The sequence below is a fragment of the Streptomyces olivochromogenes genome, assembly GCF_001514115.1.
GTDB lineage: Bacteria > Actinomycetota > Actinomycetes > Streptomycetales > Streptomycetaceae > Streptomyces > Streptomyces olivochromogenes.
In genome coordinates, this window is sequence record NZ_KQ948452.1 from 350,460 (window position 1) to 581,145 (window position 230,686).

Consider the following 230,686-nt stretch of genomic DNA (forward strand, 5'->3'; position numbering starts at 1 on the left):
CGCGACCGGTCACAAACACCCCGCACTCTCCCCACTCGCCGCGAGGCCCACTGAAATCCCGGCAAAAACCCTAGGCGGAAGCAAATAATCCGCCGATGCTGCGCTCATGACAGAAAAACTGACTCATCATCAGATGAGTAACCGTCAGCTGACAAACCGTCACCTGACGAGACGCCAGATCCTGGGCATGGTCGCCCTCCAGACGGCCGCCGCCGCCGGCCTCACCCGCGTAGGTCTCCAGTCCGCCCACGCGGCAGAGCCCGCCGCAGTCGACACCGCGCCCGCCATCGTCATCGGATCGGGCTACGGCGCCGCCGTGGCCGCCCTCCGCCTCGGCCAGGCCGGCATCCGCACCCTCGTCATAGAGATGGGCAAGCTCTGGAACACCGCCGGCTCCGACGGCAAGGTCTTCTGTTCCACCGCCGCCCCCGACGAGCGCTCGATGTGGTTCCGCACCCGCACCGAGGCCCCGCTCGCCACCTTCCTGTGGCTGGACGTCGTCAACAAGGACATCGGCCTCTACCCGGGAGTCCTGGACCGGGTCCACTACGACAACATGTCGGTCTACGTCGGCCGAGGCGTCGGCGGCGGCTCGCTGGTCAACGGCGGAATGGCCGTCACGCCCCTCCAGTCCTACTTCGCCGAGCAGTTCCCCACGGTCGACGCCACCGAGATGTACAACACCTACTTCCCGCGGGCCCGCACCATGCTCGGCGTCAACACGGTCGACCCCACCTGGTTCGAGTCCACGGAGTGGTACCGGTTCACCCGCACCTCCCGCAAGGCCGCCGCCAACGCCGGTCTGAAGACGACCTTCGTCCCGAACGTCTACGACTTCACCTACATGCAGCGCGAGGCGGCCGGCACCGCCACCAAGTCCGCACTCGCGGCCGAGGTCATCTACGGCAACAACTACGGCAAGAAGAGCCTCGACAAGACCTACCTCGCGGCAGCGCTCGGCACCGGCAACGTCACCATCCACACCCTGGAGAAGGTCCGGGCGATCAGCAGGGCCACGGACGGCACGTACACCCTGACCGCCGACCGGATCGACACCACCGGCGCGGTCGTGGAGACCAAGCAGTACAGCTGTACGTACCTCTTCCTGGGCGGCGGCAGCCTCGGCACCACCGAACTCCTCGTCCGGGCCCGGGAGACGGGCACACTGCCGGCCCTGGACGCGAGCGTCGGCACCGGCTGGGGCACGAACGGCAACGTGATGACGGGCCGCGCCAACCACATCTGGGACACGGTCGGGGCGAACCAGTCGACGATGCCGGTCATGGGCATCGACGACTGGGCCAACACCGCCAACCCCGTCTTCGCCGAAATCGCCCCGCTGCCCATGGGGTTGGAACACTGGATCAGCCTCTACCTGGCGATCACCAAGAACCCGGAGCGCGCGTCCTTCACCTACGACGCCACCACGGACTCCGCGAAGCTCGGCTGGACCGCCGCTCAGAGCGCGGTCTCGGTGAGCATGGCCAAGAAACTCTTCGACCGGATCAACTCGGCCAACGCCACGATCTACCGCTACGACCTCTTCGGCAACAACAAGACCTTCGCCGACGACTTCTGCTACCACCCGCTGGGCGGCTGTGTGCTGGGCAAGGCCACGGACAACTACGGCCGAGTCAAGGGGTACCCGCACCTCTACATCACCGACGGCTCGCTCGTGCCGGGCTCGATCGGTGTGAACCCGTTCGTCACGATCACCGCGCTCGCGGAACGCGGAATGGCGCGGATCCTCGCCGAGGACACCGCGCCATGAGAACCGCCCGGTCGGGCCGTCAGCCCCGGTAGATGGCCTCGATCTCGTCCGCGTAGTCCTTCGCCACCACGTTGCGCTTGAGCTTCAGGGACGGCGTGAGGTGGCCCGACTCCTCCGAGAACTGGGAGGACAGAATGCGGAACTTCCGCACCGATTCCGCCTTCGACACCGCGGCGTTGCCGTCGTCGACCGCGTCCTGGATCGCCGCGATCAGATCCGGGTCCTCGCGCAGCGACGCCGCGGTGGAACCCGCCGGCTTGCCGTGCTCCTCGGCCCAGCGGCCCAGGAACTCCTCGTCGACGGTGACCAGCGCGCCGATGAACGGACGCCCGTCGCCGACCACCATGCACTCCGCGACCAGCGCGTGCGCGCGGATGCGGTCCTCGATCACGGCCGGCGCGACGTTCTTGCCGCCCGCGGTGACGATGATCTCCTTCTTGCGGCCGGTGATACGGAGGTAGCCGTCCTCGTCGAGGGTGCCGATGTCACCCGTGTGGAACCAGCCGTCCGCGAGCGCCTCGGCGGTCGCGGCCTCGTTGTTCCAGTACTCCTTGAACAGGTGCTCGCCGTGCAGCAGCACCTCGCCGTCGTCGGCGATCCGGATCACGGAGCCGGGCAGCGGCTGGCCGACCGTACCGATCTTCGTACGGTCCCAGGGGTTGAAGGCGGTGGCCGCGCAGGACTCGGTGAGGCCGTAGCCCTCCAGGACCGTGAAGCCGATGCCGCGGAAGAAGTGGCCCAGACGCTCGCCGAGCGGGGCGCCGCCGGAGATCGCGTACTCACCGCGACCGCCCAGCACCGCGCGCAGCTTGCTGTAGACGAGCTTGTCGAACGTCTTGTACTTGATCTTCAGGCCGAGCGACGGGCCGGAAGGGGTGTCCAGGGCGCGGCTGTAGGCGATCGCCGTGTCCGCCGCCTTGTCGAAGATCTTGCCCTTGCCGTCCGCCTGCGCCTTGGCGCGCGCCGAGTTGTAGACCTTCTCGAAGACCCGCGGCACACCGAGGATCAGCGTCGGCCGGAACGCGGCCAGCTCGTCGGTGAGGTGCTTGATGTCGGGGACACAGCCCAGCTTGATCGGCGCCATCATCGGCGCGACCTGCACCAGCCGTCCGAAGACGTGCGCGAGCGGCAGGAAGAGGAGGACGGAACACTCGCCCGTACGGAACAGGGGGCGCAGCCGCTCCACGATGTTGCCGCACTCCGCGAAGAAGGCGCGGTGGGTGAGGACACAGCCCTTGGGACGGCCGGTCGTACCGCTCGTGTAGACGATGGTCGCCGGGTCGTCCGCCTTGGCGAGCGAGCTGCGCTCCTCGACGGTGGCGTCGCTGACGTCCTGGCCCGCGCGCCCCAGTTCCTCCACCCCGCCGGCCTCGATCTGCCAGACGTGCTTGAGGGCGGGCAGCCGGTCGCGCACCGACTCCACGGAGGCCGCGTGCGTGTCCAGCTCGACGATGCAGGCAGTCGCGCCCGAGTCGCCGAGTATCCACTGCACCTGCTCGGCCGAGCTGGTCTCGTACACCGGCACGGTGATCGCGCCCGCGCTCCAGATCGCGAAGTCGAGCAGTGTCCACTCGTAGCGGGTACGGGACATCAGGGCGACCCGGTCGCCGGGCTGTACGCCCGAGGCGATCAGACCCTTGGCCGCGGACCGCACCTCGGCAAGGAAGGTGGTGGCGGTGACGTCCGTCCACGTGCCGCCCACCTTGCGGGCGATGACAGCGACGTCGGGATGCTGCGCGGCGTTTCTGCGGACGATGTCGGTCAGGTTTCCGTCCGCAGGGACCTCGTACAAAGCCGGAAGGCTGAACTCGCGCAAGACTGCTGCTCCTCATAGGGCGCCGACGCCACGACGGTGTGTGATGCGACGGAGCGGTCCAAGGCTCGGGCAGGTACCCAGGAACATCATTGTTGAAATCCTGAGTACGACTGGACTGCCCGGACGTTACCCATCGGTACGGCTTTTTCGATAGGGGGTCCTGCCGAGATGTTCCCTGCGTCACACAGGTTGGCGCGTCGCACCCGATGGCGTTCCTTCACGCACAGTAGTCCACGCTCTTCTTGCCATGCCAGTAACCGCAGGTCCGACCGCCTCTATTCACGTTTGCCGCACACGCCTACGCTTGATCGTCATGGCACCCACACCAGGCGGTAACCGCAGAACGCGCATTCATGTGGTCAGTGACGTGCACGGCAACGCGCGCGACCTGGCCCGGGCCGGCGACGGCGCGGACGCCCTGCTGTGCCTCGGTGACCTGGTGCTCTTCCTCGACTACGCCGACCACGCGCGTGGCATCTTCCCCGACCTCTTCGGCGCCGAGAACGCCGACCGGCTCGTCGAGCTGCGCACCGCCCGCCGCTTCGCCGAGGCGCGGGAGTTCGGGCGGCGGCTGTGGGACGGCATCGGGATGGACCATTCCGTGGCCATCGAGAAGGCGGTGCGCAAGCAGTACGCCGAGCTGTTCGCCGCGTTCCCGACACCGACGTACGCGACCTACGGCAATGTCGACATGCCCCCGTTGTGGGCGGAGTACGCCGGACCCGGCACGACGGTCCTCGACGGTGAGCGGGTGGAGATCGGCGGCCGGGTCTTCGGCTTCGTCGGCGGGGGGCTGCGCAGCCCCATGCGGACGCCCTACGAGATCGACGACGAGGAGTACGCGGCGAAGATCGAGGCGGTCGGCGAGGTCGACGTGCTGTGCACGCACATCCCGCCGGACGTACCGGAGCTGGTCTACGACACGGTGGCGCGCCGCTTCGAGCGCGGCTCCCGTGCCCTCCTCGACGCGATCCGCCGCATCCGTCCCCGTTACTCCCTCTTCGGCCATGTCCACCAGCCGCTCGCGCGCCGGATGCGGATCGGGACGACCGAGTGCGTGAACGTCGGCCACTTCGCGGCGTCGGGCCGCCCGTGGGTCCTGGAGTGGTGAACGCCAGGTGGGGTGGCGATGGTTCGGCGGGCGCGCGGTAGCCTTCACGCTGCACACACGTGCGTACCACCCTCCCTCACCGGACCGCATCTGGAGGAGCCACCGCGATGGCGGAACACACCAGCTCGAGCATCACGATCGAGGCGGCACCGGCTGATGTCATGGCGGTCATCGCCGACTTCGCCCGCTACCCGGACTGGACGGGAGAGGTGAAGGAGGCGGAGGTACTCGCCACGGACGGGCAGGGCCGCGCCGAGCAGGTACGTCTCGTCATGGACGCCGGTGCGATCAAGGACGACCAGACCCTCGGGTACACCTGGACCGGCGACCACGAGGTCTCCTGGACCCTGGTCAAGTCCCAGATGCTCCGCTCCCTGGACGGCTCGTACATCCTCAAGCCCGCGGGCGCCGGCGCCACCGAGGTCACCTACCGGCTCACGGTCGACGTCAAGATCCCCATGCTGGGCATGATCAAGCGCAAGGCAGAGAAGGTCATCATCGACCGGGCGCTGGCAGGTCTGAAGAAGCGAGTGGAGTCGGGCGAGGCGGGCTGATCCCGCTCCGCCCCGCCCCTCGGGGGCGCGGGGCGGAGCCCCCGGGCCGAGGAGGGGACGGGGCAGGGACGGCGAGGGCGCTCGACGCAGGTAGCGTTCATGCAATGCGCACCATCCTGATCACAGGCCAGGGCGGCACGGGCCGTACGACGGTCGCGGCGGCCACCGCGCTGAAGGCCGCCCGCGAGGGCACCCGCACCCTCCTGCTCACCGCCGACCGCACCGACACCCTCGGCGCCGTCCTCGGCGTACCCACCGGCACGGAACCCACCGACACCGCGCCCCACCTCACGACCTGGCGCCCCGACGCGAACGCCCGCTTCCGTGCGGACCTCACCGCCTTCCAGGACCGCGCGACCACCGCCCTGGACCTGCTCGGCGCCGCCCGCCTGGACGCCGAGGAACTCACCCCCCTGCCCGGCGCCGAGGAACTCGCCCTGCTGCGCGCCCTGCGTGACGCGGCGACCTCGGAGACGTACGACCTGCTGGTCGTGGACCTCCCGCCGACCCCACAGGCACTCGCCCTCCTCGCCCTCCCGGAGGAGCTGCGCCGCTATCTGCGCCGACTGCTCCCGCCGGAGCGCCAGGCGGCCCGCGCCCTGCGCCCCGTCCTCGGCCGCCTCGCGGGCGTCCCGATGCCCGCCGAGTGGCTGTACGAGACGGCGGCACGCTGGGACATCGAACTGGCCGCCGTCGCGGCGGTCGTCGAGGACCGCGCCACGACCGTACGGCTGGTCGCCGAACCGGGCCCGGCCGGCACCGACGCCGTACACGCCGCCACCACCGCCCTCGCCCTGCACGGGCTGCGCGTCGACGCGCTGGTCGCGAACCGGGTACTGCCCGCCGCCAGTGCGGACGCCTGGCTGGGCGCCCTCGCCGCCCAGCAGCGCAAGGCGCTGGACGAGTGGCAGGAGACGTACACCGTCCACGAGGTCGCGCACCTCGGCCGCGACCCGCGCGGCACCGACGACCTCGGCGCGCTCCCCGTGCCCGGCGTCAACCGGGCGCCCGTCCCGGTCGAGTGGCCCGTTCTCGACCACCTCGCCGACGACGGCGTCCTCGTATGGCACATCCCGCTGCCCGGCGCGATACGCGAGGAACTGGACCTGATCCGCCGGGGCGACGAACTCGTCGTCACCGTGGGCCAGTTCCGCAGGATCGTGCCGCTGCCGTCCGCGCTGCGCCGCTGCACCGTGGCCGGCGCCGCCCTGCGCGAGGGGGAACTCAGGGTGCGTTTCGCGCCGGACCCGGATCTGTGGCCCCGGACACGGTGAACGGCGTACCCCCGTTCGGGTACCGTCGAAAGGAAGAACCATAGGCAGGAGTCCGCCATGAGCGAAGAGCGCCCCACGTCCGACGCCGCTCAGGAGGCGAACGACGAAGCGCGCGCGAGCGACGCCGACGCCTGGGCGAAGGCGTGCGCCGAGGACCTCGCGGCGGAGAAGGCCCGCCGCCGCGCCCAGTACGGTCCGCCGCCCGGCTCGGCCGCAGAGGAACTGCGCAAGCTGGTCGACGCGGTCGCCGACAAGCTGTCCGGACTGAACTCGCCGCTGTTCGGCGCGGTCGCCTCCGGCACCGCCCAGCAGATGGTCAACCAGGTCGTACAGCAGGCCAAGGCCGCCGTCGAACCGGTCATAGAGCGCAACCCCGATGTCTTCGATCACCTCGCGGCCGCGGGCAACGAGCTGCTCGCCGCCTACCGCTCGGCCGTCGAGGCCCAGGAGCGACGCTGGACCACCCGGGAGCGTGGCCCCCGCGACGAGGGGACCGGTCCGGGGGAGCGGATTGATTTGGACTAAAGGCTGCTCGGGTACGGTTGGCCGTAGCGGGGCTCGACCGAAACTGAGGGATTCATGGGACTCACCATCGGCGTCGATATCGGCGGCACGAAGATCGCGGCCGGTGTGGTCGACGAGGAAGGCAACATCCTCTCGACGCACAAGGTGCCGACCCCCACCACGCCGCAGGCCATTGTGGACGCCATCGCCGCCGCAGTGGAGGGCGCGCGCGCAGGTCACGACATCGTCGGCGTGGGCATCGGTGCCGCCGGATACGTGAACCGCCAGCGCTCGACCGTGTATTTCGCGCCCAACATCGACTGGCGGCAGGAGCCGCTCAAGGCCGAGGTCGAGGCGCGCGTGGGGCTGCCCGTCGTCGTCGAGAACGACGCGAACGCGGCGGCGTGGGGCGAGTACAAGTTCGGCGCGGGCAAGGGCCACCGGAACGTCATCTGCATCACCCTGGGCACGGGCCTGGGCGGCGGCATCATCATCGGCAACAAACTGCGCCGCGGGCACTTCGGCGTGGCCGCCGAGTTCGGCCACATCCGCATGGTGCCGGACGGTCTGCTGTGCGGCTGCGGCTCGCAGGGCTGCTGGGAGCAGTACGCCTCCGGGCGCGCCCTCGTCCGCTACGCCAAGCAGCGGGCCAACGCCACCCCCGAGAACGCGGAGATCCTGCTCGCGCTGGGCAACGGCACCCCCGACGGCATCGAGGGCAAGCACATCTCGGTGGCCGCTCGCCAGGGTGACCCGGTGGCGGTGGACTCCTACCGCGAGCTGGCCCGCTGGGCCGGCGCCGGCCTCGCCGACCTGGCCTCGCTCTTCGACCCCTCCGCCTTCATCGTCGGCGGCGGTCTCTCGGACGAGGGCGAGCTGGTCCTCGACCCCATCCGTAAGTCGTACAAGCGCTGGCTCGTCGGCGGCAACTGGCGCCCCGTGGCCGAGGTGATCGCCGCCCAGCTCGGCAACGAAGCGGGCCTGGTGGGCGCGGCGGACCTGGCCAGGGAGCCCGACCCGATCATGTAACGCCGCGTGTGCAGTCGTAGGACCCCGCCCGCCGCGCCCTTCAGGGGCACGGCGGGCGGGGTGCTTCAGGGGTGGTGGGAACTGCGCGCCCAGCCCCCACCACCCCGCAGTCGACAAACGACCGCAAGCGTTCCGGCTCCCCCCAGCGGCGCATCCACGTATGTTGATCCACATGGCGACGACGACCCCGCTGCCCCGCTCCCGCACCGAACCCGACGGTTCCGCCGTCATCCGCGTCCTGAGCTACAACATCCGCTCGATGCGCGACGACACCACCGCCCTCGCCCGCGTCATCCACGCCTGCGCCCCCGACCTGGTCCTCGTCCAGGAAGCCCCCCGCTTCTTCCGCTGGCGCAAGAAGCTGGCCCGGCTCGCGGCCGCGTCCGGTCAGACGATCCTGTCCGGCGGCGCGACCGCCGCGGGCCCCGCGCTCCTCTGCTCGATGCGGGCCACCGTCGAACGCACCGAGGACGTCCTGCTGCCCCTCACTCCCGGCCTGCACCGCCGCGGCCTCGCCACCGCCGTCGTCCGCTTCGGCGCCGCCCGGCTCGGCGTGGTGAGCTGCCACCTCTCGCTCCAGAAGGACGAGCGGTACACGCAGAGCGGCCTGCTCCTCGACCGCCTCGCCGCCCTCGGCACCCCGCACGCCCTCGTAGGCGGCGACCTGAACGAACGCCCCGACGGCCCCACCTTCACCCGCCTCGCCGCCGACCTCCAGGACTGCTGGGCCACCGCACCCTGGGGCACGGAGTACACCTCGACGCCCACCGACCCCCACCAGCGCATCGACGCGATCTTCGCCACCCGCGGCATCGAGGTCCTCGGCTGCGGGGTCCCGTACGGCCACCCCGGGGTCACGGAGAGGGACCTGAGGGCGGCCACGGACCATCTGCCCGTGCTGGCCGCCCTCAGAGTGCCCGCCGCGTAACCGGCCGCGTCAGACCACCGCGCCCCGCCCGGGATCGTCCTCGTCCTCGTCGTCGGGCTTCATGCGCGCCACGAGGGTGGCGAAGCCGCCCAGGAAACCGCCGATGCCGACCGTGGCGAGCCACCACGTCATGTCCCAGCCGAGCAGGATGGTCAGCAGGAGCACGATCGGGCCACCGACGACGGCGAGCCAGGCGAACTTGGCCGTGGTGTCCGCGGTGGGCAGCGGGGGCGGCTCAGGGGGGACGAAGTGGCCCTCGTCGTCCCCGTCGAAGTCGTCCTCGGAGGGCTCGGGCGCCTGGTAGTCGCGCGGACCGCCGACGCCGGGCGCGAAGGAGACGGAGCCGCCGAGGGGCTTCGCCGCGGCGGGCGACTCCCCGGCCTCGTCCCCGGCCCCGTCCTTCTCGCTCGTCCCGACGGTCCCGCCGGTCTCGTTCTTCTTGCCCTTCTCGGGCCGCTCGGATGCTTCCTTGCCGCCCGGGGCGTCGTTCGTCACCGGGTCGAGGAGCGCCAGGTCCTCGATCGACTTGAACGGCTTCGCGCCGGGCGGATCCGGCGGTTCCTCGCCGTACCCCGCGACGATCGCCTGCCACGCGGCGTCCTCGTCGAACGGCACACCCTGCTCGTCACCGAGAGGCTCGCCGACGGGTACGCCCTTCTCGTCGGGCTCGCCGCGCTCCGCGTCGTGCTCAGCCACCAGTGGCCGTCCCTTCCTGCTGACCCACCTGACCCGTGCCGGCCCGCTTGCCGACACTGGGCGCGAGCCGGGCGATGAACGCGTAGCTCTCCTCGAAGATCCGGTCCGCGTCATGGTCCAACGTCGCCACGTGGTAGCTCTGTTCCAGCAGGATCTCCGTCACGTCGGTGGACGACACCCGGCTCAGGATCCGGGCGGAGTCGACGGGCGGCACCACATGGTCCTGAGGGCTGTGCAGCAGCAGCATCGGCTGGGTGACCTGGGGCAGTTCACCGTCGACCATCCGGTAGAAGTTCCGCATGGAGTGGGCGGCGTGCAGGGGCACCCGGTCGTAGCCCACCTCCGCGACGCCCTCCTTGGCGATGTCGCTCGTGATGCCGCTCACCGTCCGCACGAGGTGGCGGAGCACCGGGAGGGCGTGGGCCGCCGCCCCGTGCACCTTGTTCGCCGGATTGACGACGACGATGCCGCTCACCTCGTCCCCATGCTTCGCGGCGAGCCGCAGGGTCAGCGCGGCGCCCATGGACAGACCGAAGACGAACACCTGGGCGCAGCGCTCCCGCAGGGCGCGCAGCTCGCGGTCCACCTCCGCGTACCAGTCCTGCCAGCCCGTGAGCTGCATGTCCTCCCAGCGCGTGCCGTGCCCGGGCAGCAGGGGCAGCGCGACGGTCAGACCGCGCTCGGCGAGATACTCCGCCCAGGGGCGCAGCGACTGCGGGGAACCGGTGAAGCCGTGACAGAGAAGGACACCGACCTCTCCGCCCTCGTGGCGGAACGGCTCGGCTCCAGGAAGGACCGGCACTTCGGTCTCCTGTTCATCAGACGGGCGGAATGCGAGGCGTACTTCACCGTACGCGACGGCACTGACACCGACCAGGGTCGTCGAGGCCTTTGACAGTGCTCCGGGATAAGGTCTGACCGACGACACAGGAGGCATTCGGTTGATCTACGGCGCCATGAAGTTTTCCATCGGAGGGCCGCTGAAGCTTGCCTTCAGGCCCTGGGTGGAAGGCCTCGAGAACATTCCCGCCGAGGGCCCCGCCATCCTGGCAAGCAATCACCTGTCGTTCTCGGACTCGTTCTTCCTGCCCGCGGTCCTCGACCGCAAGGTGACCTTCATCGCGAAGGCCGAGTACTTCACGACGCCCGGCGTCAAGGGCCGGATGACCGCCGCCTTCTTCAAGGGCGTCGGCCAGCTCCCGGTGGACCGCTCCGGCGCGCGCGGCGCGGGCGAGGCGGCCGTCAAGAGCGGCATCGACGTCATCGAGCGCGGTGAGCTGTTCGGCATCTACCCGGAGGGCACACGCTCGCCCGACGGGCGGCTGTACCGCGGCAAGCCGGGTGGCCTCGCGCGCGTGGCGCTCGCCACCGGCGCCCCGGTCATCCCGGTCGCCATGATCGACACCGAGAAGATCCAGCCGCCGGGCAAGGTGATGCCCAAGCTGATGCGCCCGGGCATCCGCATCGGCAAGCCGCTCGACTTCAGCCGCTACAACGGCATGGAGCACGACCGTTTCGTGCTGCGCGCGGTGACCGACGAGGTCATGTACGAGATCATGAAGCTCTCCGGCCAGGAGTACGTCGACATCTACGCGACGGCTGCCAAGCGGCAGATCGCGGACGCGGCGAAGGCCGAGAAGCAGGCGCTCAAGGAAGCCGAACAGGTGCAGAAGGAGGCCGCGAAGGCGGCCGAAGCCGAAACCGAAGAAGGACGGGCCGGCACCTAGACGCTTGCGTCGGGGGACGGTGGGGGTGGGGGACATGGCCAAGCGCGAGAGAGTCATGAGGATGTCGGTCGAGCAGCCGCTGTGGCGTGCGCTCACCGCCTACCGCGTGCTGACGATGCTGTACGCGATCGGGCTCTTCGCCACCGCGTTCCGCAAGTTCGCCCACCCCTGGGTGGCCATCGGGTACTACGCGGTCCTGTTCGTCTGGACGCTCGCCACCCTGCCCAGGGTGGCGAACGCGGCGAGCTGCACCAAGCGCTTCCTCGCCGTCGACCTGACCATCGCGCTCACCGGCATCATGCTCACGCCCGTCGCGGACACCCACCACCGCGTGGTGACCGGCGGCCCCACACTCCCGTCGATATGGACCGCGGGCTCCGTCCTGGCCTTCGCCATCAAGGGCGGCTGGCGCTGGGCGGCCTTCGCCTCGACGCTCGTCGCGGCCGTCAACCTCGTCGAGCGCGGTGCCCCCACCCGCGACACGGTCCACAACGTGATCCTCGTCTGGGTCGCCTCCATCGCCATCGGATACGTCGTCGAGGTCGCCCGCGCCTCCGAGCTCACCCTCGCCCGCGCACTGGAGATCGAGGCCGCGACCCGCGAGCGCGAGCGCCTCGCCCGTGACATCCACGACGGTGTCCTGCAGGTCCTCGCCATGGTGCAGCGGCGGGCCTCCGCGCTCGGCGGCGAGGCCGCGGAGCTGGGCCGGATGGCCGGCGAGCAGGAGGTCGCGCTGCGCACCCTGGTCTCGGGCGGCCTGGTGCCCGTCTCGCGGGTGTCCGAGGACGCCACGCTCGGCGCGGTCGTACGGGCCGTCGAGGAACCGGACGACGACCAGGACTCCCGGGGCCCTGTCGACCTGCGCGCCCTGCTGGCCCCGTACGCGAGCGCGCGCGTGACCTTCTCCGAGCCCGGCGCCCCGGTTCCTCTCCCTCCGGCCGCCGCCCGGGAGTTGGCCGCCGCCGTCGGTGCCGCCCTGGACAATGTCCGGGGGCACGTCGGAGAGGACGCCCGGGCCTGGATCCTCGTCGAGGACGAGCCGGACGAGGTGATCGTGACCGTACGCGACGAGGGCCCGGGCATCCCGGCGGGGCGGCTCGCCCAGGCCGAGGGGGAGGGGCGGCTCGGTGTGGCCCTGTCGATCCGGGGCCGGCTGCGCGACCTCGGCGGCGCGGCCGAACTGATCTCGGTGCCCGGCCAGGGCACGGAGGTCGAGCTGAGGGTACCGAAGGTTTCCAGGGTTTCACGGGGGAAGGCGGAGCAGCGATGACGGAGGTCACCGACGTGGTGGGACAGGGGCCGATCAAGGTCATGGTGGTGGACGACCATCCCATGTGGCGCGACGCGGTCGCCCGCGACCTGGACGCGTCCGGTTTCGCCGTGGTCGCCACCGCGGGCGACGGCGAGCAGGCGGTGCGCCGTGCGCGGGCCGCCGCGCCCGACGTCCTGGTGCTCGACCTGAACCTGCCCGCCAAGCCCGGAGTCCAGGTCTGCAAGGAACTGGTCGGCGGCAACCCGGCGTTGCGCGTCCTCGTCCTGTCGGCCAGCGGCGAGCACGCGGACGTCCTGGAGGCGGTGAAGTCCGGCGCCACCGGCTATCTGCTGAAGTCGGCGTCCACGGAGGAGCTGATCGACGCGGTGCGCCGTACGGCCGTCGGCGACCCGGTGTTCACGCCGGGCCTCGCGGGCCTGGTCCTCGGCGAGTACCGCCGGCTGGCCTCCGAGCCCGCCCCCGCCGCGGGCGCCGACGAGCCCAAGGCCCCGCAGCTCACCGACCGCGAGACCGAGGTGTTGCGCCTGGTCGCCAAGGGCCTGAGCTACAAGCAGATCGCCGAGCGCCTGGTCATCTCCCACCGCACGGTCCAGAACCATGTGCAGAACACCCTGGGCAAGCTCCAGCTCCACAACCGGGTCGAGCTGGTGCGCTACGCCATAGAGCGCGGTCTCGACGAGGCGTAGACCCCGACGAGTGGGCGGCGTAAACCCTGGTTGACCCACCATCGAGTGAAGGCGAGTGATCAACACCCGCACAATTCACCGGAATTGTCCTTCCGCCCCATGCCGAAGTGACCTGGATCACTATTAGCGTGAGTCCCCTCAGGCAATCGCGGCGAAGGGACTTTTCCATGCGGGTCGGAGTACTGACCGGAGGCGGCGACTGCCCCGGACTCAACGCCGTCATCCGGGGCATCGTCCGCAAGGGCGTACAGGAGTACGGATACGACTTCGTCGGCTTCCGGGACGGCTGGCGCGGACCTCTCGAGAACGACACCCTGCGGCTGGACATCCCCGCCGTGCGCGGCATCCTGCCGCGCGGTGGCACCATCCTCGGCTCCTCGCGGACGAACCCGCTCAAGCAGGAGAACGGCATCCGCCGCATCAAGGAGAACCTCGCCAAGCAGGAGGTCGAGGCGCTCATCGCGATCGGCGGCGAGGACACGCTCGGCGTCGCCGCGCGCCTCACCGACGAGTACGGCGTGCCCGTCGTCGGCGTGCCGAAGACCATCGACAACGACCTGTCCGCCACCGACTACACCTTCGGCTTCGACACCGCCGTCGGCATCGCCACCGAGGCGATCGACCGCCTGCACACCACCGCCGAGTCGCACATGCGCGTCCTCGTCTGCGAGGTGATGGGCCGTCATGCGGGCTGGATCGCCATCCACTCGGGCCTGGCCGGTGGCGCCAACGTCATCCTCATCCCCGAGCAGCGCTTCGACGTCGACCAGGTGTGCGCCTATGTGACCTCGCGGTTCAAGGCCTCGTACGCGCCGATCGTGGTCGTCGCCGAGGGTGCGATGCCCAAGGACGGCCAGATGGTCCTGAAGGACGAGTCCCTCGACTCCTTCGGCCATGTACGCCTCTCCGGGGTCGGCGAGTGGCTGGCCAAGGAGATCGAGAAGCGCACCGGCAAGGAGGCCCGCACCACGGTCCTCGGGCACATCCAGCGCGGCGGCACCCCCAGTGCCTTCGACCGCTGGCTCGCCACCCGCTTCGGGCTGCACGCCATCGAGGCCGTCCGTGACGGCGACTTCGGCAAGATGGTCGCCCTGCGCGGCACGGACATCGTCCGGGTCCCGATCGCGGAGGCCACGGCCAAGCTGAAGACGGTCGACCCGAAGCTGTACGAGGAGGTCGGGGTCTTCTTCGGCTGAGGCGCCCCTCCCCGCGATCCCGCCGGCCGTACGGGCCTCCCGACACCCGTGCGGCCGGCGTCCTCCACCACGGCTGCCACGACTACACGGAGGGCCGCCGCTCCGACAGCGCGCCGGCGCCCCGCAGCCGACCGACCAGCTCCCGCACGACGGCCGTCCCGTTCAGCGTCAGTACCGACTCCGGGTGGAACTGCACACCCGCGAACCCGGGCCCGCGCAGCGCGTGCACCTCACCGCCGTCGGTGCGGCTGACCTCGATGCCATGGGCCGACAGCTCGGCCGCCGTCTCCTCGTCGCAGTGCGCCACGAAGCTGTTGTAGAAACCGACGGTCTCGGCCCGCCCGAAGAGATCGATCTCCGTCTGCGCGCCCTGGTACGGGACCTCCTTGCGTACGATCTCCAGGCCCAGCTCCGCCGCGATCAGCTCGTGCCCGAGACAGACGCCGAGCACGCCGTGCGCGTGCCCCCCGATCACCTCGGCGGTGAGCTCCCGCAGGAACCGCATCTTGGGATCGTCCAGGTTCAAGGGGTCGCCCGGGCCGGGGCCCAGGACCAGCGGCCCCTCGTGCGCCCGCACCGCCTCCCGCAGCCCCGGTTCGTCGTAGCGCCGCACGGTCACCTCGAGTCCCGAGGACCGCAGCACATGCGCGAGCATCGCCGTGAAGGTGTCCTCGGCGTCCACGACCAGCGCATGGCCCTCCAGCTCACGCGCCTGCTCCTGCATCCGCAGCCAGAACGGCGCGAGCGAGGCCCGCCGCCCGTCCAGCGCCGCCCGCACCCGGGGATCGTCGGCGAGCCTGGGCCGTACGCCCTCCGCGCGGGCCCCGGCCTCCACGACCCCCAGCGCCGCCAGCACCCCCGCGGCCTTCGCGTGCGTCTCGGCGACCTCGCCCGCCGGATCCGATCCCCGGACGAGGGTGGCGCCGACCGGCACCCGCAGCCGCCCGTCCGCGTCGATGTCGGCGGTCCGGATGAGGATGGGCGAGTCGAGGGTCTGGGCGCCGCCTGCGTCGCGGCCGATGAGGGCCAGCGCACCCGCGTAGTAGCCCCGCCCGCCGACCTCGTGCCGCTCGATCACCCGGCACGCGTTCTGCACCGGCGACCCCGTGACGGTCGCCGCGAACATGGTCTCCTTCAGGACCTCGCGCACATCCATGGAGGACCGGCCCCGCAGCTCGTACTCGGTGTGCGCGAGGTGGGCCATCTCCTTGAGCCGCGGACCGATCACCACGCCGCCCATGTCACCGACCGTGCACATCATTTTGAGCTCCTCGTCGACGACCATCGAGAGCTCCTCGATCTCCTTGCCGTCGGCGAGGAAGCCGAGCAGGTCGTCCGCGCTGGGCCCCCCGGCCGGATAGCGGTACGTGCCGCTGATCGGGTTCATCACGACGGTCCCGCCCGACATCCGCACGTGCACCTCGGGGCTCGCGCCCACAAGCGTGCGCTCCCCGGTGTGCACGACGAACGTCCAGTACGCGCCCCGCTCACCGACCAGCAGCCGCCGGAACAGGGCCAGCGCGTCGGCCCGCCCGAACCCCGGGATCGCGCCCTCGTACGTACGCCGGATCACGAAGTTCGCGCCCTCGCCGCGTCCGATCTCCTCCTCCAGCACGCGCCCGACGATCCCCGCGTACTCCTCGTCGGCGACGTCGAAGCCCCCGCCCGTGACACGCACCTCGTGCGCCGGCAGCTCCGCCAGCGCCCGCTCCAGCGGCAGGACGTGCGTCTCCTCGGGGGTCAGCACCGCGAGCGGCGTGCCGTCGTCGCGGACGTCGAAGCCACGCTCCCTGATCTGGCGGAAGGGGACGAGCGCGAGTCCCTCGCCGGGGAGGTCGGCGAGGCGGTCGCAGGTGCTGACCGGTCCGAGCAGCAGCTCGACGGTGTCGTGATCGTGACCGGGGGTGCGGCGCCGCAGCAGGGCGAACGGGCGGGGATCGTCCAGCAGGTCGAGCAGGTTCATCGGTCCTGTTCCTTCTCTCGGATTGAAGAAATCTCGGAGAGGAACGGCCCGTGTCCGCAAACACCGAAGGCCGCCCCTCGGGCGGCCTTCGCGAAGTCTTGCGTACGCGCAGTCAGTGGGCCGCCGGATGAGCGGTCCACCACCAGTTCTGGGTCGAGTGCGCGAACATGCGCCGCACCTTACCCGACGTCAGGGGCGGGCAACAGCGTGAACCGTCCACGCCCTGCGTTCCTGTCGCTCGGTCACCGGCCATGGATGGCATGGCTCAGGAAGCCCGACCGAGGAGAGAACCATGTACGCAGCCCGTTCCCCCCGGCACCGCCGAGGCGGCGTCCGAACGCTCACCGTGTGCGCCGCCGCCGCGGCCCTCGCCGCCGGCCCGCTCGGCACCGCACGCGCGGCCGGGACCGACGACACCGTCAAGGTCACCTACCGCGGCCACGAGTTCACCGTCCCCGCCTCCTGGCCGATCGTGGACCTGGAGAAACACCCGGACGTCTGTGTCCGCTTCGACCGGCACGCCGTGTACCTCGGCACGCCCGGCGACCAGCAGCAGTGTCCGGCGGGGGCGAGGGGACGTACCGAGGCGCTCCTGATCCAGCCGTCCGTCATCAAGGGCCGCACCGCCAGCGAGAACCGCACGGCCCGAACGTTCCGGGTCACCGCCGACCGGATCGCCGTGACCGCCGCGTACGCGCAGGACCGTACGAGGATCCAGGACATCCTGCGCGACGCCGGTCTGCCGGACGCCGCCGCGGGGACCGACGAGGGCGCGGGCGTGCCCGCCGCGGCGCCGCTGCCCGCCGACGCGACCTCCTTCCGCGGCGAGGGCTTCGACGCCTGCACCGCGCCGGGCCAGACGGCGATGGACGCCTGGCGGGACGACTCCGACTACGGGGCCGTCGGCGTCTACATCGGGGGGATCAACCGCGCCTGCGTCCAGAGCAGACTTACCGCCGCCTGGCTGCGGACGCAGTACGCCAACGGCTGGCGGTTCATCCCGCTGTACGTCGGCCGCCAGCCCTCCTCCGGCGGGAGCAGCTGCGGTGGCGGCTGCGAGGCGATCACCGACCCCGTGCCGCAGGGCACCGAGGCCGCCGACGACGTGGTCAAGCAGGCGACCACGCTGGGCTTCCCCAAAGGCACGGTGCTCTACAGCGACCTGGAGCACTACACCCGCGGCTCCACCGTCACCAGCCGGGTGCTGTCGTACCTCGACGCCTACACCGAGCGCCTGCACGCACTGGGCTACCGCTCCGGTGTCTACGGCAACACCTCGTCCCTGGTCACCGACCTCGTGGCCAACAAGAGCCGCGTCACCCTGCCCGACGTGCTCCACTTCGCCCACTGGAACGGCGAGTCGACGACCACGGACTCGACGATCCCCGCGGACCTGTGGGCCGACCACCAGCGCGTCCACCAGTACAAGGGCGACACGACCGAGACGCACGGCGGCGTGAAGATCTCCATCGACCGCGACCGGCTCGACGTGGACTAGGGCCTGCCCGCCCGCTCCGGACGGCCGCGGGGACCTGCCGTACGGCCGCCCGGAGCGCGTCCCGATCGAGCGCGGTCCGTCTCAATTGATGGGCATTGGGATGGACGCCCGACACGACCCCGTAATGTTGTCAGGGTGACCGTGAACGCTAAGCCCAGCGCAAGCGCTGGCAACACCTGGCGAGACCTGCCCGCGGCGCAGCAGCCCGAGTACCCCGATGCCGAGGCTCTGCGCGATGTGATCGCGGACCTCGAGTCGTATCCGCCGCTCGTCTTCGCGGGCGAGTGCGACCAGCTGCGCGCCCGGATGGCGTCCGTCGCCAAGGGAGAGGCGTTCCTTCTCCAGGGCGGCGACTGCGCCGAGGCCTTCGACGCGGTGTCGGCCGACCACATCCGCAACAAGCTCAAGACCCTGCTCCAGATGGGCGCCGTACTCACGTACGCCGCCTCGGTGCCGGTCGTGAAGGTCGGCCGCATCGCCGGCCAGTACTCCAAGCCGCGCTCCAAGGGGACCGAGACCCGCGACGGCGTGACCCTGCCGACGTACCGCGGCGACTCGGTCAACGGCTTCGACTTCGACGAGAAGGCCCGCATCCCGGACCCCGAGCGCCTGAAGCGGATGTACAACGCCTCCGCCTCCACGCTCAACCTGGTGCGCGCCTTCACCACCGGCGGCTACGCCGACCTGCGCCAGGTGCACGCCTGGAACCAGGACTTCGTGAAGTCCTCCCCGTCCGGGCAGCGCTACGAGCAGCTGGCGCGGGAGATCGACAACGCGATGAACTTCATGCGGGCCTGCGGGACCGACCCGGAGGAGTTCAAGACCGTCGAGTTCTACGCCTCCCACGAGGCCCTGCTCCTCGACTACGAGGCGGCGCTGACCAGGGTCGACTCGCGTACGGGACAGCTGTACGACGTCTCGGGCCACATGGTGTGGATCGGTGAGCGCACCCGGCAGCTGGACGGCGCGCACATCGAGTTCGCCTCGCGGATCCGCAACCCGATCGGCATCAAGCTCGGCCCGACGACGACGGCCGAGGAGGCGCTCCAGTACATCGACCGCCTCGACCCGGACCGCGAGCCCGGCCGGCTGACCTTCATCGTGCGGATGGGCGCCGACAAGGTCCGCGACAAGCTCCCCGAGCTGGTCGAGAAGGTCACGGCCTCGGGCGCGGTGGTGGCCTGGGTGACCGACCCGATGCACGGCAACACCTTCGAGGCGGCCTCCGGTCACAAGACCCGCCGCTTCGACGACGTGCTCGACGAGGTCAAGGGCTTCTTCGAGGTCCACAAGGGTCTGGGCACGCACCCGGGCGGCATCCACGTCGAGCTCACCGGTGACGACGTCACCGAGTGCGTGGGCGGCGGCGACGAGATCTTCGTCGACGACCTCCACCAGCGCTACGAGACGGCCTGCGACCCGCGTCTGAACCGCAGCCAGTCCCTCGACCTGGCCTTCCTGGTCGCGGAGATGTACAGGGACCAGTGACGGGTTCGCCTGTTACACCTGAGTGAAGTGGGGCGCGGATCACATACGATCCGCGCCCCCTCCCACTTTTGCGGTTCCTGAGTGATGGGTAAGGTTAGGTTTGCCTCACCGGTCAACGGGACGGCATCAGACATCAATCCCGCCGGGAGGTGAACCGCGTGTACGTATGCAGTTGCTTCGGAGTCACCGAACAGCAGGTCAGGCAGCACGCGGAGAACGGCGCCTGCACGCCCCGCCAGATAGCCTCCGCCTCCAAGGCGGGCACGGACTGCGGCTCCTGCGTCCGCAGCATCCAGGCGATCCTCGGCCGTGGCGCCTGCCCCCGCCGTGAGCTGGCCGAACAGGGCAAGCCGGTACTGACCGAGCTGTCCCCGGCGCAGAGCCTGGAAGAAGCCGCCTAGCTCTCCGGCTGCTCGATCACCTGGGCGATGTAGAGCGCCTCGCCGAGCTTCTCCACCAGCTCCAGCTGGGTGTCCAGGTAGTCGATGTGGTGCTCCTCGTCCTCGAGGATCGACTCGAAGATGTTCGCGGACGTGATGTCGCCCTTGTTGCGCATCACCTCGATCCCGCGCTTGAGGCGGTCGATCGCCTCGACCTCCACCTGCCGGTCGGCCTGGAACATCTCGGTGACGGTCTGCCCCACCCGGACGTGGAAGAGCCGCTGGTAGTTCGGCAGGCCCTCCAGGAAGAGGATCCGGTCGGTGAGCACCTCCGCGTGCTTCATCTCGTCGAATGACTCGTGGCGCGTGTACTTCGCGAGCTTCGTCCAGCCGAAGTTCTCCTGCATCTTCGCGTGCAGGAAGTACTGGTTGATCGCGGTCAGCTCACCGGTCAGCTGCTCGTTGAGGAATTCGATGACCTCGGGGTCGCCCTGCATCGCAGAGGCTCCTTCCAAGCGAGGGACTGGGCAGATTTCGCCGCATCCTTGCATCGGCATCCCAGGTCGTCCAGTAAGTGCACACTTAGTACGAGTTGCACGATTCCGTACTGGGCTGGTCATGTGCACTGTCCTGGGTCTGTCAGGATGGAGTCATGGGTCAGCCGGTGGGACGTGGAACGGGAGAAGCGGCACAGTCGGAGCTTCCGCCGGGGCAGCGACTGCAGCGCGGCTGGCCGGTCACGCACTACGGTCCCGTACCCAAGTTCCGTCCCGAACGCTGGGAGTTCAGGGTCTTCGGCGCCACCGCCGACGGTGAGAAGCACTGCTGGGCCCACGAGGAGTTCACGGCCCTGCCGTACACCTCGGTCGTGGCCGATCTGCACTGCGTCACGAAGTTCAGCATGATCGGGGCCGAATGGGGCGGTATCCCGGCGCGCACGATCCTGGAGATCGCCCCGCCCGCGCCCACCGTCACCCATGTCATGGTCTGGGCGGAGTACGGCTTCAGCTCGAATCTGCGCCTCGACGACTTCGTCTCCGACCGCACGATCTTCGCCACCCACAAGGACGGCGAACTCCTCACCGCCGAGCACGGCTTCCCGCTCCGCCTCGTCGTCCCCCACCTCTACGCCTGGAAGGGCCCCAAGTGGGTGCGCGGCGTCGAGTACATGACGGCCGACCGCCGCGGCTTCTGGGAGGAGCGCGGCTACCACAACGTCGGCGACCCCTGGCGCGAACAGCGCTACTCCTACCAGGAGGAGCCCGGGGACGGCCCCGAGCTCTGACCCGGCCCGCCTTTCGGGGCGGCGTCAGCCGTCCCTGAGTTTCTTCAGGCGCTCCACGTCCGCCGCGTGCCCCTCCTTCCCGCCCGGCGTCTCGATGACCAGGGGTACGCCCTCGGTGGCGGGGTGGGTCATCAGCGCGCGGAACGGGTCCTCGCCGATGTGGCCGGAGCCGATGTTCTCGTGACGGTCCTTGTGGGCGCCGACCACGTCCTTGGAGTCGTTGGCGTGGATCAGCTTGAGCCGGCCCGTGCCGACCGTGTCCACCAGCAGGTCGAGCGTCTGGTGCATGCCGCTCGGCCCGGTCAGGTCGTGCCCCGCCGCGTAGATGTGGCAGGTGTCGAGGCACACGCCCAGCTTCGGATGGGCGTCCAGCGCCTCGAAGTACGGCCCGAAGTCCCAGGTGCGCGAGCAGAGCGAGGCGCCCTGGCCCGCGGTCGACTCCAGGAGCAGATACGGGTCGTCGTCGTGCGTCAGCTCGTCCAGCAGGGGCAGCAGATGCTCACGTACCTGCTGCAGCGCGACGGACCGTTCCCGCCCCCCGGTGGCGCTCCCGGTGTGCACGACCACGCCGAGCGCCCCGATCTCCCGGCCGCGCCGCAGGGAGTGCCGCAGCGATTCCACGGACTTCTCGACCGTCGCCTCGGTGTGCGAGCCGAAGTTGATCAGATAGGGGGCGTGGACGTACGCGGGTATCGACTCGGCGGCGCAGGCCGCCCGGAACTCCTCGTCCTGGCGGGGACTGCCGACGGGCGTCGCCCAGCCGCGCGGGTTGGCGACGAAGACCTGGACGGTCTCGGCGCCCATCTCGCGTGCGTAGGTCAGGCCGACGGAGCTGAGGCCGCCGGCCACGGGGACATGGCCGCCGACGGGGTTGCGGAGCTGCTTGCTGGTCACGCCCTTCAGGGTGTCACGCGCACCCGGACGGCCCGTCGGCGGACCTCGCTGCCGTGGCCCCGGCATGGCCGAGGCCTCAGCGCTGCCGTGGTCTCAGCGCTGTGGTGGACCCAGCGCTGTGGTGGTCTCAGCGCTGCCGTGGTCTCAGCGGATCTCGATGGAGATCGTCGACCCCTTGGGCGCGGTCTTGCCGCCCTCCACCGACTGGCTCTTGACGTGGTCCCCGAAGAGCCCGAGCAGCCCGCGGTCCTCGTTGACCTGGAACCCGGCGTCCTCCAGCGTCTTCGTCGCGTCGTCCACGCTGTCGCCCACCACGTCCGGCACCGAGACCAGCTCGGGGCCCTTGGAGACGGTCAGCGTGACGGTGTCGCCGTCGGCGACCTGGCTGCCCGCCTTCGGCGACTGCTGGGCGATCTGGCCCTGGTCGAACTCCGAGTTGACCTGCTGGGTGGCGATCTTCACCTTCAGGCCCGCCTGCTCCAGCTCCGAGGTGGCGTCCGCGACGGACGCGCCCGTGACGTCCGCGACCTCCACCGGGCTGCCCTTGCTGACGGTGAGGGCGATGGCCGAACCGGCGTGCCGCTCCGTGCCCGCGCCCGGATCCGAACTGATCACGAAGCCCTTGAGAACGTCCTGGTTGAACTCCCGGGTGACCATGCCCGCGGCGAGCCCGTCCCCCTTCAGGACCTCCCGCGCCTTGAACAGCGCGAGTCCCGTCAGGTCGGGCACCTTCACCGTCTCCGGGCCGTTGGAGATGGTCAGCGTCACGGAGTCGTTGTCCCGGATGCGGGCGCCTGGCGCCGGGTCGCTGCTGATGACGGCGCCGCGCTTCACGGTGTCGCTGTAGGCGTGCTTGACCTGCCCGACGTCGAGACCGGCCTGCTCGATCCGCGTCTTGGCCTGCGCCTCGGTCTTCGCCAGCAGTAGCGGGACCTTGGTGAACTGGCCGGAATTGATGTACCAGACGCCCGCGCCGAGCCCGAGCACCAGTACGACCGCGGCGATGATCGCGAGCATCCCGCGCCGGGGCCGTGAGCCGCGCCGCGGGGGAGCGGGCGGTCCGGACTCGAACCGGCTGGTCTGCTCGAACCGACTGGTCCGGTTCACCGGGTCGCCGCCGCCGTCGCCGGCGCCGCCATCCTCGTAACCCTCGTTCACCGGCAGCAGGCGGGGCACGGAGAGCGAGCGCGGGATCACGCTCGTACGGTCGCCCGCGTTGTCGTGCCCCACGGCGAGCGCCTGCGGGGGTATGGCGTCGAGCTGCTCGGCGGTGAGACCGGCCCGCGCCTGGAGGACCTGGCCGAGCAGCGCCACCGCGTCGTGCGGGCGCACCTCGGGGTTGCGGGCGGTCGCCGCGGCGACCAGCTCGTCGAGGGCGTAGGGCATCGAGGGCACGGCGGCCGAGGGCGGCGGCACATCCGCGTGCAGGTGCTGGTAGAGCACCTGGGCGGGGGAGTCCCCGGAATACGGCTTGCCGCCGGTCAGCATCTCGTAGAGGACGACCCCGCAGGCGTAGACGTCGACGCGGGTGTCCGCGGTGCCGTGCTCGATCTGTTCGGGGGCGAGGTACGACACGGTGCCAAGGACGGCCCCTGTCGTGTTCGTGACGGTGTCCACGGCCCGGACGAGGCCGAAGTCGGCCACCTTGACCCGGCCGTCGTCCCCTATCAGGACGTTCTCCGGCTTCATGTCGCGGTGCACGAACCCGGCGCGGTGCGCGGCGCCGAGCGCGGCGAGGACCGGCTCCAGGACGTCCAGGGCGGCCCGCGGTTGCAGCGCCCCGCGCTCGCGCAGCACGTCGCGCAGGGTGCAGCCGGCGACGTACTCCATGGCCAGATAGACGTACGACCCGTCCGCGCCCTGGTCGAAGACCTGCACCACGTTGGGGTGCGCGAGCCGGGCCACCGACTTGGCCTCCCGGATGAACCGCTCGACGAACGAGCCGTCGGCGGCCAGCGTCGGGTGCATCACCTTGAGCGCGAGCACGCGGTCGAGGCGGGTGTCCAGGGCCCGGTAGACCGTGGCCATCCCGCCGACCGCGATCCGTGCGTCGACGCGGTAGCGGCTGTCGAGCACTTGCCCGACAAGCGGGTCCTGAAGGGTCGTATCCACGCAGGCGAGTCTACGAGCCGCCACTGTCACCCCCACCCTTCCGGCCAATTCCGGAGCGGGACTGCAGCCGACCTGTGACGGATCTCGCACGCTTGATCGATCCGGTCCGCATGCCGTGCACAGCGCATGTAAGGCACCCTGCACCGCCACCCCCCAGCCGCCAACAGCGCCCCGCCCCCACAGGCGCCGCACACTTTCCAGCCGACTGGAAACGGGCGGTGCGCGGGCGGGAGAATAAACACACCAGCGCCGGGTGCCTAGAAAGCAGGACGCTCAGGATCCAACCGCGCCAGCCCCTCCGCAGGAGACGACGCGGAGGCGAAGTGCCGCCGAGGAATCCGGCCCGCACGCCAGGCGAGCCGCCCGGCTTCCACCGCGTGCTTCATGCCCTCGGCCATCAGCACCGGCTCCTGCGCCCGGGTCACGGCCGACGCCAGCATGACGCCCGCACACCCCAGCTCCATCGCGAACGCCGCATCCGACGCCGTACCGGCCCCCGCGTCCAAAATCACGGGCACACGCGCGTGCTCCACGATCAGCTGGAAGTTGTGCGGGTTGCGGATGCCGAGACCGGACCCGATGGGCGACCCGAGCGGCATGACCGCCGCGCACCCCACGTCCTCCAGCTTCCGCGCGAGCACAGGGTCGTCGTTGGTGTACGGCAGCACGGTGAACCCGTCGTCGACCAGCGTCTCGGCGGCGTCCAGCAGCTCGATCGGATCCGGCAGCAGGGTCCGCTCGTCGGCGATGACCTCCAGCTTGATCAGCTCCGTACCGAGCGCCTCCCGCGCGAGCCGCGCGGTCAGCACGGCCTCGCCCGCGGTGAAACACCCCGCCGTGTTCGGCAGTACCCGGATGCCCAGCTTGTCGAGCACGGACAGCACCGAGCCGTGCGCCGCGGGATTCACCCGCCGCATCGCCACCGTCGTCAGCTCCGTGCCAGACGCCACGAGCGACCGCTCCAGGACGTCGAGGCTGGGCGCACCCCCCGTACCCATGATCAGCCGGGACGAGAAGGACGTACCTGCGAGGACAAACGGATCGTCGGCCATGGTTCAGCCTCCTTGGACTGCGGTGAGGACTTCGACGCGGTCTCCCTCGGAGAGGGCCGTGGACGACCACTGCGTGCGCGGGACAACGGTTTCGTTGAGCGCGGCGGCGACGCCGGAGGGCGCGACGGTGAGGGTGGCGACGAGCGAGTCGAGGGCCGTGTCGGCGGCGACGAGCCGTCGCTCTCCGTTGACGAAGATGTTCATACGGTCTGCTCCGTGAGTGCGGTGCTGAAGCGCCCGGGGGTGAAGGGGCGGGCCTCTTCCGGGAGCTCGCCGGTGGTCAGGACGTGCGCCATGACGTCCCCGGTGACGGGCGTGAGCAGGACGCCGTTGCGGTAGTGCCCGGTGGCCAGCAGCAGCCCGTCGAGCGCGGTAGGGCCGAGCAGCGGCGCGTTGTCGGGCGACCCCGGCCGCAGGCCCGCGCGCGTCTCGGTGAGCGGCAGCTCGGTGATCCCGGGCACCAGCTCGTGGGCGTCGCGCAGCAGTTCGTAGACCCCGCCCGCGGTCACCGTCGTGTCCCAGCCCAGCTCCTCGCTGGTGGCGCCCACGACGAGCTCACCGTTCTCCCGCGGCACCAGATAGACCTGGCTGCCGCGCACCACGGCCCGCACGGTCCGGTTCAGGAACGGCGCGTACCGCTTCGGCACGGTCAGCCGCAGCACCTGGCCCTTCACGGGCCGCACGGGCGGCAGTACCTCGGCGGGCACGCCCGGGAGCTTCCCGCTGAGGCTCCCGGCGGCGAGCACCACCTGCCCCGCCGCCAGCTGCTCACCGCCCGTCGTGACGACCCCGGCGGCCCGGTCCCGTACGACGGTCAAGCGCTCCGCCCACGTCCGGTGGAACTCCACTCCGGCCCGCTCGCACGCCGTGACCAGGGCCTTCGCGAGTCGGCGCGGGTCGATCTGGTGGTCGCCGTCGACCCGCAGCCCGCCGCGCACGCCGGGCGCGAGCATGGGCTCCAGACGGCGGCACTCCCGGCCGCTGAGCCACTCCGATTCGAGCCCCGAGCGGTGTTGCAAGGCGTGCAGTTCGCGCAGGTGAGCCCGGTCGTCGGCGTCCAGCGCGACGGCCAGCGTGCCGCACCGGCGGTAGCCGAGGTCCTGGCCGCTCGCCTCGGTGAGTTCGGCGGCGAAGTCGGGATAGCGGCGCGCGGAGGCGAGGTTCAGGCCCAGCAGGGTCTGCTCGCCGTAGTGCAGCTCGGTGACGGCGGCGAGCATTCCGGCGGCCACCCGTGCCGCCCCGCCGCCCGGCTCGGGGTCCACGACCGTGACGGTGAACCCGCGCTGCGCGGCCCGCCAGGCGGTCACGAGACCGATGATCCCGCCCCCGATGACGAGGACGTCTGACGCACGTGCGTCCGATGACGGCGCATCCGAGGAACGTGCAGGTGTACGCGTAGGCGACATGGGCGTCCAGCCCCTCCCTTCGCCGGCATGACCCGGATCAGGTTCGTACGGTCGGAGGCCGCCAGCCTCCCTCTCAGCCCGGTGCGTCCAGGCTCCCGCGAGTAATCTTTTGTGCCGGGGTCCGGGGGTCGCCCCCGGAGATGCAGCACATTGGCCACCCTAGCCCGCTGCCGTATGTCTCAGTAAGGGAGCCTCCGTCCATGGCCCGTACGCTCGACGGCCTGGTCCTCGCCCCGGTCGCCGACCAGGCCCCCGGGCAGGTCGGCACGCGCACCCGGTTCACGTACCACGAGAAGGACGGCGAGATCTGGGCCGAGTACACGGGCGGGGACGTCGCACGCGGTCACCTCGTGGGGACGCGGGAGGGCGACCGCCTCGACTTCCGGTACGTGCAGCTGAAGCACGACGGCAGCACCTCGTCGGGCCACTGCGTGTCCGTGGTCGTGGAGCTGCCCGACGGACGGCTGCGCCTGGAGGAGACCTGGGAGTGGGAGTCCCAGGACGGGAGCGGTACGAGCGTTGTGGAACAGGTCACTGCGCACGTCCCCTGACTGACAGATTGTCAGTTGTCTATGGTGATCAGGTGAGCGAGCAGACGCGGGCACAGGTGCGGGCGCAGGGGCGTACGGCACGGCGGGTCGTCATCGTGGGCGCGGGCATGGCCGGCGTACAGACGGCGGTCGCCCTGCGGGAGCAGGGTTTCACCGGGGATGTGACGCTGATCGGCGCCGAGCCGCACCAGCCGTACGACCGGCCACCCCTGTCCAAGGCGGTGCTGCTCGGCAAGGCCGAGGGCTCCGCCTTCGACATCGACTTCGAGGCGCTGGACATCGAACTGCGGCTCGGCTGCGAGGCGCTGGGCCTGCGCCCCGCGGACCACGAGCTGGACACCGAGGCAGGACCGGTGCCCTACGACGTCCTGGTCCTCGCGACCGGCGCGGAACCGATCCAGCTGCCGGGCGCGGAGGGCGTCCCCGGCGTCCATCTGCTGCGGACCCTGGACGACGCCGAGCGGCTGCGCCCCGTGCTCGCCCAGCAGCACGACATCGTGGTCGTCGGGGCGGGCTGGATCGGCGCGGAGTTCGCGACGGCGGCACGTGAGGCCGGGTGCGCGGTCACGGTCGTCGAGGCCGCCGACCGGCCGCTGGCGGGCGCGCTGCCCGCGGAGGTGGCCGCGCCGATGACCGCCTGGTACGCGGACTGCGGCGCGTCGCTGCGCACCCACGCGCGCGTGGAGCGCGTCGAGCCCGGCGCGGTGGTCCTCGACGACGGCTCGCGGGTGCCGGCGGGCGCCGTGGTCGTCGGCATCGGCGCGCGCCCCGCCACCGCCTGGCTGGCGGGCTCCGGCATCGAGCTCGGCGCCCACCGGGAAGTGGTCGCCGACAACCACCTGCGCACCTCCGTGCCGGACGTCTACGCGGTCGGCGACTGCGCCTCCTTCCCGTCGGGCCGCTACGAGGAGCGCCTCCTCGTCCACCACTGGGACAACGCCCTCCAGGCGCCGCGCACGGTCGCGGCGAACATCATCGGCGAGGCCCCGGCGGCGTACGACCCGGTCCCGTACTTCTGGTCCGAGCAGTTCGGCCGCTTCGTCCAGTACGTCGGCCATCACGCCCCCGCCGATACGACCATCTGGCGGGGCGACCCGTCGGGCGCGGCCTGGACGGTGTGCTGGCTCCGCGAGAGCCGCCTCGTCGCCCTGCTGGCCGTGGGGCGTCCCCGTGACCTGGCCCAGGGCCGCCGCCTGATCGAGGCGGGCATGCCCATGAACCCGGACATCCTGGCCGACCCGTCCCGCCCTCTGAAGGACGCCGCGGCCTGACCGCCCGGTTTGCGTCGCCCGGACGGCGGTCCGGGGGGCGCCCGGGTACCGAGTGTCAGTCCGGGATGGCAGGCTTGTCCCGTGACCGAGATTGACGCAAAGATCGATGCTCTCGTCCCCGCCTGGCTCACCCTCCCCGACATCGCCGAACAGCTCGGCGTCGAGGTGACCCGCGTCCGGCAGTTGGTCAAGGAGGGCCAGCTGATCGCCGTACGCCGTGGTGAGAACCGCGCGCTGCACGTCCCCGCCGCCTTCATCGACGGGGACGAGCAGAAGGTCGTCAAGGGCCTGACCGGCACCTTGACGCTCCTGCGGGACGACGGCTTCTCCGACGAAGAGATGCTCGAGTGGCTCTTCACCCCCGACCCGAGCCTGCCCGGCACCCCCGCGCAGGCTCTGAGCGAGAATCGCGGCACGGAGGTGAAGCGCCGCGCCCAGGCGCTCGCCGTCTGATTCGAACGACCGTCCGGCGTACGGACCACGGCCGGCCCCGGACCACCCCGGCCGCCGCGGTCCGTACGCACCGCACCACGTCCGTAGGGTGCGTACGACATCCGTACGCACCCGCACCACGGGGGACACACGCATGCCCGAGAACGCCGCCCGGACCCGCCTCGCCGACGCCCGCGTCTACCTCTGCACGGACGCCCGCAAGCGCCAGGGCGACCTCGCCGACTTCCTGGACGCGGTCCTGACCGGCGGCGTCGACATCGTGCAGCTGCGCGACAAGGGCATGGAGGCCGCCGAGGAACTGGAGCACCTCCAGGTCTTCGCGGACGCCTGCGCCCGCCACGGCAAGCTCCTCGCGGTCAACGACCGGGCGGACGTCGCCCACGCCATCGGCGCCGACGTACTCCACCTGGGCCAGGGCGACCTCCCGGTCCCCGCCGCCCGCGCGATCCTCGGCGACGAGGTCCTGATCGGCCGCTCCACGCACGCCGAGTCCGAGGCCGCGGCAGCCGCCGTCCAGGACGGTGTGGACTACTTCTGCACCGGCCCCTGCTGGCCCACCCCCACCAAGCCAGGCCGCCACGCCCCGGGCCTCGGCCTGGTCCGTTACACGGCCTCCCTCGCCACCGACCGCCCCTGGTTCGCCATCGGCGGCATCGATCTCGGCAACCTCGACGAGGTCCTGGAGGCGGGCGCCCGCCGTGTCGTCGTCGTACGGGCGATCACCGAGGCGGCGGATCCCGGCGCGGCGGCGGCGGAATTCGCGAAGCGGCTGCGTCAGGCGTAAGCGGCGGCGGTGTCAGGCACGGGCCGTGCCCCGGGGCGCGTCGATGGTCCGAGCGACCATCGGACCGGTTGTCCCCACAGGTGTCCGAGGGGTGGACAAGAAGTCGACAAATCGGACAATTGGCGTCGGTTCGGTTGGGAGACCGCCGCCCCCTGACTAACCTGCGGGTATGGCCCTTGGATCTGCTTCCACCAGGACTGATCGCGCACGCACCGTGCGCGACATGCTCGCCACCGGCAAGGCGACGTACTCGTTCGAGTTCTCCGCGCCGAAAACCCCCAAGGGCGAGCGGAACCTGTGGAACGCGCTGCGCCGCGTCGAGGCCGTCGCCCCTGACTTCGTCTCCGTCACCTACGGTGCCGGTGGCTCCACCCGCGCGGGCACGGTCAAGGAGACCGAGCAGATCGTCGCCGACACGACGCTCACCCCGGTCGCCCACCTCACCGCGGTCAACCACTCCATCGCCGAACTGCGCAACATCATCGGCCAGTACGCCGACGCCGGCATCCGGAACATGCTCGCGGTCCGCGGCGACCCGCCCGGCGACCCGATGGGCGAGTGGGTCCCGCACCTCAAGGGCCTGACCTACGCCGCCGAACTCGTCCGTCTCATCAAGGAGTCCGGCGACTTCTGTGTCGGCGTCGCCGCCTTCCCCGAGATGCACCCGCGCTCCGCGGACTGGGACGTGGACGTCGCGCACTTCGTCGACAAGTGCCGGGCCGGCGCCGACTACGCGATCACCCAGATGTTCTTCCAGCCCGAGTCGTATCTGCGCCTGCGTGACCGGGTGGTGGCGGCCGGCTGTACGACACCGGTCATCCCGGAGGTCATGCCGGTGACGAGTGTGAAGATGCTGGAACGACTTCCAAAGCTCAGCAACGCTTCATTCCCGGACGTCCTGAAAGAGCGGATCCTCACAGCCAAAGACGATCCGGCGGCTGTACGCTCCATTGGGATCGAGTTCGCGACGGAGTTCTGCGCGAGGCTGCTGGACGAGGGAGTCCCCGGACTTCACTTCATCACGCTCAACAACTCCACGGCGACGCTGGAAATCTACGAGAATCTGGGCCTGCACCATCCGCAGCAGGCCTAGACCGGTCGCACCCACGTACGACACACTGCGTAGCGGCCACTGGGAGAGGGGCGTACATGGGCTGGACGGTCCTCTATATCGCGTTCGGCATCGTCGCGTTGTGGCTGCTCGGCGAGGTCCTGCTGCAGTACAAGGCGCGGCTGCGCTGGCGCCTGCTCGCGTTCGTGGGCTTCCTCGGTGTCGTCTTCGGCGTGCTGATTCCCTCCGTGATCGTCATCGGGCTCGGCGCGGCGGCCTTCGCGGTCGGCCAGACGTACGTCACCCTGTCGTTCCGCCGCGGGTTCGCGGAGGGCTGGGCCGTGGGCAACCGGCAGGCCGCCGACAGTGGCGACGGCAAGGGCTTCGGCAAGAGCAAGCGACGCCGCGGTGAGGACCACCAGGACCCGGCGCTGGAGGTCTCCGACCTCGAAACGGCCGAGGGCGCCGAGGCCAGGGCCGAAGGAGTGGCCCGAGGCGCGGCGTATGCCCAGGGCGACGACTTCACCCGCGAGGACGACGTGTTCTCGCCCGCGCACTCCGACCGGTTCATGCCGCCCGGCTCCGGCGACCTGACAGCCGCCGAGGCCACCGCCGTGTACGAGCCCCAGCCCCTGCCCGACGACACCGGCTCCTACGGCGTCTACAGCGACACCGCCTACGCGGCCGCCACCGAGCAGTCCTACGCCGCCGCGGCCCAGTCCCAGGACCAGCAGGCCTACGCGTACGACGGCTATTCGACCGGGTACGACCAGCAGCAGTACGGCTACGACAACGGCCAGCAGCAGTACGCGGCCTACTCCGACCCGTACATCGGCACGCAGACCTACGGCGGCGCCTCGTACGACACGACCTACGGCGGCGGCGACCAGCAGTACACGCAACAGCAGCAGGGCTACGGCCAGGACCAGTACGCCACCGGCGGCTACGGCGGCGAGACCCCGGCCGGCGGTGTCTGGGTTCCGCAGCAGCGCAACACCGACGACCCCTACGGCGGCGAACTCCCGCCGGAGCAGCCCTACCCGTACCAGGGCAACGGCAACGCCAACGGCGCCGGGTACGACGAGCAGTACCGGTACTGAAGGCCGCCCTCCCCGGGCGGCCTTCGGCGGGCCGGTGCGCTCACTGAGAGCCCCGGAACTGCGGTCCCTCCACGATCAGTCCGGACACCAGGGCGCCCGACATGCCCGCGTGCGGGAGGCCACCGCCCGGGTGGGCCCAGCCGCCGACCACGAACAGCCCCGGCATACGGGTGGTGTTCGACGCGTGCAGCAGCCCTCCGTCCGCCGCGGCGAGCGCCGGTGCGGGGACGGCGCCACCGTCCGCGGCCGTCTCCTCCGCGAAGTCGGCCGGAGTGCGGACCTCGTGCCACAGCAGACGGTCGCGCAGGCCCGGTATCGCGCGCTCGGCGACACCGAGCACCCCCTCCACGTCTGCCTCGGACACCGACAGGCCCGACGGGACGGTGACGCTCAGCGTGACCGCCTCGTGCTCCGCGCCCGGCGCGAGGGCGGGGTCGTCCGGGCGCGACACCGTCACGGTGGGCGAGGAGGAGAACCCCGGACGCTCACCGAAGAGGCGGTCCAGCTCCTCCGTACGGTCCGCCGCGTGCACCACCGTCCGGTGTGCCACCCCCTCGGGACGCCCTCCGCGCAGCGCCAGCAGCACGGTCAGCCTGCTCGGCGCCCCGCGCTGCGGCGCGATCTCGTCACCGCCCCGTAGCGCCGTCCCGGGGACCAGGGTGTCGAGCGCTCCGGGCGCGACACCGGCGACCACGAAGTCGGCGTCCGCGACCTCGCCGTCGGCCAGCTCCACACCCGTCGCCCGGCCGTCCTTCTCGACGATCCCGGTGACCTCGGCACCGAAGACGAACTCGACCCTGCGGGCCACGCACCGCTCGTACACCGCGCGCGCCAACTCCCGTATGCCGCCGCGCACATACCAGGTGCCGAAGGCGTGCTCCATGTACGGCAGTACGGCCGCGCTCGCCGGGGCGACGCGCGGATCGAGCCCGTGGGCGAGGGCGTGACTCTCCAGCAGCGCCGTGAGGCGCGGGTCGCGCAACTCCCAGGCGCCGACCTCGGCGAGGGTCGTGGCACGGCGGGTGCGCAGCAGCTTCTTGTGCGGCACCGAGGGGTAGGGCTCGCGCTCGGCGAGCACCGACCAGTTCGGCCACAGAGGCTCCTCCAGGAGCGGCCTGCGGGTGCGGTCCCAGGCCTCGCGTGCCCGCACCAGGAAGTCGCCCCACCGTGCGCCCGCGCCCGCCCCGAGGGCCTCGTCGAGGGCGGTGACGACGCCCGCGCGCGAGGCGTTCGGCAGATCGACCTCCGTGCCCTCGGCGAAGACATGGCGCGAGGACGGGTCCACCTGGACCAGCTCGACGCACGCCTCCAGGGGCTCCTTGCCCGTCTTGACGAACAGATCGCGGTAGACCGCGGGCAGGGGGAGCAGCCCCGGGCCCGTGTCGAACGTGAAGCCGTCGCGCTCGAAGCGGCGCACCGCCCCGCCGTACGTCGCCGCGCGCTCGTACACCACCACCCGGTGGCCCGCGACGGCCAGCCTGGCGGCGGCCGCCATCGCGCCCATCCCGGCGCCGATCACCGCAATCCGTCCCATGCCAGCGACTTTATCGGCCGCCACTGACAGCCCGGCCCGCGGTGCTCAGTCGGGTGGCTGTCCCACCCGCTCGGCCAGGCGTTTCTCCTCCCGGCGCTGGGCCCTGCGGCGCAGGAACCGGCGGATCCGTGAGATCAGGAAGAAGAGCGCCAGCAGTCCCGCGAGCAGCAGCACGCCCGCGATGATCGCCGCGGCCTCGGGGTGGAACATCGCGAAGGTCAGGATCCCGGCGACCCCGAGATCCTCGGCGGTGCTCATGACGAAGTTGCTGAACGGCTCCGGCGAGGTGTTGATCGCCATCCGCGTCCCGGCCTTGACCGTGTGGCTCGCCAATGCCGTCGAACCGCCGATCGCGCCCGCCGCCAGATCGGAGAGCGAACCGCTCTGCCCGGCGAGCAGCGCGCCGACCCACGCCCCCGCCGCGGGGCGGATCACGGTGTGCACCGAGTCCCACACCGAGTCCACGTACGGGATCTTGTCGGCGACCGCCTCGCACAGGAAGAGAACGCCCGCTGTGATCAGGATCTCAGGGCGTTGAAGGGACTCCGGGACGTCGTCGCTCAGACCGGTCGCTCCGAAGATGCCGAGGAGCAGCACCACCGCGTACGCGTTGATGCCACTGGCCCAGCCGCTGGTGAAGACCAGGGGGAGTACGGACACGGACGCGATCGTAACCAGTTGACGACGGCACGGCCTGGGCATGAGTGCGTACGACTGAGTATCCGTACCTAGTGAGTGAGATGAGTACGCGCGCGGATGGGGCCCGACCTGCGCGAAAGAGAGAGTGGAGGCACGGAAAGGGGCGCGGCTCCGGCACCGCCGACACGGGGCGGCGGAACGGTCCTCGCGCCCTTGGCCGCTCCTTCCGCCGACTCCGTCGGCGGGAGCGAGGCACGGGGGAACCCGGGGGACGACCGAACGGGGGCCCAACGGGGAGTACGGGGGAGTACGGGGGAGTACGGCCAAGCGCCGGTTCGAGGTGGCCCGCGGGGGACGCGGCCACCTCGGACCGGCGCTTGGCCGTACTCCCGTTTCCGTACCGAGCTCCGTCAGCTCACCGGTTGCCGCTCACGCGGCCCTGGAGCAGCCGCGACAGCGCCGCGTGGACGTCGTCGAGGGAACGCTCCGGCTGGAAGGCCTGCCAGTCCAGGGCGGCCACCAGGACCATCCCGACCAGCGCGGCGGCCGTCAGCGGAACGTCGATCTCGTCGCTGAGCTCGCCGTTCGCCACCCCTTCGCGCAGCACGCCCTCGACGACCGCGACCGCCTCCTGCCGGACCACCATGAGCGTGGACTGCCAGGCCCGGTTGGTGCGCCACAGCTCGGCCACGTAGAGCTGGGTGAAGGCCGGGTAGCGGTTGATGAAGGCGAGACCGGCCCTGATCATCGCGTCCAGTGCGTCGACCTTGGTGCCGCCGTCCCGCTCGGTGCGCTCGGCGGCCTCCCGCAGGGAGGCGGTGAGGAGCCCCACGCCGTGCCGCAGCAACTCCTCGAAGAGGACGGACTTGCTCGCGAAGTTGTAGTAGACCGTGCCTTTCGCGACTCCGGCCCGCTCGGCGATCTCGTCCACGGTGGTGGCGGAGAACCCCTGTTCCGCGATGAGGGTGACCGCCGCCTCGTAGAGCTTCTGCCGGGTCGCCTCGCGACGGCCGCCGCCTGCCGTGGTGCTGCTGCTTTCCATGGCCCTGATTGTCACAGGCTCAGCTCGGGGTGCAGACGGTCGAGGGTCCACACCTGCTTGCGGTGTGCCGACAGGGCGGTGAGCGCGAGCGCGCCCGCGGTGAACGCCGTGAGGACGGCGCACGCCTGCCAGACCGGTCCGAGACCGCCGCCCGTGATGAGCCTGCGGAGGGCCTCGACGACGTAACTCATCGGCAAGAAGGGGTGGATCGCGTTGAAGAAGCCCGGACTGGTCTGGACGGGGTACGTGCCGCCGGCCGAGGTCAGCTGGAGCATCAGGAGGGCGAGTACGAGAATCCGGCCCGCCGCTCCGAAGCGTGCGTTCAGCCACTGCACGAGCGCCGCGAAGCACGCCGTCACCAGGCACAGGAAGCCGACCGTCCCGGCCGCCCGCACCATCTCCAGGCCGATCGCCCAGTGCAGCACGGACATCAGGGCCACCGTCTGGAGCACGCCCAGAGCGGCCACCGGCAGCCAGCCGGCCAGCGCGATGCGCCAGGCCGAGGCACCCACCGCGAGCGCGCGCCGGTTCAGCGGCTGGATCAGCATGTAGGCCACCATCGCGCCCACCCACAGGGACAGCGGGATGAAGTACGGGGCGAAGCCGGTGCCGTAGTTGGGCGCCTTGTGCAGGTCCTTGGAGGCGAGCTTCACCGGGTCGGCCATGACCTGGGTGCGCAGGTCGCGGTCCTGCCGGTCGTAGTCGGGGATCTGCCCGGCGCCGTCGTGCAGCCCGCCGGCGAGCTGCCCCGAGCCGCCGACGAGCTTGTACATGCCCTCGTCGAGGGTGCCCGCGCCCGTCTTCAGCTTGCCGACCCCTGTGTCGAGGTCCGCCGCGCCGGTCTTGGCCGTGCCGAGCCCCGTGCGCAGCTTCTTGGCCCCCGCGGCGACCTTCTCGGCGCCCTCGTTCAGCTTGTCGACCTTGGAGGCGGCGTCGGTGAGGTCTTCGGAGAGGTGCGGCGAGCGGTCGGCGAGGGCCTGGGCCTGCTTCTGCAGGGTGCCCAGGTTCTTGTCGAGCCGGTCGAGATCGCCGTTCTGGTCGCCGATGAGCGTGTTCACGTCGTCGGCGACCTCGGCCACGTCCGCGGCCGCCTGCCGGGCCTTCTTCAGGTCGGGGCACGCGGCGTCGGGCAACGGCAGGGTCTCGCAGCGTGCCCTGTAGACGGCGCTCAGCGCGTCGGACGCCGTATGGGCGCCCTTGGCGGCGGCCGGGGCCGTCTTCACCAGCGTGTCGAGGTTGTGGCGGATCCCCGCGGCGGAGTCGGCGACGAGCCGGGCCGTGTCGCCGATCGACTTCTCGTTGTCCTTCAAGAAGGGCCCCACCTTGTCCGCGACCCCGTTGACCTTCTCGGCCAGCGCCCCCGTGCCGTCGGCGACCTGCCGCGAGCCGTCCGCCAGGTCGCCAGCGCCCTTGTCGAGCTTCCGCAGGCCCCCGGAGAGCTTGCCACTGCCCTCCTTGGCGTCCTTCAGGCCGTCGGCGAGGTCCTCGGAGCCCTTCCGGGCCCTGCTGATCCCACCGCTGAGTTTGTCGGCCCCCTTGGCGGCCTTCTCGGTCGCCCCGTGGATGTCCGAGAACGAGATGAAGATCTTGTCCAGGAACGACCGGGAGGCTTTCGTGGACGCCGCCGTGCGCACCTCGCCGAACACCGTCCGCGAGATCTGCCCGACGATGTAGTTGTTCGCGTCGTTCGTACGCACCTGGAGGGCGCCCGTCTCCGGAGCCTCCCCGGAGCTGGAGGCGATCCTCCGGCTGAAGTCGGACGGCATGGTCAGCGACAGGTAGTACGTGCCGTCCTCGACACCTCGGCGGGCCTCGGCCGCGCTCACCTCGTGCCACTCGAAGGTGTCGCTGTCGCGCAGCCCCTTGGTGATGTCCTCGCCGGCCGAGAGCTTCTTGCCCGCGACGCTCGCCCCCTTGTCGTCGTTCACGAGCGCCACGGGGATGCGGTCCAGCCGGCCGTACGGATCCCAGAACGACCACAGGTAGAGGGCGCCGTACAGCAGCGGCAGCAACAGGAGCGCGACCAGCGCGGCGCGCGGGAGTCTGCCCCGGCCGAAGCGCCTGAGCTCAAGAACGGCCAGTCTCGGCGAGCGCATCGGCCGTCTCCTTGTCGTCGGTCTCGCTGGTGTGGTCGGTCGGGCGGGTGGACACGCGGACGGCTCCGTCGGGAGCCTCGCCGCACACCGCCACGACCGTGGTGCCCGACTGGGCGATCGACTTCAACAGGGCCCAGACCTCGGCCCGTTCGGCATCCGACAACTTGAGGTCGGTGTCGTCGACGCCGAGCAGCCCCGGGCGGCCGACGAGGGCCAGCGCGACGGACAGCCGCAGGGCTTCGAGCCGCTCCAGGTCGCGTACGGCGGTCCGGGAGCCCTTGGGCAGGGCCTCCCGGTCCAGGCCGGCGGCGGCCAGCGCGGAGTCGATCCGCAGCTTCCCCTCGGCCGCCCGCTCGGCTCGCGGACGCAGCGGCCCGCGCAGGGAGTCCTTCAGAGACCCCCCGAACCGCCGCTGCAGCAGCGCCCGTTCCAGCAGGTGCTCCCCGACGGTCAGGGCGGGGTCCAGGTCGGTGACGCCCGGGACATGGGCCAGCGCGCTCGCGCGACGCACCGCGGCCATCTGCCGCGGCAGCGTGGCCCCGCCCACGGTGGCCGTCCCCTCGGTGGACCGCATCCGGCCCGTGAGCGCGAGCAGCAGGCACGTACGGCCCGAGCCGGACGGCCCCTCGACCGCGATCAGCGAGCCGGGCCCCGCATCGACACCGACCCCGCGGAACGCCCGGCCGCGAGGGCCCTCGAGTCCGAAGTCCCTGGCCGTGACACCGAGTCCGTGCGGACCGTCCACAGCGTCCCCATCCCCTGAACATTTTTGAACTGACTGGTCAGTGCAAAAACTAACCCGAACCTTCGATCGAAGCAAAGGCCCAGGTCAGAACGGATTGTCAGTGGCATACCTCACGATGGGCACATACGGCCACAGTGCCGTCACACAGACGACAGGAGGTTCGTCATGGCCACCTCTTCCGCAGCAGCCGCCCACCGGCGCCGCGCCACCGGCCCTGCCCCCTCACTGACCGGCCCGGCGAGCGACGTGCACCCCGTGCTCCGCCGGACCACGGCCCCGCCCGCCGCCCTCGACCTGCTCGCCCAGGCCCGCGCCGGCCTCGACGAGGCGACCGCCCTGGAAACACCCAACGAGCGCTACGCGACGGCGCACTTGGCGGCCCTGCGCACCGCCGCCGCCGTCCTCGCCGCCCGGGGCCGCCCGGAGCCCACATCCCGACGCCGCGCCCGCATCCGGAGCGCCTGGGAAGTGCTCCCCGAGATCGCGCCCGAACTCACCGAGTGGAGCGCCCTGTTCGCCTCCGGAGCCGAGCGGCGCGCCCGTGCCGAGGCGGGTATCCGGGGCGCGGCCGGCACCCGCGACGCCGACGACCTGATACGCGACGTGGCGATGTTCCTGCGCCTCGTCGAGCGGATGCTGGTGCTGCAACCCGTGCTGCCCCAGCCCCGTCGCAACGGAGAGGAGGAGGGGGACGGAGACGGGGAGGGCAGGGAGCACAGGGGGGACAGGGAGGTCCCGGACGCGAGCTGACTCCGTGATCCGCCGCGCGATCCGAAGCCTGATCCGATGCCTGATCCGACGCGTGATCCACCGGGTGAGACGCAGGGTCGGGTACGACGGCGGAGGCAATAGGGTGGAGGCGCCTGAAGCCTCCTGCCGGGAGGCCCCCCGATCGCTCCGCCGCGCAAGAGGCGGTGCCGCTCCGAGGAGTCAACTGCCGTGCCGGACCCGACGCGCCCCCGCGCTTCTCTCCGTACCGCCGTGGTCTGGGAGGTCCTCAAGGACGCTCTCGACCGTCGGGTCAAGGCCACGGGGCGGGAGTCCCTGGACGTCCTCGACACCGGAGGCGGCAGCGGCAACTTCGCGGTGCCCGTGGCCCGCCTCGGCCACCGTGTGACCGTCGTCGACCCCAGCCCGAACGCGCTGTTCGCGCTGGAGCGCAGGGCCGCCGAGGCCGGGGTCGCCGACCGTGTCAAGGGTGTCCAGGGTGACGCCCACGGCCTCTTCGACGTCGTCGAGCGCGGTGGCTACGACGTCGTGCTGTGCCACGGGGTCCTGGAGTACGTGGACGACCCCGCCGACGGCGTGCGCAACGTGGTGGACGCGCTGCGCCCCGAGGGCGTTCTCAGCCTCCTCGCGGCGGGCCTGGGCGGCGCCGTGCTCGCCCGTGCCCTCGCCGGCCACTTCAAGGAGGCCAGGCAGGCGCTCGACGACCCGGACGGACGCTGGGGCGAGGGGGATCCCGTACCCCACCGTTTCACCGCCGACCAGCTCACCGCGCTCGTCGAGGGCGCGGGTCTGCGCGTCGGCGCCGTGCACGGCGTACGGGTCTTCGCGGACCTGGTCCCCGGCGTCCTCGTGGACACCGAGCCAGGTGCCGTGGAAGCCCTCCTGAAGCTCGAGGCGGCGGCCGCCGAACTCCCCGCGTTCCACTCCGTGGCCACGCAGCTTCATGTGCTCGGTGAGGCGCAGGGGGCCGACGAGGGGTGAGCCGCCTCTCATGTTGCGCCCCTGATCAGGGGCGGGGCGGCAGATGGAGTACGCCACACGCCACCCGATCGGGCGCTCGGCGCCGTATGATCGAGGGAGACCGTCCGGCATGACGGGCCGGTTGCTGGGGAATGCACGCCTCAGTGAATCGGGGTGCCATGGCGGGTTCCGGTTGGCGAATTGGCGCAGAGGGGCGGGTTTCACGGGGGCGATTCCCTGCCTATCCTGAAGGGGACCCCCGGTCGCCCCGGCGACTGCACGATGAGGAGGACGCCGTGCCGCTCTCGGAGCACGAGCAGCGAATGCTCGAGCAGATGGAGCGAGCGCTGTACGCCGAAGATCCCAAGTTCGCGACAGCGCTTGAGGGAAGCGGGCTGCGTACGTACACCCGGCGACGGGTCTACCAGGCGGTCGCTGGCTTCCTGGTGGGTATCGCGCTCCTCGTGGCCGGAGTGGCCTCCAAGCAGATCTGGGTAAGCGTGGTGGGCTTCCTTGTCATGCTGGGCTGCGCGGTGCTTGCCGTGACCGGTTGGCGCAAGGCTCCCAAGCCGGGTGAACAGCCGGCCGCGCCCGGCGCACCCGCCGCACGCCACCAGGGCCGACAGCGCCGCTCCATGATGGACCGCATCGAACAACGCTGGCAGCGACGCCGAGACGAGCAGGGGCAGTAGCCCCGCGGGGTCAGTAGCCCTGCGGGCGCCCGCAGTCGAAGACAACGCGTGAGGGGGTGTCCCACCCGGGCCGGGTGGGACACCCCCTCAGCCGTACCCCGAGAGGGCGTCTTGCCCGCGCCGGCATGCAGCGCCGACGTGAAGCGCCTGCGTGACCCCGACGTGAAGCGCCCCTGCGCGACGCCGACGAGAACCGAACCCGCGTGACGCCGACGAGAACCGAACCTGCGCCTGTGGACGCCGGCCGCTGCAGGCGGGTCGCCACCGGCGGCTTCCGTCCCGGTCGCGCACCAACCACATGTGGCCCGTGTCCCCGGCCGGGGACACGGGCCACACATGGTTCAACGCGACGTCAGCTGTTCTGCCCCGAAGGACGTCGCAGCAGGGACTCTCTGCGCGCCGCCAGCCGGGCCGACAGAGCCGTCCAGTAGGCCGACGCCGCCCAGGCCACCCGGACGGCTGAGCGGGGCGCGAGCAGGGCGCGCAGGCGGGCGGTGCGGCTCGCCCGGGCGCCGAGGGCGTCCGTGACACGGCGGGCGTCCTCCGCGAGCCCCGCCGTCAGCCGGGGGTGCGGGGCGTACAGCACCTGCTCGACCGCCGCGGCCAGCCGGTGCACCGCATCCGACGCCTCGGCTTCGAGGAGCCCGAGTCGCACGATCCGCGCCGCGGCCTTGCGTGGTGTCTGGGACTCGTCCGGCACGATTCCGTAGTCCCACGCCGTATCGGTCACCTCCAGCCACGTCGCCAGCGTGTACGCGGGCGCGTCCGCCTCACTGCGGCCGTGCGCACCCAGCCGCACGTCCCGGAGCCGCATCCGCCACAGCATCGGCAGCAGCGGTATGGCCAGCAGCAGAAGCCCGGCCAGTGTGTACAGCAGGATCTGGAGCCGCGGAGTGCCGTCGTCCTTCGAGCCCACCGTGGCCGGCGCGGACTGGCTCGGGCACGCCTCCAGCTTCTTCTGCTCGGCCAGGCAGTTGCCGCTGGCCGAGGGAGCGGTGGACGGCGCCGCGGACGTCGACGTGGACGGCTTCGGCACCGCCGACGAGTCCGACCCGGGCGTGTCCGTCTGGGTGTACTCCGGCACCGAGCCCCGGTTCGGGGTCGGCTCGAAGCGGGTCCAGCCCACCCCTTCGAAGTACAGCTCGGGCCAGGCGTGCGCGTCCCGCAGCCCCACCGACATCGAACCGTCGGACTGCGGGGAGCCGGGCGTGAAGCCCACCGCGACCCGGGCCGGAATCCCCAGCGTGCGGGCCATCGACGCCATCGCGAAGGAGAAGTGGACGCAGAAGCCCTGCTTGTCCTTCAGGAAGCGCGCGATCGCGGCCGAGCCGGTGCCCACCTGCACCTGGGTGTTGTAGGTGAACCCGCCGTTCACCGCGAAGTAGTCCTGGAGTTTGACCGCCTGCTCGTAGTGGTTCGTCGAGCCCGCGGTGACCTTGCGCGCCGTGTCGGCCACCACCGCGGGCAGCGACGACGGCACCTTGGTGAACTCGCGCTTCAGGACCTTCGACGGCTCCGGCGCGTTCGCCAGCTGCTCCGCGGTCGGCTGCACGATCAGGCTCGTCACCTGGTACTGCACGCCGCGTGTGTTCTGACCGTGGTCACCGACGAGCGTGCGCCCGACCGGTTCGTACCGCCAACTGCCGCTGATGTTCACCTTGCTGACCGGGTACGGCATGGGCAGCCAGTCCTGCGCGTACCAGTCGGCCGCCGAGATGCGGGTCTGGATCTCGCTGCGCTGGACATCGGCCCCGAGGCCGATCGGCGTCGGGAACGTGTCCGGCACGTCCTGGATGTGTCGCTGGGCCGGCTTCCACGCCGTGCCGTCGAAGTCGTCCAGGGACACGATCCGCAGATACATGTCCTGGGTGTCTTCGGTGTTGGTGCGATAGGACATGACCTGGCGGTCCTCGTCCACGTTCAGGCTGTCGCGGAGCGAGACCAGCGGGTTCACCGCGGAGATCGTGCCGCCCCCGGAACCCGAGCCGACGCCCGCCCCCGCGCCGCCCAGCAGACCGCCGTCGAGGGCGGGCAGGGCGAGCGGCACCGCCAGGGCGACGCCCAGCGCGACCACGCCGATGCGCCGCCCCGTGCGGACCGGCGCGACCGTGCCCGAGGAGGCGTCCAGCCCCTGTGAGCGGGGCGCGCCGCCGAAGACCCGGCCCCACTGGGAGAGCCGGTCGCGGCCCTCCGCCAGGAGCAGCATCAGATAGCCCGTGGCCGCGAGCAGGAACCACAGCCAGGCCCAGCCGCCGCCCGACAGTCCCGCGGCGACCGAGTACAGCGCGAGCAGGGGGAGTCCGGCGGGGGCAGCGCTGCGGAACGTCACCGCGAGCGTGTCCACCGCGAGCCCGATCACCAGGACACCGCCGATCAGCATCAGGCGGATGCCGTCGGACAGCGGCGCCGGAATCGCGTACCGCCCGACGTCGTCCGTGCCCGCCTGGAGCAGATCGCCGAGATGCCGGAACGCCTCCGGTCCCGGGACGAAGCCGAGGAGCGCCTGCTGCTGGGCGAAGACCAGCGTCAGCAGCATCAGCGTCACCAGCGCCTGCGCCGCCACCGTCAGCGGCCTGGCCAGCGGAACCCGCCGGGTCAGCGCGCCCACACCGGACTGCAGGGCCAGCAGGAGCACCGCCTGGAGGAACCACGTCGCCGGCTTGACCAGCGGCAGCAGCGCGCACGCCGCCATCAGTGTGGCCGCCGCCGAATACAGCGTCAGCCGAGCCCGCCCGCTCATGATCGTCCACCCCCTGCCGTACTCCCCGTCGAGGCGGCGCCCGCGCGCTGCTGGTCCGCCTGCCGCCACAGATCGGCGAGTTCCGCCCCCCGTGGCACCGTCACGGCGGTCCAGCCCGCCTCGCGCAGCATGCGCAGTCGATCCTCGCTCCTGTCCAACGGGCCGGGGACGTCGGTCGGTTCCCGCACCCAGGTCTCGCTGTCCAACAGGAAGGCGACGGCCCCGCCGCTGCGCTGGCGCATCTTGGCGAGCACCGTCGCCTGCTCCTCGTCGAGGTCGCCGAGAAAGGCGATCAGCAGCCCTTCGTTACCCCCACGCAGGACGTCGTAGGCCCGGGAGAGCCCGGCGCCGTCCGAGTGGTCGATGACCGCGAGCGTGTCCATCATCAGTCCGGCCGCGTCCGCCGACTCCTGGCTCGCGCCAGCGAAGCCGTCGGCGCCCTCGCCGGGCACCGAGTTGCCGTCGTCCGTCAGCAGCCGCACCGAGAAGCCCCGCTCGAGCATGTGGACCAGCGTCGACGCCGTGCCCGACACCGCCCACTCGAAGGCGGAGTCCGGGCCGGCGCCCTCGTAGGAGATGCCCCGGGTGTCGAGCAGCACCGTGCAGCGGGAGCGCTGCGGCTGTTCCTCGCGACGGACCATCAGTTCGCCGTAGCGCGCGGTCAGGCGCCAGTGCACCCGGCGCAGGTCGTCGCCGTAGCGGTAGCCGCGCGGGATGATGTCGTCCTCGCCTGCCAGCGCCAGCGAGCGCTGCCGCCCGTCGCCGTACCCCTTCGCCTCACCGGTCAGCCGCACCGGCGGCAGCGGTTCCACGCGCGGGATGACCGTCAGGGTGTCGTACGTCGAGAAGGAACGGGTCAGTTCGCACATCCCGAATGGGTCCGTCAGACGCAGTTGCAGCGGACCCAGCGGATAGCGGCCGCGCAGGTCGGAGCGGACCCGGTAGGACACCTCGCGCCGGCCGCCCGCCTCCACCCGGTCCAGGACGAACCGGGGCCGCGGGCCGAGCACGTACGGCACCCGGTCCTGGAGCATCAGCAGGCCGGTGGGCAGCCGCGAGACGTTGTCCATCCGCAGATGGACGCGGGCCTCGGAACCGGCCGGTACCCGCCCGGGGGAGAGCCTGCGGCTGCCCGCGACCCGGTAACGCGTGCGGTACAGCACGGTCGCGCAGACCAGCGGCAGGACCGCGAGAAGCAGGCCGACCCGGAGCAGATCGCTCTGCCCCAGGACGTACGCGCAGATCGCGGCCGCGATGCCGGCGGCCAGGAAGGAGCGTCCACGGGTGGTGAGACCGGTGAGCGCGGTGCGCAGCCCGCCCTTGTCCTCCTCGGCGTCGCCCGTCCCCCCGGGCGTCATCACAGCCTCCGGGGCGGCTGCTGGCCGTACGCGGGCGCGCCGCGGCCCATCGTGAAGCCCGGCTGCTGCTGGGGTGCCGCGGGAACGGCGGTGTGCTGAAGGATCTCCTGGACGACCTGCTCGGCCGTACGGCGGTTCAACTGCGCCTGGGCCGTGGGGAGCAGACGGTGGGCCAGGACCGCCACGGCGAGTGCCTGGATGTCGTCCGGCAGCGCGTACTCCCGGCCGCTGAGCGCCGCGGAGGCCTTCGCCGCGCGCAGCAGATGCAGCGTGGCACGCGGCGAGGCGCCGAGTCTGAGGTCGGGGTGGGTGCGCGTGGCGGCGACCAGATCCACCGCGTACCGCCGGACCGTCTCCGCGACGTGGACCGTGCGGACCGCGTCGATCAGCTTCACGATCTCGTGCGCGTGCGCCACCGGCTGGAGGTCGTCCAGCGGGGAGACCCCGCCGTGGATGTCCAGCATCTGGAGCTCGGCGTCCGCGCTGGGGTAGCCGATGGAGACGCGGGCCATGAAGCGGTCGCGCTGGGCCTCCGGCAGCGGGTAGGTGCCCTCCATCTCGACCGGGTTCTGCGTGGCCACCACCATGAAGGGGCTGGGCAGCTCGTAGGTCTGCCCGTCGATGGTGACCTGGCGCTCCTCCATCGACTCCAGGAGCGCGGACTGCGTCTTGGGAGAGGCGCGGTTGATCTCGTCGCCGATCACGATCTGCGCGAAGATCGCACCCGGTTTGAACTCGAAGTCCCTGCGCTGCTGGTCCCAGATGGACACACCCGTGATGTCCGAGGGCAGCAGGTCGGGCGTGAACTGGATACGCCGCACCGAGCAGTCGATGGACCGTGCCAATGCCTTGGCCAGCATGGTCTTGCCGACGCCGGGGACATCCTCGATCAGAAGATGTCCCTCGGCGAGCAGCACGGTCAGCGAAAGCCGTACGACCTCAGGCTTGCCTTCGATCACTCCTTCCACCGAACTGCGGACACGCTCCACAGTGGCGGTCAGATCTGTAAGGCTCGCTCGATCGTCATAGGTCGTCACCCGGCCCTCCTCGGCCCGTTCTCGGGCCGACGCCCTGTGCGGACCGGCCCACCCCGAAACACGGACACCACGCGCGAGAAGTTCCGCGTGACGCCACAACCGCATTCTTGTTGCCGTTACCGGTTCGTGTCACTCGCCTGTGGATAACTGGCTGCGATATGTCAGGTCTTGCGACTCTTTGGGTGCCGGTGGGTCGGGGCTTTTTCGTGAAGTGAGGGTCCCACGAGGGCCCCAGGAAGTTTTACGAGGGGCCCGGTGGGAGTGTTCAGGCGGGGTCGATCTCGCGCAGCAGGCCCGTCGTCACGTCGAAGACGAAGCCGCGCACGTCGTTCGTGTGCAGGAGGAACGGTGAGGTGCGCACGCGCTGCATCGACTGCCGTACGTCCTGTTCGACGTCCCGGAAGGCTTCGACCGCCCAGGCGGGGCGCTGGCCGACCTCCATCTCCAGGTCGTGCCGGAAGTCCTCGGTGAGGGACTCCAGGCCGCAGCCGGTGTGGTGGATGAGAACGACGCTGCGGGTGCCGAGCGCCCGCTGGCTGATGGTGAGGGAGCGGATCACGTCGTCGGTCACGACGCCGCCCGCGTTGCGGATGGTGTGGCAGTCGCCCAGCTCCAGGCCGAGCGCGGCGTGCAGGTCGAGCCGGGCGTCCATGCACGCGACCACCGCGACGTGCAGCACGGGGCGCGCGTCCATCCCGGGATCGGTGAACGCTCCGGCGTACTTCTGGTTCGCCTCGACGAGACGGTCGGTCACGCCACCGCTCGTGGTTATGGCGTCTTCGGGCTCTGTGGGTACGGATGCAGAAGTCGTCATAGCTATGACGTTACTGGTCAGGTACGAAGTAGTCCTGCTGTGAGAAGGGACAAAGAACGTCATCGTGTCTTGTTGTGAGGTAACCCACATGGGTGTTTAGAGATCGCCCGGATAGGTGATTTTTGCCGATTCGTAGCTTCGATCGAGGGTTCATGGAGGAGTGGTCCGCGACGCGCATGCCGGTTGATTGACCGCGAGACACCGTGGACTAAAGTGACGCGAAGCGGGAGGCGAGGCTCTCCCTGCTGGACTGCTTTCCCCTGGAGACCCGGCGATTTTCCGGCGTCTCCCCCCGCGTGCGCGGCGCGTACGTACGGCTCGGCCTCCTCCCGCTCCCGGTCGGCTGACGCCACTCACCCGGCGCCAGCAGGCCTCCCCTTCTCGAGCGGGTGGGGACCCGGCGGTGCGTACGGCCGCGCCGGACCTGAGAGGGCCCCTTGAGCCAGAGTCGACACGTCCCGGTGATGCTCCAGCGGTGCCTGGACATGTTGGCCCCGGCCCTCACCGAGCCGGGCGCCGTGGTCGTCGACTGCACCCTGGGACTCGGCGGCCACAGCGAGGCGCTGCTGACCCGGTTCCCCGAGGCCCGTCTCGTCGCCCTCGACCGCGACAAGGAGGCACTGCGCCTCTCAGGAGAGCGGCTCGCCCCCTTCGGTGACCGTGCCACCCTCGTGCACGCGGTCTACGACGAACTGCCCGAGGTGCTCGACCGCCTCGGCATCCCCCGTGTCCAGGGCGTCCTGTTCGACCTGGGCGTCTCCTCCATGCAACTCGACGAGGCCGACCGCGGCTTCGCCTACGCCCAGGACGCCCCGCTCGACATGCGGATGGACCAGACGACCGGCATCAGCGCGGCCGAGGTGCTCAACACCTACCCGCCGGGCGAACTGGTGCGCATCCTGCGCGCGTACGGCGAGGAGAAGCAGGCCAAGCGGATCGTCTCCGCCGTCGTGCGCGAACGCGAGAAGGAACCCTTCAGCAACAGCGCGCGGCTCGTCGAGCTGATCCGCGACTCCCTGCCGCAGGCAGCCAAGCGCACCGGCGGCAACCCCGCCAAGCGCACCTTCCAGGCGCTGCGCATCGAGGTCAACGGGGAGCTCAGCGTCCTGGAGCGGGCGATTCCCGCGGCCGTGAAGGCGCTCGCCGTCGGCGGCCGGATCGCCGTCCTGTCGTACCACTCGCTGGAGGACCGGCTGGTCAAGCAGGTGTTCGCGGCCGGCGCCGCCACCACCGCGCCGCCCGGTCTGCCGGTGGTGCCCGAGCGCTACCAGCCCCGGCTCAAGCTGCTCACCCGCGGTGCCGAACTTCCCACCGAGGAAGAGGTCGCCGAGAACCGGCGAGCGGCTCCCGCACGACTGCGCGGGGCCCAGCGCATCCGCGAGGACGCCGAGTGAGGCACCAGGAGGGGGAGATCGAGTGAGTAGGAAACCCGAACTCAGGGGGCGGGCCGCCCGGCTCGCCCGGCTCCTCCCCGCCGGCGGGGGCCATGCCGCCCGCACCCCCTTCGTCCTGCTCGTCGTGCTCCTGCTCGGCGGCGGCCTGATCGGCCTCCTCGTGCTGAACTCCGCCCTGAGCGAGGGCTCGTTCCACCTGGACGACCTGCAGAGGGACACCAAGAGCCTCACCGACGAGGAGCAGGCGCTGCAGCGGGACGTGGACACCTACTCCGCGCCCGACGCCCTCCAGCGCCGCGCCCGCGAGCTGGGCATGGTGCCCGGCGGCGACCCGGCCTTCCTCAACCCGGACGGCAGCGTCAAGGGCGTCCCCGGAACGGCCGCCCACCAGTCCTCCGCACGCAACCCGGTGGTCCGCCCGCCCGAGGTCCTCGCCCTCACACAGCCCACGGCCCCGGCCACCGGCGCCCCGGCGGCCGCCGTCCCCTCCGCAGGCGTCGCCACCCCGCGGATCCCGACCCCGCAGACCCCCGCCCCCACCCCGTCCGCGCAGCCCTCCTCGACCCCCGGCAGGTGACGGAAGTGTCCGACAGGGAACCGCCGCGCCGTCGCGTGCCCGGCCCCGCCAGGCCCGTACGCCCCGGCGGCCAGCGGCGTCCGGGCCCCGGCGCCCGCCCCGCACGCCGCCCGGGCGCGCCCCGGCCCGGCGGCCCACAGGCCCTGCGGCTGGGCAGCCCCCGTCCCCGGCTGCGCATGGTCAGCCTCACCCTGACACTGGTGATGATCGCCTTCGTCGTACGCCTGCTCCAGGTGCAGGCCGTGGACGCCAACGCCTACGTCGCGAAGGCCGAGCAGAACAGGTACGTCGGCCGCACCCTGGCCGCCACCCGTGGCGGGATCACGGACCGCAACGGCGTGGAGCTCGCGACGAGCGTGGACGCGTACGACATCACGGCCGACCCCACGATGTTCACGCAGGACACGACGAAGGTGACGGACGCGCCCGAGCAGGCCGCGGCACTGCTCGGGCCGATCCTCGGCCAGGACGTGGACACCGTCGCCAAGAAGCTCCGTACGAAGAACACCCGCTACACACTGCTCGCGCACCGCCAGACCCCCCAGGTCTGGAAGCAGATCAAGGACCTGAGGAACACGCTCGCGGTCAAGGCGGAGACCGACAAGAGCACCGTCAACTTCCTCGCGGGCGTCGTCGCGGTCCCGGCCAGCAAGCGCGTGTATCCGAACGGCGCTCTCGCCGCCGGGATACTGGGCTGGGTCAACGCCGACGGCAAGGGCGGCGGCGGAGTCGAGCAGAAGCTGAACAAGGAACTCGCCGGCAAGGACGGCAAGATCCGCTACGCCCAGTCCGGCGGCCGTCAGGTGCCGACCGCGGGGTCGACGGAGACACCCGCCGTGGCGGGCTCCGACGTCGAACTGACCATCAACCGCGACATCCAGTGGGCCGCGCAGAACGCCATCAGCGAGCAGGTGAAGGCGTCCAGGGCGGACCGCGGGTACGTGATCGTGCAGGACGCCCGCAACGGCGAGATCCTCGCCATGGCGAACTCGCCCGGCTTCGACCCCAACGACCTCACCCAGGCCGACGCGGCGGCCCTGGGCAACGCGGCCCTCCAGGACGCGTACGAACCCGGCTCCACCGCCAAGGTCATGTCGATGGCAGCCGTTCTGGAGGAGAACGCCGCAACACCCGAGACGCACGTGGTCGTGCCCAACCGGCTGCACCGCGGCGACCGCCTCTTCCAGGACGACGTCGACCACAAGACCTGGAACCTGACGCTCAACGGCGTGCTCGCCAAGTCCAGCAACATTGGCACCATCCTGGCGACCGGCCAGCTCGGCAAGACGCAGAAGGCGGCGAACCAGGTCCTCTACTCGTATCTGCGCAAGTTCGGCATCGGCAGCTATACCGGGCTCGGCTTCCCCGGCGAGACGAAGGGCATCCTGGCGCCCGCCGACAAGTGGTCGACCTCCCAGCAGTACACGATTCCTTTCGGCCAGGGCATGTCGATCAACGCGATGCAGGCGGCCTCCGTCTACTCGACGATCGCCAACGGCGGCGTACGCGTCGAGCCGACACTGGTGCGCGGCACGAAGGGGCCCGACGGCCTGTTCACCCCGGCCTCCCAGCCCAAGAAGACGAGGGTCGTGAGCGAGAAGACGGCGAAGACCCTCGCCCAGATGCTGGAGTCCGTCGTGGACGACGAGCAGGGCACCGGCGCCAAGGCGCGCATCCCCGGCTACCGGGTCGCGGGCAAGACGGGTACGGCCAACCGCGTGGATCCGGCCACCGGCAAGTACCACGGCTACACCTCGTCGTTCGCCGGCTTCGCCCCCGCCGACAAGCCCCGGATCACCGTCTACTGCGCGATCCAGAACGCCACCAAGGGCAGCTACTTCGGCGGCCAGATCTGCGGACCCATCTACAAGCAGGTCATGGAGTTCGCGCTCAAGACCCTCCAGGTCCCGCCCACCGGAGCGGGGGCCGCCAATCTGCCCGTGACCTTCACGCCGTGATCGATTCCGGCCATATCCCCTGATCAGGACTTGATCAGGGTCCGGCCAGGACCCGGACAAGACCGCACGCACAACGGACCAGGAACCAGCTCGTGACAACGATCACCCCGGATTCCGGGAACCACGGCTCGCCACGCCCCTCGCTTCGCTCGGGCGGGGGTGCGCCCGGTACGCTCACCGCCGTGCCACACGCTGATCAGTCCCAAACCACCCAGAAGGGCGTTCCTGTGACATATCCGGGGCCGCCGCGACCGGTCCAGAACTCCGCCACACCCCTCGCGGAGCTCGCCGATCAGCTGGGTGTCACCGCCCCGGCGCCGAGTGCGGAGGTCACGGGCATCACCCATGACTCCCGCGCGGTGCGCCCCGGAGACCTCTACGCCGCGCTGCCGGGTGCCCGCCTGCACGGCGCCGACTTCGTGACGCAGGCGGCCGGTCTCGGCGCGGTCGCCGTGCTGACCGACCCGACCGGCGCCGAGCGCGCCGCCGCCACCGGGCTGCCGGTCCTCGTCGTCGACGACCCGCGCGGCCTGATGGGAGAGCTCGCGGCCACCATCTACGGCCACCCGGGGCGCGATCTGCTCCAGATCGGTATCACCGGCACCTCCGGCAAGACCACCACGGCCTATCTCGTCGAGGGCGGCCTGAAGACGCTCCGCTCCACAGGCCTGATCGGCACGGTGGAGATGCGCATCGGCGAGGAGCGCATCAAGTCGGAGCGCACCACCCCCGAAGCAACCGACCTCCAGGCGCTGTTCGCGGTGATGCGCGAGCGCGGCGTCGACGCGGTCGCGATGGAGGTCTCCAGCCACGCGCTGGTCCTCGGGCGGGTCGACGGCTGCGTCTTCGACATCGCCGTCTTCAACAACCTCAGCCCGGAACACATGGAGTTCCACTCCGACATGGAGGACTACTTCCGGGCCAAGGCGCAGCTGTTCACGCCGCAACGCAGCAAACTCGGCGTCGTCAACCTCGACGACGAGTACGGGCGCAGGTTGGCCGAGGAGGCCACCGTCCCCGTCGTCACCTTCTCCGCCGAAGGACACCCGGACGCCGACTGGCGCGCCGAGGAGGTCGAGGTCGGCCCGATGGACTCGGCGTTCGTCGCGGTCGGCCCCAAGGGCGAGCGGATCACCGCCAAGTCGCCGCTCGCGGGCCCCTTCAACGTGGCGAACACCCTCGCCGCAATCGTCGCCCTCGCCGTCGCCGGGATCGACCCGCAGACCGCCGCCGACGGCATCGCCGCCGTCCCGGGCGTGCCGGGCCGCCTGGAGCGCGTGGACGCGGGACAGCCCTACCTCGCGGTCGTCGACTACGCCCACAAGACGGACGCCGTCGAATCGGTCCTGCGCGCGCTGCGCAAGGTCACCGAGGGCAGGCTGCACGTCGTGCTCGGCTGCGGCGGCGACCGAGACAAGACCAAGCGGATGCCGATGGGCGCCGCCGCGGCGCGGCTCGCCGACACCGCCGTACTGACATCGGACAATCCCCGCTCGGAGGACCCCCTCGCGATCCTCGCGACGATGCTCGCGGGCGCCGCCGAGGTGCCGGCGCACGAGCGTGGCGAGGTCCAGGTCTTCGAGGACCGGGCCGCCGCCATCGCCGCCGTCGTCGCCCGGGCGCGGCCCGGCGACACCGTGCTGGTCGCGGGCAAGGGCCACGAGCAGGGCCAGGACATCGCCGGGGTGGTGCGTCCCTTCGACGACCGCCAGGTGCTTCGCGAAGCTATCCAGAAGACCCAGGGATGAACTTGTGATCGCCCTCTCTCTCGCCGAGATCGCAGCAGTCGTCGGCGGGCAGACGTACGACATACCGGATCCGGCGGTACAGGTCACCGGACCGGTCGTCAGAGACTCCCGTGAAGTGGAGCCAGGCAGCCTCTTCGTCGCCTTCGTCGGCGAGCGCGTGGACGGCCACGACTTCGCCGAGGCCGTCGTCGCGGCGGGCGCGGTCGCCGTACTGGCCTCCCGGCCCGTCGGCGTGCCCGCGATCGTCGTCGAGGACGTGCAGGCGGCCCTGGGCGCCCTCGCGCGTCACGTCGTCGAACGCCTCGGCGCGACCCTCGTGGCCCTCACCGGCTCCGCGGGCAAGACCAGCACCAAGGACCTGATCGCCCAGGTCCTGCGGAGCAAGGCGCCGACCGTCTTCACGCCCGGCTCGCTCAACAACGAGATCGGGCTGCCGCTGACCGCGCTGAGCGCCACCGAGGAGACCAGGTTCCTCGTCCTGGAGATGGGCGCCCGCGGCATCGGCCACATCAGCTACCTCACGCACCTGACGCCACCGAGGATCGGCCTCGTCCTGAACGTCGGGACCGCCCACATCGGTGAGTTCGGCGGCCGCGAACAGATTGCACAGGCGAAGGGCGAGCTCGTCGAGAGCCTTCCGCCGTCGGAAGCGGGCGGTGTCGCCGTCCTCAACGCCGACGACCCCCTCGTACGCGCCATGGCGTCCCGCACGAAAGCGCGCGTGATTTTCTTCGGAGAGTCCGGCGAAGCGGACGTACGTGCCGAGAACGTCCGTCTCACGGACGCTGGACAGCCCGCATTCAGGCTTCACACACCCTCCGGGTGCAGCGATGTGACCATGCGCCTGTACGGTGAGCATCACGTGTCGAACGCGCTCGCCGCGGCCGCCGTCGCCCATGAGCTGGGCATGTCCGCAGACGAGATCGCCCTCGCGCTCTCCGAGGCGGGCTCCCTCTCCCGCTGGCGGATGGAGGTCACCGAGCGCCCGGACGGCGTGACGGTCGTCAACGACGCCTACAACGCGAACCCCGAGTCCATGCGAGCCGCCCTGCGCGCGCTCGCGGCAATGGGCAAAGCCGCACAGGCACAAGGGGGTCGGACGTGGGCGGTGCTCGGTCAGATGGCCGAGCTCGGGGACGAGGCGCTCGCCGAGCACGACGCGGTCGGGCGGCTCGCCGTCCGACTCAACGTCAGCAAGCTCGTCGCGGTCGGGGGCAGGGAAGCTTCCTGGCTCCAACTGGGCGCATATAACGAGGGTTCGTGGGGTGAGGAGTCGGTGCACGTGTCCGACGCACAGGCGGCTGTCGACCTGTTGCGCAGCGAGTTGCGCCCGGGGGACGTCGTGCTCGTGAAGGCGTCCCGGTCGGTCGGGCTCGAACGGGTGGCGCAGGCGCTGCTCGACGGCGGTGCCGAGGGTGAGGTCGCGGCCCGATGATGAACCAGATCCTGTTCGCAGGAGTCATTGGTCTGTTCCTGACCCTGATCGGGACCCCGCTGCTGATCAAGCTGCTGGCCCGCAAGGGCTATGGGCAGTACATCCGCGACGACGGTCCGAAGGAGCACCACAGCAAGCGTGGTACTCCGACGATGGGTGGTATCGCCTTCATCCTGGCGACGATCATCGCGTACTTCCTGTCCAAGGTGATCACGGGCAAACCGCCGACCTTCTCGGGTCTGCTGGTGCTCGGCCTGATGGCCGGCATGGGCCTGGTCGGCTTCCTGGACGACTACATCAAGATCGTCAAGCGGCGTTCGCTCGGTCTGCGGGCCAAGGCGAAGATGGCCGGTCAGCTGATCGTCGGCATCTCCTTCGCGGTCCTCGCGCTGCAGTTCGCGGACAACCACGGCAACACCCCGGCCTCCACCAGGCTCTCCTTCGTGGAGGACTTCGGCTGGACCATCGGCCCGGTGCTCTTCGTGGTCTGGGCCCTGTTCATGATTCTCGCCATGTCCAACGGCGTGAACCTGACCGACGGTCTTGACGGTCTCGCCACCGGCGCCGCGACCATGGTCTTCGGCGCGTACACCTTCATCGGCGTCTGGCAGTTCCAGGAGTCCTGCGCCAACGCGCAGACCCTGACCAACCCGGCCGCCTGCTACGAGGTACGAGATCCACTCGACCTCGCGGTCGTCGCCTCCGCCCTGATGGGAGCCTGCTTCGGCTTCCTGTGGTGGAACACCTCGCCCGCCAAGATCTTCATGGGTGACACCGGCTCGCTGGCCCTCGGCGGCGCGCTCGCCGGTCTCGCGATCTGCTCGCGCACGGAGCTGCTGGTCGCGCTCCTCGGCGGCCTCTTCGTCCTGATCACCATGTCGGTCGTCATCCAGGTCGGCTCCTTCCGGCTCACCGGCAGGCGCGTCTTCCGCATGGCACCACTCCAGCACCACTTCGAACTAAAGGGGTGGTCCGAAGTCCTTGTCGTGGTCCGCTTCTGGATCATCCAGGGCATGTGCGTCATCGTGGGTCTGGGCCTCTTCTACGCAGGATGGGCAGCCAAGAAGTGACCGACTGGCAGGGTAAGCACGTCACCGTCGCCGGGCTCGGCGTCTCCGGTATCCCGGCGGCCAAGGTGCTGCACGGTCTCGGCGCCGTCGTCACGGTCGTCAACGACGGCGACGACGAGCGCTCCCGGGCGCAGGCCGCGGAGCTGGCGGCGCTCGGCATCACCGTGCGCCTCGGTGACGGCGCCACCCTGCCCGAGGGCACCGAGCTCATCGTCACCGCGCCCGGCTGGAAGCCGGACAAGCCGCTGTTCGCCGCGGCCGCCGCGGCGGACGTCCCGGTCTGGGGCGACGTCGAACTGGCCTGGCGGCTGAGAGGTCCCGACGCGGCCCCCTGGCTGGCCGTCACCGGCACCAACGGCAAGACCACGACCGTGCAGATGCTCGCCTCGATCCTGAAGGCGGCCGGGCTGCGCACGGCCGCGGTCGGCAACATCGGGGTCTCCCTCCTCGACGCGGTCCTCGGCGAGGAGCGGTACGACGTCCTGGCGGTGGAGCTGTCGAGCTATCAGCTGCACTGGGCGCCGTCACTGCGCGCGCACTCGGCCGCCGTGCTGAACCTGGCACCGGATCACCTCGACTGGCACGGCTCCATGGAGGCGTACGCCGCCGACAAGGGCCGTATCTACGAAGGCAATCGGGTCGCCTGCGTCTACAACCTCGCCGACAAGGCCACCGAGGACCTGGTGCGCGAGGCGGACGTCGAGGAGGGCTGCCGGGCGGTCGGCTTCACCCTCGGCACCCCCGGACCCTCCCAACTGGGCGTCGTGGAAGGCATCCTGGTCGACCGGGCCTTCGTCGAGAACCGGCAGAAGAACGCCCAGGAACTCGCCGAGGTCTCCGACGTCAACCCGCCCGCCCCGCACAACGTCGCCAACGCCCTTGCGGCGGCGGCCCTGGCGCGCGCCTTCGGGGTGCCCGCCGCGGCCGTACGGGACGGGCTGCGGGCCTTCACGCCGGACGCCCACCGCATCGCGCACGTCGCCGACGTGGACGGCGTCGCGTACGTCGACGACTCCAAGGCGACCAACACGCATGCCGCGGAAGCCTCTTTGGCGGCCTACGAGTCGATCGTGTGGATCGCGGGCGGACTCGCCAAGGGCGCGACCTTCGACGAGCTGGTCGCCAAGTCGGCCAAGCGACTTCGGGGCGTCGTGCTCATCGGCGCGGATCGGGCTCTGATCCGTGAAGCCCTTGTGCGACACGCGCCGGAAGTACCCGTCGTCGACCTCGACCGGACCGACACTGGGGCGATGCTCGCGGCGGTTCGGGAGGCGCGGGGGCTCGCCCGCGAGGGCGACACGGTGTTGCTGGCGCCGGCCTGTGCCTCCATGGACATGTTCGCCAACTACAACAAGCGCGGGGACGCGTTCGCGGAGGCGGTCCGCGAACTCGGCGCGAGCGCCTGACGGCGGGTCTCGGACGGTCCGGGCGCGCCCGGGATCCTTGGGAGGGACGCGTGACGCCATGGTGGGGACCTCCATCGCCCTGTGGGACGCCCTCCCGGGGCATGGCGGACGGAGCCGGTGATGGCCAGTAGCCGTACTGGCCGTCCCCCCGTCCAGCGTGCCCCACGGCGCCCCGCCGGACGCCCCCGTTCCCCGCGCGACAACCCGCTGCGCCTGCTCGTCCTGCGCGCCCGCAAGGCCTGGGACCGTCCGCTCACCGCGTACTATCTGATCTTCGGCAGCAGCCTGTTGATCACCGTGCTGGGCCTCGTGATGGTCTACTCGGCCTCGATGATCACGGCACTGCAGCTGTCGCTGCCGGGGTCGTTCTTCTTCCGCAAACAGTTCCTCGCGGCCTCCATCGGCACCGTGCTGCTCCTGATCGCCATGCGGGTACCGGTGAAGCTGCACCGGGCGCTGGCGTATCCGATCCTGGCCGGCTCGGTCTTCCTGATGATCCTCGTGCAGGTCCCGGGGATAGGGATGTCGGTCAACGGCAACCAGAACTGGATCTCCCTCGGCGGCTCGTTCCAGATCCAGCCCAGCGAGTTCGGCAAGCTCGCGCTCGTGCTGTGGGGCGCCGACCTGCTCGCCCGCAAGCAGGACAAGGGCATGCTCGCGCAGTGGAAGCACATGCTGGTGCCGCTCGTCCCGGGCACCTTCCTGCTGCTCGGGCTGATCATGCTCGGCGGCGACATGGGCACGGCGATCATCCTCACCGCCATCCTCTTCGGACTGCTGTGGCTGGCCGGGGCGCCCACGCGGCTGTTCGGCGGCGTGCTGGCGGTCGCCGTGACCATCGGTTTCATCCTGATCAAGACGAGTCCCAACCGGATGTCCCGGCTCGCCTGCATCGGCGCCACCGAACCCGGCCCGAACGACACCTGCTGGCAGGCCGTGCACGGCATCTACGCGCTGGCCTCCGGCGGACTGTTCGGTTCCGGCCTCGGTGCCAGTGTGGAAAAATGGGGACAACTCCCGGAAGCGCACACCGACTTCATCTTCGCCATCACCGGGGAGGAACTGGGCCTCGCGGGGACGCTGTCGGTGCTCGCCCTCTTCGCGGCTCTAGGCTATGCGGGTATCCGCGTGGCCGGACGCACGGAGGACCCCTTCGTGAGGTATGCCGCGGGAGGCGTGACCACCTGGATCACGGCCCAGGCCGTGATCAACATCGGTGCGGTGCTCGGTCTGCTGCCGATCGCCGGAGTCCCGCTCCCGCTGTTCTCCTACGGAGGGTCCGCCCTGCTGCCGACCATGTTCGCCATCGGGCTGCTGATCGCCTTCGCACGCGACGAGCCCGCTGCGCGGGCGGCGCTTGCGATGCGGCAACCCCGCTTTGGTAGAAAGCGTGCTGCGGTGAGAGGCTCCGCGGGGGCCGCGGGGCCTCGGAGATGGAACACGATGCGACGGCGTGCCTCGGCGGCGCGTTCGTCCGGAGAGCGGTGAATTTCGGTGCATGTCGTACTCGCCGGCGGGGGGACCGCCGGCCACATCGAGCCCGCGCTCGCCCTCGCGGACGCCCTGCGCAGGCAGGACCCGACCGTGGGGATCACGGCCCTGGGCACGGAACGCGGACTTGAGACCCGGCTCGTACCGGAGCGGGGCTACGAACTCGCGCTGATCCCCGCCGTTCCGCTGCCCCGCAAGCCCACACCCGAGCTGATCACCGTCCCGGGGCGGCTGCGCGGCACGATCAAGGCGGCCGAGCAGGTCCTGGAGCGCACCAAGGCGGACGCGGTCGTCGGCTTCGGTGGCTATGTGGCGCTGCCCGCCTACCTCGCGGCCAAGCGCCTCGGCGTGCCGATCGTGATCCACGAGGCCAATGCCCGGCCGGGCCTCGCCAACAAGATCGGTTCCCGGTACGCGGCGCAGGTCGCCGTCTCGACCCCGGACAACAAGCTGCGCGGCGCCCGCTACATCGGCATCCCGCTGCGCCGCTCGATCGCCACCCTCGACCGGGCCGCCGTACGCCCCGAGGCGCGCGCCGCGTTCGGTCTCGACCCCTCGCTGCCGACCTTGCTGGTTTCCGGCGGCTCGCAGGGCGCACGGCGCCTCAACGAGGTCGTCCAGCAGGCGGCTCCCTACCTCCAGCAGGCCGGTATCCAGATCCTGCACGCGGTCGGCCCGAAGAACGAACTGCCGCAGGTCCACCAGATGCCGGGAATGCCCCCGTACATCCCGGTACCGTACGTGGACCGGATGGACCTCGCGTACGCCGCGGCCGACATGATGCTCTGCCGCGCGGGCGCGATGACCGTCGCCGAGCTCTCCGCCGTCGGGCTGCCCGCCGCCTACGTCCCGCTGCCCATCGGCAACGGCGAACAGCGACTGAACGCCCAGCCGGTGGTCAAGGCCGGTGGCGGCCTCCTTGTCGACGACGCGGAGCTGACACCTGCGTGGGTTCAGCAGAACGTGCTGCCCGTGCTGGCCGACCCGCACCGGCTGTACGAGATGTCCCGCGCCGCCAGCGAGTTCGGCCGCCGGGACGCCGACGACCTGCTCGTCGGCATGGTGTACGAGGCGATCGCCTCTCGCCACCGCTAGGACCGTATGAGGGAAGGCAGGGAGCGTGGCCGGACCGACGACCGCCGAGCGCGGTGAACGGCAGAAGCTGGAGTCCGGCTCGCCCCGCCTCAGGCGGTTGCGTCGCCTTCGTATGCTCATCATCCTTTTGATCACGGTGGTGTTGGTGACGGCAGCCGCACTCTGGCTGCTCTACGGCTCGTCGTGGCTGCGGACCGAGAAGGTGTCGGTCTCCGGGGTGCGGGTCCTGACGGACCGGCAAGTGCGCGACGCGGCCGACGTGGCGGTCGGATCGCCGCTGATTTCCATCGATACCGACGCCATTGAGGCGCGATTGCGCCGGAAATTGCCCCGAATTGACTCGGTTGATGTCGTCCGTTCCTGGCCGCACGGAATCGGGCTGAAAGTGACCGAACGCACCCCGGTGCTCATTCTCAAAAACACCGGAAACGGCGGCAAGTACATCGAAGTGGACGCCAAGGGTGTGCGTTTCGCGACGGTTTCGGCTGCGCCGAGGGGTGTGCCCGCACTGGAATTGGCGGTGTCCGGAAAGTCCAAGGCGGCCGTTCTGCGTCGCTTCCCGGTCGACCGGCTGGTGCGCGAGGCGGTGGGGGTGGCGGGGGACATTCCGGCCGCCGTCCGTCGCGACACCCGGATCGTCAAGGTCCGTTCGTACGACTCGATCTCGCTGGAGTTGGGCGGCGGGCGCAGCGTGGAGTGGGGGAGCGGCGAGAAGGGCCGCGCGAAGGCCAGGACGCTCACCGCTCTCATGAAAGCAGCTCCAGGGGCCCGGCACTTCGATGTGAGTGCCCCCATCGCCCCTGCGTCATCGGGCAGTTGACGCACATCAGCGCAGGCCAGCACCCTGGTTGGGCAGCGCTACGCCTGATCACATAGGGTGAAAAGAAAAACGGGAGGTTCGGCGTGTTCGTTGAACGTGCGCCACTTGTCGACTTAGTGTCCTGTTCGGAAGAGTCCAAGGAACAGACACACTGGTAACCCTAAACTTCAGCGTTAGGGTTCGGGTCGGCGTTCGGACCGTCCCATTCGGCATCAGTCGTCGGATCGCGAGCGTGCGAGGCGACGACACGTAACTCGAGGCGAGAGGCCTTCGACGTGGCAGCACCGCAGAACTACCTCGCAGTCATCAAAGTCATCGGTGTCGGCGGCGGTGGTGTCAATGCCATCAACCGGATGATCGAGGTCGGTCTCAAGGGCGTCGAGTTCATCGCCATCAACACGGACGCGCAAGCTCTGTTGATGAGCGACGCCGACGTCAAGCTCGACGTCGGCCGCGAACTCACGCGCGGACTCGGCGCCGGAGCCAACCCGGCCGTCGGCCGCAAGGCGGCCGAGGACCACCGCGAGGAGATCGAGGAGGTCCTCAAGGGGGCCGACATGGTCTTCGTGACGGCCGGCGAAGGCGGCGGCACCGGCACCGGCGGCGCGCCCGTCGTGGCCAACATCGCCCGCTCGCTCGGCGCCCTCACCATCGGCGTGGTCACCCGCCCCTTCACCTTCGAGGGGCGGCGCCGGGCCAACCAGGCCGAGGACGGCATCGCGGAACTCCGCGAAGAGGTCGACACCCTCATCGTCATCCCGAACGACCGGCTGCTGTCCATCTCGGACCGCCAGGTCTCCGTCCTCGACGCCTTCAAGTCGGCGGACCAGGTCCTGCTCTCCGGTGTTCAGGGCATCACCGACCTCATCACCACGCCCGGTCTGATCAACCTCGACTTCGCCGACGTCAAGTCCGTGATGTCCGAAGCGGGTTCCGCGCTCATGGGTATCGGCTCGGCCCGCGGCGACGACCGCGCCGTGGCGGCGGCCGAGATGGCGATCTCCTCGCCGCTCCTGGAAGCCTCCATCGACGGCGCACGCGGCGTCCTGCTCTCCATCTCCGGCGGCTCCGACCTCGGCCTGTTCGAGATCAACGAGGCCGCCCAGCTGGTCAGCGAGGCCGCACACCCCGAGGCCAACATCATCTTCGGCGCGGTCATCGACGACGCGCTCGGCGACGAGGTGCGGGTCACCGTGATCGCCGCCGGCTTCGACGGCGGCCAGCCGCCGGCCAAGCGGGACAACATCCTCGGCTCCACCTCCGCCAAGCAGCGCGAGGAGCCCGCGCCGGTACGGGCCGCCGAGAGCCGTCCGTCCTTCGGCTCGCTCGGCAGCGTCACGCCGAAGGAGGCCCCGGAGCCCACCCCGGAGCCGGTCAACGAGGTCCAGGTCGCTCCGCCGGTCCCGCCGTCCCGCGCCTACTCGGACAGCGCGGCCGAGGAGCTGGACGTGCCGGACTTCCTGAAGTGATAGGACATCGCTCCGAAACGAGCACCGTGAGCGGCGCGCACTTCGCCTTCACCGACCGGTGGGGCGGGGTGAGCGCCGTTCCGTACGAGGAGCTCAACCTCGGCGGAGCGGTCGGCGACGACCCCGACGCCGTACGGACCAATCGTGAACTGGCCGCCAAGTCGCTCGGACTGGACCCGGCCCTGGTCGTCTGGATGAATCAGGTGCACGGGCCGGACGTGGCGGTGGTCGAGGGACCGTGGCTCTCCGCGGAGATCTCGTCCGTCGACGCGATCGTGACCGCGCGGCGCGGGCTCGCCCTCGCCGTCCTCACCGCCGACTGCACGCCGGTTCTGCTGGCCGACCCGGTCGCCGGGATCGCGGCCGCCGCCCACGCGGGACGGCCCGGCATGGTCGCCGGGGTCGTCCCCGCCGCCGTACGGGCCATGGTGGAACTCGGCGCCGAGCCCGAGCGGATCGTCGCCCGCACCGGACCCGCGGTCTGCGGCCGGTGCTACGAAGTACCGGACGAGATGCGCGCCGAAGTCGCCGCCATCGAGCCGGCGGCGTACGCCGAGACCAGCTGGGGCACTCCCGCGGTCGACGTGACCGCCGGAGTGCACGCGCAACTGGAACGACTCGGGGTGTGCGACCGGGCGCAGTCGCCGGTGTGCACGCTGGAGTCGGACGACCACTTCTCGTACCGACGGGACCGCACGACCGGGCGGCTCGCGGGCTATGTCTGGCTGGACTGATGGGGCATGACGGACCGTAAGGCTCAACTCGCCGCAAATCTGGCGAAAGTGGAAGAGCGCATCACGGCGGCCTGTGTGGCCGCCGGGCGCAAGCGTGAAGAGGTGACCCTGATCGTGGTCACCAAGACCTATCCCGCGGGCGATGTGCGGATGCTGTCGGAACTCGGAGTGCGCAACGTCGCCGAGAACCGGGACCAGGACGCGGCGCCCAAGGCCGCGGCTTGCTCGGATCTGCCCCTCTCGTGGCATTTTGTCGGTCAGTTGCAGACCAACAAGGTGCGTTCTGTGGTCGGTTACGCGGATGTGGTGCAGTCCGTGGACCGTGCCCGACTTGTCACAGCCCTGTCGAAGGAAGCAGTGCGGGTGGAGCGCGAGGTGGGCTGCCTCATCCAGGTCGCACTGGACGCGCAGGAGAGCGGCCGGGGTGAGCGGGGAGGCGTCGGAGTCGGCGGAATCGAAGAGTTGGCCGACCTCGTCGCCGGGGCGCCCGGGCTCCGGCTCGACGGACTGATGACCGTCGCACCGCTCACCGGGGCGTACGCCGGTCGCCAACAAGCGGCGTTCGAGCGGCTGATGGATTTGTCGACTGCTATGCGCCGCACGCATCCGGCTGCGAACATGGTGTCTGCAGGGATGAGTGCGGACCTCGAGCAGGCCGTGGCGGCCGGAGCGACACATGTACGCGTCGGTACGGCGGTACTCGGAGTCCGACCCGGGCTCGGGTAACGTCGCCAAGAAGTCGGACCACAGCAGAAAATATGGTCATTACCGCCACTGGCGGGCATAACGACCTCGTGGATCGCGGGCACTTGGCAATTCGTCAGCCGATCCACCACAGAGCGGAGGACTCAGAGCATGGCCGGCGCGATGCGCAAGATGGCGGTCTACCTCGGCCTCGTGGAGGACGATGGGTACGACGGCAGGGGTTTCGACCCCGATGACGAGTTCGAGCCCGAGCTCGACCCGGAGCCCGAGCGTGACCGGCGGCGGCACGAGCCGCCCCACCAGTCGCATCAGGCACACCAGGCACATCAGTCCCAACGGGATGAATCGGTACGAATGGTGCAGCCTCCGGCACCTCGCGATCCGGTGCCGCATTCCGCTTCGCTCACTGCGGAATCCAGCCGTCCGGCGCGGATCGCGCCCGTGGCATCCATCACACAAGAACGCGCAAGCCTGGAGAAGAACGCACCGGTGATCATGCCCAAGGTCGTGTCGGAACGAGAGCCGTACCGGATCACCACACTTCACCCGCGGACCTACAACGAGGCCCGTACCATCGGGGAACACTTCCGTGAGGGCACCCCGGTGATCATGAATCTGACTGAGATGGATGACACAGATGCGAAGCGACTTGTCGACTTTGCGGCCGGTTTGGTGTTTGGTCTCCACGGCAGCATCGAGCGGGTGACGCAGAAGGTGTTCCTGTTGTCGCCTGCTAACGTCGATGTCACGGCGGAGGACAAGGCCCGCATCGCAGAGGGCGGGTTCTTCAACCAGAGCTGAGACGCAGGACCGGATCAAGGTACGGAAACAGGGGAGAGGTAAGCACGGATCATGAGCGTGGTCGGGCAGGTTCTCTACATCGCGCTGACGTGTTTCCTCGTCGTGTTGATTTTCCGGTTGGTCATGGACTACGTCTTCCAGTTCGCCCGCTCATGGCAACCCGGCAAGGCGATGGTGGTCGTTCTCGAGGCCACCTACACTGTCACCGATCCACCGCTCAAGCTTCTGCGGCGGTTCATTCCGCCGCTGCGTCTCGGGGGCGTGGCGCTCGACCTGTCCTTCTTCGTACTGATGATCATCGTCTACATCCTGATCTCCGTCGTGAGCCGGCTGTGAACGATACGGTCTTGCCGAATGCCGACGACTACGTTGAGGTGAAGAGATGCCGTTGACCCCCGAGGACGTGCGGAACAAGCAGTTCACGACCGTCCGCCTCCGAGAAGGCTATGACGAGGACGAGGTCGATGCCTTCCTCGACGAGGTCGAAGCCGAACTGACGCGACTGCTCCGCGAGAACGAGGACCTGCGCGCCAAACTGGCGGCGGCCACGCGCGCGGCTGCGCAGAACCAGCAGCAGGGCATGCGCAAGCCGCCTGAGCAGCAGGACCAGCAGGGCCCGCCGCAGGGCATGCGAGGTCCCGGCGCCCCCGTGCCCGCCGGCATATCGGGCCCGCCGCAGCAGCAGATGGGTGGCCCCATGGGTGGGCCGCCCCAGCTGCCGAGCGGTGCGCCGCAGCTGCCCGCGGGCCCCAGCGCCCAGGGTGGCCAGCAGGGCCAGGGCCCCATGGGTCAGGGTCCGATGGGCCAGGGCCCCATGGGTCAGGGTCCGATGGGCCAGGGCCAGATGGGCCAGGGCCAGATGGGCCAGGGTCCCGGTCAGCAGATGCAGCAGCAGATGCCGGGCCAGATGCAGCCCCAGATGCAGCAGCAGATGGGTGGCCCGATGGGCGGACCCATGGGTGGCCCCATGGGCGGTCACGGCCCGCAGATGCCGCAGCAGGGCCCCGGTGGCGACAGCGCCGCGCGTGTCCTCTCGCTGGCTCAGCAGACCGCCGACCAGGCGATCGCCGAGGCCCGCTCCGAGGCCAACAAGATCGTCGGCGAGGCTCGCAGCCGCGCCGAGGGTCTCGAGCGTGACGCCCGTGCCAAGGCCGACGCGCTGGAGCGGGACGCGCAGGAGAAGCACCGCGTCGCGATGGGCTCCCTGGAGTCCGCCCGCGCCACGCTGGAGCGCAAGGTCGAGGACCTGCGTGGCTTCGAGCGCGAGTACCGTACGCGTCTGAAGTCCTACCTGGAGTCGCAGCTGCGCCAGCTGGAGACGCAGGCGGACGACTCGCTCGCCCCGCCGCGCACTCCGGCCACGGCGTCCCTGCCGTCGCCCTCCGCGCCCTCGATGGCTCCGGCCGGCGCGAGTGCGCCGTCGTACGGCGGTCAGGGCATGGGCGGTGCCCCGGCACCGGCGGCGCCCTCCTACGGCGGGCAGCAGCAGATGTCGCCGGCCATGACCCAGCCGATGGCTCCGGTACGGCCCCAGGGGCCGTCGCCGATGCAGCAGGCTCCCTCGCCGATGCGTGGGTTCCTCATCGACGAGGACGACAACTGACGGCCTGGAGTACGCCTTAGGCGTCGGCAGCGTTCAGGGCGGAGCCCCGGATTATTCCGGGGCTCCGCCCTTTTGCCGTGCTGTTTCGGGCGGGGGAGATTCGGTCGGGCGTGCGGTTCCTTGGGGCATCTGTACGGGGTACGCAACGCCGAAGGCCGGGGCCCACCAAGATCTTTGGTGGGCCCCGGCCTTCGTTCTTCGGCTGCGGGTGGGTGGGGGTTGCTCGCGCCGTTCCCCGCGCCCCTGAGGCCGGGGCTTCGCCCCGGATCCCCCGCCCGCCCGGATGTGCTCGGCTGCGGGCCGGTGGGGGTTGCTCGCGCCGTTCCCCGCGCCCCTTGAGGGCGCTGGCGCGCGTCTTTCGGCCTGTCCGGCGTTTGAGGACGAGGCCGTCAGGCCGATGGGGGGCCGGGGCGCAGCCCCGGCCCCCCATCGGCGCGGGGAACTGCGCGATCGGCCCCCACCGGGCCGCAGCCGACGAACCCGCCCGGGGCTACGCCTTGCGGAGGCGGAAGGTGAGGGACAGGCCCTCGTCGGTGAACGGGTCGCCGTAGGTGTCGTCGGCCTCGTCCTGGGCGAAGTCGGTGGCGAGGACCTCGTCGGCGATCAGCGCGGCGTGCTCGTTCAGGGCGGCGATGACGGCCGGGTCGGTGGACGTCCAGCGCAGAGCGATCCGGTCGGCCACGTCGAGGCCGCTGTTCTTGCGGGCCTCCTGGATCAGCCGGATCGCGTCACGGGCGAGGCCCGCCTGCCGCAGCTCCTCGGTGATCTCCAGGTCGAGGGCGACCGTGGCACCCGAGTCGGACGCCACCGACCACCCCTCGCGCGGGGTCTCCGTGATGATGACCTCGTCCGCGGCCAGCGTCACCGTCTCCCCGTCGACCTCCACCGAGGCGGTGCCCTCGCGCAGGGCGAGGGAGAGGGCCGCCGCGTCCGTCTCGGCGATCACCTTGGCGACCGCCTGGACGCCCTTGCCGAAGCGCTTGCCCAGCGCGCGGAAGTTCGCCTTGGCCGTGGTGTCGACCAGCGAGCCGCCCACCTCGGAGAGGGAGGCGAGGGAAGTGACATTCAGCTCTTCGGTGATCTGCGCGTGCAGCTCCCCGTCGAGGGACTCGAAGCCGATCGCCCCGACCAGCGCGCGGGACAGCGGCTGGCGCGTCTTGACGCCCGACTCCGCGCGCGTGGCGCGGCCCAGCTCCACGAGACGCCTCACGAGGACCATCTGTCGCGACAGCTCGGGGTCGATGGCGGACAGGTCCGCCTCCGGCCACGAGGACAGGTGTACGGACTCGGGGGCGCCCGGCGTCACGGGGACGATCAGGTCCTGCCAGACCCGCTCGGTGATGAACGGGGTCAGCGGGGCCATCAGCCGCGTGATGGTCTCCACGACCTCGTGCAGGGTGCGCAGCGCGGCCTTGTCGCCCTGCCAGAAGCGGCGGCGGGAGCGGCGCACGTACCAGTTCGAGAGGTCGTCGACGAACGCGGAGAGGAGCTTTCCGGCACGCTGGGTGTCATACGCCTCCAGTGCCTGGGTGACCTGGTCGGTGAGCGCGTGCAGCTCGGAGAGCAGCCAGCGGTCGAGGACCGGACGGTCGGCCGGAGCCGGATCGGCCTCGGAGGGGGCCCAGTCGGAGGTGCGGGCGTACAGGGCCTGGAAGGCGACGGTGTTCCAGTAGGTGAGGAGCGTCTTGCGCACCACCTCCTGGATGGTGCCGTGCCCGACGCGGCGGGCCGCCCAGGGGGAGCCGCCGGCAGCCATGAACCAGCGCACCGCGTCCGCGCCGTGCTGATCCATCAGCGGGATCGGCTGCAGGATGTTGCCCAGGTGCTTGGACATCTTGCGGCCGTCCTCGGCGAGGATGTGGCCCAGGCACACGACGTTCTCGTACGACGACTTGTCGAAGACGAGGGTGCCGACCGCCATGAGGGTGTAGAACCAGCCGCGGGTCTGGTCGATGGCCTCCGAGATGAACTGCGCCGGGTAGCGGCTCTCGAAGAGCTCCTTGTTCTTGTACGGGTAGCCCCACTGCGCGAACGGCATCGAACCCGAGTCGTACCAGGCGTCGATGACCTCCGGCACGCGGGTCGCCGTCCGTCCGCAGCCGTCCTGCGGGCACGCGAAGGTGACCTCGTCGATGAACGGGCGGTGCGGGTCCAGGTTCGACTGGTCGGTGCCCGTCAGCTCGGAGAGCTCGGCGCGGGAGCCGACACAGGTGAGATGGCCCTCCTCGCAGCGCCACAGCGGGAGCGGGGTGCCCCAGTAGCGGCTGCGGGACAGCGCCCAGTCGACGTTGTTGTTCAGCCAGTCGCCGAAGCGGCCGTGCTTGACGGAGTCCGGGAACCAGTTGGTCTTCTCGTTCTCCTGGAGGAGACGGTCCTTGATGGCGGTGGTGCGGATGTACCAGGACGGCTGCGCGTAGTAGAGGAGCGCGGTGTGGCAGCGCCAGCAGTGCGGGTAGCTGTGCTCGTACGGGATGTGCTTGAAGAGCAGACCGCGCTGCTGGAGGTCCTCGGTGAGCTTTTCGTCCGCCTTCTTGAAGAAGACACCGCCGACGAGCGGGACGCTCTCCTCGAAAGTGCCGTTCGGGCGGACGGGGTTCACCACCGGCAGTCCGTACGCCCGGCACACCTTGAGGTCGTCCTCGCCGAAGGCGGGGGACTGGTGGACCAGACCCGTACCGTCCTCGGTCGTCACGTACTCGGCGTTGACCACGTAGTGGGTTTCCACGTCCGTGGGGAACTCGACGAGCTCGAACGGACGTTGATACGTCCAGCGCTCCATCTCGGCGCCGGTGAAGGTCTCACCGGTGGTCTCCCAGCCCTCGCCGAGCGCCTTCTCGACGAGCGGCGCGGCGACGACGAACTTCTCCTCGCCGTTCGTCGCCACAACGTAGGTGACCTCGGGGTGCGCGGCGACCGCGGTGTTGGAGACCAGCGTCCACGGGGTCGTCGTCCACACCAGGAGCGAGGCCTGGCCGGCCAGCGGACCGGAGGTGAGCGGGAAACGGACGTACACGGACGGGTCGACGACCGTCTCGTAGCCCTGCGCCAGCTCGTGGTCCGACAGACCCGTCTCGTCGCGCGGGCACCACGGGGCCACGCGGTAGTCCTGGACCAGCAGACCCTTGTTGAAGATCTCCTTGAGCGACCACCACACGGACTCCACGTACTCGGGGTCCATCGTGCGGTACGCGTCGTCCAGGTCGACCCAGTAGCCCATGCGGTTCGTGAGTTCGGTGAACGCGTCGGTGTGACGGGTCACGGACTCGCGGCACTTGGCGTTGAACTCGGCGATGCCGTACGCCTCGATGTCCTGCTTGCCCGTGAAGCCGAGCTCCTTCTCCACCGCGAGCTCGACCGGGAGGCCGTGGCAGTCCCAGCCGGCCTTGCGGGCCACGTGATAGCCGCGCATGGTGCGAAAGCGCGGGAAGACGTCCTTGAAGACGCGCGCCTCGATGTGGTGGGCGCCCGGCATGCCGTTCGCGGTGGGCGGGCCCTCGTAGAACACCCACTCAGGGTGCCCCTCGGACTGCTCAAGGCTCTTGGCGAAGATCTTCTGCTCGCGCCAGAAGTCGAGCACGGCGTGCTCGAGGGCGGGCAGGTCGACCTGGGCGGGCACCTGGCGGTACGTCGGCGTTGTCATCAGCGAGCTTCCTCCGGCGGACTTTCTGCCTTCCGTCCGGAGGGACGAGAGCCTGAGCAGCCATCTCCTGGATGCTGCGGACGCCGTGCGCGGCGCGCTCCCGCGGTACCACCCTCCTTGGCTCCCCGGTGCGTGCTGTGCACCAGTGAGCCCCCTCATTGGGGTCGCGATGCCGGTTCTACCGGCCGCTGCTCGCTCGCTGCGGCTTTCTTCCGGCGGCTCCGGGGTGATCTTCGCGTCGCGCTCGCCCCCGGGCTTCCACCGTCCCCGGGTCGCTCCTGGCTGCGTACGCCGCTACTCGTCCCCATCCATGCTTCTCGCTGCGCCCAGTGTACGGCGCCGCGCGGACAGCGGCCGACCGGTTTTCAGGGGTACGCCGCCGGGGCCGCCCGGGGTGGTGCCGCGGCCGGCGCGGCGACTCGAACGGCGAGGCACGGGCGTCCGGATTCTGGGACGCCGGACCTGGCGGATTACCCGGCGGGGAGCTGGGCACAACGCATGCAGGTTCCTCGCGAGGGACCCGCGGGGCGGACGAAACGTTGGTGCGCCCGGTTGCCGCGGACCAGAAGTCGATTTATCGTCCCAGCACGATTTGCGCGCAAAATCACAATATGTGAAGGGGCCGCGGCCATGGTGGCGAAGAAGACCGCCGTACAGCAGTCGGCGTCCGACAGATCCACGGGTCCGGCGGCCAAGGATGTGGGCGGGAAGAAGAGCGCGTCGGTGGCGCACGCGGCCAACCCGGTGAACACCGCCACGAAGACCGCCGCGAAGCCGCCTACCAAGACGGCCACGAAAGCCGCTGTCGGCAAGAAGGCGGCCACCGGGAAAGCGGTCGCTACGAAGGGAGCCACCAAGAAAGCAGTCACCAAGAAAGCGGTCGCCAAGAAGACGGTCGCCAAGGAAGCGGTCGCCCGGAAGGCGGTGGCCAAGAAGGCCGACGGGAAGAGCGTGGCCAGGAAGAGCAGCGGTACGGCAAGGAAAAGCACCAGCACGGCGAAGAAGTCGGTCGCTTCCGCGGCCGAAGGTGCGGCCAAGGCCGCGAAGACGACGGGAGCCACGACGGTGGTTGCGAAGAAGACTCCTGGCACGGCCACGGCGGCGCAGAACCCCTCTGCGGTCCCCAAGGCGCGGATCGCCGCGGTGGAGCCCGGCGAGCTCGCGGTACGCCCCGGTGAGGACCCCTGGACCCCGGAGGAGGTCAAGGAGGCGCGCGCCGAACTCCAGTCCGAGGCGCTGCGGCTGAGCACCGAGATCTCGTCGTCCGAAGAGTCGATCGCGGGCCTGATGCGCGACTCCGGCGACGGCGCGGGCGACGATCAGGCGGACACCGGCACGAAGAACATCACACGCGAGCACGAGATGGCCCTGGCGGCCAACGCGCGCGAGATGCTGGAGCAGACCGAGCGAGCGCTGGAGCGGCTCGACGCGGGTACCTACGGGCTCTGCGAGAACTGCGGCGATCCCATCGGCAAGGCGCGGATGCAGGCCTTCCCGCGAGCCACCCTGTGCGTCGAGTGCAAGCAGAAACAGGAACGCCGCTACTGATTCGCGCGGGAGGCCTCCTGAGCACGTGGGCGCCGGGGGGTGTGCCGTACCCTCGTCCTCAGTCAGGCACCTAGGTCGAGGGACTCACTCACGTGGCAGAGGCGGAGCGCATCATCGGTACGCCGGATACCCCAGGAGCGGGGGGCGCCGAGCCGGAGCAGTCCGGCGTGGAAGGGACCGGGGCCCCGGCCGAGGAGCCCAGGGGCAGGCGCAGGATCGCCGTCCTGTTCACGGTGGCCGCCCTGGCGTACGTCCTCGACCTGGTCAGCAAGCTGATCGTGGTCGCGAAGCTGGAGCACCACGCGCCGATCGAGATCATCGGGGACTGGCTGAAGCTGGAGGCGATCCGCAACGCGGGAGCGGCCTTCGGCGTCGGCGAGGCGTTCACGATCATCTTCACGGTGATCGCCGCGGCCGTGATCGTGGTGATCGCACGGCTCGCGCGCAAGCTCTACAGCCTGCCCTGGGCGATCGCGCTCGGTCTGCTGCTGGGCGGTGCGCTCGGCAACCTGACCGACCGGATCTTCCGCTCGCCCGGGATCTTCGAGGGCGCGGTCGTGGACTTCATCGCGCCCAAGCACTTCGCGGTCTTCAACCTGGCCGACTCGGCGATCGTCTGCGGCGGCATCCTGATCGTGCTGCTGTCCTTCCGCGGGCTCGACCCGGACGGCACGGTCCACAAGGACTGATCGGTCCGTGCGGGCCGATCGGCCCGCACGGAGTGGCGTACGGGACGTCTGGACGGACCTTTGGAAGGACGTCCGGAAGGACGTCCGGAGGCAGGTCCACGGGCACTGCTGTTCGGGTGATGGTCCGGCGGTGTCCGACCCGTCCGGCATACTCGACGGGTGAGCACCATTCCCGAGATCCGCAACCTGCCCGTGCCCGACGGCCTGGAGGGCGAGCGCGTCGACGCCGCCATCTCCCGCATGTTCGGCTTCTCCCGCACGAAGGCCGCCGAGCTCGCCGCGGCGGGGAAGGTCACGGTCGACGGCTCGGTGGTCGGAAAGTCCGAGCGGGTGCACGGCGGCGCCTGGCTCGAGGTGGAGATGCCGCAGGCTCCCGCCCCCGTGCAGATCGTCGCCGAGCCCGTCGAGGGCATGGAGATCGTGCACGACGACGACGACATCGTCGTGATCATCAAGCCGGTCGGTGTGGCCGCGCACCCGAGCCCCGGCTGGAGCGGTACGACGGTGATCGGCGGCCTCGCGGCGGCCGGGTACCGGATCTCGACCTCGGGTGCCGCCGAGCGGCAGGGCATCGTGCACCGGCTGGACGTCGGCACCTCCGGGCTGATGGTCGTGGCCAAGTCGGAGCGCGCGTACACCTCACTGAAGCGGCAGTTCAAGGAACGCACGGTCGACAAGCGGTACAACGCGCTGGTCCAGGGGCACCCCGACCCGATGAGCGGCACCATCGACGCGCCCATCGGCCGGCACCCGAACCACGACTACAAGTGGGCGGTGACGGCCGAGGGCAAGCCGTCCGTCACGCACTACGACCTGATCGAGGCCTTCCGGGCGGCCAGCCTGCTCGACATCAAGCTGGAGACCGGCCGCACCCATCAGATCCGTGTCCACATGGCGGCCCACCGCCACCCCTGCGTGGGGGACCTGACCTACGGCGCGGACCCGACGATCGCCAAGCGGCTCGGTCTGACCCGGCAGTGGCTGCACGCGGTGCGGCTCGGCTTCGAGCACCCCGGGGACGGGCAGTGGGCGGAGTTCGAGAGCGACTACCCCGAAGACCTGCAGAAGGCGCTCGACAAGGTGCGTGAGGAGAGCTACGCGTGAGCGGCTCGGACGGGGCGCGCAGCGGGTCCGACGTGGCGCGGGGCGGCTCCTACGCGGTGCGGGTGGCCGAGGACGCCGCGGACCGTGAGGCGTGCTTCGCGGTGCGCAAGGAGGTCTTCGTCGGCGAACAGGGCGTCCCCGAGGACATCGAGTACGACGCGTACGACGCCGGTGCCCTCCATGTGCTCGCGATCCGCGAGGACGGGGTGCCGCTGGGCACCGGGCGGCTCCTGTACGGCCCGGAGGCCGCCGCGAAGACCGACGGCGACCTGACGGTCGGCTCGCTCGGCCGGCTCGCCGTGACGAAGGCGGCGCGTGGGCTCGGCGTCGGCGTGGCCCTCGTACGGGCCATCGAGGACGCGGCACGCGCGCGTGGGCTCGCCGCGGTGGACCTGCACGCACAGACACAGGCGATGGGGTTCTACGAGCGGCTCGGGTACGTGGCGTACGGCGAGGAGTTCCTCGACGCCGGGATCGACCACCGGGCGATGCGCAAGGCTCTGTGAGACGGGGTTCGTCGCACACGGGTTGCCGGGAGGGCATTGTCCTAGGCGCGTGGCACGCTTGGGGTCTGGCTCTTCCTTGATCGCCTAGACCTTGCCGGAGCGCTGACCGTGGATCAGTTGGCCCTGTTGTTCGTGCTGCTACTCGGGGCCGTGGTGAGCGTCCCGGTGGGGAACCGGTTCGGGCTGCCGGCGCCCGTCCTGATGACGCTCCTCGGGATCGTGCTGGCCGTGCTGGACTTCGTGCCCAACGTGGACGTGCCGCCGGATCTGATCCTGCCCCTGCTGCTGCCTCCGCTGCTGTACGCCTCGGTGCGACGCACCTCGTGGAGACAGTTCACCGCCAACAAACGGCCGATCTTCCTGCTCGCCGTGGCGCTGGTGTTCGTCACCACGGCGGCCGTGGCCTTCGTCGCCAGTGCCATCGTGCCGGGGCTGCCGATCGCCGCCGCCGTCGCCCTGGGTGCGCTGGTGGCGCCGCCCGACCCGGTCGCCGCGACGGCCGTCGCGGGGCAACTCGGGCTGCCCCGCCGACTGGTGTCGATCCTGGAGGGCGAGGGGCTCTTCAACGACGTGACGGCCATCGTGCTCTACCACGTCGCGATCGCCGCCGCCGTGAGCGGCACCTTCTCGCCGTGGCGGGCCGGGCTCGATCTCGTGCTGTCCGCCGTGGGCGCGGTCGTCATCGGGCTGGCGCTGGGGTGGGCGGCGAACAAGCTGATGTCGCTGCTCGGTGACGCCACGCTGCAGATCGGGATGACGCTGCTGGTGCCCTTCGCGTCGTACGTCCTGGCGGAGGAGCTGCACGGGTCGGGGGTGCTCGCCGTGCTCACCACCGCGCTGTTCCTCGCGGAGTACGCCACCGATGCCGACGACGTCATGACGCGGCTCGCCGGGTACACGTTCTGGGACGTGGTGGACACGCTGGTCACCGGGGTCGCGTTCGGGCTGATCGGGCTCGAGCTGCACAACGCGATCAGGACGGCGTCGGGGCGGTGGGGCGAGATGCTGGGCTGGGCCGCCGCGGTCGTCGCCGTGGTGGTGTTCGTACGGCTGGCGTATCTGATGCCGGCGACGTGGCTGACGAAACGGCTGCATGCGAAACGGGACTACGACGAGGAGATTCCGACCTCGTGGCGGGAGACCGTGATCATGTGGTGGTCGGGGATGCGGGGGGTCGCGTCCGTGGCGCTTGCGCTGGCCATTCCGCTGAAGATGGACGACGGGTCGCCGTTTCCCGACCGGGACGAGATCATCTTCATCGCGTTCGGGGTGATCATGGCCACGTTGGTGCTCCAGGGGCTCACGCTGCCGTGGCTGGTGCGCAGGCTCGGGGTGCGGGCCGACGAGGATGTCGAGAAGGCGTTCGAGAAGGAGCTGGCGGTTCGGGCGGCGAAGGCGGCGAAGCGGAGGCTCAAGGAGATCGAGGAGGTGGAGGAGCTGCCGGAGGAGTTGTCCGAGCAGCTGATTCGGCGGGCCTTCGACATCGGGACGCGGATCAGTCCGGATCTGGGGGACGAGGAGCGGCGGGAGGCGTATGAGCAGCGGGCTCGACGGGTGAAGCGGTTGCGGCGGATTCAGGGGGAGATGTTGAGTGCTGCGCGGCATGAGGTGTTGTCGGCGCGGAGTGAGCCGGGGGCGGATCCGGAGATCGTGGACCGGGTGCTGCGGCACCTGGACGTGCGCAGCTTGCGTTGAGGGTGTTCTCCCGCCCGCGCACCGCCCGTTTCCAGCCCGCTGACAAGTGACGGTCGCCTGTGGGGGTGATTCGCCGTCGGCGGCTGCGGGGGAGAGACACCACGGATACTCTGCGCGGCCTGCGGCCTGCGGCCTGCGGCCTGCGGCCTGCGGCCTGCGGCCTGCGGCCTGCGGGCGGTGCGGGCGGTGCGGGCGGTGCGGGGGGGCGAAGGGTGCGGGGGTGGGGTCCTGGGTGGTCAGCCTCGGCCTGGGCCCGTTCGTGGGGGGTCGGGGGTGAGGGGGGTCGTGGGGGCGGTTATCGCGCCGTCGGTGTCGTCGTGGTCCGGGCGGTGGGGGCGGCCGTTGGGCCAGTGCAGGGGCAGGATCGCCTCGGCCGTGTTGACGCGGGGGAGGGCGTAGGGGTGTACGTCGGTGAGCCAGCGGATCATGCGCTCGCGCACCGTGACACGTACCGTCCAGATGTCGTCCGCGTCCTTCGCGGTCACCAGGGCGCGCACCTGCATGGTGTTGGGGGTGGAGTCGGTGACGGCGAGGCCGTAGTCGCGGCCGTCCCAGGCCGGGCACTCGCGCAGGATGTCGCGGAGCTGCTCGCGCATCGCCTCGACGGGTGCCGAGTGATCGACGTGGAAGAAGACGATGCCGGTCATCTGGGGCGTGCCGCGGGACCAGTTCTCGAAGGGCTTGGAAGTGAAGTACGAGACCGGCATCGTGATCCGGCGCTCGTCCCACGTGCGTACCGTCAGGAACGTCAGTGTGATCTCCTCGACGCTGCCCCACTCGCCGTCCACGACGACCGTGTCACCGAGGCGCACCATGTCGCCGAAGGCGATCTGCAGCCCGGCGAAGAGATTCGCCAACGTGGACTGGGCGGCGACACCGGCGACGATGCCGAGGATGCCGGCCGAGGCCAGCAGCGAGGCACCGGCCGCGCGCATCGCGGGGAAGGTCAGCAGCATCGAGGCGACGGCCACCACGGCGACGATCGCGGACACCACCCGTTGGATCAGCGTCACTTGCGTGCGCACCCGGCGGACCCGCGCCGGGTCGCGGTGGGCGTTCGCGTAGCGGGTGTAGGAGGTCTCGACGATCGCCGTCGCGATGCGGATCACGAGCCACGCGGCGGACCCGATGAGGATCAGGGTCAGGGTGCGGCCGACGCCGACCCGGTGTTCCACGAGCAGCTTCGCCTGGTCGTACGAGCCGCGTAGCAGGGCGGCGAACAGCACGAGCTGGAAGGGGACCCGTGCGCGGCGCAGCAGGCCCCACAGGGAGGTCTCTTCGTGTCGGGCGTCGGCCTTGCGCAGTACGCGGTCCACGGCCCATCCGATGAGCAGCGTGAGCACGACCGAGCCACCGACGACGATCAGGGGACGCAGTACGTTCTCCATGCCTGAGACCGTAACCGGCTTGGGGCCGCCCTGAACATGTCGCCCCGGTCCCCGGGCCTCGATCCGGCGCTGTCAGTCCTGGCTGGCACCATGGGGCGCATGAACATCATGCTCTTTCACTCGACCTACGGGCCCCGGCCCGCGGTGCGCGCGGCGGCCGACCGGCTGCGTGCCGCGGGGCACGAGGTGTGGACGCCGGACCTCTTCGAGGGCCGCACCTTCGAGACCGTGGAGGAGGGCATGGCCTTCAACGACGGGATCGGCAAGGAGGAGCTGCTCAGACGCGCCGTCCTGGCCGCCGCTCCCTACTCCGACCGCGGCCTGGTGTACGCGGGGTTCTCGCTCGGCGCCTCCATCGCGCAGACCCTGGCGCTCGGCGACGAGAAGGCCCGTGGGCTGCTGCTCCTGCACGGCACGTCGGACATCGCCGAGAGCGCGTCGGTGGACGAGCTGCCGGTCCAGTTGCACGTCGCGGAGCCGGACCCGTTCGAGACGGACGACTGGCTGAGCGCCTGGTACCTGCAGATGGGCAAAGCGGGCGCCGACGTGGAGATCTACCGGTACGCGGGTGCCGGGCACCTTTACACCGACCCCGACCTGCCCGACTACGACGAGGAGGCCGCCGAGGCCACCTGGCGGGTGGCGCTCGGCTTCCTCGACTCGCTGTAGCGCTCCGGCGCACCGGGGCGACAGGCTGTCCAACAGACGGGCCCGGGTCATCTGTTGGACGACCCGGGCCTGCCTGTTCAACCTCGGTCAACCGCGCCTACCGGCGTGGTGGAGCGTCGGAGACCCTAGCCCGGGAAGCACTCCTTGGGCGGGTGCACCTGCGAGGGGAAGTGACCGGACCACACCCAGGACGTCGGCTTGGAGTCGTAGATCCTGAACCACCGTTCCCCCGAGGGGGTCTTGGTGGTCGAGCACTGGATCCGCAGGGTCGTGCCCCGCGGCTCCGTGCGGTACCTCGTCGACGAGGAAGTGGGCTGGGCGTATATGGGAGAGCTTTCCGCCGTGGTCAGGTTGACGAACGCCGGTGCCGCTGCCGCCGTGGCTTCCTGCGCCTCGGCGGATGTGGCGGTGAGTCCGGCGAGGGCCAGGGCGGCGCCGAGCACTGCGGTCTTCGTCAGGACACTTTGGGGGGTGGCCATGTGACTCCAATCGTGAGGGAACTGACGGACCGTCGGTATGACGATCAGATAACGCGCCTGACGCTATCAAGATCTTCCGCACGCCCCGAATCGTTTTCTACACCGGGTCGTAGGTGCGCTCGACCTTCTGGGTGCCGGTGCGCGTGCGGTATGAACGAGCCCAGGACGAGGTCGCGTTGGCGTTCGTGCGGTCGGACAGGACGTAGTAGTCCATCTGCGCGCGGTCGGCGGTGATGTCCAGGACGCCGTATCCGTGGCGGTCGGTGTCGACCCAGTGGACGTGCCGGTTGGCGATCTGGATGAGCGGGGCGGCGATCGCGGAGACCGTGCCCTCGGGGACCTTCACGATGTCGTCGAGGTTGTCGGAGGTCACCGAGGTGATCACGAACTCGGTGGCGGCCGACGCGGACAGCGGGTACGTCCCGGCGTCCACCGGCACGTCGTTGGCCCAGGACATGTGGATGTCGCCGGTGAGGAACACCGTGTTGCCGATCGCGTTCGAGCGCAGATGGGCGAGGAGTTCACGGCGGTCGTCGGTGTAGCCGTCCCACTGGTCGGTGTTGACGCCGATGCCGTCCTGCGGCAGGTCCAGCAGCTTGGCGAGCGGCTTGAGCAGGTCGGCGGTGAGCGAGCCGATGACGAACGGCGCGATCATCACGGAGTTGCCGACCAGTCGCCAGGTGGTGTCGGACGCCTTCAGTCCGGCCTTCAGCCAGTCGAGTTGGGCCCGTCCCGTGATCGTACGGTCGGGGTCGTCGACCGTGCCGCTGGCCGTGGACGCCTGCTGGGAACGGAAGGACCGCAGGTCGAGCAGGGAGAGGTCGGCGAGCTTGCCGAAGCGCAGCCGGCGGTAGGTGGTGCCCTCGATCGCCGGGCGTACCGGCATCCACTCGAAGTAGGCCTGCTTCGCGGCGGCCTGACGGGCCGTCCAGGTGCCCTCGGCGCCCTCGGTGTGGTTGACCGCGCCACCGGACCAGGCGTTGTCGGCGAACTCGTGGTCGTCCCAGATCGCCACGACCGGCGCCTTGTGGTGCAGGGCCTGGAGGTCCGGGTCGGTCTTGTACTTGCCGTGCCGGGTGCGGTAGTCGGCGAGGGTGATGATCTCGTTCGCGGGGGAGTGCGGCCGGACGACCGTGCCGCGCGCCGCGTACTCGCCGGACTTGTACTCGTAGATGTAGTCACCGAGATGCAGCCAGGCGTCCAGGTCGTTCCGGGCCGCGAGATGGCGGTACGACGAGAAGTAGCCCGCCTCCCAGTTGGCACAGGTGACGACGCCGAAGCGCAGGCCCGCCACGGCGGCGTTGGCGGCCGGGGCGGTGCGGGTACGGGCGACGGGCGAGTCGGTGCCGCCCGCGGAGAAGCGGAACCAGTAGTCCGTGGCCGGTTCCAGGCCGCGGATGTCCGCCTTCACGGTGTGGTCGGAGGCGGCCGTCGCGGTGAGAGAGCCCTTGGAGACGATCGTGGTGAACGCCTTGTCCTTGGCGACGGTCCAGCTGACTTCGGTGTCGGGGCCGACGCCGGAGCCGGGTATCGCCGCGGAGGTGGGCGTCACCCGGGTCCACAGCAGGACGCCGTCCGGGAGCGGGTCGCCGGAGGCGACGCCGTGCAGGAAGGCGGGGGCGTCCGTGGCGGCGCGGGCCGGCAGGGCGGCGGCGAGCGGGCCGGCCAGGACAGCGGTCGCCGCCGCGGCCTTGACGACCGTACGGCGGCGCGGCGAGGGAGAGTTGAGGCCCTGGAACGCCTCGGATGATCTGTATCGACTGGTCACGACCGAACAGGTTACTGATCGGTACGCGCGAGAGCGGGCGAACCTCGAAAGTTCGCCCGCTCTTCACGCGGAGGCCGAATTCTCCGTCGGCGTCAGCCCTTGAGAGCCGCGTCCACCACCTTGTCGAAGTCGGCCACCGTCAGGAGCGGGGTGCCGTTGTTGAGCTGCTTGCCGTCCATGACGAAGCCCGGGGTGCCGGTCACGCCCTCCTTGTTGTCGTCGAAGGTCTTCGACATGGCCATCGCCCAGGCGTCGTAGGTGCCCTTCTTCACCGCGTTCTGGAACGCGGTGTTGCCCTTCAGCGCGGGAACGGTGTCGGCGACCTTGAGGAGGTAGGCGTCGTCCTTGAACTTGTCGGTCGTCTCGTCCGGGTGCCACTTCGTCGAGTACAGCGCGGTCTTGTACTCGAGGAACGCCTCGGAGCTGACGTTCAGCGCGGCGCCCAGGGCGCTCAGCGCGTTCTTGGAGCCCTGGCCGTTGTCCTTGTCGTCGATGAACGTGGCGCCGACGTACTGGAACTTGAACTTGCCGTCGTCGGTGTCCTTCTTCACGGTCGAGCCGACGGTCTGCTCGAACTGGGCGCAGACCGGGCAGCGCGGGTCCTCGTAGACCTTGAGGGTCTTCTTGGCGGTGCTCTTGCCGATGACGACAGTGGTGCCCTTGGTGCCGGTGGTGTTGGCCGGGGCGACGACCTTGGCGTCCTTCAGGCCCGCCCAGTAGCTCGGCTTGTTGTTCTGCACGACCGCGTAGCCGACGCCGCCGGCTATCGCGAGGACGGCGACGATGGAGCCGGCCACGATGGCCTGGCGCTTGACCTTGTCGCGCTTGGCCTGGCGCTCGCGCTCGAGGCGCAGCTTCTCCCGGGCCGCCGTCTTCGCCGCCTGGCTGTTTCGCTTGCTCATGTTGGTGATCTCCATGGGGGACGCGCACACGTCGTACGCGGAATACGTATGGGGGACTGCTGGTGCTCAAGGGCTGTCGCGCAGAAGCGAGGGCTCAGGCGAAAGCGGCCGAGAGCGGCGGTCCACGCCGTCCCAGGGAGTGCACGAACAGGCGGGTGCGGGCGCCCGCGCTCCGGCGCGCGGGGCGCGGCAGCCGGCGTACCGGGGCGAGCCGTACGGTCACCGCGGCGACCGCGATCAACAGGGGCCGGAAGGTGGCCGCGGCCACCGCGCGCAGCAGCTGGTCCAGGGCGCGGTCGCCGCGGCGCAGCCAGGCGGCCGCGAGCAGCCCGACGCTGACATGGGCGGCGAGCAGCAGCCAGGCGGCGGCCGGGTCGGTCTGTGCGAGCAGGGTGGCGGCATGGTCGCCGCTGCCGCCGGTCACGTGGGCCAGCGGGCTGCCCACACTGCCGCCGCCGCACAGCACGTCGAAGCCGACCGAGCGCAGCGGGCCCGCGACGGGGCCGCCCGCCCTGCCGTAACAGACGTGCTGGCCCGTGGTGAACACAGTGTCGGCGGTCAGCTCCAGCGGGATGAGCAGGGCGGCGATCCGGCCGAAGCCGCGCTCGCGGCCCGCCAGCGCGTACGCGATGACGAAGACGGCCGCGGCGATCGCCGCCATGGTGCCCAGCGGCAGCGGGACCCGGGACAGCAGTACGTGCGACGCGGTGGAGAGCGTCACGACGACAGCCGTGAACAGTGCCGCGCGCACGGCTCTGAGCTGGGTCCCGGATATGTCCATAGCGGAGCCGAGTGTCCCACGTGCTCCCGTAAGGGCCCCCTAAAGGGTTCCTATGTGTTACGGGAGCGTTGTGGGTCCGTCGTCCGGGGTGCCTACAGGCCCGGGATCCGGCCGTTGCGGAACAGGTCGACGAAGATCTGGTGGTCGGCACGCGCGCGTGCGCCGTAGCTGTGCGCGAAGTCCACCAGGAGGCCCGCGAAGCCCTCCTCGTCGGCGGCGATCGCCGCGTCGATGGCCCGCTCGGTGGAGAACGGGACCAGCTCCGAGTGGCCGCTCTCGTCGTCGGCCGCGGCGTGCATGGTGGCCGTGGCCCGGCCGAGGTCGGCGACGACCGAGGCGATCTCCTCCGGGTCGTCGATGTCGCCCCAGTCCAGGTCCACCGCGTACGGCGAGACCTCGGCGACGAGCTGGCCGGCGCCGTCCAGCTCGGTCCAGCCCAGCCACGGGTCGGCGTGCGCCTGCAGGGCGCGCTGGGAGATCACCGTGCGGTGGCCCTCGTGCTGGAAGTACTCGCGGATCGAGGAGTCCGTGATGTGCCGGGAGACGGCCGGGGTCTGGGCCTGCTTGATGTAGATCACGACATCGTTCTCCAGGGCGTCGCTGTTGCCCTCCAGAAGGATGTTGTACGAAGGCAGTCCGGCGGAGCCGATGCCGATGCCGCGGCGGCCGACGACGTCCTTCACCCGGTAGGAGTCCGGGCGGGCCAGGGAGGACTCGGGGAGCGTCTCCAGGTACCCGTCGAAGGCCGCGAGCACCTTGTAGCGGGTGGCAGCGTCGAGCTCGATGGAGCCGCCGCCGGGCGCGAAGCGGCGCTCGAAGTCGCGGATCTCGGTCATCGAGTCGAGCAGCCCGAAGCGGGTCAGCGAGCGGGCGTCACGCAGCGCGTCCAGGAGCGGGCCCTCGGCCGTGTCCAGGGTGAAGGGCGGCACCTCGTCGCTCTTGGCGCCGGTGGCCAGGGCGTGGATGCGCTCGCGGTAGGCGGCCGCGTACACCTTGACCAGCTCGGTGATCTGGTCGTCACTGAGCGCCTTCGCGTACCCGATGAGGGCCACGGAGGCGGCGAATCGCTTGAGGTCCCAGGTGAAGGGGCCGACGTACGCCTCGTCGAAGTCGTTCACGTTGAAGATCAGGCGGCCGTTGGCGTCCATGTAGGTGCCGAAATTCTCGGCGTGCAGGTCGCCGTGGATCCACACGCGGGAGGTGCGCTCGTCCAGGTACGGTCCGCCGCGCCTCGGCCCGAAACCGATCTCCGCGGTGAGGTCGTGGTAGAAGAGGCCCGCCGTGCCCCGGTAGAACGCGAAGGCGGAGGCCGCCATCTTGCGGAACTTGACGCGGAACGCGGCCGGGTCGGCGGCCAGGAGCTCGCCGAAGGCGGTGTCGAAGACGGCGAGGATCTGCTCGCCGCGTTGCTCGGCGCTGAGCTGCGGGACCGACATCGCTGGGTGCCTCCTGGTGCAGGTGGTGCTTGACATGGGGAAGGACGTGTCCGTCCGCCGGGACGGATGCTTCCGTCCTCTCCCAACGGACGAAGGTACGCGGGAGTGCCCGCGCACCGGGGACGAACGGTACGCGCGCGTGCCCCGCGCCCCGGATGAAGGTACGGGTGATCGGCCCGCCCGTCACCCGACCACCGCCCCTCATTGAGGCGCTTCGCGCCCAGTGTTCGTCTCCAGTGTCAGTGGCGCGTCATAGACTTCGACGCTGTCCCCCCAGACTGTCCGCAGCCTGTCGACGATTGTTCTTCTTGGAGGCCGAAGCCGTGTCAAAGCCGCCGTTCACGCACCTGCACGTCCACACCCAGTACTCGCTGCTGGACGGTGCCGCGCGGCTCAAGGACATGTTCAACGCCTGCAATGAGATGGGCATGACGCACATCGCCATGAGTGACCATGGCAACCTTCACGGGGCCTACGACTTCTTCCACACGGCGAAGAAGGCGGGCGTCACACCGATCATCGGCATCGAGGCGTACGTCGCCCCGGAGTCCCGGCGCAACAAGCGCAAGATCCAGTGGGGCCAGCCGCACCAGAAGCGCGACGACGTGTCCGGTTCGGGTGGTTACACGCACAAGACGATCTGGGCGGCGAACCGGACCGGCCTGCACAACCTCTTCAAGCTCTCCTCGGACGCGTACGCCGAGGGCTGGCTCCAGAAGTGGCCCCGGATGGACAAGGAGACCATCTCCCAGTGGTCCGAGGGGCTCATCGCCTCCACCGGCTGCCCCTCGGGCGAGCTGCAGACCCGGCTGCGCCTCGGCCAGGAGGAAGAGGCCTTGAAGGCGGCCGCCGAGTACCAGGACATCTTCGGCAAGGACCGCTACTTCCTGGAGCTGATGGATCACGGCATCGAGATCGAGCGCCGGGTCCGTGACGGACTCCTGGAGATCGGCAAGAAGCTCGGCATCCCGCCCCTGGTGACGAACGACTCGCACTACACGTACGCGCACGAGGCGACCGCCCACGACGCCCTGCTGTGCATCCAGACCGGCAAGAACCTTTCCGACCCGGACCGCTTCCGGTTCGACGGCACCGGCTACTACCTGAAGTCGACGGACGAGATGTACGCCGTGGACTCCTCGGACGCCTGGCAGGAGGGCTGCCGCAACACCCTCCTGGTCGCCGAGCAGATCGACACGACCGGCATGTTCGAGGCGAAGAACCTCATGCCGAAATTCGACATCCCCGAGGGGTTCACCGAGGTCACCTGGTTCAAGGAGGAGGTGCGCCTCGGCATGGAGCGCCGCTTCCCGGGCGGCGTCCCCGAGGACCGCCAGAAGCAGGTCGAGTACGAGATGGACGTCATCATCCAGATGGGGTTCCCGGGGTACTTCCTCGTCGTCGCGGACTTCATCATGTGGGCCAAGAAGCAGGGCATCGCCGTGGGCCCGGGCCGTGGCTCGGCGGCCGGTTCGATCGTCGCGTACGCCATGGGCATCACCGACCTCGACCCGATCCCGCACGGTCTGATCTTCGAGCGGTTCCTGAACCCCGAGCGCGTCTCCATGCCCGACGTCGACATCGACTTCGACGAGCGCAGGCGCGTCGAAGTGATCAGGTACGTGACCGAGAAGTACGGCGCCGACAAGGTCGCCATGATCGGCACCTACGGAAAGATCAAGGCGAAGAACGCCATCAAGGACTCCGCGCGTGTCCTGGGCTACCCGTACGCCATGGGCGACCGTCTCACCAAGGCGATGCCCGCCGACGTCCTCGGCAAGGGCATCGACCTCAGCGGCATCACCGACTCCTCGCACCCGCGCTACAGCGAGGCCGGCGAGATCCGCGCGATGTACGAGAACGAGCCGGATGTGAAGAAGGTCATCGACACCGCCAAGGGCGTCGAGGGCCTGGTCCGGCAGATGGGCGTGCACGCCGCCGGCGTCATCATGTCCAGCGAGCCCATCGTCGACCACGCCCCGGTCTGGGTACGGCACACCGACGGCGTGACCATCACGCAGTGGGACTACCCGCAGTGCGAGTCGCTCGGCCTGCTGAAGATGGACTTCCTCGGCCTGCGCAACCTGACGATCATGGACGACGCCGTCAAGATGGTGAAGTCCAACAAGGGCGTCGACCTCGACCTGCTGGCCCTCCCGCTCGACGACCCGACGACCTTCGAACTGCTCCAGCGCGGCGAGACTCTCGGTGTCTTCCAGTTCGACGGCGGCCCCATGCGCTCGCTGCTGCGCCTGATGAAGCCCGACAACTTCGAAGACATCTCCGCCGTCTCGGCGCTCTACCGTCCCGGCCCGATGGGCATGGACTCGCACACGAACTACGCGCTCCGCAAGAACAAGCTCCAGGAGATCACGCCGATCCACAAGGAGCTGGAGGAGCCCCTCCAGGAGGTCCTGGCGGTCACCTACGGCCTGATCGTGTACCAGGAGCAGGTGCAGAAGGCCGCCCAGATCATCGCCGGGTACTCGCTCGGCGAGGCCGACATCCTGCGCCGCGTGATGGGCAAGAAGAAGCCCGACGAGCTGGCGAAGAACTTCGTCCTCTTCCAGAAGGGCGCCCGGGACAAGGGCTACAGCGACGAGGCGATCCAGGCCTTGTGGGACGTGCTGGTGCCCTTCGCCGGCTACGCCTTCAATAAGGCGCACTCGGCCGCGTACGGCCTGGTCTCCTACTGGACCGCCTACCTGAAGGCGAACTACCCCGCCGAGTACATGGCGGGTCTGCTCACCTCGGTCAAGGACGACAAGGACAAGTCCGCGATCTATCTGAACGAGTGCCGGCGCATGGGCATCAAGGTGCTGCCGCCCAACGTCAACGAGTCCGAGCAGAACTTCGCCGCCCAGGGCGACGACGTGATCCTCTTCGGCCTCTCCGCCGTCCGCAACGTCGGCACGAACGTCGTCGAGTCGATCATCAAGAGCCGCAAGGCCAAGGGGAAGTACGCCTCCTTCCCGGACTACCTCGACAAGGTCGAGGCCGTCGCCTGCAACAAGCGCACCACGGAATCGCTGATCAAGGCGGGCGCGTTCGACACCATGGGGCACACCCGCAAGGGCCTCACCGCGCAGTTCGAGCCGATGATCGACAACGTGGTGCAGGTCAAGCGCAAGGAGGCCGAGGGCCAGTTCGACCTCTTCGGCGGCATGGGCGACGAGGACACCAGCGAGCCCGGCTTCGGACTCGACGTGGAGTTCACCACCGACGAGTGGGACAAGGCCTATCTGCTCGCCCAGGAGCGGGAGATGCTCGGTCTGTACGTCTCCGACCACCCGCTCTTCGGCCTGGAGCACGTGCTGTCCGACAAGGCCGACGCGGGCATCTCCCAGCTCACCGGAGGTGAGCACGCGGACGGCGCGGTCGTCACCATCGGCGGCATCATCTCGGGCCTCCAGCGCAAGATGACCAAGCAGGGCAACGCCTGGGCGATCGCCACGGTGGAGGACCTGGCCGGTTCCATCGAGTGCATGTTCTTCCCGGCGACCTACCAGCTGGTGTCGACCCAACTCGTCGAGGACGCGGTCGTCTTCGTCAAGGGCCGCCTCGACAAGCGCGAGGACGTGCCGCGGCTGGTCGCGATGGAGCTTCAGGTCCCCGACCTGTCGAACGCGGGCACCAACGCACCCGTGATCCTCACGATCCCGGCACTGAAGGTCACCCCGCCGATGGTGAGCCGCCTCGGCGAGATCCTCAGCCACCACAAGGGCGAGAGCGAGGTGCGCATCAGGCTCCAGGGCCCGCGCAAGACCACCGTGCTGCGGCTCGACCGGCACCGGGTGAAGCCGGACCCGGCGCTGTTCGGTGACTTGAAGGTGCTGCTGGGCCCGTCCTGCCTCGCGGGCTGACGGGACCAGCCGACAGGATCAGATGATGTACGCGAGGGGCGCATCCGTTTCAGGATGCGCCCCTCGGTGTGTGCCTGGGCTTCAACAGCCCCTACGCGTGGCCTCAGTTGTGGCCGAAGCGCTTCTGGTGCTTGCGGGCGACGTCCGCGGGGCTGCCCTGGGCCTGCGACATCGGCGTGTGAGCCTCCGTCGAGGACCGCTGCGCCTGCTCCTGCGCACGCTCGGCCTGCGAGGAGCGGTCCTGCTGGCCGCCCTGCTTGCGGTTCTTGTTCTTGGCCATGGTGATTGCCTCCTGTGGGGCCCTAGGGGTCAGGGCCGGATCCAGATTCACATTCACATAGCCTGACAAGCAGTGCATTTCGGAGAATTACCGTGCGTAATAAGCCCTGTCGGAGCGTTATCCCCCGATTCGCCACGCCGAAGATCGAGTTCGGGCCGTTAACCTCCGCGCCGTCGGGCAGACTCGAAGGAAGCCCGAAGCAAACCTCCCGGAACCGGAAAGAGGGTGGACCGCGTGGACCGCTGCATCGTCCTGGTGGACGCCGGGTATCTGCTCGGGGCTGCTGCCAGTCTCCTCGCCGGGGAGCCTTCGCGATCCCGGATCACCGTCGACCACGCCGCCCTCATCCAGGGCCTGCGCGAGCGCGCCGAGTCCGACACGGAGCGGCCCCTGCTGCGCATCTACTGGTTCGACGGCGCACCCGACCGCGTTCCGCAACCGGAGCACCGCCGGCTGCGCGTGATGCCACGGGTCACGGTGCGCCTCGGCGCGCTGACCCGCAGCGACGGGCGGTGGGCGCAGAAGGGCGTCGACGCCGCCATGCACGCCGAGCTGACCGAGCTGGCCCGCAACCGTGCCTGCTCCGACGTGGTCCTCGTGACCGGCGACGGGGACCTGCTGCCGGGCATGATGGCCGCCAAGGAGCACGGCGTCGCCGTACACCTGTGGGCCGTGCAGGCCGCGGACGGCGACTACAACCAGTCCGAGGACCTGGTCGCCGAGGCCGACGAGCGCCGGGTGCTGGACCGGGCGTGGATCACCAAGGCCGTACGGGCCAAGGACCTCGGCGGGATCTGTGCGCCGCAGCCCGTGCCGCGCCCCGAGATCGCCGCGATCCTCTCCGCGCCGCTGCCCGACTCCTCGCTCGCCGGTGCGGCCGAGCGGCCCTCCGAGACCGCGGAGCACAGCCCCGCCGCCGAGTCGCAGAACGGGGCCGAGGAGCGGGTTCCCGCACCCAAGGGCGTGCCCACGCCGAAGGACCTCGCCGCACTGCGCGCACCGGGCGTCCAGGCCCCCCAGCACCCCGCGAGCGCGACGCTGCGGTGGTCGTCCGACAAGGGGTGGATCGAACGCCCCGGGGGCGCCACGGAGTCCACGGAGGCCGCCGCGCTGCCCACGCTCGCCCAGCTCACCTCCGCCGAGCAGCGCTGGGCCGACCGCGAGGAGGACATCACCACGGTCGGCGGCGACCCGTACGAGGTGGGGCAGGTCTTCGCACGCCGCTGGATGGAGCGGCTCACCGACCCGAGCCATCTGCAGAAGCTGTCCACGATGTACCCGCGGGTACCGCACCGCGTGGACGGCGAGCTGCTGCGTTACGCGGCGCGCTTCGGGCTGCTCGCCCACAAGGACGACCAGATCGACGAGCACGACCGGTATGCGATCAGGGCGGGGTTCTGGCGGGAGATCGATGTGCGTACGGCGGCGGAGCACGCCCCTGCCGGGGAGTGAACCGGGGGAGCCCTCGAACCCCGGGTGTGTCTCCTGGGAGCGGGTGGGTGGGGGCGCTTCTCCGGCGCGCCAGACCCTTGAGACCCGGTCCAGGATGACTCGTGGACCGGCCGAGGCGAGGGCCCCGGGCGCATAACGGGGCATCGGACCCCGTAGGCTCGTCCTTCGTGAGTACGCGCACGGCACAGGCAGTCCGGAACGGGCACAGGGGCGATGTCGTGTGCTCGGTGCGCGCGCTGACCAAGACCTACCCGGCCGTCCGCGGACGCCGGGGCACTCCCGGTACGCCCGAGGTGCGGGCCACCGACGGGGTACGGCTGGACATCCGGCGCGGCGAGATCTTCGGCCTGCTCGGGCCGAACGGCGCCGGGAAGTCGACCCTCGTACGCCAGCTGACCGGGCTCATGCGCCCCGACAGCGGCAGTGTCGAGATCCTCGGGCACGACATCGTGCGTCACCCCGAGCGGGCGGCGCGCATCCTCGCCTACCTCGGACAGGAGTCCACCGCCCTCGACGAGCTGACCGTGTCGCTGGCCGCGGAGACGACCGGGCGGCTGCGCGGGCTCGAACTGCGCGAGGCGCGGGCCGAGCGGGACGCCGTGCTCGACGAGCTGGGCCTCACCCCGATCGCCTCCCGCCCCCTGAAGAAGCTGTCCGGCGGACAGCGGCGGCTGGCCTGCTTCGCCGCCGCGCTGGTCGGGCGGCGGCCGCTGCTCGTCCTCGACGAGCCGACCACCGGCATGGACCCCGTGGCCCGGCGGGCCGTGTGGTCCGCCGTCGACCGGCGCAGGGCCGAGCACGGCGCCACCGTGCTGCTGGTCACCCACAACGTCATCGAGGCCGAGACCGTGCTCGACCGGGTCGCCGTTCTCGACCGGGGCCGCGTCATCGCCTGCGACACGCCGGCCGGGCTGAAGGAGCGGGTCGCGGGCGAGGTGCGGGTCGAACTCGTCTGGCGCGAGAGCGCCCCGCTGGACGTGCCCGAGGTCGCCGCGCTGCGCGCCCGGGCCGTCGAGTCGGGCCGCCGCTGGACCCTGCGGCTCGCCCCGGAGGAGGCCCGCGCGGCCGTCGCCACGGTCACCGGAGGCGCCGCGTTCGCGGCGCTCGACGACTTCACGCTGGCCACGCCGAGCCTGGAGGACGTGTACCTCGCGCTCGGCGGCAACGCGCAGGGGTTGGTGAAGGCGTGAGCGCGCGGGGTCCGGAATCCGTAGGGGAGTCTGTACGGACGCGGAGGGGCGTCGTGGGTGTGGGAAGCGGCGTGGGAAGCGGCGTGGCAATGTGCGTCGGAAACAGGGACAGGACGGCTGCCGGAGTGAAGAGGAGCAGCTCGACGTGAGTGTCGTACCCGCTGAGGTGCTGCCGGGCAGTGCGCTGTCCGTGGCCGAGGACGCCGTTGACGCCGCCGAACTCGGGCCGCGGGCGCGGCTGTGGCCCTCCCTCGCCGCCATGTACCGGGCCCAGCTCTCCCGCGCTCGCGTGGCGCGGATTCCGCTGCTGTTCGTGGCCACGGTCCAGTCCGTCGGCATCATGGTCATGATGCGTGGCGTGGTGGACGGCGGGGGCGAGGCCCGGTCCATCGTGGCCGGGGCGTCGGTCCTGGTCGTCGCCTTCGTCGGGCTCAACCTGCTGGCGCAGTACTTCGGCCAGCTGCGGGCCGGCGGCGGGCTCGACCACTACGCGACCCTGCCGGTGCCGCCGGCGGCCGTGGTGCTCGGTGCCGCGGGCGCGTACGCGTCCTTCACCGTGCCCGGGACCGTGGTCACCGCCGTCGTCGGCTGTGTGCTCTTCGGGCTGCCGATGGCGCATCTGTGGGTGCTCGTCGCGGTGATCCCGCTCGCGGGCGCCGCGCTCGCCGGGCTCGGGGCGGCGCTCGGACTGCTTGCGCCTCGGCCCGAACTCGCCACGCTGCTCGGGCAGTTGGGGATGTCGGCGGCGCTGTTGCTCGGGGTGCTGCCGGCGGACCGGCTGCCTACGGTGGTGCAGTACGGCCGTGATCTGCTGCCCTCCACCTACGGCGTCGAGGCCTTCGCGCGGAGCTTCGGGGCGCACCCCGACTGGGCCTTCGTCGTCGGTGACCTCGCCGTCTGCGCGGGCGTGGGGGTGGCCTCGCTGGCGGTGGCGACCTGGGCGTACCGCCGGGCGGCCGTCCGGTGACGCGGCCGACAGCCGGGCCTGGCACGATGTCAGTGTGACCGCACCGCTGACTCCGCCTCCGCCGCCGCATCAACCGCCCTCCGACGACGCCCATCCCTGGCAGGCTCCGCCCGCCGGCGGCGTCGCGGGGACCGTCGGGTACGAGCAGGACGGGCCCGGGATGAAGACCGAAGTGCTGGAGGCCGTCGTCGTCACGGTGGCGGTGGCGCTCGCGGGTGTGCTGCTCGGTGTGCTGTGGTGGTGGCTGGCGCCGCATGTGCCGCTGATCGCGGACGACAGCGCGGTGTATCTGAAGGACACCGAGGGTGAGCAGGCCATCGGGGTCGACGGGACGTTCACGCTGCTCGCGTTGGCGTTCGGTGCGGTCAGTGCGGTGGTGGTGTTTCTGGTGCGGCGGCGTGGGGGTGTGCCGCTCGTTGTCGCGCTGGCGGTGGGGGGTGTGCTCGGGTCGCTGCTCGCCTGGCGGATCGGGATCTGGCTCGGGCCGACGCAGAACGTGGTCGCCCATGCCAAGGCTGTGGGCAAGGGGGTGACGTTCTCCGCGCCGTTGAAGCTCGGGGCGAAGGGGGCGTTGCTGGCGTGGTCCCTGGCGGGGCTGGTGGTTCATCTCGGCCTGACCGCGTTGTTCGGTCCCCGGGACCCGGATCCCTACGCGAGCCCGTACGGGGCTCCGACCTCACCGCAGCCTCCGACGGTCTGAACCGGGGGCACGAGCCCTGAACCGGGGGCGCGAGCCGCTTTTCCTCGCCCCCGCCGCCCCTACCCGTCCCACCCCCAAGGGCTCCGCCCCTTCAACCCCGCCAGGGGCGCTGCGCCCCCTGGACCCCCGCACGGCCTGAACGGCCTCGTCCTCAGACGCCGGACGGGCTGAAGACGCCGGGCGGGCCGGAGATGCGGGGCGAAGCCCCGCCCTGGGGGCGCGGGGAACTGCGTGCTCAGCCACCGTCGGCCGTCAGCCGAGCGGCTTCAGGGGGACGGGCGCGTGGGTCATGGAGGGCGGTGGCCGTGGTTCGAGCGGCCCTTCTTCGTGCGCCACTTGCGTTTGCGGGTTCGTTTCGACATGCCTCTTGTGCTTAACGCACGACGACGCATCCGTCGAGGGGTCACGCACGGGCGACCGGCGCGGACACCGCTTCCGTGAGGTGCGCCAGGTCGTCGGGTGCGAGCTCCACCTCAAGGCCCCGGCGGCCGGCCGAGACGCAGATCGTGGCGTGGTGGTGGGCCGAGGCGTCCAGGACCGTACGGAGTCTCTTGCGCTGGCCCAGGGGGGAGATGCCGCCACGGACATAGCCCGTGGTGCGCTCGGCGGCCGCCGGGTCGGCCATGGCGGCGCGCTTGCCGCCCACCGCCGTGGCCAGGGCCTTCAGGTCCAGGGAGCCCGCGACGGGGACCACGGCGACCACGAGGGAGCCGTCCACGTCCGCGACCAGGGTCTTGAAGACACGGTCGGGAGAGACGCCCATCGCCTCGGCGGCCTCCTCACCGTACGAGGGGTGCGCGGGGTCGTGCTCGTAGGCGTGGACCGTGTACGCGACGCCCGCCGCCGTCAGGGCCACCGTCGCCGGCGTGCCCCCGGACTGCTGCTGCTTCTTCGACTTCTTCGCCAAGGTGCCGAGGCCTTCAGTTGAGACTTGTCGGGTTGCGCGTCAGTTCCGCCGCGGGCAACGACGGCAGATTACGGATGATGGCGGTCTCGGCGCGCAGGAGTTTCAGCTCTTCGTGCAGGCGGGTGGCCGTGTCGGGGGCCTGGAGCAGCTTCTGCTTGGCCGGGATGTCGAGCATCACGGCGGCCGCCACCAGGTAGGAGACCACCGCCGGGTCGTCCGGCAGGTCCGCGCCGGTGGACAGTGAGCGTTCGCGGGCGCCCGCCAGCCGCTTCTGGTACTGGCGGAAGGCCCGCAGGACGCCCTCGGCGAGCGCGCCCGCCTCCTCGCCGGGTTCCTCCGGAAGTTCCTCCAGTTCGGCCGTCAGGAACGGGCCGGAGGCGTCCACCGACAGGAGCCGTACCCGTGTGGTGCCGGTGGCCAGTACCTCGAAACTGCCGTCGGCGCGCTCCCGGATGGTGGCCGCGTCCGCGACGCAGCCCACCTCGTGGAAGGCCTTGAGCGGGTCGTCGCCGAACCCGGCCGTGGGACCGCGCTGCGGCAGCGCCGTCTGGTCCGGCATGCCGGGTGCGGTGTGCGCGACCTCGTGGCCGTCGCGGATGGCGACGACGGCGAACCGGCGCGGTTCGTCCTCGGGGGTCTTCAGCAGTTCGCGCATCATGGCGCGATAGCGCTCCTCGAAAATGTTGAGGGGAAGCACGAGACCCGGGAACAGTACCGAGTTCAGGGGGAAGAGCGGGAGCCGGACGGTGGTCACGACGCGAAAGCCTAATGGTCGCCGGAGCGAGCGCGTCCGCCGTGCTCACTCCGTGGATGGAGGGGGATGTCCGAGGCGACCTCCAGGCGGACTCCGTCGCGCAGTTCCAGGAACTGGCCCAGCGGGTCGTCGGAGACCCGGTCCCAGGGGAACGAGGTCGCGTACGGGCCGATCAGACGGAGCTGGTCCAGGGCGTCCTGCCAGCGCTCCAGCCTGATCAGGACGTAGGTGAGGAGGTTGCGCACCTCGGCGGGCCACGGGTCGGCGGGCGCGTATGCCGCCGAGACCGCGATCGCGAGGTCGGCCGCCTCGTCGAGCCGCTCACGCGGGATGACGGCCCGGCCGCCCTCGGTCAGATAGGCGAAGGCCGCGCGCACCGGAAGCGCCTGTACGAGTGAGCCGGGCAGCGCGTCCTGCGCGGCCCGCTCGGCGAAGTCGAAGCACTCGCGGTGCGAGCCGTACCAGGCGGCCGACAGGTACTTCAGGGCGGCCACGTGGCAGCCGTAGTGGTGCGGGGAGCGGCGTACGGCCTCGGCCCACAGCTTCTCGAACTCGGTGTGCCCGGCGTTGGTGCCACGGGCGTGGTCGAGCGCGATCCGCCAGGGCACCGGGTCGCGCGGGTCGCCTTCGGCGGCGGCGGCGATCAGCGGGCCGACCTCGCGCAGCAGCTCGGCGCGGGCGGGCGACTCCCACCAGCGGCGCACCGCGAGCTCGGCCTTGACCAGGAGCGCGTCCGGGTCGTGCGGGGACTCGCTCTGCCAGGTCTGGAGCCACTCGTCGCGGGTGCGCGCGAAAGCGGCGAGACGCCTGGCGTACCGGTCGCGGTTCTCCCACTCGGCGGCCTCGCGGGTGGCGGCGAGCAGTTTGGCCGCGATGTCGTACTCGCCGCGGGCCGCCGCGACGAGGGCCGGGGCGAGCCGTTCGTCCGGGGCGTCCAGCAGTACCTCGTCGTCGGCGGGCAGTCCGGCGGCGAGGCGCGAAGTGTTCTTGACCATCCGGGCCGTACGGATGAACGCGCGCAGCAGTGCCATGGTGTCGACCATTGAAAGCCGCAGGTCGGAGCTGTACCAGAGGGTGCGCGGTGACACTTTCGTAACCCTCGTTTGGTTGTATGTCAGATGGTCAAGGGTGAGTAAAAAGTGACTGTTGTTCTACTATTGAACACCTGTCAACAGTATGGCCGGATGCCGCCCCACCAGGCCCCGCCAGGCCCCATCAGGCCTCTCAGCTGCGGCGCAGCAGCCGGGTCGCCCCCGCCGCCACCGTCGTCGCCAGGATCCAGCCCAGGAGGATCACCACCGCGGCCAGCCACTGCCAGGCGCCGCGCAGCTGCCAGACGTCCACCTGGCCGAGGTCGATCACCGGCAGCAGCAGGTCGAGGGCGAACAGCGCGGCGTTCCACGGCGGATGCCCGCCGTTCACCGGGGTGTGGGTCGCGTGCGAGAAGGCGATCGAGGACATCGCCCACAGCACCGCCATCCACAGGGCCGCCCGGCCGGGCCGGTACCCGTAGGCGACCGTCCAGTCCTGCGCGTATCCCCACAGCTTGGCCGCGAGCGGCAGGGTCTCGCGGCGGCGGCGCTGCTTGGCGAGCAGCACCTCGCGCGCGTCCTCGTCCTCGCCGGAGTCGCGCAGCACGGTGGCCAGCCGCTCGTACGGCTCCGGGCTGTACTCCGCGGTCGCCGCCGCCACCCACTCCAGGCGCCGGGTCAGCGGGAAGCCCCCCTGCGGTACGAGGTTCTCGTAGCTGAAGCCGCCCATGTGGAGGTTGCCCGGGCCCGGCCAGCTGTCGGCCCGGTCGACGAGATTGACGATCCGCGCACCCGACAGGACCACCTTGCCCCGCTCGGGACGCTCCCCGAGGAAGCGCAGCTCGGGCGTCTGCACCCGCAGCAGGGACAGCCCCTGGTCGTCGTCGAAGGTGAAACGGGCCCGCTCGAAGTCGAGGGCGTCCCCGAACCGTCCGTCGTCGAGGCGGATCCCGCCCTGGCACTCGAAGGGCTGCACCAGCGTTCCGCGCGCCGGGGTGGTGCCGCTGGTCAGCAGGGGATTGCCGAGGCCCGCGGGGGTCATGTAGAGCGTGCGGTTGACGGTCAGCTGGGGAGCGTTCAGGGCGAGCCGCGAGTACGGGTTGGTCAGCTTGCTGCCGCGCAGGCTGAGCGAGACACCGACGGTGGCGCCACGCAGGCTCAGCTCACCGTGCGACTCCAGCATCTCGGCCTGCAGGTCCTGCCCCACGGTCATGCCGTCGCCGGTGAGTGAGCGGCCGCGCCGGTCCCGGTAGACCACGGCCTGGTTGAGCAGCAGATCCGTACCGATCTGCGCGTCGGTCAGCCGCACCCCGTTGTGGAAACGGCAGCGGGGCAGATGCAGATCGCCCTCGGTGTGCACCCGGGCCGCCTCCAGGCGCGGCACCGAGCAGTTGACCAGACGTACGGTCGTGAAGTGCGCCTCCGGCAGCAGGACCTCCTTCTCGAACCGGCAGCCCTTCAGCTCGACGTACGGCACCACCGTGCCGCCCGCGAGGTCGAGGACGTCCGTGATCCGCACACCGGTCAGCTTCAGGGAGGCGACCCGGCCCTGGAGGGCGGGCGGCCCGTCGAGCAGCAGCCATGCCACGATCCGGGCCCGGACACTGCGCTCGGGCCCCCAGGGATGGCCGCCGTGCGGATCGTCCACGGTCATGTCCCCGCTGCGCAGGTCGTACACGCTGCCGTTGCGGAAGGCCTGCCACATCCCGGCCTCGGCGGCGGTCAACTCGTCCGGCAGGTCCCCACCGCGGACGCCGGCACCCTCGGTCACGTCACGTCCCTCCCTCCCCAGCTACTGGCGGGTTTCGTACAGCCGTTCATGCCCGCTGTGTGACGGGCCGAACGCTATTGGTGACGGAGATCTCCAGGGGGAGCCTGGGACGGCTTGTATCAGCCATTGATACAGGCGTCCGGCGCCTTATCGCCGTCTGAGAGAATTGGGACCGTGCTGCAATCTCTTCGTATGGCCCGAATCGATCTGCGCGGCGACGCCCTCCCCGAGGGCTCCGCCCTGCGCGACCTGCTGCCCCGAGCCGACTTCGACGTATTGGCCGCCCTGGAGAAGGTGCGTCCGATCTGCGAGGCCGTGCATCATCGTGGCGACGCGGCGCTGATCGACTACGCGGAGAAATTCGACGGGGTGCGGCTGGCCTCCGTACGGGTCCCGGCCCAGGCCCTCGCCGAGGCCCTGGAGCAGCTCGACCCGGCCGTGCGCGCGGCCCTGGAGGAGTCCATCCGCCGCGCCCGCCTCGTCCACCGCGAGCAGCGCCGCGCCGCGCACACCACCCAGGTCGTGCCGGGCGGCTCGGTCACCGAGAAGTGGGTGCCGGTCGAGCGCGTCGGTCTGTACGCGCCCGGTGGGCGTTCGGTCTACCCCTCGTCCGTGATCATGAACGCGGTTCCGGCGCAGGAGGCCGGAGTCGCCTCCATGGCGCTCGCCTCCCCGCCGCAAAAAGAGTTCGGGGGGCTCCCGCACCCCACGATCCTCGCCGCCTGCGCCCTCCTCGGCATCGACGAGGTGTACGCGGTCGGCGGCGCCCAGGCCGTCGCGATGTTCGCGCACGGCACCGAGTCCTGCCCGCCCGCCAACATGGTCACCGGTCCCGGAAACATCTGGGTCGCCGCCGCCAAGCGCTACTTCACGGGCAAGATCGGCATCGACACCGAGGCCGGTCCCACCGAGATCGCGATCCTCGCGGACGAGACCGCCGACCCGGTGCACGTGGCCTCCGACCTGATCAGCCAGGCCGAGCACGACCCGCTCGCCGCCGCCGTCCTCGTCACGGACTCCGTCGAGCTGGCGGAGGCGGTCGAGAAGGAGCTGGAGCCGCAGGTCGCGGCCACCAAGCACATCGAGGACCGGATCGTCCCCGCGCTCAGCGGCAGGCAGTCCGCGATCGTCCTCGTCGACGGCGTGGACGAGGGCCTGCGGGTCGTCGACGCGTACGGCGCCGAGCACCTGGAGATCCAGACGGCGGACGCGGCCGCCGTCGCCGGCCGGGTGAAGAACGCGGGCGCGATCTTCGTCGGCGCCTGGGCGCCGGTGTCGCTGGGCGACTACTGCGCGGGCTCCAACCACGTGCTGCCCACCGGCGGCTGCGCCTGCCACTCCTCGGGGCTGAGCGTCCAGTCCTTCCTGCGCGGGATCCACATCGTGGACTACACGCGCGACGCCCTCGCCGAGGTGGCGCACCACGTGGTGACGCTCGCGGAGGCGGAGGACCTGCCGGCCCACGGGGCGGCGATCAAGGCTCGTTTCGGGTGGAAGGTTCCAGAGAGCAAGTGACCGGTATCGACGATCTTCCCGTACGGGACGAGCTGCGCGGCAAGTCCCCCTACGGCGCGCCCCAACTCGACGTGCCCGTAAGGCTGAACACCAACGAGAACCCGTACCCGCTGCCCGAACCGCTCGTCGAGCGGATCGCCGAGCGGGTCCGCGAGGCCGCCCGCAACCTCAACCGCTACCCCGACCGCGACGCGGTGGAGCTCCGCACCGAGCTGGCCAAGTACCTGACGAGGACCGGCGGGCACCGGGTCGACGTCGAGAACGTCTGGGCGGCCAACGGCTCGAACGAGGTCATCCAGCAGCTGCTGCAGACCTTCGGCGGCCCCGGCCGTACGGCGATCGGCTTCGAGCCCTCGTACTCGATGCACGCGCTCATCGCGCGCGGCACCGGCACGGCCTGGATCTCGGGTCCCCGCAGCGAGGACTTCACGATCGACCGGGCCGCCGCCGAGCGGGCCATCGCCGAGAGCCGCCCGGACGTCGTCTTCATCACCACCCCCAACAACCCCACGGGCAACGCGGTGCCGCGCGAGACGGTCCTCGCGCTGTACGAGGCGGCGCAGGCCGCCCGGCCCTCCATGGTCGTGGTCGACGAGGCGTACATCGAGTTCAGCCACGGCGACTCGCTGCTGCCGCTGATCGAGGGCCGGCCGAATCTCGTCGTGTCGCGGACGATGTCGAAGGCGTTCGGCGCGGCCGGACTGCGCCTCGGCTATCTCGCCGCGCACCCCGCGGTCGTCGACGCGGTCCAGCTCGTACGGCTGCCCTACCACCTGTCGGCCGTCGCGCAGGCCACCGCCCTGGCCGCCCTGGAGCACACCGACACGCTGCTCGGGTACGTCGAGCAGCTGAAGGCCGAGCGTGACCGCCTGGTCGCCGAACTGCGTGCGATCGGGTACGAGGTGACCGAGTCCGACGCGAACTTCGTCCAGTTCGGGCGATTCGACGGCGAGGGTGGCTCCCACGAGGCCTGGCAGAAGATCCTCGACCGGGGCGTCCTGGTCCGGGACAACGGCGTACCGGGATGGCTGCGGGTCTCCGCCGGCACCCCGGCCGAAAACGACGCGTTCCTGGACGCGGTCCGTGAGTTGAAGAAGGAGCAGAGCGCATGAGCCGCGTCGGAAGAGTGGAGCGGACGACCAAGGAGACGTCGGTCCTCGTCGAGATCGATCTCGACGGGTCCGGCAAGGTCGAGGTGTCGACGGGCGTCGGTTTCTACGACCACATGCTCGACCAGCTCGGCCGGCACGGTCTGTTCGACCTGACCGTGAAGACCGAGGGCGACCTGCACATCGACTCGCACCACACCATCGAGGACACCGCCCTCGCGCTCGGCGCCGCCTTCAAGCAGGCACTCGGCGACAAGGTGGGCATCTACCGCTTCGGCAACTGCACGGTCCCGCTGGACGAGTCCCTCGCCCAGGTGACCGTCGACCTGTCGGGCCGCCCGTACCTCGTGCACACCGAGCCCGAGAACATGGCGCCGATGATCGGCGAGTACGACACGACGATGACCCGGCACATCCTGGAGTCCTTCGTCGCCCAGGCCCAGATCGCACTGCACGTGCACGTGCCCTACGGACGCAACGCGCACCACATCGTGGAGTGCCAGTTCAAGGCGCTCGCCCGGGCGCTGCGGTACGCCTCCGAGCGCGACCCGCGCGCCGCCGGCATCCTCCCCTCCACGAAGGGCGCGCTGTAAAGCCATGACAGGTCTCAACACCATCCTCATCGTCGTCGGGCTCTTCCTCCTGGGCGGTGTCTACTCCTTCGTCAAGCAGAAGATGCCCGCGAGTCTCATCGTGCTGCTCTCCTTCGGCGCCGCGATGTGTCTGATCGCGGGCGTCATGAGGCTGGAGGTGTGGAATTGACCGCTCCTAAGAAGGTCGTCGTCTTCGATTACGGCTTCGGGAACGTGCGTTCCGCCGAGCGTGCCCTCGCGCGCGCGGGCGCCGAGGTCGAGATAACGCGTGACTTCGACAAGGCCATGAACGCGGACGGACTGCTGGTGCCCGGCGTCGGCGCCTTCGCCGCCTGCATGAAGGGCCTCAAGGACGCCCGCGGCGACTGGATCATCGGCCGCAGGCTGTCCGGTGGCCGCCCGGTGATGGGCATCTGCGTCGGTATGCAGATCCTCTTCGCGCGCGGCATCGAGCACGGCGTGGAGGCCGAGGGCCTCGACGAGTGGCCCGGCACGGTCGAGCCGCTCCAGGCCGACATCGTGCCCCACATGGGCTGGAACACGGTCGAGGCCCCGGCCGACTCCCGGCTCTTCTCGGGGCTCGACGCCGAGGCGCGCTTCTACTTCGTGCACTCCTACGCCGTCCACGACTGGTCCCTGGAAGTCGGCAACCCGGCGCTGCGCGCCCCCCTGGTGACCTGGTCGACGCATGGCAAGCCCTTCGTGGCGGCCGTCGAGAACGGCCCCCTGTGGGCCACGCAGTTCCACCCCGAGAAGTCCGGCGACGCCGGAGCCCAGCTCCTCACCAACTGGATCGGAACACTGTGAGCAAGCTCGAACTCCTCCCCGCCGTCGACGTCCGCGACGGCCAGGCCGTCCGGCTCGTGCACGGCGAGTCCGGGACGGAAACTTCTTACGGCTCCCCCCTCGAGGCCGCCCTCGCCTGGCAGAGCTCGGGCGCCGAGTGGCTGCACCTCGTCGACCTGGACGCCGCGTTCGGCACCGGCGACAACCGCAAGCTCATCGCCGAGGTCGCCGGCGCCATGGACATCAAGGTCGAGCTGTCCGGCGGCATCCGCGACGACGACACGCTCGCCGCGGCCCTCGCCACCGGCTGCACCCGGGTCAACCTCGGCACCGCCGCCCTGGAGACCCCGGAGTGGGTCGCCAAGGTCATCGCCGAGCACGGTGACAAGATCGCGGTCGGTCTCGACGTACGCGGCACGACGCTGCGCGGCCGCGGCTGGACCCGCGACGGCGGCGACCTCTACGAGACGCTGGAGCGCCTCAACGCCGAGGGCTGCGCGCGCTATGTCGTCACGGACATCGCCAAGGACGGCACGCTGCAGGGCCCGAACCTGGAACTGCTGCGCAATGTGTGCGCCGCGACGGACCGCCCGGTGGTCGCGTCGGGCGGGGTCTCCTCCCTGGACGACCTGCGCGCCATCGCCGAGCTCGTGCCGCTGGGCGTCGAGGGCTCCATCGTCGGCAAGGCCCTCTACGCGAAGGCGTTCACCCTGGAAGAGGCGTTGGAGGCGGTAGCCAAGTGAGCGACGTACGACGTGTCACGACCGGCGCGCCCTGGGAGGACGCCTTCGGCTACTCCCGCGCGGTGGAGCTGCCGAACGGCCTGGTGCTGGTCGCCGGCTGCACCTCCGTGATCGACGGAGCGATCGTCGACGGCGACCCGTACGAACAGGCGGTCAACTCCTTCAACGCCGCGTTCGCCGCGTTGCAGCAGCTCGGCCTCGGCCGTGACGACGTCGTCCGTACGCGCATGTACATCACCCACGCCCGGGACGTGGAGGAGGTCGGACGCGCCCACAAGGAGCTGTTCGACACCGTCCGTCCCGCCGCGTCCATGATCATCGTCTCCGGCTTCGTGGACTCGCGACTGGTCGTCGAGGTCGAGGTGGAGGCGTTCCGCTCCGGCGGGGAAGACGGAGTGTCCGCAGCATGACCCTTGCCGTACGAGTCATCCCATGCCTGGACGTGGACAACGGCCGGGTCGTCAAGGGCGTCAACTTCCAGAACCTGCGTGACGCGGGCGACCCCGTCGAGATGGCCAAGGTGTACGACGCCGAGGGCGCCGACGAGCTGACGTTCCTGGACATCACCGCGTCCTCGGGCAACCGCGAGACCACCTACGACGTGGTGCGCCGCACGGCCGAGCAGGTCTTCATCCCGCTCACCGTGGGCGGCGGCGTACGCACCGCCGAGGACGTCGACAAGCTGCTGCGGGCGGGCGCCGACAAGGTCGGGGTCAACACGGCCGCGATCGCCCGGCCCGAGCTCATCCGGGAGATCGCGGAGCGGTTCGGACGGCAGGTGCTGGTGCTGTCGGTGGACGCCAGGCGCACTCCCGCGGGGACCTTCGAGGTCACCACCCACGGCGGGCGCAAGGGCACCGGCATCGACGCGGTCGAGTGGGCCCACCAGGCCGCCGAGCTGGGCGCGGGCGAGATCCTGCTCAACTCGATGGACGCGGACGGCACGAAGGACGGCTACGACATCGAGATGATCGAGGCCGTCCGTAAGCACGTCACCGTGCCTCTCATCGCCAGCGGGGGCGCGGGCCGGCTCGCCGACTTCCCGCCCGCCATCGCCGCGGGCGCCGACGCGGTGCTCGCCGCGTCCGTCTTCCACTTCGGGGATCTGCGGATCGGCCAGGTGAAGGAGGCGCTGCGGGGGGCGGGGCGACCCGTTCGCTGACGTCGGCGGTGCACCCAGTGCGCTGAGCCCCGGTCACCGGGTGGCCGGGGCTCGCTTGTGGGCAGATGCGAAAGATAAGTTGCGCAAAATCTGTTGTGCAATTTTTCTTTCGTATCTACGGTTGGGGACATGGCAAGCAAGGAGAACCGCCGGATCACGGACATGGGCACGCTCAAGGCGCTGGCCCATCCGTTGCGGATGAAGCTCTACCGGGGGCTCATCGTGGCCAGGGTCGCCACCGCCTCCCAGCTGGCGGAGCAGGTGGACGAGGCCGTCTCACTGGTCAGCTACCACCTGCGCAAGCTGGCCGAGCACGGCGTGATCGAGGAGGCGCCGGCACAGAGCGCCGACGGTCGGGAGCGCTGGTGGCAGCCCGCCTCCGACGGGGTCAGCATCCGCGACGAGGACTTCCGCGGCGCGCCGGAGAAGGCCGCTGTGTACACCGCGGCCAGTCGGCTCTTCTCCGAGCAGCGCGCCGACCTGTACCGCCGTTACCTCGACGAACGCGCTCACTGGACGCCCGAGTGGAACCGCGCCGCCGAGTCCTCCGAGTCCGCGATGCGGCTGACGGCCGGTGAGCTGTCCGAGCTGGTCGCGGACATGCAGGCCCTGTTCAAGGCCTACACGGAGCGGGGCCGGGCCGCCGAGGAGGCCGGTGACACCGAAGGCCGCGAGAACGTCGCGGTGCACACGTACGCCTTCCCGTTCCGCGTCTGAGCCGCGTCCGAGCCGGGTCCGGTCCAGGTCCCGGTCCGGGTCCGAGCCGGGTCTGAGAGGACACACCCCATGAGCGTCACCGCAGTGCGGTCGGGCGCGGCCGACGAACGGCCCGCCCACCGTGACCCCAACGTGCTGCGCTGGCTCGGCGCGTACACCTCGTCGGCGATCGGCGACAACGTCTACTACATCGCCCTGTCCTGGGCCGCCGTCCAGGCCGGGACACCCGCGCAGGCCGGGCTAGTGACGGCCGCCAGTGCCGTGCCCCGCGCCCTGCTGATGCTCGGCGGGGGAGTGGTCGCCGACCGGTTCGGGCCGCGTCGCGTGGTCGTCGGCAGCGGCGCGGTGCGCTGTGCCCTCGTCCTGACCGCCGCCGGGCTGCTCCTCGCGACCAGCCCCGGACTCTGGGCGCTGGGCGCGGTGGCCGTGCTCTTCGGGGTCGTGGACGCCGTCTTCCTGCCCGCCGCGGGCGCTCTCCCCGCCCTGCTGGCCCCCCGGAGCCAGCTCGCCCGGGTCCAGGGCATGCGGGGCCTCGCGACCCGGCTCGCCACCGTCCTCGGCGGCCCGCTCGGCGGCCTGGGCGTGGCCCTCGGCGGTACCGCCGGAGCGTTCGGACTGGCCGCGCTGCTGATCGGGGTGTCCCTGCCGATGCTGCTGACCATACGGGTCGGGCGGTTGCCCGCGGACGACGACAAGGCGCGCGGAGCGGTCATGGCCGAACTCCGGGACGGGCTCCGGCGCATCCGCCGACACCCGGTGCTCCGCCCGTTGGTGCTCGCCATCGCCGTCTCCGACCTGGGGTTCGTCGGACCGATGAACCTCGGCCTGACCCTGCTCTCGCAGCAGCGCGGCTGGGGGTCCTCCGGGATGGGCTGGGTGCTCGCCGGGTTCGGGACCGGCGCGGGTGCGGCGTCCCTGCTGCTCGCCCTGCGGGGGTGGGTGCCGCGCGCCGGACTCGTGATGGCGGTGACGGCCGTCGCGAGCTCGGTGGCCATCGGGGGGCTCGCGCAGGTGGAGTCCGTCGCCGCCGGGGCCTGCGTGGCCCTGTGCGTCGGACTGCTGGCCGGGCTGGGCGGGGCCCTGAGCGGCGCGCTGGTGCAGGCGCAGACCGAACCCGCCTACGCCGGTCGTGTCATCTCGGTCTCGACCCTGGTCGGCTTCGGCGTCGCGCCGCTCACCTTCCCGGTGGTCGGCTGGGCCGTCGACCGGTGGGGCACCGGCCCGGTCTTCACGGCCTGCGCCGCGATCTGCGCCCTGAGCGGGATCATCGCCCTCTGCTCCCGGCCTCTGCGCCGCGCCGAGCTGCCACGCTGAGCAGGCCGCTCGGGGCCCTGGCAGGTGCGGCGGTCCGGAGCCGCACCCGGTTCGGTGAGCTCGCTCAGAGACCCAGCTGCTTCGTCTCGCTCAGTTTCGCGATCGCGTCCTTGTCGCCCTCCAGCTCCACGTCGGCCGTCTTCTGCCGGCCGAGGGCGAACATCAGCAGCTCCGAGGGCTCGCCGGTCACCGTCACCACCGGTGTGCCCCGGTGGGCGACCGCCGTCTGGCCGTCCGGGCGGCGCAGCACCAGGCCGGTCGGGGCGCCACGGCCGGCGAGGCGGGCGGTGCGCTCCAGACGGGACCACAGGGCGTCCTGGAAGACCGGGTCCAGCGGGCGCGGCGTCCAGTCCGGCTGGGCCCGCCGCACGTCCTCGGTGTGGACGTAGAACTCGACCGTGTTCGACGCCTCGTCGATCTGCTTCAGCGCGAAGGGCGAGAAGCGGGGCGGGCCCGTACGGATCAGCTGGATCAGCTCCTCGTACGGCTTCTCGGCGAACTCCGCCTGCACCCGCTCCAGACGCGGCGCGAGCTGTTTGAGCAGCAGCCCGCCCGCGGCGTCCGCGCGGCGCTCGCGCACCACCACGTGCGCGGCGAGATCACGGGTGTTCCAGCCCTCGCACAGGGTCGGGGCGTCCGGGCCCTCGGCCTCCAACAGGTCGGCGAGGAGAAGTCGTTCACGCTTGGCATGGGTCGACATGCCAGCAAGCCTACGACCGCCCCAGGAGCCCGCCCAGTGGACATCGGCGTTCAGGGGCGCACGGTCCGGCCTGTGGACAACCGGCGGGTGCGTCCCACGGGCGCGGCACAATGGTCGGCATGACCAGCACGCCCCAGCCCAGCAGCCCCAACGGCCTGGATCCCGAGATCGCCGCGCGCCTCAAGCGCAGCGCCGACGGACTCGTCCCCGCCATCGCCCAGCAGTACGACACCGGTGAGGTGCTGATGCTCGGCTGGATGGACGACGAGGCACTGCACCGCACGCTCACCACGGGCCGCTGCACGTACTGGTCGCGCAGCCGCCAGGAGTACTGGGTGAAGGGCGACACCTCCGGCCACTTCCAGTGGGTGAAGTCCGTGGCCCTGGACTGCGACGCCGACACGATCCTGGTCCAGGTCGACCAGGTGGGCGCCGCCTGCCACACGGGCGCCCGTACCTGCTTCGACGAGGACGTGCTCCTCAAGGAGGCGGCCTCCGTGGACACCCAGGACGCCGATTCCGGCGTACCGTCACTGGATCAGTAAGGTCAGCCGCCATGGACCTCGAGACGTTCCGCAAGCTGGCCACCGACCGCCGTGTCATCCCCGTCAGCCGCAAGCTCCTCGCCGACGGCGACACGCCGGTCGCGCTGTACCGCAAGCTGGCCGCCGAGCGCCCCGGCACCTTCCTCCTGGAATCCGCCGAGAACGGCCGCTCCTGGTCCAGGTACTCCTTCATCGGCGTCCGCAGCCAAGCCACCCTGACCGCGCGCGACGGGCAGGCCCACTGGCTCGGCACCCCGCCCGTCGGCGTCCCCGTCGACGGGGACCCGCTGGCCGCCCTGCGCGCCACCATCGAGGCCCTGCACACCCCGCACGGAGAGGGCCTGCCCCCGTTCACCGGCGGCATGGTCGGCTACCTCGGCTACGACATCGTGCGCCGCCTGGAGAAGATCGGCCCCGGCGAGCGGGACGACCTGCAGCTCCCCGAGCTGACCATGCTGCTCACCAGTGACCTCGCCGTCATGGACCACTGGGACGGCTCGGTCCAGCTGATCGCCAACGCGATCAACCACAACGACCTCGACACGGGCGTCGACGAGGCCTACGCGGACGCGGTCGCCCGCCTCGACGCCATGGAGGCCGACCTCTCCCGCGCGGTCTCCCAGCCGCCCGCCGCGCTCCCGCCCTCCGAGCTGCCCGAGTACACCGCCCTGTGGGGCGGCCCGGACTTCCAGGACGCCGTCGAGGACATCAAGGAGCGCATCCGGGCGGGCGAGGCCTTCCAGGTCGTCCCCTCCCAGCGCTTCGAAACGCCGTGCACGGCAAGCGCGTTGGACGTCTATCGCGTACTGAGGGCGACCAATCCCTCCCCGTACATGTACCTCTTCCGCTTCGACGGCTTCGATGTCGTCGGCTCGTCTCCCGAGGCCCTGGTCAAGGTCGAGGACGGGCAGGCGATGGTGCACCCCATCGCGGGCACCCGGCCGCGCGGCGCCACCGTCCAGGAGGACCAGGCCCTCGCCGACGAGCTGATCGCCGACCCCAAGGAGCGCGCCGAGCACCTGATGCTCGTCGACCTGGGGCGCAACGACCTGGGGCGGGTCTGCGAGCCCGGCTCCGTCGAGGTCGTCGACTTCATGTCCATCGAGCGCTACTCGCACGTGATGCACATCGTGTCCACCGTGACCGGACGCGTCGCGGCGGGCCGTACGGCCTTCGACGTGCTCACCGCCTGCTTCCCGGCCGGCACCCTCTCCGGCGCCCCCAAGCCGCGCGCGATGCAGATCATCGACGAACTCGAACCGTCCCGGCGGGGACTGTACGGCGGCTGCGTCGGCTACCTCGACTTCGCCGGCGACTCCGACACCGCCATCGCCATCCGCACGGCCCTGCTGCGCGGCGGCACCGCGTACGTCCAGGCGGGCGCCGGAATCGTCGCCGACTCGGACCCCGTCGCCGAGGACGACGAGTGCCGCAACAAGGCCGCCGCGGTCCTGCGCGCGGTGCACACCGCCAACCGGCTCGGCCGGTAGCGGGCGGCGGAATCCGGGTTCTGCCGTACGAGTTCGGGCGATAGGACGAGGGTCACGTGAACCCCGGGTGACGGTTCGCCCGGGGTTCAGGCGATAGTGGACTACGTGACAGCTGTACCTTCCCCCCGATCCGAAGCCGCGGGACCCGCCCGGTCCGGCCGCCGCAGCCTTGCCGTCGCCCTGCTCAGCGGCGCCCTCGGCGCGGCCGTGGCGCTGCTCTCCACCCGGCAGAGCTGGTCGGAGGGCACCGCGACGGTGGCCGGCGGCGCCTTCCCGCTGACCGCCAAGGGCAGCGACGTCACGGGCGTACCCGCGGCGCTCGCCATAGTGGGCCTCGCCGCACTCGTCGCCGTCTTCGCCGTCCGCAGCTCCGGGCGCTACCTCGTCTCCGCCCTGCTCGCGCTCTCCGGCGCGGGCACGGTCGTGGCGGCGGTGCTCGGCGCGAGCGACAGGTCCGCCCTCGACGAGAAGGCCGCGGCCGCCTCCGGCGACACCGCCGCCACCGCGAACGCCCTCAGCCACACCGCCTGGCCCTACGCGGCCGCGGCGGGCGGCGCGCTCATCCTCCTCGCGGGGCTGCTCGCGCTGCGCTACGGACGGCTGTGGCCCGCGATGTCCGGCCGCTACGAGCGCGACGGCACGCCCCGGCCGCGCAAGGCCAAGCCGGTCGACCCCGACCGGCCCGAGGACATCTGGAAGGCGCTCGACCGGGGCGAGGACCCGACGGGACCGGATCCCGCCGGGACCTAGGACCGGAATCGGCAGACCGGGCCGGGCCCTTCGGCCCGGGACATTGGTCGTGACGTGCAGAATGTGACGTGGCAGTCGCCACCCCGCGCTCCCGCCGCAGGCGTGTGTACGGGAGAATGGACGATGAGCGTCCGACTCACACACGTAATCAGCAACGAGGAGCAAGTCATGGCGGGCAGCAGCCACGGTCACACCCCGGCCGCCTGGACCGGTGTCATCATCGCCTTCATCGGTTTCTGCGTCGCGGGTGCCTTCATGGTGATGGCCAACCCGCTGGGCTTCTGGGCCGGCATGATCATCGTCGTTCTCGGCGGTGTCGTCGGTATGGCCATGCGCGCGGCGGGCCTCGGCCAGCCGAAGAGGACCGCGGCCCCGGCCGTCGCGCACCCGGTCCGCGAGGCCGTCGGCGCCGAGAGCTGACCCCCAGGGCTTCTCGAGAGGCGGTCCCGGCACTCCCGCCGGGACCGCCTCTCGCGCGTCCGCCCCGGGCGCGCCGCGCCCGCGACGAGCGCGGCACGCCCGGGACGGGCAGAATGCGACGGGTGAACGCCGAAACCCGGAGGGTGACGCGGCCCCGACCTGCCCAGTGGGTCGTGCCGCGGCGGCTCGTCGTCCCCCTGGGGACGCTCGCGGCCGTCGCAGGCGCCTTCGCGTTCGTCGGGGCCGTGGACCCCAACCAGCCCGGGCACTACCCCGTCTGCCCGCTGCTGCGCTACACGGGCCTGTACTGCCCCGGCTGCGGCGGTCTGCGCGGCGCGCACGCCTTCGTGCACGGGGACTTCGCGGCGGCGCTCACGGACAACGCGCTCGCCTTCGCGGGCTACTTCGTCTTCGCGGTGGTGTGGACCCTCTGGGCGGTCCGCTCGGCGCGCGGACGGCCGCTGCGCATCGACCTGGGGCCCGTGCACCTGTGGAGCGCGGGCGTGTTGCTCCTGGTCTTCACCGTTGTCCGGAACCTGCCCTTCGGCGGCTGGCTGCACCCTTGATCAAATGGCAAACGTCCAGGTAGTGGGACCGGCGTCAACCGGATGTGAAGCCTAGCCCTTCCTCCGGATACCATCGGGAGTGACCCATCACGGCCGTCGGGACGACGACCTGGGGTCGACAGGCTCAACCGTTCACCGTCAGGGAAGGGGGCCGCTCGCGTGAGTGTGCTCGACGAGATCATCGACGGAGTCCGTGCCGACCTCGCGGAGCGGCAGGCGCGCGTCAGCCTCGACGAGCTCAAGGAGCGCGCGGCGAAGGCTCCCGCGGCCAAGGACGGCCTGGCCGCCCTGCGTGGCGACGGCGTCAAGGTCATCTGTGAGGTCAAGCGCTCCAGCCCGTCCAAGGGCGCGCTCGCCGCGATCGCCGACCCCGCGGCCCTGGCCGCGGACTACGAGGCGGGCGGCGCGGCCGTCATCTCGGTCCTGACCGAGCAGCGCCGCTTCGGCGGCTCGCTGGCCGACCTGGAGGCCGTCCGCGCCCGGGTCGACATCCCCGTGCTCCGCAAGGACTTCATCGTCACGTCGTACCAGCTGTGGGAGGCCCGCGCGTACGGCGCCGACCTCGCGCTGCTGATCGTGGCCGCCCTCGACCAGGCCGCCCTGGAGTCCCTCATCGAGCGCGCCGAGTCCATCGGGCTCACGCCGCTCGTCGAGGTGCACGACGAGGACGAGGTCGAGCGGGCGGTGGACGCCGGGGCGAAGGTCATCGGCGTCAACGCGCGCAACCTCAAGACCCTCAAGGTGGACCGCACCACCTTCGAGCGGGTCGCTCCCGAGATCCCGTCCGGCCTCGTGAAGGTCGCCGAGTCCGGCGTCCGCGGGCCGCACGACCTCATCGCCTACGCCAACGCCGGCGCCGACGCGGTCCTGGTGGGCGAGTCCCTCGTCACCGGCCGCGACCCGAAGACGGCGGTCGCCGACCTCGTCGCAGCCGGGGCCCACCCCGCGCTGCGCCATGGACGGAGCTGACACCCCGGTGCACAGCGCGCCCCACGCCACCGCCGTCCCCCGTCCGGGCCCACGCCCCGACGGGGGAGTGGCGTGCGTGCGGGCGGCTGCCGCAGGGGCGCGCGATCCCTACGCCCGCCTCGCCCGCGGCTGTCGGCCGCGCGGCTGCCGGGCACCGGCCCGCCGCGTCCACGGGCGCCGCGTGCGGTATGTCATCGGTGACGAACCGGGCCAGGTCAACGGCATGCGATGGCCCGCCGGCGCGCGCGTATCAGGCGCCGTTCCGGGCCCGCCGCACCCCGCGGTGAGCTGACGGCCCCGACTCCCTCGTGCCACGTCGTGGCGGCTGCTCGCCGTCGCGGCTCGGCCGCGGGCTTCCCGGCCGCCGCTTTCCGTATGCCCCGGCTCGTTTCCCGAGGATTTCGTCTCCGGGAAACGGCGGACGGGTGGGAAGCGAACGGTGTAGTCCGGGCGACCTGTGCGTGCGCGACCGACGTGACCCCTGTCGACCTGCAACCGGGGCTTTCGCCCCTGCGAGGTATCCGCATGCCCAGCGAGTTCTTCATTCCCGACCCCGAGGGTCAAGTTCCCACCGCCGAGGGGTACTTCGGCGCGTTCGGCGGCAAGTTCATCCCGGAGGCGCTGGTCGCCGCCGTGGACGAGGTCGCCGTCGAGTACGACAAGGCGAAGGCGGACCCCGAGTTCGCCCGCGAGCTCGACGACCTGCTCGTCCACTACACCGGGCGCCCGAGCTCACTCACCGAGGTGTCCCGCTTCGCCGAACACGCCGGTGGCGCGCGTGTCTTCCTCAAGCGCGAGGACCTCAACCACACCGGGTCCCACAAGATCAACAACGTGCTCGGTCAGGCCCTCCTCACCAAGCGGATGGGCAAGACCCGCGTCATCGCCGAGACCGGCGCCGGTCAGCACGGCGTGGCCACCGCCACCGCCTGCGCGCTCTTCGGCCTCGAGTGCACGATCTACATGGGTGAGATCGACACCCAGCGGCAGGCGCTCAACGTGGCCCGCATGCGCATGCTCGGCGCCGAGGTCATCGCCGTGAAGTCCGGCTCCCGCACCCTCAAGGACGCCATCAACGAGGCCTTCCGGGACTGGGTCGCCAACGTCGACCGCACGCACTACCTCTTCGGGACCGTCGCGGGGCCGCACCCCTTCCCCGCCATGGTCCGCGACTTCCACCGTGTCATCGGCGTCGAGGCCCGGCGGCAGATCCTGGAGCGTGCCGGACGGCTCCCCGACGCCGCCATCGCCTGTGTCGGCGGCGGCTCCAACGCCATCGGCCTCTTCCACGCCTTCATCCCGGACGCGGACGTACGCCTCATCGGCTGCGAGCCCGCCGGGCACGGCGTGGAGACCGGGGAACACGCCGCGACCCTGACCGCCGGCGAACCCGGCATCCTGCACGGCTCGCGGTCGTACGTCCTCCAGGACGAGGAAGGGCAGATCACCGAGCCCTACTCCATCTCGGCGGGCCTCGACTACCCGGGCATCGGACCCGAGCACTCCTACCTCAAGGACAGCGGCCGCGGCGAGTACCGCGCGGTCACCGACGACGCGGCCATGCAGGCCCTGCGCCTGCTCTCCCGCACCGAGGGCATCATCCCGGCGATCGAGAGTGCCCACGCGCTCGCCGGGGCCCTGGAGGTCGGCAGGGAGCTGGGCAAGGACGGGCTGATCATCGTCAACCTGTCCGGGCGCGGCGACAAGGACATGGACACGGCCGCCCGCTACTTCGGCCTGTACGACACCGCCGCCGACGCCGTCGTCGAACCGGACGCCGACAGTGACACCGCCGAGATCGAGGGGGACGCCAAGTGAGCGGCAACATCCAGCTGTTGAGCGACACCCTCGCCGCCGCGAAGGCGGAGGGGCGCTCCGCTCTCATCGCGTACCTGCCGGCCGGGTTCCCGACGGTCGACGGCGGGATCGCGGCCGTCAAGGCCGTCTTCGAGGGCGGCGCGGACGTCGTCGAGATCGGTCTGCCGCACAGCGACCCCGTTCTCGACGGGCCCGTCATCCAGACCGCCGACGACATCGCCCTCAAGGGCGGCGTCAAGATCGCCGACGTCATGCGCACGGTCCGCGAGGCGCACGGGGCCACCGGGAAGCCGGTGCTCGTCATGACGTACTGGAACCCCATCGACCGCTACGGTGTCGAGCGCTTCACCGCCGAACTGGCGGAGGCGGGCGGCGCGGGCTGCATCCTGCCGGATCTGCCCGTCCAGGAGTCGGCGCTGTGGCGTGAGCACGCGGAGAAGCACGGCCTCGCGACCGTCTTCGTCGTCGCGCCCAGCAGCAAGGACGCCAGGCTCGCCGAGATCACCGCGGCGGGCAGCGGCTTCGTGTACGCGGCCTCGCTGATGGGCGTCACGGGCACGCGGGAGTCCGTGGGGGCCCAGGCCCAGGACCTGGTGCGGCGCACCAAGGCCACCACCGAGCTGCCGGTCTGCGTCGGTCTCGGTGTCTCCAACGCCACCCAGGCGGCCGAGGTGGCCGGCTTCGCCGACGGTGTGATCGTCGGCTCGGCCTTCGTCAAGCGGATGCTCGACGCGCCGGACGAGGCCGCGGGCCTCGACGCGGTCCGCGCCCTCGCGGGCGATCTGGCGAAGGGCGTGCGCGGCACGGCCTGAGACACCTTCCGCCGCGTACGCGTCCTGTTGCGTACGTAACGGACAATCCGCTCACTCGAACGGGTGGACCTGGGACCGGGGAGGCGCGCTGCGCCTCCCCGGTTCGTTCTGCCGGTTGTGAGCGAGAAGAACCGTGACGGAAAGCGCACCGCCCGCGAGCGGATGGCGGTCGAGCGAGAGAAGCAGAGGTCCGCGGACAAGCGCCGCCGGGCGCTGATCGTGGGCGCGTCGGTGGTGTGCGTCCTGGCCCTTGCCGGGGTGGTGGGCGTCCTGGCCGCGAACTCGGGCAAGGACAAGAAGAGCGCCGCGTCGGGTCCGGCCGTGTCGCCCTCGGGTGCGACCGGCAAGGACGGCCTCGCGATCCCCGTCGGCAAGGACGGCGCCAAGTCGACCCTCACGGTCTGGGAGGACTTCCGCTGCCCGGCCTGCCAGGCCTTCGAGACGGTGTACCGCCCGACGATCCACGAGCTGGTGGACGCAGGGAAGCTCAGGGTCGAGTACCACCTGGTCACGCTCATCGACGACGGCAGGGGAGGCAGCGGCTCCCGGCACGCGGCCAATGCCGCGGCCTGCGCCCAGGACGCCGGAAAGTTCACGGCGTACCACGACGTGCTGTACGAGAACCAGCCCAGCGAGACCACCGACGACTTCTCCAGCGACAGCAAGCTCATCGAGCTGGCGGGCAAGGTCGACGGCCTGGACACCCCCGCTTTCCAGAAGTGCGTCAAGGACGGCACGCACAACAGCTGGGTCGTGAAGTCGAACGCGGCCTTCCAGAGCAGCGGATTCCGGGGCACGCCGACCGTTCTGCTGGGCGGCAAGAACATCTACGAGGACCAGACGATGACCCCCGCGAAGCTCAAGCAGCTGGTGGAGGCGGAGAACAAGGCCTGAGTCCCGCGTCGGCCCTGCTCCCCCGGCCCGGACACGGGCCGGGGGGCGGCTCATGTCGTTGCTCACGTCCTGACCCGAGTTGTGGCCTCTGTCACGATCCTTGTCACGGCCCGTGTCAGGGCCTCTGTCGGGGTCCCTGTTATGGACCCGTAGCCGGGCTGCTTGCCGTGGGTCCGGTCCGGCAGGGTAGCGTCGACCCTGCCATGGATATCGCCTACATTCCCAGCCCGTCGCACGGTGTGGTGCACCTCGGCCCCATCCCGCTGCGCGGCTACGCGTTCTGCATCATCATCGGCGTCTTCGTAGCCGTCTGGCTCGGCAACAAACGCTGGATCGCCCGGGGTGGGCGGCCCGGCACGGTGGCCGACATCGCGGTGTGGGCCGTCCCGTTCGGCCTGGTCGGCGGCCGGCTCTACCACGTGATCACGGACTACGAGCTGTACTTCAGCGACGGCCGTGACTGGGTGGACGCCTTCAAGGTGTGGCAGGGCGGCCTCGGCATCTGGGGCGCGATCGCGCTCGGTGCGGTGGGCGCGTGGATCGGCTGCCGCCGACGCGGCATCCCGCTCCCCGCCTGGGCCGACGCCCTCGCACCCGGCATCGTCTTCGCCCAGGCCATCGGGCGCTGGGGCAACTGGTTCAACCAGGAGCTGTACGGCAAGGCGACGGACGTGCCGTGGGCGCTGCACATCACGTCCTCCACGGACGGACGCGTGCCGGGGTACTACCACCCGACGTTCCTGTACGAGTCCCTGTGGTGCATCGGCGTCGGCTTCCTCGTCATCTGGGCGGACCGCCGCTTCACGCTGGGCCACGGGCGGGCGTTCGCGCTGTACGTCGCCGCGTACTGCGTCGGCCGCGGCTGGATCGAGTACATGCGCGTCGACGACGCCCACCACATCCTGGGCCTGCGTCTCAACGACTGGACCGCGATGGTGGTCTTCCTCCTCGCGGTGACCTACATCGTGGTGTCGGCGCGGCTGCGGCCGGGACGCGAGGAGGTCGTCGAGCCGGACGGGGACACCCCCGACGGGGATGCCGTCGCCCTCGACAAGACGGCCGACAACAAGGCCGAGGACAAGGCCGACAGCAAGGCTGACGACGAGTCCGACGAGACGACCGACAAGAAGTCCGACGACAAGAAGTCCGACGACAAGAAGTCCGACGGCAAGAAGCTCGACGGCAAGAAGCCCGACGCGAAGACGGACACCGAGTCCGACGAACCCGCGCAGTCCAAGGAGCCCGCGGAATCCGAGGAGCCCGAGGAGTCCGTGGAGGCGGCGCGGGGCGAGGCCGAGTCGGCCAAGAAGGTCTGACTTCCTCCAGTACGTCGAAGGGGGGTGCCGCGTCCTGGGACGCGGCGCCCCCCTTCGCTCATTTCCGGCGGGAGAGCGCCAGCGTGCGGCGGGCGCCCGCCACGACCGCCGCGTCCACGAAGCGGCCGTCGGGCAGGGCCTGGGCGCCCGGCTCGGTGGCGGCGGCTTTCACGATGAGCTCGGCGGTCTCGACCTCGGCCGGGGTCGGGAGATAGGCGTGTTCGATCACCGGGAGCTGGCGGGGGTGGATGGCCGCACGCCCGAGGAAGCCCAGGGTGCGCCCGTGGGCGCAGGAGGCGGCCAGGCCTTCCAGGTCCCGGATGTCCGGGTAGATCGACTGTGTGGGCGGCGCGAGGCCGGCGGCCCGGGCGGCGACCACGATCCGGGCGCGGGCCCAGTCCAGACCCGCGTCCTCCCGAACGCCCAGGTCGGCCCGTAGGTCCGCCTCCCCCAGCCCGATGCCGCGCACCGCCGGATGGGCCGCGGCGATGGTGAAGGCGTGTTCGACACCGAGGGCGGTTTCCAGGAGGGCGTACAGGGGGATCGCGCCTCCCTCGGAGGGGGCCGAGTGCTCCGCGACCCGGACGACATCGGCCGGGGAGGTCACCTTGGGCAGCCGGAGGCCGGAGAGGCCGGGGAGCGGGGCGAGCGTCCTCAGGTCGGCCTCGGCGAGGGGACCGCTCAGCGCGTTCACGCGGACGTGGACCGGGACCGGGGGAGGGTCCGAGAGCAACTCGGCGGTGGCGGCGCGGGCGTACTTCTTGCGGTGCGGGGCGACCGCGTCCTCCAGGTCGATCAGGACGACGTCCGCGCCGGAGACGAGGGCCTTGGCCACCACTTCCGGGTGGTCTCCGGGGGCGTAGAGCCAGGTGAGCGGGAGGGCCGGGATCCTCATAGGGCGCCTTCCGATCTGAGGGTGGTGATCTCGTCCTCGGACAGGCCGAGTTCGGTGAGGACGGCGTCCGTGTCGGCGCCGTGGGGGCGGCCCGTCCAGCGGATCGCGCCTGGGGTGGTGGAGAGCCGGAAGAGCACGTTCTGCATGCGCAGGGGGCCGAGTTCGGGGTCGGTGACGGTGGTGATCGTGTCCAGGGCCGCGTACTGCGGGTCCTCCATCACATCCCGTACGTCCTGGACCGGGGCCACCGCCGCCTCCGCCTTCTCGAAGGCGTCCAGGACCTCGGCGCGGCGGTGGCGGGCGATCCAGGAGCCCACCGCCTCGTCCAGGACGTCCGCGTGGCGAGCCCGGTCGGCGCCCGTCGCGAACCACGGTTCCTCGATCAGCTCCGGGCGTCCGACCAGCCGCATCAGCCGCTCGGCGATCGACTGGGCGGAGGTCGAGACGGCGACCCAGGAGCCGTCCGCCGTGCGATAGGTGTTGCGGGGCGCGTTGTTCGCGGAGCGGTTGCCGGTGCGGGGCTGGACGTAACCCAACTGGTCGTACCAGACCGGCTGTGGGCCGAGCACGGTGAGGATCGGCTCGATGATCGCCATGTCGACCACCTGGCCGCGGTCCGAGGCGTCGCGGGCGCGGAGCGCGGCCATGACGGCGTACGCCGTCGCCAGGCCCGCGATCGAGTCGGCCAGGCCGAAGGGCGGGAGGGTCGGCGGGGAGTCCGGTTCGCCGGTGATCGCCGCGAAGCCGCTCATCGCCTCGGCGAGGGTGCCGAAGCCGGGGCGGTGCGCGTACGGGCCGAACTGGCCGAAGGCGGTCACGCGGGCGAGGACGAGGCGGGGGTTGGCGGCCGACAGCTCCGCCCAGCCCAGGTCCCACTTCTCCAGGGTGCCGGGCCGGAAGTTCTCGATGATCACGTCGGCGGTGGCGGCGAGGCGCAGGAGGGTGGCGCGGCCGCCGGGCCTGGACAGGTCGAGGGTGATGGTGCGTTTGTTGCGGCCGAGGAGTTTCCACCACAGGCCGATGCCGTCCTTCGACGGGCCGTGGCCCCGGGACGGGTCGGGCTTGGCCGGGTGCTCGACCTTGACGACCTCCGCGCCGAAGTCGCCGAGCATGGTGGCGGCGAGCGGTCCGGCGAACAGGGTGGCGAGGTCGAGGACGCGCAGTCCGGTGAGCGGACCGCGACGCGTCCCCGCCTCCGAGTCCGTATGCCCGCTCATGAGGTGTGCCGGGTGTTCGAGGCGGCCTGGGCGTCGATCTCGGAGCGGTACGGCATCGAGGACGAGGCGCCGACGCGCTGCACCGACAGGGACGCGGCCGTCGACGCCCATGCGAGGGCGGCGCGCATCGGCCGGCCCTCGGCGAGCGCGACCGCCAGGGTGCCGACGAAGGTGTCGCCCGCGCCGGTCGAGTCCACGGCGGTGACCCGGGGCGCGGGCACGGTGAGGGGTTCGGCGCCACGGGCCGCGTACAGACTGCCCGCCGCGCCGAGGGTGACCACGACTTCCGGTACCTGGTCGAGCAGGGCGGTGGCCGCTTCGCGGGGGTCGGTGACTCCGGTCAGCGCGGCGGCCTCGTGTTCGTTGGGCACCAACAGGTCGATGGAGGCGAGGAGTTCGGGCGGCAGGGACTGTACGGGGGAGGGGGTCAGGATGGTCCGGACGCTGTGACGGCGCGCGGCCTCGGCGCCCGCGAGGACGGCGGCCAGCGGGATCTCCAGCTGGAGCAGCAGCGCGTCGGCGCCGGCGATGAGGACCTCGTCGCCCGGGGCGAGGTGGTCGACGGTGGCGTTGGCGCCGGGGACGACGACGATCGCGTTGCCGCCCTCGTCGTCCACGACGATGTGCGCGGTGCCGGACGGGCCCTCGGTGGTGCGCAGGTGGTCGGTGTCCACGCCCGAGTGCTCCAGGGTCGTACGGAGCTGGGAGCCGAAGGCGTCGGCGCCCACCGCGCCGATCATCGAGACGTCGGAGCCCGCGTGGGCGGCGGCCACCGCCTGGTTGGCGCCCTTGCCGCCGGGGATCGTGCGGAACTCCCGTCCCGTCACGGTCTCTCCGCGCTGCGGGGCCTTCGCGACGTAGGCGACGAGGTCCATGTTCGTGCTGCCGAGCACGGCGATATGGGTCATGGGTGACGGGTCTCCCGGTGCGTGAGCTGGTGGGTCAGCTGGGCGAGGGTGTCGAAGCCGATGCCGTCGAAGCCGGCGACGGAGGTGGCGAGGCGGTTCTTGAGAGGGGTGGTCCAGCGGTCGGGGAGGGCTGCGGGGGCGCCGGTGAGCAGGCCCGCGACGCTGCCCGCCGTGGCGCCGTTGGAGTCGGTGTCCCAGCCACCGGACACCGCGCGGCAGATGGAGCCGGAGAAGTCGCCGTCCGCGTGGGTGAGGGCGGCGGCGATCAGGGCGGTGTTGGGGAGGGCGTGGACCCAGTGGTAGGCGCGGTGGGTGGTGTGCAGTGCGTCGACGACCGTGTCGAAGTCCTCGGTGGTGCGGGCGAGGTGGACGGCGTGGCGGATCGCCTCGGCCAGCCGGGAGGCGGGGGGCACGACGGTGAGGCCGGTGCGCAGGCAGGCGTGGATGTCGCCGTGGCCGGTGGCCGCCTCGGCGATGGTGGCCGCCGTGAACATCGCGGCGTACACGCCGTTCGCGGTGTGGGTGAGGGTGGCGTCCCGGTGGGCCGCTTCCGCGGCGGCGGCCGGATCGCCCGGGTTGGTCCAGCCGTGGACGTCGGCGCGGATCAGGGCCCCGATCCATTCGCGGAAGGGGTTGCGGTGGTGGGCCGTGTGCGGGGGTTCGATGCCGGTGAGGAGGTTGCGGTAGGCGACGCGCTCGGCGGTGAACGTGCGGCCGGCGGGGAGTTCGTCCAGCCAGAGGCGGGCCACGTCGGCGGTCGTGAAGTCCCTGCCGTACCGCTGGAGCAACAGGAGGTTCAGGAGGGGGTAGTTGAGGTCGTCGTCCTCGGGCATGCCGTCGATGTTCTCGGCGAGGGAGGTGGCGGCGGAGCGTCTGTTCCAGGGGTGGGTCCGGAGGAGGTCGTCGGGTACGCCCCGGGCGGTGAACCAGGTGCGCAGGGGCCAGTTTCCGGCGGCCCGGGCCAGGTCGCGGATCCCTTCGAGGGGGAGCTTCTCCACCGGTTTGCCGAGCAGGCAACCGGCCGCTCTGCCGAGCCAGGCGGCTTCCAGGTGGGCCTGGGTGGGGGCCGGCGCGGGCACGGGCCGGGCGGGCCAGTCCGGGCAGTGGGCCCTGATCTGCCCCAGGTCTGTCGGCTCTGTGTCCGCCAACCCGCTGGGCAGTTCCGCCAGTTCGTCCAGGAGGTCGCCCGCCAGTGCGCGCAGGTACCGTGAGGCCGGAGTCGGGGACGTGCCCGCGCGCGGTGGGGCCTTTAGGCCGCCCGCCGCGTGCCAGCGGGCGGCGATCGCCTCCGGTGCGCGGCCGTCCTGGTAGGCCTGGGTGAGTTCGTGGCCGAGAAGGTCCTCGGGTTGGACCCAGGTCAGTCGGAGCGTCATGGGGTCCCCGTCAGCTCGGCGTACGCGGACTCGTGGGCGCGGCGACGGCCCACGTCACGGGCGAAGATCTCGCGGGTCACCCCGGTGAGGGTGGTCGCCGGGGCGTGCAGGTCCAGGCGGCTGGACTCGGCGACCGTCTTGGCCCAGTCGTGGGGGATCTCGGAGCCGAGGGCACCGGCGAGGGCGCCGGACATGGTGGCGATGGAGTCGCAGTCGCGGCCGTAGTTCACCGAGCCGAGGACCGCGTGCCGGTAGTCGCCCCCGGACACCACCAACATGCCCAGGGCGACGGGGAGTTCCTCGATCGTGTGGAGGCGGGAGGGGCGGCGGGCGGCGAGGGAGGGGGAGCGGTAGTCGGGGCCGACCGTGTCGTAGGGGGCCACCGCCTCGCGGAGCGGGATCAGCGCCGACTCGAAGTCCGTGTGGCGGGCGGCGACTTCGCAGACCGCCTCGATCGCCGACCGGGTGCCGTCCTTCGCCAGGGACAGGCAGGCCGCGACGACCGAGTCCGGGCGCGCCCCGGGCGCGCAGGCCGCCGCGACCCCCGCCGCGAAGACGGCCGCCGCCTCCCGCCCGTACGACGACTGGTGGGCGCCCGCGACGTCGAGCGCCTCGGCGTACGCGCCCGCCGGGTTGGCCGCGTTGACCAGGCCGACCGGCGCCATGTACATCGCGGCGCCGCAGTTGACGATGTTGCCGGTGCCGGCCTCCCGGGGGTCAGCGTGGCCGTAGTGGAGGCGGGCCACCAGCCACTTCTCCGCGAGGAAGATCCGCTGGAGGGGGATGGCCTCGGCCTCCAGTTCCGGGATCCAGCGCGGGCCCGTCATGAGGTCGGGGACCAGGTGCTCGGCGACGGCGTACGCGTCGAGGTGGTCGCGGACGGTGGCGTACACGCGTACCAGCGCGTGGGTCATCAGGGTGTCGTCGGTGACGTGTCCGTCGCCCTTGTGGTACGGGGCGATGGGGCGGGCGGTGCGCCAGGCGTCGCCGTTCCAGGGGCCGACGATGCCGTGGATCCGGCCGCCGTGCCGTTCGACGATCTGCTCGGGGGTGTAGCCCTCGACGGGGCCGCCGAGCGCGTCGCCGACGGCGGCTCCGACGAGGGCTCCGGTGATGCGTTCGTCGAGGGTTCCGGTTCCTTCTCCTTTGGGCGTCATGCCCGAATCATCCCTCTGGGGTGGCCAGTTCCGTCGCTTCCAGGAGGTCGGCGAGTCCGATCAGGTCCGTGCCCGTGAGCCGGGGCAGCGCGCAGCCGGACAGGATGCGGCAGGCGTCGCGCCAGGAGGCCGGGATCGCGGCGCCGCCGCCCAGCGCGCCGGTGAGCGCGCCCGCGAGGGCCGGGGCCGAGTCCGCGACCCGGGACAGACAGGCGGCGGCGGGCACCGCCTCCGCGATCCGGCCGCGTGCGGCGGTGGCCAGGGCGAGGGCGACCGGCACGGTCTCCGCCGCCGCGATGCCGTAGCTGTAGACGTGGTCGACGATCTGGTGTTCCAGGAGGGGGACCAGGGCGAAGGTGTCCTCGCTGGCGCGGGCGAGCCGCAGTGCGTGCCGCGCGTTGCGGCCGATCTCCGTCGACTCGGGGAGCTCGGCGAGGGCGGCGTCCGCGCAGGCGTCGACGTCGGCCCCGGCGAGGGCGAGCGCGAGGGCCGCGGCCATCGCGCGGGCGCCGTGCACCCCGTCGCCGTCCTGGGTGTAGCGGGCGTCGAACTCGGCGAGTTCCGCGGCGAGTCGGGGGTCGCCCGGGTGCGCCACGGCGAGCACACAGGCCCGTACGCAGGCCGCGTCGTCGAAGTAGTGCGGGTTGTCGTGGCCGGTGGCGGGCGGGCGCAGCCCGGTGGCGAGGTTGCCGAGGCCCGCCCGTACGGAGATCCGGGCGCGGAGGGGGAGCAGCGCGGACTCGACCTCGGGGGCGCGCTCGGCGGCCGCGGCGACCTCGCTGGCGACGGCGTTCCAGGACAGGTCGATGGACGCCCGCATCCGGCGTTCCCGGCTCAGGTCGCCGAGCGCGCTGCGGTCTCCGGCGCGCAGCACGGCCTCCGCCGCGAACGCCGCCCATTCCGCGTCGTCCGACGGGCCGAGCCGCAGGGGTTCCGGCGGCTGGTTCAGCGCGATGGGCACGGGCAGAGTCGTCGTCGCGTTCTGTTCCGCGAAGGTGTCCAGCTCGCGGGTCAGCCGCCGGGTCCACTCGGGCATCCGGGCCGCGCGGTGCCGGCCGGCGGGCCAGCCGGCGGCGTCGCCCGCGGCCAGTCCGAGCAGGAGGCCCTCGATCCGGCGGGGGCGCGGGGCGGGTGCGGGGGCGGCGCCCGGCTCCGTACGAGGGGTCGCGCCCGACGCGGGGGAGTCCCCGGTGTCGGACGTCGAGGGTGAGTCCCCGGTGTCGGACGTCGAGGGTGAGTCCCCGGTGTCCGACGTCGAGGGTGAGTCCTCGATGTCGCAGATCGAGACCGATCCCCCGGCTTCCGGTGCCGAGACCGATCCGGTACCGGGTTCGTCGCCCACCAGGCCGGGTCTCATGGCTGCACCTCGTCATCGTCGTCGGCAAGGATGTAATCGCTGGTGAGGGCGTACGGGTCGGGGGGTGGTGGAGGTGCCGTGCTCCCGGTTCCCCACTTCCCGTCGTCCCCCGGTGTGAGCAGTTCCGCCACGTCCAGTACGTGGTGGCCCGCCATGGAGGGCAGGCAGCTGCCGCGTGCCGGGCCGATGGCCGCCGCCCAGTCCGCCGGGATCGCGGCGGCGCCCCGGGTCGCCCCGGCCAGCGCACCCGCCACCGCGGCCGTGGTGTCGGCGTCGCGGCCCATGTTGACGGCGGTGAGGACGGACTCGGTGAAGTCGCCGTCGGCGGCGGCGTACGCGCCGAAGGCGAGGGCGACGGCCTCCGGGGCCAGGTCCGTCCAGGGGTAGCCGCCGATGACGACCGCCGAGCGGACCGCCCGTTCCCCGCGATGGGCGACGGCCACCGCCCGGCGCAGGGAGCGGGCCGTCCAGGAGTCGTCCGGGATCACGGCGAGCGCGGAGGCGACCACCGCGATCGTGGCCGCGCCCGCCATCGCCGCCGCGACCCCCGCCGCGACCGCCTGGCCGCCGTAGATGCCCTCGCCTTCGTGGCTCACCGAGCCGTCGATCGCCACCAGCCGGGCCGCCTCCGCCGGGCGGCCCGCCGCGAAGACGCCGAAGGGGGCGGCGCGCATCGCCAGACCGTCGCTCCAGGCGTGCCGGTGCTGGGCGGAGATGGGGGCCGCGAGTCCCCGGCGCAGGTTCTCCAGGGTGCCGCGCTCGCTGAAGCCGGCGCCCCGGAACGGCCCCTCGTCGCGGTCGGCGATCCACTGGTGCCAGGCCGCCTCGACATGCGTCACGGTGAGTGCCGAACCGTGCCGGGCCAGCAGCAGCCCCGAGAAGATCGCGTACTCCGTGTCGTCCGTCCCGGCCGGGTGCTCGGCGACGTACCCCGTGATCCGTCCCCACTTCGCGCGGATCTGCGACGGCCTCATGTTCTCGGCGGGCGCGCCCAGCGCGTCCCCGACGGCGAGGCCGAGCAGCGCGCCGCGGGCCCGCTCGCGCAGAGCGGCCGAGTCCCCGGATGCCGGGACGGAGGGAATGCAGGCGATGGAAGCCATACGGTGCCTCTCCTCTCAGGGCGCAGAGCCCTTTGGGGATGTGTCCCACGGGAGGGGGCGGGGAGAGCCGTCCGCGGCTCCTCATTCACCCGGTCGACATCTGTGCATGATCCTTCACGGATGAGCACCCGAGGGTAAAACCGCAGGTTAGCCCAGCCTTTCCTTGCTGGCGGAGAAGAAATTCCAGGCGTACTTTCGTGGTTGTCGAAAAGTAGAAACAGTCCAATCGACGGATCCTGGGGGACCGGTATGTCCATCATCGAGACCGAAGCGGCACTGCACGTGGCGCACCGCGACAACCACACCCACCGGGACGTGAACGGCGGATGGCTGCGCCCGGCCGTGTTCGGCGCGATGGACGGGCTCGTGTCCAACCTCGCCCTGATGACCGGCGTCGCCGGCGGGTCCGTCTCCCATCAGACGATCGTCATCACCGGGCTCGCGGGCCTGGCCGCCGGCGCCTTCTCCATGGCCGCGGGCGAGTACACCTCCGTCGCCTCGCAGCGCGAACTCGTCCAGGCCGAACTCGACGTCGAGCGCCGTGAGTTGAGAAAGCATCCGCAGGACGAGGAGCGCGAGCTCGCCGCGCTGTACGAGTCGCGCGGCGTCGATTCCGCGCTCGCCCGCGAAGTGGCCAAGCAGCTCTCGCGTGACCCCGAACAGGCCCTGGAGATACACGCCCGCGAAGAGCTCGGCATCGACCCCGGCGACCTGCCCTCCCCGGCCGTCGCCGCCGTGTCGAGCTTCGGCTCCTTCGCCCTGGGCGCCCTGCTCCCCGTACTGCCGTATCTGCTCGGCGCGACCGTCCTGTGGCCCGCGCTGCTGCTCGCGCTGATCGGGCTCTTCGCGTGCGGCGCGATCGTGGCCCGGGTGACGGCTCGAACCTGGTGGTACAGCGGAATCCGGCAGCTCGCGCTCGGGGGTGCCGCGGCGGGTGTGACATACGTCCTGGGCAGCCTGTTCGGTACCGCCGTAGGATGATGTATCGCGCACTTATGCAAGGGACTGCATAAGTAGCCGTTACTCGCTGGTTTCGATTGCTTAACCACTGGGAATGAGCCGTAAGCGCTGCGGGCAATGAGGCCTGCGCCGCGCCAGTGCGGTGGGTGACGTTGCCCGCCGTGCTCCGGGCCCACGGACATGGATCTGTCCGCTTAGGTCCCCTTAACTTCACTGTCGTGCGAGGTGCCCCCACGCCACCCCTGGGTGTCCGCATGTTGGAACGCAGTATCCGGTTCCCGAGAACCGCTCCATCATGTAACCTGCACGAAATTTTGCACCCCTAAGCAGAGGGCCAACGTCGTCCCTCGGCACATGCATATGCCACGACGACGACGGGAGAGCCGATGCGTACGCCGCGCCAGCCGTCCCAGCACTCCGCGAATGGCCAGAACTGGTCCTTCATGGATGCTCGCCCTGCTGCGCAGGGTATGTACGACCCCCGCAACGAGCACGACGCCTGCGGCGTCGGCTTCGTGGCCACCCTCACCGGTGAGGCGAGCTACGCGCTGGTCGAGCAGGCGCTCACCGTGCTGCGCAACCTGGAGCACCGGGGTGCCACCGGCGCCGAGCCCGACTCGGGCGACGGTGCGGGCATCCTGTCCCAGGTTCCCGACGCGTTCCTCCGTGAGGTGGCCGGATTCGAGCTGCCCGCGGCCGGCGCGTACGCGGTCGGCATCGCCTTCCTGCCCGAGGACGGCATCGAGGAGGTCGTCTCACAGATCGAGACGATCGCCGCCGACGAGGACCTGACCGTCCTCGGCTGGCGCGAGGTCCCGGTCGCCCCCGAACTGCTCGGCGCCACCGCCCGCTCCACGATGCCCGCCTTCCGCCAGATCTTCGTCACGGACGGCGTCTCGACCGGCATCGAGCTGGACCGCAAGGCGTTCGTGCTGCGCAAGCGCGCCGAGCGCGAGGCCGGCGTCTACTTCCCGTCGCTCTCCGCGCGCACCATCGTCTACAAGGGCATGCTGACCACCGGCCAGCTGGAGCCCTTCTTCCCGGACCTGTCCGACCGCCGCTTCGCCTCCGCGATCGCGCTCGTGCACTCCCGGTTCTCCACCAACACCTTCCCGAGCTGGCCGCTCGCCCACCCGTACCGCTTCGTCGCGCACAACGGCGAGATCAACACGGTCAAGGGCAACCGCAACTGGATGCAGGCCCGCGAGTCCCAGCTGGTCTCCGACCTCTTCGGGGACAAGGGCCTGGAGCGGGTCTTCCCGATCTGTACGCCCGACGCGTCCGACTCCGCCTCCTTCGACGAGGTGCTCGAGCTCCTCCACCTCGGCGGCCGCTCGCTCCCGCACTCCGTGCTGATGATGATCCCGGAGGCGTGGGAGAACCACGACTCCATGGACCCGGCCCGCCGCGCCTTCTACCAGTTCCACTCCACGATGATGGAGCCCTGGGACGGCCCGGCCTGTGTCACCTTCACCGACGGCACCCAGGTCGGCGCGGTCCTCGACCGCAACGGTCTGCGCCCCGGCCGCTACTGGGTCACCGACGAGGGTCTCGTCGTCCTCGGCTCCGAGGTCGGCGTCCTCGACATCGACCCCGCGAAGGTCGTCCGCAAGGGCCGCCTCCAGCCCGGCAAGATGTTCCTCGTCGACACCGCCGAGCACCGCATCATCGAGGACGACGAGATCAAGGCCGGCCTCGTCGCCGACAAGCCGTACGCGGAGTGGCTGGAAGCCGGCGAGATCGAGCTCTCCGACCTCCCCGAGCGCGAGCACATCGTGCACACCCACGCCTCGGTCACCCGCCGCCAGCAGACCTTCGGCTACACCGAGGAAGAGCTGCGCATCATCCTCGCGCCGATGGCCAACACCGGCGGCGAGCCGCTGGGCTCCATGGGCACGGACTCGCCGATCGCGGCCCTGTCCGCGCGCCCGCGTCTGCTCTTCGACTACTTCACCCAGCTGTTCGCGCAGGTCACCAACCCGCCGCTGGACGCGATCCGCGAGGAGCTCGTCACCTCGCTGCGCTCCTCGCTGGGCCCGCAGGGCAACCTGCTGGAGCCCACGGCCGCGTCCTGTCGCAGCGTCACCCTGCCCTTCCCGGTGATCGACAACGACGAGCTGGCCAAGCTCATCCACATCAACGCCGACGGCGACATGCCGGGCATGAAGGCCGCGACCCTGTCCGGTCTCTACCGGGTCAGCGGTGGCGGCGACTCCCTCGCCGCGCGGATCGAGGAGATCTGCACGGAGGCCGACGCCGCCATCGAGAACGGCGCCCGTCTGATCGTCCTGTCGGACCGCCACTCCGACGCCGAGCACGCGCCGATCCCCTCGCTGCTGCTCACCGCGGCCGTCCACCACCACCTCATCCGCACCAAGCAGCGCACCCAGGTGGGCCTGCTGGTCGAGGCGGGAGACGTCCGCGAGGTCCACCACGTGGCCCTCCTCATCGGCTTCGGCGCCGCCGCGGTCAACCCCTACCTGGCGATGGAGTCGGTCGAGGACCTGGTCCGCGCCGACACCTTCCTGACCGGCATCGAGGCCGAGCAGGCCATCCGCAACCTGATCTACGCGCTCGGCAAGGGCGTCCTCAAGGTCATGTCCAAGATGGGCATCTCGACCGTCGCCTCCTACCGCGGCGCCCAGGTCTTCGAGGCCGTCGGCCTCGACCGGGCCTTCGTCGAGAAGTACTTCAACGGCACCGCCACCAAGATCGGCGGCGCCGGTCTCGACGTCATCGCCAAGGAGGTCGCGGCGCGGCACGCCAAGGCCTACCCGGCCTCCGGCATCGCCCCGGCGCACCGGGCCCTCGACATAGGCGGCGAGTACCAGTGGCGCCGCGAGGGCGAGCCGCACCTGTTCGACCCGGAGACGGTCTTCCGCCTCCAGCACTCGACGCGCTCCGGCAGCTACGACATCTTCAAGAAGTACACCGGCCGGGTGAACGAGCAGTCCGAGCGCCTGATGACGCTCCGTGGCCTGTTCGGCTTCAAGTCCGACCGGCAGCCGATCTCGATCGACGAGGTCGAGCCGGTGAGCGAGATCGTCAAGCGCTTCTCCACCGGCGCCATGTCGTACGGCTCCATCTCCAAGGAGGCGCACGAGACCCTCGCCATCGCCATGAACCAGCTGGGCGGCAAGTCCAACACCGGCGAGGGCGGCGAGGACGCGGACCGGCTCTACGACCCGGCGCGCCGCTCGTCGATCAAGCAGGTCGCCTCCGGCCGCTTCGGCGTCACGTCGGAGTACCTGGTCAACGCCGACGACATCCAGATCAAGATGGCGCAGGGTGCCAAGCCCGGCGAGGGCGGCCAGCTGCCCGGCCACAAGGTCTACCCCTGGGTCGCCAAGACGCGGCACAGCACCCCGGGCGTGGGCCTGATCTCCCCGCCCCCGCACCACGACATCTACTCCATCGAGGACCTGGCCCAGCTGATCCACGACCTGAAGAACGCGAACCCGCAGGCGCGGATTCACGTGAAGCTGGTCTCCGAGGTCGGTGTCGGCACGGTCGCCGCGGGTGTCTCCAAGGCGCACGCGGACGTGGTGCTCATCTCCGGCCACGACGGCGGTACGGGCGCCTCCCCGCTCACCTCCCTGAAGCACGCGGGCGGCCCCTGGGAGCTCGGCCTCGCCGAGACCCAGCAGACGCTGCTGCTCAACGGCCTGCGCGACCGTATCGTCGTGCAGACCGACGGCCAGCTGAAGACCGGCCGTGACGTCGTCATCGCCGCGCTGCTCGGCGCCGAGGAGTTCGGTTTCGCGACCGCGCCGCTCGTCGTCTCCGGCTGCGTCATGATGCGCGTCTGCCACCTGGACACCTGCCCGGTCGGCATCGCCACCCAGAACCCGGTGCTGCGCGACCGCTTCGCCGGCAAGGCCGAGTACGTCGTGAACTTCTTCAAGTTCATCGCCGAAGAGGTCCGCGAGATCCTCGCCGAGCTGGGCTTCCGCACCATCGAGGAGGCCGTCGGCCACGCCGAGAACCTCGACGTGGAGCGGGCGATCACCCACTGGAAGGCGCAGGGCCTGGACCTGTCCCCGCTCTTCCACGTGCCCGACCTGCCCGAGGGCGCGGTGCGCCACCAGGTCATCGCCCAGGACCACGGTCTGGAGAAGGCGCTCGACAACGAGCTGATCAAGCTCGCCGCCGACGCGCTGGCCGCGAACACCCTGGCCGACGCCCAGCCCGTGCGCGCCCAGGTCGCGATCCGCAACATCAACCGCACGGTCGGCACCATGCTCGGCCACGAGGTGACGAAGAAGTTCGGTGGCGGGGGCCTGCCCGACGACACCATCGACATCACCTTCACCGGCTCCGCGGGCCAGTCCTTCGGCGCCTTCCTGCCGCGCGGTGTCACGCTGCGCCTGGAGGGCGACGCCAACGACTACGTCGGCAAGGGTCTGTCCGGCGGCCGGGTGATCGTCCGTCCCGACCGGGGCGCCGACCACCTCGCCGAGTACTCGACCATCGCGGGCAACACCATCGCGTACGGCGCGACGGGCGGCGAGCTCTTCCTGCGCGGCCGCACCGGCGAGCGCTTCTGCGTCCGCAACTCCGGCGCGACGGTGGTCTCCGAAGGCGTGGGCGACCACGGCTGCGAGTACATGACCGGCGGCCACGCCGTCGTCCTCGGCGAGACGGGACGCAACTTCGCGGCCGGTATGTCCGGCGGCATCGCGTACGTCGTCGACCTGAACCGCGACAACGTCAACGCCGGCAACGTGGGCGCCGTCGAAGCCCTCGACGAGACCGACAAGCAGTGGCTGCACGACGTGGTGCGCCGCCACCAGGAGGAGACCGGCTCGACCGTCGCCGAGAAGCTCCTGGCGGAGTGGGACAGCATCGACGGGGGTGCGTCCCGCTTCAGCAAGATCATCCCCAGCACGTACAAGGCAGTGCTCGCCGCCAAGGACGCCGCCGAGCGAGCCGGACTCCCCGAGTCCGAGATCACCGAGAAGATGATGGAGGCGGCGACCAATGGCTGATCCCAAGGGCTTTCTGAACCACGGCCGCGAGGTCGCCAGGACCCGCCCCGTCGAGGAGCGCGTCAAGGACTGGAACGAGGTCTACGTTCCGGGCTCGCTGCTCCCGATCATCTCCAAGCAGGCCAGCCGTTGCATGGACTGCGGGATCCCGTTCTGCCACAACGGCTGTCCGCTGGGGAACCTGATCCCCGAGTGGAACGACTACGCCTACCGCGAGGACTGGTCCGCCGCGTCCGAGCGTCTGCACGCCACGAACAACTTCCCGGAGTTCACGGGCCGCCTGTGCCCCGCTCCCTGCGAGTCGGCGTGTGTGCTCGGCATCAACCAGCCCGCCGTGACCATCAAGAACGTCGAGGTCTCGATCATCGACAAGGCGTGGGACACGGGCGACGTCGCCCCGCGGATCCCCGAGCGCCTGTCGGGCAAGACCGTCGCGGTCATCGGTTCGGGCCCGGCGGGTCTGGCCGCCGCCCAGCAGCTCACCCGGGCGGGCCACACGGTCGCCGTGTACGAGCGTGCCGACCGCGTCGGCGGCCTGCTGCGCTACGGCATCCCCGAGTTCAAGATGGAGAAGCGGCACATCAACCGCCGCATCGAGCAGATGCGCGCGGAGGGCACCCGCTTCCGCACCGGCATCGAGATCGGCCGCGACCTCAAGGCGACGGACCTGCGCAAGCGGTACGACGCCGTGGTCATCGCCGCCGGTGCGACGACCGCGCGCGACCTCCCGGTCCCCGGCCGCGAGCTCAAGGGCATCCACCAGGCCATGGAGTACCTGCCGCTGGCCAACAAGGTGCAGGAGGGCGACTACGTGACGCCCCCGATCACGGCCGAGGGCAAGCACGTCGTGGTCATCGGCGGCGGCGACACGGGCGCGGACTGCGTGGGCACCGCCCACCGCCAGGGCGCGGCCTCGGTCACGCAGCTGGAGATCATGCCGCGACCGGGCGAGGAGCGGAACCCGGGCCAGCCCTGGCCGACGTTCCCGATGCTCTACAAGGTCACCTCCGCGCACGAGGAGGGCGGCGACCGCGTCTACTCGGTCTCCACCACCCACTTCGAGGGCGACGAGGACGGCAACGTCCAGTGGCTGCACCTCACCGAGGTCGAGTTCGTCGACGGCAAGCTGAACCAGAAGCCGGGCACGGAGCGCAAGATCCCCGCCCAGCTGGTCACGCTGGCCATGGGCTTCACCGGCACCGACGTCGAGAACGGCGTGGTCTCGCAGTTCGGCCTGGAGCTCGACGCGCGCGGCAACATCGCCCGCGACGCCGAGTTCGCGACCAACGTGCCCGGCGTGTACGTCGCCGGTGACGCCGGCCGCGGCCAGTCGCTGATCGTCTGGGCCATCGCGGAGGGCCGCTCGGCCGCCCGCGGGGTCGACCGCTTCCTGACCGGGGCCAGCGACCTGCCCGCCCCGATCCGCCCGACGGACCGCTCGCTGATGGTCTGACGCTCCACCCCAACAAACGTCCCGTACAACGGCGTACGGAACTGAACGCGGCGCCTGCCTTGTCCCCGACCGGACTGTGGTGGGCGCCGTGGTGCGTTCTCAGTCGGCCGGGCGCCCGGTGTCGTCCGGCCAGACCCCGATGTGGTCCTGCTCCAGTTCCAGCATCACCCGGTCCTCCATCCCGAGGGCCGCGGTGTACTCGGCGGGCAGCTGGAGCCGGCCCGCCCGGTCCAGCGTCGCGAACTCCCGTGCCACCAGGGACTCCTGGCCCTGCGCGTCGACCTCCGTGCGGCGCAGCACCTCCGTCGAGGTACGGCCGTCACGGATCGCGACCGCGCGGCGGACCTCCCCGGCGACCGCCTGGTCGTGCGTGACGATCACGATCGTCGTGCCCAGCTCCTCGTTGGCCCGGCGGAACGCCGCGAAGACCTCCGCGCCGGTCGCCGAGTCGAGTTCGCCGGTCGGTTCGTCGGCGAGCAGCACGGACGGCGAGTTGGCGAGGGCCACGGCGATCGCGACCCGCTGCTGCTGTCCGCCGGACATCTGCGGCGGACGGCGGTCGTGGCAGTCGGCGACGCCGAGCATCGCGAGCAGTTCCTCCGCCCGCCCGGCCCGCCGCTTCCCGCGGCCCCGGCCGCCCTTCAACTGCATCGGCAGCGCCACGTTCTGGGACGCCGTCAGATAGGGGAGGAGATTGCGGGCCGTCTGCTGCCAGACGAAGCCGACCACCTCACGGCGGTAGCGCAGCCGGTCCTTCGCGTTCATCGTGAGCAGGTCGCGGCCCGCGACCCGCGCGGCGCCCGCGGTGGGCACGTCGAGGCCGGCGAGGATGTTCATCAGAGTCGACTTGCCGCTGCCGGAGGCGCCGACCAGGGCCATCAACTCGCCCTCCTGGACCAGCAGATCGAGCCCCTGGAGCGCCTGGACCTCCACCCCGGCGGAGCCGCCGCGCCCAGGGGAGTCGCCGCCGGCCGACCGGCCGGAGAAGATGCGGACCAGCCGGTCGCAGGCGATCAGGGAGTCCCGCCCGTACGCGGGCCGGTCGCGGCGCGCCGCCGCCCGATGCTCCAGCTCCGCCAGGCTCGTCCGCGAGGTCGTGGTACCGGTCATCGCATGCCTCCTGTCCTGAGTTCGGTGATCGACGTACGGCGCCCCGCCCACCAGGCCTGCGCCACGGCCACCGCCCACGCCAGCAGCACCGTGCCCGCCGCGGGCAGGAGCAGCGACCACACGTCGGTACGCAGCGACGCGCCGACCACCGGCACTCGGCCCGCCGCGGTGGCCAGCGCGAGACGTTCCAGGTCGATGCCGGGAGCGAGCAGCCGGATCGTGGCCCAGCCGGCGAGCATCCCGCCCGAGGCCGCGAGCAGCGCCTGGGGCAGCGCGTCCAGGCTGAGCAGCCGACGGCTCTGGCGGGGCGTGAGGCCCATGGTGCGCAGCCGGGCCAGCAGCGCGGCCCGTTCCGGCGCGGACTGGAGGAGGGAGAGCAGCAGGGCGAGCACGGCGTACCCCGCACCGGCCAGGGCGGCCGTGGTGTAGATCCGCTCGGCGCCCGCCTGCAACGGCGCATCGGAGAGCGCCGCCCGTTCCTCACCGCGCAACGTCACGGTGAGGCCCTTCCCGGCGCCGCGCACGGCCGTCCGCAGGGCCGGTGCGTCGACCGCGGCACCGGTCGCCAGCAGCGTCGTCGGGTCGGAGTGCGTGAGGCCCGCGGCGTCGACCAGCAGGAAGTCGGCGCCGGGGGCGGCGGGGGTACGGGAGCGTACGGCGGCGATCCGGACGGTGATGTCACCGGCGAGGGAGGTGATCCGACGCGGTGCGCGGCCCAGGCGCTCCGCGAGACCGGGGGAGGCGACGGCGTTCAGCACATCCCCCGTTCCCGCACCCTTGGTCCCCTTCGGCTTCAGCACATCCGCGGGGAACGCCCCGAGGCCCGTCTGCCGGGCCAGCCGGGCGTACAACGCCGGCTCGACCCCGATCAGTGTCAGACCCTCCTTCGCCCCTGCCCCGCCGGAGCTGAGCTCCGCCGTGCGCTCGATCCGCACGGCCGTCACCGCACGTACGCCCGCGACCTTCCCCACCGCCCCTGCCACGCCCGCCGGGAGCGGCGTCACCTCGCCCGGCCCCGCGATCCGCGCGTCCGCGCCGGTCGCCAGCAGCGCGGCCCGGTCCCGGGCGTCGGACACCCCGGCGAGCACGGAACCCCCGAACGCCGCCGTCGTCAGGGCCAGCAGCAGCGCCAGCAGCGGCAGCGCGACGCCCACCGTCGAGGAGCGGCCCGCGCGGGCCAGCGACAGGAAACCGACCACCCCGCGCCCTCGCGCGGCCGGGCGGGCGGCCCACCGCAGCGGCAGCGGATACAGCCGTACGAGCACCAGCGCCGCGATCAGCCCGACCAGGACCGGAGCGGCGCTCACCAGAAGGTCGCCCGCGCTGGACGCGCCGCGCCGCCGCAGCGCCACGACCGAGCCGACGGCCAGCACCAGCACGGTGAGTTCGGCGACCGTGCGGCGCCTGCCCGGCCTGGCGTGAGCGAGATCGTCGCGCTCCGCGTGCGCCCGCGGCCTGCGGTGCGCCACGGCCGCCCGCACCGGCAGTACGGCACAGGCGAGGAGCGCGACGGCGGACGCGCCGAGCACGGCGGGCAGGAGCCGGGCCTCGTCGACGGTGAGCACGGCGAGCAGCAGACCGGCGGCGGCCGCGGGCACCGCCACGACCGCGGTCTCGGCGAGGAGCCGTCCGGCGATCCCGCGCAGCGAGCCGCCCCGCGCACGCAGCAGCGCGAGTTCGGCGGCCCGGCGGACGGCGACCAGCCCGCCGGCCATCACCAGGACGACGACGGCGACCGCGCCGATCCCGAACGCCCCGACCGCCACGACGGGCGTGATCGCCGCGCGGGTCGTCGTGTAGGAGCCGACGACCGTCTCCAGATCGGTGGCGACGACCGCGGTGCCCCCGGCCACCTCGCGCATCCGCAGCAGCTCGGGCCCGCCTTCGAGGGAGGCGATCCGGGAGACGAGTCCCGGGACGTCCTGTGCGGTGAGCCGTTCGGTGGCGGGGGCGAACCGCCAGTACAGCTCCGGCTGTCCCTGGCTGCCGAGGAGCACTGGGGCGGCGCCGGGTGCCAGCAGGAGGCCCGCCTGCCAGTAGAACTGCGGCGGGAGGGACGGGTCCGCGGCCACGCCCGGGGTGCGCAGGACAGGATCCGCCGACCAGTAACCGCCCTGCGGATGCCGGGGCTCCACGATTCCGGTGATCCGCACGACCAGCGGCGCGCCCCCGAAGCCGTCCACGTCGATGACGGAACCGACCCGCAGCCGCAGCGTCCGGGCGGTCGCCTCGGTCACGGCGGCCTCGACCTTCCGGGTGTCCGCCGTCACCTCCCCGGCGGCGGTGGGGAGCCGTCCGCCGCGCACGGTGGAGTGGGCGGCGAGTTCCGACTGCGCGGCCAGCGTGAAACGGGGCGGCGCGTCGATCACCGGCAGCCAGCGGTTCAGCCCGACGAGGCTCTTGGAGGTCCGCACCCCGTAGGCCGACTCCGTGGTGTCCGCCCGCAGCGGGGCGGGCAGCCTGGCCAGCGCCGCGCGCCGGACGGCCGCGAGTGCCGGGGGCCGTACCGCCTTCTCCCGGGTGGACTGCGCGATCTCCAACCCCGGCTGCGGTGCGCTCAGTTCCACCGAGGTGGCGGCCGGGGGCGCCCCGGCGATCTCCTGCCGCAGCCCCTTCGTCTCGTAGGCGTCAAGGGCCCGCGGCAGCGCCGCCGCGAGGAACGCCGTGACCAGCACGAGCACTGCGAACGCGGCGGCCGCCCCGGGGGCGGTCCGCAGCCGCGTACGCACCCAGGGCGCCACTCCGCGCTCCGTGCGCTGCCTCCACCAGGCCATCTCAGCTGTCCCCCTGGTGGCGGAGCGCGACCGCCGGGTCGGCGCGGCGCACGGCCGTCGCGGCGCTGATCAGCAGGGGCAGGGCCGCGACGCCCACCAGGAGCAGCGCCACCTGGGACACCGGGAGTTCGACGAGGACGCGGGGGACCGGTCGCGCGGCCCCCGGGGTCAGCACGATCAGCGGGACGACGGCCCGGGTCAGGACGGTGCCGAGACCGAGACCGGCGAGCAGACCGGCCCCGATCAGCAGGCCCTGCTCCACGGCGACCAGCCGGGCGAGTTCCCGGCGGCCCGCGCCCAGGGCCCGGAGCACGGCGAACTCCGCGGACCGCTCGCGCCGGGAGCCCGCGGTGGACACCGCGAAGCCGCCCGCGGCGAGGGCCGCGGCGGCCACCGCCACCGCCAGCAACGCCGCGCGGGGCCCGGCGCCGAGCGGGTCGCCCAGCAGCCGGTCCGCGGCCTCGTCCCGTACGAGCACCTGGTCCGCCTCGATGTCGGGGCGCGCCCGCAGCGCGGCCGCGACCTGCGCGGCCCTGCCGGGGGCGGTGCTCAGCCACCATTCGGCGGGTGCGAGCGGAGCGCGTGCGCGCTGCGCGAACACGGCGTTCACGGCGCGCAGATCCAGCAACAGCGCGCCCCCGTCCGCCCCTTCCGCCCCGCCCTCGTCCGCCGCTCCCGCCGCGTCCGCGGTGCTCCCGGCCCAGGCCGCGCCCGCTCCGGTCGTCGGCAGCTCGCTCACCGACCGCACGATCGTCACCCGCAGCCGCTCCCCGTCCAGCGTCACGTCGACACTCTCGCCCGGCTCGGTCCCGGCCGCCCGCAGAAAGGCCCGGGTGGCGACGGCCGCGATCCGTGCCGGGGGCGTGGCCCGCGCGGTGTCGAGGCGGACGGTGAACTCCGGCGGACCGGAGGCCCATTCGTCACTCCCGGGCGCGTTGCCCGTCCCGTACGAGACCGTCAGCGGCGCCGCCCTCGACGCGGCCGGACGCAGGGCCGTCGACGGGAGCGCCGCTCCGTCCGCCGTCTCGGTCCTGCTGCCCCGCCAGCGCACCCCGGCGGGCACCGTGACCGCGCGGGCGGTTCCGTCGGGGCCCGTGGACAGCATCCGCACGACGGTGAGCCGGTGCTGTTCGGGCTCGCCCGCGGGAACCGCGCCATCGAGCTGCAGCCCGGTCAGCCGCAGCGGCCCGGCCGGCGTGGCGCGGGCGCCCGAAGCCGACACGTCCAGGTCGAGGGTGACCCGGTGGACCCGGCCGTCGACGGGCAGCTTCCCGGCGCTCAGCCGGTACGCGATGCCGTAGCCGTCCTCGACGACAACGGTGACCAGGGGCGCGAGTCCGGAAGGAGAACGCCCCGCCTTCGCCCCTGCACCCGCGGCCTTCGCCCCTGCACCCGCGGCCGCGGTCCCGCCCGCTGCCGCCGTCTCGTCGGTGATCCGCAGGTCGAGCGCGAGCCGCCGGGTGCCGTCGGGCAGCGACACCGAGGGGCCGGCCGCCTTCTCCCGAGGTGCGAGACCCCGCAGCAGCCGCTCCACGGGCTCGTCGGCGAGGTCGCCGCGCATCAGCAACCCCTCCCCGGCGTGCGCCGTGTCCAGAGCGAGCACCGTCGCCCTGCGGCCGCCCGAGAGGTCCGTGGTGGCGCGGTAGGCGGGAGCGGCGTCCCGTACCCCGGGCAGAGCGGCGTACAGACCGGTCTGGCCGGGGCTGCCCGGCCTGCCGTCCAGCACCCGTACGGAAGCACCCGTCCCGAAGTCCGCCTGGTCGCCCTGCGACCGCTGCCACGACGCACTCTGCCCGATCGCCAGCATCCCGGTCGTCACGGCCAGGACCAGCAGCAGCACCGGCCCCGCCCCACGCAGCGGACGCCGGCTGAACTGCCAGCCCGCCAGCGCCGCCGGCAGGCCCCGCCCGCTCGCGGCCCGCCGCTCCGCGAGCCGCGCCCCCAGCGGCAGCAGCCGCAGTGTCAGCACCGTGCCCGCCAGCAGGGCCAGTGCGGGCGCCGCGACCAGCAGCGGATCGATGCCCAGATCGCCCGCCCGGTCACGGCTGAGCGCGCCGCCACCGGACGAGCCGGTCTGCCGGTCGAGTTGCCAGTACGCCACCGCCGCGATCAACAGCAGCCCCACGTCGGCCCCGGCCCGCACCGGCGCCGCGCCCGCCGCGGCCCGCACGCGTCGCAGCCGGGGCGGCGCACCCGCCGTGGCGGCCAGCGCGGGCGCCACGACCGCCGCCGCACAGCACACCGCGACCCCCGCCGCGACCAGCCACACCTGGAGCACCGGAGCGTCCCCGAGCCGCACCCCGGACCGGTCGAGGGACGACCACCGGGCGAGCAGCCGCACCAGCGGGCCGGACACCAGCGCGGCACCCACCGCCGCCGGTACGGCAAGCAGCAGCGCCTCCAGTGCGGCGAGGCCCGTGATCCGGCGGCGCGAGGCACCCCGTGCCTTCAGCAGATCGGTCTCGCCCGCCCGCTCGGTGTCGAGCAGCCGGGCCACCAGCAGCAGCGCGTACCCGGCGAGCAGCACCAGCTGGACGGAGACGATCATCAGCGTGGACCGGGAGACGAGCAGCGCGCGCCCGGTCCTGTCGAGCACGGCGGGCAGCGCCGTCCGCGCGGTCGCCCCGGCTCCGAACGCCGGGTTCCTGCCCAGTGCTTCGGGCTCGCGCGCCGCGGCCTCGCCCAGCGCGTCGATGCCGTCGGTGGTCAGGCTCCGGTAGTCGGCCGTCGCCACCCACCCGGTGGTGCCCGCGGAGGTGCGCGAGGCGAGGACGGACGGGTCGGCGAGCAGCGGGCCGTAGGTGGTGAAGTCGACGGTGCGCACCCCGTGACCGCCGAGGGTGTCCAGCTGCCAGTACGGATCCGCGCTGTCGGCGGCCCGGTACACGCCGGTGACCCGGACCGTCAGGGGCGCGCCGCCCAGCCGGTCGGTCAGGGCGATCCGCGCACCGGGCCGCACCTTCAGCCGGTCGGCGGCGACTTCGGGCAGTGCGACGGGCACGGGAGCGGTGCGCGCCGCCGGAGCCGGGCCGGGCAGTGTGCCCGCGACCAGCCTGATCCGCGACCGGTCGAGGGCGGCGAAGTGGGTGAGGTCCGGTTGCCCCGCGCGGGCATCGGTGCCCTGGAGGGAGCGGGGCAGCGCGTACGGCCCCGAGCCGCGCAACGTCCGTACGGTCACCGGAAGCCCGGCGAAGGTCCGGCGCGCGCCGCGGACCGCGGCGTCCTGGGCCTCCTCCTCCCGGCCGCGGGGCACGTCGGCGCTGATGACGAGCGAGGCGGAGGTCGCGGCCGGGCCGCTCAGGTTCTGCCGGAGCGCAGCGTTCCCGACCGAGGCGGAGAACGCGGCGAGGGCGGCGAGCACCGAGGTGGTCAGCAGCACCGTGAGCAGGGCGGCGCCGAGCAGCAGCCGATGCGCCCGAACGCGCAGCAACAAGAAGCCCGTCACTCGTCCCCCACCCGATTGCCGAGCCACCCCCTCGCCGACCCGACATGAATATCATGGGGTTCCCGTTCTGGGTACATGAGTTCCATTCCATAGGGGGTGCGTCGATGACGGAGAACACCGGCACGCGGTCCGGTGCCGCCCTCGTGGGCGAATCCGCCGACGAACCGATGGTGCGGGTGGAGAACCTGCACCACTCGTACGGCACGGGCGCCGTGGCCGTGCACGCGCTGCGCGGGGCCTCCTTCGAGCTGCGGCGCGGTGAACTCGTCGCCCTCAAGGGCCGGTCGGGCTCCGGCAAGACGACCCTGCTCCATCTGATCGGCGGCCTCGACCGCGCGGACCGCGGCCGCGTCGTCATCGACGGCACCGACCTGTCCGCACTCGGTGAGAACGAGCTGCTGGAACTGCGCCGCGACCGGATCGGCTACATCTTCCAGTCCTTCGGACTCATCCCCATCCTCACCGCGGCCGAGAACGTGGGAGTGCCGCTGCGGCTGCGCAGAGCCGACCCCCGCGAACGTGACGAGCGGGTGGCCCTGCTGCTCGCCCTCGTGGGGCTCGCCGACCACGGGGCCCAGCGCCCGGCGGAGCTCTCCGGGGGGCAGCAGCAGCGGGTGTCCATCGCCCGCGCCCTCGCCAACCACCCGGCCCTGCTGCTCGCCGACGAGCCGACCGGACAGCTGGACGCGCAGACCGGCCTGGCGGTGATGGAGCTGCTGCGGGCGGTGGTCGCCAGTGAGGGCGTCACGGCCCTGGTCGCCACGCACGACCCCCAACTCCTGGGCCTGGCCGACCGCGTACTGGAACTGAGCGACGGCGAGGTCGTCGAGCACTGACGGCGCCCGACCGAACCGGGCGGAGGGGCCCCGGCACTCCGGGGAAGGGCCCCGGCTCCGTGGGGAGGGGCTACGGCACCTTGTACGTCTCCCCGTAGACCTTCCACTCCAGCGGCGTGCGCAGGTCCAGGTTCCCGTCGTACAGGAACATCCGCTGGGCCGTGTCGATGCGGGTCGTGTCGCGGTGGGCGCTCTCGGCCTTCATCGCCGCGCGACGGACGTCGAGGAAGATGTCCAGGTAGGCCTTCTCGGAGCCCCCCTCGGCCGGGGTGTCGGCCTGGGCCATGGCACGGGTGCGCAGGTCGTAGAAGCCGCCCGTGCCGGTGCCGGGCCCGTGCATGACCATGGCGTCGTAGTAGATGAACTGGCCCAGCGTGCCGAGGCCGTCGAGCTTGGCGCGGCGCACCGCGGGGTCGAAGTAGACGCGGTCCCGCTCGGCATCCTGCGCCCTGCGGAAGGCGGCCACCGACGCCTCCTTGCGCCAGGCCGTCACGAAGCCCGGGTCGAGACCCTCGTGCGAGTCCGTCCCGTCGACCTTGCGCAGGGCGGGGAGGTAGCGGGCGAGGCCGTTGCCCGGGTGGTCCTTCGTGTAGCCCTCGACCAGGACGAGCAGATCGTGGGTGCCGGTGCAGAAGCCGATGAGGCCCGCCGTGTACCCCTGGCCGTCGCCGATGTCCTCGATGTATGCATACGCGCCGCGCCAGTCGAGCGTGGAGTTCTCCGCGCTCGCCACGAGCTTCTGCGCCAGCTCCTTCTTGTCCGGGGCGGCCAGGCCCGCGCCCGCCGGTCGCTCGGCGTCCTGGCGGGCCCGCGCGCGCCCGGCGGCCCCGCTCGCGTCCGTGAGTCCCGGGGCGAGGAAGCAGACCGCCACCGCGACCAGGGGGAGGACTGCGAGCAGGAGGAGCCGGGCGCGTTTCATGGGCTCAGCCTAGGCAGCGCTCAGGCCGCTCCGCTCGTCAGCTCGGACACCCTTCCGACGGCCGTGATCACCAGCAGCGCCAACAGCGCGGCGCACGCGGCCGCTTGGACGAGCGCCCGGCGGTCCCGGGGCGCGTACGCGTAGGCGAGAGTGACCACCCCGCCCGCCAGCAGACCGCCGAGGTGGCCCTGCCAGGAGGTGAGTCCCGCCGAGACGAGCAGCCACAGCAGCAGGCCCGCCATGAAACGGTTGACGGCGCTCATGTCGGCGCCCAGCCGGCGGGCCATGACGTAGTACGCGGCCCCCAGCCCGAAGATGGCACCCGAGGCACCGAGCGTGGGCGTGTACGGCGCGATCACCAGCACGAGGACCGAGCCGCCGAGGGCCGAGAGCAGATAGAGCGTGACGAAGCGGATCCGGCCGAGCTGGGCCTCCACCACCCGGCCCAGGTTCCACAGCGAGACCATGTTCATCACGATGTGCAGAATCCCGAACGTGCCCTCGGTGGGCGGCAGATGGAGGAACGCACCGGTCAGCATCCGGTACCACTCCCCGTCGACCACGCCCTCCGGGTGGAAGTCGTAGGAGTACTGGGCCTGCCAGACGTAGTGCCCGCCGTCGGGCCCCGTCAGCGCGGCGCCGAGCATCTCGAACCGGTCCACGATCGCCGGGCGCACCACCTCGCCCACATAGGCCAGCACGTTGAGCGCGATCAGGAGGTACGTCACCACGGGCACGGTCGAGATACGGCCGCCGAACGCCGTGCGGGCCTGCCGGATCGAACGGGCGCCCTCCTTCACGCACTCCACGCACTGGTGACCGACGGCCGCCTCGCGCATGCAGTCCGGGCAGATGTAGCGGTCGCACCGTGTGCAGCGCACATGGGACTCCACCTTGGGATGGCGATAGCAGGTGGTGACGGCGGGTTCTGTGGGGCGGGCGGGTTCTGTGGGTCGGGCGGATTCGGTGGACTCGGATTCCACGACCGGCTCCTCGCGGGTACGGAGATCAGGGGGACGATGAGCCGGTGGGGTCGGCGGCGAACAAAATAGCGAACGCCCATGTGGGAGGGGGACGGCAGGGGCTGTCGGTGCCGTAATCTCGGCGTTTCCGCAACCCTCGCGCGATGGGAGCCCCGCATGGCCGGAATCAGCCTCACCAAGGTGGAGGAGACCGCGCCCGCGCTGGTCAGTCTGTACAAGAGCGCCGGTGTCTCCCTCACCAAGCACGGGCTGAGCGGACAGCGGGCCGCGGTGTACCTGGTCGTCGACTACTCCGGGTCGATGAAGCCGTACTACAAGGACGGCAGTGTGCAGGCGCTGGCGGACCGGGTGCTCGGCCTGTCGGCGCACCTCGACGACGACGGAACCGTCCCTGTCGTCTTCTTCTCCACGGACATCGACGCGGTCACGGACATCGCGCTCGACAACCACCAGGGCCGGGTGGAGAAGATCGTGGCCGGGCTCGGTCACATGGGGAAGACCAGTTACCACCTGGCCATGGACGCGGTCATCGACCACTACCTCGACAGCGGCTCCGAGGCCCCCGCCCTGGTCGTCTTCCAGACCGACGGCGGCCCCATCAACAAGCTCGCCGCCGAAAGGTACTTGTGCAAGGCGGCGAAGCTTCCGCTGTTCTGGCAGTTCATAGGGTTCGGTGACCCGGACAGCAAGCAGTTCGAGTTCCTGCGCAAACTCGACGAGCTGCCGGTGCCGCAGCAGCGGGTCGTCGACAACGCCGGTTTCTTCCACGCCGGTTCGCAACCTCGGAGGGTCTCCGACGCCGAGTTGTACGACCGGATCGTGGGCGACTTCCCCCAGTGGCTGACGGCCGCGCGCGAGCGGGGGATCGTCCGGTGACCGTGCGTGTCCTGCCGGCCGCCGGGCGGGTCGCCGTGCCCTGGAAGAACGGTGGCGGGGTGACGCGCGAGATCGTCGCCCGGCCCGAGGGGGCGGACATGGGGGACTTCGAGTGGCGGGTGAGCCTCGCCGACGTCGGCTGCGACGGGCCGTTCTCGGCGTTCGCCGACGTGGACCGGATCCTCACCATGGTCGAGGGGGAGGGGATGGATCTGACCGTCGGCGGTGAACACCGCCGGGTGGACACGCGGTTCGTCCCGCAGCGCTTCCCCGGTGATCTGCCGACCGGCTGCCGTCTCCTCGGGGGACCGGTCGTGAACCTCAACGTCATGTGGCACCGGGGCGCCGCCCTGGCCCCCACCGTCGCGGTCACCGCCCCCCGGCGGTCCCTCGCCCTCCCGGCGGGCCCGGCCGTCCTGATCGTCGCCCTCGACGGCGCTGCCGAGGCGGCCGGGGTGGCTCTCGGGCGCCACGACGCCGTGCTCCTGGCGGACGAGGAAGCGACTCTCCACGCGACGGGCCACACCGCCGTGATCACCCTCACGCCGAAAGCCTGAGCCTCCGCCCGGGTTCTCGCCCCCGCCGCCCCTACCCGTCCCATCCCAGGGGGCTCCGCCCCCAGACCCCCGGGTGGGCTCTCAACCTGCGGGTGGGTGGGGGCTGGGCGCGCAGTTCCCCGCGCCCCTGACGGGGCGCTCTTGTCGGCGCCGGTTCACCTCTTCAGCCCGTCCGGCGTTTGAGGACGAGGCCGTTCAGGCCGATCGGGGGTCTGGGGGCGGAGCCCCCCAGGTTGAGGATGGGACGGGTAGGGGCGGCGGGGCGAGAGACAGGTGGGAGGTGACGCGCCGTTGGCTTCGGGGAGGGGGCATGCCACCCTGGTGGGCCGAGGGGGTGTCTTATGGGCGCGGAAGAGATCAACTCCGGTCAGATACACGGGACTTCACGTGCGGCGCGGCGAGGCGAGACGCCGGGCGGCGAGCGGCTGGCGGACTGGGCCGACGGACGGCTCGGCCTCTACGCGCTGGCCAAGGCCAACATGCGCAAGGTCTTCCCGGACCACTGGTCCTTCATGCTCGGCGAGATCTGCCTCTACAGCTTCCTGATCCTGATCCTGACCGGCGTCTACCTCACGCTCTTCTTCGAGCCGAGCGCCTCCGAGGTCGTCTACCACGGCCCGTACGAACCGCTCAACGGCATCCTCATGACCCGCGCCTACGAGTCCACCCTCCACATCAGCTTCGAGGTGCGCGGCGGACTCCTGGTCCGGCAGATCCACCACTGGGCGGCGATCGTCTTCCTCGCCGGCATGCTCGTGCACATGATGCGCGTCTTCTTCACCGGCGCGTTCCGCAAGCCCCGCGAGGTCAACTGGCTGTTCGGCTGGACCCTGCTGATGCTCGGCCTGATCACCGGCCTGACCGGCTACTCGCTCCCCGACGACCTGCTCTCCGGCACCGGCGTCCGCTTCGCCCAGGGCGCGATCCTGTCGGTCCCGATCGTGGGAACGTACCTCTCCTTCTTCCTCTTCGGAGGCGAGTTCCCGGGCCACGACATCATTCCGCGCTTCTTCCCGATCCACGTCCTCCTGCTGCCGGGCATCATGCTGGGCCTGGTGGTCGCCCATCTGATCCTGGTCTTCTACCACAAGCACACGCAGTACCCGGGGCCCGGACGCGACCAGAAGTCCGTCGTCGGGATGCCGTTCATGCCGGTCTACATGGCCAAGGCGGGCGGGTTCTTCTTCCTCGTCTTCGGGGTGCTGTCGCTCATGGGGGCGATCGCGACCATCAACCCCGTGTGGGCCTTCGGTCCCTACCGGCCGGACCTGGTGACGACCGGCGCACAGCCCGACTGGTACCTCGGCTTCTCCGAGGGGCTCATCCGGGTGATGCCGGGATGGGAGATCAACGCCTGGGGCCACACCCTCCAACTGGGTGTGTTCATCCCCTTCTCCCTGTTCCCGCTGATCATGACCGCCATCGCCGTCTACCCGTTCATCGAGTCGTGGATCACCGGGGACAGACGGGAACACCACATCCTGGACCGGCCGCGCAACGTCCCCACCCGCACCGGGCTCGGCGTCGCCTGGCTGACGCTGTACGGAGTGCTCCTGGTCGGCGGTGGCAACGACCTGTGGGCCACCCACTTCCACCTCTCCATCAACGCCATCACCTGGTTCGTACGGGTCTCCTTCTTCGTCGCCCCGGCCCTCGCCTTCGTCGTCACGCGCCGGATCTGCATGGGACTTCAGCGACGGGACCGCGACAAGGTGCTGCACGGAAGGGAGTCCGGGGTCATCCGGATGCTCCCGCACGGCGAGTACGTCGAGGTGCACGAACCGCTCACACCGGCGCAGCGGTTCACGCTCACCCAGCACGAGCAGCCCCCGCCGTACGAGGTGGGACCGCTCGTGGACGCCAACGGCGTCGCCCGCCGGGTCGGCCCCGGCCGCAGGCTGCGCGCCCGGCTCGCCCGCGCCATGTACGGGCCCGACACCCAGATCCCGAAGCCGACGCCGGAGGAGTACCGGGAGCTCACCAGCGGCGAGCACCACCACTGAGCACCTCGGCCCGGCACTGGGCCGGGGTGCCCCACGCGGTACGCAGGGCACGGGCCTTGGCCAGCCACAGGGACAGGTCGTACTCCGCGGTGTAGCCGATCGCGCCGTGCAGCTGGAGCGCCGTGCGCGCGGTGGCGTACGCGGCCTCGCAGGCCGTGACCTTGGCCGCGGCCACGTCGGCGGGCGCCATCGTCAGGGCCGCGCCGAACAGCAGCGGCCGCGCGAACTCCAGGGCGATCTTCGCGTCGGCGAGGCGATGCTTCACCGCCTGGAACGAGCCGACGGGGACGCCGAACTGGGTGCGCTGCCCGACGTACGCGACGGTCCGGTCGAGGAGCGCCAGACCGACGCCGAGGGCCTGGGCGGCGGTGGCGAGGCGGGCCCAGACGAGGGCATGGGCGACGGGCGGGGCGGTGGCGAGCAGTTCACCGCCCGGTGTGAGGGGTGTGAGGCGGCGGGCGGGGTCCAGGGAGGCGCGTACCGGGCCGTGGCCGGGGGCCAGACGCAGTCCGTCGGCGGCCAGGGCGAGGCGGGTGGTCGCCGCGTCGCCGTCCAGCGCGTACGCCCCGTCGAGGGCCAGCGTCGCCGACGCCTCGCCCGAGGCCAGCGACGGGAGCAGCCGCCCGGCGGGCAGGGGGTCCGCCAGTTCGGCCAGCAGGGCGGCCGCCGCGACCGTCTCCACCAGCGGGCCGGGCACCGCGTGCCGTCCCAGCTCGACGAAACCCACGGCCAGTTCCACCGGATGCGGGCCCATCCCCTCGTACGCCTCCGGCACCGCGAGCGCGAACACGCCCGCCTTCGCGATACGGGACCACAGCGCGCGGCCGCCGTCGTGGTCGCCGCGGCTCCAGTCCCGTACGACCGACGGGGTGTCCGCGGCCGTCAGCATCGCGTCCAGCGAGTCGGCGAACGCCCGCTGCTCGGCGTCGAGGAGGAAGCGCATCAGCGGCGGCCCTTCGGGAGGCCGAGCAGGCGCTCGGCGATGATGTCGCGCTGGATCTCGTTGGTGCCGGCGTAGATCGGACCGGCGAGCGAGAAGACGTATCCCTCGGACCAGTCCGTGTCCGCCGACTCGCCGTCCGGGCCGAGGAGGTCGAGGGCCGTCTCGTGCAGCGCGATGTCGTACTCGGACCAGAAGACCTTGTTCAGGCTGGCCTCCGGGCCCGTGGTCCCGCCGTCCAGGAAGCGGGAGGCGCCCGCGTAGGTGAAGAGCTGGTAGGCGCGGGCGCCGATCACCGCGTCGGCCACCCGGTCGCGCAGCGCCGTGTCCGAGGGGTCGGCGCGACCGCGCCACAGGTCCACCAGGCGGTCCGCGGCGGCGAGGAAGCGGCCCGGTGAACGCAGCGTCAGTCCTCGCTCGTTGCCCGCCGTCGACATGGCGACCCGCCAGCCCCCGCCCGGCTCGCCGATCACGTCCTCGTCCGGGACGAAGACCTCGTCGAGGAAGACCTCGGCGAAGGCCGGTCTGCCGTCCAGGCGGCCGACGGGGCGCACGGTGACCCCGGGCGCGCGCAGGTCGAACATCAGATAGGTCAGGCCCTGATGAGGCCTCGGTGTGCCAGGCTCACTGCGGAAGAGACCGAACGCGCGGTCGGCGAAGGCGGCCCGCGACGACCAGGCCTTCTGCCCGCTCAGCAGCCAGCCCCCGTCCGTACGCACCGCCCGCGAGGTGAGCGAGGCCAGGTCGGACCCCGCCTCCGGCTCGGACCACGCCTGCGCCCAGACGACCTCCCCGGTGGCCATGGAGGGCAGGATCCGGGCGCGCTGTCGCTCCGTGCCGTGGTCGAAGAGGGTGGGCGCCAGGAGGTTGATGCCGTTCTGGCCGACCCGGCCCGGCGCGCCCGCCGCGTAGTACTCCTCCTCGAACACCAGCCAGCGCACGATGTCCGCGCCCCGGCCGCCGTACACCTCCGGCCAGGACACCACCGACCAGCGGTCCGCGGCGAGTTCGGCCTCCCACGCGCGGTGCGCCGCGAAGCCCTCCCCGGTCTCCAGGGACGGGAGGGGCGTGCGTGGCACATGGGCGGCGAGCCAGGTCCGGGCCTCGGCGCGGAAGGCCTCGTCGGCGGGGGAGAGGGTCAGATCCATCGGCAGCACCTTCCCTAACAAGTGTTTGGTAGGTTAGCGTGGAGGTATGAGCGACGTCGAGAGTCCGGCGTACGTCAGCGGGCACGGGCTGCTGACCGGGCGCACCGCCGTCATCACCGCCGCCGCGGGCGCGGGCATCGGCGGGGCGACGGCGCGCAGGTTCCTGGAGGAGGGGGCGCGGGTGGTCATCAGTGACGCCCATGCCCGCCGCCTCAAGGAGAGCGAAGAGGCCCTCGCCGCGGAGTTCGGCGCGGCGAACGTCGCCTCGCTGCCGTGCGACGTGACGGACGAGCGGCAGGTGGAGGCCCTCTTCGCACTGGCGGGAGAGCTCCACGACGGCCTGGACATCGTCGTCAACAACGCCGGCCTCGGCGGCACTTGTGCCCTCGCCGACATGACCGACGAACAGTGGTCGAGGGTGTTGGACGTGACACTGAACGGCACGTTCCGGTGCACCCGGGCCGCCCTGCGCCGTTTCAGGGACCAGGGCGGCGGCGGTGTCGTCGTCAACAACGCCTCCGTCGTCGGCTGGCGCGCCCAGGCCGGTCAGGCGCACTACGCCGCCGCCAAGGCGGGCGTCATGGCGCTCACCCGGTGCGCGGCCGTCGAGGCCGCCGAGTACGGGGTGCGCGTCAACGCGGTGTCACCGAGTCTCGCCATGCACCCGCACCTGGTGAAGGTGACCACGCCCGAGCTGCTGGAGGAACTGACGGGCCGCGAGGCCTTCGGCCGCTACGCGCAGCCCTGGGAGGTGGCCAACGTGATGGTGTTCCTCGCGTCCGGCTACTCCTCGTACATGACCGGCGAAGTCGTCTCCGTCAGCAGCCAACATGCGTAGGGCGCCGTCGGCCGGCACCCCCGGGATCACAATGGAACCGTGCCTACCAAGAAGAAGCCCCAGGTGACCGCCACCCCCGAGCGCCGCCGCGAACTCCTCGACACCGCCGCGGAGGTCTTCGCCGAGCAGGGCTACAACGCCACCACCGTACGCAAGATCGCGGACGAGGCCGGGATGCTCGCGGGCAGCCTCTACTACCACTTCGACTCCAAGGAATCGATGCTGGAGGAGATCCTGCGGACCTTCCTCGACGAGCTCTGGGAGGGCTACGACGCCGTCCTGGACGCCGAACTAGGCCCGCGCCAGACCCTGGAGGCCCTGGTCACCGAGTCGTTCCGGGAGATCGACCGGCACCGCGCCGCCGTCGCCATCTACCAGAAGGAGTCCCGGCACCTCGCCGCCCAGCAGCGCTTCGCCTTCCTCGCCGACTCGCAGCGCAACTTCGAGAAGGCGTGGCTGAGCACGCTGGAGCGCGGAGTGGCCGCCGAGGCCTTCCGGGCCGACCTCGACATCCGGCTCACCTACCGCTTCGTGCGCGACACCGTGTGGGTCGCCGCGTCCTGGTACCGGCCCGGCGGACAGCACAGCCCCGAGGAGATCGCCCGGCAGTACCTGTCGATGGTGCTGGACGGCATCTCCGTACGCGCATAGCCCATGTCTGCGATACCCCATGTCTGCGAGGGAGTTGTCATGGCCGAGGCCTACATCGTCGAAGCGGTCCGTACGCCCGTCGGGCGGCGCGGGGGAGGCCTGAGCGGTGTCCACCCGGCCGACCTCGGCGCGCATGTCCTCAAGGCGCTGGTCGAGCGCTCCGGAGTGGACCCGGCCGCCGTCGAGGACGTCGTCTTCGGCTGCCTGGACACCGTGGGGCCGCAGGCCGGGGACATCGCCCGCACCTGCTGGCTGGCCGCCGGACTCCCCGAGGAGGTGCCGGGCGTCACCGTCGACCGGCAGTGCGGCTCCTCCCAGCAGGCCGTGCACTTCGCCGCCCAGGGCGTCCTGTCCGGCACCCAGGACCTGGTGGTCGCGGGCGGAGTGCAGAACATGAGCCAGATCCCCATCGCCTTCGCCTCCCGCCAGGCCGCCGAACCCCTCGGCCTCACCGAAGGCCCCTTCGCGGGCAGCGAGGGCTGGCGGGCGCGCTACGGCGACCGGCCCGTCAACCAGTTCGCCGGCGCCGAGATGATCGCCGCCAAGTGGGGCATCAGCCGCCGGGACCAGGAGGAGTTCGCCCTCCGCTCGCACCGGCGGGCGATCCGCGCCATCGACGAGGGCCGCTTCGCCCGCGAGACCGTGGCCTACGGCGAGGTCACCGCCGACGAGGGCCCGCGCCGGGACACCTCACTGGAGAAGATGGCGGGCCTGAAGCCGGTCGTCGAGGGCGGCACCATCACCGCCGCCTGTTCCTCCCAGGTCTCCGACGGCGCCGCCGCGATGCTGCTCGCCTCCGAGCGGGCGGTACGGGAGCACGGGCTGACCCCGCGCGCCCGCGTCCACCACCTCTCCGTGCGCGGCGAGGACCCCATCCGCATGCTGTCCGCGCCCATCCCGGCCACCGCGTACGCCCTGAAGAAGACCGGCATGTCCCTCGACGCCATCGACCTCGTCGAGATCAACGAAGCCTTCGCCCCGGTCGTCCTCGCCTGGCTCAAGGAGACCGGCGCCGACCCGGAGAAGGTCAACGTCAACGGCGGCGCCATCGCCCTGGGGCATCCGCTGGGGGCGACGGGCGTGAAGCTGATGACGACACTCCTGCACGAACTGGAGCGCACCGGCGGCCGGTTCGGCCTCCAGACGATGTGCGAGGGTGGCGGCCAGGCGAACGTGACGATCATCGAAAGGCTCTGACACACAGGAGACCGCCCGGCTCGGCGGACGGAGTCCGGCGCAGGCTGTCGAAGCCTGTGAGGCCCCTTGGGGCCGAGCGGTGCGAGGGGGCCGTCGGGGATGGTGTCGATGTGCGAGGGTGGCGGCCAGGCGAATGTGACGATCATCGAAAGGCTCTGACACACAGGGGACCGCCCGGCTCGGCGGACGGAGTCCGGCGCAGGCTGTCGAAGCCTGTGAGGCCCCTTGGGGCCGAGCGGTGCGAGGGGGCCGTCGGGGATGGTGTCGATGTGCGAGGGTGGCGGCCAGGCGAATGTGACGATCATCGAAAGGCTCTGAGGCCCGGGGATCGAACGGCTGTGAACCTCGGGGGCGGACGCCGGCCCCCGAGGCTGTTCGGCCGACTCGGTCACCCGGGCGTCGAAGCGCCCACGACCGCCAGGGCGTCGAGGGTTTCCCGGGCTTCCGCCATCACCCGCTCGACCAGCTCCTTGCACGACGGCAGATCCTCGATCACCCCCGCGACCTGTCCCGACGCCATCACCCCCAGGTCCGTGCGCCCGTCCACCATCGACGACTTCAGGAGCATCGGCGTGTTCGCGGCGAGCAGCACCTGGCTCCAGGTCAGCTCCTTGCCGTGCTTCATGGCGAGACCGTCGCGGACCATCCGCGACCAGGAGAGCCCGGACATCCTCCGGAACCCGGCGGCCCGGCGGACGGCCTGCGCGAGGGCCCTCGCCCGGCCGGATCTCTCCAAGGAGTCGACGAAGTCCGTACGCAGCATGCGATGGGGGAGGCCGTCCACGGCCGTCGTGACCGTGACGTCCCTGACCGTCGCCGCCAGGTACTTCGCCTTCACCGCGGCCGGGACCGTCGAGTCCGAGGTGAGCAGGAAACGGGTGCCCATGGCGATGCCCGCCGCCCCGTACGCCAGCGCCGCGACCAGCCCCCGCCCGTCGTGGAAACCGCCCGCCGCGACCACCGGGATGTCCACCGCGTCCACCACCTGCGGCAGCAGCACCGTCGTCGCGACCTCGCCGGTGTGACCGCCGCCCTCGCCACCCTGCACGATCACCGCGTCCGCGCCCCAGGCGGCCACCTTCTCGGCGTGCCGGCGCGCCCCGACGGAGGGGACGACGACCACGCCCGCCTCCTTCAGCTCGGCGATCAGCTCGAGGGACGTCGCGAGGGCGAAGGACGCGACCCTCACCCCCTCGTCGACGATGATCCGTACCCGCTCGCCCGCGTCCCCGGCGTCGGCGCGCAGGTTCACCCCGAACGGCGCGTCCGTACGGGACCTGACCTCGCGTATGGCCTCTCTCAGTTGGTCGAGGGTCATCGTCGCGGAGGCCAGGATGCCGAGCGCCCCCGCGTTCGCCGCCGCCGACACCAGGCGGGGGCCCGCGACCCAGCCCATACCGGTCTGCACGACGGGGTGACGGACACCGACGAGGCGGGTGAGCGCGGTCTCCATCAGCTCCTGACCTCTCGATCCCGGGCGCCGCCCGGATCGATGACCTCGCGGATCAGTCTCAGCTCCTCGGGAGTCGGTTCACGGGTGCGGGGCACCTCGTCGGGGACCGACAGCCCAAAGCCCGTCGCCTCCCGCACCTGCTCCACGGTGACGCCCGGGTGCAGCGAGGCGAGCCGCATCGAATGGTCGGGCGTGGCGAAGTCGAAGACACCGAGGTCGCTCACCACGCGCGGGATGCGATGAAAACGGGTGGCGCTCGGGCCCGCGGCGGCGGCACGGTCGTACCCCACCCCGCACACCATGTCGACCCGCTCGACGAAGACGCGCGGCGAGTGCCTGGGGACCCAGTAACTGGTCGGGTTGTTCAGGGTGTTGACCGGCGCGCCGCGCACGCCGAGCAGCTGGCGCGTGGGCCTGGACCAGTCACCGACGCAGGAGATGTTCTGGTTGCCGAAGCGGTCGAGCTGACTCGCGCCCATCATCACGTGCCGACGTCCGCCGGTGACCATGGTCAGGTGCTGCCGGTACGGCAGCCAGCCCTCCGGGGTGCCGTCGAGGCCGACGAGCATCGCCTCGCCGTCGGTCAGCAGCAGATCGGGGGAGAAGGTGCGCTTGGCGAGACGGGCGCCGATGGAGGGGACGGGGCCCATGGGGCTGGCGAGCACCTCGCCGTTGTCCCGCCAGGCCTCGGCGCAGGCGATCACGCAGTACTCGGCGCGGGTGACCACGGCTGCGGGGGCACCGGGGGCGGGGGTGGACGCGGGGCTCATCGCTGCTCCTTGTGCCAGGCCCGTACGGCGGACTGGTAGGCCTGTTCGTCGCCGGCGAGGAAGCGCGCGGCGAACTCGGCGTACGGCGTGGTGGCGTACAGCTTCTGGAAGGGCTCGTCGCGTCCGTGGTCGGGGGCGCAGGACGTGAAGTGCGCGCCGTTCGGAGTCTCGACGACGCCCGTCACGCTCGACCGCTTCAGCAGCAGGGTCTGCGGGGCGGCCTCCTTGGTGAGCTCCGCCGTGTCGACGACGCGCTCGCACGAGACGTACGCGGCGTCGGCCGCCTCGCAGAACAGGTCGTCGAAGTACGGGTCCGGGCCCAGATACTGACCGTTGCCCAGGCGGTCGGCGCGGTTCATGTGGACCAGGGCCGCGTCCAGGCGCAGGGCGGGCATGGCGACGAGCTCCTCCCGTACCCCCGAGGAGGCATCGGCGTACGGCGAAGTGACCGTGCGCAGAGTGGGGTTGACCCGCATCACGTCCGAGCCGAGCCCGGCCCGGACGGGGAGGAACGGCAGGCGGTTCGCGGCGGCGTGCAGGCCCCACATGAACATCGCCTCGTCGACCTCCATCAGCTCGAAGGCCCCGCGCTCGCGCGCCGCCCGGTAGTGCGGTTCGAGCGGGATCGAGTCGAGCGTGGTGAAGGCGGTGACGAGCCTGCGGATCCGGCCCGCGGCGGCGAGCAGGCCGACGTCCGGGCCGCCGTACGACACCACGGTGAGATCGGTGATCCTGCTGCGGAGCAGTGCTCTCACCAGGGCCATCGGCTTGCGGCGCGAGCCCCAGCCGCCGATGCCGAGAGTCATCCCGCTGTGGAGCCGGGAGACCACCTCATCGGTGGTCATCGTCTTGTCGCTCACCTGTCGACCCCCTCCTTTCCGAAGGTGTCGCGGACACGGTCGGCGACCCCGCCGAGGTTCGCCTCGAAGGTGAAGCCCTGCTCGAATCGGTAGCTGCGGCGCACGTCCACGGGGTCGATGCCGTTGAGCGCGGCCTTCGCGAGCCGGATCAGCTCGCCGTCCTTGGCGGCGATCTCACGCGCCAGCTCCAGCGCGGCGCCCAGGAGTTCCCCGCGCGGCACGACCCGCCACACCGAGCCGTGCGCGTGCAGCTCGGCGGCGGTCGCCGTGCGCGAGGTGTAGTACAGCGCGCGCACCAGGTGGCCCGGGACCAGGCGGGCCAGGTGCGTGGCCGCGCCGAGGGCGCCGCGGTCCAGCTCGGGCAGGCCGAACGTGGCGTCCTCGCTCGCCACGATCGCGTCCGCGTTCCCCACCAGCCCGATCCCGCCGCCCAGACAGAAGCCGTGCACCGCCGCGACGACGGGGACCTCGCACTCGTAGACCGCCGCGAAGGCCTCGAAACAGCCGCGGTTCGCCCCTATGAGCGCGCGATGGCCCCCGCTGTCCCTGGTCTCGCGCTGCATCTCCTTGATGTCCACGCCCGCGTTGAAACCGCGCCCCTCGGCCGCCAGCACGACGCACCGGACTCCGGGGTCGCGGCCCGCCGCGCGCAGGGCGTCGGCCAGGTCGAACCAGCCGCGCACCGGCAGCGCGTTCACCGGCGGGAAGTCGACCGTGACGACGGAAATCCCCTTTTCCGGGGACGAGGTGGAGACACCCATGGACGCATCAGCTACCTTTCCACCTCAGGACCATTCCACCAAACGTTTGTTAGGCACACCCTCGAAGCTAGCAGTGAATGCATCCGGGCGGGAGGCCCTGTGGACAACCTGGATCTCGGGGGCAGGACCGTCGTCGTCACGGGCGGCACCCGTGGGGTGGGGGCCGGGATCGCCCGGGCGTTCGTCGACGCGGGCGCGGACGTGCTGGTCTGCGCCCGCAGACCCCCCGACATACCGCTGGAGGGCACGGAGTTCGTGTCCGTGGACCTCCGCGACCCGGCTGCCGTGCACGCCTTCTTCGCCGCGCTGCCCCGGCTCGACGTGCTGGTGAACAACGCGGGCGGCGCGCCCTACCGGCCACTGACGCAGGCGGACGCCGGGCGCCACGCGCGCGTGATCGAGCTGAACCTCATCGTGCCGCTGACCGCCTCGCTCGCCGCCCACGAGCACCTCAGACGGGCCCGGGGATCGATCGTGATGATCGGCAGCGTGAGCGGGGCACGGCCGTCGCCCGGGTCGGCGGCGTACGGGGCGGCCAAGGCGGGCCTCGAGAACCTGGCCCGTTCGATGGCCGTCGAGTGGGCTCCCGACGTCCGGGTCAACACTCTCGTCGTCGGCATGGTCCGCACCGAACTCTCCCATCTGCACTACGGCGGCGAGGACGGCATCGCGGCCGTCTCCCGCACCGTCCCGCTGGGCCGCCTCGCCGACCCGTCCGACATCGGAGGGGCCGCGGTCTTCCTCGCCTCGGACGCGGCGAGGTACATCAGCGGAGCCTCGCTGCTCGTCCACGGCGGCGGCGAGCGGCCCGCCTTCCTGGACGCGGCGACCGCCAACAAGGCCGGCACGTCCGACGCATCCGGCACGTCCGACGCATCCGGCACGTCCGACGCATCCAACACATCCGACGCATCCGACACGTCGGGCAAGGAGGACTGAGATGAGTGGACCGCTGCTGTGCGAGGGGCGGGTCGTGATCGTCACGGGCGCCGGGCGCGGACTCGGCCGCGCGCACGCGCTCGCGTACGCCGCCGAGGGGGCGCGGGTCGTCGTGAACGACCTCGGGGTGGGCCTCGACGGCACGCCCGGCCCGGACAGCCCGGCCGCGCGGGTCGTGGCGGAGATCCGGGCGGCGGGCGGACAGGCGGTGGCCCACGGCGGAGACATCGCCACCACCGACGGCGCCGCCTCCCTCGTACGCACCGCGCTGGAGACGTACGGACGCCTGGACACCCTCGTCAACAACGCGGGGTTCCTGCGCGACCGGATGCTCGTCAACCTCGACGAGGACGACTGGGACGCCGTGCTGCGCGTCCACCTCAAGGGCCACTTCCTGCCGCTGAAGCATGCGGCGGCGCACTGGCGGGCGGAGGCGAAGGAAGGCCGCACGCCCCGGGCCCGGGTCGTCAACACCAGCAGCGGAGCGGGTCTGTTGGGTTCGGTCGGACAGGGCAACTACAGCGCCGCCAAGGCCGGGATCATCGGGCTGACCCTGGTCGCCGCGGCCGAACTGGGCCGCTACGGCGTCCAGGTCAACGCGATCGCCCCCGCGGCCCGCACCCGGATGACCGAACGCACCTTCGCGGACACCATGGCGGCCCCCGGCGCCGACTCCTTCGACGCGATGGCCCCCGAGAACGTCTCCCCCCTCGTCGTCTGGCTCGGCGCGAGCGCGAGCACCGGAGTCACCGGCCGCGTCTTCGAGACCGAGGGCGGCCGCATCACCGTCATGGAGGGCTGGCGGCCGGGCCCCACCGCGGACAAGGGTGCCCGCTGGACCCCGTCCGAGGCCGGCGACACGGCCCTGAAACTGCTGGCGGAGGCGGAGGTTCCGGGGGCGGTGTACGGGGCGGGGTAGGGGAGGCCTCCATCCGTGAGGACGATCCCTGAGGATCTGTCCCTGAGGGTGCGTGGTTCAAGGACCGGACGGGCCGGGGGAGTCCAGCCGTGCCAGCGCGCCCGCCGCCCGGTCGCGGATCACGGGGTCGGTCGCGCCGGTGAGGACGCGCAGGACCGGCAGGCCGTGGGGGTTGCCCAGGCGGCCCAGTACGTCCGCGCCGAAGGCCTGGCGGAGGGGGTCGGGAGCGGCGCACCACTCGACCGCCGCCCGGAACGTCTCCTCGTCGCCACGGAGGCCCAGCGCCGTCGCCGCCTCGGTCCAGTCGTCGTTGTCGGGGTCGGCGGGACGCAGGGCGCGGGCAGCCAGTTCGGCGGCGGGCGCGGTGATGCCGAGGGCGGATTCGAGGAGGGTCGCTATCGCGGCGTGGCCCGTCTGCTGGTCGTCGCTCGCGACCGGATTCCCGGCCGGGTCGAGGAGTTGGACCTCCACGGTGACGCCGCCGTCATCCGGGTAGCGGTGGGTGACGGAGGGGTGGCCCGGGCCCCACGTCTCTTCCAGGCCCGCGCGCACCTCGGTCTCCACATCGGCGGTGAGCCGGCGGTGGGCCTCGGCGAGCGCCGCCGACCGCGCCCGCGCTCCGTGCCGCAGGAGGACGCGTACACAGCCGGGCGAGCCACGGCGGGCGGCCGCGACGAGCGGGGGCTCACCGGTCGGGCCCGGGCGGTCGGGGTCCGCGCCCGCAGCGAGGAGTTCCCTCACCACCGCGACCCGCCCCAGCCGCACCGCCCACGTCAGCGCCGTGAACCCGAACTCCTCCACCGTGTCCGGCGCGGCCCCGGCCGCCAGCAGGGCGCGTACGACCTCCGTGTGCCCACCGCACGCCGCCCCGCACAGCGGCGCGTCCGTGCCCTGGCTGAGCCGGTCGGGCGCGGCGCCGGCCACCAGCAGCAGTCGTACGACGCCGGGCCGGTCGCTCACCGCCGCGAGATACAGCGCCGTCTGGCCGTCCTCGTCCACCGCGTCCGGGCTCACACCGGAGCGCAGCAGCCGTACCACCGCGTCCTCGTCACCCTCGTGCACAGCCGTGAAGAGGTGTGCCGCGGGGTCGTTCGTGCTCATCCTTCGACCCTCGCTCGCCAAGGACGCGAGAGGCAAAGTCTTTGGGGGTGTTGTGTCTCACCTCCCCCCACGCACACCCGCGTGCGTCGCATGTCCTACGTGTCGCACTCCAGCACCGTCCTGCACAGCGTGCAGCGCGCCCGTACCCGGCCCCGGACCGGCACGCGGATCCGCTGGTGACAGGTCGGGCAGGGGAAGGAGACGCGCAGGGGCCCGCGGCTGTCGGGGCTGAACGCGTAGGGGACACCCGCGTGCGGGCCCGGTGCGTGCTGGTCCTGGGCGTGCCGTCGGTCCTTCGCGTAGCGGCGGCGGCCCGCCCAGCCGGCCGCGGTCAGCGGGGGCTGCTGCTCGTCACGGCGGGCCTGCGCCATGCCCTGCGTGTACGCCGTGTACGCCTGCGGGCTGGTGAACCAGATCGAGGGGTCCTCGTCGAACACCAGGGCGCGTTTGGCGAGGACGTAGCCGAACTCCTCCGGGGTGAGGTAGCCGAGTTTCTGTGAGGAGTCGGCGTCCTCCCGGTAGGCGTCGAGAAGCAGCCAGCCCGCGCCGAGATAGGCCGCCGCGGTGTCCGTGAGGATCTCGTTGTCGCGCGTGCCGGGGAAGTAGAGGTCGAGGCGGTGCAGATAGACGTGCATCACCTCGTGGGCGAGGGCCGCGCCGATGTCCCGGCGGTGGGAACGGAAGCGGTCGTTCAGTTCGACGAAGTACTCGGGGCCCGCCGTGAGTTCGACGTTGGCCGCCTGGGTCATCTCGCGGAAGCCGATGATCAGCCGGGCGTCCGGGAGGTGGTAGTGGTGCACCATCTCGCGGGCCACGCGCTGCGCGCCCAGATGCAGGTCGTCGATGTCACCGAAGGCCACGTCGGCGGGGGCCACGCTGCTCGCGAAGGTGTGGATGGTGTCGTACGAGAGCCGCTTGTAGAGCGCGGTGATCGATGCCCGCACCGTGTCCAGATGCGGGAAGCCGTGCTCGACGGGTCCGCCGTTCGCCACGTCCGTACCCCCTGAAGACGCCGGGCCTCCTGCATTCCACTCTAAGCGCCGCTGCGGTGGGCGGCGGGGTGCGGCTGGCCGAAATGGGGTCCTTGTCGGAGCGCTCCCGTGTCTAAATAATTCGCAAAGGCTTGGCGGGTGCATGTCACTCGGTATGTGCGACGGCTGTCGTGTCGTGCGGCCTCGGTGTGACCCCGTCGGGCTTCCAACCCCCCACGAGAGGAAGCACGTTGAAGTCTTCGAAGAAGTTCACGGGCATCAAGAGAGTCCTCGCCCTCGGCGCCGTCACCCTCGCCGCCGTCTCGCTCCAGCCCGTCTCCGCGCAGGCCGCGCCCACGCCCGTCGTCGGCGGCACCCGCGCGGCGCAGGGAGAGTTCCCGTTCATGGTCCGGCTCTCCATGGGCTGCGGCGGTGCGCTCTACACCCAGCAGATCGTCCTCACCGCCGCGCACTGTGTGAGCGGCTCCGGCAACAACACCTCCATCACCGCCACCGCCGGCGTCGTCGACCTGCAGAGCAGCAGCGCGACCAAGGTCAAGTCGACGAAGGTGCTTCAGGCGCCCGGCTACAACGGCAAGGGCAAGGACTGGGCGCTGATCAAGCTCGCCTCGCCCGTCAACCAGCCCACGCTGAAGATCGCCACCACCACCGCGTACAACAACGGCAACTTCACCATCGCCGGGTGGGGCGCCGCGCGTGAGGGCGGCGCCCAGCAGCGCTACCTCCTCAAGGCCACCGTCCCCTTCGTCAGCGACGCCACCTGTCAGCAGGCGTACGGCAGCGATCTCGTGCCCGGCGACGAGATCTGTGCCGGGTTCGTGCAGCAGGGTGGGGTCGACACGTGCCAGGGTGACTCCGGTGGACCGATGTTCCGCAAGGACGACTCGGGGGCGTTCGTCCAGGTCGGGATCGTCAGTTGGGGGCAGGGCTGCGCGGAGCCGGGGTATCCCGGGGTGTACTCCGAGGTCTCGACCTTCGCCGCCGACATAGCCAGAGCGGCGTCCACCCTGTAGGGGCTGCGCCCCTCCGGTTCCGGGTGCCTTGGGTGCGGGTGGGCGGTGACTGGTCGCGCCGTTCCCCGCGCCCCTTGGGTGGGGCTTCGCCCCACATCCCCCGGCCGGCCGAAGTTCTTCGGCTGTCGGCGGGTGGGGGCTGGTCGCGCCGTTCCCCGCGCCCCTGGGGCCGGGGCTGCGCCCCGGATCCTCCGGCCGGCCGAAGTTCTTCGGCTGTCGGCCGGTGGGGGCTGGGCGCGCAGTTCCCCGCGCCCCTAAAGGCCTCGGTCGTCCGGGGTTCGAGGGGCGCGGGCCCTGCACCCACCCACCCGGCCCGCGCCACCCAGCCCGTCCGGCGTTCGAGGCCATGGGCGATGGCCGTATCCCGCCCACCCCGGCCCGCATCGTTCAGCCCGTCCGGCGTTTGAGGACGAGGCCGTTCAGGCCGATGCGGGGGGCTGGGGGCGGAGCCCCCAGGGATGGGACGGGTAGGGGCGGCGGGGGCGAGGGAAGGCGGTTGCCGGGGCGCTCGGCCGAGGCTCATCGGCCCGGCGTCGACGCAGCCGCGTCAGGGGGCCTCAGGACCGGCGCGGTCGGCGACGGCTCCTGGAGCTCCAGGACCCACACCTCGTTGGCACCCTCACGCAGCACCGGCCCGGGCACGTACAACGACCGCTGCGGCCCCACCGACCAGTACCGCCCGAGACAGAACCCGTTGACCCACACGAACCCCCGTGTCCAGCCCGGAAGTTCGAGGAAGGCGTCCCCGGCGCCACGCACCTCCACGGTGCCCCGGTACAGCCCGCGCCCGCCCTCCGCAGGCAACCCCCCGAACGGCACCCGCCCCACACCCCCGGCGTCGAACGCGTCAAGACGCAGCCCCCGCGCCCGCACCCCGTTCAGATACTGCCGCTCGTGCAACATCCCCCCGGTGATGCCCTTCGGCTCACCCGAACGCGGACCGTAGTTGACCCTCCCCAGGGACTCCACCCACGCCTCCACGCGCGCGTGCCCCCCGACAGGCTCCTTGAGCCCCGGATCGTCCTCGGTGAGCACACCGGCCGCCACGCCGTCGACGTACACCACCGCCAGGTCCCGCAGCCCGCGCAGCAGGAGGGGGTACGACCCCCGCGGGCCGGGGACGGTCACCTCGTACTTCACCAGCCCCCGGTCGACGTCCAGTTCCTCGAAGGTGGGCGGGACGGGGTACTCGGCGTCCCGCCCACCCAGTGTCTCCAGTACGGCGTCCAGGGCGGCCCACTCCCGAAGGTCCACGCCCACGCCCGCACCGAGCGGCACGGGCGCGGGCGGCAGCTCCGGCAGCGGCCCGTCCGCGTACGCGCCCAGGATCTCCCTGAAGCGCCAGAACTTCTCGGTGGGACGCCCGAGTTCGTCGATGGGCGCGTCGTAGTCGTAGGAGGTGACGTCGGGCTCCAAGGGGCCCTCGTGCAGCGCGCCCCCGCCCCGGTTCGCCCCCGCCCAGCCGGCGAAGTTGGTACCCCCGTGCGCCATATACAGGTTGACCGAAGCCCCGCACTCCAGGATCTCGCGCAACGCCCGTGCCGCGTCCCCCGCATCCCGTACGACGTGCTCGCCGCCCCAGTGGTCGAACCAGCCGCACCAGAACTCCATGCACATCAGCGGCCCCTCGGGTCGGTGCCGGCGCAGCACCTCGAAGGCCTCACGTGCGCGGGAGCCGAAGTTGACGGTCGCGAGGACACCGGGGATCGAACCGCCGGTGAGCATGTGGTCCTCGGGACCGTCCGAGGTGACCAGCGGAACGCCCACACCCTTGGCCCGCAGCACGTCCGCCAGGCGCCGCAGATACACCTGGTCGGAGCCGTAACTTCCGTACTCGTTCTCGACCTGCACCATCAGCACCGGCCCGCCGCGGTCGATCTGCCGCGGCACGATCTCGTGCAGCACCTGGTGGAACCAGCGCTCCACGTGCCCCACGTACTCCTCGTCCCTGGTGCGCGGCCGCCCCGTCAGCCAGTGCGGCAGCCCCCCGTTCTCCCACTCCGCGCAGATGTACGGGCCGGGGCGCACGATCGCCCACAGACCCGCCTCCCGCACGGCGTCCAGGAACCGGCCCAGCGCCCGGACGTCGCGGTACTCGCCCGGGCGCGGCTCGTGCAGATTCCACGGGACGTACGTCTCCACGCAGTTGAGCCCCATCGCCCGCAGCATCCCCAGCCGATGCCCCCACTGCTCCTCGTGCACCCGGAAGTAGTGCAACGCGCCGGACAGCAGCCGCACCGGGCGCCCGTCCAGCAGAAAATCCGTGTCCCCCACCGTGAACTCGCTCATGCGCTCACCCTCACCTCTGGCGGCGGCCGCGTCCATGGACAAAGATCAGCTCTGGTTGGACCAAAGAGTGACGCCGGCGGCAAGGGCGCGAAGGAAGTGACGCCGGCGGCAGGGCGCGAAGGAGGGGAGGCGCGCGGATGCACCACACCTGGATGCGCTATTTCTCCCCCGCACCCGTCCACCACCGGCTCGGCCTCGCCTGCCTCGGCGTAGGCCTGCAGCACGGCGAACTGCCCACCGTCGGACCCCGCACCCTCGACCACCACGTGGCCGTCGTCGTCAGCGCGGGCGGCGGCTGGTTCCGAGGTCCCGACGGACACCACCACACCGTCACCGCGCCCGCCCTGCTCTGGCTCACCCCCGGCGTACCCCACCACTACGGACCCGACCCCAGCTGGGACGAGTGCTTCGTCGACTTCACCGGGCCCGCCACCGCCACGTACACCGAACTCGGCTACATCGAACCCGACCGCCCCGTCGTGCCGCTCTCCGACGCCACCGGCGCCCGCGCCACCGTCGGCCGCATCGCCCGCGCCGCCCGCCGCGGCAACCCCCTCCTCGAAGTAGAGACCGGCGCCGCCGTCCACGAACTCCTCGTCGCCCTGCGCCGCGCCCGCGCCGACCTCGCCCCCGACGGCGATCCCGTCCTGCACGCCCTCGCCCGTGACGCGTTCCAGCCACTGTCCGTCGCCGAGCACGCGGCCCGGCACGGCATGACCCCCGCCGAACTGCGCGCCGCCGTCCGCCGCGGCGCCGGCCGCAGTCCCAAGGACTACCTCCTAGGCATCCGCCTGGGCCGCGCCAAGGAACTCCTCGCCGCCACCGAACTGCCCGTCGCCGCGGTCGCCCGACGCGTCGGCTACGACGACCCCGCCTACTTCTCCCGCCTGTTCACCCGCCGTGTCGGCATGGCCCCCGTGCGCTTCCGTGAACAGCAGGGCCGCACCCTTCCCGGCGGCTGGAGCGACCGCATACCCGACCCCGACGATCCGCCCATGATCGAGCCCCCGCACGCCACGTAAAGTTGCTCCCCATGACCACCAGCAACACCAGCAACACGAACGGCGGGGCGGGCGGCGAGGTCGACCCCGCCGTGCGCGCGGAACTCGCCCGGCTGCGCGACAGCATCGACAACATCGACGCCGCCGTCGTCCACATGCTCGCCGAACGCTTCAAATGCACCCAACAGGTCGGCCATCTCAAGGCCGCCCACCAGTTGCCGCCCGCCGACCCGTCCCGCGAGGCCCACCAGATCGCCCGGCTGCGCCGCCTCGCCGAGAGCGCCAAGCTGGATCCGGCCTTCGCGGAAAAGTTGCTGAATTTCATCATCGCCGAGGTCATCCGCCACCACGAGAGCATCGCGGACGGCGCCGGGCGGGGTGCGGCGGCCACGGGGGAGTGACACCGGGCGCCCCCAGCGTGCATCCTGCGTGAGCACTCCCTGTCAGGTGTCAGGCCAATGGCACATGCCAGCCGACCGTCCGTACGGGCTCCAGGGCACCCGCCACCCGTGGCACCCGCCACCTGTGGCACCCGCCATCCTTGGCATCCGCCATCCGTGGCACCAGCCCCCGCCCGTACCGGCCCGGGCCGGCATGTGGCCGATCGAGGGGACGTCGGGCCATGCCGTCGGATGCCAAGATCCTCATCGTCGACGACCACGAGGACACGCTGTACGCGCTCGAAAGCGCCCTCGCCCCGCTGGGCCACCTCGTGACCCGCGCGACCAGCGGCGACGACGCCCTCAAGGAAGTGCTGCGCGGCCAGGTCGGACTGCTCCTCCTCGACGTGCGCATGCCTGGCGTCAGCGGCCTCGACGTCGTGCGCTACATGCGCCGCGTGGAACAGACCCAGCACATCCCGGTCATGCTGCTCACCGGCTTCGGACCGGACACCGAACTGTCCGCCACCGCGTTCGCCCTCGGCGTCGCCGACCTCGTCATGAAGCCCGTCGACCCCTGGACCCTGCGCACCAAGGTCCGCTACCTGTACGACACCCACCAGCGCCGCCGGGCCCTGGAGGCGGAGGTGCGCGAGTTACGCGCCCGGACCGGGGAACGCGCCTCACCGCCCGCCCCGCGCCGCCCCCACCCCGACACCCGCGTCCCCCCGCAACGCGACGGCCGCAGCGAGGCGCGGGAGGCGCGGGATGCACGAGAGGCACGGGATGCGCGGGAGACACGGGAGCAGGACCGCACCGCCTGAGAACGCCGATCCCGCCGTTGAGTACGCCGATCCCGCCGTGTGACCGCGCCGAACAAACACCGCATACCGGACCACCCCTGTGTCCTGTCCGAGCCATCAGGCAGCATGTCCCCCATGTCCGTACTGACGCGCGACGAAGCGCAGACCCGTGCCCAGCTCCTCGACGTCCACCACTACGGGATCGCACTCGACGTGACCCACGGGGACGAGACCTTCGACTCCCTGACCGTCATCCGGTTCACCGCCCGCGCCGACGCGGACACCTTCGTCGAGCTGAAGCCCGCCGAACTGCGCTCCGTCACCCTCGACGGACAGCCCCTCGACCCCGAGACCCTCGACGAGAACCGGCTGCCCCTCAAGGGCCTCACCGCGGGCGAGCACGAACTGCGCGTCGACGCACGGATGCGCTACTCCCGCACCGGCGAGGGCATGCACCGCTTCACCGACCCCACCGACGGCGAGACCTACCTCTACACCCAGCTGTTCATGGAAGACGTCCAGCGCGTCTTCGCCGCCTTCGACCAGCCCGACCTGAAGGCCGTCTTCGAACTCTCCGTGACCGCCCCCGACGGCTGGACCGTCCTCGCCAACGGCGTCACCGAACACCTGGGAGAGGGCCGCTGGCAGGTCGCCCCCACCCCGCTGATCTCCACCTACCTCGTCGCCGTCGCCGCCGGCCCCTGGCACTCCGTCCGCACCGAGCACCGCGGCCTGCCCTTCGGCATCCACTGCCGCCGCTCGCTCGCCCCCCACCTCGACGCCGACTCCGACGAGATCCTCGACATCACCCGCGCCTGCTTCGACCGCTACCACGAGAAGTTCGACGAGCCCTACCCCTTCGACTCCTACGACCAGGCGTTCGTCCCCGAGTTCAACGCCGGCGCCATGGAGAACCCCGGCCTCGTCACCTTCCGCGAAGAGTTCGTCTACCGCTCCGCCGTCACCGACACCGAACGCCAGAACCGCGCCATGGTCATCGCCCACGAAATGGCCCACATGTGGTTCGGCGACCTCGTCACCCTGCGCTGGTGGGACGACATCTGGCTGAACGAGTCCTTCGCCGAGTACATGGGCTACCAGACCGTCACCGAAGCCACCCGCTTCACCGACACCTGGACCGACTTCGGCGTCACCCGCAAACCCTGGGGCTACGACGCCGACCAGCGCCCCTCCACCCACCCCGTCGCCCCCGACCCGGACGCCGTCCCCGACACCGCGTCCGCCATGCTCAACTTCGACGGCATCTCCTACGCCAAGGGCGCCTCCGCCCTGCGCCAACTCGTCACCTGGCTCGGCGAGAAGGACTTCCTGGCCGGCATCAACGCCCACTTCGCCCGCCACAAGTTCGCCAACGCCACCCTCGCCGACTTCATCGACAACCTCGCCTCCGCCACCGAACGCGACGTCCACGCCTGGGCCGACTCCTGGCTGCGCACCACCGGCGTCGACACCCTCACCCCCACCCTCACCGCCGGACCCGACGGCACCCACACCCTCACCGTCGAACACCACGGCAGCCGCCCGCACCGCATCGCCGTGGGCCTCTACGACAACGACCTCGGCGTCGAGGGCCGCCTCACCCTGCGCGACCGCCTCGAAGCCGACGTCCCGGGGACCGAGCCGACCATGATCGGCAAGCGCCCCGCCCTGCTCCTCCTCAACGACGGCGACCTCTCCTACGCCAAGGTCCGCTTCGACCCCGAGTCCTTCCGGACCGTGCGCACCGCCCTCGCCGGCCTGCCCGAACCCCTCACCCGCGCGGTCGTCTGGAACGCCCTGCGCGACGCCGTCCGCGACGGCGAACTGCCCGCCATGGCCTACATCGACGCCGCCCGCGCCCACCTCCCGCACGAGAGCGACCTCGCCCTCGTCCAGGGCGTCCTGTCGTTCGCCGCCGCCCAGGTCGCCGACCGCTACCTCCCCGCCGAGGACCGCCCCACGGCCCTCGCCACCCTCACCGACCTCTGCCGCGACCTCATCCGCCGCACCGAGGACGGCTCCCACCCCGGACTGCGCCTCACCGCCGTGCGCCACTACATCGACGTCGCCGCCCACCCCGACACCATCAGCGCCTGGTTCTCCGAAGGCACCGTCCCCGGCGGACCCGAACTCGACCCCGAACTGCGCTGGCGCATCCTCGGCCGGCTCGCCGTCCTCGGCGCCATCGACGACGCCGTCATCGAGGCCGAACTCGTCCAGGACCCCAGCGCCACCGGCCAGGAAGGCGCCGCCCGCTGCCGCGCCGCGCTGCCCGACCCCGAGGCCAAGCGCCGCGCCTGGGAGGAGATGTTCACCTCCGACCACCTCTCCAACTACCTCTTCATCGCCACCGCCCAGGGCTTCTGGCAGCCCGAACAGACCCACCTCGTCCGGGAGTACGTCGAGCGCTACTGGGCCGACGCCGTCGCCGTCTCCGCGCGTCGCGGCCCCGCCATCGCCGACGCCGCCGGGCGCTACGCGTTCCCCGTCCACGCCGTCAGCCCCGAAACCCTCGCCCTCGGCGAAGCGTGCCTTCGTGACGCCGACCCCATCCCCGCCCTCCGCCGCAAACTCCTCGACCAACTCGACGACCTGGCCCGAGCCTTGAAGGTACGAACCGCATAACCACGGCCTCGGCCACGGTCGGGTGGAGTCTGGTCGCGCAGTTCCCCGCGCCCCTTGGGCCGGGGCTGCGCCCCGGATCTCCGGCCCGCCCGGATTCGTTTGGCTGCGGGCCCGGTGGGGGCTGGTCGCGCAGTTCCCCGCGCCCCTAAAAGCCCTCAGCCCGTCCGGCGTTTGAGGACGAGGCCGTTCAGGCCGATGCGGGGGTCTGGGGGCGGCAGCCCCCAGGGATGGGACGGGTAGGGGCGGCGGGGGCGAGGAAAGCGGTTCAGGTTCCGGCGTGGCGTCTAGCACCTTCACCCCCCGCCCACATTTCCTCCGCCCACCAGTACCCCCATTCGGGTCGGATCGTTGACCTTTCAGGGCGCGCAGGCCCATCCCCGTACACGCTGGTACTCCCCCTGCCGCGCGCCCACCGGAGGACACCCCATGAGCACGCCGCCCCTCGCCTCAGGCCCCGAAGGTCCCGGCGCGCTGCGGCCGCTGCTCGACACCGTCCTCGACGCACTGCGCGAGGGCGGCGAGGCACGCGGGGGACCACTGCCCGCCGGCGGACCGGAGAGCGTGGCCCGGCGCGTACGGGACGCGCTCGGCGACGTACTGCCCGAGCAGGGAACCGAAGACGCCCTACGCGTCGTCGTACGGGCTCTCGCCGAGGGCGCGGCCGACCCCGCCGACCCCCTGTGCGCCGCCCACCTGCACTGCCCACCCCTCGCCGTCGCCACCGCCGCCGACCTCGCCGCCTCCGCCCTCAACCCCTCCATGGACTCCTGGGACCAGGCTCCGGCCGCCTCCGAACTGGAGGCACTCGTCACCCGGGCCCTGGCCCAGGAGATCGGCGCCGACGACGCCCTGGTCACCACCGGCGGCACCGAGTCCAACCAACTCGCCCTCCTCCTCGCCCGGGAGGCACACGCCGGTGTGCGGCTCATCCACGGCGCCAACGCCCACCACTCCCTGCCCCGCGCCGCCTGGCTCCTCGGCCTGCCCGACCCCGTCGTCGTCCCCGCCCCCGCCGGCACCATGGACCTCGCCGCACTCGACGAAGCCCTCACCGAACTCCAGGGCCTCCGCGGCTCCCTCCTCGTGGCCGCCACCGCAGGCACCACCGACGCCGGACTCATCGACCCCCTGCCCGACATCGCCGACCTCTGCGAAGCCCACGGCACCCGCCTCCACATCGACGCCGCCTACGGCGGAGGCCTCCTCTTCAGCGACCACCACCGCGGCAAACTCGACGGACTCGACCGCGCCCACACCGTCACCCTCGACCTGCACAAACTCGGCTGGCAGCCCGTCGCCGCAGGCCTCCTCGTCGTCAAGGACCCCCACGACCTCGACGCCCTGGGCCACCGCGCCGACTACCTCAACGCCGACGACGACACCGAAGCGGGCCTCCCCGACCTCCTCGGCCGCTCCCTGCGCACCAGCCGACGCCCCGACATCCTCAAAGTCGCCGTCACCCTCAAAACCCTGGGACGAGCGGGACTCGGCGCGCTCGTCGACCAGGTCTGCGCCCGCGCCGTCGAGCTGGCGGACCTCGTCGAAGCACACCCCGGCTTCGAGCTCTACGACCCGCCCACCCTCAGCACCGTCCTGTTCCGCCCCGCCGAAGCCTCCGACGAAGCCGTCGCCGCCGTACGCCGCACCCTGCTCCACGAAGGACGCGCCGTCCTCGGCCGAGCCCTGCTCGACGACCGGCTCTGGCTCAAAGCCACCCTCCTCAACCCCCACACCCGGCCGGGCGACCTGGCCGCGCTCCTGAAACTGGTGGAAGGACACACACCCCGATGAGCCCGACGCCCCTCCCCCCACCCCACGAGCCCGACGCGCCCCGCGACCTCGTGGGCATCGGCATCGGCCCGTTCAACCTCTCCCTCGCCGCCCTCGCCCACCCCCTCCCCGAACTCGACAGCGTCTTCTACGAACAACGCCCCGGCTTCGACTGGCACCCGGGCCTGCTCATCGACGGCGCCACCCTCCAGGTCCCCTTCCTCGCCGACCTGGTCACCCTCGCCGACCCCGCCAGCCCCTGGTCCTTCCTCAACTACCTCAAGGACCGCGACCGCCTCTTCCCCTTCTACTTCGCCGAGCGCTTCCACATGCAACGCGCCGAGTACGACGCCTACTGCCGCTGGGTCGCGGGCCGCCTCCCCGGACTCCACTTCGGCCACCAGGTCGACGCCGTCCGCTGGAACCCCGAACGCACCCTGTTCGAAGTCGACTTCACCCAGCTCGACAGCGAGGGAGAAGCCGAGGCCCTCGGCCGTACCTACACCCGCAACATCGTCCTCGGCGTCGGCACCGCACCCCACATCCCCGAGCCCCTCAAACCCCTCGTCGACGCCCCCGGCGTCCCCGTCATCCACGCCGCGGACTACCTCGCCCACCGCGAACGCTTCCTCACCGCCGAACACATCACCGTCATCGGCGCGGGGCAGTCGGGCGCCGAGGTCTTCCTCGACCTCCTGCGCAACCGGCCCGCCGGCCGCGAGAAGATCCACTGGCTCGCCCGCACCGAGGCCTTCGCCCCGATGGAGTACTCCAAGCTCGGCCTCGAACACTTCACCCCCGACTACACCCGCTACTTCCACGCCCTCACCGAGCCCGTACGCGACCGGCTCGTCGCCGCCCAATGGCAACTCCACAAGGGCATCGACGCCGACACCATCGCCGCCATCCACGACGAGCTCTACCGTCGCACCCTCCACGGCGGCTGGCCCGACGCCGTCCTCACCCCCGCCGTCACCGTCCGCACCGCGGGCCGCGTCGCCACCACCAAGGTCGAACTCCACCTCGAACACGGCCAGCAGGGCGCCCGCACCCGCCTCACCACCGACGCCGTGGTCCTCGCCACCGGCTACCGCGAACGCCCCCTCGGCCAGATCCTCGCCGGACTCGACCCCTACCTGCGCCGCGACAGCGCCGAACGCCCCCGCATCGACGACCAGTTCCGCCTGGCCCTCGACCCCTCCGTCCCCGGCCGCGTCTACGTACAGAACGCCGAACTCCACACCCACGGCGTCGGCGCCCCCGACCTCGGCCTCGCCGCCTGGCGCAGCGCCACCATCCTCAACTCGCTGACGGGCAAGGACCCCTACCCGCTCCCGCGCCGTACGGCCTTCACCACCTTCGGACTCGAACCCCAGTCCCAGGTCCCGCCCGCCCGCCACACCGTCCAGACCCTCACCCCGCTCGTCGACGGACGGTAAGAAGAAGACCCCGGACAAGAGCCCGGGGTCCTGAGAACAAGCGTGCTAGAACAAGTGCGCTAGAGCAGGCGGGCTAGAAAACCGGCGTGCCGTCCCGCGTGAGCTTCCAGTCCACCGAAGCGAACTCCTTCGGGTCGAGCACACCCTTCGCGGTCACCCACTCGGCGATCCGCGTACGGATCTCCGTCGACTCCGACCAGACCTCCTTCGCGGACGCCACATGCGGGAAGGCGCCGCCACCGTTCGCCCGGTAGTTGTTCACCGCGAACACGAACTGCTGCGCGTCGTCCAGCGCCGCACCGTTGTACGTCAGGTTCTTGATCCGCGAACCCTCCGCCTGCGCGATGTCGATGTCGTACCGGAGCCCCGACACATAGTCGTAGTTGTAGTCCGGACGGTTGTTCGCGTTGGTCAGCTTCTCCGTGTCGATCACCGCACCGGCCGCCGTCCGCACGAAGTAGTTCGCCGAGTACTCCAGGTACGCCCGCACCTGTGCCCCCGTCAGCACCTTCGCGACCAGCGTGTTGTCGTACACGTACAGGCTCGACAGATCCCGGATCGTCACCTTGCCGGCCGGGATCTCGGAGGTGCGCGAGAACGGCGAGGCCTGCGCGATCACGGGCAGCGACGCGTACTCCGTGCCCACCAGCGCCGCCTTGACCACGTCCTCCTGCACCTTGGTGATCAGGTCGATGATCGGGGCGTCCTTGTAACGCGCCTCGACCGTCGTCAGCGTGTCCGTGGCCGTGCCGACCACCTGGTTGACGTACGCCACCACCAGGTCGTGCTCGTCCTTCAGCAGCCGGGTGATCTTCGGGTCGTCGGCGACCGAGTTCGAGTTGCGGACCGTGGCCGCAACCGACTCGACCTGCCACTTCCCCTTCTCGAGGACCAGCTCGAAGTCGAACACCGACAGCCGCTCCGCATACGCCAGCGGCTCCGACAGCACCACGGTCCTGCCGGTCTTGGTGTTGGTGACCTTCAGCTCCGGGATCTCCACGTGCGCGTGCCCGACGAGAATCGCGTCGATCCCCGGCACCTGCTGGGCGACGAGCGCCGCCGAGTTCTCGACGTACGGCAGCTGGTCACCGTAGGAGGACGTGCCGGACGAACCGGAGTGCGCCGACACGACGACCACGTCCGCACCCATCGACCGCAGCTTCGGCACCCACTTCGCCGCCTGCTCCTCCAGACCCGGGAACGTCAACTTCCCCTGGACGTACGCCTTGTCCCAGATCGCGATACCCGGGTTCGTCAGCCCGAGCACCGCCACCTTCACCGACGGGGCACCCGGCACGTGGAACGTCTTCATGAAGTACGGCGGGAAAGCCGGCTTCAGCGTCTTCGCGTCCAGCGCGTTCGCACCCAGCAGCGGGAAGCGGCACTGCGACTCGAACTTCCGCAGCGTCTCGATGCCGTAGTTGAACTCGTGGTTGCCCAGCGCCACCGCGTCATAGCCGATCGCGTTCATCGCCTGCGCCATCGGGTGCACCGGACCGCCCTTGGCGGTGATCGGGTCCACCTTCGCGAAGTAGTACGTCAGCGGGGTGCCCTGGATCGTGTCGCCCGCGTCCAGAAGGAGGGTGTTGCAACGCCCCTTCTCCTTGCGGATCTCGTTCACCAGCGTCGAGATCCGCGCCAGACCCTGCGCGTTGCCCGCCGTGTCCTTGTATTCCGCGTCCTTGAAGTAGTCCCAGTTGAAGACATGTCCGTGCAGGTCCGTCGTGCCCATGACGGTGAGGGAGTGCCGCTTCACAGGCTTCTTCCTACCCCCTGCCGCCGCCGAGGTCGCCGCCTGCGCGGACGGAGCCGCGACCGCACCGGTCAACGCCACCCCCGCACCCGTCACGGCGGACTTCTTCAGGAACTTCCGGCGGTTCAACGGCATGTCTATGGCTCCTTGGGAATTGGTCAACGACGCGCGTAGATTCTGACCCACGCATGACACTCCAGAACAGGCCCTGGAGGTTTCCATCTGGTGACCACCGGGCACCACGACCACCCTTGCGGTGACAGAGTGGGGCGTATGGCCCCCACCGCAGAGGAACCCCGGCCCGCAGTCCCCTACGGAACCCCCGAATCACCCCGCATCGCCGTACGCGGCGAAGCCCACCTCGAAGTCGACCCCGAGATCGCCCGCATCGGCATCACCGTCAGCGCCCGCGGCACCGACCGACGCGAGGCCCTCGCCGACCTCACCCGCCGCAACGCGACGGCCATGGACCTGGTGAAGTCCTACGGAGACGCCGTCGAACGCCTCGAAACCGGCGCCTTCTCCATCAGCCCGGAACTCACGAAACACGGCCGCGGCGAACGCGTCCGCGCCTACCACGGCCGCGTCCACCTCACCGCCGAACTCACCGACTTCACCGCACTCGGCGAGCTGACCACACGCCTCGCGGACCTCGACCTCACCCGGGTCGACGGCCCCTGGTGGGCCCTGCGCCCCGACTCGCCCTGCCACCGCCAAGCCCGACAGCAGGCGGTCCGCGAAGCCGTCCAACGGGCTCGCGAATACGCCGAAGCCCTCGGCACCACTCTCGCCGCCCTCGTCGAACTCGCCGACATCGGCGCCGAGAACGCCCAGCCCTACCCGGCAGGCCCCGGCCGCGCCATGCGCTCCATGTCCTTCGCCGGCAGCACCCCCGAAGAAGCCGCCCCCCTCGACCTCGAACCCGAGCGCCAACACGTCTACGCCCAGGTCAACGCCCGATTCACGATGGCCCCGCCGGAGCTGTAAAGCGCGGGTTCGGAAGGCTTGCCATTTCGCTATAGATATATGCAGTGGAAATATGCAGTACTGGATCCATGCGGCCGGGGTGTGCAAAGCGACCAAGCCGCTCATCAGAGCACCCCGGCGCACAATTCAACTGTTGTCAATAAGGCTTCACGTAAAGGTTGTTGAGTAGTCATGCTGGACCAATTCTCTACCGACCGGTAAGGCCTAGGCTCAAACCATGCGCCGAGCAAAAATCGTCTGTACATTGGGCCCCGCCACCGACTCGTACGACCAGCTCAAAGCCCTGGTCGACGCCGGAATGGACGTAGCCCGCTTCAACCTCAGCCACGGCACCTACGCCGAACACGAGGAGCGCTACCAGCGCGTGCGAAAGGCCTCCGACGAGACCGGCCGCAGCGTCGGACTGCTCGCCGACCTTCAAGGCCCGAAGATCCGACTCGGCCGTTTCACCGAAGGCCCCGTACTCCTTGAACGCGGAGACACCTTCACCATCACCGTCGAAGAGGGCGCCGAGGGCGACCGCCTCACCTGTGGCACGACGTACTCGGGCCTCGCGGCCGACGTCACCCCCGGCGAACGCATCCTCGTCGACGACGGCAAGGTCTGCCTCGAAGTCACCGCCGTCGACGGCCCCCGCGTCCACACCACCGTCGTCGAAGGCGGCATGGTCTCCGACCACAAGGGCCTCAACCTTCCCGGCGTCGCCGTCTCCGTCCCCGCCCTCTCCGACAAGGACGAAGCGGACCTCCGCTGGGCCCTGCGCACCGGCTTCGACGTCATCGCCCTCTCCTTCGTCCGCAGCGGCCGCGACATCGACGACGTCCACCGCATCATGGACGAGGAAGGCCGCCGCCTCCCCGTCATCGCGAAGGTCGAGAAGCCCCAGGCGGTCGACGCGATCGACGACATCGTCGCCGCCTTCGACGGCATCATGGTCGCCCGCGGCGACCTGGGCGTCGAAATGCCCCTCGAACAGGTCCCGATCGTCCAGAAGCGCGCCATCAAGCTGGCCAAGCGCAACGCCAAGCCGGTCATCGTCGCCACCCAGATGCTCGACTCGATGATCGACAACTCCCGCCCCACGCGAGCCGAGGCCTCCGACGTCGCCAACGCCGTCATCGACGGCACGGACGCCGTGATGCTCTCCGGCGAGACGAGCGTCGGCAAGTACCCCGTGGAAACCGTCCGGACGATGTCCCGCATCGTCGAGGCCGCCGAGGAGGACATCCTCGCCAAGGGCCTGCCGCCTCTGACCGACCGCAACAAGCCCCGCACCCAGGGCGGTGCGGTCGCCCGCGCGGCGGCGGAGATGGGCGACTTCCTCGGCGCCAAGTTCCTCGTCGCCTTCACGCAGTCCGGCGACACGGTCCGCCGCCTCTCCCGCTACCGCTCCCCGATCCCTCTGCTGGCCTTCACCCCCGACCCGGCCACCCGCTCCCAGCTGAACCTGACCTGGGGCGTAGAAACGTTCCTGGGACCGCACGTCGGCTCCACCGACGCGATGGTCGACCAGGTGGACGAACTCCTCCTGAAGTACGGCCGCTGCGAAAAGGGCGACATCGTCGTCATCACCGCCGGCTCCCCGCCCGGCGTCTCCGGCACCACGAACCTCGTACGCGTCCACCACATCGGAGAGGACGACAGCCCCAAGTAGGCCTGGCTGTCAGTACTTGGGACCGACGTGGGCGTCCATGAGAGCGACGGAGGCTTTGCGGGCGACGGAGATGTTGAACGGGTTTCCGTTGCGGGTGCAGTGCGTCCACTGGATGCCGAGCTTGTCGAGTGTGTCGGTGTAGAGCTGCCGGATGTCGTCGGAGACGTTGGTGAAGAAATACCGGGGGTATTCGTAGCGCTTGCGCTCGCCGGCGATGACCTTCTCGGTCCAGTTGGTGATCCGGCAGCCGTCGGAGTGGACGAGCCCGCGGATGAATTCCCAGGGATGAGCGTCGACGATTTCCTGTTGCCAGGGTTCGAGGACGATCGGGCGCTCGTGCTTCTTGCCGGGGCCGCGCTGGGGGAAGAGGCAGGGCCAGTGCCGGCTGTATCCGACGATCGAGACGTACCCGACTGCTTGGACCCGGTTCGACTTCTTGCTGGGGTTGATGGCTTCGACGGCGCCGGCGCAAGCTTCGATGAGGCCTGGCCAAGTGTTGGCGCATGCGATGCGGAGAACGTAGCCCGCTCGCATGCCGGGGCTGATACAGCCGTCACCGAGGTAGAGCCCCAAGAGGTAGCTGTAGGCCGCCGTGTTGGAGGGTGGCTCGGTCGCTGGGCCGCATCTTGAGCACGGCGTGCGCTGCATGCGCGGTAACGGGTCGACGCGCGATTGCCAGCAACGGATCGCCGACCTGGATACCCCGGTCTCCTTGCTCGCGGAGTTCAGGCTGCGCCCCTGAGCGACAAGCGTCAGAGCTCGCTCGCGTGTGCTCATGTCGTACATGTGGCTACTTTGTGCGAGCGATCGCGACCGTGCGCAGCAAAAAGCGGATGTTCACGAGAACGGGAACATCCGCTTTTCTGTGTCGACCTTGGAATCCAAGGAAAAGTGCCCCGAGTCGGACTCGAACCGACACTGTATGGGTTTTGAATCCATTGCCTGCTGCCAATTGGGCTACCGGGGCCCGCTGAATCGAAGGTTTACCCCGACCCGCTGCCCGTCCACCATACCGCAGCTAGGTAGGCTCTTGGGAGCAGTACCCGCCCCTGAACGAGGAGCCCCCGTGACCGCCCCCGAGTCGCCCCAGCCCGTCGCCGACGACGACAAGTCGCACGTGCCTCCGCTGACGACCCGTGTCGTCATCGCCGAGGATGAGGCGCTGATCCGCCTCGACCTCAAAGAGATGCTCGAGGAAGAGGGCTACGCCGTCGTGGGCGAGGCGGGGGACGGGGAGCAGGCCGTCGAGCTGGCCCGTGAGCACCGGCCCGACCTCGTGATCCTCGACGTCAAGATGCCCAAGCTGGACGGGATCTCGGCGGCCGAGAAGATCGCCGAGGAGAGCATCGCCCCCGTGCTGATGCTCACCGCGTTCTCGCAGCGCGACCTCGTCGAGCGGGCCCGTGACGCCGGCGCGATGGCGTACCTCGTGAAGCCCTTCAGCAAGAGCGACGTCGTACCGGCGATCGAGATGGCCGTCTCGCGGTTCACGGAGCTGAAGCAGCTGGAGAGGGAGGTCGCGGACCTCAGCCAGCGCCTGGAGACGCGGAAGCTGGTGGACCGGGCCAAGTCCGTGCTCCAGACGCAGTACGGGCTGACCGAGCCCGCCGCGTTCCGGTGGATCCAGAAGACCTCCATGGACCGCCGTATGTCCATGCAGCAGGTCGCCGAGGCGGTCATCGCGGACGCCGAGGAGAAGAAGTCCTCCAAGGGCTAGGGAGCGGCGGTGCCCCGTACCGGGGTGCCGTGGCTTGCCCGCGCGAGCCCGGCGACCGCGTGTCAGGCTGGTTCCGGGGCCGCGTGGCCTTCGGGTCGGCAAGGCAGCAAAGGAGACAGCGCGTGGAAGAGAAGGCGTTCGTCCAAGCGGTGTCGGAACGTACGGGCCTGACTCGGCAGGAGTCGGCCGATCTCACGCGTGCCACGCTCGAGACGCTCGCCCATCGGCTGAGCTCGGGTGAGGCGCGGAACCTGGCGCTGGAGCTCCCGGAGGGTCTGGCGGAGTCCGTTCGGCGGGGTGCCACCGCGGAGATCGAGCGCTTCGACTATGACGAGCTCGTGCGGCGTGTGGCCCAGCGCAACGTGCTCAAGCCGGACGAGGCCGACAGCGGCGTCCGCGCCGTGCTGGTCACACTCCGTGAGGCGATCAGCGAGAAGGAGTTCGGCCACGCGATGTCGCAACTCGGTGCCGACTTCTCCAGGCCGATCGAGAATTTCGTCGGCTGATTTCCCGGCGAGCGGTATGGGCGAGCGGTATAGGTGAGCGACGAAGAGGCCCGCGTCCCCCGACTGGGGGCGCGGGCCTCTTCGCGCGGCGGCTGTACGGTCGTACGGCCGGAGCCTGGTCTCAGTCCTCGCCCAGGTAGGCCTTGCGTACCGACTCGTCGTGCAGCAGGTCCTGTCCGGTGCCGGAGAGGACGATGTTGCCGACCTCCATGACGTGTCCCTGATCGGCGAGGGAGAGCGCCGCCTGGGCGTTCTGCTCGACGAGGAGGATCGTCGTACCGTCGGCCTTGAGCTCGGCGATGGTGGCCATGATCTTCTGCATCATGATCGGCGAGAGGCCCATGGAGGGTTCGTCGAGCATGAGCAGCTTGGGCTGGGACATGAGCGCGCGGCCCATGGCCAGCATCTGCTGCTCTCCGCCGGAGAGGGTTCCCGCGGCCTGCTTGCGGCGTTCACCCAGGATGGGGAAGAGGTCGTAGGCGCGCTGGATGTCCTTCTCGATGCCCGCCTTGTCGGTGCGCAGGAACGCGCCGAGCTGGAGGTTCTCGGTGATCGTCAGCCGGGGGAAGATGTGGCGTCCCTCGGGGGAGTGGGCGAGGCCCAGGGAGACGATCTTGTGGGCGGGGATGTTGCTGAGGGGTTTGCCGTCGAAGGTGATGCGGCCCGCGGTGGGCTTGAGGAGCCCGGAGAGGGTGCGCAGGGTGGTCGTCTTGCCGGCGCCGTTGGTGCCGATGAGGGTGACGATCTGGCCGGCTTCGACGGAGAAGGAGATGCCCTTGACGGCTTCGATCTTGCCGTAGGCGACCTTGAGGTCTTCGACCTCGAGCAGTGCGGTCACTGGGCGTTTCCTTCCTTGCTGGTGGTGCCCTCCGCGGCGGCGTCGCTCTCGGCGGCCTCAGGAGTCTCGGCGGCCTCGGGAGTCTCGGTCGCCTCGGGGGCTTCCGCGGTCTCGGGAGTTCCCGTGGCCTCCGCCGCCTCGGCGGCTTCGACCTCGGCGAGTTCCTCCGCGCCGGGGGCGCCCTCGAAGGGGGTGCCGAGGTAGGCGGCGATGACGCGTTCGTCGCCCTGGACGACCTCGGAGGTGCCCTCGACGAGCTTCTCGCCCTGGACGAGGCAGGCGACGCGGTCGGACAGGTTGAAGATGAAGCGCATGTCGTGCTCGATGACGAGGACGGCGATGCCCCTGTCGCGGATGGCGAAGACGAGGTCTTCGGTCGCGCGTGTCTCCTGGGGGTTCATGCCGGCCGTGGGCTCGTCCAGGAGCAGCAGTCCCGGTTCGCTCGCCATGGCGCGGGCGATTTCGAGCTTGCGCTGTTCGCCGTAGGGGAGGTTGCGGGAGAGGTGGTCGGCCTTGTGGGCGAGGCCGATGAACTCCAGCAGTTCCATGGCGCGTTCGCGGGAGGCGGCTTCTGCCTTGCGGAAGCCGGGGCCGCGCAGGAGGGCCGACCAGAGGCCTTCCTTGGTCCTGGTGTGGCGGCCGACGAGCACGTTCTCCAGGACGGTCATGTTGGCGAAGAGCCGGATGTTCTGGAAGGTGCGGGCGATGCCGGCGCTGGTGACGAGGTGGGGCTTGGGCGGGAGGACGGTGCCCTTGTAGGAGACCTTGCCCTCGGTCGGCACGTACAGGCCGGTGAGGCAGTTGAAGAACGTCGTCTTGCCCGCGCCGTTGGGGCCGATGAGGCCGACGATCTCGCCCGAGTTGACGGTGAGGTCGACGCTGCGTACGGCGGTGAGGCCGCCGAAGCGCATGGTGACGCCGCTGGCCTCGAGTACGGGGCTGGTGGCCGTGGTGGTGGTCATGTGGGTCACGCCCCTGCCTTGGTGACGCCGACGGTGGAGTCGGGCAGGCCTTGTTCGGGGATGTCGATGCTGTCGTCGGACTCGTGGAATTCGAGCTGGCGGCGGCGGTTGGCGATGATGCCTTCGGGGCGGAAGCGCATGAGGATCACGAGCGCGATGCCGAAGGCGAAGAGCTGGTACTCCTTCAGGAAGCCGAGCTTCTCGGGGAGGAGGTAGAGCAGGGTGGCGCCGAGGATGGGGCCGTTGACCGTGCCCATGCCGCCGAGGACGACCGCGGCCAGCAGGAAGGCGGAGTTGGGCGGTACGGATCCGGCGAACTGGTACGGGGCCGGGTTGACGCTGTAGCCGACGTGGGCGCTGACCGTGCCGGCGAGGCCGGCGAGGGAGGCGCCGAGGGCGAAGGCGATGAGCTTGACGCGGAAGCCGTTGATGCCCATGGCGGTCGCGGCGGTCTCGTCCTCGCGGATGGCGATCCAGGAGCGGCCGATACGGGAGTCGGCGGCGCGGTTGAAGACGATCACGACGATGCCGGTGATGATCAGCATCAGCAGGAAGTAGTTCGCGAAGCGGCCGAGGGTGATCGAGCCGATGTCGTGCGAGTTCCCGAGGTTGAACCCGAAGATGTCGAGGTCCGGGATCATCGAGATGCCGTTGGGGCCGTTGGTGATGTTGGGTCCGGAGGAGCCGTCGAGGTTGTTGACGGTGATGCGGAAGATCTCTCCGAAGCCGAGGGTGACGATGGCGAGGTAGTCGCCACGCAGTCGCAGGGTGGGGGCGCCGATGAGGACGCCGAAGACGAGCGACGCGGCCATGCCGGTGAGCATGGCGGCCCAGAAGGGGAACTGGACGCCGGAGAAGCGGGAGAACTCGGAGCCGGAGACGAGGGCCGCGGCGTAGGCGCCGACGCCGAGGAAGGCGACGTATCCGAGGTCGAGGAGTCCGGTGAGGCCGACGACGATGTTCAGGCCGAGGGCGACGGTGGCGACGACGAGGATGTTCACGCCGAGGTTGGCGTTGTGCTCGTTGTTCTCGACGAAGGGGAAGACCGCCGCGGCGAGGAACGCCATGGAGGTGGCGAATCCCTTGTGGCGGGCGTTGAACGTGGCGAAGCGGTCGAAGAGTCCGGCGGCTTGGAGTGCCCAGGTGCCGAAGATGACGAGCAGCAGGTAGCCGATGAAGGTCTCGCTGGCCTCGGGGTCTACGCCGATGCCGTAGGTGAAGACGATCAGGGCGACGGCGGTGGCGGCGGTGATGACGAGGCGCTCGGCCCAGCCGGGGAGCTTCTGGGCCGCGGGGATGCGGTCGGGCTTGCTGACCCAGTCCTTGAAGGTGTCGCCGGGGCTCGGCAGAGCGAGGGTGCCGACGAGGGCGATCAGGGAGCCGATGGCGGTGACATAGGCGCCGGGGTCGAGGGCGACGAGGCCCTTGAGGTCGACGGCGATGGCGATGGCGCTGAACCAGCTGACGGCGAACGCGGAGGCGGCGGCGAGGACGACGGGCGCGGTGGCGCCTGCCGGGTTGAGCCAGCGCAGGCCGCGGACGTCGAAGAGGGTGAGCGCGAAGAGCAGGGTGATCGCGCCGGCGACGAGGTCGAGGATCTGGAGGCCGGCCGGGGAGCCGTAGTAGGTGAGGTCCCCGGGGAAGTCGGCCGTGTAGGTCCACGACATGAAGGTGCTGGCGATGGTGGCGACGGCGCCGACGGCGATGAGGGCACGTGCGGCGGTCTGGGGGAGTGCGATCAGGCCGCGTGCGGTCTCGGTGACCTCGGCGGTGTTCTCTGCGGTGTTCTCGGTGGTTGCCATGGTGGTCACGCCCTGTCCGCGACGCGTTCGCCGACCAGGCCTTGTGGCCTGAACAGCAGTACGAGGATGAGGAGGACGAAGGCCCAGACGGAGGACCAGCCGCCGCCGCCGAGCTGCTGCATACCGGGGATGCCGTCGATGTAGGAGGTGGCCATGGTCTCGGCGAGGCCGAGGACGAGGCCGCCGATCATGGCGCCGTAGATGTTGCCGATGCCGCCGAGGACCGCGGCGGTGAAGGCCTTGAGGCCCATCTGGAAGCCCATGTTGTACTGGATCGAGCCGTAGCGCAGGCCGTAGGAGACGGCGGCGACGGCGGCGAAGAAGCCGCCGATGGCGAAGGCGATCACGATGATCTTGTTCGTGTCGATGCCCATGAGCTGGGCGGTGTCAGGGTCTTGGGCGGTGGCCTGCATGGCGCGGCCGGTGCGGGACATGCTGACGAAGAGCGCGAGGGCCGCCATGCAGAGCGGGGCGGCGACGATGACGAAGAGCGAGCCGCTGCTGATGCTGATGGACCCGATGTGCCAGGGACCGGCTTCGATCTGGGGGAAGTTGCGGTCGGTCTTCGCGTTCGGGTACCAGTTGAAGACGGCCTGCTGGAGCGCGAGGGAGAGGCCGATGGCGGTGATGAGGGGTGCCAGGCGTGGCGCGCCGCGCAGTGGTCGGTAGGCGAACCGTTCCGCCCCGACGGCGATGAGGACGGCGACGAGTCCGCCGCCGATGAGCATCGCTGGGAGGGCTATCCACATGGATGTGCCGTCGGGCAGGACGTAGAGGTAGACCGTGAGTGCGCCGAAGCCTCCGGTCATGAAGATCTCGCCGTGGGCGAAGTTGATGAGCTGGACGATGCCGTACACCATCGTGTAGCCGATGGCGATCAGCCCGTACATCGAGCCGAGGAACAGCCCGTTGGCCAGCTGCTGCGGCAGGGTGTTCACCGCATGGCCTCCATGTGGGTGGGGAGAGTGAACGGGGGGAGATGGGGCGGGCCGCGCGGTGACGTGTGGTCTTGGCCGCGCGGCCCTGGGGTGTAGCTAGCGGCGGATCTCGAATCAGCTGGATCGGCTGGAGTCAGCTGGGATCAGCCGGACTTGGCCGGCATCAGCTGGAGTTGGCTGAAGCCAGCTGGGATCGGATCAGCCGTTGAACGTGCCGCTCTTGACGGCCTTCCACTTGCCGCTGACGACCTGGTAGACGGTGAGCTGCTTGTTGGTGGTGTCGCCGTACTCGTCGAAGGAGACGGGGCCGGCGATGCCCTCGAACTTCGTCTTCTGGACCTCGTCCACGATCTTGGCGCGGGCGCCGTCGGGGACCTTGCCGTCCTTCACGACGTTGGCGATCGCCTTGATGATGGCGGTCGCGGCGTCGTAGGAGTAGCCGCCGTACGTGCCGTAGTCGCCCTTGAGGCCGGAGGCCTTGTACTTCTTGATGAAGTCCGCGGCGGAGGGCAGGGAGTCGACGGGCTGGCCGACCGAGGTGACCAGGTCGCCCTCGGAGGTCTTGCCGGCGGTCTGGATGTAGGTGTCGCTGAACATGCCGTCACCACCGAACAGCGGGACCTTGACTCCGCCGTCCTTGAGCTGCTTGGTGAGCTTCTCCGACTCGTCGTACTGGCCGCCGTAGTAGACCAGGTCGGCCTTGGACTTCTTGATCTTGGTGACGAGGGCGGAGAAGTCGGTGTCGCCGGTGTTGACGTGGTCCTCGCCGGCGACCTTGCCGCCGTTCTTGGTGAAGCCGGCCTTGAACAGCTTGGCCAGGCCCGCGCCGTAGGTCTGCTTGTCGTCGACGACGAAGACGTTCTTCTTCTTGAGCGTGGTGGACGCGTACTCGGCCGCGAAGCCGCCCTGGAGGGCGTCGGTGGTGGCCGTGCGGAAGTACGTCTTGAACGGGCGCGACTTCGAGGTCTGCCAGTTCTTGCCCTGGGTGAGCTCGGGCGCCGTGTTGGAGGGCGAGACCTCGACCAGGTTGGCGGCCGCGAAGACCTGCTGCATCTGGGTGGCGACACCGGAGTTCAGCGGGCCGACGACGCCGAGGACCTTCTCGTTGTTGACGAGAGCGGTGGCGTTCTGCTGGCCGCTGGCCGGGATCGCCTTGTCGTCGAGCGCCTGGACCTTGAAGGTCACGCCGGGGACGGTGTTGTTCTTGTTGGCGTCGTCGACGGCGATCTGTACGCCGCCCTGGATGCCGAGGCCGGTTGCGGAGTTCTGACCGGTCAGCGGAGCGTCAACGCCGATGATGATCTCGGTCTTGCTGCTGCTGCTCTTGTCCCCGCTGTCGTCACGCGAACCGCAGGCGGTCAGCGTGAGTGCTCCGGTGGTGAGCACGGAGGTGAGTATGACCAAAGAACGCTGTCGCACGTTGAATCCTCTCCCTGGCGCAGCAGCCCTGCTGAGCTGCCGTGTGTCTCGCCGGGCCGTACTGGGTGAAACCGAGCCGTGCTGCAGACGCGCCCGGCGGCGCGGTGACTGGCCGTGACTCTAAGCCTGTCTGTGGGCCCGGGCATCGCCGTGGGCTGGCTTGTGACTTTCTTGTTATGACGTGCCGGTTGATGGGCTTCAGGGACGGGTATTCTCGGCCGATTTGGCGGAAATTCTTCTCGTTCCACATGTTGAGAATCCGCACTTCCGGTTGCGCGTGGGGGAAGGTCGCGGTCGGGTGCCGTCGCAGGTCGCGTGGAGTCGCCGGGAGAGGTCGCGGGAGTACGAGCCGTCGAAGAGGGAACTCCGATGCCGTATTGCGTGCGTGTTACGCAGCGTTACGTCGAGAAAAGGAAACTCGGAGTTCGGTCGGCGTGCACGGTATTGGGCGCATCGGGTGCGGTCCGGGCGTGCAGGCTCGTGAAGGCGCGCTAAGTCACCTGAAAGAGTGGTGAGTTGCCGCTGATTTCCGATAACTCCGGCTTATTGGAGCGCGGTTGCGGCGGGCGGGGGCGGGCGCGGCGTGCGGGGGTGTGTGGGGGCGTGCGGAAGGAGTATGTGGGGGGTCGGGGCCGGGGCGGAGGTATCCGTCCTCGGTCGGGCGCGGAATCGGTCGGTCCCGGAAGGGGCCGGTGTTGACGCGCCAGCCGCTGCGGGCGGACACCTCCGCCCCGTCCCCTGCCCGCCGTCCCCGACTGCCGGTGAGTAGGGGGCAGTTGTCTCCTGCCCCCTTGGCCGTGGTACCCGACTGCCGTTGAGCGGGGGGCAGTTGTGTCCTGCCCCCTTGGTCGTCGTACCTGACTGCCGTTGAGTGGGGGCAGGTGTCTGCGGCCCTTGCTCGTCGTACGCCGGTGCCGGGGAGTGGTGGGTGGGGGTGGGGGTCAGGCCTTGCGTACGTGGGCGGCGTCGGTGGGGTTGACGTCGCGCAGGAGGCAGGTGAGGCGGGCGGTGCAGACGCGCTTGTCGTTGTCGTCGGTGATGACGATCTCGTACGTCGCTGTCGTGCGCCCGCGGTGTACGGGGGTGGCCACGCCGGTGACGAGGCCGGAGCGGGCGCCGCGGTGGTGGGTGCAGTTCAGATCGACGCCGACGGCGATCTTGGAGCTGCCGCCGTGGAGCATGGAGCCGACCGAGCCGAGGGTCTCCGCGAGGACGGCGGAGGCGCCGCCGTGCAGGAGGCCGTACGGCTGGGTGTTGCCCTCCACCGGCATGGTGCCGACGACCCGGTCCGCGGAGGCCTCGACGATCTGTACGCCCATGCGGGAGCCGAGGTGGCCTGCCGAGAAGAGGGCGGGCAGGTCGACGCCGAGTGCGGCGTACTCGTCGATGACCTCTTGCGGGAACTTCACTTGACTCTGCTCGCCCATGGGGGCCGGCTCCGATCGTCGTCGATCTCTCTGGCTGACTGGCTGAGCAAACGCTCAGTCGGTGGCCGATTGTTCCAGACGGACCACGACGGACTTGCTGGCCGGGGTGTTGCTGGTGTCCGCGGTGGCGTCGAGCGGGACGAGGACGTTGGTCTCCGGGTAGTACGCGGCGGCGCAGCCGCGGGCGGTCGGGTAGTGCACGACACGGAAGCCGGCGGCGCGCCGCTCGATGCCGTCCTGCCATTCGCTGACGAGGTCGACGTACGAGCCGTCGGTGACGTTCAGCGCGCGGGCGTCCTCGGGGTTGACGAGGACCACTCGGCGGCCGTTCTTTATGCCCCTGTAGCGGTCGTCGAGGCCGTAGATGGTGGTGTTGTACTGGTCGTGCGAGCGGAGGGTCTGGAGGAGGAGGCGGCCTTCGGGGAGCTTCGGGTACTCGACGGGCGCGGCGGTGAAGTTGGCCTTGCCGGTGGCCGTGGGGAAGCGGCGTTCGTCACGAGGGGCGTGGGGGAGGGTGAAGCCGGCAGGGTCGGCGATGCGTGCGTTGAAGTCGTGGAAGCCGGGGATCACGCGCGCGATGCGGTCGCGGATCGTGGCGTAGTCCTTCTCGAACTCCTCCCAGGGGGTGCGGGAGGAGTCGCCGAGCACGCGGCGGGCGAGGCGGCAGACGATGGCCGGCTCGGACAGGAGGTGCTCGCTCGCGGGCGCCAGACGGCCGCGTGAGGCGTGGACCATGCCCATGGAGTCCTCGACGGTCACGAACTGTTCGCCGCTGCCCTGGAGGTCGCGCTCGGTCCGTCCGAGGGTGGGCAGGATCAGGGCGCGGGCGCCGGTGACGACGTGGGAGCGGTTGAGCTTGGTCGAGACGTGCACCGTGAGGCGGGCGCGGCGCATGGCGGCCTCGGTGACCTCGGTGTCGGGGGAGGCGGAGACGAAGTTGCCGCCCATGGCGAAGAAGACCTTGGCGTCGCCGTCGCGCAGGGCGCGGATGGCCCGTACGACGTCGTAGCCGTGCTCGCGGGGCGGGGCGAAGCCGAACTCCTTCTCCAGGGCGTCCAGGAAGGCCGGGGCGGGGCGCTCGAAGATGCCCATGGTGCGGTCGCCCTGCACGTTCGAGTGGCCGCGGACCGGGCAGACGCCCGCGCCGGGACGGCCGATGTTGCCGCGCAGCAGCAGGAAGTTGACCACTTCGCGGATCGTGGGCACGGAGTGCTTGTGCTGGGTGAGGCCCATGGCCCAGCAGACGATGGTGCGCTGGGAGGACAGGACGAGGCGGAGCGTCTCGTCGATCTCCTCGCGGGTGAGGCCGGTGGCGGTGAGGGTCTCGTCCCAGTCGGCGGCGCGGGCGGCGGCCGCGAACTCCTCGTAGCCGTGGGTGTGTTCGGCGATGAAGTCCTCGTCGACCGCGCCCTCGGTCTCCAGGACGAGCTTGTTCAGGAGGCGGAAGAGGGCCTGGTCGCCGCCGAGGCGGATCTGCAGGAACAGGTCGGTGAGGGCGGCGCCCTTGAGCATGCCCTGGGGGGTCTGCGGGTTCTTGAAGCGCGCCAGGCCCGCTTCGGGCAGCGGGTTGACACTGATGATCTTCGCGCCGTTGGCCTTGGCCTTCTCCAGGGCGGAGAGCATGCGCGGGTGGTTGGTGCCGGGGTTCTGCCCGGCGACGATGATCAGGTCCGCCTTGTAGAGGTCCTCGAGCAGGACGCTGCCCTTGCCGATGCCGATGGTCTCGGAGAGCGCGGAGCCCGAGGACTCGTGGCACATGTTCGAACAGTCCGGCAGGTTGTTCGTGCCGAGCTCGCGGGCGAAGAGCTGGTAGAGGAACGCGGCCTCGTTGCTCGTGCGCCCCGAGGTGTAGAAGAGGGCCTCGTCGGGGGAGCCGAGGGCGGCGAGCTCCTCGGCGACGATGTCGAAGGCGCGCTCCCAGGAGACCGGCTCGTAGTGGTCGGCGCCCTCGGGCAGGTACATGGGGTGGGTGAGGCGGCCCTGCTGGCCGAGCCAGTAGCCGCTGCGGCCGTGCAGGTCGGTGACCGGGTGCGCGGCGAAGAAGTCCGGGGTGACCCGGCGCAGGGTGGCCTCCTCGGCGACCGCCTTCGCGCCGTTCTCGCAGAACTCCGCCGTGTGCCGGTGCTCCGGCTCGGGCCAGGCGCAGCCCGGGCAGTCGAAGCCGTCCTTCTGATTGACGCGCAGGAGGGTCAGCGCGGTGCGCTTCACCCCCATCTGCTGCTGGGCGATGCGCAGGGTGTGTCCGATGGCGGGCAGCCCGGCCGCGGCGCGCTTCGGCTCGGCGACCTGCGGCGCGTCCTGGACCGGATCGCTCTTGGGCGGCTTGCTGGCCATCACGGGACCCCTTCGCGTGCACGTATGAAGTACGTCGGCGATCCTCGCATGCGCCGGTGACGACGAGGGTGGCCGGTCCCGGGAGGTCCGCACTGTCAGTGGGGCGTGCGAGGATCGGGGGCGTGGCAGAAACAGCATCGAAGAAGACCGAGAAAACCGCAGGTACGGGCCGTCCGCGGCTGATGCTCATGGATGGGCACTCGCTGGCGTACCGCGCGTTCTTCGCGCTGCCCGCGGAGAATTTCACGACCGCGACGGGTCAGCCGACGAACGCGATCTATGGTTTCGCGTCGATGCTGGCGAACACGCTGCGTGACGAGGCGCCCACGCATTTCGCGGTGGCGTTCGACGTCTCGCGCAAGACGTGGCGCTCCGAGGAGTACACGGAGTACAAGGCGAACCGTTCGAAGACCCCGGACGAGTTCAAGGGGCAGGTCGAGCTGATCGGCGAGCTGCTGGACGCGATGCACGCGCAGCGGTTCGCGGTCGACGGCTTCGAGGCCGACGACATCATCGCGACGCTCGCCACGCAGGCCGAGGCCGAGGGCTTCGAGGTCCTGATCGTCACCGGTGACCGCGACTCCTTCCAGCTGGTGTCCGAGCACACGACGGTGCTGTACCCCACGAAGGGCGTCTCCGAGCTGACCCGCTTCACTCCGGAGAAGGTCGTCGAGAAGTACGGGTTGACGCCGGCGCAGTACCCCGACTTCGCGGCGCTGCGCGGCGACCCGTCGGACAACCTGCCGGGCATCCCCGGCGTCGGCGAGAAGACGGCCGCGAAGTGGATCAACCAGTTCGGTTCGTTCGCGGATCTCGTCGAGCGCGTCGACGAGGTCAAGGGCAAGGCGGGGCAGAACCTCCGCGACCACCTGGAGGCGGTGAAGCTCAACCGCCGTCTCACGGAGATGGTGAAGGACGTCGAGCTCCCGAAGACGGTCACCGACCTGGAGCGCGCGGCGTACGACCGTACGGCGGTCGTGATGGTCCTGGACACCCTGGAGATCCGCAACCCCTCCCTGCGTGAGCGGCTCTTCGCGGTCGACCCCGGGACGGAGGAGGCCGAGGCGGCCGCTCCGGTCGTCGAGGGTGTCGAGCTCGACGGGGCGGTGCTGGGTGCGGGCGAGCTGAAGCCGTGGCTCGCCGAGCACGACGGCAAGGCGGTCCTGGGTCTGGCGACCGTCGACACGTGGGCGCTGGGTTCGGGGTCGGTGGCCGAGGTCGCGCTGGCCGCGGCGGACGGGGCGGCGGCGTGGTTCGACCCCTCGCGGCTGGACGGGGCCGACGAGAACGCGTTCGCGAAGTGGCTCGCCGACCCCAAGAAGCCCAAGGTGCTGCACAACGCCAAGGGCGCGATGCGGGTCTTCGCCGAGCACGGGTGGACGATCGAGGGCGTGTCCATGGACACCGCGCTCGCCGCGTATCTGGTGAAGCCGGGCCGCCGCTCCTTCGCGCTGGACGCGCTGTCCCTGGAGTACCTGGGCCGGGAGCTGGGGCCCGCCGCGGCGGCCGACGGTCAGCTGGCCTTCGGCGCGGACGACCAGGCCGAGGCCGAGGCGCTGATGGTGCAGGCCCGCACGATCCTCGACCTGGGCGAGGCGTTCGGCGAGAAGCTGGCGGAGGTCGGCGCGGCCGAGCTGCTGCGCGACATGGAGCTGCCCACGTCGGCGCTGCTGGCCCGGCTGGAGCGGCACGGCATCGCGGCGGACCGGGCGCACCTGGAAGCCATGGAGCAGATGTTCGCCGGCGCTGTGCAGCAGGCGGTGAAGGAGGCCCACGCCTCCGTCGGGCACGAGTTCAACCTCGGCTCGCCCAAGCAGCTCCAGGAGGTCTTCTTCGGCGAGCTGGACCTGCCCAAGACGAAGAAGACGAAGACCGGTTACACGACGGACGCGGACGCGCTGGCGTGGCTGGCCACGCAGACCGACCACGAGCTGCCGGTCATCATGCTGCGCCACCGTGAGCAGGCCAGGCTGCGGGTGACGGTCGAGGGCCTGATCAAGACGATCGCCGCGGACGGCCGCATCCACACCACGTTCAACCAGACGGTGGCCGCGACGGGCCGGCTCTCGTCGGTGGACCCGAACCTGCAGAACATCCCGGTCCGTACGGAGGAGGGCCGCGCGATCCGCCGCGGCTTCGTGGTCGGTGAGGGCTTCGAGTCCCTCATGACGGCCGACTACAGCCAGATCGAACTGCGCGTGATGGCCCATCTGTCCGAGGACGAGGGCCTGTTGGAGGCGTTCACGTCGGGCGAGGACCTGCACACGACGGTGGCGTCACAGGTGTTCTCGGTCGAGCGTTCGGCGGTCGACGCGGAGATGCGACGCAAGATCAAGGCGATGTCGTACGGCCTTGCCTACGGGCTGTCGGCGTTCGGTCTCTCCCAGCAGCTGAACATCGACGCGGGTGAGGCGCGTGCGTTGATGGACACGTACTTCGAGCGGTTCGGAGGCGTACGGGACTATCTGCGCCGCGCGGTCGACGAGGCCCGCGCCACGGGCTACACGGCGACGCTCTTCGGGCGCCGCCGCTATCTGCCCGACCTCAACAGCGACAACCGGCAGCGTCGCGAGGCCGCCGAGCGCATGGCGCTCAACGCCCCCATCCAGGGCACGGCAGCGGACATCGTCAAGATCGCGATGCTGAACGTGGACCGGGCGCTGCGCGAGGCCGGGCTCAAGTCCCGCATGCTCCTCCAGGTCCACGACGAAATCGTCCTGGAGATCGCTCCCGGAGAGCGGGCCAGGACCGAGGAACTCGTCCGTCGCGAGATGGCGTCCGCCGTTCATCTCCGGGCGCCCCTCGACGTCTCCGTCGGCGCGGGCCCCGACTGGGAATCCGCAGCGCACTAGCCCCCGGCGAACGAGCCCCTGCAACCCCGGCCCAGGGTCCCGACCCTGCGACCCCGGCCCAGGGTCCCGACCCTGCGACCCCGGCCCAGGGTCCCCACCCTGGAACCCTGGCCCAGGGGCCCAGCGCCGGGCCGGTCCCGGTCTCGGGTCCCGGTCCCCGGTCTCGGGCGTCGCGTCCCGGGTTCCGGTTCCGGCCTCGGTCCCGGTTCCGGCCTCGGTCCCGGTTCCGGCCTCGGTCCCGGTTCCGGCCTCGGGCCCGGGTCCGGCGTGGGCCTCAGCCCCGGCGTCGGTTCCGGCCTCGGGGCCCGGTCCCGGGCGGGCCCCGGCTGTGGGTCTCGGCCCCGGCGCCGGGCCGATTCGGTTCGGTTCGGTTCCCGGGCGGCGCTGGTCGTGGCTCCGCTCGCTCCCGGCGTCGGGTGCCCTGCGTGCGGATTGTGCGCCGGTGTGGACAGATGCCCCACCCCGCTCCGGGGAAGCCCCCGCCCGTAGGGCACCCCCCTCGCCGCCGCTTGCGGCGCAAGCCGTCCCGCGCTCCGCCGCGCGAGCCGCCCGCGGGGAAAGTGGCCCCCGCTCTGTCGTGCCAGCCGCCCGCAGGGAATGTCCGCCTCAGCCCCGTCGCGCGCTGCCCGCAGGGAAAGTCGCCCCCCGCCGCCCCGTCGTGCCAGCCGCCCGCAGGGAATGTCTGCCTCAGCCCCGTCGTGCGCGCTGCCCGCAGGGAAAGTCGCCCCCCGCCCCGTCGTACGCGCTGCCCGCAGGGTGGTGTTCTTTCGTTGGTCGCCCGTAGGGCATGGGCCCTCTCCGGTGGGCCGGAGGTGCAGGGTGAGGGGGCTCTGTTCAACCCCCGGAGGGAACCGTCACTCGCGTGGCCCTCGGAAAGACGCCCTCCGTGCAAGGGGACCGTAAGGATGCGGGCATGGGTACAAGCATGCTCAACCGTCGCACGGCCATGGCCACAGCCGTCGTCTCGGCGCTGCTCGCGCCGGTACCCGCGGTGGCCGCGAGCGCGAGCACCGCCCAGGTGCCCGCGGCCTGCCGTTCCACCCGCAACCCCGAGCTCGCCGCCCGGATGTCCCGCGACATCGGGGCGGCCCTGTCGTCACGCCAGGGCACCGTCGCCGTGGCGGTGCGCGACGACAACAGTGACCTGACCTGCTCCTTCGCGAGTGAACGTCAGTACGACTCGGCGAGCGTCGTCAAGCTCACGATCATGGAGGCCACCCTGCGCCGCGCGGACATGCTGCGGCGCACCCTCACGAACTGGGAGCGCGCCAACGTACGCCCCATGATCACGATCTCGGACAACACCGCGACCCAGCATCTGTGGAACGACCTGGGCCGCACCTACCTCGGCCGTTTCCTGGACCGTGTCGGAACGCGCCGCACCGAGCTCGGCCCGGCCGGCTACTGGGGCCTGACCCGCACCACGGCCGACGACCAGATGCGGCTGCTGGGCGTGCTCACAGGTGCCCGTTCCTTCCTGAAGAACCGCGCCTACGGCCTGAAACTGCTCAGCCAGGTCCGTGACGACCAGCGCTGGGGCGTCCCCGCCGGCATGCCGCGCGGCCTGCAGGCGCACATCAAGAACGGCTGGCTGCCCCGGTCCACCCACGGCTGGCGCGTCCACAGCGTCGGTGTGTTCACCGGCTCCCACCGCACGTACCGCATCGTCGTCCTGTCGCACGACAACCCGACGATGGGGTACGGGGTCCGCACCATCGAGCGCATCGCCCAGGCCGTCCACCGCGGCCTCAGCCGCAGGCGCGGCGCCGTCCAGGGGCTCACTCCGGAGAACAGGATCAGCGAGGTGTCGGACGGTTCGGCGCCGCGCGGACCGGTGCGGGGCTGGGACGGGCCGGAGCGGGGCGCCACACCCTGACCCCGACGGCGTACAGCGCGAGGCCGAGCACGAGACCCGCTCCCGCGCCGAAACAGAGCGCCGGGATCAACTCCCAGGGCTTCGCGCGGGTGCCCCAGTAGGCCCACCAGCGTGACGCCCGCTGCACGGCGCCCATCAGCCCGCAGCCGCCGATGACGGCGGCGGCCAGCCACCGGTCGGAACGCGAGAGCACCGGCACCCCCACCGGTTCGGCCGAGGGCGCCCGGCGCAGCGCGACGCTCACGAAGGCCACGATCACGACGGCCCCCACCAGCGAACTGCCGTACTGCGCGTAGGTGAACACCGGCGTGCCGTCGGCGTTCCTCGACAGGACGGGGACCAGCCGAACTCCCCACCGGTCGTGGTGCGTGAACGCGTCCCACACGACGTGTGTCAGCGCGCCGAGCACCGCGGAGGCGTACCACCACAGTGCGGCCGAGGAGCGCACCGGCCCGCGCGGTGTCCCGCAGCGCAGCAGAGTCGCGGGACCGCCCTGACGGGCCCGTGGCAGCAACGCCACCAAGGGTTCGCGCAGTATCAGCCAGGCACCCACCAACGCGCAGGCGACGAGTACGTCGAAGGTGAGGACACCCGTGAACGAGTGGGTGAAGTCGCCGAACTCCATCGCTCCGGGGACCACGCTCGCCGCGTAGTAGGTCATGTCGGGGGCGAAGGAACCGGCCACGAGTGCCGCGGGCGCGAGGCGGCCGCGGCCGCTTCCGTCGCCGCGCAGGGCGGGCAGTACGGCCGCCGCGTGGCTGAGGGTGAAGGGCAAAGCGTCCCCCTGTGGCAGACGGTGGTCTGATATGTCGGCCCCGGTGATCTCCGGCGCCCAGTATGAGGGACGTATGAAAATGTCCGCGGGCTCCACCCCGCGGTGCGTGTTCTCTTGGACAATCCCACATGGCCAACCGGTGAAAATCGGGCACGAACGGGTGCCCGGGCGACGGAAGTTGTCGTAGGGTCGCCTGGGTCACTGAGCCAGCGAACGCGCGGTGCGCGGGCGGTCGTCCACGGGAGGGGTTCACTCAATGGCGGCGCATTTCGGCAGACTGCGCAAGGGAGCGACGACCACCGCCGTGGCCGCGGTCGCGGTCGCGGCCCTGTCCGCTTCCCAGGCACCCGGAGTGACCACCGACGACCTCGGCAGACAGGCCGCCGGCGCCGCCCAGCCATCGGGGGACGCGAACACCGGCGGCGAAGGCGGCGGCGCGACCGGCGACTCGCCGTACTACACCGACCTTCCGCCGCTGAAGAGCCCCAACCCGAGCCCGTCGGCGAGTCCGACCACCGGCACGACCGTCTCCGTGGGCGAGGCCGAGGCCGGCATACCCGCGACCGTCCTCGACGCCTACAAGAAGGCCGAGGCCGAGCTGCGCGCCTCCAAGCCGGGCTGCAACCTGCCCTGGCAACTCCTCGCCGCCATCGGCAAGGTCGAGTCAGGCCAGGCCCGCGGCGGCCGGGTCGACGCGAGCGGTACGACGTACTCGCCGATCCTCGGCCCCAAGCTCGACGGCAACGGCTTCGCGCTGATCGCCGACACCGACAACGGCGCGTACGACGGCGACCCCGCCTACGACCGGGCCGTGGGCCCCATGCAGTTCATCCCCTCCACCTGGGAGTGGGCAGGCCGCGACGGCAACGGCGATGGCAAGAAGGACCCCAACAACGTCTACGACGCGGCGCTCGCGGCCGGCCACTACCTGTGCCGGTTCGACCGGGACCTGTCCGTGCAGTCGCAGATGAACGCCGCGATCCTGAACTACAACAACTCGACGGAGTACCTCAACACGGTTCTGTCGTGGCTGGAGTACTACCGCAAGGGCACCTACGAGGTCCCGGACGGCACGGGCACCCTGCCCTCGCACAGCAGCAACAGCGACCCCGGGGCGAGCCCCAGCCCGTCCACGCCCGCGACACCGAGCACGCCGAGTACGCCGAGCACACCGAGTACGCCGAGCACCCCCAAGCCGGGCAGCGGCGGCTCGACGAGCCCCACCCCGAAGCCGCCCGCGCCGAGTTCGCCCGCGCCGAGCCCGACGCCTCCCACGCCCACCCAGACGGTGGACCATCTGGAGGACGCGGACACCGGGAAGCTCACGGCGACGGCGGGCAGCGCCTTCGGCGCCAAGGTCGCCGTGCGGGCCGAGTCCAAGGCGAGCAAGGGTGTGGCGAAGGTCCGGGTGCGATTCACGATCATCGGTGACACGGACGCCACGTTCACCGGCGGCGAGAGCGTCGCCACGGTCGTCACCGGCAGCGCGGGCACGGCCACCGCGCCCGCACTCGTGGCGGGGGAGAAGGCCGGCGACTTCACCGTGCGCGCCACCGTCGTGGGCCGCGTGCTGGGCGGCCTCGACTACACGGCCACCGTCACCCCGCGCCAGGCCGACACCCTCACCCGCACCGGCGACACCGCGCTGACCTGCGTGCCGGGCGGCGAGTTCGCCGACCAGGTCGAGCTGAAGGCCACCTACAAGGGCGCCGTCGCGGGCAAGGTCGCGGCCACCGCGACGCTCATCAAGTCGGCGGACGACCCGACCGAGAACGACAAGGGCCCGTACTTCAAGGACGCGGACGGCAAGACGATCCGCACCCTCACGGACCTCACGACGGACGCCGACGGCGTGCTCAAGCTCCCCAAGCTGTACGCGGACGACGCGACCGGCACGTTCCTGCTCCGCGTCAACACCACGGGCGGCGCGGTGCTGACGGTCGAGTTGAAGGTCGCCGCGGCCGCCTCGTAGGCCGTACGCGCGTCAAGGGCGCCCCTCCGCCGACAGGCGCAGGGGCGCCCTCGTTCGTGTGCGCAATGTGTTCTCATCTCGCCCCGCCGTTGCTACGGTGCCGGATCTGACGAGGTATCAGTTCTCGATCCGCCGTCCCCCGGGAGGCCCCGCATGCGCGCCCTCATCGCCGCCGCGACCGGTCTCGCCGTGGCGTTCGCCCTGGTGCTCACGATCACGGCCATGGGCTCACCGGCAGGCAAGACCTCGCCCAAGCCGCTGCTGACGACCGTGCCCGCGCACCCGTAGCGCTCAGGGCATCCGCAACTCTCAGGGAGGGACGCCGAGATGCGTCGCAAGGCCAGCCTGATCCTGCTCGCCTTCGCCGTGTTCTTCGCGGCGCTGTCCCCGCTGCTGCGCTGGTACGCCTTCCCGCGGCTGGCGAAGATCCCCGCCAACCAGTACCAGGACATGGTCCTGGAGGCGAGGGACGCGACCCTGCTCGACTACGGCACCATGCAGGCCAAGAAGGTCCCCGAGGTCACCATCGTGCAGACCCTGAAGGGCAACGTCGAGGCCTCCGACCGCATCGAGAGGACGGCGGGCCGCGACGTCGTCGTCTGGGACAGCCTCTCCTATGTGCAGGGCCCCGACGGGAAGATGGTCTCCAAGCTCCCTGAGCGCTACATCTTCGACGCGCACAGCCAGGACCCCGTCCACGCCACCGGCGAGTCCGTCGACGGCGACCCGGTCACACGCGAGGGCATCGAGTTCAAGTGGCCCTTCCACACGGAGAAGCGGGACTACGAGTACTTCGACGCGCAGACCCGCACCTCGGCCCCCATCCACTACAAGGGCACCCATACCTTCCGCGGCGTCAAGGTGTACTACTTCGAGCAGACCATCCCCTGGACGAAGGTCAAGTTCCCCAAGGTCATGCCGGTCCAGGGCATCACCCCGGAGTCGGTCGCCAAGACGGGCACGACACGCTGGTACACGACCGTCCGCAAGTTCTGGGTGGAACCGGTCACCGGGGCGCCGGTCTACGGCGAGGAGATCCACAAGGAGGAGCTGCGGGGCGGCACCCTCCTCGGGGACCGCGACAAGGTGACCGCCTTCGCCGGGCACGTGAAGATGCGCGAGGACTACATCAAGCACACCGTCGCCCTGGTCAAGTCCAACCGCACCCTGATCCTGCTGCTGACGTCGTATCTGCCGTGGGGCTTCCTGCTCCTGGGCGCGGCTCTGCTGTCCCTCTCCCTCTACCTGGAGGCGCGCAGCCGCCGCCCGGGCGACCCGGCCCCCACGGAGGCGGCGGAACCGGAGCCGGTCAACGCCTGAGCCGCGCGTTCGTGTGCCGGGTGGGCTCGGCGGTGGCCGGGTCCTCGGGCCACGGATGCTTGGGGTAGCGGCCCCGCAGCTCCGCCCGCACCGCCTTGTACCCGTCCTTCCAGAAGGAGGCGAGGTCGGCGGTGACGGCGGCCGGGCGCCCGGCGGGCGAGAGCAGATGGACCAGTACGGGCACCCCGGCGACGGCCGGTGACTCGTGCAGCCCGAACATCTCCTGCAGTTTGACGGCGAGCACCGGCTGCTCGGGGTTGGCGTAGTCGATCCGGATCCTGGACCCACTGGGCACCTCGATCCGCTCGGGCGCGAGCTCGTCCAGCCGGGCGGCGTCTCCCGTGGCCCAGGGCAGCAGCCGGTTCAGCGCCTGCCCGGCGTCGATCCGCGCCAGATCGGCCCGCCGCCGGGCACGGCCGAGCTCGGGCTCCAGCCACTCGTCCACGCGCGCGTGGAGCGCGTCGTCGGACACGTCGGGCCAGGGGGCGCCCAGGTGCAGCCGCAGGAACGCGAGCCGCCGCCGCAGCCCCTCGGCGTCCGGGGACCACCGCAACAGCCCGAACCCGTCCTCCCGCAGCCCTTCGAGCAACGCCTCCCGTACGAGCCCGGGGTCGGCCTTCTTCAGCGGACGCACCGCCAGCTCCACGGCCCCGAGCCGTTCGACCCGCCGCGCGACCACGTCGCCGTCGGCCCAGTGGACCTCGTCCCCCTCGGTGTGCAGGGGCGCCGCGGCCCGCCGTGCCGTCTCCTCGTCGACGACGGCGGCAAGCCGCACACGCGCGTGCCCGGCCCCGACGGGCCGATCGGCCACGGCGACCGCCAGCCAGGGCGCGCCGCGCAGTACCGAGCCGTCGCCGACGTCGGCACGGGTGCCGTTCAGCATGAGGTAGGAGCCGCCCTGCGCCTGCGCGAGCCGCTCGGGGAACGTCAGGGCAGCCACCAGCGCGACCACGCGATCGTCGCCGCCGCCGGCCGGCCACGGACCACCTTCGCGCCCGTCACCGCGGTCGCTGTCCCGGGCGGGTGGGTGGGAAAGTCCCGTCGACGCGGAGCGCAGGCGTCGGGATTCGGTGCGCCAGCGGGACGCGTAGGCGTCGCCGCCGCGTCGGGCCAGTCTCCAGGCCCCGGCCAGGTCGTCGCCGTACTCGCGGGGCGGCTCCTCGCTCAGGAGGGCGACCACTTCGGCGGCGCGGTCGGCGCCCACCACGGGGGCCGCGTCCAGCAGCGCCCGGGCGAGCCGGGGGTGCAGGCCCAGCCGGGACATGCGCACACCCCGTTCCGTGGCCCGACCGGCCGCGTCCACGGCACCCACCGCCGACAGGACGGACCGCGCCGCCGCCATCGCCCCGCCCGGCGGCGGGTCCAGGAGTGCCAGCCCCGTCGCCCCGGGGTCGCCCCAGCAGGCCGCCTGCAGGGCGAACGCCGTCAGGTCGGCCACCTTGATCTCCGGGGCGGGAAATCGCGGCAAACGGGCGTCCTCGGCCTCCGTCCAGCAGCGGTACACCCGCCCCGGCGCCTCACGCCCGGCCCGCCCCGCCCGCTGCCGCCCGGCCGCCTGCGAGGCCCGTACCGTCGTCAGGGCGCTCAGCCCGCGCGCGTGGTCCACCCGCGGCTCCCGCGCCAGCCCGGAGTCGACGACCACCCGCACCCCCGGAACCGTCAGGGACGACTCCGCCACGGAGGTCGCCAGGACCACCCGGCGCCGGCCCCCGGTCCCCGGTGACAGCACCGCGTCCTGCACGGCGGCGGGCGCCCGCCCGTGCACCTGCAGCACGTCGACCCGGCCGCCCAGATCTCCCAGCCCGCCCGCCACCCGCGCGATCTCCCCGACCCCGGGGAGGAAACAGAGGACGTCCCCCTCGCACTCCGCCAGTGCCCGCCGCACCACCGACGCGACATGCGTCAGCAGCGCCGGGTCGACACGCATGCCGTGCGGCGGCCGTACCGGACGTACCGGAGGCGCCCACTCGACCTCCACCGGATACGAGACGCCCTGCGCCGCGACGACGGGCGCGTCGCCGAGCAGCCGCGCCCACCCCGCCGCGTCCGTGGTCGCCGACGCCGCCACGAGCCGCAGCTCGGGACGGAGCGCGGCCCGTACGTCCAGGAGGAACGCGGCGACCGTGTCGGCGTCCAGATGACGTTCGTGGCACTCGTCGAGCACCACCACGTCGACGCCCGCGAGCTCCTGGTCCCGCTGGAGCCGTTGGAGGAGGACGCCCGTCGTGACGACCTCCACACGCGTGCGTGGCCCCACGACCCGCTCCCCGCGCACGGTGAACCCGACGCTCTCGCCGACCTTCTCGCCGAGCAGCCAGGCCATCCGCCGCGCCGCGGCCCGGGCGGCGATCCGCCGCGGTTCGGCGACCACGACCCGGCGCGCCGGCCGCCCGTCACCCAGGCCGCCGAGGAGTCCGGCGAGAGCCAGCGGCACGAGGGTCGTCTTGCCGGTCCCGGGCGGCGCCACGAGCACGGCGCTGCCGCCGTCCTCCAGGGCGTCGTCCAGGGCGGGCAGGGCGCCGCGTACGGGCAGCGCGTCCAGGGCGTCGTAACGGATCACCCGTTCAGTCTCGTACGCACACGAAGATCGCCGTACCGGGGATCAGGTTTCCGCGCAGCGGGGACCAGCCGCCCCACTCCTGGGTGTTCCAGGCGGGCCACTGCGGCTCGACCAGGTCCAGCAGCCGGAAGCCCCCGGCCACCACGTCCCGTACCCGGTCGCCGATCGTCCTGTGGTGCTCGACGTACACCGCGTGGCCCTCCTCGTCCTGCTCGACGTAGGGAGTGCGGTCGAAGTAGGAGGAGGAGACGGACAGGCCCTCGGGGCCGGGCTCGTCCGGGAAGGCCCAGCGGATCGGGTGCGTCACGGAGAAGACGAAGCGGCCGCCCGGGCGCAGCACCCGGTGGACCTCCTTCAGGACGCGCACCGGGTCGGCGACGAACGGCAACGCGCCGTACGCCGAGCACGCGAGGTCGAAGGAGCCGTCGGCGAAGGGCAGCGCGCCCGCGTCGGCCTCCACGAGGGGCACCCCGCCGCCTATGCGCAGCGCGTGCTGGAGCTGGCGGTGGGAGAGGTCAAGGGCGACCGGACGGGCGCCCTGGGCGGCCAGCCAGCGCGAGCACTGGGCCGCGCCGGCACCGATCTCCAGGATGTCCTTGCCCTTGAGGTCCTCCGGCGGGCCGAGCAGCTCGGCCTCCACCTCGTCGAGGCCCTCGGGGCCCCATACGAAACGGTCGTCCCCGAGGAACGTGCCGTGTTCTGTCTGGTAGTCGTCCGCGTTCCGGTCCCACCAGCCGCGGTTGGCGCGGGAGCTCTCCGTGACGCCGGCGTCGCGCCGGGTCGCCTCCGGCTCGGCGGGTTCGGGCTCCCGGACCTCGGAGTGTTCCGGTTCGTGGATCTGGGGCTCTTGGATGATCGGCTCCCTCGTATTAGTCTGCGGCTCCAACCGGTCTCGGGAGTGTCACGGCAGGGGTTCCCTATGGCCCGCGTGGCCTCGTGAGACAGGTTTTGTGCCGGGATTGCGGCGATCCGCCCCGGGTGTGCGCCTTCGCGCATTGACCCTGCCCGGCTGCCCCCGTATGCTACAAGTTGCGCTGCGGGCCTGCGCTCCTCAGACGTAGCAGGCTGCGCTCGCATCTGTATGTATGTCCCCTCGGTTTTCGAGGCGCCACCGGGTAACCGGGTTCGGCGCTTCCTTGGCTGTCCGGCTTCTACAGGGCGAAACGGGCTCCCGGCGTAAGCAGTACCTACGACTCTCTGTCCGTACCGGAGCCCTTTCCCACATGACGAGCAGCACCGAGACCACCGCCACCACTCCGCAGGTTGCGGTCAACGACATCGGTAACGAGGAAGCCTTCCTCGCCGCGATCGACGAGACGATCAAGTACTTCAACGACGGCGACATCGTCGACGGCGTCATCGTGAAGGTCGACCGGGACGAGGTCCTGCTCGACATCGGTTACAAGACCGAAGGTGTCATCCCGAGCCGCGAGCTCTCGATCAAGCACGACGTCGACCCGAACGAGGTCGTCGCCGTCGGTGACGAGATCGAAGCCCTTGTTCTCCAGAAGGAGGACAAGGAAGGCCGCCTGATCCTCTCGAAGAAGCGCGCCCAGTACGAGCGCGCCTGGGGCACCATCGAGAAGATCAAGGAAGAGGACGGCATCGTCACCGGTACCGTCATCGAGGTCGTCAAGGGTGGACTCATCCTCGACATCGGCCTCCGTGGCTTCCTGCCGGCTTCCCTCGTCGAGATGCGCCGTGTCCGCGACCTCCAGCCCTACGTGGGCAAGGAGCTCGAGGCCAAGATCATCGAGCTGGACAAGAACCGCAACAACGTGGTCCTGTCCCGCCGTGCCTGGCTGGAGCAGACCCAGTCCGAGGTTCGCCAGACGTTCCTCACCACCCTCCAGAAGGGTCAGGTCCGCTCCGGCGTCGTCTCCTCGATCGTCAACTTCGGTGCCTTCGTGGACCTGGGTGGCGTCGACGGTCTCGTGCACGTCTCCGAGCTCTCCTGGAAGCACATCGACCACCCCTCCGAGGTTGTCGAGGTCGGCCAGGAAGTCACCGTCGAGGTCCTCGACGTCGACATGGACCGCGAGCGCGTCTCCCTGTCGCTCAAGGCGACGCAGGAAGACCCGTGGCAGCAGTTCGCCCGTACGCACCAGATCGGTCAGGTCGTCCCGGGTAAGGTCACCAAGCTCGTTCCGTTCGGTGCGTTCGTCCGCGTGGACGAGGGCATCGAGGGTCTGGTCCACATCTCCGAGCTGGCCGAGCGCCACGTGGAGATCCCGGAGCAGGTCGTCCAGGTCAACGACGAGATCTTCGTCAAGGTCATCGACATCGACCTCGAGCGCCGCCGCATCAGCCTCTCGCTGAAGCAGGCCAACGAGTCCTTCGGTGCCGACCCGGCCTCGGTCGAGTTCGACCCGACCCTGTACGGCATGGCCGCGTCCTACGACGACCAGGGCAACTACATCTACCCCGAGGGCTTCGACCCCGAGACCAACGACTGGCTCGAGGGCTACGAGACCCAGCGCGAGGCGTGGGAGCACCAGTACGCCGAGGCGCAGTCGCGCTTCGAGCAGCACCAGGCTCAGGTCATCAAGTCCCGCGAGGCCGACGCTCAGGCCGAGGCCGAGGGTGCCACCTCCACGAGCGCGGCTCCGGCCGCCTCCGGTGGCGGTTCGTACTCCTCGGAGTCGGACGACACCTCCGGCGCCCTGGCGTCGGACGAGGCCCTGGCTGCGCTTCGCGAGAAGCTCGCCGGCGGCCAGAGCTGAAAGCTCACCGCTAGCCAGTAGCACGTGACTGCGGGCCCGCACCCTTCGGGGTGCGGGCCCGCAGTGCGTTTGCTCCCCATTCCTCCCCCCTTCGTCCCCCGGCCGTCCAGCGGGCCGCACATGTGCGGTTGCAGAAACGTGCGGGATACACGAGTAACTGACGGGCCGTAACCAGCCATTGGGAGGCTTCCCCGGTCGTTCAAGATCGAAAGGGGAGCCCCCGTCATGGCACAACCTCAGAGCGGTCCTGGCACGAGTCGGCGTTCCTTCCTGCGCAACGTGGGACTCACGGGCGGCGCGGGCACCATGCTCGCCACCATGGGAGCCCTCGGCCTCGCGCCCACGGCCGAGGCGGCCCAGCGCGAACAGCCCTTCCGCGCCCCGCAGCCGGGCGACTTCACCCTCACCGGCCGCGGCGCCGCCAAGGTGGTCATAGTCGGCGGCGGCATCGCAGGCCTGGCCTCCGCGTACGAACTCGGCAAGGCGGGCTACGACTGTACGGTCCTGGAGGCCAGAGGCCGCACCGGCGGCCGCAACTTCACGGTCCGCGGCGGCGACGCCACCACCGACCTCCACGGCACCACGCAGACGGCCCGCTTCAGCGACGGCCAGTACATGAACTGCGGCCCCGCCCGCATCCCCCAGTGGATGATCACCCTCGACTACTGCCGCGAACTCGGCGTACCCATCGAGGTGTTCACCAACGTCAACGCGGACGCGTACCTCTTCAACGAGTCCGCCGGGATGAAGAAGCCCGTGCGGTACCGCACGGCGAAGGCCGATGTGTACGGCTACGTCTCCGAGTTGCTCGCCAAGGCCACCGACAAGGGAGCCCTGGACAAGGAGCTGACCGCCACCGACCGGGAGAGGCTGGTCGAGTTCCTCAAGGACTGGGGGGAACTGGGCGACAAGCTGACGTACGAGGGCGGCGAGCGCCGCGGATACACGACCGTCCCGGCCGCCGCGGGCACCCCCGGAGTGCTCCTCGGTGACGTCCCGTCGGCCTCCGACGTCCTCGCGTCCGGCGTCGGCCGCTACTTCTCCTTCGAGTTCGGCTTCGACCAGGCGATGCTGATGTTCCAGCCGGTGGGCGGCATGGACCAGATACCGCGCGCGCTCACCAGGGCGATAGGCGAGCACCGCATCCGTACCGGGGCCGTGGTCTCCAAAATCACCGACAAGGGGAGCGGCGTTTCGGTCACTTACACCCAGGGAGGCCGTACGAAGGTGATCGACGCCGACTACTGCGTCGGCGCCCTCCCGCCCAACATCCTCGCCAGGATCCCGCACAACCTCGGCTCCGGTGTGCAGAGCGCCCTGGAGGCGATCACCCCCTCGTCGGCGGCGAAGATCGGGCTCGAATACCGTTCCCGCTGGTGGGAGCTCGATCACCACATCTACGGCGGTATCACCGAGACCGACCAGGACGTCACGCACATCTGGCACCCCTCGTACGGCTTCCACGGCGCGCGCGGCGTGATGATCGGCTACTACAACTACGGCGGTGACGCCGACTCGTACGCCGAGCTCACCCCCAAGGAGCGCGAGAAGCGCGCCGTGGCGGCCGGGGTGAAGATCTACGGTGAGAAGTACCGCACCGAACTCGCGTCCTCCTTCTCGCACCACTGGCGCCAGACACCGCATCTCGAGGCCGCCTGGCACAACACCCCCGGCGGCCCCGACGACGTCCGCTACAAATCGCTGAACGAGCCCACGGGGCGCGTCTACTTCGCGGGCGACTGGCTCAGCTACACCGACGCCTGGCAGCACGGCGCGTTCACCTCCGCCCGCAAGGCGGTCACCGCGCTGCACACACGCGTGCTGTCGGCGTAGGTATGCGGGGCGATCAACCCGGCGGGTGAGCCGAAGGGGCGCGCCCGTGCGCCCCTTCGGCGAACCGAGCCGTAAAAGGAGCGGTCCGGGGAATGCTCGCGATCCTGACCACGTTGTGGAGTACGAACACGAGGAGGAGCGGTCACAGTGCTTGATCCGCAGGGTTTGTACGCATGGGAGCCGAAGGGCCTGGCCGTGGTGGACATGGCACTCGCCCAGGAGTCGGCCGGTCTGGTCATGCTCTACCACTTCGACGGATACATCGACGCGGGTGAAACGGGCGACCAGATCGTCGACCGTCTGCTCGACTCGCTGCCCCACCAGGTCGTGGCCCGTTTCGACCACGACCGGCTCGTGGACTACCGGGCGCGCCGCCCGCTGCTGACGTTCAAGCGCGACCGCTGGACGGACTACGAGGAGCCCACGCTCGACGTGCGGCTCGTCCAGGACGCCACGGGCGCGCCCTTCCTGCTGCTGTCGGGACCCGAGCCGGACGTCGAGTGGGAGCGCTTCGCCGCCGCCGTCCAGCAGATCGTGGAGCGGCTCGGCGTCCGGCTGTCCGTGAACTTCCACGGCATCCCCATGGGCGTCCCGCACACCCGCCCCGTGGGCCTCACCCCGCACGGCAACCGCACGGACCTGGTGCCGGGCCACCGCAGCCCCTTCGACGAGGCGCAGGTCCCCGGCAGCGCCGAATCCCTTGTCGAGTACCGCCTCATGGAGGCCGGACACGACGTCCTGGGCGTCGCCGCGCACGTCCCGCACTACATCGCCCGCTCCCCGTACCCGGACGCGGCGCTGACGGTCCTGGAGGCCATCACGGGCGCCACGGGCCTGGTGCTCCCCGCCATCGCGCACTCCCTGCGCACCGAGGCGCACCGCACCCAGACGGAGATCGACCGGCAGATCCAGGAGGGCGACGAGGAACTCGTGGCCCTCGTCCAGGGACTCGAGCACCAGTACGACGCCGCCGCGGGCGCCGAGACGCGGGGCAACATGCTCGCGGAACCGGTGGACATCCCCTCGGCGGACGAGATCGGGTTGGAGTTCGAGCGCTTCCTGGCGGAGCGCGAGGGCGACGCGTAGGGCGGGGTGACGCCGTAGGGGGGCGACGCCCGTAGGGCGGCGGCTTCGGGGGCCGTGGGGGGCTCGTCACCGGCAGGCCCTAAGCTCTCGGTCATGCTGAAGGTTGGCCTGACCGGCGGTATCGGCGCCGGCAAGAGCGAGGTGTCGAGGCTGCTCGTGCGGCTCGGCGCGGTGCTGATCGACGCGGATCTGATCGCGCGGGAGGTCGTCGCACCCGGAACCCCCGGGCTCGCGGCCGTCGTCGACGCCTTCGGGCAGGACGTGCTCGCACCCGACGGCGGTCTGGACCGCCCCAAGCTGGGCTCGATCGTCTTCGCCGACCCGGAGAAGCTCGCCGTCCTGAACTCGATCGTGCACCCCCTGGTGGGCGCCCGCTCCCGCGAGCTGGAGAGTGCCGCGGCCGAGGACGCCGTCGTGATCCACGACGTCCCGCTGCTCGCCGAGAACGCCCTCGGACCGCTCTACGACCTCGTGGTCGTCGTCGATGCCAGCCCCGAGACCCAGCTCGACCGTCTCGTGCGGCTGCGCGGCATGACCGAGGCGGACGCCCGCGCCCGCATGGCCGCCCAGGCCACCCGCGAGAAGCGGCTGGGGATCGCGGACGTCGTCATCGACAACGACGTCCCCCTGGAGGAGCTGGAGGCGCGCGTTCGGGAGGTTTGGGCGGATCTCGTACGCCGGGCGTACGCCCGCAAGGAATAGCCGTCCTCGACCGGGGCGTTGAACCCGTTCAGCGAGGGAAGGACTCTGCCGTGCCCGAGACCAGCGGATCGACCGGACGTACTCCGGAGACGCATGTCATCGACTTCCGTGCCGCCGAGCAACTGCTCGCCGCGCGGGACCCGCGGGGTGCGGTGAAGCTGCTCGATCCAGTGATCGCCGCGCACCCGGAGAACACCGCCGCCCGACTGCTGCGCGCGCGTGCCTTCTTCGCCGCCGCGCAACTGCGCCCCGCCGAGCTGGAGTTCACGATCGTCCTGGAGCGCGAGCCGGACAACGCGTTCGCGCACTTCGCGCTTGCCCGCACCTATGAGCGCCAGCTTCGCCCGGACCAGGCGAAGCGGCACTTCCGGCTGGCGGCGGCGCTCGACCCGAAGCCCCAGTACCTGGAAGCGGCACGCTTCGACTCGTGAGTTGTGAGTCGTGACTCGTCGTAGTCGCAGCCGTCGCCGATCCCGCTATGGGTGACGGTGCTCCGGAGGCCGGTACGGCGGGATGTCGCGGCCCGGCTGGTAGTGCGGCCCCTGATGGATGTGGCGCAGGATCATGGTCATGTCGGCGGTGACGATCAGCCACAGCACCCCGCACGCGGCCGCCCAGCCGGGGCGTCCGACCAGCGCGAACGCGGCCGTACCGAAGATCGTCCAGACCAGGCCCCAGACACTCAGCCAAAAGCGCATGCGCAGCGCGCTGCGCGCCGTCGTCGGTTCACTGCCTGTACGCATACGGATCACTACTCCGTGACGCTGATCCGTGACCATCGCTCCTACTGAAAACGTACTCTTCGTCGTGCACGTTGACCAAGGGGCCGCGGAGAGCGAGCGGCGGCCGGACCGACGGGAGGCGCGGGTGCTGCTGGAGGCGCGGGTGCTGCTGGAGGCGCTGCGGGCGGACGCGAGACTCGCCGAGTGGCTGAGGGACCTGGAGAGCGAGGGCGCTCCTCGGATGGAGGCGGTGCTCCCGGACGCGGACGAGCTGCCGGACCTCCTGCTCGACCTGACCGTGGCCCACGAGCACATCAACGAACTCGTCGCGCTGCGCGGCCGGCTGGCGGCCGACTCGGAGGCGATGACGCTGCTCGCCCGGTGCGTCGGCCGCTTCGTACGGGACATGGGGGAGATCGGGAAGGGCTGGGAGCCGCCCGCGTTCCCCGAGTCGGCGGGGCCCCTCGGGCGCTGCTTCCACCTGTACGTCTTCATCGCGGCGCTCCCGTACGTCCGGGCCTACCACCGGGGGCTCGGCATCCCCGACGACGTGTCCCGGCGCACCCTGGCCGACCTCGGCCGGCATGTGTCCGTGCACCACAGACGGCTCGGGACGCCGGGGCTGCTGTTCCCCTGGTGGATCGCCCTGCACTTCCACGGTGAGCTGTTCCAGCTGGGCCGGCTGCAGTTCCAGCGGTCGCGGCTCGGCCGGCGCACGGGGCGGGCCGTCGCGGCGGCGGGCCTCGACGCCGGCCCCGGCGACGCGTGTCTGAGCCTGCACATACCCGACTTCCACGGGCCGCTGTCCCCCGCCTCCTGCGAGCGGTCGATCGCGCTGGCACGGGAGTTCTTCGCCCGGCACTATCCCGACGAGCGCCATGAAGTCGCCGTGTGCCACTCCTGGCTGCTCGATCCACAGCTCGGGCGGTATCTCCCGGCGGACTCGAACATCATCCGCTTCCAGGAACGCTTCCGGATCGCGTACCAGGAGACGACCCCGGACGACGGAGTGCCGGTCGGCTTCGTCTTCGGCGATCCGGAGCTGCCCACACGTGAGCTGCCGCGCCGGAGCACGGTGGAGCGTGCGGTGGGGGACCATCTGCGCGGGGGCGGGCACTGGTACGTCGGGCACGGCTGGTTCGCGCTGTAGCCCGTTTCCGCTCCACGGCGATGAGTTCCGCACGCGCCCCCGGTCTACCCCTGCGACAGCAACGCGTACCGCTTCGCACAGGAGACCCTCATGTCCGAGACCACCGTCCCCGTCACGACGCTCGCCGCCACCTCCGCCTCCTCCGCCTCCTCCGCCTCTCCCACCTCTGCCTCTTCGCTGAAGACCCGCGGCCGCGGTGCCCGGATCTCCCTGGGCGCGCTGCAGATCGTGCTCGGTCTCTTCTACGCGTTCGCGAGCGCGCTGCCCAAGCTGATCGCGCACCCGTCGGCCGCCGAGGCGTTCGACAAGCTCGGCTGGGGCAGCACGGGGATGTACCTCATCGGTGCGCTCGAACTCGCCGGAGGCCTCGCCCTGTTGGTCCCGCTGCTGTCCTCGGTGGCGGCGGTGGCGCTCAGCGCGCTGATGGTGGGCGCCTTCGTCGTGAACGTCACCGTCGTCCACGGGCCGTACGTGGTGACCCCGCTCATCCTGATCCTGCCGCTCGCGCTGATCGCGTGGGCCAGGAGGGGCCACACCACCGAGCTGGTCCGGTGGCTGCGGCGACGGGCATGACCCGGTGACGGCGCACGACGGCCGTACGACGTCGGGGCTCCCCAAGTGACCAGGGGGGAGCCCCCGACGTCGTACGGCGACACCCTCGGGTCAGGGCGAGTCGGGGCTGCCGAGGCCCCGGAGGCGCTCCATCTCGCGGCGGTCGCGCTTGGTCGGGCGGCCCGCTCCGCGGTCACGGACGCCGGCCGGGGCGATCGCCTCGCGCGGCGGGGGCGGCGGGCTGTTGTCGACGTAGCACTCGGCGGCGACGGGCGCGCCGACCCGCTTGCGGATCACCCGCTTCACGATGACGATCCGTTCCCGGATCCCCTGCCGCAGGCGCACCTCGTCGCCGACGCGCACGGCGTACGCGGGCTTGACGCGTTCCCCGTTCACCCGGACGTGTCCGCCCCGGCACGCGGTCGCACCCGCCGAGCGGGTCTTGACCAGACGTACGGACCAGATCCAGCTGTCGACCCGCACGCTCTCGCCGCCCGCCGGACGGGCGGCCTCGGCGGCGGCCACCGCCTTCTCCTCGTCGACCTGCTCGTCGACCTTCTCGTCGTTCCGCTCGACGTCCGCACCCTCAGAAGCCATGCCTCGACTCTAGAAGAGTCCTGGCCCGGCGTGCCTCGCAGTAGGAAGTAAGGACGACCGCCGGGCTGCGCCCCGCCGAACAGCCCACCGACTGACCCGGGGCCGGGTGAGGGAGGGGCAGGGCGCCCGGTCGTACGGTGGGGGCATGGACAGCAGCCCGGCCGGCAGCAGCGATCCCGGCAACGTCGGCGACCTGGACGGCATGGGCGCGTCGGGTGATCTGGACGCACCGCCTGATCTGGACGACCTGGACGCACTGGCTGATCTGGACGCCCGGATCGCCGGGTGTCGGGCGTGTCCGAGGCTGGTCGCGTGGCGCGAGGAGGTCGCCCGCACCAGGCGTGCCGCCTTCGCCGACCAGACGTACTGGGGCCGCCCCGTGCCCGGCTACGGACCGGCCGACGCCTCGCTGCTCATCGTCGGGCTCGCACCAGCCGCCCACGGCGGGAACCGGACCGGACGGATGTTCACGGGGGACCGCTCCGGGGACGTGCTCTACGCGGCGCTGCACGACGTGGGGCTCGCCTCGCGCGGGACCTCGGTGAGCGCGGACGACGGACTGGAGCTGTACGGCGTACGCGTCACCTCGCCCGTGCACTGCGCGCCGCCCGCCAACAAGCCGACACCCGGCGAACGGGACACCTGCCGCCCCTGGCTCGTACGGGAGTTGGAGCTGCTGCGGCCCACGCTCCGGTCGGTGGTCGTGCTGGGGGCCTTCGGCTGGCAGGCCGCGCTGCCCGCCTTCGCCGCGGCGGGATGGACGGTGCCCCGGCCCAGGCCGGTGTTCGCGCACGGGGCGAGGGTTTCCCTGGGGGCGCAGGACGGGCCGTCGGCGCGATCCGTCGAGCTCTTCGGGTGCTTCCACGTCAGCCAGCGCAACACGTTCACCGGACGGCTGACGCCCGCCATGCTGCGGGACGTGCTGCGTACGGCGGCCGGGGCGGCGGGGCTGACGACGCGACCGTACGACGGTTAACCTCACCCGATGGGCCTGTATCCGGAGATCGAACCGTACGACCACGGCATGCTCGACGTCGGCGACGGCAACCGCGTGTACTGGGAGGTCTGCGGGAACCCCGACGGCAAGCCCGCCGTCATGCTGCACGGCGGTCCGGGGTCCGGCTGCGGTCCTTGGTTCCGGCGCTACTGCGACCCCGCCAAGTACCGGATCGTGCTGCTCGACCAGCGCGGCTGCGGACGTTCCACGCCGCACGCCGCCACGTACGGGACGGACATGGCCGTCAACACGACGGCGCATGTGATCGGCGACCTGGAGCTGCTGCGACAGCACTTGGGCATCCGGCGGTGGCTGGTGTGGGGCGTGTCGTGGGGGTCGGCGCTGGGGCTGCGGTACGCGCAGACGCACCCGGACGTCGTCTCCGAGCTGGTGCTGACCGCGGTGGGCACCGGCGCGAACGCCGAAGTGGCCCTGCTGACCAGGGGACTTGGTCGGTTCTTCCCCGAGGCGTTCGAGCGGTTCCTCGCCGAACTGCCCGAGGGGGAGCGGGACGGGAACCTCGCGGCCGCGTACAGCCGGCTGCTCGAATCGTCCGACCCCGAGGTGCGGGCGCGGGCGGCGCGGGCCTGGACCGACTGGGAGACGGCGATCGTTCCCGCGCCGCCGCGGTCGGAGCAGCGCTACGAGGACCCGGAGTTCCGCATGGCGTTCGCGCGGACCGTCACGCACTACTTCGGCAACGACCACTTCCTGGGGGAAGGCAACGACGAAGGCGTCGTGATGCGCGACGCGCCCCTGCTGAAGGGCATTCCCGGCACGCTCGTCCAGGGCAGTCTCGACTTCGGGAACCTGCTGGGCACGGTGTGGCGGCTCCACCACGGCTGGCCCGACAGCGAGTTGATCGTCGTGGACAACGTGGGGCACACCATGGGGGCGAGGGGTGTGGTGGACGCGTTGGTGGAGGCGACGGACAAGTACGCCCTGCGCTAGCCGAACTCGGGCGTGGACGTGGGTGTGGGGAGGGACTCGAACCCGGACTCGGGCACGACCGCCGTCGCCGTGATTTCCACCAACTGCCCCGTGTACCCGAGGCAGGCCACGCCGAGCAGTGTCGACGAGTGGGGTCCCGTACTGAGCCCGGACGCCTCGACGACACCCCACACGTCGGACAGCACCCTCGGCTCACTGCTGACGACATACACATCGGTCGCCACCACGTGGGCGAAGTCACTGCCCACCGCGCGGAGTTGCTCGCCGAGATTGGCGATCACCTGCTCGGCCTGCCGCACGGGATCCCCCTCACCGACGATCTTCCCCGCCGCGTCCAGCGGCACGGCCCCGGCGAGAAAGGCGAGCCGCGTACCCGCCTCGACGACCGACGCGTGAGCGTAGCCAGGAGGCGGGAAGAGGCTGGGGACGGTGACGCGTACGGGCACGGGAACTCCGGGAATCCTCGACTGGGCCGGCAACCTTCCCATGATGTGGGCGGACGGGCGGCGGTCGCATGCGATTTTCCCCCGGCTCGTCCCCGAGCGAAGCCACTTCCCCCACGAGAGGGACGGTCCGCCCCTCCCGGCGGATATTGGCTCGACAGCCCCGTCACCCGACCGCATCCTCACCCCATGCCCACACCGACCCGGCCGCCGCACGCCGACGACGACAAGTTCCTCGCCCACGTCACCGACCGCCTGGCCGCCCTCCCCGCCGTCCGGGCCGTCGCCCTCGGCGGCTCCCGCGCGCAGGGCACCCATGGTCCCGACAGTGACTGGGACCTGGCGGTCTACTACCGGGGCGCCTTCGACCCCGACGACCTGCGGGCCGTCGGCTGGCAGGGTGAGGTCTCGGAGATCGGCGGCTGGGGCGGGGGCGTGTTCAACGGCGGGGCCTGGCTGACGGTCGAAGGCCGTCGTGTCGACGTTCACTACCGGGATCTCGACGTGGTGGAACGGGAGTTGGCGAGGGCGGAGCAGGGGCGGTTCCACGTGGAGCCGCTCCTCTTCCATCTCGCCGGAATCCCCAGCTACCTCCTCGTCGCCGAGCTCGCAATCAACCGTGTCCTGCGCGGCGACCTGCCCCGACCCGCCGCCTACCCGGCGGAACTCCGCACCTCCGCCGCCGCCCACTGGCACGGCACCGCCCATGCCACCCTCGCCTACGCCAAGGCCAACCACGCACCCGCCGGTCGTCTCACGGAGGCCGTGGGAGCGCTGGCGACCGCCGCCCTGCAGACCGGTCACGCGGTGCTGGCGGCGCGTGGGGAGTGGGTGACGAACGAGAAGCGGCTGCTGGAGCGGGCCGGGTTGAGAGGGATCGACGAGATCGTGCGCGGCGGGGTGAACGGGCCGGAAGGGCTGGTGCACATGCTCGGGCGGGCGGAGGCGGTCCTGGACGCGGCGGTCATCCGGGCCGAGGAGGTCCTGGACGCCGAGATCGCCCGGGCCGAGGAGGTCTTGGACGCCGGGGTCACCCGGGCGCGGGAGTCCGGCGTCGAATAACCCTTCGAAAAGCCCCCGCCGCCACTGCTACCGTCACCGACGTGGCGAAACTCAATCAGATCATCGCAGTGGAGAAGGGCATCAAGTCCAAGTCCCATCAGGACCTGACGGCCGCTCATCACGGGCTGCAGAAGCCCGCATTGCTGGCCGGCATCTCGCGGACCTACCAGCCGAAGGACGAGGAGGGCGAGCAGCTGCCGCCCGAGTCGACGCGGGTGCAGGTGCAGGCCGAGGACGTGTTGCGGGAGACCGCGGGGACGCTCACCCGGCTGTTCGACGTGACCGCCACCAAGGACTGGGCGAACTGCACGGCCCGGGCGGATGTGAAGGTGGACGGGCGGGTCCTCGTCGCCGACGTGCCCGTGTCGTATCTGCTCTTCCTCGAGAAGCAGCTCACCGATCTCAACACCTTTGTGCGGAAGCTGCCCGTTCTCGACGCCTCCGAGTCGTGGGTGCAGGACCCGTCGACGGACGCGTGGAAGACCGAACCCGTCAGGACGCTGCGGACCAAGAAGGTGCCGCGCAACCACGTCAAGGCCGAGGCCACCGAGAAGCATCCCGCCCAGGTCGAGGTGTACTACGAGGACATTCCCGTCGGGTACTGGACGACCGTGAAGTTCTCCGGCGCCCTGCCCGCGCGACGCGTGAACGAACTCCTCGACCGGGTCGAGAAGTTGCAGCAGGCCGTCAAGTTCGCCCGGGAAGAGGCGAACGGCGTGGACGTCGTCGACCAGCGCGTCGGGGACTCCGTGTTCGGCTACCTGTTCGGGTAGCCTCTGAAACTCCCCGGCCACAACGCACCACGGCCGGGGTGCGCGAGGAGCGCAAGCTGAACCTGAAGCTTGTCGTGAATGCACGGTTCCAGTGGAGGTTCGAGTCCTCCCCGCGGCACCACACGGCACTCCACGGAGTGCCTACGCGCCGCGGTAGCCCAACTCGGCAGAGGCAGACCGTGATCAATCTCAGACTCTTGCTCCAGACTCAGCATTCGCCACCGATCGCCGGATCAACCGGGCCCAGGCCCCGGGACGCCGAAATGCTGGTTCAAGTCCAGTCCGCGCAGCTCGATGCGTGGTGGTCCAAAGGCAGGACGCGGCGACATAACGACTGACCTGGGTTCTCAAGCGTGCCGGCGTGCGACATGGGTGGCATCACAAGGGTCCGGGGGCCGGCTACGCCCTCGGACCCGCTCCATTTCATCCCCGGCTTCATCCCCGGCTTCATGCCCGGCTTCATGCCCGGCTTCATCCTCGGCTTCATGCCCGGCTTCATCTCCGGCCGACCGGCAGTTGCGTTCATAAAGAACGCGGCATCCTCGCGATGCGTCACCTTCCGGAAATACATACGTTCCATTTCCTCCAGCAACGCGATCTACCTTAGGCAGTACACCGCCCGGCCGACGTCGCCCGAAGGCGCCCCCGCCCTCGCCCGACAGGAGTCCCGTGTCCCGCCTCAGCGCCGCCCTACCGCCCTGGCTCGCCCACGCCCTGCGCGCACAGCGCGGCCCCGTGCCCTGGAGCGCGGTCGTGCGGGGCGCTCTGGCCGCAGGACCGCTGCTGCTCGTGGCGGTGCTGAGCGGGCGTACGTCCGTCGGTGTCGTCGCCGCCCTGGGGGCCATGCTCGCCGGGATCAACGACCGGCCGGGCAGCCGTAGGGCCGCGGTCAGGCGGCTCGGCGTGCCGGCGCTCGCGGGAGCCGGCGGGCTGCTCGTGGGGTCGTACGCGGGTCAGCACGTCGGCGCGGTGACGCTCACCCTTCTCCTCACCGTGCTCGGGCTGCTCGCCGGGGCGGTCAGCGCCGTCGGGCCCGTCGCGAGCGGGGCGGGTACACAGCTGCTCGTCGCCGCCGCCATCGGGGCCGGGATGCCGCTGCCCGAGCCCGGCTGGCAGCGTGCGCTCTTCTTCGTCGGCGGGGCCGGATGGCTGCTCGTGCTGCGGCTCGCGCTGCCCACACCCGGGGCCACCGCCGGCGACTATCGCTTCGACGGGGAGCGGGACGCCGTCGGGGGTGTGTACGACGCCGTCGCCGCGCTGCTCGAAGCGGTCGGGGGGCCGGACGCGCCCGGGCGCCGGGTCGCCCTCACCGCCGCGCTCGACCACGCCCAGGACGCGCTCGGCGGCCCCCGGCTGCGGCCGTACGCCAGTTCCGCGGCCGAGCGGCGGCTGCACGCGCAGTACGCCGCCGCGCTCCCGCTCGCCGAGGCCGCCACCGCGCTCGCCTGGGCGGGCGAGGCGGTGCCCGCACGGGCCGTCGAAGGGCCGCGACGACTCGCCGTCGCCGTACGGACCAGTACGCACACCGGGCCACTGCCCGCGCCCGCCCGCTCCGCGCCCGCCCTGCGCGCCCTCGACGACGCACTCCTGCACGCGGCCGACACCTTCGACAGGGGTGGCGACGACAACGCGCTGCACACGCGGCGCCGTACCACCGCGTCCCTCGCCCGCACGGTCCTCGGTTCCGCAGGACGCGAGTACGGGGTCCGGGTCGCCCTCTGCTTCGGCGCCGGCGTGGCCGTGGCGCAGGCCCTGCACCACGCCCGCTGGTATGGCAGCCACTCCCACTGGTACTGGCTCCCCGCGACCGTCGTCTTCCTGGTCAAGCCCGACCTCGGACCGCTCGCCTCACGCGTGATCTGCCGGGCGGCGGGGACCGTGCTCGGCGCCGTCCTCTTCGCCGGGTTCGCGGCGCTGCTCCCGCGCCCCGCCGGGCTGGTCGCCCTGGTGGCGCTGTGCGGCGCCCTGATCCCCGTCGCCACCCGGCACTTCGCGGCGCTGACCGCCGTCGTCACCGTGCTCGTGCTCTCCCTCGTCATGGTGGGCGGGGAACCGGGGGCCTCCTGGAGCCGGATCGGCGAAACGCTGCTGGCCTGCGCGATCGTGCTGTTCGTCGGGCATCTGCCGGCGCTCGGACAGCGCGGGGGAGGGGTACGGGCCCGCCTCACCCACGCCGCCGAGGCCGCGCACGTCTACCTCGCCCACGTACTGGACGACGGCACGACCGACGACCGGGCCGGCCGCTGGACCCTGCGCCGCGAGGCCTACCGCGCGCTCGCCGAGGCCCGCGCCTCGATCGACCTCGCCGCCGCCGAACTCCCCGCCCTGGCCCGGCACGCAGAGGGAACGGACGAGGTCGCGGCCACCCTCGAACGCCTCGTCGACACCACGACCGCGTGCGCCGTGCAGCTCGACGACACCGGACGGCTCACCCCCCAGCACACCGAACGCATAGCCGAACTCCTCGACGAACTGGCCGAGGGACGGCAACGGGCAGGGCTGGTGGTGAAGGAGCGGCAGGCGCTCCCCGTTCCGCTCGCGGGCTGAGCACCGGGAGCCCGAGTTCCCCTCGCGGGCTGAACACCGCGAGCCCGACCCGTCGTACGGTGACGCCATGACGCCGTCCGTCCCGGCCCCGTCCGCCACCACCCCGTCCGCGGCCGGCCCCGCCGACCTCCTCATCACCGGATGCACCGCGCTCGTGCACGACGAGCACGAGGAGATCGCGTTCGTCGAGGACGCCTCGATCGTCGTACGGGGTGGGGTCATCGAGGCGGTCACGCGCGAGGCGCGCCTTCCGGACGCCGCCCTGCGCATCGACGCGCGCGGCCAGGTGGCGATGCCCGGCCTGATCAACTGCCATACGCACACCCCGATGGTCGCCCTGCGCGGGATCGCCGAGGACCTGCCCGCCGAGGAGTGGTTCAACGACTTCATCTGGCCCATCGAGTCCAACCTCACGGAGAGGGACGTGGAGTTGGGGGCGAGGCTCGCCTGCGCCGAGATGATCCGCGGGGGCGTCACCTGCTTCGCCGACCACTACTTCTCGATGGACGCGGTCGCCGCCGTGGTGAGCGAGAGCGGGCTGCGCGCGCACCTCGGCGAGGCCTTCTTCTCCTCGCAGGGCGCCGAAGGCCGCGAGAAGTCGCTGGAGTTCGCGCTGCGGCAGCGCGGCGGTGCGGGCGGCCGCATCACCACCGCCCTCGCCCCGCACGCCCCCTACACCGTGAACGCCGCCGATCTCGCCGCGACCGCCGCCCTCGCCCGCGAGCACGGCCTTCCCGTGCACCTGCACGCGGCCGAGAGCCGCGGCCAGACCGACACCAGCCTCGCCCGGTACGGCCGCACGCCCATCGAGATCCTCCAGCGCGCCGGGCTCCTCGACAACGAACCCGGTCTGCTCATCGCGCACGGCACCGGCATCATCGAACGCGACCTGCCGGTGCTGGCGGGCGCGAGCGGACCCGTGGCCGTCGCGACCGCACCCCGTGGCTATCTCAAGTTCGCCTGGGGCCCGACCCCGGTACGGGCCCTGCGCGAGATCGGCGTCCCCGTCGGACTCGCCACGGACGGAGCCGCGTCGAACAACTCCCTGGACGTGTGGGAGTCGATGGCGCTCACCTCACTCGTGCAGAAGTCCACCGAGGGCGACCCACGATGGCTGACCTCCCGTCAAGCCCTGCACCACGCGACACTCCAGAGCGCGCGGGCCGTCGGCCTGGGCGAGCGGATCGGCAGCCTCGCGCCGGGGCGGCGCGCCGACATCGTCCTCGTCGACCTCAGCGGCCCGCACACCCAGCCCGTGCACGATCTCGCCGCCACCCTCGTCCACAGCGCCCGCTCCGGTGACGTGACGACGACGATCGTCGACGGACGTGTCCTGATGCGCGACCGCGAGCTGCTGACACTCGATCTGCCCGCCACCGTCGCGGAGTTGGGGGAGCGGTTGCCCTCGCTCGTCGACCGGGGCCACGGACGGCGGATTCAGGAGTACGACACCTGATCCGCGCTGCCTAGGCTGGAGGGCATGGACCCCGCAGAAGGCCTCATCGACCACCCGTACGCCGTCTACGACCGCCTGCGCGACACCGCACCCGTGCACCGCGTCGCCGGTACCGACGGCAACCCCGCCTGGCTCGTCACCCGCTACGAGGACGTCCGCGAGGCGCTCGCGAACCCGCTGCTCTCGATGGACAAGAAGCACGCGCTGCCCGTGGTTACCAGGGGCTGTCGCTGCCGCCCGCCCTCGACGCCAACCTCCTGAACATGGAGGCGCCCGACCACACCCGCATCCGGCGCCTGGTGGTCCGCGCCTTCACGTCGCGCCGCATCGAGCAACTGCGCACACCCGTAAGGGAAACCGCCGACCGGCTCCTCGACGCGTTCGGTCCGCACGGCAGCGCCGACCTGATGACCGCGTACGCCGCGCCCCTGCCCATCACCGTCATCTGCGACCTGCTGGGTATTCCGGGGGAGCACCGCCGGGACTTCCGGGCCTGGACCGACGTGCTCGTCGCGCCGGACCCGACGCGCCCCGGGGCCGCCAAGGAGGCGGTCGCGGCCATGCTCGGGTTCCTCACCCAACTCCTCGCGGACAAACGGAAGAAGCCGGCGGACGACCTGCTCTCCGACCTGATCGCGGTGCGCGACGAGGGCGACCGGCTCACCGAGGACGAGCTGATGTCGCTCGCCTTCCTCATCCTCTTCGCGGGCTACGAGAACACCGTGCAGCTCATCGGCAACGCCATCCTGGGACTGCTCACCCACCCCGACCAGCTGGCCGCCCTGCGCGCGAACCCGGAGCGGTTTCCGAACGCGGTCGAGGAGTTCGCGCGCCACGAAGGGCCCGCGCTGCTCGCCATCCGGCGCTTCCCGGTGGAGGACGTGACGATCGGCGCGGTCACCGTGCCCGCGGGCGAGACCGTCCTGCTGTCCCTGGCCGCGGCCAACCGGGACCCGGCCCGCTTCCCGGACCCCGAGCGCCTCGACCTCGGCCGGGACGCCTCCGGTCATCTCGCCCTCGGCCGGGGTATCCACTACTGCGTGGGCGCGCCGCTGGCCCGCCTGGAGACGGAGATCGCCGTCTCCGCACTCCTGGAACGCCTTCCGGACCTCGCACTCGACACCGACCCCGCCGAGCTGCGGTGGCGGCCCTCCCTGCGCGCCCGCGGCCTGCTCGCGCTCCCGGTGACGTACTGAATCCAGAAATTCTCCGCTCCGCCGATGAGTTCCGCTCCCGCGCCCGGTCACCGCTGCGAAGGCACCGTTTCGTAGGAGGGGCACATGACGCTTCCGCAGATCGTCTCGAGCGAGGAGTGGCGCGCCGCGCGCGCGGAACTACTGGTCAAGGAGAAGGCGGCGACCCGCGCGCGGGACGCGCTCAACGCGGAGCGGCGCGGCCTGCCGATGGTGGAGATCGACAAGGAGTACGTGTTCGAGGGCGGTGACGGCAAGGCGGCCCTGCTCGACCTCTTCGAGGGACGCCACCAACTCGTCGTCTACCACTTCATGTTCGCGCCGGAGTGGGACGCGGGCTGCCGCAGTTGCTCGGCCTTCCTCGATCAGATCGGCCACCTCGCCCATCTGCGGGCCCGGGACACGGAGTTCGCCGCCGTGTCCCGGGCGCCGTACACGAAGATCCTGCCCTTCAAGGCCCGTATGGGCTGGACGGTGCCCTGGTACTCGTCGTACGACAGCGACTTCAACGACGACTTCGGGGTGTCCGTCGAGGTCGACGACGAGCCCTACGAGCGGCCGGGCGTGAGCTGCTTCCTGCGGGATCGCGACCGGGTCTTCCACACCTACTCGACGTACGAGCGCGGCCTCGACGGGCTCGGCTCGACGACGACCCTGCTGGATCTCACGGCACTCGGCAGGCAGGAGGAGTGGGAGGTGCCCCGGGGACGCGCCTCGGCACTGGGGGCGCCGGCGGGCAGCGAGCGGATCCGGTACCACGACGAGTACGAGGAATGACAGGAAAGTACGAGAAAGGAAAACTCACGAAATGAAACGCCCACAGGCCGAGAGTTCCCTCACAGCAGGGTAGTGAACGAGTGTTGACTATGTCTCAGTACCGTCACTGACCGAGCCCTTCACCCCGCCTTTGGCGTTTAACTCTATGAGTACGCGTCATGAGTACGGCGCTACATGGAGGTGCAGGGTGAACGGGCGAATGGTGCTGGAGCGCTTTCCCGCCGGTGGGCCGCGCGGTTCGTGGCCCGCCGAGGAGTTCGCGCAGGCGTGCCGCCTTCAGGGGCAGGCCGCCGAGGTCGTCATGGACCTCGCCTCGGACGCGTTCCTGGTGATCGTGCGCGCCGGGGAACTCGTCGAGTGAGGCCGGCCGAGGTCAGCCCACCTTCGGAGCGGGCACGTTCGGAGCAGGCACTTTCGTGGGCGCTTGCGTGGGAATCTTCGTCGGCACCTTCGTCGTGAACTGCTCGGCCTGCAAGGAGTACAGCTCGGCGTAGACACCGCCCTTCGCCAGCAGTTCGTCCGGACTGCCGGACTCCACCAGGCGGCCCTGTTCGAGAACATGCACCAGATCGGCGTGGCGGACCGAGGCCAGCCGGTGGGTGATGAGGACGACCGTCTGGCCACTGCCCGCCAGGGCCCTGATCTTGTCGAAGACCTCCAGCTCGGCCCGGGCGTCGAGCGCCGCGGTCGGCTCGTCCACGATCAGGATGCGACCACGGCGGTACGCGGCCCGTGCGATGCCCAGCCGCTGCCACTGTCCGCCCGACAGCTCGTGCCCACCGCTGAACCCGCGGGCGAGCAGCGTGTCCAGCCCGCGAGGCAGGTCCGCGACCACGTCCTCGGCCCCGGCCTCCGCCACCGACGCGGTGACACGCTCGTCCGTCAGCGGCACCGAGGCGCGGCCGACCGCCACGTTGACGCGGGCCGTGAACGGCCAGCGTTTGAAGTCCTGCGCCACCATCGCGATACGTTCGGCGAGTTGCTGCCGGTCCGCGGTCGCCGCGTCGACGCCGTCCCACAGGATCCGGCCCCGCTCGGGCGCGTACAGGCCCGCGAGCAGCTTCACCAGGGTCGTCTTGCCCGAGCCGTTCTCACCGACGAGCGCCACGATCTTGCCGAGCGGCAGACGCAGGGTGACGTCCGCGAGCGCCGGCCGGGTCGAGGCGCCCGGATAGGTGAACGTGACGTTCTCGAAGCGGATCTCGCTCGGGTCCTCGGGGAGCGGCTCGCCGCCCACCGGGATCGCACGCTCGGCCGCCTCCACGTACAGGCGCTGCAGATCGCCCACGAACAGGGCTTCCTCATGGAGGGAGTTGACCTCCAGGACGAGTGTGTCGAGGCTCGCGGAGCCGGTACGGATCGCGATCACGGCCGTACCGGCGACGGAGAGTGCCATCGCACCGGCGAGCAGCAGTCCGCCGAGCGTCGCGTACGTCGCCACGGTGGCGATGCCCGTCCAGCCCGCCGCGACCAGGCCGGTGCGGGCGGAGAGGCGGGCCAGGCGGGCCTGTTCCGCCTCGGCGGTCTCCGACATCGAGCGGAAGTGACGCAGCAGGAACGGGCCGACGCCGTGCACGCGGATCTCCGGGGCCGCGGCGGGCTCGGTGAGCAGACTGCTGATCAGGTGCCCGGCACGGGCGTGCTGCACCCAGGTGTGGAAGGACTCGTAGCGGCGCCGGGCGATCGTCAGGGAACTCCAGGCACTCGGCAGGGTCATCGTCACGAGCAGCGGCAGCAGGGCGGGATGCAGCACGGTCAGCACGCCCGCGGCCGCGATGAGCGAGATCATCGCGTTCACCACGCGGGTGGCGATCGCGATCATGCGGCGGGCGGAGGAGGCACCGTACTGCGCGGTGTCCAGCAGCTTGTGGAAGGCGTCGTCCTCGATCGCGGACAGTTCGACGGCCGCCGCCCGCTCCAGGTACAGCTCGGTGGCGACGCGTTCCACCTTGGGTTCCAGGCGTCCGGTGGCGTACGTCGAGGCCGCCCGCAGCAGCGCGCCGAGCAGCATGACGGCGGCGACCGTGATCAGCGCCGGGACCGCGCCGTGCAGCCGGTCCCCGACGGAGCCGCTCGTCATCAGCCGGCCCAGCACGATGTTGACGGCCAGCAGGCTCACCGCCTGCGCCGCGCCCCGGGCCAGTTCGGCGGACACCACGATCCGGGCGGCGCGGCGGTCCGCGGTCCAGGCGAGCCGGAAACTGGACGCGAGCAGGGACGGCAGCCGCGTCACCATCGCGCGGAAGTTCAACTCGAGGAACGCTTCGGAGTGCTGCGACCAGCCCATGTCGTAGCGCAGGGGGCCGCCGAAGAGCAGGTGTTCGGAGGCGGACGGCGCCGGTTTGTCGTCGTCGCGTTTCTTCTTGCGCGCTTTCCCTGTGGACTTCCCCACCATCGGCCTCCCCGGGAACTGATGAACGGTGCCCTCCCCAGGAACACGGCACTCCACTCGTGGTGATGGCGGAGTACGGGTGGCGACCGGCGCACTTCGGACACACGCGCCAGCCCCCTGACGGGAGGGTCACGCGCTGATGGTCGACCGGAGGGTCACGCGCTGATCGGACGCGACCAGACGGGTGTCGTACCGGTGACGCGGCACACGGCCAGATAGAGGGGGATCGGCGGGGTGTACGGCAGGGTACCGGCCGGCTTGTGGATGAGGCCGGGGGCGTGCGGGGTGTCCGGTACGAACGCGCCGGCGGCGTAGCGGGCGGGCGCGGGCCAGTCCAGGGCCACATCGGACTCGGAGGGCACGAGCCACCACCAGTGCGCCCCGTCGGCGTACACACAGCCCACCCGGGGCAGCCGGGTCATCAGCAGGGGTCCGAACCGGGCGGGCACCGCGACCGCGTCGCAGCCCAGCGGTACCGTCATGCCCTCGGGCACGGGGAGACGCCGCAGCGCCCTGGACGCCGTCTGCCCGCGCTTCAGGCGGACCAGCGTGTCCAGGCTCAGGACCTGAGCACCGGGTCCTGTCGCCGACGTACTCCTCACAGCCTTCCCCGATCCCGGCTTCGCATCGGGGGGACCCCCATGGTCCGCGTCCCCCAGGAGGTCTCCCTCGTCCAGGACGCTTCCCTCCGCCAGGACCTCTCCGTCCTCCAGGAGGCTTCCGTTTCCCAGGACGCTTCCGTGCCGGTGCCCCGGCCGTCGGTCGATGGCTTCCTCGCGCTCCATCCGAGGTCGGAGCGGGCCGCTGCGGCACCCGTGGTGTCGGCCGTCGGGGAGCGCGGGAGATCCGCCCAGACCAGCAGTCCCGGCGCGGTGTCCTGGGCGCCCCAGGACCGGCACACGGCCGCGACGAGCAGCAGCCCCCTGCCGTGTTCCTCCTCGGGACGCTGCGGCGAGGGGTGCGGCTCATCGGGGGCGCATCCCTCGTCACGTACGGCTATCCGCACCAGGTCGTCCCCGTCGTGCAGCTCGCACACCACACGCGCGCTCGCGCTGTGCACGATGGCGTTGGTGACCAGCTCGGAGACGACCAGGACCGCCGTGTCACAGGTGTCGTCGGACACGGCCCAGCCGGAGAGCCGGGCGCGCGTCAGATGCCGGGCCTGAGCCACGGAACCCGGGTGTGCGGCCAGCTCGAAGCGGAACCGGCGCGCGGCGGCCGGGCCGGGGCGCACCCCTGCGGTGGCACGCGGACCGGAGCGGTCCTCGGCGGCGTCTGTTCCTAAGGGCGCGGACGGAATCACGCTTGCCACTATCTCCCCGCCGTGAACACTTGGCAAGTGTCACTCTGAAAATTGCAGAGTGCCGTGTGACTCTGAGAAGGGCCGTGGCACACTGCTGGCAACAGCACGCCGAGCGGCGCCAGTTGGGATCGTCGAAGAAGTCGAAGAAGACGAAGAAGACGAAGAGGACCCCGAACGGCGCCGTCCGGTCTGTCAGGACGCAGTACCTGTTCAGAAGCGCTCAGAACGGCGTCCGACCGTTCACCACGGCATCCGACCGTCGGAGCGGCGTCTGTTCGGGACTCAGTGGAGGTGGGACGTGAGTGAACCGCGGTCCGCGCCGACGGTCGGCCAGGTCGTCCTCGGCCGGCGCCTGCTGGACCTGCGGGAACGCGCGGGCCTCAAGCGTGAGGAGGCGGCGCGCATCCTGCGGGTCGCGCCTGCCACGGTCCGCCGGATGGAGATGGCCGAAGTCGCCCTCAAAATCCCGTACCTCCAGCTCCTGCTGAAGTCGTACGGGGTGTCGGACGAGGAGGCCGAGGCCTTCGTCCAACTGGCCGAGGAGGCCAACCGGCCCGGCTGGTGGCAGCGCTTCCACGACATCCTGCCGGGCTGGTTCTCGATGTACGTCAGCCTCGAGGGCGCGGCCACCCTCATCCGTTCGTACGAACCCCATTTCGTGCCCGGAATCCTGCAGACCGAGGAGTACGCCCGTGGGGTCATGAAGTCGGGCGCCATCGGTCAGACCAGACCGGAGGACATCGACCGCCATGTGGCGCTGCGCATGCAACGCCAGGATCTGCTCACTCGGGAAGGCGCACCCCGGATCTGGGCCGTGATGGACGAGACGGCCCTGCGCCGGCCCGTCGGTGGTCCCGAGGTGATGCGCGCCCAGATCGACAAGCTGATCGAGGCCACGAAGCCGCCCAACGTGACGCTCCAGGTCGTCCCGTTCTCCACGGGACCGCACCCCGGCACGTACGGGCCCTTCGTGCTCTTTCGCTTTGCCATGCCGGAACTCCCGGACATGGTCTACAGCGAGTACCTGACCGGCGCCGTCTATCTGGACGAGCGCTCCGAGGTGGCGACCCACCTCGAGGTCATGGACCGCATGGCGGCTCAGGCCGCCACGGCACATCGCACGAAGGAGATCCTCCGGGATTTCCGCAAGGAGTTGTGAATGGAAAACATCAAGCAGCGGATACGCAATGAGCGGATCTGTAATGAGCGGATCTACAACGGGATGCCCGCCCGTGAACTGGGCAGCGAGGGCTGGCACAAGCCGTGGAGCGGCGGCAACGGCGGCAACTGCCTGGAGGCGATGAAGCTCGCGGACGGGCGCATCGCCGTCCGCCAGTCGGCGGACCCGGACGGGCCCGCGCTGATCTACACACCCGGCGAGATGACCGCGTTCATCCAGGGTGCCAAGGAAGGGGTGGCGGACTTCCTTCTCTCCTGAACTCTCTTGAAATTGGTGCTGAATAAATTGGTGCTGAATTGATTACTTGCAGCGGTAGAAGACCGAGACCTTAGGACCACGACAACAAACGCTTTACGCAACAAACGCTTCACCTGGCGGGGCGTCGGCCAAGAGGGTGTCTAAAGGCCCGGCGGCAGCGCCCCGCACAACGCCTCCAACGCCGCCCCGTACGCATGCTCCGAGGGTGTCGCGTAACCCACCACCAGCCCGTCCGGCGCGGACATCGTCGCCTCCGGATGCCGGAATTCGGCAAGCCCGTCGAGCGCGACCCCCTGCCAGGTCGCGGCCTTGACGGCCGACCGCTCGGTCCCGGGCGGCAACCGCAGCACCGCGTGCAGCCCGGCCGCGATCCCCGTCACCTCGATGTGCGGCGCCCGCTCCGCGAGGGCCGCGACGAGCCGGTCACGCCGCCCGCGGTACCGCTGCCGCATCCGGCGGACATGACGGTCGTACGACCCGGAGGCGAGGAAGTCCGCGAGCGTCAGCTGCTCCAGGACGCTCGCCCACGCCTCCCGTTCGCCCTTGACGGCGAGCACGGCGTCGACGTACCGGCGCGGAAGGACCATCCAGCCGAGCCGCAGCGCGGGCGACAGACTCTTGCTCACCGAGCCGATGTGGACGACCTGTTCGGGATCCAGTCCCTGCACGGCGCCGACGGGCTTGCGGTCGTAGCGGAACTCGCCGTCGTAGTCGTCCTCCAGAATCACGCCGCCACGCGCGCGTGCCCAGTCGACGACGGCGGCCCGCCGCTCCGGGTGCAGCGGGCCACCGGTCGGGAACTGGTGCGCGGGCGTGAGCAGGACCGCCCGCTCCCGGCCCAACTCGCCCACCTGGGCGCCGTCCTCGTCCAGCGGCAGCGGTACGGTCCGAACCGACGCGGCGGCCAGCAGCTCGCGGTGGAAGCCGAGTCCGTACGACTCGACCGCCAGCGGCCCGCGCAACACGCCCGGGAAGAGCAGCCGCAGAGCGTGCGCGAAGCCCGAGCAGATCACGATCCGCCCCGGCTCGGTGCGCACGCCACGCGCGCGTGCCAGGTACTCGGCGAGGGCCTCGCGCAGCTCCGGGCGCCCCGCGGGATCGCCGGGCCCGAAGGCCGCGTTGGGCGCCTGCTGGAGCGCGCGCCGGTACGAGGCGAGCCAGGCGGCGCGCGGGAACGACGAGGCGTCAGGTGTCCCCTGCCGCAGATCGTGTCGGGGTCCACGCGCGCGTGGAGGTGCCTCTTTCGGCACGCGCTCCGGGGCCCCCAGCGGTTCGGCGCGCTCGGCGACGCGGGTGCCCGACCCCTGCCGGGCGGTCAGCCAGCCCTCGGCGACGAGTTCGGCGTACGCGTCGGCGACCGTGTTGCGGGCCACGCCCAGGTCGGCGGCGAGCGAGCGGTACGGCGGCAGCCGGGTGCCCGGGGCGAGCCTGCCCTCCCGTACGGCCTCGCGCAGCGCCCGGATCAGCGCGGCCCGCCGTCCGCCCGGCCCGGACAGCTCCAGATGCAGGTCGGCGCCGATCCGCTCCGCAGAATTGACCCATGATTCCGCCATGAAAATGAACCCTACAGCCGGTCTTTCCAGACCGTAGATTCATGGTCATGACGACGAACACGACGAACGCGAACACGACGAACACGATGAACACGACGAACGCGGGGGACACCATGAACACGACGGCCACCGTTCCCGCTCGCCTCGACTTCGCGAAGTCCGCCCCGAAGGTCTTCCGCTCCCTCGTCGGCTTCGACGCGGCGGCCCGCGACGGGCTCGACCCGGCCCTCGTCGAACTGATCCAGATCCGCGCCTCCCACCTCAACCACTGCGCGTACTGCCTCCACATGCACACCAACGACGCCCGCAAGGCCGGCGAGAGCGAGGACCGTCTGCACATGGCCCCGGTGTGGCGCGAGGCCCGGCACTTCTTCACCGAGAAGGAGCGCGCGGCACTCGCGCTCACGGAGGCGGTCACGCGCGTCGCCGACGCGGGCGTGCCCGACGACGTCTACGCGGAGGCGGCCGCCCACTTCGACGACCAGGAACTGGCTCACGTCCTGGCCCTCATCCTCACGATCAACACCTGGAACCGGGTCGCGCTGGCCACGGCCAAGGTGGCGGGCACGGACGAACGCCGCTGACCCGCACGCCACCGCACGCCCGGGGGCTCCCCCACCGACCGGCGGAGCCCTACGCGGTCATGGGGCGGTCGTACGGTCCGATCGGCGCCTGCAGCTGCGATGTCCCGGCCAGCGCGCGGTCCACGGCGGCTGCCACCGACCGCCCCTCGGCGATGGCCCACACGATGAGCGACTGCCCGCGGGCCGCGTCCCCGGCCACGTACACCTTGGGGACGTTGGTCGCGAAGTCGGTGTCGCGGGTGATCGTGCCGCGCGCGTCGAGGGCCAGGCCGAGCTGGTCGATCAGCCCGTCGTGCCGGTCGGGTCCCGAGAAGCCGAGGGCGAGCAGCACGAGGTCGGCGGGGAGGGTCCGCCCGGAGCCGGGGACCGGGCGGCGCCGCTCGTCGACCTCGACCAGGTGCAGGGAGCGCACATGCCCGTCCGCGTCCCCGGCGAAGTGGAGCGTGGACGCCGCGAAGAGGCGCGCGTCCGCGTCCGCGGCGGGCGCCGTCTCCAGGTCGCGGGCCTCCTCGTGCGCGGCCGAGAGCCGGTAGATCTTCGGGTAGGTCGGCCACGGCTCGACGTCCTCGTCGCGCTCGGCCTCCGGCTGCGGATAGATGTCGAGCTGGGTCACGGACGCGGCGCCCTCCCGCACGGCGGTCCCCAGACAGTCGGCGCCCGTGTCACCACCGCCGACGATGACGACGTGCTTCCCGGCCGCGGACAAGGGCGAGACCTCCAGATCCCCCTCGCACACCCGGTCGGCCAACGGCAGATACTCCATCGCCTGATGGATGCCGGCCAACTCCCGCCCCGGAACGTCCAGTTCGCGCCAGGCCGTGGCGCCCACCGCGAGCACGACGGCGTCGTAGCGCGCCCGCAGCTCGGCCGCCCCGAGGTCCCGGCCGATCGCCGTGGACGTCCGGAACTTCGTGCCCTCCGCCCGCATCTGCTCCAGCCGCCGGTCCAGATGCCGCTTCTCCATCTTGAACGCGGGGATCCCGTACCGCAGCAACCCACCGATCCGGTCGGCCCGCTCGTACACGGCGACGGTGTGCCCGGCCCGGGTCAGCTGCTGCGCCGCGGCGAGCCCGGCGGGCCCCGACCCGATCACCGCGACCGTACGGCCCGAGAGCCGGTCCGGCGGACGCGGTTGCGTGAAGCCGTCCGCCCAGGCACGGTCGGCGATGGCGACCTCGACGTTCTTGATGGTCACCGCCGGCTGGTTGATCGCGAGAACACAGCCCGCCTCGCAGGGCGCGGGGCACAGCCGGCCGGTGAACTCGGGAAAGTTGTTCGTCGCGTGCAACCGGTCGCTCGCCGCCCGCCAGTCCTCGCGCGAGACGAGGTCGTTCCACTCGGGAATCAGATTGCCCAGCGGGCAGGCGTCGTGGCAGAACGGGACGCCGCAGTCCATACAGCGGTCGGCCTGCCTGCTGATGATCGGCAGTAGCGCACCGGGGACGTACACCTCGTTCCAGTCCCGCACCCGTTCCTCGACGGGCCGACGGGGATACTCCTCGCGCGGAGTGGTCATGAATCCCTTGGGATCGGCCATGGCCGTCTCCCTCACGTACGCGTACCGGTACGGGGCCGCGCGACCATCGAACGCCTTCGGCCCACGGCCCTGGGCGGCACTCCTTTCCCGCCACGATACGTCGCCTCCGAGTGCCCTGCCGCTCAGCTGCGGGCCCCGGTCGCGGGTGGCGTCGGCCTCAGGTGAGGGCCAGCGTGTACGAGACCGCCGCGGCGGCCGACGCGACCGCGCGAACGTGGTTCCACATCGTCCACTCGCGCACATACGAACGCCAGTACACGGCGGCCTCCGGCGTACCCGGGGCCAGCTTCAGCAGCGCGTCGTTGCGCGGGACGTTCGCGACGACGGTCACCCCGAACGTCCCGAACAGATACAGCGCGCTGCCCAGCAACAGCTCCACCGTCCCCTCGTCGGGCAGCAGCACGAAGGTGACCACGGCGAGCACGGCACACAGCCCCGCCGACCCGATGAACACGAGCATGAACGCCGGGCGCACCGCGGCCACGTTGATCGCGTTCATCGCCGCCACGCCCTGCGCGGGCGGCAACTCGGCGAGCCCCCGCATCACGAACGTCGAGAACCCGCAGAACACCCCGGCCACCAGCCCGCAGCCGAGCACCCCCAGCACCGTCAGCACGAAATACGGTCCATCGATCATGACAACCCCCGCGTAGCTCCCCGAGGCCGAAGCCGAAGCCGAAGTCCAAGATCCTCAGATCCTGAGATTCTGAGATCCTGCACGGCACCCACCGTCACCACAAGTGAAATCCCTTACTGTCACGGTGACCATGGCCGAGGGGCGCGGAGGCATGCGCGAGCGTCCAGAACCGGGTCGCACGTCTTCGCCGGGTGGCGTGCCTTCGCGGGTGGCGGGCCGTCGCCGGGTGCGAGCCGTCACGCGCGTGCCGCGAGCTCGTCTTGCCACCCCTCCAGCCACTCCTCGAGCCGCGCCTCCACCGTGGCCGCGATCCGCCGGCGCGCCTCGTACCGCGGCACGCCACTCATCAGCAACTGGTCGTAGGGAGTGTCCGTGTGCCGTACGGCGGCACGGACCGCAGCCGTCACGGCGGCCTCGGACAGCGCACGGCCCGCGGCGCTGCGCCCCACCCGCCCGCTCCCGCGCACCGAGGCGTGCGCGGCGATCGCGTGCGCCCGGTCGGCGGGACAGCCGGGAAACAGCCCGCGAATCTCCCGCGCGAACGCCTCCGTGAACCGCAGATCCTCCGCCTCCCGCCGCCGCGCGTCCCGTGCCCGGCGCCGCCGTCGTGCCTCCGCGTCCGCCAGGCACCGCTCCTCGGCCCGGGCGAGCGCCGCCTCCTCGACGAGGACGCCCTGCCGCTCGTACCGGCTCCGCCGCCGGTTGAAGCGCACCACCACCGCCGACAGCGCGCTGCCGTCCCGCGACCGGCGCGTCAGCGCGGTGTCGCCCCGCGGCAGGAACACCAGGTGTCCCAGGTCCGCGCAGTCCAGACAGCGTGACTCCCCCTCCTCCAGCACCAACAGCGCCAACGGCCCGCTCCTGCACTCGACACAGCGGCGCTTCTTGAGCGGCTGGATGACGAGAAGTCCGCCACGGGGCGGGGGAGTTGCGATCGGTGCCATAGGTCGTTCATTCCCCTGTCAAGGGCGGCTCCCTACGCGATGCCGTCCCCTTCTCGATACCGCCTCCTGTGCGACTCCCGCGTCCTCCTCGAGCCCCGCCTTGTTCTCGGCCCCGCCCCATTGGTCGACGCGGCCGCCTCCGGCCCGCGGCCCCTTTCTCGACGCGGCCCCTCCGGCCCACGGCCCCTTTCTCGACGCGGCCCCACCCTCCTCGATGTGCCTCCCTCCCGGCCGCAGCCCTCCTCTTCGGCGCGACCCCTCCCGGCCGCATCCGCCGGCCTTGACGCATCCCTCCCCGGTCGCGGTCCACGCCCGGAGCCGCGCGCAGCCTCCGTCCGCCCTCGCTGTCCGCCCTCGCCGCTCGCCGCGCCCACGAGAGCGACGCGTGATCGCGGCATCATGGGCCTGTGCGACTCGAAGCGATCACCTGGGAACGGCTCGGCGACCTCCTCGCCGAGCGCCTGCTCGACCTGAAACCGGACGACGGCAGTCCGTGGCCGCGGATCGCCTTCGACGGAGCCCCTGCCGCCCACCCCGGTGACCTCGCCCACCGCGTCGGTGAGGCGTTGCGCATACGCGGCCGGTCCTCGCTCGTCGTCGGCGCGGAGGGTTTCCTGCGCCCTGCGTCGCTCCGGTTCGAATACGGTCACGAGGACGCCGAGGCGTACTACAACGGCTGGGTCGACACCGGCGCCCTGTGGCGCGAGGTCTTCGGCCCGCTCGACCCCGGCGGCGACGGCCGCGTCCTGCCCGACCTCTGGGACCCGGCCACCGACCGCGCCACCCGCAGCCCCTATGTCCAGCTCCCGCCCGGCGGGGTGCTGTTGCTCCACGGCCCCTTCCTGCTTCGGCACTGGTTCCCGTTCGACCTGAGCGTGCACGTCCTCCTCTCCCCGGGCGCCCTTCGCCGCCGCACTCCGGAACCCGAGCACTGGACCCTGCCCGCCTTCGAGCGCTACGAGACGGAAGTGGACCCGGGCGCCACGGCCGACGTCCTGGTCCGCGCCGACGATCCACGCCACCCCGCCTGGAACGGCTGAGCGGCGGCCACGAAAGCGCATCCCGGACTTCCAGGTGCGCGTGCCTGGGGACACGGCGAGAATGTAGGGCGCCGGGACTAGCGGTGTGTTCCGCGCCGCGCCGGCCGTCCGGCACCGGGAGGTACTTCATGACCACCGCCGGAGACATCATGCACCGTGGTGCCCAATGGATCCCCGCTCACGAGACCCTGGACCGCGCAGCCCAGCTGATGCGTGAGCTCAACGTGGGCGCGCTGCCCATCAGTGACGAGAACGAACGGCTCTGCGGCATTCTCACCGACCGCGACATCGTCGTCGGTTGTGTCGCCATGGGCCACGACCCGGCCCAGGTCACCGCGGGCGAGATGGCCCAGGGCACCCCGCGCTGGATCGAGTCGGGCGCCGATGTCGGCGAGGTGCTCCAGGAGATGAAGGGGCACCAGATCCGCCGACTTCCGGTGATCGAGAACAAACGACTCGTCGGCATGATCAGCGAGGCCGACCTGGCCCAGCATCTGACGGACGAACAGCTCGCAGCGTGGGTCGAGAGCGTCTACTCGAGGAGCGCGATGCGCTGACCGCGCGGACTCTCCCGACCGGGAGGGTCATGAGCGCGCACTCCCGCCCGGCCGGCCGTGCCGGGCGAGGAGCGGCTCACCACCCTCACAGCCAGCCGTTGCGGCGGAACCCCCGGTACAGGACGAGGCAGGCGAGGGTGATCACGCCGATGACTATGGGGTAACCGAACCGCCAGTGCAGTTCCGGCATGTGGTCGAAGTTCATGCCGTAGAGCCCGCAGACCATCGTCGGCACGGCGATGACCGCCGCCCATGCCGTGATCTTCCGCATGTCCTCGTTCTGTGCCACCGTCACCTGCGCGAGGTGCGCCTGCAGGATCGAGTTGAGCAGTTCGTCGAAGGCGGCGACCTGCTCGGTGACCCGCAGCAGATGGTCGGACACGTCCCGGAAGTACGCCTGTATCTCCGGGGCGATCACCCGTATCGGCCGGGTGGAGAGCTCCTGGACGGGGCGGGCGAGTGGCACCACCGCCCGTTTCAGTTCCAGGAGTTCGCGCTTGAGCTGGTAGATGCGGCCCGCGTCCGCCCGCGCGCCGTTCTCGGCGAACACATCGGCCTCGACCTGGTCGATGTCCTCCTGGACCGAGTCCGTGACATGCACGTAGTCGTCGACGACATGGTCCGCGATCGCGTGCAGCACCGCGGCCGGGCCCTTGGCGAGCTGACGGGCGTCCGCCTCCAGCTCCTCGCGCAGCGGCCCCAACGACCCGTGCCGTCCGTGCCGCACGGTGATGACGAAGTCGGCCCCGACGAAGACCATGATCTCGCCGGTGTTCACCACCTCGCTGGTCGCCGTCAGCTCCTTGTGCTCGACGTAGCAGACCGTTTTGAACACCGCGAAGAGTGTGTCGCCGTACCGCTCCAGCTTCGGGCGCTGATGGGCCTCCACCGCGTCCTCGACGGCCAGCGGGTGCAGGTCGAAGAGGTCAGCTATGCCGGCGAACTCCTGGTCCGTGGGCTCGTGCAGTCCGAGCCAGACGAAACCCTCGTCGCTCTTGCGGATCCGCTCCACGGTCTCGACGAGATCGCGTCCGCCCGGCACCCGGGCGCCGTCCTGATACGCCACGCAGTTCACCACCGCCGTGCCCAGTGGGGACCGGGCGTGGTGACTCAGGTCGACACGGGTACGCCGCCGGGCCAGCCGCGCCACCTTGCGGAGGCCGCCGACCTTGCCGAGGCTCGTGACCTTCCGCAGATTCCCTGCCATCGACATCCGGAACTCCTTGCGTGGATCTCCCCGCGCCGCACTTCGCGCCCTGGCGTGCAAGTCTGCCAGTCCCTCTCGCTCGCCGGAAAAGCCTGTGGGAACGGAATGTTCCACTTCGTTTCAGTGGTGTCGGGCGGCATCACGTTTCAGTGGTGCCGGACGGCATCGGACCAGACCGGCGGGGTTGCTGTCCGCGCGTCAGAGGTGTGCGGTGCCCGCGGTGACGCACGGGTGGGGAGAACGGGAGCGTCGGCGATTCCGGACAAGCGGGTCAACTGGGATGATCGCTGTATGACGCAAACCGACGGCTATCTCCTCGACAACCGGCAGACCGAGGCGGGGCAGCGCTTCGACGCCTTCGCCACTCTCTTCGACCCCACGACCTTCCGGCACATCGAGCGCTTCGGCATCGGGTCCGGCTGGCGCTGCTGGGAGGTCGGCGCGGGTGGCACGTCCGTGGTGTCCTGGCTCGCCAAGAAGGTCGGCCCGACCGGGCGGGTCGTCGCGACCGACATCGACACGTCGTGGGCGGCCTCCGCGGCCCGCCCGCCGGTCGAGATCCGGGTGCACGACGTGGGCGCCGAGGAACCGCCGGGGGAGGGCTTCGACCTCGTGCACGCACGGCTCGTGCTGGTCCATGTGCCGGACCGGGAGCGGGCGTTGCGGTCCATGGTCAAGGCGCTGCGGTCCGGCGGACGGCTTCTCATCGAGGACGCCGACCCCGCGCTGCAACCGCTGCTCTGCCCCGATGAGCACGGCCCCGAGCAACAGCTCGCGAACCGGCTGAGGCACGGTTTCCGCAAGTTGCTCGCCGAGCGCGGCGCCGACCTCTCCTACGGCCGCAAACTGCCTCGCCTGCTGAGGGAAGCGGGACTGCGCGAGGTGGAGGCCGACGCGTACTTCCCCGTCACCTCGACCGCCTGCGCGGACCTCGAGTCCGCGACGATCCGTCAGATCCGCGACCAGCTCGTCACCGCGGGGATCGCCAGCAACGAGGACATCGACCGTCACCTGGCCAACGTGGCCTCCGGCTCGATGGACCTGGCGACCGCGCCGATGATCTCGGCCTGGGGACGCAAGTAGCGCCGCTACCGGACCCGCGCCCCCTCGGGCCTGCCCCCGACCCGCTCCACCGCCATCGCCCCCGCCCTGCACCCCTCCACCGCCGCCGCCTCGGGCTGGGCGCCCGCGAGAAGGGCGGCGAGGAACGCTCCGGTGAAGGCGTCGCCGGCGCCCGTGGTGTCGCGAGGGTCCGCGGGCACCGCGGGGACGTGGGCCCGTACGGCGCCCGAGCGGGCCACCAGGGCCCCGTCGGGGCCCTGCTTCGCGACGACCAGGGGGACGTGGTGGCTCAACTTGGCCGCCGCGTCCGCCGGATCGGGCAGTCCCGTCAGCAGGAACGCCTCGTCGCGACTGGGCAGCAGCAGGTCGACGCCCTCGGCGAGCGCGAGGAAACGGTCCGCGCCCAGTTCCGTGAGGAACCCCGCCGACGCGGGGTCCAGGCTGACCGGTACCCCACGCGCGCGTGCCGACTCCAGAGCCACCGACACCAGCGCCCGGCTCGGCTCGGAGAAGAACAGATAGCCCGACAGATGCAGCCACGCGACACCGTCGAGCAGCGCGGGCGACCAGTCGTCGGGGTCGAGCCGCAGGGAGGCCCCGCTGTCGGTGAGGAACGTCCGCTCGGCCGAGGCACCCTGGTCCACCAGGCAGATCACCGTCCCCGTCGGCGCCTGCGGATCGACGACGAGGAGGGGGCGTACGCCGCAGGCCACCAGCTCGCGCTCGTGCCAAGCGGCGGCATCCGCCCCGACCCGGCCCAGCAGCCGCACCTCGGCGCGGCCCCAACGCGCGGCCCAGCACGCGACGTTGGCGCCGGCCCCGCCCGGCAGGGTCCGGATCGCGGCGGCCGTGTCGGTGCCCGCCGCGAGCGGCCCACGGTGACGGGCGACGATGTCCGTGACCACGTCACCGACGACGAGCAGCGCCCCCGTCGCCGGGCCCACGTCCCGCCCGGCACCGCTCCGGTCCGCCGGGTGCGCGGGGTCCGTCGGGTCCGCGGGGTCCGCCGGGTCCGCGGGGTCCGCCGGGTCCGCGCCCCGGCCCAGGCCGCCGTCGCGATCCGGCCCGTTCACGCCCCGGCCCAGGCCGCCGCGATCCGTCCCGCGAGTCGTACGTTGCCGCGCACCGCCGCCAGATTGGCGCTCAGCGACGCACCGTCGGTGTGCCGCACCAGATGGTCGAGCAGGAACGGCGTCACGGCCTGCCCGCTCACGCCCTCCGCCTCGCACGCGCGCAACGCCTCGGCGAGCACGCGCGCGTGGAGCGCGGGATCGAGCTGCTCCTCCACGGGGACCGGGTTCGCCACGATGAGCGCCGATTCCGGGCCGTCCAGCGCGTCCTGCGCGCGCATGACGTCCGCCACCTGCCCGGGGGAGTCCAGCGTCCAGTCCACGGGATGTCCCGAGTCGGACAGATAGAAGCCGGGGAAGCGGCCGGTGCCGTAACCGGCCACCGCGACGCCCAGTGTCTCCAGGCGCTGCAGCGTCGCCGGCACGTCCAGGATCGACTTGACGCCCGCGCACACCACCGTGATCCGGGTCCGCGCCAGCAGGCCCAGGTCCGCCGACTCGTCCTGCGTCACCGTCCATTCCCGGTGCACCCCGCCGAGGCCGCCCGTCGCGAACACGCGGACGCCCGCGAGAGCGGCCAGCAGCGCCGTCGCGGACACGGTCGTCGCGCCGCTCGCTCCCGCCGCCACCGCGAGCGGCAGATCGCGGTGCCCCAGCTTGCGGATCCCGTCCTCGTTGGCGATCCGCTCCAGCTGCTCCTTGTCCAGTCCGACATGGGGCCGCCCGTCCAGCACGGCGATCGTCGCCGGTACGGCGCCCTCCTGCCGTACGACGTCCTCCAGCTCCAGCGCGACCTGCAGATTGCGCGGGCGGGGCAGCCCGTGCGCGATGATCGTCGACTCCAGGGCCACCACCGGCCGGCGCGCGTCGAGCGCCTCCCGCACCTCTTCGGACACCACGATCACGTGCCTGCCTCCTGTCTGTCGCCTTTCCTCATCTCTGGCGGGCGGCACGCCCGGTCAAACCCTTGCGACCTGCGGCGTACGACACCAGCCTGGGGTCATGACGGACAACTCGGCACGTCTTGACCATGTCGTCCTGTGGGTGCGCGATCCGGTCGCCTCGGCCGCCTTCTACGAGAAGACGGTCGGCCTCGAACCCGTGAGGGTCGCCGAATACGCGGAGGGGAAGGCGCCGTTTCCCTCCGTGCGCCTCAATGAAGAGACCATTCTCGACCTCATGGCCCTCCCCATGGCCGAGTACATGAACATGATCCCGGGCGCCGCGGACAGCGCGGGGCACCCGGTCAACCACGTATGCCTGTCCCTCCAGGAAGCCGATTTCGACGCGCTGCACACACGTCTGGAGGAACGGTCCGTCCCGCTCTCGGGTTTCTCGTACGACTCCTTCGGCGCCCGTGGCATGGCCAAGCGCAGCTTCTACTTCCAGGACCCGGACGGAAACGTCTTCGAGGCACGCCACTACGACTAGGTTCCGGGCCTTCGCACCACCCTCCGCGTGGGGCTTTCTCGCATGCCCTTAAGGTGACCGCTCATGACCAAGAACACGCAGGCCACCCCGTCCTTCGCCGTGCACATCCCCGACGCCGAGCTGGAACCGGAGCCCTTGGACCCGGCTCAGATCGTCTCCGGTGACCCGGTGGTGAGCGGCAAGGTGCTGTGGGAGTCGGCCGACGGCAAGCAACTGCGCGGCATCTGGCAGATCACGCCCGGCGTGGTGACGGACACCGAGGCCAACGAACTCTTCGTCGTCGTCAGCGGTCGCGCCACGATCGAGGTCGAGGGCGGTGACGTGATCGAGGTGGGTCCGGGCGACGCGGCCGTGCTGCGCGAGGGCGACCGTACGACGTGGACCGTGCACGAGACGCTCCGCAAGGCGTACCACATCAGCCTCTGAATCACTCTCTGAGGCCCTTCGGCGCTCACCGGCGGTTTCGGCCCCGGCGCCGCGTGAACAGCGCCAGCCCGCCCAGCGGCACCAGCAGGCACGCGGCGAGGAGGTTCAGCCACCCGTAGCTCGCCTGTGCGACGACGAGACCGGCGGTCGCCCCACCGACACCGGCCGCCGTGTTCATGGTCAGGTCGGACACCCCCTGGGCGGCGGCCCGCGCGGCCTGGGGCACCGAGTCCGTCAGGAGGGCCGAGCCGGACACGAGCCCGGACGACCAGCCAAGGCCCAGGACGAAGAGCCCCGCGGCGATCTGTCCGTGGCTGCCGCCCGCCGTGCCCGCGAGGAGCGCCGCACAGGCGAGCAGGCCCACGGCGAGCCCGATCCCCGAGAGCCGCCCGAGCCGGTCCGAGAGCCGCCCCATGAGGGGCGAGAACGCGTACATGCCCGCGATGTGGCCACTGATCACCAGCCCGATCAGATCGATGCTCGCCCCGTGATGCCCGAGGTCGACGGGGGTCATCGACATGATCGAGACCATCGCGGTGTGCGAGACGGCCACGGTCACGAGCGCCAGCCTGGCCCGCGGCGAGGCGGCGACCGCGGCGAAACCGGCGCGGATGGAACGCGCCTGGGCCGACTGCTCCTCGACGGGTGCCAGCGCCCGGGCGGTCAGCAGGGGATCGGGCCGCAGCAGCACGGCCACCAGCAGCGCGGACAGGAGGAAGACCCCGGCCGCCCAGAGGAAGGGCCCCGCCGCCTCGGGTATCCCGAGCCCGGAGACGCTGCGTCCGGCGGGCGCGGCGATGTTGGGTCCCAGCACCGCTCCGATCGTGGTCGCCCACACCACGTTCGAGATGGCCCGGGCACGCCGCTGCGGCTCGGCCAGATCGGCGGCCGCGAACCGCGCCTGGAGGTTCGCCGACGAGGCCGCGCCGAAGCCCGCCATGCCGAGCAGCAGCAGCGGAAAGCTCCCCACACACGCGGCGACCACGACGACGCCCGCTCCCGACGCCCCGATGAGGTAGGCCAGCACCAGGCCCGGGCGGCGTCCTCGCGCGGTCATCAGCGCGGCCAGCGGCACGGAGAGCACCGCCGTCCCGGTGACCGTCGCGGTGGGCGCGAGCCCGGAGAGCGACTCCGTGCCACTGACCTGCTTGGCCAGCACGGTGGC

At 71.2% G+C, this 230,686-nt stretch carries 204 protein-coding genes, 1 tRNA gene, 1 pseudogene and 1 riboswitch (1 of these 207 running past the window's edge); of the genes and pseudogenes, 124 read left to right on the forward strand and 82 right to left on the reverse strand.

What is annotated here, in order from left to right:
* The first annotated feature begins 133 nt into the window (after positions 1-133).
* Positions 134-1,771 (forward strand): GMC oxidoreductase, encoded by a 1,638-nt coding sequence (locus AQJ27_RS07515; protein WP_483027178.1) that lies wholly within the window; start codon positions 134-136, stop codon positions 1,769-1,771.
* Between the two features lie 19 nt (positions 1,772-1,790).
* Here the strand turns inward: AQJ27_RS07515 and AQJ27_RS07520 are convergent, their stop codons facing one another.
* Complete coding sequence (locus AQJ27_RS07520) at positions 1,791-3,587, reverse strand: AMP-dependent synthetase/ligase (RefSeq protein ID WP_067363618.1); 1,797 nt, start codon at positions 3,585-3,587, stop codon at positions 1,791-1,793.
* 313 nt (positions 3,588-3,900) lie between these two features.
* On the opposite strand from AQJ27_RS07520, the gene AQJ27_RS07525 reads away from it, so the two are divergent.
* The 6 genes from AQJ27_RS07525 (at position 3,901) to AQJ27_RS07550 (ending at position 8,987) form a co-directional block, all read left to right on the forward strand.
* Entirely contained in the window at positions 3,901-4,698 is a 798-nt protein-coding gene (locus AQJ27_RS07525) for a metallophosphoesterase family protein (RefSeq protein ID WP_079064853.1), read from the forward strand.
* A 107-nt stretch (positions 4,699-4,805) separates the two neighbouring features.
* Positions 4,806-5,252 carry an SRPBCC family protein gene (locus tag AQJ27_RS07530; RefSeq protein WP_054231534.1) on the forward strand — a complete coding sequence of 149 codons (447 nt, stop codon included), beginning with the start codon at positions 4,806-4,808 and terminating at the stop codon, positions 5,250-5,252.
* A gap of 104 nt (positions 5,253-5,356) precedes the next feature.
* Positions 5,357-6,526, forward strand: coding sequence for an ArsA family ATPase (locus AQJ27_RS07535; RefSeq protein WP_067363624.1), 1,170 nt, complete (start codon positions 5,357-5,359; stop codon positions 6,524-6,526).
* A 57-nt stretch (positions 6,527-6,583) separates the two neighbouring features.
* On the forward strand, positions 6,584-7,051 hold the full coding sequence (locus AQJ27_RS07540; protein ID WP_067363627.1) for a DUF5304 domain-containing protein: 468 nt from the start codon (positions 6,584-6,586) through the stop codon (positions 7,049-7,051).
* A gap of 54 nt (positions 7,052-7,105) precedes the next feature.
* On the forward strand, positions 7,106-8,059 hold the full coding sequence (locus AQJ27_RS07545; RefSeq protein ID WP_054231531.1) for an ROK family glucokinase: 954 nt from the start codon (positions 7,106-7,108) through the stop codon (positions 8,057-8,059).
* Positions 8,060-8,231: 172 nt separating this feature from the next.
* Complete coding sequence (locus tag AQJ27_RS07550) at positions 8,232-8,987, forward strand: endonuclease/exonuclease/phosphatase family protein (protein WP_067363630.1); 756 nt, start codon at positions 8,232-8,234, stop codon at positions 8,985-8,987.
* A 9-nt stretch (positions 8,988-8,996) separates the two neighbouring features.
* Here the strand turns inward: AQJ27_RS07550 and AQJ27_RS07555 are convergent, their stop codons facing one another.
* Positions 8,997-9,683 (reverse strand): hypothetical protein, encoded by a 687-nt coding sequence (locus AQJ27_RS07555; RefSeq protein WP_067363633.1) that lies wholly within the window; start codon positions 9,681-9,683, stop codon positions 8,997-8,999.
* On the reverse strand, positions 9,676-10,485 hold the full coding sequence (locus tag AQJ27_RS07560) for an alpha/beta hydrolase (protein ID WP_067363637.1): 810 nt from the start codon (positions 10,483-10,485) through the stop codon (positions 9,676-9,678). The genes AQJ27_RS07555 and AQJ27_RS07560 overlap by 8 nt, the downstream gene beginning before the upstream one ends.
* Before the next feature lie 154 nt (positions 10,486-10,639).
* Here AQJ27_RS07560 and AQJ27_RS07565 point away from each other — a divergent pair, with 154 nt between their 5' ends.
* The 4 genes from AQJ27_RS07565 (at position 10,640) to AQJ27_RS07580 (ending at position 14,565) form a co-directional block, all read left to right on the forward strand.
* A complete protein-coding gene (locus AQJ27_RS07565) occupies positions 10,640-11,410 on the forward strand; it encodes a lysophospholipid acyltransferase family protein (RefSeq protein WP_235613501.1) in 771 nt (256 codons plus the stop codon).
* A 34-nt stretch (positions 11,411-11,444) separates the two neighbouring features.
* Positions 11,445-12,680, forward strand: coding sequence for a MacS family sensor histidine kinase (gene macS / locus AQJ27_RS07570; RefSeq protein WP_079064854.1), 1,236 nt, complete (start codon positions 11,445-11,447; stop codon positions 12,678-12,680).
* 41 nt (positions 12,681-12,721) lie between these two features.
* A complete protein-coding gene (locus tag AQJ27_RS07575) occupies positions 12,722-13,369 on the forward strand; it encodes a response regulator (protein WP_096239823.1) in 648 nt (215 codons plus the stop codon).
* A gap of 167 nt (positions 13,370-13,536) precedes the next feature.
* Positions 13,537-14,565 (forward strand): 6-phosphofructokinase, encoded by a 1,029-nt coding sequence (locus AQJ27_RS07580; RefSeq protein ID WP_067363646.1) that lies wholly within the window; start codon positions 13,537-13,539, stop codon positions 14,563-14,565.
* Positions 14,566-14,647: 82 nt separating this feature from the next.
* Here AQJ27_RS07580 and AQJ27_RS07585 read toward each other — a convergent pair whose 3' ends face one another.
* Positions 14,648-16,528: an anthranilate synthase family protein gene (locus tag AQJ27_RS07585; RefSeq protein WP_067363648.1), complete on the reverse strand. Its 1,881-nt coding sequence runs from the start codon at positions 16,526-16,528 to the stop codon at positions 14,648-14,650.
* Positions 16,529-16,640: 112 nt separating this feature from the next.
* The gene (locus tag AQJ27_RS60780; protein WP_079064855.1) at positions 16,641-16,790 is read right to left on the reverse strand and encodes a trp operon leader peptide; all 150 of its coding nucleotides are present in this window, start codon (positions 16,788-16,790) and stop codon (positions 16,641-16,643) included.
* A 30-nt stretch (positions 16,791-16,820) separates the two neighbouring features.
* Between AQJ27_RS60780 and AQJ27_RS07590 the strand changes: the two genes are divergently transcribed.
* The 3 genes from AQJ27_RS07590 (at position 16,821) to AQJ27_RS07600 (ending at position 19,915) form a co-directional block, all read left to right on the forward strand.
* Positions 16,821-18,026 (forward strand): glycoside hydrolase domain-containing protein, encoded by a 1,206-nt coding sequence (locus tag AQJ27_RS07590; RefSeq protein WP_067363649.1) that lies wholly within the window; start codon positions 16,821-16,823, stop codon positions 18,024-18,026.
* A 135-nt stretch (positions 18,027-18,161) separates the two neighbouring features.
* The gene (locus tag AQJ27_RS07595) at positions 18,162-19,514 is read left to right on the forward strand and encodes a class II 3-deoxy-7-phosphoheptulonate synthase (protein ID WP_054231523.1); all 1,353 of its coding nucleotides are present in this window, start codon (positions 18,162-18,164) and stop codon (positions 19,512-19,514) included.
* Between the two features lie 149 nt (positions 19,515-19,663).
* Positions 19,664-19,915 (forward strand): (2Fe-2S)-binding protein, encoded by a 252-nt coding sequence (locus AQJ27_RS07600; protein WP_067363652.1) that lies wholly within the window; start codon positions 19,664-19,666, stop codon positions 19,913-19,915.
* Here AQJ27_RS07600 and bfr read toward each other — a convergent pair.
* Positions 19,912-20,391, reverse strand: a complete 480-nt coding sequence (gene bfr, locus AQJ27_RS07605; protein ID WP_054231521.1) for a bacterioferritin — start codon at positions 20,389-20,391, stop codon at positions 19,912-19,914. The two genes, AQJ27_RS07600 and bfr, sit on opposite strands and share 4 nt — an antisense overlap.
* Positions 20,392-20,546: 155 nt before the next feature.
* On the opposite strand from bfr, the gene AQJ27_RS07610 reads away from it, so the two are divergent.
* Positions 20,547-21,179 (forward strand): sulfite oxidase-like oxidoreductase, encoded by a 633-nt coding sequence (locus AQJ27_RS07610; RefSeq protein ID WP_067363655.1) that lies wholly within the window; start codon positions 20,547-20,549, stop codon positions 21,177-21,179.
* 24 nt (positions 21,180-21,203) lie between these two features.
* Here the strand turns inward: AQJ27_RS07610 and AQJ27_RS07615 are convergent, their stop codons facing one another.
* From AQJ27_RS07615 to thiO, 5 genes are all read right to left on the reverse strand, one after another.
* On the reverse strand, positions 21,204-22,139 hold the full coding sequence (locus AQJ27_RS07615) for a deoxyribonuclease IV (RefSeq protein ID WP_425275189.1): 936 nt from the start codon (positions 22,137-22,139) through the stop codon (positions 21,204-21,206).
* 78 nt (positions 22,140-22,217) lie between these two features.
* Positions 22,218-24,185, reverse strand: coding sequence for a Stk1 family PASTA domain-containing Ser/Thr kinase (gene pknB / locus AQJ27_RS07620; RefSeq protein ID WP_067363658.1), 1,968 nt, complete (start codon positions 24,183-24,185; stop codon positions 22,218-22,220).
* Positions 24,186-24,442: 257 nt separating this feature from the next.
* The gene (locus tag AQJ27_RS07625; RefSeq protein ID WP_067363661.1) at positions 24,443-25,237 is read right to left on the reverse strand and encodes a thiazole synthase; all 795 of its coding nucleotides are present in this window, start codon (positions 25,235-25,237) and stop codon (positions 24,443-24,445) included.
* Positions 25,238-25,240: 3 nt separating this feature from the next.
* Positions 25,241-25,441 (reverse strand): sulfur carrier protein ThiS, encoded by a 201-nt coding sequence (gene thiS / locus AQJ27_RS07630; RefSeq protein WP_067363664.1) that lies wholly within the window; start codon positions 25,439-25,441, stop codon positions 25,241-25,243.
* On the reverse strand, positions 25,438-26,643 hold the full coding sequence (thiO, locus tag AQJ27_RS07635; RefSeq protein ID WP_067363667.1) for a glycine oxidase ThiO: 1,206 nt from the start codon (positions 26,641-26,643) through the stop codon (positions 25,438-25,440). The genes thiS and thiO overlap by 4 nt, the downstream gene beginning before the upstream one ends.
* Positions 26,641-26,752, reverse strand: a riboswitch (TPP riboswitch). Its footprint overlaps the gene before it by 3 nt.
* Positions 26,753-26,843: 91 nt before the next feature.
* On the opposite strand from thiO, the gene AQJ27_RS07640 reads away from it, so the two are divergent.
* The 6 genes from AQJ27_RS07640 to AQJ27_RS07665 all read left to right on the forward strand — a co-directional run bounded on the left by AQJ27_RS07640 (position 26,844) and on the right by AQJ27_RS07665 (position 31,853).
* Positions 26,844-27,194, forward strand: a complete 351-nt coding sequence (locus AQJ27_RS07640; protein WP_067363670.1) for an avidin-fold protein — start codon at positions 26,844-26,846, stop codon at positions 27,192-27,194.
* Between the two features lie 32 nt (positions 27,195-27,226).
* Positions 27,227-28,465, forward strand: a complete 1,239-nt coding sequence (locus AQJ27_RS07645; protein ID WP_079064857.1) for an NAD(P)/FAD-dependent oxidoreductase — start codon at positions 27,227-27,229, stop codon at positions 28,463-28,465.
* Positions 28,466-28,546: 81 nt separating this feature from the next.
* On the forward strand, positions 28,547-28,918 hold the full coding sequence (locus AQJ27_RS07650; protein ID WP_067363672.1) for an Rv2175c family DNA-binding protein: 372 nt from the start codon (positions 28,547-28,549) through the stop codon (positions 28,916-28,918).
* A gap of 133 nt (positions 28,919-29,051) precedes the next feature.
* The gene (thiE, locus tag AQJ27_RS07655; RefSeq protein WP_067363675.1) at positions 29,052-29,702 is read left to right on the forward strand and encodes a thiamine phosphate synthase; all 651 of its coding nucleotides are present in this window, start codon (positions 29,052-29,054) and stop codon (positions 29,700-29,702) included.
* Positions 29,703-29,871: 169 nt separating this feature from the next.
* Entirely contained in the window at positions 29,872-30,795 is a 924-nt protein-coding gene (gene metF, locus AQJ27_RS07660; protein WP_067363679.1) for a methylenetetrahydrofolate reductase [NAD(P)H], read from the forward strand.
* 56 nt (positions 30,796-30,851) lie between these two features.
* Positions 30,852-31,853: an SCO2102 family sporulation regulator gene (locus AQJ27_RS07665; protein WP_067363682.1), complete on the forward strand. Its 1,002-nt coding sequence runs from the start codon at positions 30,852-30,854 to the stop codon at positions 31,851-31,853.
* A 40-nt stretch (positions 31,854-31,893) separates the two neighbouring features.
* Here AQJ27_RS07665 and AQJ27_RS07670 read toward each other — a convergent pair whose 3' ends face one another.
* From AQJ27_RS07670 to AQJ27_RS07690, 5 genes are all read right to left on the reverse strand, one after another.
* A complete protein-coding gene (locus tag AQJ27_RS07670; RefSeq protein WP_067363685.1) occupies positions 31,894-33,387 on the reverse strand; it encodes a phytoene desaturase family protein in 1,494 nt (497 codons plus the stop codon).
* 45 nt (positions 33,388-33,432) lie between these two features.
* Positions 33,433-34,047, reverse strand: a complete 615-nt coding sequence (locus AQJ27_RS07675) for a DUF4126 domain-containing protein (RefSeq protein ID WP_067363688.1) — start codon at positions 34,045-34,047, stop codon at positions 33,433-33,435.
* A gap of 394 nt (positions 34,048-34,441) precedes the next feature.
* The gene (locus tag AQJ27_RS07680) at positions 34,442-35,068 is read right to left on the reverse strand and encodes a TetR/AcrR family transcriptional regulator (RefSeq protein WP_067363691.1); all 627 of its coding nucleotides are present in this window, start codon (positions 35,066-35,068) and stop codon (positions 34,442-34,444) included.
* Positions 35,069-35,079: 11 nt separating this feature from the next.
* The gene (locus AQJ27_RS07685; RefSeq protein ID WP_067363694.1) at positions 35,080-37,164 is read right to left on the reverse strand and encodes a YhgE/Pip family protein; all 2,085 of its coding nucleotides are present in this window, start codon (positions 37,162-37,164) and stop codon (positions 35,080-35,082) included.
* Complete coding sequence (locus AQJ27_RS07690; protein WP_067363698.1) at positions 37,136-37,909, reverse strand: ATP-binding cassette domain-containing protein; 774 nt, start codon at positions 37,907-37,909, stop codon at positions 37,136-37,138. Before AQJ27_RS07690 ends, AQJ27_RS07685 begins: the two co-directional genes overlap by 29 nt.
* A gap of 165 nt (positions 37,910-38,074) precedes the next feature.
* Here AQJ27_RS07690 and AQJ27_RS07695 point away from each other — a divergent pair, with 165 nt between their 5' ends.
* From AQJ27_RS07695 to AQJ27_RS07705, 3 genes are all read left to right on the forward strand, one after another.
* Entirely contained in the window at positions 38,075-38,659 is a 585-nt protein-coding gene (locus AQJ27_RS07695; RefSeq protein ID WP_067363701.1) for an SAV_6107 family HEPN domain-containing protein, read from the forward strand.
* A gap of 189 nt (positions 38,660-38,848) precedes the next feature.
* Positions 38,849-39,619, forward strand: coding sequence for a methyltransferase (locus AQJ27_RS07700; RefSeq protein ID WP_067363704.1), 771 nt, complete (start codon positions 38,849-38,851; stop codon positions 39,617-39,619).
* A 275-nt stretch (positions 39,620-39,894) separates the two neighbouring features.
* On the forward strand, positions 39,895-40,290 hold the full coding sequence (locus tag AQJ27_RS07705; protein WP_067363707.1) for a DUF3040 domain-containing protein: 396 nt from the start codon (positions 39,895-39,897) through the stop codon (positions 40,288-40,290).
* Between the two features lie 352 nt (positions 40,291-40,642).
* Here AQJ27_RS07705 and AQJ27_RS07710 read toward each other — a convergent pair whose 3' ends face one another.
* The 4 genes from AQJ27_RS07710 to AQJ27_RS07725 form a co-directional block, all read right to left on the reverse strand.
* Positions 40,643-43,030, reverse strand: a complete 2,388-nt coding sequence (locus tag AQJ27_RS07710) for a transglutaminase TgpA family protein (RefSeq protein ID WP_067363710.1) — start codon at positions 43,028-43,030, stop codon at positions 40,643-40,645.
* Positions 43,027-44,388, reverse strand: coding sequence for a DUF58 domain-containing protein (locus AQJ27_RS07715; RefSeq protein WP_067363713.1), 1,362 nt, complete (start codon positions 44,386-44,388; stop codon positions 43,027-43,029). Before AQJ27_RS07715 ends, AQJ27_RS07710 begins: the two co-directional genes overlap by 4 nt.
* Positions 44,388-45,425 (reverse strand): AAA family ATPase, encoded by a 1,038-nt coding sequence (locus AQJ27_RS07720; RefSeq protein WP_067363716.1) that lies wholly within the window; start codon positions 45,423-45,425, stop codon positions 44,388-44,390. The genes AQJ27_RS07715 and AQJ27_RS07720 overlap by 1 nt, the downstream gene beginning before the upstream one ends.
* A gap of 265 nt (positions 45,426-45,690) precedes the next feature.
* Positions 45,691-46,239 carry a beta-class carbonic anhydrase gene (locus AQJ27_RS07725; protein ID WP_067363719.1) on the reverse strand — a complete coding sequence of 183 codons (549 nt, stop codon included), beginning with the start codon at positions 46,237-46,239 and terminating at the stop codon, positions 45,691-45,693.
* A 437-nt stretch (positions 46,240-46,676) separates the two neighbouring features.
* Here AQJ27_RS07725 and rsmH point away from each other — a divergent pair, with 437 nt between their 5' ends.
* The 16 genes from rsmH (at position 46,677) to AQJ27_RS07805 (ending at position 64,545) form a co-directional block, all read left to right on the forward strand.
* A complete protein-coding gene (rsmH, locus tag AQJ27_RS07730; protein WP_079064858.1) occupies positions 46,677-47,633 on the forward strand; it encodes a 16S rRNA (cytosine(1402)-N(4))-methyltransferase RsmH in 957 nt (318 codons plus the stop codon).
* Positions 47,634-47,655: 22 nt separating this feature from the next.
* Positions 47,656-48,210 (forward strand): cell division protein FtsL, encoded by a 555-nt coding sequence (ftsL, locus tag AQJ27_RS07735; RefSeq protein WP_067363722.1) that lies wholly within the window; start codon positions 47,656-47,658, stop codon positions 48,208-48,210.
* Between the two features lie 5 nt (positions 48,211-48,215).
* Positions 48,216-50,168: a peptidoglycan D,D-transpeptidase FtsI family protein gene (locus AQJ27_RS07740; RefSeq protein WP_279636177.1), complete on the forward strand. Its 1,953-nt coding sequence runs from the start codon at positions 48,216-48,218 to the stop codon at positions 50,166-50,168.
* A 227-nt stretch (positions 50,169-50,395) separates the two neighbouring features.
* A complete protein-coding gene (locus tag AQJ27_RS07745; protein WP_067363729.1) occupies positions 50,396-51,916 on the forward strand; it encodes a UDP-N-acetylmuramoyl-L-alanyl-D-glutamate--2,6-diaminopimelate ligase in 1,521 nt (506 codons plus the stop codon).
* A 4-nt stretch (positions 51,917-51,920) separates the two neighbouring features.
* Entirely contained in the window at positions 51,921-53,351 is a 1,431-nt protein-coding gene (locus AQJ27_RS07750) for a UDP-N-acetylmuramoyl-tripeptide--D-alanyl-D-alanine ligase (RefSeq protein ID WP_067363731.1), read from the forward strand.
* The gene (mraY, locus tag AQJ27_RS07755) at positions 53,351-54,421 is read left to right on the forward strand and encodes a phospho-N-acetylmuramoyl-pentapeptide-transferase (RefSeq protein ID WP_177323990.1); all 1,071 of its coding nucleotides are present in this window, start codon (positions 53,351-53,353) and stop codon (positions 54,419-54,421) included. Before AQJ27_RS07750 ends, mraY begins: the two co-directional genes overlap by 1 nt.
* Positions 54,403-55,827 carry a UDP-N-acetylmuramoyl-L-alanine--D-glutamate ligase gene (gene murD / locus AQJ27_RS07760; protein ID WP_067363734.1) on the forward strand — a complete coding sequence of 475 codons (1,425 nt, stop codon included), beginning with the start codon at positions 54,403-54,405 and terminating at the stop codon, positions 55,825-55,827. Before mraY ends, murD begins: the two co-directional genes overlap by 19 nt.
* A 120-nt stretch (positions 55,828-55,947) precedes the next feature.
* Positions 55,948-57,315 (forward strand): putative lipid II flippase FtsW, encoded by a 1,368-nt coding sequence (gene ftsW / locus AQJ27_RS07765; protein WP_067363737.1) that lies wholly within the window; start codon positions 55,948-55,950, stop codon positions 57,313-57,315.
* A gap of 6 nt (positions 57,316-57,321) precedes the next feature.
* On the forward strand, positions 57,322-58,413 hold the full coding sequence (gene murG / locus AQJ27_RS07770; RefSeq protein WP_054231490.1) for an undecaprenyldiphospho-muramoylpentapeptide beta-N-acetylglucosaminyltransferase: 1,092 nt from the start codon (positions 57,322-57,324) through the stop codon (positions 58,411-58,413).
* Positions 58,414-58,438: 25 nt separating this feature from the next.
* A complete protein-coding gene (locus AQJ27_RS07775) occupies positions 58,439-59,233 on the forward strand; it encodes a cell division protein FtsQ/DivIB (protein WP_067363740.1) in 795 nt (264 codons plus the stop codon).
* Positions 59,234-59,508: 275 nt separating this feature from the next.
* Entirely contained in the window at positions 59,509-60,702 is a 1,194-nt protein-coding gene (gene ftsZ, locus AQJ27_RS07780; protein WP_067363745.1) for a cell division protein FtsZ, read from the forward strand.
* Between the two features lie 26 nt (positions 60,703-60,728).
* On the forward strand, positions 60,729-61,436 hold the full coding sequence (gene pgeF, locus AQJ27_RS07785; protein ID WP_096239805.1) for a peptidoglycan editing factor PgeF: 708 nt from the start codon (positions 60,729-60,731) through the stop codon (positions 61,434-61,436).
* 6 nt (positions 61,437-61,442) lie between these two features.
* Positions 61,443-62,162: a YggS family pyridoxal phosphate-dependent enzyme gene (locus tag AQJ27_RS07790; protein WP_067363751.1), complete on the forward strand. Its 720-nt coding sequence runs from the start codon at positions 61,443-61,445 to the stop codon at positions 62,160-62,162.
* A 129-nt stretch (positions 62,163-62,291) separates the two neighbouring features.
* Complete coding sequence (locus AQJ27_RS07795; RefSeq protein ID WP_067363754.1) at positions 62,292-62,942, forward strand: cell division protein SepF; 651 nt, start codon at positions 62,292-62,294, stop codon at positions 62,940-62,942.
* 51 nt (positions 62,943-62,993) lie between these two features.
* Entirely contained in the window at positions 62,994-63,278 is a 285-nt protein-coding gene (locus tag AQJ27_RS07800) for a YggT family protein (protein WP_054231484.1), read from the forward strand.
* Between the two features lie 46 nt (positions 63,279-63,324).
* Positions 63,325-64,545 (forward strand): DivIVA domain-containing protein, encoded by a 1,221-nt coding sequence (locus AQJ27_RS07805; protein WP_067363757.1) that lies wholly within the window; start codon positions 63,325-63,327, stop codon positions 64,543-64,545.
* 490 nt (positions 64,546-65,035) lie between these two features.
* Here AQJ27_RS07805 and ileS read toward each other — a convergent pair whose 3' ends face one another.
* Positions 65,036-68,185: an isoleucine--tRNA ligase gene (gene ileS, locus AQJ27_RS07810; RefSeq protein ID WP_067363760.1), complete on the reverse strand. Its 3,150-nt coding sequence runs from the start codon at positions 68,183-68,185 to the stop codon at positions 65,036-65,038.
* A gap of 630 nt (positions 68,186-68,815) precedes the next feature.
* Between ileS and AQJ27_RS07815 the strand changes: the two genes are divergently transcribed.
* The 5 genes from AQJ27_RS07815 to AQJ27_RS07835 all read left to right on the forward strand — a co-directional run bounded on the left by AQJ27_RS07815 (position 68,816) and on the right by AQJ27_RS07835 (position 73,727).
* On the forward strand, positions 68,816-69,733 hold the full coding sequence (locus AQJ27_RS07815; RefSeq protein WP_067363763.1) for a TraR/DksA family transcriptional regulator: 918 nt from the start codon (positions 68,816-68,818) through the stop codon (positions 69,731-69,733).
* A 92-nt stretch (positions 69,734-69,825) separates the two neighbouring features.
* The gene (lspA, locus tag AQJ27_RS07820) at positions 69,826-70,422 is read left to right on the forward strand and encodes a signal peptidase II (RefSeq protein ID WP_067363767.1); all 597 of its coding nucleotides are present in this window, start codon (positions 69,826-69,828) and stop codon (positions 70,420-70,422) included.
* A gap of 159 nt (positions 70,423-70,581) precedes the next feature.
* On the forward strand, positions 70,582-71,526 hold the full coding sequence (locus AQJ27_RS07825; protein ID WP_067363769.1) for an RluA family pseudouridine synthase: 945 nt from the start codon (positions 70,582-70,584) through the stop codon (positions 71,524-71,526).
* A complete protein-coding gene (locus AQJ27_RS07830; RefSeq protein WP_425275190.1) occupies positions 71,523-72,032 on the forward strand; it encodes a GNAT family N-acetyltransferase in 510 nt (169 codons plus the stop codon). The genes AQJ27_RS07825 and AQJ27_RS07830 overlap by 4 nt, the downstream gene beginning before the upstream one ends.
* Positions 72,033-72,140: 108 nt before the next feature.
* Complete coding sequence (locus tag AQJ27_RS07835; RefSeq protein WP_067363771.1) at positions 72,141-73,727, forward strand: Na+/H+ antiporter; 1,587 nt, start codon at positions 72,141-72,143, stop codon at positions 73,725-73,727.
* A gap of 236 nt (positions 73,728-73,963) precedes the next feature.
* Here AQJ27_RS07835 and AQJ27_RS07840 read toward each other — a convergent pair whose 3' ends face one another.
* Complete coding sequence (locus tag AQJ27_RS07840) at positions 73,964-75,115, reverse strand: mechanosensitive ion channel family protein (RefSeq protein ID WP_067363772.1); 1,152 nt, start codon at positions 75,113-75,115, stop codon at positions 73,964-73,966.
* 99 nt (positions 75,116-75,214) lie between these two features.
* Here AQJ27_RS07840 and AQJ27_RS07845 point away from each other — a divergent pair, with 99 nt between their 5' ends.
* Complete coding sequence (locus AQJ27_RS07845) at positions 75,215-75,784, forward strand: dienelactone hydrolase family protein (protein WP_067364783.1); 570 nt, start codon at positions 75,215-75,217, stop codon at positions 75,782-75,784.
* A 125-nt stretch (positions 75,785-75,909) separates the two neighbouring features.
* Here AQJ27_RS07845 and AQJ27_RS07850 read toward each other — a convergent pair whose 3' ends face one another.
* The 5 genes from AQJ27_RS07850 to AQJ27_RS07870 all read right to left on the reverse strand — a co-directional run bounded on the left by AQJ27_RS07850 (position 75,910) and on the right by AQJ27_RS07870 (position 81,150).
* On the reverse strand, positions 75,910-76,263 hold the full coding sequence (locus AQJ27_RS07850; RefSeq protein ID WP_054231476.1) for a hypothetical protein: 354 nt from the start codon (positions 76,261-76,263) through the stop codon (positions 75,910-75,912).
* A 97-nt stretch (positions 76,264-76,360) separates the two neighbouring features.
* On the reverse strand, positions 76,361-78,031 hold the full coding sequence (locus tag AQJ27_RS07855; RefSeq protein WP_067363775.1) for an alkaline phosphatase D family protein: 1,671 nt from the start codon (positions 78,029-78,031) through the stop codon (positions 76,361-76,363).
* 92 nt (positions 78,032-78,123) lie between these two features.
* Complete coding sequence (locus AQJ27_RS07860) at positions 78,124-78,933, reverse strand: thioredoxin domain-containing protein (protein WP_067364786.1); 810 nt, start codon at positions 78,931-78,933, stop codon at positions 78,124-78,126.
* Between the two features lie 94 nt (positions 78,934-79,027).
* Entirely contained in the window at positions 79,028-79,714 is a 687-nt protein-coding gene (locus tag AQJ27_RS07865) for a hypothetical protein (protein WP_067363778.1), read from the reverse strand.
* 92 nt (positions 79,715-79,806) lie between these two features.
* Positions 79,807-81,150, reverse strand: coding sequence for a DUF2252 domain-containing protein (locus tag AQJ27_RS07870; RefSeq protein ID WP_067363781.1), 1,344 nt, complete (start codon positions 81,148-81,150; stop codon positions 79,807-79,809).
* A 323-nt stretch (positions 81,151-81,473) separates the two neighbouring features.
* Between AQJ27_RS07870 and dnaE the strand changes: the two genes are divergently transcribed.
* Positions 81,474-85,013 (forward strand): DNA polymerase III subunit alpha, encoded by a 3,540-nt coding sequence (dnaE, locus tag AQJ27_RS07875; protein ID WP_067364789.1) that lies wholly within the window; start codon positions 81,474-81,476, stop codon positions 85,011-85,013.
* 103 nt (positions 85,014-85,116) lie between these two features.
* On the opposite strand, the gene AQJ27_RS57285 is transcribed toward dnaE, so the two are convergent.
* Positions 85,117-85,293 (reverse strand): hypothetical protein, encoded by a 177-nt coding sequence (locus AQJ27_RS57285; RefSeq protein ID WP_167552113.1) that lies wholly within the window; start codon positions 85,291-85,293, stop codon positions 85,117-85,119.
* A gap of 234 nt (positions 85,294-85,527) precedes the next feature.
* On the opposite strand from AQJ27_RS57285, the gene AQJ27_RS07880 reads away from it, so the two are divergent.
* The 4 genes from AQJ27_RS07880 to AQJ27_RS07895 all read left to right on the forward strand — a co-directional run bounded on the left by AQJ27_RS07880 (position 85,528) and on the right by AQJ27_RS07895 (position 89,602).
* Entirely contained in the window at positions 85,528-86,745 is a 1,218-nt protein-coding gene (locus AQJ27_RS07880) for an NYN domain-containing protein (RefSeq protein WP_067364792.1), read from the forward strand.
* A 167-nt stretch (positions 86,746-86,912) separates the two neighbouring features.
* A complete protein-coding gene (locus tag AQJ27_RS07885) occupies positions 86,913-87,935 on the forward strand; it encodes an ABC transporter ATP-binding protein (protein ID WP_201264286.1) in 1,023 nt (340 codons plus the stop codon).
* Positions 87,936-88,080: 145 nt separating this feature from the next.
* Positions 88,081-88,902: an ABC transporter permease gene (locus AQJ27_RS07890; RefSeq protein WP_067363785.1), complete on the forward strand. Its 822-nt coding sequence runs from the start codon at positions 88,081-88,083 to the stop codon at positions 88,900-88,902.
* Positions 88,903-88,936: 34 nt separating this feature from the next.
* Positions 88,937-89,602 (forward strand): AAA family ATPase, encoded by a 666-nt coding sequence (locus AQJ27_RS07895; protein ID WP_067363788.1) that lies wholly within the window; start codon positions 88,937-88,939, stop codon positions 89,600-89,602.
* 403 nt (positions 89,603-90,005) lie between these two features.
* On the opposite strand, the gene ybaK is transcribed toward AQJ27_RS07895, so the two are convergent.
* The 4 genes from ybaK to AQJ27_RS07915 form a co-directional block, all read right to left on the reverse strand.
* The gene (ybaK, locus tag AQJ27_RS07900; protein WP_054231469.1) at positions 90,006-90,509 is read right to left on the reverse strand and encodes a Cys-tRNA(Pro) deacylase; all 504 of its coding nucleotides are present in this window, start codon (positions 90,507-90,509) and stop codon (positions 90,006-90,008) included.
* Positions 90,510-90,522: 13 nt separating this feature from the next.
* Positions 90,523-91,263 (reverse strand): LON peptidase substrate-binding domain-containing protein, encoded by a 741-nt coding sequence (locus AQJ27_RS07905; protein WP_067363791.1) that lies wholly within the window; start codon positions 91,261-91,263, stop codon positions 90,523-90,525.
* An 11-nt stretch (positions 91,264-91,274) separates the two neighbouring features.
* Positions 91,275-92,306: a hypothetical protein gene (locus tag AQJ27_RS07910; RefSeq protein ID WP_425275195.1), complete on the reverse strand. Its 1,032-nt coding sequence runs from the start codon at positions 92,304-92,306 to the stop codon at positions 91,275-91,277.
* A 181-nt stretch (positions 92,307-92,487) separates the two neighbouring features.
* Positions 92,488-94,065, reverse strand: a complete 1,578-nt coding sequence (locus tag AQJ27_RS07915) for an oxidoreductase (RefSeq protein ID WP_067363794.1) — start codon at positions 94,063-94,065, stop codon at positions 92,488-92,490.
* A 192-nt stretch (positions 94,066-94,257) separates the two neighbouring features.
* Between AQJ27_RS07915 and hisD the strand changes: the two genes are divergently transcribed.
* From hisD to AQJ27_RS07960, 10 genes are all read left to right on the forward strand, one after another.
* Positions 94,258-95,580: a histidinol dehydrogenase gene (gene hisD / locus AQJ27_RS07920; RefSeq protein WP_067363797.1), complete on the forward strand. Its 1,323-nt coding sequence runs from the start codon at positions 94,258-94,260 to the stop codon at positions 95,578-95,580.
* Positions 95,577-96,692, forward strand: a complete 1,116-nt coding sequence (locus AQJ27_RS07925; RefSeq protein ID WP_067363800.1) for a histidinol-phosphate transaminase — start codon at positions 95,577-95,579, stop codon at positions 96,690-96,692. The genes hisD and AQJ27_RS07925 overlap by 4 nt, the downstream gene beginning before the upstream one ends.
* Positions 96,689-97,282: an imidazoleglycerol-phosphate dehydratase HisB gene (gene hisB / locus AQJ27_RS07930; protein WP_054217455.1), complete on the forward strand. Its 594-nt coding sequence runs from the start codon at positions 96,689-96,691 to the stop codon at positions 97,280-97,282. Before AQJ27_RS07925 ends, hisB begins: the two co-directional genes overlap by 4 nt.
* Before the next feature lie 4 nt (positions 97,283-97,286).
* Complete coding sequence (locus AQJ27_RS57290; protein WP_165854115.1) at positions 97,287-97,451, forward strand: hypothetical protein; 165 nt, start codon at positions 97,287-97,289, stop codon at positions 97,449-97,451.
* Positions 97,442-98,089: an imidazole glycerol phosphate synthase subunit HisH gene (hisH, locus tag AQJ27_RS07935; RefSeq protein ID WP_067363803.1), complete on the forward strand. Its 648-nt coding sequence runs from the start codon at positions 97,442-97,444 to the stop codon at positions 98,087-98,089. The genes AQJ27_RS57290 and hisH overlap by 10 nt, the downstream gene beginning before the upstream one ends.
* Positions 98,086-98,811, forward strand: a complete 726-nt coding sequence (priA, locus tag AQJ27_RS07940) for a bifunctional 1-(5-phosphoribosyl)-5-((5-phosphoribosylamino)methylideneamino)imidazole-4-carboxamide isomerase/phosphoribosylanthranilate isomerase PriA (RefSeq protein WP_067363806.1) — start codon at positions 98,086-98,088, stop codon at positions 98,809-98,811. Before hisH ends, priA begins: the two co-directional genes overlap by 4 nt.
* Positions 98,808-99,221 (forward strand): RidA family protein, encoded by a 414-nt coding sequence (locus tag AQJ27_RS07945; protein WP_067363809.1) that lies wholly within the window; start codon positions 98,808-98,810, stop codon positions 99,219-99,221. The genes priA and AQJ27_RS07945 overlap by 4 nt, the downstream gene beginning before the upstream one ends.
* Entirely contained in the window at positions 99,218-99,973 is a 756-nt protein-coding gene (hisF, locus tag AQJ27_RS07950; protein ID WP_067363813.1) for an imidazole glycerol phosphate synthase subunit HisF, read from the forward strand. Before AQJ27_RS07945 ends, hisF begins: the two co-directional genes overlap by 4 nt.
* Positions 99,974-100,102: 129 nt before the next feature.
* On the forward strand, positions 100,103-100,690 hold the full coding sequence (locus AQJ27_RS07955; RefSeq protein ID WP_067363816.1) for an ArsR/SmtB family transcription factor: 588 nt from the start codon (positions 100,103-100,105) through the stop codon (positions 100,688-100,690).
* A gap of 69 nt (positions 100,691-100,759) precedes the next feature.
* Positions 100,760-102,004: an MFS transporter gene (locus tag AQJ27_RS07960; RefSeq protein WP_067363818.1), complete on the forward strand. Its 1,245-nt coding sequence runs from the start codon at positions 100,760-100,762 to the stop codon at positions 102,002-102,004.
* 64 nt (positions 102,005-102,068) lie between these two features.
* Here AQJ27_RS07960 and AQJ27_RS07965 read toward each other — a convergent pair whose 3' ends face one another.
* On the reverse strand, positions 102,069-102,704 hold the full coding sequence (locus AQJ27_RS07965; protein ID WP_060902101.1) for a TIGR03085 family metal-binding protein: 636 nt from the start codon (positions 102,702-102,704) through the stop codon (positions 102,069-102,071).
* Positions 102,705-102,823: 119 nt separating this feature from the next.
* Here AQJ27_RS07965 and hisI point away from each other — a divergent pair, with 119 nt between their 5' ends.
* From hisI to lgt, 11 genes are all read left to right on the forward strand, one after another.
* Positions 102,824-103,249: a phosphoribosyl-AMP cyclohydrolase gene (gene hisI, locus AQJ27_RS07970; RefSeq protein ID WP_067364798.1), complete on the forward strand. Its 426-nt coding sequence runs from the start codon at positions 102,824-102,826 to the stop codon at positions 103,247-103,249.
* 11 nt (positions 103,250-103,260) lie between these two features.
* Complete coding sequence (locus AQJ27_RS07975; RefSeq protein WP_067363821.1) at positions 103,261-104,739, forward strand: anthranilate synthase component I; 1,479 nt, start codon at positions 103,261-103,263, stop codon at positions 104,737-104,739.
* A 96-nt stretch (positions 104,740-104,835) separates the two neighbouring features.
* Positions 104,836-105,489 carry a TIGR02234 family membrane protein gene (locus AQJ27_RS07980; protein ID WP_067363825.1) on the forward strand — a complete coding sequence of 218 codons (654 nt, stop codon included), beginning with the start codon at positions 104,836-104,838 and terminating at the stop codon, positions 105,487-105,489.
* A gap of 168 nt (positions 105,490-105,657) precedes the next feature.
* Positions 105,658-105,909, forward strand: coding sequence for an HGxxPAAW family protein (locus tag AQJ27_RS07985; protein WP_067363828.1), 252 nt, complete (start codon positions 105,658-105,660; stop codon positions 105,907-105,909).
* Between the two features lie 113 nt (positions 105,910-106,022).
* Positions 106,023-106,475: a DUF2752 domain-containing protein gene (locus tag AQJ27_RS07990; RefSeq protein WP_067363831.1), complete on the forward strand. Its 453-nt coding sequence runs from the start codon at positions 106,023-106,025 to the stop codon at positions 106,473-106,475.
* A 159-nt stretch (positions 106,476-106,634) separates the two neighbouring features.
* A complete protein-coding gene (gene trpC, locus AQJ27_RS07995) occupies positions 106,635-107,444 on the forward strand; it encodes an indole-3-glycerol phosphate synthase TrpC (RefSeq protein ID WP_067363834.1) in 810 nt (269 codons plus the stop codon).
* Positions 107,431-107,736, forward strand: coding sequence for a tryptophan biosynthesis modulator TrpM (trpM, locus tag AQJ27_RS58545; RefSeq protein WP_235613500.1), 306 nt, complete (start codon positions 107,431-107,433; stop codon positions 107,734-107,736). Before trpC ends, trpM begins: the two co-directional genes overlap by 14 nt.
* A 233-nt stretch (positions 107,737-107,969) precedes the next feature.
* The gene (trpB, locus tag AQJ27_RS08000) at positions 107,970-109,262 is read left to right on the forward strand and encodes a tryptophan synthase subunit beta (RefSeq protein ID WP_067363837.1); all 1,293 of its coding nucleotides are present in this window, start codon (positions 107,970-107,972) and stop codon (positions 109,260-109,262) included.
* Positions 109,259-110,074: a tryptophan synthase subunit alpha gene (trpA, locus tag AQJ27_RS08005; protein WP_067363840.1), complete on the forward strand. Its 816-nt coding sequence runs from the start codon at positions 109,259-109,261 to the stop codon at positions 110,072-110,074. Before trpB ends, trpA begins: the two co-directional genes overlap by 4 nt.
* A gap of 117 nt (positions 110,075-110,191) precedes the next feature.
* Positions 110,192-110,968 (forward strand): DsbA family protein, encoded by a 777-nt coding sequence (locus AQJ27_RS08010; protein WP_067363843.1) that lies wholly within the window; start codon positions 110,192-110,194, stop codon positions 110,966-110,968.
* Between the two features lie 203 nt (positions 110,969-111,171).
* Positions 111,172-112,284: a prolipoprotein diacylglyceryl transferase gene (gene lgt, locus AQJ27_RS08015; RefSeq protein ID WP_079064861.1), complete on the forward strand. Its 1,113-nt coding sequence runs from the start codon at positions 111,172-111,174 to the stop codon at positions 112,282-112,284.
* 58 nt (positions 112,285-112,342) lie between these two features.
* On the opposite strand, the gene AQJ27_RS08020 is transcribed toward lgt, so the two are convergent.
* Genes AQJ27_RS08020 through AQJ27_RS08050 form a run of 7 tightly spaced genes read right to left on the reverse strand, consistent with a single transcriptional unit; the run spans position 112,343 to position 120,291 of the window.
* Positions 112,343-113,179 carry an HpcH/HpaI aldolase/citrate lyase family protein gene (locus AQJ27_RS08020; RefSeq protein WP_067363849.1) on the reverse strand — a complete coding sequence of 279 codons (837 nt, stop codon included), beginning with the start codon at positions 113,177-113,179 and terminating at the stop codon, positions 112,343-112,345.
* Positions 113,176-114,396: a CaiB/BaiF CoA transferase family protein gene (locus AQJ27_RS08025; RefSeq protein WP_067363852.1), complete on the reverse strand. Its 1,221-nt coding sequence runs from the start codon at positions 114,394-114,396 to the stop codon at positions 113,176-113,178. The genes AQJ27_RS08020 and AQJ27_RS08025 overlap by 4 nt, the downstream gene beginning before the upstream one ends.
* On the reverse strand, positions 114,393-115,304 hold the full coding sequence (gene rbsK, locus AQJ27_RS08030; protein WP_067363855.1) for a ribokinase: 912 nt from the start codon (positions 115,302-115,304) through the stop codon (positions 114,393-114,395). The genes AQJ27_RS08025 and rbsK overlap by 4 nt, the downstream gene beginning before the upstream one ends.
* Positions 115,301-116,677 (reverse strand): ADP-ribosylglycohydrolase family protein, encoded by a 1,377-nt coding sequence (locus AQJ27_RS08035; protein WP_067363858.1) that lies wholly within the window; start codon positions 116,675-116,677, stop codon positions 115,301-115,303. Before AQJ27_RS08035 ends, rbsK begins: the two co-directional genes overlap by 4 nt.
* Positions 116,674-117,834, reverse strand: a complete 1,161-nt coding sequence (locus tag AQJ27_RS08040) for an ADP-ribosylglycohydrolase family protein (RefSeq protein ID WP_067363861.1) — start codon at positions 117,832-117,834, stop codon at positions 116,674-116,676. Before AQJ27_RS08040 ends, AQJ27_RS08035 begins: the two co-directional genes overlap by 4 nt.
* A 7-nt stretch (positions 117,835-117,841) precedes the next feature.
* Positions 117,842-119,191: an ADP-ribosylglycohydrolase family protein gene (locus tag AQJ27_RS08045; protein WP_235613499.1), complete on the reverse strand. Its 1,350-nt coding sequence runs from the start codon at positions 119,189-119,191 to the stop codon at positions 117,842-117,844.
* Positions 119,188-120,291 carry an ADP-ribosylglycohydrolase family protein gene (locus AQJ27_RS08050; protein WP_067363864.1) on the reverse strand — a complete coding sequence of 368 codons (1,104 nt, stop codon included), beginning with the start codon at positions 120,289-120,291 and terminating at the stop codon, positions 119,188-119,190. The genes AQJ27_RS08045 and AQJ27_RS08050 overlap by 4 nt, the downstream gene beginning before the upstream one ends.
* Positions 120,292-120,540: 249 nt before the next feature.
* Between AQJ27_RS08050 and AQJ27_RS08055 the strand changes: the two genes are divergently transcribed.
* From AQJ27_RS08055 to AQJ27_RS08065, 3 genes are all read left to right on the forward strand, one after another.
* Entirely contained in the window at positions 120,541-121,272 is a 732-nt protein-coding gene (locus AQJ27_RS08055) for a VIT1/CCC1 transporter family protein (RefSeq protein ID WP_067363867.1), read from the forward strand.
* Between the two features lie 365 nt (positions 121,273-121,637).
* Positions 121,638-126,239 carry a glutamate synthase large subunit gene (gene gltB / locus AQJ27_RS08060; RefSeq protein WP_201264285.1) on the forward strand — a complete coding sequence of 1,534 codons (4,602 nt, stop codon included), beginning with the start codon at positions 121,638-121,640 and terminating at the stop codon, positions 126,237-126,239.
* Positions 126,232-127,692: a glutamate synthase subunit beta gene (locus tag AQJ27_RS08065; protein ID WP_067363872.1), complete on the forward strand. Its 1,461-nt coding sequence runs from the start codon at positions 126,232-126,234 to the stop codon at positions 127,690-127,692. The genes gltB and AQJ27_RS08065 overlap by 8 nt, the downstream gene beginning before the upstream one ends.
* 99 nt (positions 127,693-127,791) lie before the next feature.
* Here the strand turns inward: AQJ27_RS08065 and AQJ27_RS08070 are convergent, their stop codons facing one another.
* Genes AQJ27_RS08070 through AQJ27_RS08080 form a run of 3 tightly spaced genes read right to left on the reverse strand, consistent with a single transcriptional unit; the run spans position 127,792 to position 135,021 of the window.
* A complete protein-coding gene (locus tag AQJ27_RS08070; protein WP_067363875.1) occupies positions 127,792-128,802 on the reverse strand; it encodes an ABC transporter ATP-binding protein in 1,011 nt (336 codons plus the stop codon).
* The gene (locus AQJ27_RS08075; RefSeq protein ID WP_067363878.1) at positions 128,799-131,576 is read right to left on the reverse strand and encodes a hypothetical protein; all 2,778 of its coding nucleotides are present in this window, start codon (positions 131,574-131,576) and stop codon (positions 128,799-128,801) included. Before AQJ27_RS08075 ends, AQJ27_RS08070 begins: the two co-directional genes overlap by 4 nt.
* 1 nt (position 131,577) lies before the next feature.
* Positions 131,578-135,021: an FtsX-like permease family protein gene (locus AQJ27_RS08080; protein ID WP_067363881.1), complete on the reverse strand. Its 3,444-nt coding sequence runs from the start codon at positions 135,019-135,021 to the stop codon at positions 131,578-131,580.
* A 104-nt stretch (positions 135,022-135,125) separates the two neighbouring features.
* On the opposite strand from AQJ27_RS08080, the gene AQJ27_RS08085 reads away from it, so the two are divergent.
* Complete coding sequence (locus AQJ27_RS08085) at positions 135,126-135,857, forward strand: ABC transporter ATP-binding protein (RefSeq protein WP_067363884.1); 732 nt, start codon at positions 135,126-135,128, stop codon at positions 135,855-135,857.
* A gap of 70 nt (positions 135,858-135,927) precedes the next feature.
* On the opposite strand, the gene AQJ27_RS08090 is transcribed toward AQJ27_RS08085, so the two are convergent.
* Together AQJ27_RS08090 and AQJ27_RS08095 are read right to left on the reverse strand one after the other, a co-directional pair.
* Positions 135,928-136,776: a chitosanase gene (locus tag AQJ27_RS08090; RefSeq protein ID WP_067363888.1), complete on the reverse strand. Its 849-nt coding sequence runs from the start codon at positions 136,774-136,776 to the stop codon at positions 135,928-135,930.
* 20 nt (positions 136,777-136,796) lie between these two features.
* Positions 136,797-137,759: a rhomboid family intramembrane serine protease gene (locus AQJ27_RS08095; protein ID WP_067363891.1), complete on the reverse strand. Its 963-nt coding sequence runs from the start codon at positions 137,757-137,759 to the stop codon at positions 136,797-136,799.
* Positions 137,760-137,915: 156 nt separating this feature from the next.
* Here AQJ27_RS08095 and AQJ27_RS08100 point away from each other — a divergent pair, with 156 nt between their 5' ends.
* The 3 genes from AQJ27_RS08100 to qcrB all read left to right on the forward strand — a co-directional run bounded on the left by AQJ27_RS08100 (position 137,916) and on the right by qcrB (position 141,195).
* A complete protein-coding gene (locus AQJ27_RS08100; protein WP_067363894.1) occupies positions 137,916-138,635 on the forward strand; it encodes a vWA domain-containing protein in 720 nt (239 codons plus the stop codon).
* Complete coding sequence (locus AQJ27_RS08105) at positions 138,632-139,192, forward strand: HutD/Ves family protein (protein WP_079064862.1); 561 nt, start codon at positions 138,632-138,634, stop codon at positions 139,190-139,192. Before AQJ27_RS08100 ends, AQJ27_RS08105 begins: the two co-directional genes overlap by 4 nt.
* A gap of 341 nt (positions 139,193-139,533) precedes the next feature.
* The gene (gene qcrB, locus AQJ27_RS08110) at positions 139,534-141,195 is read left to right on the forward strand and encodes a cytochrome bc1 complex cytochrome b subunit (RefSeq protein ID WP_067363897.1); all 1,662 of its coding nucleotides are present in this window, start codon (positions 139,534-139,536) and stop codon (positions 141,193-141,195) included.
* Here qcrB and AQJ27_RS08115 read toward each other — a convergent pair.
* Positions 141,170-142,138, reverse strand: a complete 969-nt coding sequence (locus AQJ27_RS08115) for an acyl-CoA dehydrogenase family protein (protein ID WP_067363899.1) — start codon at positions 142,136-142,138, stop codon at positions 141,170-141,172. The two genes, qcrB and AQJ27_RS08115, sit on opposite strands and share 26 nt — an antisense overlap.
* Positions 142,138-143,283 (reverse strand): acyl-CoA dehydrogenase family protein, encoded by a 1,146-nt coding sequence (locus AQJ27_RS08120; RefSeq protein WP_067363902.1) that lies wholly within the window; start codon positions 143,281-143,283, stop codon positions 142,138-142,140. The genes AQJ27_RS08115 and AQJ27_RS08120 overlap by 1 nt, the downstream gene beginning before the upstream one ends.
* 46 nt (positions 143,284-143,329) lie before the next feature.
* Between AQJ27_RS08120 and AQJ27_RS08125 the strand changes: the two genes are divergently transcribed.
* Genes AQJ27_RS08125 through AQJ27_RS08135 form a run of 3 tightly spaced genes read left to right on the forward strand, consistent with a single transcriptional unit; the run spans position 143,330 to position 145,969 of the window.
* A complete protein-coding gene (locus tag AQJ27_RS08125) occupies positions 143,330-144,121 on the forward strand; it encodes an SDR family oxidoreductase (RefSeq protein WP_067363905.1) in 792 nt (263 codons plus the stop codon).
* Between the two features lie 39 nt (positions 144,122-144,160).
* Positions 144,161-144,772, forward strand: coding sequence for a TetR/AcrR family transcriptional regulator (locus AQJ27_RS08130; protein WP_067363908.1), 612 nt, complete (start codon positions 144,161-144,163; stop codon positions 144,770-144,772).
* Between the two features lie 39 nt (positions 144,773-144,811).
* Positions 144,812-145,969: an acetyl-CoA C-acetyltransferase gene (locus tag AQJ27_RS08135; RefSeq protein ID WP_067363911.1), complete on the forward strand. Its 1,158-nt coding sequence runs from the start codon at positions 144,812-144,814 to the stop codon at positions 145,967-145,969.
* Between the two features lie 388 nt (positions 145,970-146,357).
* Here the strand turns inward: AQJ27_RS08135 and AQJ27_RS08140 are convergent, their stop codons facing one another.
* From AQJ27_RS08140 to AQJ27_RS08155, 4 genes are read right to left on the reverse strand one after another with little or no spacing between them, the layout of a single operon-like run.
* Positions 146,358-147,422: an NAD(P)H-dependent flavin oxidoreductase gene (locus AQJ27_RS08140; protein WP_067363914.1), complete on the reverse strand. Its 1,065-nt coding sequence runs from the start codon at positions 147,420-147,422 to the stop codon at positions 146,358-146,360.
* Positions 147,422-148,192: a CoA-transferase subunit beta gene (locus AQJ27_RS08145; protein ID WP_067363917.1), complete on the reverse strand. Its 771-nt coding sequence runs from the start codon at positions 148,190-148,192 to the stop codon at positions 147,422-147,424. Before AQJ27_RS08145 ends, AQJ27_RS08140 begins: the two co-directional genes overlap by 1 nt.
* Positions 148,189-149,052 carry a CoA transferase subunit A gene (locus AQJ27_RS08150; protein ID WP_067363920.1) on the reverse strand — a complete coding sequence of 288 codons (864 nt, stop codon included), beginning with the start codon at positions 149,050-149,052 and terminating at the stop codon, positions 148,189-148,191. Before AQJ27_RS08150 ends, AQJ27_RS08145 begins: the two co-directional genes overlap by 4 nt.
* Entirely contained in the window at positions 149,049-149,813 is a 765-nt protein-coding gene (locus AQJ27_RS08155) for an enoyl-CoA hydratase family protein (RefSeq protein ID WP_067363923.1), read from the reverse strand. The genes AQJ27_RS08150 and AQJ27_RS08155 overlap by 4 nt, the downstream gene beginning before the upstream one ends.
* A 108-nt stretch (positions 149,814-149,921) precedes the next feature.
* Between AQJ27_RS08155 and AQJ27_RS08160 the strand changes: the two genes are divergently transcribed.
* Both AQJ27_RS08160 and AQJ27_RS08165 read left to right on the forward strand, forming a co-directional pair.
* The gene (locus AQJ27_RS08160) at positions 149,922-150,752 is read left to right on the forward strand and encodes an SDR family oxidoreductase (protein ID WP_067364807.1); all 831 of its coding nucleotides are present in this window, start codon (positions 149,922-149,924) and stop codon (positions 150,750-150,752) included.
* A 1-nt stretch (position 150,753) separates the two neighbouring features.
* Positions 150,754-151,671 carry an SDR family oxidoreductase gene (locus tag AQJ27_RS08165; protein WP_067363926.1) on the forward strand — a complete coding sequence of 306 codons (918 nt, stop codon included), beginning with the start codon at positions 150,754-150,756 and terminating at the stop codon, positions 151,669-151,671.
* 57 nt (positions 151,672-151,728) lie between these two features.
* On the opposite strand, the gene AQJ27_RS08170 is transcribed toward AQJ27_RS08165, so the two are convergent.
* Together AQJ27_RS08170 and AQJ27_RS08175 are read right to left on the reverse strand one after the other, a co-directional pair.
* The gene (locus tag AQJ27_RS08170; RefSeq protein ID WP_067363928.1) at positions 151,729-152,772 is read right to left on the reverse strand and encodes an ankyrin repeat domain-containing protein; all 1,044 of its coding nucleotides are present in this window, start codon (positions 152,770-152,772) and stop codon (positions 151,729-151,731) included.
* A gap of 95 nt (positions 152,773-152,867) precedes the next feature.
* Positions 152,868-153,764, reverse strand: coding sequence for a hypothetical protein (locus AQJ27_RS08175; RefSeq protein WP_067363931.1), 897 nt, complete (start codon positions 153,762-153,764; stop codon positions 152,868-152,870).
* Positions 153,765-153,994: 230 nt separating this feature from the next.
* On the opposite strand from AQJ27_RS08175, the gene AQJ27_RS08180 reads away from it, so the two are divergent.
* Complete coding sequence (locus AQJ27_RS08180; protein ID WP_067363934.1) at positions 153,995-154,777, forward strand: S1 family peptidase; 783 nt, start codon at positions 153,995-153,997, stop codon at positions 154,775-154,777.
* A gap of 519 nt (positions 154,778-155,296) precedes the next feature.
* On the opposite strand, the gene AQJ27_RS08185 is transcribed toward AQJ27_RS08180, so the two are convergent.
* A complete protein-coding gene (locus AQJ27_RS08185; protein ID WP_067364810.1) occupies positions 155,297-157,066 on the reverse strand; it encodes a glycoside hydrolase family 35 protein in 1,770 nt (589 codons plus the stop codon).
* 137 nt (positions 157,067-157,203) lie between these two features.
* On the opposite strand from AQJ27_RS08185, the gene AQJ27_RS08190 reads away from it, so the two are divergent.
* The 6 genes from AQJ27_RS08190 (at position 157,204) to AQJ27_RS08215 (ending at position 165,084) form a co-directional block, all read left to right on the forward strand.
* The gene (locus AQJ27_RS08190; protein ID WP_067363937.1) at positions 157,204-158,088 is read left to right on the forward strand and encodes a helix-turn-helix transcriptional regulator; all 885 of its coding nucleotides are present in this window, start codon (positions 157,204-157,206) and stop codon (positions 158,086-158,088) included.
* Positions 158,089-158,099: 11 nt separating this feature from the next.
* Positions 158,100-158,468: a chorismate mutase gene (locus AQJ27_RS08195; RefSeq protein ID WP_067363940.1), complete on the forward strand. Its 369-nt coding sequence runs from the start codon at positions 158,100-158,102 to the stop codon at positions 158,466-158,468.
* 221 nt (positions 158,469-158,689) lie between these two features.
* Positions 158,690-159,271, forward strand: coding sequence for a response regulator (locus AQJ27_RS08200; RefSeq protein WP_067363943.1), 582 nt, complete (start codon positions 158,690-158,692; stop codon positions 159,269-159,271).
* A gap of 105 nt (positions 159,272-159,376) precedes the next feature.
* Positions 159,377-161,875, forward strand: coding sequence for an aminopeptidase N (pepN, locus tag AQJ27_RS08205; RefSeq protein WP_067363946.1), 2,499 nt, complete (start codon positions 159,377-159,379; stop codon positions 161,873-161,875).
* 426 nt (positions 161,876-162,301) lie between these two features.
* The gene (locus tag AQJ27_RS08210; RefSeq protein WP_067363949.1) at positions 162,302-163,666 is read left to right on the forward strand and encodes a pyridoxal phosphate-dependent decarboxylase family protein; all 1,365 of its coding nucleotides are present in this window, start codon (positions 162,302-162,304) and stop codon (positions 163,664-163,666) included.
* Positions 163,663-165,084, forward strand: coding sequence for a lysine N(6)-hydroxylase/L-ornithine N(5)-oxygenase family protein (locus AQJ27_RS08215; protein ID WP_067363952.1), 1,422 nt, complete (start codon positions 163,663-163,665; stop codon positions 165,082-165,084). Before AQJ27_RS08210 ends, AQJ27_RS08215 begins: the two co-directional genes overlap by 4 nt.
* A gap of 73 nt (positions 165,085-165,157) precedes the next feature.
* Here the strand turns inward: AQJ27_RS08215 and AQJ27_RS08220 are convergent, their stop codons facing one another.
* A complete protein-coding gene (locus AQJ27_RS08220) occupies positions 165,158-166,972 on the reverse strand; it encodes a bifunctional metallophosphatase/5'-nucleotidase (protein ID WP_067363955.1) in 1,815 nt (604 codons plus the stop codon).
* A gap of 138 nt (positions 166,973-167,110) precedes the next feature.
* Between AQJ27_RS08220 and AQJ27_RS08225 the strand changes: the two genes are divergently transcribed.
* Together AQJ27_RS08225 and pyk are read left to right on the forward strand one after the other, a co-directional pair.
* The gene (locus AQJ27_RS08225; protein ID WP_067363958.1) at positions 167,111-167,824 is read left to right on the forward strand and encodes an SIMPL domain-containing protein; all 714 of its coding nucleotides are present in this window, start codon (positions 167,111-167,113) and stop codon (positions 167,822-167,824) included.
* A gap of 217 nt (positions 167,825-168,041) precedes the next feature.
* A complete protein-coding gene (gene pyk, locus AQJ27_RS08230) occupies positions 168,042-169,478 on the forward strand; it encodes a pyruvate kinase (protein WP_067363961.1) in 1,437 nt (478 codons plus the stop codon).
* Positions 169,479-169,487: 9 nt separating this feature from the next.
* Here pyk and AQJ27_RS08235 read toward each other — a convergent pair whose 3' ends face one another.
* Both AQJ27_RS08235 and AQJ27_RS08240 read right to left on the reverse strand, forming a co-directional pair.
* Entirely contained in the window at positions 169,488-170,264 is a 777-nt protein-coding gene (locus AQJ27_RS08235) for a helix-turn-helix domain-containing protein (RefSeq protein ID WP_067363964.1), read from the reverse strand.
* 106 nt (positions 170,265-170,370) lie between these two features.
* Positions 170,371-170,445 (reverse strand) — tRNA-Leu (locus AQJ27_RS08240).
* Positions 170,446-170,544: 99 nt separating this feature from the next.
* On the opposite strand from AQJ27_RS08240, the gene AQJ27_RS08245 reads away from it, so the two are divergent.
* Together AQJ27_RS08245 and AQJ27_RS08250 are read left to right on the forward strand one after the other, a co-directional pair.
* Positions 170,545-171,195, forward strand: a complete 651-nt coding sequence (locus tag AQJ27_RS08245; protein WP_067363967.1) for an ANTAR domain-containing response regulator — start codon at positions 170,545-170,547, stop codon at positions 171,193-171,195.
* Between the two features lie 122 nt (positions 171,196-171,317).
* Positions 171,318-171,701, forward strand: a complete 384-nt coding sequence (locus tag AQJ27_RS08250) for a DUF2267 domain-containing protein (RefSeq protein WP_067363970.1) — start codon at positions 171,318-171,320, stop codon at positions 171,699-171,701.
* A gap of 121 nt (positions 171,702-171,822) precedes the next feature.
* Here AQJ27_RS08250 and AQJ27_RS08255 read toward each other — a convergent pair whose 3' ends face one another.
* The 7 genes from AQJ27_RS08255 to AQJ27_RS08285 form a co-directional block, all read right to left on the reverse strand.
* On the reverse strand, positions 171,823-172,539 hold the full coding sequence (locus AQJ27_RS08255) for an ABC transporter ATP-binding protein (protein ID WP_067363973.1): 717 nt from the start codon (positions 172,537-172,539) through the stop codon (positions 171,823-171,825).
* The gene (locus AQJ27_RS60130; protein WP_096239801.1) at positions 172,536-173,510 is read right to left on the reverse strand and encodes an ABC transporter ATP-binding protein; all 975 of its coding nucleotides are present in this window, start codon (positions 173,508-173,510) and stop codon (positions 172,536-172,538) included. The genes AQJ27_RS08255 and AQJ27_RS60130 overlap by 4 nt, the downstream gene beginning before the upstream one ends.
* Positions 173,507-175,303 carry a branched-chain amino acid ABC transporter permease gene (locus AQJ27_RS08265; RefSeq protein WP_067364813.1) on the reverse strand — a complete coding sequence of 599 codons (1,797 nt, stop codon included), beginning with the start codon at positions 175,301-175,303 and terminating at the stop codon, positions 173,507-173,509. The genes AQJ27_RS60130 and AQJ27_RS08265 overlap by 4 nt, the downstream gene beginning before the upstream one ends.
* A gap of 5 nt (positions 175,304-175,308) precedes the next feature.
* Positions 175,309-176,241 carry a branched-chain amino acid ABC transporter permease gene (locus tag AQJ27_RS08270; RefSeq protein WP_067363979.1) on the reverse strand — a complete coding sequence of 311 codons (933 nt, stop codon included), beginning with the start codon at positions 176,239-176,241 and terminating at the stop codon, positions 175,309-175,311.
* A gap of 198 nt (positions 176,242-176,439) precedes the next feature.
* Complete coding sequence (locus AQJ27_RS08275; RefSeq protein ID WP_067363982.1) at positions 176,440-177,660, reverse strand: branched-chain amino acid ABC transporter substrate-binding protein; 1,221 nt, start codon at positions 177,658-177,660, stop codon at positions 176,440-176,442.
* Between the two features lie 941 nt (positions 177,661-178,601).
* Positions 178,602-179,087: a PaaI family thioesterase gene (locus AQJ27_RS08280; protein ID WP_067363985.1), complete on the reverse strand. Its 486-nt coding sequence runs from the start codon at positions 179,085-179,087 to the stop codon at positions 178,602-178,604.
* A 54-nt stretch (positions 179,088-179,141) separates the two neighbouring features.
* Positions 179,142-181,421, reverse strand: coding sequence for an FdhF/YdeP family oxidoreductase (locus AQJ27_RS08285; protein WP_067363988.1), 2,280 nt, complete (start codon positions 181,419-181,421; stop codon positions 179,142-179,144).
* Between the two features lie 122 nt (positions 181,422-181,543).
* On the opposite strand from AQJ27_RS08285, the gene polA reads away from it, so the two are divergent.
* Both polA and AQJ27_RS08295 read left to right on the forward strand, forming a co-directional pair.
* Positions 181,544-184,273, forward strand: a complete 2,730-nt coding sequence (gene polA, locus AQJ27_RS08290) for a DNA polymerase I (RefSeq protein ID WP_067363991.1) — start codon at positions 181,544-181,546, stop codon at positions 184,271-184,273.
* Between the two features lie 913 nt (positions 184,274-185,186).
* Positions 185,187-186,149 carry a serine hydrolase gene (locus tag AQJ27_RS08295; RefSeq protein WP_096239799.1) on the forward strand — a complete coding sequence of 321 codons (963 nt, stop codon included), beginning with the start codon at positions 185,187-185,189 and terminating at the stop codon, positions 186,147-186,149.
* Here AQJ27_RS08295 and AQJ27_RS08300 read toward each other — a convergent pair.
* Complete coding sequence (locus AQJ27_RS08300) at positions 186,070-186,924, reverse strand: DUF4184 family protein (RefSeq protein ID WP_067363994.1); 855 nt, start codon at positions 186,922-186,924, stop codon at positions 186,070-186,072. The two genes, AQJ27_RS08295 and AQJ27_RS08300, sit on opposite strands and share 80 nt — an antisense overlap.
* A 256-nt stretch (positions 186,925-187,180) precedes the next feature.
* On the opposite strand from AQJ27_RS08300, the gene AQJ27_RS08305 reads away from it, so the two are divergent.
* From AQJ27_RS08305 to pgfA, 3 genes are all read left to right on the forward strand, one after another.
* On the forward strand, positions 187,181-188,896 hold the full coding sequence (locus tag AQJ27_RS08305) for a lytic transglycosylase domain-containing protein (protein WP_067363997.1): 1,716 nt from the start codon (positions 187,181-187,183) through the stop codon (positions 188,894-188,896).
* Positions 188,897-189,049: 153 nt separating this feature from the next.
* Positions 189,050-189,184 carry an SPW_0924 family protein gene (locus AQJ27_RS55550; protein WP_107096558.1) on the forward strand — a complete coding sequence of 45 codons (135 nt, stop codon included), beginning with the start codon at positions 189,050-189,052 and terminating at the stop codon, positions 189,182-189,184.
* A 39-nt stretch (positions 189,185-189,223) separates the two neighbouring features.
* Positions 189,224-190,216, forward strand: coding sequence for a cell envelope lipid trafficking protein PgfA (gene pgfA, locus AQJ27_RS08310; RefSeq protein WP_067364000.1), 993 nt, complete (start codon positions 189,224-189,226; stop codon positions 190,214-190,216).
* On the opposite strand, the gene hrpB is transcribed toward pgfA, so the two are convergent.
* Together hrpB and AQJ27_RS08320 are read right to left on the reverse strand one after the other, a co-directional pair.
* Positions 190,206-192,776 (reverse strand): ATP-dependent helicase HrpB, encoded by a 2,571-nt coding sequence (hrpB, locus tag AQJ27_RS08315; protein WP_067364003.1) that lies wholly within the window; start codon positions 192,774-192,776, stop codon positions 190,206-190,208. The genes pgfA and hrpB overlap by 11 nt on opposite strands.
* A gap of 4 nt (positions 192,777-192,780) precedes the next feature.
* Positions 192,781-193,662, reverse strand: coding sequence for a class I SAM-dependent methyltransferase (locus AQJ27_RS08320; protein WP_425275191.1), 882 nt, complete (start codon positions 193,660-193,662; stop codon positions 192,781-192,783).
* Between the two features lie 337 nt (positions 193,663-193,999).
* Between AQJ27_RS08320 and rpsA the strand changes: the two genes are divergently transcribed.
* The 5 genes from rpsA (at position 194,000) to AQJ27_RS08345 (ending at position 199,551) form a co-directional block, all read left to right on the forward strand.
* Positions 194,000-195,499 (forward strand): 30S ribosomal protein S1, encoded by a 1,500-nt coding sequence (gene rpsA / locus AQJ27_RS08325; RefSeq protein WP_067364006.1) that lies wholly within the window; start codon positions 194,000-194,002, stop codon positions 195,497-195,499.
* A 306-nt stretch (positions 195,500-195,805) separates the two neighbouring features.
* Positions 195,806-197,332: a flavin monoamine oxidase family protein gene (locus AQJ27_RS08330; protein WP_096239819.1), complete on the forward strand. Its 1,527-nt coding sequence runs from the start codon at positions 195,806-195,808 to the stop codon at positions 197,330-197,332.
* 147 nt (positions 197,333-197,479) lie between these two features.
* Positions 197,480-198,418 carry a PAC2 family protein gene (locus AQJ27_RS08335; protein WP_060898459.1) on the forward strand — a complete coding sequence of 313 codons (939 nt, stop codon included), beginning with the start codon at positions 197,480-197,482 and terminating at the stop codon, positions 198,416-198,418.
* Positions 198,419-198,511: 93 nt separating this feature from the next.
* On the forward strand, positions 198,512-199,120 hold the full coding sequence (gene coaE / locus AQJ27_RS08340) for a dephospho-CoA kinase (RefSeq protein WP_067364012.1): 609 nt from the start codon (positions 198,512-198,514) through the stop codon (positions 199,118-199,120).
* A gap of 50 nt (positions 199,121-199,170) precedes the next feature.
* The gene (locus tag AQJ27_RS08345) at positions 199,171-199,551 is read left to right on the forward strand and encodes a tetratricopeptide repeat protein (protein WP_054235974.1); all 381 of its coding nucleotides are present in this window, start codon (positions 199,171-199,173) and stop codon (positions 199,549-199,551) included.
* Positions 199,552-199,596: 45 nt separating this feature from the next.
* Here the strand turns inward: AQJ27_RS08345 and AQJ27_RS08350 are convergent, their stop codons facing one another.
* Complete coding sequence (locus AQJ27_RS08350) at positions 199,597-199,863, reverse strand: DUF6343 family protein (RefSeq protein ID WP_179436611.1); 267 nt, start codon at positions 199,861-199,863, stop codon at positions 199,597-199,599.
* Positions 199,864-200,005: 142 nt separating this feature from the next.
* On the opposite strand from AQJ27_RS08350, the gene AQJ27_RS08355 reads away from it, so the two are divergent.
* Both AQJ27_RS08355 and AQJ27_RS08360 read left to right on the forward strand, forming a co-directional pair.
* Entirely contained in the window at positions 200,006-200,992 is a 987-nt protein-coding gene (locus tag AQJ27_RS08355; RefSeq protein ID WP_067364826.1) for an acyltransferase domain-containing protein, read from the forward strand.
* A gap of 90 nt (positions 200,993-201,082) precedes the next feature.
* On the forward strand, positions 201,083-201,565 hold the full coding sequence (locus AQJ27_RS08360) for a DoxX family protein (RefSeq protein WP_067364016.1): 483 nt from the start codon (positions 201,083-201,085) through the stop codon (positions 201,563-201,565).
* A gap of 90 nt (positions 201,566-201,655) precedes the next feature.
* Here the strand turns inward: AQJ27_RS08360 and AQJ27_RS08365 are convergent, their stop codons facing one another.
* Entirely contained in the window at positions 201,656-202,141 is a 486-nt protein-coding gene (locus AQJ27_RS08365) for an RNA-binding S4 domain-containing protein (protein ID WP_067364017.1), read from the reverse strand.
* Positions 202,142-202,343: 202 nt separating this feature from the next.
* On the opposite strand from AQJ27_RS08365, the gene AQJ27_RS08370 reads away from it, so the two are divergent.
* Positions 202,344-203,117 carry a uracil-DNA glycosylase gene (locus AQJ27_RS08370; protein WP_067364831.1) on the forward strand — a complete coding sequence of 258 codons (774 nt, stop codon included), beginning with the start codon at positions 202,344-202,346 and terminating at the stop codon, positions 203,115-203,117.
* Between the two features lie 9 nt (positions 203,118-203,126).
* On the forward strand, positions 203,127-204,089 hold the full coding sequence (gene pip / locus AQJ27_RS08375) for a prolyl aminopeptidase (RefSeq protein ID WP_067364018.1): 963 nt from the start codon (positions 203,127-203,129) through the stop codon (positions 204,087-204,089).
* On the opposite strand, the gene AQJ27_RS08380 is transcribed toward pip, so the two are convergent.
* Positions 204,086-204,577 carry a RidA family protein gene (locus AQJ27_RS08380; protein ID WP_067364021.1) on the reverse strand — a complete coding sequence of 164 codons (492 nt, stop codon included), beginning with the start codon at positions 204,575-204,577 and terminating at the stop codon, positions 204,086-204,088. The genes pip and AQJ27_RS08380 overlap by 4 nt on opposite strands.
* A 144-nt stretch (positions 204,578-204,721) precedes the next feature.
* Here AQJ27_RS08380 and AQJ27_RS08385 point away from each other — a divergent pair, with 144 nt between their 5' ends.
* Both AQJ27_RS08385 and AQJ27_RS08390 read left to right on the forward strand, forming a co-directional pair.
* A complete protein-coding gene (locus tag AQJ27_RS08385; RefSeq protein ID WP_079064864.1) occupies positions 204,722-205,594 on the forward strand; it encodes a nucleotidyltransferase domain-containing protein in 873 nt (290 codons plus the stop codon).
* Positions 205,595-205,635: 41 nt separating this feature from the next.
* Positions 205,636-206,367 carry a DUF7873 family protein gene (locus tag AQJ27_RS08390; protein ID WP_054235966.1) on the forward strand — a complete coding sequence of 244 codons (732 nt, stop codon included), beginning with the start codon at positions 205,636-205,638 and terminating at the stop codon, positions 206,365-206,367.
* A 271-nt stretch (positions 206,368-206,638) separates the two neighbouring features.
* Here the strand turns inward: AQJ27_RS08390 and AQJ27_RS57295 are convergent, their stop codons facing one another.
* Positions 206,639-206,959, reverse strand: a complete 321-nt coding sequence (locus AQJ27_RS57295; RefSeq protein ID WP_162489338.1) for a hypothetical protein — start codon at positions 206,957-206,959, stop codon at positions 206,639-206,641.
* A gap of 77 nt (positions 206,960-207,036) precedes the next feature.
* Between AQJ27_RS57295 and AQJ27_RS08400 the strand changes: the two genes are divergently transcribed.
* From AQJ27_RS08400 to AQJ27_RS57300, 5 genes and pseudogenes are all read left to right on the forward strand, one after another.
* Positions 207,037-208,914 (forward strand): FUSC family protein, encoded by a 1,878-nt coding sequence (locus AQJ27_RS08400; protein WP_067364027.1) that lies wholly within the window; start codon positions 207,037-207,039, stop codon positions 208,912-208,914.
* A gap of 67 nt (positions 208,915-208,981) precedes the next feature.
* Entirely contained in the window at positions 208,982-210,370 is a 1,389-nt protein-coding gene (locus AQJ27_RS08405) for an amidohydrolase (protein ID WP_067364030.1), read from the forward strand.
* Positions 210,371-210,394: 24 nt separating this feature from the next.
* A pseudogene (locus AQJ27_RS08410) lies at positions 210,395-211,566 on the forward strand (cytochrome P450 family protein).
* A gap of 84 nt (positions 211,567-211,650) precedes the next feature.
* Positions 211,651-212,340 (forward strand): DUF899 domain-containing protein, encoded by a 690-nt coding sequence (locus AQJ27_RS08415; protein WP_067364033.1) that lies wholly within the window; start codon positions 211,651-211,653, stop codon positions 212,338-212,340.
* A gap of 187 nt (positions 212,341-212,527) precedes the next feature.
* Positions 212,528-212,701, forward strand: coding sequence for a hypothetical protein (locus AQJ27_RS57300; protein ID WP_095855250.1), 174 nt, complete (start codon positions 212,528-212,530; stop codon positions 212,699-212,701).
* 12 nt (positions 212,702-212,713) lie between these two features.
* Here AQJ27_RS57300 and AQJ27_RS08420 read toward each other — a convergent pair whose 3' ends face one another.
* The 3 genes from AQJ27_RS08420 to AQJ27_RS08430 all read right to left on the reverse strand — a co-directional run bounded on the left by AQJ27_RS08420 (position 212,714) and on the right by AQJ27_RS08430 (position 216,044).
* A complete protein-coding gene (locus AQJ27_RS08420) occupies positions 212,714-214,735 on the reverse strand; it encodes an ABC transporter ATP-binding protein (RefSeq protein ID WP_067364036.1) in 2,022 nt (673 codons plus the stop codon).
* Between the two features lie 152 nt (positions 214,736-214,887).
* On the reverse strand, positions 214,888-215,334 hold the full coding sequence (locus AQJ27_RS08425) for a hypothetical protein (RefSeq protein WP_067364039.1): 447 nt from the start codon (positions 215,332-215,334) through the stop codon (positions 214,888-214,890).
* Positions 215,331-216,044 carry an ATP-binding protein gene (locus tag AQJ27_RS08430; RefSeq protein WP_067364042.1) on the reverse strand — a complete coding sequence of 238 codons (714 nt, stop codon included), beginning with the start codon at positions 216,042-216,044 and terminating at the stop codon, positions 215,331-215,333. The genes AQJ27_RS08425 and AQJ27_RS08430 overlap by 4 nt, the downstream gene beginning before the upstream one ends.
* A 289-nt stretch (positions 216,045-216,333) precedes the next feature.
* Here AQJ27_RS08430 and AQJ27_RS08435 point away from each other — a divergent pair, with 289 nt between their 5' ends.
* A complete protein-coding gene (locus AQJ27_RS08435) occupies positions 216,334-217,194 on the forward strand; it encodes a helix-turn-helix domain-containing protein (protein WP_067364045.1) in 861 nt (286 codons plus the stop codon).
* Entirely contained in the window at positions 217,195-217,473 is a 279-nt protein-coding gene (locus AQJ27_RS08440) for a DUF397 domain-containing protein (RefSeq protein WP_067364048.1), read from the forward strand.
* A gap of 140 nt (positions 217,474-217,613) precedes the next feature.
* On the opposite strand, the gene pdxR is transcribed toward AQJ27_RS08440, so the two are convergent.
* Positions 217,614-219,026, reverse strand: coding sequence for a MocR-like pyridoxine biosynthesis transcription factor PdxR (pdxR, locus tag AQJ27_RS08445; RefSeq protein WP_067364051.1), 1,413 nt, complete (start codon positions 219,024-219,026; stop codon positions 217,614-217,616).
* Between the two features lie 86 nt (positions 219,027-219,112).
* On the opposite strand from pdxR, the gene AQJ27_RS08450 reads away from it, so the two are divergent.
* On the forward strand, positions 219,113-219,610 hold the full coding sequence (locus AQJ27_RS08450) for a carboxymuconolactone decarboxylase family protein (protein WP_067364834.1): 498 nt from the start codon (positions 219,113-219,115) through the stop codon (positions 219,608-219,610).
* A gap of 49 nt (positions 219,611-219,659) precedes the next feature.
* On the opposite strand, the gene AQJ27_RS08455 is transcribed toward AQJ27_RS08450, so the two are convergent.
* The 3 genes from AQJ27_RS08455 to AQJ27_RS08465 all read right to left on the reverse strand — a co-directional run bounded on the left by AQJ27_RS08455 (position 219,660) and on the right by AQJ27_RS08465 (position 222,728).
* The gene (locus tag AQJ27_RS08455; protein WP_067364054.1) at positions 219,660-221,147 is read right to left on the reverse strand and encodes a glutamate synthase subunit beta; all 1,488 of its coding nucleotides are present in this window, start codon (positions 221,145-221,147) and stop codon (positions 219,660-219,662) included.
* 157 nt (positions 221,148-221,304) lie between these two features.
* A complete protein-coding gene (locus AQJ27_RS08460) occupies positions 221,305-221,784 on the reverse strand; it encodes an anthrone oxygenase family protein (RefSeq protein ID WP_067364057.1) in 480 nt (159 codons plus the stop codon).
* A 236-nt stretch (positions 221,785-222,020) separates the two neighbouring features.
* Positions 222,021-222,728: a DUF2293 domain-containing protein gene (locus AQJ27_RS08465; RefSeq protein ID WP_067364060.1), complete on the reverse strand. Its 708-nt coding sequence runs from the start codon at positions 222,726-222,728 to the stop codon at positions 222,021-222,023.
* A gap of 407 nt (positions 222,729-223,135) precedes the next feature.
* On the opposite strand from AQJ27_RS08465, the gene AQJ27_RS08470 reads away from it, so the two are divergent.
* Both AQJ27_RS08470 and AQJ27_RS08475 read left to right on the forward strand, forming a co-directional pair.
* A complete protein-coding gene (locus AQJ27_RS08470) occupies positions 223,136-223,768 on the forward strand; it encodes a nucleoside/nucleotide kinase family protein (RefSeq protein ID WP_067364063.1) in 633 nt (210 codons plus the stop codon).
* 128 nt (positions 223,769-223,896) lie between these two features.
* Positions 223,897-224,325 (forward strand): CBS domain-containing protein, encoded by a 429-nt coding sequence (locus AQJ27_RS08475; RefSeq protein ID WP_067364066.1) that lies wholly within the window; start codon positions 223,897-223,899, stop codon positions 224,323-224,325.
* An 85-nt stretch (positions 224,326-224,410) separates the two neighbouring features.
* Here AQJ27_RS08475 and corA read toward each other — a convergent pair whose 3' ends face one another.
* A complete protein-coding gene (gene corA, locus AQJ27_RS08480; protein WP_067364069.1) occupies positions 224,411-225,538 on the reverse strand; it encodes a magnesium/cobalt transporter CorA in 1,128 nt (375 codons plus the stop codon).
* 285 nt (positions 225,539-225,823) lie between these two features.
* Here corA and AQJ27_RS08485 point away from each other — a divergent pair, with 285 nt between their 5' ends.
* On the forward strand, positions 225,824-226,615 hold the full coding sequence (locus AQJ27_RS08485) for a methyltransferase domain-containing protein (protein ID WP_067364072.1): 792 nt from the start codon (positions 225,824-225,826) through the stop codon (positions 226,613-226,615).
* Between the two features lie 5 nt (positions 226,616-226,620).
* Here the strand turns inward: AQJ27_RS08485 and AQJ27_RS08490 are convergent, their stop codons facing one another.
* Positions 226,621-227,538 (reverse strand): carbohydrate kinase family protein, encoded by a 918-nt coding sequence (locus tag AQJ27_RS08490; protein ID WP_067364837.1) that lies wholly within the window; start codon positions 227,536-227,538, stop codon positions 226,621-226,623.
* Between the two features lie 125 nt (positions 227,539-227,663).
* On the reverse strand, positions 227,664-228,569 hold the full coding sequence (locus AQJ27_RS08495; protein ID WP_067364075.1) for a pseudouridine-5'-phosphate glycosidase: 906 nt from the start codon (positions 228,567-228,569) through the stop codon (positions 227,664-227,666).
* Positions 228,570-228,666: 97 nt separating this feature from the next.
* On the opposite strand from AQJ27_RS08495, the gene AQJ27_RS08500 reads away from it, so the two are divergent.
* On the forward strand, positions 228,667-229,095 hold the full coding sequence (locus AQJ27_RS08500) for a VOC family protein (protein WP_067364078.1): 429 nt from the start codon (positions 228,667-228,669) through the stop codon (positions 229,093-229,095).
* A gap of 63 nt (positions 229,096-229,158) precedes the next feature.
* Positions 229,159-229,521: a cupin domain-containing protein gene (locus AQJ27_RS08505; protein WP_067364081.1), complete on the forward strand. Its 363-nt coding sequence runs from the start codon at positions 229,159-229,161 to the stop codon at positions 229,519-229,521.
* Positions 229,522-229,546: 25 nt separating this feature from the next.
* On the opposite strand, the gene AQJ27_RS08510 is transcribed toward AQJ27_RS08505, so the two are convergent.
* Positions 229,547-230,686, reverse strand: partial view of an MFS transporter gene (locus AQJ27_RS08510; RefSeq protein ID WP_067364840.1) — the 3' portion only. 135 nt of this gene lie beyond the right edge of the window; 1,140 of the gene's 1,275 nt are visible here — the last part of the coding sequence; the start codon falls outside the window, past its right edge; it ends in the stop codon at positions 229,547-229,549.

Coding starts and splice junctions, on each gene's coding strand:
- AQJ27_RS07515 (WP_483027178.1), top strand. CDS start 134: ATGAGTAACCGTCAGCTGACAAACCGTCACCTGACGAGACGCCAGATC.
- AQJ27_RS07525 (WP_079064853.1), top strand. CDS start 3,901: ATGGCACCCACACCAGGCGGTAACCGCAGAACGCGCATTCATGTGGTC.
- AQJ27_RS07530 (WP_054231534.1), top strand. CDS start 4,806: ATGGCGGAACACACCAGCTCGAGCATCACGATCGAGGCGGCACCGGCT.
- AQJ27_RS07535 (WP_067363624.1), top strand. CDS start 5,357: ATGCGCACCATCCTGATCACAGGCCAGGGCGGCACGGGCCGTACGACG.
- AQJ27_RS07540 (WP_067363627.1), top strand. CDS start 6,584: ATGAGCGAAGAGCGCCCCACGTCCGACGCCGCTCAGGAGGCGAACGAC.
- AQJ27_RS07545 (WP_054231531.1), top strand. CDS start 7,106: ATGGGACTCACCATCGGCGTCGATATCGGCGGCACGAAGATCGCGGCC.
- AQJ27_RS07550 (WP_067363630.1), top strand. CDS start 8,232: ATGGCGACGACGACCCCGCTGCCCCGCTCCCGCACCGAACCCGACGGT.
- AQJ27_RS07565 (WP_235613501.1), top strand. CDS start 10,640: ATGAAGTTTTCCATCGGAGGGCCGCTGAAGCTTGCCTTCAGGCCCTGG.
- macS (WP_079064854.1), top strand. CDS start 11,445: ATGGCCAAGCGCGAGAGAGTCATGAGGATGTCGGTCGAGCAGCCGCTG.
- AQJ27_RS07575 (WP_096239823.1), top strand. CDS start 12,722: ATGGTGGTGGACGACCATCCCATGTGGCGCGACGCGGTCGCCCGCGAC.
- AQJ27_RS07580 (WP_067363646.1), top strand. CDS start 13,537: ATGCGGGTCGGAGTACTGACCGGAGGCGGCGACTGCCCCGGACTCAAC.
- AQJ27_RS07585 (WP_067363648.1), bottom strand. CDS start 16,528: ATGAACCTGCTCGACCTGCTGGACGATCCCCGCCCGTTCGCCCTGCTG.
- AQJ27_RS60780 (WP_079064855.1), bottom strand. CDS start 16,790: ATGCCATCCATGGCCGGTGACCGAGCGACAGGAACGCAGGGCGTGGAC.
- AQJ27_RS07590 (WP_067363649.1), top strand. CDS start 16,821: ATGTACGCAGCCCGTTCCCCCCGGCACCGCCGAGGCGGCGTCCGAACG.
- bfr (WP_054231521.1), bottom strand. CDS start 20,391: ATGCAGGGCGACCCCGAGGTCATCGAATTCCTCAACGAGCAGCTGACC.
- AQJ27_RS07610 (WP_067363655.1), top strand. CDS start 20,547: ATGGGTCAGCCGGTGGGACGTGGAACGGGAGAAGCGGCACAGTCGGAG.
- AQJ27_RS07615 (WP_425275189.1), bottom strand. CDS start 22,139: ATGCCGGGGCCACGGCAGCGAGGTCCGCCGACGGGCCGTCCGGGTGCG.
- AQJ27_RS07625 (WP_067363661.1), bottom strand. CDS start 25,237: ATGGCCGACGATCCGTTTGTCCTCGCAGGTACGTCCTTCTCGTCCCGG.
- thiS (WP_067363664.1), bottom strand. CDS start 25,441: ATGAACATCTTCGTCAACGGAGAGCGACGGCTCGTCGCCGCCGACACG.
- thiO (WP_067363667.1), bottom strand. CDS start 26,643: ATGTCGCCTACGCGTACACCTGCACGTTCCTCGGATGCGCCGTCATCG.
- AQJ27_RS07640 (WP_067363670.1), top strand. CDS start 26,844: ATGGCCCGTACGCTCGACGGCCTGGTCCTCGCCCCGGTCGCCGACCAG.
- thiE (WP_067363675.1), top strand. CDS start 29,052: ATGCCCGAGAACGCCGCCCGGACCCGCCTCGCCGACGCCCGCGTCTAC.
- metF (WP_067363679.1), top strand. CDS start 29,872: ATGGCCCTTGGATCTGCTTCCACCAGGACTGATCGCGCACGCACCGTG.
- AQJ27_RS07665 (WP_067363682.1), top strand. CDS start 30,852: ATGGGCTGGACGGTCCTCTATATCGCGTTCGGCATCGTCGCGTTGTGG.
- AQJ27_RS07670 (WP_067363685.1), bottom strand. CDS start 33,387: ATGGGACGGATTGCGGTGATCGGCGCCGGGATGGGCGCGATGGCGGCC.
- AQJ27_RS07680 (WP_067363691.1), bottom strand. CDS start 35,068: ATGGAAAGCAGCAGCACCACGGCAGGCGGCGGCCGTCGCGAGGCGACC.
- AQJ27_RS07685 (WP_067363694.1), bottom strand. CDS start 37,164: ATGCGCTCGCCGAGACTGGCCGTTCTTGAGCTCAGGCGCTTCGGCCGG.
- AQJ27_RS07695 (WP_067363701.1), top strand. CDS start 38,075: ATGGCCACCTCTTCCGCAGCAGCCGCCCACCGGCGCCGCGCCACCGGC.
- AQJ27_RS07710 (WP_067363710.1), bottom strand. CDS start 43,030: ATGAGCGGGCGGGCTCGGCTGACGCTGTATTCGGCGGCGGCCACACTG.
- AQJ27_RS07715 (WP_067363713.1), bottom strand. CDS start 44,388: ATGACGCCCGGGGGGACGGGCGACGCCGAGGAGGACAAGGGCGGGCTG.
- AQJ27_RS07725 (WP_067363719.1), bottom strand. CDS start 46,239: ATGACGACTTCTGCATCCGTACCCACAGAGCCCGAAGACGCCATAACC.
- mraY (WP_177323990.1), top strand. CDS start 53,351: ATGAACCAGATCCTGTTCGCAGGAGTCATTGGTCTGTTCCTGACCCTG.
- murD (WP_067363734.1), top strand. CDS start 54,403: ATGGGCAGCCAAGAAGTGACCGACTGGCAGGGTAAGCACGTCACCGTC.
- ftsW (WP_067363737.1), top strand. CDS start 55,948: ATGGCCAGTAGCCGTACTGGCCGTCCCCCCGTCCAGCGTGCCCCACGG.
- AQJ27_RS07790 (WP_067363751.1), top strand. CDS start 61,443: ATGACGGACCGTAAGGCTCAACTCGCCGCAAATCTGGCGAAAGTGGAA.
- AQJ27_RS07795 (WP_067363754.1), top strand. CDS start 62,292: ATGGCCGGCGCGATGCGCAAGATGGCGGTCTACCTCGGCCTCGTGGAG.
- AQJ27_RS07800 (WP_054231484.1), top strand. CDS start 62,994: ATGAGCGTGGTCGGGCAGGTTCTCTACATCGCGCTGACGTGTTTCCTC.
- AQJ27_RS07805 (WP_067363757.1), top strand. CDS start 63,325: ATGCCGTTGACCCCCGAGGACGTGCGGAACAAGCAGTTCACGACCGTC.
- ileS (WP_067363760.1), bottom strand. CDS start 68,185: ATGACAACGCCGACGTACCGCCAGGTGCCCGCCCAGGTCGACCTGCCC.
- AQJ27_RS07815 (WP_067363763.1), top strand. CDS start 68,816: ATGGTGGCGAAGAAGACCGCCGTACAGCAGTCGGCGTCCGACAGATCC.
- AQJ27_RS07840 (WP_067363772.1), bottom strand. CDS start 75,115: ATGGAGAACGTACTGCGTCCCCTGATCGTCGTCGGTGGCTCGGTCGTG.
- AQJ27_RS07845 (WP_067364783.1), top strand. CDS start 75,215: ATGAACATCATGCTCTTTCACTCGACCTACGGGCCCCGGCCCGCGGTG.
- AQJ27_RS07850 (WP_054231476.1), bottom strand. CDS start 76,263: ATGGCCACCCCCCAAAGTGTCCTGACGAAGACCGCAGTGCTCGGCGCC.
- AQJ27_RS07860 (WP_067364786.1), bottom strand. CDS start 78,933: ATGAGCAAGCGAAACAGCCAGGCGGCGAAGACGGCGGCCCGGGAGAAG.
- AQJ27_RS07865 (WP_067363778.1), bottom strand. CDS start 79,714: ATGGACATATCCGGGACCCAGCTCAGAGCCGTGCGCGCGGCACTGTTC.
- AQJ27_RS07870 (WP_067363781.1), bottom strand. CDS start 81,150: ATGTCGGTCCCGCAGCTCAGCGCCGAGCAACGCGGCGAGCAGATCCTC.
- AQJ27_RS57285 (WP_167552113.1), bottom strand. CDS start 85,293: ATGGCCAAGAACAAGAACCGCAAGCAGGGCGGCCAGCAGGACCGCTCC.
- AQJ27_RS07910 (WP_425275195.1), bottom strand. CDS start 92,306: ATGGTCGACACCATGGCACTGCTGCGCGCGTTCATCCGTACGGCCCGG.
- hisD (WP_067363797.1), top strand. CDS start 94,258: ATGGCCCGAATCGATCTGCGCGGCGACGCCCTCCCCGAGGGCTCCGCC.
- hisB (WP_054217455.1), top strand. CDS start 96,689: ATGAGCCGCGTCGGAAGAGTGGAGCGGACGACCAAGGAGACGTCGGTC.
- AQJ27_RS57290 (WP_165854115.1), top strand. CDS start 97,287: ATGACAGGTCTCAACACCATCCTCATCGTCGTCGGGCTCTTCCTCCTG.
- hisF (WP_067363813.1), top strand. CDS start 99,218: ATGACCCTTGCCGTACGAGTCATCCCATGCCTGGACGTGGACAACGGC.
- AQJ27_RS07955 (WP_067363816.1), top strand. CDS start 100,103: ATGGCAAGCAAGGAGAACCGCCGGATCACGGACATGGGCACGCTCAAG.
- AQJ27_RS07960 (WP_067363818.1), top strand. CDS start 100,760: ATGAGCGTCACCGCAGTGCGGTCGGGCGCGGCCGACGAACGGCCCGCC.
- AQJ27_RS07965 (WP_060902101.1), bottom strand. CDS start 102,704: ATGTCGACCCATGCCAAGCGTGAACGACTTCTCCTCGCCGACCTGTTG.
- hisI (WP_067364798.1), top strand. CDS start 102,824: ATGACCAGCACGCCCCAGCCCAGCAGCCCCAACGGCCTGGATCCCGAG.
- AQJ27_RS07975 (WP_067363821.1), top strand. CDS start 103,261: ATGGACCTCGAGACGTTCCGCAAGCTGGCCACCGACCGCCGTGTCATC.
- AQJ27_RS07985 (WP_067363828.1), top strand. CDS start 105,658: ATGGCGGGCAGCAGCCACGGTCACACCCCGGCCGCCTGGACCGGTGTC.
- AQJ27_RS07990 (WP_067363831.1), top strand. CDS start 106,023: ATGCGACGGGTGAACGCCGAAACCCGGAGGGTGACGCGGCCCCGACCT.
- trpM (WP_235613500.1), top strand. CDS start 107,431: ATGGACGGAGCTGACACCCCGGTGCACAGCGCGCCCCACGCCACCGCC.
- trpB (WP_067363837.1), top strand. CDS start 107,970: ATGCCCAGCGAGTTCTTCATTCCCGACCCCGAGGGTCAAGTTCCCACC.
- lgt (WP_079064861.1), top strand. CDS start 111,172: ATGGATATCGCCTACATTCCCAGCCCGTCGCACGGTGTGGTGCACCTC.
- AQJ27_RS08020 (WP_067363849.1), bottom strand. CDS start 113,179: ATGAGGATCCCGGCCCTCCCGCTCACCTGGCTCTACGCCCCCGGAGAC.
- AQJ27_RS08025 (WP_067363852.1), bottom strand. CDS start 114,396: ATGAGCGGGCATACGGACTCGGAGGCGGGGACGCGTCGCGGTCCGCTC.
- rbsK (WP_067363855.1), bottom strand. CDS start 115,304: ATGACCCATATCGCCGTGCTCGGCAGCACGAACATGGACCTCGTCGCC.
- AQJ27_RS08035 (WP_067363858.1), bottom strand. CDS start 116,677: ATGACGCTCCGACTGACCTGGGTCCAACCCGAGGACCTTCTCGGCCAC.
- AQJ27_RS08040 (WP_067363861.1), bottom strand. CDS start 117,834: ATGACGCCCAAAGGAGAAGGAACCGGAACCCTCGACGAACGCATCACC.
- AQJ27_RS08045 (WP_235613499.1), bottom strand. CDS start 119,191: ATGAGACCCGGCCTGGTGGGCGACGAACCCGGTACCGGATCGGTCTCG.
- AQJ27_RS08050 (WP_067363864.1), bottom strand. CDS start 120,291: ATGGCTTCCATCGCCTGCATTCCCTCCGTCCCGGCATCCGGGGACTCG.
- AQJ27_RS08055 (WP_067363867.1), top strand. CDS start 120,541: ATGTCCATCATCGAGACCGAAGCGGCACTGCACGTGGCGCACCGCGAC.
- gltB (WP_201264285.1), top strand. CDS start 121,638: ATGCGTACGCCGCGCCAGCCGTCCCAGCACTCCGCGAATGGCCAGAAC.
- AQJ27_RS08065 (WP_067363872.1), top strand. CDS start 126,232: ATGGCTGATCCCAAGGGCTTTCTGAACCACGGCCGCGAGGTCGCCAGG.
- AQJ27_RS08070 (WP_067363875.1), bottom strand. CDS start 128,802: ATGACCGGTACCACGACCTCGCGGACGAGCCTGGCGGAGCTGGAGCAT.
- AQJ27_RS08075 (WP_067363878.1), bottom strand. CDS start 131,576: ATGGCCTGGTGGAGGCAGCGCACGGAGCGCGGAGTGGCGCCCTGGGTG.
- AQJ27_RS08085 (WP_067363884.1), top strand. CDS start 135,126: ATGACGGAGAACACCGGCACGCGGTCCGGTGCCGCCCTCGTGGGCGAA.
- AQJ27_RS08090 (WP_067363888.1), bottom strand. CDS start 136,776: ATGAAACGCGCCCGGCTCCTCCTGCTCGCAGTCCTCCCCCTGGTCGCG.
- AQJ27_RS08100 (WP_067363894.1), top strand. CDS start 137,916: ATGGCCGGAATCAGCCTCACCAAGGTGGAGGAGACCGCGCCCGCGCTG.
- qcrB (WP_067363897.1), top strand. CDS start 139,534: ATGGGCGCGGAAGAGATCAACTCCGGTCAGATACACGGGACTTCACGT.
- AQJ27_RS08115 (WP_067363899.1), bottom strand. CDS start 142,138: ATGCGCTTCCTCCTCGACGCCGAGCAGCGGGCGTTCGCCGACTCGCTG.
- AQJ27_RS08120 (WP_067363902.1), bottom strand. CDS start 143,283: ATGGATCTGACCCTCTCCCCCGCCGACGAGGCCTTCCGCGCCGAGGCC.
- AQJ27_RS08125 (WP_067363905.1), top strand. CDS start 143,330: ATGAGCGACGTCGAGAGTCCGGCGTACGTCAGCGGGCACGGGCTGCTG.
- AQJ27_RS08135 (WP_067363911.1), top strand. CDS start 144,812: ATGGCCGAGGCCTACATCGTCGAAGCGGTCCGTACGCCCGTCGGGCGG.
- AQJ27_RS08140 (WP_067363914.1), bottom strand. CDS start 147,422: ATGGAGACCGCGCTCACCCGCCTCGTCGGTGTCCGTCACCCCGTCGTG.
- AQJ27_RS08145 (WP_067363917.1), bottom strand. CDS start 148,192: ATGAGCCCCGCGTCCACCCCCGCCCCCGGTGCCCCCGCAGCCGTGGTC.
- AQJ27_RS08155 (WP_067363923.1), bottom strand. CDS start 149,813: ATGGGTGTCTCCACCTCGTCCCCGGAAAAGGGGATTTCCGTCGTCACG.
- AQJ27_RS08165 (WP_067363926.1), top strand. CDS start 150,754: ATGAGTGGACCGCTGCTGTGCGAGGGGCGGGTCGTGATCGTCACGGGC.
- AQJ27_RS08170 (WP_067363928.1), bottom strand. CDS start 152,772: ATGAGCACGAACGACCCCGCGGCACACCTCTTCACGGCTGTGCACGAG.
- AQJ27_RS08185 (WP_067364810.1), bottom strand. CDS start 157,066: ATGAGCGAGTTCACGGTGGGGGACACGGATTTTCTGCTGGACGGGCGC.
- AQJ27_RS08190 (WP_067363937.1), top strand. CDS start 157,204: ATGCACCACACCTGGATGCGCTATTTCTCCCCCGCACCCGTCCACCAC.
- AQJ27_RS08195 (WP_067363940.1), top strand. CDS start 158,100: ATGACCACCAGCAACACCAGCAACACGAACGGCGGGGCGGGCGGCGAG.
- AQJ27_RS08200 (WP_067363943.1), top strand. CDS start 158,690: ATGCCGTCGGATGCCAAGATCCTCATCGTCGACGACCACGAGGACACG.
- pepN (WP_067363946.1), top strand. CDS start 159,377: ATGTCCCCCATGTCCGTACTGACGCGCGACGAAGCGCAGACCCGTGCC.
- AQJ27_RS08210 (WP_067363949.1), top strand. CDS start 162,302: ATGAGCACGCCGCCCCTCGCCTCAGGCCCCGAAGGTCCCGGCGCGCTG.
- AQJ27_RS08215 (WP_067363952.1), top strand. CDS start 163,663: ATGAGCCCGACGCCCCTCCCCCCACCCCACGAGCCCGACGCGCCCCGC.
- AQJ27_RS08220 (WP_067363955.1), bottom strand. CDS start 166,972: ATGCCGTTGAACCGCCGGAAGTTCCTGAAGAAGTCCGCCGTGACGGGT.
- AQJ27_RS08225 (WP_067363958.1), top strand. CDS start 167,111: ATGGCCCCCACCGCAGAGGAACCCCGGCCCGCAGTCCCCTACGGAACC.
- pyk (WP_067363961.1), top strand. CDS start 168,042: ATGCGCCGAGCAAAAATCGTCTGTACATTGGGCCCCGCCACCGACTCG.
- AQJ27_RS08235 (WP_067363964.1), bottom strand. CDS start 170,264: ATGTACGACATGAGCACACGCGAGCGAGCTCTGACGCTTGTCGCTCAG.
- AQJ27_RS08265 (WP_067364813.1), bottom strand. CDS start 175,303: ATGGCAACCACCGAGAACACCGCAGAGAACACCGCCGAGGTCACCGAG.
- AQJ27_RS08280 (WP_067363985.1), bottom strand. CDS start 179,087: ATGGGCGAGCAGAGTCAAGTGAAGTTCCCGCAAGAGGTCATCGACGAG.
- AQJ27_RS08285 (WP_067363988.1), bottom strand. CDS start 181,421: ATGGCCAGCAAGCCGCCCAAGAGCGATCCGGTCCAGGACGCGCCGCAG.
- AQJ27_RS08295 (WP_096239799.1), top strand. CDS start 185,187: ATGGGTACAAGCATGCTCAACCGTCGCACGGCCATGGCCACAGCCGTC.
- AQJ27_RS08305 (WP_067363997.1), top strand. CDS start 187,181: ATGGCGGCGCATTTCGGCAGACTGCGCAAGGGAGCGACGACCACCGCC.
- AQJ27_RS55550 (WP_107096558.1), top strand. CDS start 189,050: ATGCGCGCCCTCATCGCCGCCGCGACCGGTCTCGCCGTGGCGTTCGCC.
- pgfA (WP_067364000.1), top strand. CDS start 189,224: ATGCGTCGCAAGGCCAGCCTGATCCTGCTCGCCTTCGCCGTGTTCTTC.
- rpsA (WP_067364006.1), top strand. CDS start 194,000: ATGACGAGCAGCACCGAGACCACCGCCACCACTCCGCAGGTTGCGGTC.
- AQJ27_RS08330 (WP_096239819.1), top strand. CDS start 195,806: ATGCTCGCCACCATGGGAGCCCTCGGCCTCGCGCCCACGGCCGAGGCG.
- coaE (WP_067364012.1), top strand. CDS start 198,512: ATGCTGAAGGTTGGCCTGACCGGCGGTATCGGCGCCGGCAAGAGCGAG.
- AQJ27_RS08350 (WP_179436611.1), bottom strand. CDS start 199,863: ATGCGTACAGGCAGTGAACCGACGACGGCGCGCAGCGCGCTGCGCATG.
- AQJ27_RS08360 (WP_067364016.1), top strand. CDS start 201,083: ATGTCCGAGACCACCGTCCCCGTCACGACGCTCGCCGCCACCTCCGCC.
- AQJ27_RS08365 (WP_067364017.1), bottom strand. CDS start 202,141: ATGGCTTCTGAGGGTGCGGACGTCGAGCGGAACGACGAGAAGGTCGAC.
- AQJ27_RS08370 (WP_067364831.1), top strand. CDS start 202,344: ATGGGCGCGTCGGGTGATCTGGACGCACCGCCTGATCTGGACGACCTG.
- pip (WP_067364018.1), top strand. CDS start 203,127: ATGGGCCTGTATCCGGAGATCGAACCGTACGACCACGGCATGCTCGAC.
- AQJ27_RS08380 (WP_067364021.1), bottom strand. CDS start 204,577: ATGGGAAGGTTGCCGGCCCAGTCGAGGATTCCCGGAGTTCCCGTGCCC.
- AQJ27_RS08385 (WP_079064864.1), top strand. CDS start 204,722: ATGCCCACACCGACCCGGCCGCCGCACGCCGACGACGACAAGTTCCTC.
- AQJ27_RS08405 (WP_067364030.1), top strand. CDS start 208,982: ATGACGCCGTCCGTCCCGGCCCCGTCCGCCACCACCCCGTCCGCGGCC.
- AQJ27_RS08415 (WP_067364033.1), top strand. CDS start 211,651: ATGACGCTTCCGCAGATCGTCTCGAGCGAGGAGTGGCGCGCCGCGCGC.
- AQJ27_RS08420 (WP_067364036.1), bottom strand. CDS start 214,735: ATGGTGGGGAAGTCCACAGGGAAAGCGCGCAAGAAGAAACGCGACGAC.
- AQJ27_RS08440 (WP_067364048.1), top strand. CDS start 217,195: ATGGAAAACATCAAGCAGCGGATACGCAATGAGCGGATCTGTAATGAG.
- pdxR (WP_067364051.1), bottom strand. CDS start 219,026: ATGGCGGAATCATGGGTCAATTCTGCGGAGCGGATCGGCGCCGACCTG.
- AQJ27_RS08450 (WP_067364834.1), top strand. CDS start 219,113: ATGAACACGACGAACGCGGGGGACACCATGAACACGACGGCCACCGTT.
- AQJ27_RS08455 (WP_067364054.1), bottom strand. CDS start 221,147: ATGGCCGATCCCAAGGGATTCATGACCACTCCGCGCGAGGAGTATCCC.
- AQJ27_RS08460 (WP_067364057.1), bottom strand. CDS start 221,784: ATGATCGATGGACCGTATTTCGTGCTGACGGTGCTGGGGGTGCTCGGC.
- AQJ27_RS08465 (WP_067364060.1), bottom strand. CDS start 222,728: ATGGCACCGATCGCAACTCCCCCGCCCCGTGGCGGACTTCTCGTCATC.
- AQJ27_RS08475 (WP_067364066.1), top strand. CDS start 223,897: ATGACCACCGCCGGAGACATCATGCACCGTGGTGCCCAATGGATCCCC.
- corA (WP_067364069.1), bottom strand. CDS start 225,538: ATGTCGATGGCAGGGAATCTGCGGAAGGTCACGAGCCTCGGCAAGGTC.
- AQJ27_RS08485 (WP_067364072.1), top strand. CDS start 225,824: ATGACGCAAACCGACGGCTATCTCCTCGACAACCGGCAGACCGAGGCG.
- AQJ27_RS08500 (WP_067364078.1), top strand. CDS start 228,667: ATGACGGACAACTCGGCACGTCTTGACCATGTCGTCCTGTGGGTGCGC.
- AQJ27_RS08505 (WP_067364081.1), top strand. CDS start 229,159: ATGACCAAGAACACGCAGGCCACCCCGTCCTTCGCCGTGCACATCCCC.